The organism is Bacteroidales bacterium, assembly GCA_013141385.1.
Classification (GTDB): domain Bacteria; phylum Bacteroidota; class Bacteroidia; order Bacteroidales; family Tenuifilaceae; genus UBA8529.
Genome location: JABFRB010000014.1, coordinates 173,014 through 372,558, shown reverse-complemented (window position 1 = coordinate 372,558; position 199,545 = coordinate 173,014). Strand labels below are relative to the sequence as shown.

The window sequence follows — 199,545 nt, the reverse complement described above, 5'->3', positions numbered from 1 at the left end:
CCCCTTAAATAAGGGGCTATAACAGATTTCCTTATGGGAGTAAGTATTCTTTCAACCCATTCACCAGAAATCAACTCCATTACAACGCTCAATTAGCCCTCCTTTTTAAGGAGGGTTGGGAGGTTTTATGTATAACATGGTTGTACAGGGGGTTTCTTCTACTTCACTTCAATGTAAATGTGTATTTGCTTTGTGTTTTTTGTGATTTCTTAGTGTTTTTTGTGGAATAGCCATTACATAAAAGGTGTTAGCCCCTATCGCAAATTGCGATATAATAGCAAATGGGTGGCATGAATGTTAGGACGAACAAACCCCAACCCCTTGAAAAGGGGCTATAACAGATTTCCTTATGGGAGTATGTATTCTTTCAACCCATTCACCAGAAATCAACTCCATTACAACGCTCAATTAGCCCTCCTTTTTAAGGAGGGTTGGGAGGTTTTATGTATAACAGGGATGTACAGGGGGTTTCTTCTACTTCACTTCAATGTAAATGGATATTTGCTTTGTGTTTTTTGTGATTTCTTTGTGATTTTTGTGGAATAGTAATTACATAAAAGGTATTAGCCCCTATCGCAAATTGCGATATAATAGCAAATGGGTGGCATGATTGTTAGGACGAACAAACCCCAACCCCTTGAAAAGGGGCTATAACAGATTTCCTTATAGGAGTAAATATTCATTCAACCCATTCACCAGAAATCAACCCCATTACAACGCCCAATTAGCCCTCCTTTTTTAAGGAGGGTTGGGCGGTTTTATGGTACTTTGTGGAATAGCTATTACATAAAAGGTATTAGCCCCTATCGCAAATTGCGATATAATAGCAAACGGGTGGCATGAATGTTAGGACGAACAAACCCCAACCCCTTGAAAAGGGGCTATAACAGATTTCCTTATGGGAGTGAGTATTCTTTCAGCCCATTCACCAGAAATCAACTCCATTACAACGCTCAATTAGCCCTCCTTTTTTAAGGAGGGTTGGGCGGTTTTATGGTACTTTGTGGAATAGCTATTACATAAAGGGTGTTAGCCCCTATCGCAAATTGCGATATATTGCTAGGATGATCAAACCCAACCCTTAAATAAAAACCCCAAGAAACATACACGTATGAGCAGACCCATGCAGCCTGTCCCGCTCTGCGAGATACTGTTGTGCGAGATCTATTGGCTGCCTACCCGATTACAAGCTGCCATTTTCTTTACCCGTATTGTTTTCCAAGGGAATCAACAACCAAACCAACGCAACCATTTAAAATCTTTTTGCATCTAAGGAATAGTTGGAGCTATATTTGCAAAACAGTTAACATACCCAACTATTTGCAAGCGTGGAGTATTCGAAGGATTTTATTGATAAATTGTATAAGGGCGATAGGACGGCACAACGTACACTTTACGAGTTAAGCTCGGCAAAGATGTACGGTTTATGCTTGAGGTATGTTGGCGATTCAGATATTGCTCGCGATGTACTTCACGATGGGTACATAAAAGTATTTACTTCAATTAAATCGTATAGAGGCGATGGTTCTTTTGAGGGATGGGTTCGACGGATTATTGTAAATACTGCGTTGGAGTATTTAAGGCAGAGGAAGGATTATGTTGATATTGATGTTGCCAATGGGAGTGAGGCCGAAATTCAAAGCTTAGGAGCTGATTATACATTCTATTTAGGTATTGTAAAGGAACTTCCTCCTCAATATCGATTGGTTTTTAACCTTTATGCCATTGATGAATATACACATAGCGAAATTGCTAAGATGCTCGATATTTCAGAGTCAACAAGTAAATCGAATTACTCAAGAGCAAGAGCAATTCTTAGAAGTAAATTTGAGCAAGTGATTGATTTTAAGTATGAGAAACTTGTACGATAGTAGTCATGATATTGAAATGATTAATCGCCTCAAATCAATTGAGGTTACTCCTCCTATAGGTTTATGGGATGATATTGAGGCTACTTTGCTAGCAAAACGTAAACGAAAGATTTTCATTATTACATCTTGGGCTTCTGCTGCTACCATTGCGATACTTTTTACAATTGGAGGATTTTATTATGTGAATGTTAAGGAGATAGATATTGCATCGAATAATCAAAAAAAATCAGAGATCAATAAATTAGCTGATGAGAAAGTAAACATTAAAAGTCTTGATAGCAAAGTAGCTACTGATAAAATAGAAAAGCATAAGGTTGATTTAAATGAAATTAATCGAAATGTAGTTTTAAATTCAAATACTACCCAAACCATAGAGAATTTAGAGGATAGTAAAAGATATGATGAGATTCCTAGTAAAATTCAAACTATTCAATCCAAGGTAAAAAAATCTAATGTTGATGTTGTTGAACAGCTTCACATTATTTCTGAAAGCAATCAAATCGATTTTAATGAAGTAATTGCTCAGGTAGAACCTGCCAAAAAGGATATAGGAAAATGGTATGTTGCAGCATCAGGATTTCCCGTTTACTCATTTCATACTTATGGGGCAATAAGTCGATCCGATACACGTCAGGAATCTGGTATTGTTTCATGGGGAGGATCTATTTCTATTCGATACGCTTTTTCTAATAAGTTTTCAATTGAATCGGGTTTAACCTACAGCACTATAGGGCAACAGGAGAAGAATATCTTTTTACTTTACACAGATCCTAGTAATACAGAGGTTACTGATATTCGAGGGATTTCAAATAGTTATGGTGTTCTTACAATTCCCAATACCGATTTGAAAGTTATGGATATGGGTATTTTAAATATACTCTCAACACCTGCCATTAATGCAAGTAGTATATATAAAGCTAATGCATATCAAAGATTTAGATACATTGAGATGCCTGTTATACTCGCTCGAAGTTTCAATTTGAAGAGCGTTCGGTTTACAGTAAAATCAGGCTTATCGGTGGGATATCTAATAGATAATAAGCTTCAAGTCAGCGGCTCGAATTTTAAATTAAGTGGTAAAACACGAGGAGTTGCTCCATTTGCACCATCAGCATTAGCCTCATTAGGCTTTTCAATTCCAATTACAAATCGTGCCAATTTATTAATAGAACCAACCTTTCGATTAGGGTTAAAATCTCTCTACCTAACAAATAGTAAAACTTACCCTTTCTCTACCTTTATCAAATTTGGGGTTGAGGTTCCTTTTTGATTTAATCTTATTTTGAGGTTATTTTAGCCACCAAAACACCAAAACACAAAATTTACTCACCATTTTATATTTTCAATGGAGTTCGTGAGGTCGCTTCGCTAAGTTCACTAAACTATAGTACAAAACGTTTTATTCCTTGCCCAATATTAACAACATTAAAGTTGATTAAATAACCTAAACGTTTATTAGTTAATTTCATGTGGCTTAATACTTGGGCTTCCCAAACAGGGTTTACTAAATCCACTGCCTTAATTTCACAAATTATATTATCTTCAACCAAAACATCCAGTCTTAACCCTTCATTAAAGGTGATTCCATCATAAACAACAGGAATATCAATTTGGCGTAGACACGTTAACCCCCTTTTTGCTAGTTCGTGGCAAAAACAAATTTCATATACTTTCTCAAGCAAGCCTGGCCCTAAATTTTTATGAACCGTATAAGCAGCATCAACTATTTTCTTACCAATAATATCTAGCTCATCGGAAATGGGCATGTACTTTTTTTGGTGCAATTTGGTGTTTTCGTGATTTTGTGGCATTATCTTTATTTTTAAACAAAGGAAATATTTTTTACCAGCACCTCAAAATAAGATCTAGCCTTTGACTCTGAATCTCTCCCTCAAAAGCATAAAAAATACTAACTTTGCCTGATTTTCACAAAACAAATGGTGAGAGCGAGTTGTTTTTTTATTAAAATTCGAATATGCTTATTGGTAATCTGAGGAAGAGAAAAATCACAGTGATTGGTTCTGTTGTAACATCCATTTTAACTATTGTCCTATTTATCATTCTTACCGTTGATATTGCTGGTTGCAGGGAACTTCCAGGTTCTAAAACCTTGAAAAAAGATACTACAATCTTCCGAAATCCAGCTTATCAGATACCATTACCCGAAAAGTTATCATTTGCTGGCGAGGAAGTTCCCCTTAAGTATTTTGATGTTCGTGAAAGCCTCGACCGTGAGTTGCAGCTAAATACTTACTGGCATTCACAAACATTACTTATTCTAAAACGTGCAAGCCGTTATTTCCCAATAATTGAGCCCATTCTCAAGGAGAAGGGAATTCCCGATGATTTTAAATTTTTGGCAGTTGCTGAAAGTGCATTAGCACAAGAAATTTCCCCAGCTAAAGCGGTTGGTTTCTGGCAAATTCTTGAAAAAACGGGAAAGGAGTTAGGCTTGGAAATTAACAAGGAGGTTGATGAGCGGTATAGTATTGAAAAGTCTACAAGAGCCGCATGCGATTATTTACTAAAGAGTTACAATAGATTTGGCAATTGGACTATGGCTGCCGCATCTTACAACTTTGGGAGCAATGGAATTGATAGGCAAATCGATCGTCAGAATAATGAGAGTTACTATAATCTTGTACTAGGTGATGAAACTGGTCGATATCTTTATAGAATTCTTGCGTTTAAGGCGATATTTGAGAATCCCCAGAAGTATGGCTTTGTACTAACAAAGAATAATTTATATCCTCCCTTAAAATGCTATTGTGTTGAGGTTGATACTTCAATAACCAGTATCGCTAGGTTTGCAGAGCATTTCAAATCAAACTATAAGATGATTAAAACCTTTAATCCTTGGCTACGAGAGAACTATCTCCCTAATAAAACCAGAAAAAAGTATCAAATTCAAATTCCAACTGAAGATTATAGAGAAAACGCATATAGTGAGTAGGTTTCAGACACCAGATTTTAAATGTCTAAAATCTGAGTCCACTCCGAAAAGTAATAAAATCAAAAAATGCCACTAAAACACCAAATATCACAAAATGCTGAATATATGCCAGATAACTTTGGTGGAATTTTGTGTTTTAGTGCTTTTGTGGCAAGATAATGGCTTTTCGGAGTAGGATCAAATCTTGAGTCTTAAAAAACAAATAAATGAAAATTTTAAAGGGAGAAGCAACAGAGGTATCGGTTCAGGGGGCAAGGGTACATAACCTGAAAAATATTGATGTAAATATCCCTAGGAACAAGTTAACAGTAATAACTGGCCTTAGCGGTAGCGGAAAATCATCGTTGGCATTTGATACTATCTATGCCGAGGGACAACGACGTTATATTGAAACCATGTCGGCCTATGCAAGGCAGTTTTTGGGTACAATGGAACGCCCGGATGTTGATAAGATTTCTGGATTAAGTCCAGTGATCTCTATTGAACAAAAGACTACTAGCCGGAATCCTCGATCAACCGTTGGAACAATCACAGAAATTTACGATTTTCTTCGTTTGCTATTTGCCCGTGCATCAATTGCATACTCCTATAACACGGGAGAGGAGATGGTTCGGTATACCGATGAGAGAATTGTAACCCTTATCCTCGAAAATTTTTCGGAAAAGAAAACGGGAATACTTGCCCCAATTGTTCGGGGTAGAAAAGGTCACTATAAAGAGCTGTTTGAACAGCTTCGCAGAAAGGGATATCTATACGCAAGAATTGATGGTGAGGTAGTTGAGATGCGATCTGGATTAAAGTTGGATCGCTACAAAACTCACTACATTGAACTTGTTGTTGATAAAATGAAGGTTGCCGATGTGGATAGAAAGCGACTTTCAGAATCTGTTGTTGTTGCCATGGGGCACGGTAAAGGTACAATTATGGTACTTGATATGGAGGCTAATACAAATCGTTACTTTAGCCGTCATCTGATGTGCCCAAGTACAGGTATTTCCTACAACGAACCAGCACCTCATACCTTTTCTTTTAACTCACCGCAGGGTGCATGTCCGCATTGTAATGGTATTGGCACTGTAAGTGAGGCAGATCTTTCAAAAATTATCCCGAACCCAAAATTAAGTATTAAAAAAGGGGGTATTGAACCTCTTGGCCCATATAAGAGTTCTCTGATTTTTTGGCAAATTGAAGCAATTGCTGCAAAGTATGAATTTGATATTTCAGATCCCATCGAGGATATTCCTGAAGAGGCGCTAAATGTGATCCTTTATGGATCCGAGGAACAGTTTAAACTCAAACACTCATCGATGGGACTTTCATCATCCTACTTTCTGAGTTTTGAAGGAGTAGTAAACTTTGTGCAAAATCATCAGAATGAAGAGTTGAGTGGCAAAGGGCCAAAATGGTCTGAGCAGTTTATAAGGCAAGTTAATTGTTCTGTTTGCAATGGTACCAGACTTAAGCCAGAATCGTTATGGTTTAAGGTTGATGGAAAAAATATTGCCGAGGTGTCGGCTATGGATATCGATAAATTCTGGCTTTGGCTTCAGAATTTAGAGGATAGGTTAAATAATCGGCAGAAAGCAATTGGAACAGAAATACTCAAGGAGATAAGAGAACGTGTAAGTTTCCTGCTTGACGTTGGTCTTAACTACCTCTCTTTGAATCGCAGCTCATCATCCCTTTCAGGTGGTGAAAGCCAGCGTATTAGGCTTGCAACGCAAATAGGATCAAAACTAGTTAACGTTCTTTATATTCTCGATGAACCGAGCATCGGTTTACACCAAAGGGATAATATACGCCTAATTGAATCGTTGCGTAACTTAAGAGATGCAGGCAATTCAGTGATTGTTGTTGAGCACGATGAGGAGATGATACTATCTGCCGACCATGTTGTAGATATTGGCCCATTTGCTGGTAGGAATGGTGGAAAGGTTGTTGCCGAAGGCACTCCCGAACAAATTGCCAAATCGTGTACGCTCACAGCGCAGTATTTAAATGGAACACTTACAATTCCTATTCCCGAAACTCATCGGAAAGGAACTGGGAAATCCATAATAATTAAAGGGGCAAAAGGGAACAATCTGAAAAACATAAATGTTGAGTTTCCGTTAGGAGTATTTATCTGTATAACAGGTGTTTCTGGAAGCGGAAAATCAACATTGATAAACGAAACACTGCATCCGGCAATTAGTAAAATCCTATATAGATCATTTCAAGAGCCCTTAGCCTACGATAAGCTAATAGGTTTAGAGAATGTCGATAAGGTAGTGGAAGTAGATCAGTCACCCATTGGTCGCACACCAAGATCAAATCCCGCAACTTATACTGGAGTGATGACCGATATTCGCAAACTTTTTGAGATGACTCCTGATGCTAAGATTCGAGGATACAAAGCTGGTAGATTCTCATTTAATGTAAAAGGTGGTCGTTGTGAAACATGCAGGGGTGCTGGACTTCAGGTTATAGAGATGAATTTTTTACCCGATGTTTACGTAAAATGCAAGGAATGTTCGGGAGTACGTTATAATAGAGAAACGTTGGAGGTTAAGTTCAAGGGAAAGAATATTAGCCAGATTCTTGATATGACAATCACTCAGTCTGTTGAATTTTTTGAAAACATACCATCAATCTACCAAAAGTTAAAAACCCTCAAGGAGGTTGGACTTGGGTACATTACACTGGGTCAACCATCAACAACCCTATCTGGAGGAGAGTCGCAACGGGTTAAACTAGCTGCCGAGTTAGCCAAACGGGATACTGGACAAACCCTTTACATCCTCGATGAACCCACAACAGGTCTTCATTTCGAAGATGTTCGCGTATTATTGGAGGTGCTTAATCGCCTTGTTGATAAAGGAAACACCGTTATGGTTATTGAGCATAATATGGATGTAATTAAAACTGCCGATTATATTATTGATCTTGGCCCAGAAGGCGGAGCAGGTGGAGGTGAACTTATTTGTTGTGGAACTCCCGAAGAGGTGATGAAGAATGAAAAGAGTTATACTGCTGAATACCTAAAAAGAAATTTAAAGAGGGATTTTGTAAAATCTTGATTGTTGGATTGTGATGCTGTGTTGCTGTGATGCTGTGTAATTGTGATGCTGTTTTGCTGTGGGGATGTGATACAGTGGGATCATTGGGTTGTTGGCTAATAGGTTAATTTTCAAATCTTCAAATTATTAGACATCTTCCGACTTCTGACTTCTAACTTCATTCCCACTATCGCAAACTGCGATAATTTATCGAAAATATTCAATCTTGGGACGAACTGAACTGTGTTGTAGTGGATTCATTGGGTTATTTGGTTAATTTTCAAATCTTCAAATCTTCAAATTCTCAAATCTTCAAATTCTCAAATTCCCCAATTTTCAAATTATTTTTCCTCCTTATACCATCCAGAATAAAACAGGTAATTACGAGCAATCCGTTCATTCATCTCCTTACTTTTTGAGGGATCAACCGTTTTAATGAATTTGGCAGGAACGCCAGCGTAAATGCTACTTGGTTCAACAACAACACTTTCCATAATCAATGCATTGGCAGCAACAATTGCCCCCTCGCCAATAACAGCGTTATCCATAATAGTAGAGCCCATTCCAAGCAGAGCCCAATTTCGTACCTCGGCACCGTGAACAATAACTCCATGGCCAATTGATACATCATCGCCTATATTTAATACCGTTTTTTGGTAGGTTGTGTGAAGAACAGCGTTATCCTGAATATTCACCCTATTCCCAATTCGAATGGAATTTACATCACCACGTAACACTGCACCATACCAAATACTGCAATCATCACCTATCTCCACATCGCCAATAATAACAGCAGTTTCAGCAATAAAGCAGTTTTTCCCAATTTTAGGAGTAAAACCACGTAGGGGTTTGATAAGAGCCATAATAATGCTTTTTTGCAAAGTTAGTGGAATCTGAATAAGAATGAGTCGGAAGTTAATCGGAATAAGTCAGAAACGGTGAAAAGGAATATGTAATTATACTTGATGCGAATAAAGGGTTGAATAAAACAGTATACACAATTAATAACTCCTTCTTTTAAGGCAGAGTCAAAGGGATAAAGGGTTTTTGGCTTTAGCCCAGCAGCGAGTTCGCAAAATGCGCTCGGTTTTTTTGCTTTGTGTGTTTTGTGACTACTTTGTGTGTTTTGTGGAATAACTATTACACAAAGGTTCACAAAGATTTTTTTCCAGCACCTCAAAAAAAGAATCAACCAATGAGTCGGAAGTTAATCGGAATGAATTAGGAATGTTGAAGGGTAATATGTAATTATACTCGACAAATAGCCATAACAAAAACTATCTACCAACTAATTAAACTATTATAAGTCATGTCTATATATGTTGTAAAAAACAATGCTAGATTCCCTTTATAGAATAAAAAGGTTAATTTTGTATCGAATTTTCCATGAGCCTGCTTTTGTATTTATCAGGTAATCATATTGTTACATGTTTTATAACAGTTTCATATGTAGCATTTTTTCAAAAAACTGTTTTAATTAAATTAATCTGACATGAGTGAACAAAAACAAGTCCTTGAGATTGGTGAAGTAGTAGTACGCTTCTCCGGTGACTCAGGTGACGGAATGCAGTTGACTGGTACATTATTTTCCGAAGCATCTGCGCTTTACGGGAATAGTGTAAGCACATTTCCAGATTACCCTTCGGAGATCCGTGCTCCGCAGGGGACGATTGGCGGTGTCTCTGGCTTCCAAGTAAACATTGGAAGTACAAAGGTTAATACTCCTGGAGACTACTGTGATGTGCTTGTTGCAATGAACCCTGCAGCTCTTAGGGCAAATGCAAGATGGGTTAAGCCCGGTGGAATGATCATTGTCGATAACGATACCGTTAACGAGAAGGGTCTCCAGCGTGCTGGTTTTAAAACCGATAACCCTGTTGAGGAGTTAAAACTCCAAGACTTTAAGGTAATTTTTGCAAACATTTCAAATCTTACTAAAGAAAGTTTGAAGGATACTGGTCTTGATAACAAGAGTATCATCCGTAGTAAGAACATGTTTGCACTTGGAATGGTTTACTACATCTTTTCAAGACCTTTGCATTTTACTGAGAAGTATTTTGAAACAAAATTCAAGAAGAAACCTGAGATTGTTGAAGCCAACAAGAAGGTTCTTCGCGATGGTTTCAACTACGCAGCAAACATTCAAGCAATACCCAATACATATCACATCCCTGCTGCTACAAGCATTCCAAAAGGTAAGTACCGTAACATTAACGGTAACACAGCCGTAGCATGGGGTTTCATTGCAGCATCGGAGAAAGCAAAATTGCCACTTTTCTGCGGATCATACCCAATTACCCCTGCAACCGAGATTTTAATCGAACTTGCAAAGCGTAAAGATTTAGGTGTTAAAACGCTACAGGTTGAGGATGAAATTGCCGGTATTTGTACCGCAATAGGTGCATCTTTTGCTGGTAACTTTGCAGTGACTACAACATCTGGCCCTGGTTTATCGCTTAAGAGCGAGGCTATGGGATTAGCGGTAATGACTGAACTTCCATTGGTTATTGTAAACGTTCAACGTGGTGGTCCTTCAACGGGTTTGCCAACCAAAACGGAACAATCAGACCTTTTCCAAGCATTATACGGTCGTAATGGCGAATGCCCAATGATTGTTATTGCGGCTAGCACGCCAAGCAACTGCTTCGATTATGCTTTTTTAGCTAGCAAAATCACACTTGAGCATATGACACCAGTTATTCTTTTAACCGATGGTTATATTGCAAATGGTACTGAACCTTGGATGATTCCTAGCATGAAGGATTATCCAGAGATTAAAGCTCCAATTGTTCCTGAAGGAACCGTTGGATATCAACCTTACGCTCGGGATGAGAAGCGTCTTGCACGCTCATGGGCTTTACCTGGTACAAAAGGTTTAGAACATAGAGTTGGCGGTCTTGAGAAAGATTTTATTAAAGGAACCGTTTCTCATGATCCAATGAACCACCAACGCATGACCGATATTCGCGAAGCTAAGGTTAAACGTGTTCAGGAGTTTATCCCTCAACAAGAGGTTTTTGGCGATAAAGAAGGTGATTTACTTATTGTTGGTTGGGGTGGTACATATGGTCACCTATTAACCTCTGTTCAAAAGATGCGTGATGAAGGCAAGAAGGTTTCTCTTTGCCACTTCAACTATATCAATCCACTTCCAAAGAATGTAAGAGAGATCTTTGGTCGTTATAAGAAAATTCTTGTTTGTGAGCTCAACATGGGTCAATTTGCAAATTACCTACGTATGAATTTCCAAGAGTTTAATTATATGCAATTCAATAAGGTACAAGGACTTCCTTTTACTGTTGTTGAACTAGTTGATAAATTTAACCAAGTATTGGAGGGCAAGTAATCATGGCAGAAAATTTTAAATATACTCCCCAAGATTTTAAGAGCGATCAAGAAGTCAGATGGTGCCCAGGATGCGGCGATCACTTTGTTCTGAACGCTGTTCAAAAAGCTCTTCCAGAGGTTTCCCATGTTCTTAACTATGATATAGAACGCTATGTTTTTGTATCAGGAATAGGTTGTTCAAGCCGTTTTCCTTATTATATGAAGACCTTTGGATTTCATGGTATACATGGACGTGCTTCAGCAATTGCTACGGGCATCAAATGTGCTAATCCCACGCTTAGCGTATGGCAAATCACAGGTGATGGTGATGCTCTTGCAATCGGCGGTAACCACTTTATCCATGCAGTACGTCGTAATATCGATATCAACATTCTCCTTTTCAATAACGAGATTTATGGCTTAACCAAGGGTCAATACTCACCTACTTCTAAATTAGGCTCTATTACCAAGACCTCTCCATTCGGAACCGTTGAACACCCTTTCCGTCCAGGAGAACTTGTAATTGGTGCTCAAGGTAAGTTCTTTGCCCGCTCTTTGGATATTGATGTTAAGTTGACTTCTGAGATTATGGTTGAGGCTGCTAAGCATGATGGTACTTCGGTTGTTGAGATTTTGCAGAACTGTGTTATTTATAACGACAAAACTCACGGTGTTATTACCGATAAGGAAAATCGTGAGGATAGGATTATTTCAATTCGCCACGGTGAAAAGATGGTATTTGGTAAAAATCGTGATAAGGGTCTTATTCTGAGCGGACTTAGCCTAAAGGTTGTTACAATTGGCCAAGGTGGTTTCTCAATCGATGATATTCTTACACACGATGCTTATGAGGCAAATCCAGGCGTTCATATGATGCTTGCAAATATGGCATATCCTGAATATCCTGTTGCTCTGGGCGTTATTAGAAACGTAAAAGAAACAACCTACGACGATAACGTTCGTGATCAAGTTCTTGAAGTAATGAAAACTGCAAAGATCAAAAATGTTGATGATTTACTTAACAGTGGTGATACCTGGGATGTATAATCTAACATTTGATATATAATTAAGGAGGCGTGATTTGTTCACGCCTCCTTTTTGTATTACCACCTTTACTGAATTCATTATTGATTCAACCGTTAAAAACAGTTATCTTTGACGCTTCAAATTTTCTCCAGATGCCTTATTCACAACCCTATCTCAATACTCTTGGACTAGATTTTAGCGATACTTCGTTCGATAAGTTGATGCAAAAGCGTATTCATAAAATATTGCTTATTTGTAGCAGTTATGATGCGTTTATGCTTGAGGAGGATGGTCGTATTGATGAGCAAATCTTTAACGAATACGTTTCGCTTAGTTTAAGATACCCACCAACATTCATTCAGGCTCATTCATCCCGAGAGGTTCTTACTATATTACAGGAGGAAAAGATAGATCTTATCATTTCCATGCTCAACATCAGCGACATGGATGCTTTTAACCTTGCGGGGTTACTTAAGTCAAGGTATCCAGAAATCCCAATTGTTGTTCTCACTCCTTACTCAAAAGACGTTTCATTAAGGTTACAGAAAGAGGATCTAAGTGCTGTTGACTATGTATTCTGTTGGCTAGGTAATGCGGATATCCTTTTAGCAATAATTAAGTTAATTGAGGATAAAATGAATGCAGAGTATGACCTCCAACATATAGGCGTTCAAGCAATAATCCTTGTTGAGGATTCTGTAAGATATTACTCGGTTTTTCTGCCGAATATCTATAAAATCATTTTTAGGCAATCCCGGAGTTTCATGAAGGAGGCGCTGAATGAGCATCAAAGAATGTTACGGTTAAGAGGAAGACCCAAAATCCTACTTGCAACAAATTTTGAAGAGGCAAAGAGTTTTTACGATAAATATAAAGCAAATATACTTGGCATTATTTCCGATATTAATTATAAGATTGATAATAAGCGAGACACAGAGTCAATGGCAGGATTACTACTCTGTAAACAAGTAAAGGAAGAAGACCCATATATGCCCTTTATCCTGCAATCATCAGATATCTCCAATAAATTTTATGCCGATGAGATGGGAGTGGGGTTTATTTACAAAAATTCCAAGACACTGAACATTGAACTTAGAGATTACATTATAAGCCAATTTGGATTTGGTGATTTCATATTCCGCGATCCCAAAACCTTGAAGGAGATATGTAGAGCAACTGATCTTCAGCACCTGCAGCAACAAATCCTTAACGTACCTGATGATTCTTTCCAATATCATACAAGCCAAAATCATATTTCGAAATGGTTAAATGCTAGAGCACTATTCTCAATAGCTCAGCTATTTAAGCCGTTAACTGTAAATGATTTTAAGTCAGTTTCTGAACTACGAAAGTTCATATATCAATCAATTTCTTCTTACAGGTTAAGCAAAGGGAGAGGTATTATTGCAAAATTTGATAGAAATAGTTTTGATGAATACTCATTCTTTTCAAGAATAGGTGAAGAGTCAATTGGAGGTAAAGCAAGGGGCCTCGCTTTTATCAATTCAATTATTAAGGATAATAAGTTGTTTGAGAAGTTCGAAAACGTAATAATTAGCATTCCACGAACAGTTGTTATCAGCACTGAATTCTTTGATGAATTCATGGAGGATAATAAACTTTATAAAGTTGCACTTTCAGATCTCCTCGATAAAGATATTCTTAACCGATTTTTGGAGGCTAACCTTCCCGAACGCCTCAAAGTTGATCTAAAAACAATTGCAAGTTCAATGAAGAATTCACTTGCAATTCGTTCGTCGAGTAAACTCGAAGATTCACATTATCAACCATTTGCTGGAATTTACTCAACATATATGGTTCCTTTGGTTGAGGATGTAGATACAATGCATGGGATGATTTGTCAAGCAATAAAAAGCGTTTATGCATCAGTTTATTTTAGGAGTAGTAAAGCATACATGGCTGCCACTTCGAATGTAATTGATGAGGAAAAAATGGGAATTGTAATACAGGAGGTTTGTGGCAATAGACGTGGAGATATCTTCTTTCCAACGTTCTCTGGCGTTGCACGATCAATTAATTTCTATCCAATCGGCTCCGAAACGGCAAAAGATGGGATTGCAACCGTTGGATATGGTCTTGGAAAGCTTATTGTCGATGGAGGAGCGGCTATTCGCTTTTCCCCTAAATACCCAAAAAAAATATTGCAACTCTCATCCCCTGAGATGGCTCTAAGGCAGACACAGAAACAGTTTTATGCCCTAGATATGCGACCTGAGTCGTTTATACCCTCGGTAGACGATGGTGTTAATATCCTTAAATTTGATATCAAGGAGGCAATTGACTATCCAGATTTTCGGCATGTAGTATCAACGTATGATTATCATAACCAAACTCTTCGTGATGGTTTCTATGAGGGTGGTACTAAACTGGTTTCCTTTTCAAGTATTCTTAAACACACAACCTTTCCTCTTGCAGAAATCATACAAACTTTACTGGAAATTGGACAGAAGGAGATGAATAACCCAATTGAAATAGAGTTTGCAGTAAATCTAGATACTCCATCGGGTTGGCCAAAGATTTTTAATTTCCTTCAAATCCGCCCTATTGTGGAGAATGAGCAAACCGAGGAATTTCTTTGGAGCGATATTGATTGTGAGCAAGCTTTGCTATTCTCTCGTTCAGCGCTTGGGCATGGGGTTATTAATAATATTTCTGATTTTGTATATGTTAAGCCCGAGAGTTTTAACCCATCCCATACTAAGGAGATTGCTCGCGAAGTAGAAACAATAAACCAAAAATATATCGACTTAAAGCGAAATTATGTTTTAGTTGGGCCAGGTCGATGGGGCAGTAGTGATCCTTGGCTAGGAATACCAATAAAATGGTCTCAAATATCCGAAGCAAGGGTAATTGTTGAATCTGGACTAGATAATTTTAAAGTAGATCCAAGCCAAGGGACTCACTTTTTTCAAAATCTAACGTCGTTTAGGGTTGGATACCTTACCATAAATCCCTATATTAATGATGGGAAGTATGATGTGGCATTTCTTGATTCTCAGAAATCTTTTTTTGAGACAGAACATTTAAGATGTATTAAGTTCGATAAGCAACTTACCATTCAAATTGATGGCAAGAGTAATAAAGGGGTGATTTTTAAACCTGAAAAAGTGGGTGAAGTTTGATTACAAAAGATTAATTTGGATTGAGTTTTTTTGTAAACTCTATATAACATAATGAATTTTAGATAGCCAACCAAAAGGAACGATTTAATTCCGTGAAGTTCAGTAAGGATTACCATTCAACCCTGTCTTGAAAAAGGGTCAAGGCTGAAAAAAGTTTTATAATAATGGCAAATCCCACTAAAAATGTTTTTTATCATGTTTTGATATGACATTTTTACTTTGAAATTCAAATTAAAAGGGCAAAATTTGCTTCCGATTTTAAAGAAAAACATCATTTATTATAACAAACTGAATTTCTATAATTTACTACTAAAACTAAAGCAATGAATGTTAACAAATTAATGACTGAGCTTGAGAAAAAACACCCTGGTGAAGTGGAATATCTACAAGCAGTACGTGAAGTATTAGAGTCAATTGAGGAAGTTTACAATCAAAACCCTCAGTTTGAATCAGCAAAGATCATTGAAAGAATTGTTGAGCCAGACAGAATCTTTACATTCAAGGTACCTTGGATGGATGATGAAGGAAATATTCATGTGAACCTTGCTTACCGCGTTCAGTTTAATAACGCTATTGGACCTTACAAAGGTGGTCTCCGTTTTCACCCAAGCGTTAACCTTTCAATCTTGAAATTCTTAGGTTTTGAGCAAATTTTCAAAAACTCTTTAACCACACTTCCTATGGGTGGTGGTAAAGGTGGTAGCGATTTCAATCCTAAAGGACGTTCAGACGCTGAAGTTATGCGTTTCTGTCAATCATTCATGTTAGAACTAGCTGCTCACATTGGTCCTGAGACTGACGTACCTGCTGGTGATATCGGAGTTGGTGGTCGTGAGATTGGTTTCCTATATGGTATGTACAGAAAACTAAAAAAAGAAAATACTGGTGTTTTAACTGGAAAAGGTATCAACTGGGGTGGTTCATTAATTCGCCCAGAAGCTACTGGTTTTGGTGCTACCTATTTCGCACAAGAAATGCTTGCTACCAAAGGTTCTAGTTTTAAAGGTAAAAGGGTTGCTATTTCAGGTTTCGGTAACGTAGCTTGGGGTGCTGCTATTAAAGTAACAGAATTAGGCGGTAAAGTTGTTACCATTTCTGGGCCAGATGGTTATATCCTTGATGAAGATGGAATCAGCGGTGATAAAATTGCTTTCTTACTTGATCTTCGCGGATCTAACCAAGATATCGTTGAGCCTTATGCAAAGAAATTTGCTGGTTCAAAATTCTTCGCTGGCAAACGTCCATGGGAAGTAAAAGTAGATGTAGCTATGCCTTGTGCTACTCAAAACGAGTTAGGTAAAGCTGATGCTGAAGTTTTAGTTAAAAATGGTGTTGTTTGTGTTACTGAAGGTGCAAACATGCCTTGTACTCCTGAGGCTGTTGAAGTATTCCACCACAACAAGATTTTATTTGCTCCGGGTAAGGCTGCAAATGCTGGCGGTGTTGCTACTTCTGGTCTTGAAATGTCACAAAACAGCATGAAACTGAGTTGGATGAGCGAAGAGGTTGATGCTCGTCTACATCAAATCATGAAGAGCATTCATGAATCATGCGTTAAGTATGGAAAAGACAAGAATGGTTATATTGACTATGTAAAAGGTGCTAACGTTGCTGGTTTCCTAAAGGTTGCCAACGCTATGTTAGACCAAGGTTTAGTATAATCACACTTTCCTTATATAATATAAAAGGCATCGAGAGATGCCTTTTTTGTTTTTTATCAAACCAAATATTTTTTTGAGAAAATATTTTCCTTATTTTTGAATTGTTAATTCGCGATTCGCGAATCGCGAATTGAAAAATGAAGTAAGAATGAAAAAACACAATGGGATGCGTCCCCAAGACATAGCAGTGCTATTAAAGATAATAGCCTTGAAGCATGATGACTGGAGGAATTCAGACATAGCATATTCATTGCAAATAAGCGCATCTGAAGTGACAGAAGTATTAAATAGATGTAAAATAGCAGGATTAATTGATGCTAAAAAAAGAAAGGTACACATTAACTCGTTTAAGGAGTTTTTGATTTACGGATTAAAGTATGTTTTTCCTGCCGAACCAGGTGCTGTTGTGAGAGGAATTCCAACAGCACATTCCGCATATCCAATTAACGAGCAGATCTCATCGGGGAATGATGTTTATGTATGGCCTTACGCTAAAGGTGAACAACGAGGACAGGCGATAGAACCTCTTTATAAAACTTTACCAGCAACCGTTCAAAACGATAATATATTCTATGAACTCCTTGTAATTATAGACACCATACGAGTTGGGCGCACAAGAGAGATAAAGATAGCTATAGATGAACTTGAAAAACGGTTGCAACATGCTTAGTACCAATATTATGATGCTACAAACAGTAGCCAATGGTTTAGGAGAACTAAAAGATAATATAGTATTTGTTGGGGGTGCTGTGGCTGAACTATATGCAAATGATCCTGCTGCCTCAGATATTAGACCAACACTCGATGTAGACTGTGTAATTGAATTAAACTCAAGAATTGAACATTCAAGATTGGAAGAAAAATTAAGAGCAAAAGGTTTTGCACACGATACTTCAATAGGAGCACCAATTTGCCGAAAGATTTATAAGGGTATTAAAGTTGATGTAATGCCAGCCGATTCAACTGTACTTGGATTTAGCAATCAATGGTATCATGAGGGAATTGAGAATAGAGTATTAAAAGCACTACCTAATGGTATCGAAATATTTGTATTTACTCCAGAGTACTACTTAGCCTCGAAATTCGCTGCACATAGAGGTAGAGGTGGAAATGACTTAAGACAAAGTCACGATTTTGAGGATATTATTTACATACTGGATAATTGCCTTGAGGTATTAAACAGTATCAAAAATGCTAATCAAATCGTAAAAGCATATTTAAAGAAAGAATGCCAAGATCTATTGAGAAATGAAGGGTTAACTGAGGGTGTTGAAAGCGCTTTGCCTTTTGATTCAGATTCTGATAGAACAGGTTTTATTGAGAACTTAATAATGAATATTGCAGGAATTGAATAATGGAAAGAAAACCTAAAGATATGTCACGTGATAAGAAGATTTAAATATTTATAAATCAGGTATTTACACAATTTTTTAAGCAAAAAGTTATGAAACCAATTGAAATAAAACGTTTATGGTTTTTCTTCCTGATTTGCAGTGTATTACTTTTTTCATGTAGTAAGGAGTCAGAAAAAAACCTAAACACCCGCACCTACAGAATGGGTTTTCAGAGTTCAGCACCTCGAATTGAGTTTGATTTGGTAATTCAATCGTTGCATTTATGGGAGCAGCGAGCCGATGCTGCAATGATTACAACCGAAGTCCCTTGGGATTCCTTGTATAATGGAATGTCGCCAGTGACCTATGTAATTAATAATTATAAAGGATTGGTGGATTATTATCGCACCAAAAATTTCAAGTTGTGGGTCTATATCGATCCTGCTAATGGACTAAATCGTGGATCGGATGCGCTTGAACTAGTGGCTCGCCATAAGAGCATTACTCAGCCCGATGTACAGCGTTTATACAGGCGTTTCGCTTTTGTTATGGATAGTGTTTTGCGCCCAGAGCATATGGGACTTGCATTGGAAACCAATCTTATTCGTGGGGCTTCACCCGATTCAATATACCAAGGAGTAAAAAAGGCAGCTAACGATGCCTCAATCGAAATACGTGCTTATGATACTCATGTAAAGTTGAGCGTGAGTATTCAAGTGGATTTTGCATGGGGAAAGTTGGGTAATGGCACTTTCAATTCAATTGCTCAAGATTTTACTGATTTCCCCTTTATTGAAGAGTTAGGCATGTCATCATACCCGTATTTCGGATTTGATAAACCGCAGGATATTCCTTTGGATTATTATTCCAAATTGGTGATCGGGAAATCATTGCCAGTTTTTATTTCCGAAGGGGGTTGGTCTTCGGCAACGGTAAATAATTTTACTGGTACACCAGAAAAACAGCGTGATTATATTTATCGGCACGCTCAATTACTTGATCAGGTGAATGCCATTGCTGTGTTTCAGCTAACATTTACAGATATTGATGTTTCAGCATTACCACCTAATGTGCCTTCGAATATTACCTTGTTTTCATATATGGGTCTGGTGGATAAGGATTTTAATCCAAAACCTGCGCTTGGGGCATGGGATGCCATTTTTAAGCGTTCATATTCTGGGAAGGAGTAAAAAAATAAATTTAAATTATTGTAGCTATTCAGCAATAAAAAAATATCTCACGCAAAGTCGCTAAGCCGCAAAGAATATAAGATAGATGAGGAACAAAGTTAAACTCAATTGAAATATTATGATTAAATCGCACCAATTTGAACATAATACTTGTGCGCAAAGGGAAAAAACTTTTAGTTTTTTCTCCCTAGCGAGCCTTGCGACTTTGCGAGAATCTTAAAAGACCTCAGAACCTTGTTAGTTTTCAAAGAAAGTACTTGCCAACGTATATTCCTGAGTAGTTACAAATTATTTAATAGTGAAGATATCATAATCCAATTTGGGAATCAGATTAAGTTCGCTTGAGCGTTTGAATAGTTCTATGATCGCATCTTTACCTTTAGTTCCTAAATCAATTGAATAATCATTTACATAAAGTTGAATATGTTTGTACATCACTTCCTCTTCCATAGCTTGAGCATATTTTCTAACATACGGATAGGATTCTTTTGGGTAGGAGAAAGCATGTTCAATACTTTTTCTGAGTAGTTGATTTATTTTGATTTTGATGTTATTAGGTAAACTTCTTTTAACTGCAATTCCACCTAAAGGGATTGGTAATTTTGTTTGCTCTTCCCAGTACTCTCCAAGATCTATTATTTTCTTAAGTCCCTTTTTCTCATAGGTAAATCTATTTTCATGGATTATCACACCTGCATCAACCTCATTTGATAAGATAGCCTCTTCAATATCTGAAAAAAGATAAACTTTCTTGTTTTTTGCTTCGGGGAAAGCAATTGTAAATAGCATATTTGCAGTTGTTTCAAGACCAGGAATTGCAATTTTAGCATGTTTTATTTCATCGGGGTAAATGAGCCTACGGCTAATTACTAAAGGACCCACACCGTTACCCAATGCACTACCAGAGTTTAGTAGTTGATATTTATCGCATACTTTCGCAAATGCATTAAAACTTATTTTAGTTATATCGGCAACCCCATCAAACGCTAACCGATTTAGTTCATCGATATCCGCAAGATGAATATCAAAGGTGAAATCATTGTTGGCGATCCGACCATTTACCAACGCATCGAACATGAATGTATCGTTTGGACAAGTTGAGAAGCAAAGTTTTAACTTCATGTTTTTATCTTTCTATATCAAATAGTTAACAATCTGAGGTAATGCTGTTTATTAAACGTCTCACTTCGTGTGTTAGATTATTAATAGAATTTTTAAAATCCCATTTCGACCTATCCCTTGGTTCTACCATGTTTGAGATAGATCTTAAGCATACAAACTTAATATCCATTAGTCTACATACGTAAAACACGGAAGCACTTTCCATTGTTTCAACATCTGCATTCCACCGCTCTTTAATTTTACGAATTATCTCCTCTGAGCCGCTAGCAGTTGAAAGAGTAACTCCTTTTACCAATGGTAATTTGATTTCAAACAAAGCGTTTTTTAGCCATGGATTATTTAACGTATCACCCAAAAATGGAAACTCATCTTTTGCATTAATATTCACATCACATAACGACTTGAAAACGCCCCTGTCGTCAATTCCATAATCACCAAAAGTATCCTCATTAATACAAACAACAGAACCTATGGAATAAATGGGATTGTATGAACCTGCAATTCCTATATTTATAACAAGTTGATAATTTTCCACCACTTTTGTTAAAAAAAAAGTTGTTGGAACAGCACCAACACCCGTGACCAAAACATCAACATCATGATTAAATGGCTCTTTTACTCTTATAGGAATACCTTTTTTTACATCAAGCCCCGTCGCTAAACCATTCTCTTTTGCTGTAGCTGAAACAATAAGTATGTTCATTTTAAACCTTTTTTAATATGGTCTTTCAAAGTAATTAAAATTAATTAGGGCTATAATTTCATTCCGAAAGATATAGTTTTTTAACTTTATAGCCTATCAAATCATTAGCTATGCCAATTTCTTATATCACCCGAAGGGAAAGATTTAATGCTGCACATAGGCTGTTTCGAGAAGAACTATCCGATGAGGAAAATTACAGAATTTATGGTAAGTGTTCGCATCCAAACTGGCATGGACACAATTTCGAACTTTTTGTAACTGTTAAGGGTGATATTGATAAAAAGATTGGTTATGTGACTAATCTAACTAATGTTAGCAAGTTGATTAGAGAACTAATAATTGATAAAATCGATCATAAAAACATAAATCTTGACGTTGATTTTATGCGGGGTAAAATTGCATCAACTGAAAATCTCGCTGTTGCATTTTGGGATGTATTAATGCAACCCATTGAAAATTTAGGCGTAAAATTGCACTGTATAAAAATTCAGGAAACAGAAAATAATTATGTTGAATATTTTGGTGAATAGTTATTTACATCCAAAATAATATTGATTTTTAAGAGTCTTTAAGTTTAATTAATATTGCTATTCAAACTATAAAGCAAAAAATCCACTTACTTTGTAACTCAAATTAAATTAGTGAATCTATATGGAAATTTTTGATGACGAGGAGAATGAATTCGAAAATAATGGTTACTCCAAAATAGAGAAGTGGAATCCAGAGACCACTAAAAAATTAGCAGAACACCATAAATCTATACTTGAACTCTTAGGAGAAGATCCTTCTCGTGAAGGATTACAAAAAACGCCATTGCGCGTTGCCAAATCCTTGCAATATCTTACTCAAGGTTATCATGCGGATCCTCATGAAATGCTTAAAAAAACAAAATTTAAGGAGGATTACCCTCAAATGGTTCTTGTTAAGGACATTGATCTTTACTCTATGTGCGAGCATCACATGATTCCATTTTATGGAAAAGCTCATGTTGCCTATATACCCAATGGGTACATCACTGGTTTAAGTAAAATTGCTCGTGTTGTTGAGGCGTTTTCACAAAGATTGCAGGTTCAGGAAAGGCTTACAATGCAGATAAGGGATTGTATTCAGGATACATTAAACCCAATTGGTGTTGCAGTGGTTATTGAGGCAGCACACATGTGCATGCAGATGAGAGGCGTTCAAAAACAAAATTCAGTAACAACTACCTCTGCATTTACGGGTATATTCCTTTCCGATATTAAAACCCGTGAGGAGTTTATTCATTTAATTGGAATGAAATTACATTAGGTTTTAACTTTTGTTTGACAATAAAAAAGCCCCGAAAGGGGCTTTTCAGTTATTATTGCTTTACAAACTTCCTTATAAACTGACCCTTCTTGATATTACCCTTTATGATATAAATACCGCTTTCCATATTCTGGACGGGTACGCTATATCTTGTTTGTGCTGGGGTATAGTTGCCTACCACCCTACCAGCAATATCAAAGATCATTAACCTATCGATACTGGTTTCACTCTCAATAATTAGGTAATCATTGACCGGGTTGGGGTAAATATCAACCAAATTGCTAATATCAATTGGATGATCACCCGTAAGGGCAGATAATTTGAATGACGCAGCCTGATAAACCTGTAAAGTAGTGCTATTCTGAACAAACACAACTACCCTTGCATTAATAAATTCAGAAGATGAATTATCAATATTTACTGGTATCGATTGGCTTATGGTTTGTCCACTTACCCAATCACTTGTTGATATTAAAATACCTCCCGGATTTGGAATAAATTTGCGGAGCACATTATAGTAGTATACATTACCATCCAAAATGCTATCCTTGACAATTGCACAGTATAAAACAAGATTATCTCCAGTTAAATCCTTTAAGGCTTTTAATTCTAGGCTTACATTACTCGAAGTTACATTAAGTCCAATAGAAATCATTGGATCTTTGAGAGTTTCAACATCGATTGATTTTTCGTATTTCAATTTACTTGAAGCATCGACTAATTCCGATGAAGTTATACCGTTGGTAAATATATAGGGAACTTGACTAACTCCATAGTAGAATAACCTTGATGAAGGGCCTGCAGAATAATAGTTAAATAGAACATCCCCTATTGGGTTGCCGGTATGATAATGAATTGGAATTATATCCTCTTTTTTAAACTTTTCAATTTGTTTGATATAATTGTTTATTGAAGTATCTGCGGATACTGTTGAATTGGTAAAATACTCGTCTAGAACCAGCTGTTGCCTGTCACCGATCCAAACATCATCGAAAGCAAAACCGTTAAATGGTTTAATGTTATTCGCTTCGTTAGCATAAACAATTCTGAATCGAACATTAGATAAACCCTTTAGCGTATCTAGGTTATGGCGTGCGCTCTTCCAGCCAGTTTGAGTATCGGTGCTACTCCAGCCCGTTGACTGACCAGCTGGTTTACTGCTGATATTACCCGGATCAAACCAATTTATACCTTCGTTTGCTTGACCAACATTATTATCCTTATTATTTGTTTTCCAAGTAGTGCCACCATCGGTTGAGTACTGAAGCACAGCACCATCACGACCCGCTTCGGGAGCAGACCAGATGTTCATCTTTATCATTGGTTTTGTTAAGCCTCTCATATCGAAGCATGGGCTGATTACCTGTGAGTTTTCAACTTTCTGAGTACTAAAGCCAATATTTGTATACCAAGCATTTGAACTAACATCTGCTTTAAACACAGTTCCAGTTGGGATTCCAAACACCCAACTGGAGTTACCTCCATCTAAAATACTCTTTGCATTCCAGTTCTGAGTACCCGACTCAAAATTATCGGAGTAAATATGCTGTGGAAGGTCAAGGAATTTGATATAAGGCTGTATTACAACCTGTTTTTTAACAGAATCAATACATCCATCTTTTGTACTAATGGCAAGGGTCATGTTATACTTTCCTAGTCCAGAAAATAAATATTTAAGAGAATCTACATTGGTTGAAATTTGTGTATTGTTATACTTCCAAGTAGCAGTGCTGATCTCACCTCCAGATGAAACATTTGTAAATTTAACGGAGTCGCCAGTTAAGCAATCATTAATCCAATTAAAATCGGCTTTTGCGCTTACACCTACAGTAAAGTAATTAGTTAGTTCATCTTTGCAATCCTTTTCGGTTGTTGCGACTAGTTTAACAGGTTTTAAACCTGCAAAGGTATACTTGTATGTTGGATCTTTTAGTGTTGATCCATTGTCTGGTTCAAAATTCCAGTCCCATGTTATTGTTGAACCGGGTATATCTTCAGTTTCATTTTTAAAAGTTATATCTTTATTAATACCAGGACAAGAAGCAGCCAAAGAAAATTCAACCTTAGGAACAGAATTTACGGAAGTCTGCTTTGTTATGGATTGTATACAGCCCTTGTCTGAAGTAAATGTATAGGTTATTTCGAAAGATCCAGTATCGGCTATACTTGGAGTAAAGGTAGCATAAAGAGGATTAAATATAAATGAGTTAGGATTTACACTATTTACTCTGTTTCTAATAATTGAGTAAGTATTTTCACCGTTCATTACTCTATGAGTTCCTAATACTTGCACTGGTGCATTATTCTTACAATAATTGCTACTCAAGTCAAATGAGACAATTCCAATGGAATCAATAAATACACTCTTTACTATTTCGTATGGAGTTTTATTTATGCCGGTACCAATGTAATATTTGTACTTAATTATATCTGTTCCTGCACCCGCTTTATTAATACTATAATTAGCAATATGATCTGAGGTTTGAGTTAAAGCATTCTTAGTACTTGTAAAAGCAAAATCATATCCAATTGCAGGGTCGCATGAGATGTCAAAGGCTTCATTGCTGTAGCAATAACTATCCGCCATATTTGCACTACCAACCTTAATTCCTGCATTTGCTTTATATACTTTTGTGTTATGAGTTATGCTTCCAGAACAACCATTTTCAGTTAGTGTGTAGGTTATTGGAATATCAAATCCAATTTTGGATGCATATAAAGGGAATATTGTATTACTTGAAATAATTTCACCCGAGTAACTTCCATTGGCGGGAGGATTTAAGAAAATTGGAGTTTCATCAAAATTGTAGTTGTCTTTGATAGTGAAATCTGGTGTTGGTACTGGATTAACTATTGTTGTGTGTTCTTTGGGCGTTGATTGGCAACCCTCAGGAGTCTCGTAGTAGTATGAAATTGTTATCGTGGAGCTCAATGGAGCAGAAGATGGTGAAAATGTTGCCGAATTTGAATTAGCCACTGTTGAGAAACCAGTTGATGAACACGAGAAATGACCAGTACCTACTGGTAAATCACCAACAAGAGTAATGGGCTCACTGTTTTTACAATATTTATCAGAAAGAGGACCAAAATCAATGGTTGTACTTACACGAACAATAGTAATGGTTTCAGTAGTACTCAAAGTGGTTCCATCTTCAGTATAGGTATAGGTTATATCATGGTTCCCAGTTGAGAAAAGTTTTGGATCAATAATAATACTATGCGGTGTAGTAGCGTAATCGTCCCATTCCACTCCTTTAGTAGCACCAGTTACTGAAAAACTTTCGGCAGTAATAGCACCCATACCAGTAGCTGTAATAACATGGGTCGCTTCAGTTGCTGAAACGCAATAACTTTTATTCGAACTTAAACCTGTTAAAAAAGCCTTTGTACCTGTTACTTGAATATTAAAAGTGTTAGTACTTGAACAACCAGTACTACTATTAGTATAAGAATAAGTTATAGTTTTAACAACAGGAGTAGTCGTTACCCCCGCTAATGAAGGGTAAAAGTATGCAAATCCACCAGTTGAGCCAACACAATCACCCGTAAAAGTTCCCCCAGTTGGTGAGGTAACAAAATCTATTAATCGGTAGGCGCTAGCCAGTTTATTAATTGTTAAGCCAGGATTCAGTGAATTAATGAATGTAATTGAAGGCAAGGCATTCTCTGTGATTATTGCTTTTACGGATGAGTTAGTTGTAGCAGAATTAGTTGATCCATCTACAAGATTAGTGATAATATAGGAACCACTTGCAACACTTATAACTTTGCTATTGGCATATAAATTATTGATTGTGGTACTCGTTCCAGAACCATCGTCTTTATCGTTGTATGTAAATGTAAATGGTTGTTTGCCAGTAAAAGTAAAGGTTACATCTAAATTAGCTGCTCCTACACAGCGTGAGGAAGTTCCTGAAATTGTATAAGTAGGTCTTGTCGCGTAAATACTTTTGCCAATACTAGTATAACTATAAGGATTACTTGTGTTACCAGCTCCATCAGCTATAGTAATACTACTAAGTTGTAATGGGGTTACTTGATCGGCATCCCCTTCCTGAACAGTATAGGTTGCCGTATATGTACCTCCACCATTTGTAGTTGTCCATGTTAAAGGTTTGCTATTATAGGTAGATGGCGTAACAGCTAAACCTGTTTCAGCTATTGCTGTAGTTAACGTAAATACTATTTGATCGCCTATCTTTAAAATTCCAGCACCGGTTGCATCACTTGTAAAAGAGGATATTTGAGGTGTACTTGAGTTTAATGTTAAAGTACCCCCTACTACTGTAGCAGATGTTAAGGCAACATTGGTATTACCAGCATAATCCTTTAATAACAAATTCACAGGTAAAGTTGCTACTGAACTAAGTTGGTCATCTCCTTCCTGAACCTGATAATTAATAGTATAAGTATTGTTGTTATTGTTAATTAAAGTTTGAACTTTACTATTAACACTAATGGTTTGTCCAGTATAAGTTTTATCATCAGAGGTGATAGTTACAGGGATTGTACTTCCAACTTTATAAATACCAAAAGGAACAGTTGCAGATATTGTTGGCGATAAACAATCAACAGTTACGCTTGAGCCATTAGTGGTAGAAGTACCGGTTGTTCCGCTGTTATCGGATAAATCAATAATTGGTATACTAAAAGTAATTAATCCTTGTGCATCTAATGCAGCAACAGTTCTTGTGGCTGTCCAGTCTCTTGGACCTCCAGTAACCGAAGCATTACCTAAATTTGTTCCGACAACTGGAGTTTTAATATCCTCATTGGTCTTAAATGTTAGAGTAACGATTTCACCTTCTTTTGCAAAAGCAGGTGTAATATTATTCGATGATATCTTAACTTCAGTCAGAATTGGTGCCGTTTTATCAAAGGTTATTGATGTATTAGTAATTTGTGCAGTATTTCCTGAGAAATCTTTACAATCAATTGTTATGTATAATGCTCCTTCAGCATCACCGCTTAACATTGTATAGTTGGCTGTCCAATTATTTCCACTTGGATTGGTAACTGAAATATTTTTCCCGTTTAGTTTAATGGCAACACCCTCAATCGCTTCGCTTGCTGTGAACGACATAGAAATCAAATTCCCAACCTTAGCCTGTGTAGTAACAATATTGTTGGATAGTATACTAACACTTGACAAAACAGGACTTGTTTGATCAAAGGTGACGCTAGACCCATTTGTAGAAGAAATAACTTGAGTACCAATATTTCCAGCAAGATCAGTAAAATTAATAGTGAAAGGAACGATACCTGCAGTATTTGAAGATAGCATAGTGTAAGTTGCTGTCCAGCTATTATTCGATCCAGCAATAGTAGCATTATTCCCTTCAAACTTAATATCACCAGCATTTATTACAAGATTCTCTGATCCAGTAATAGTCAATGTGACAATGCCACCAACACCAACCTTATTAGTATTAACATAATTTGATGAAATACTAACAGAACTTAATGTTGGAAGTGTTCTATCAAATATTACTGAAGTAGAAGCGTTAGAAACCTGTACTCCTGCATTACCAGGTTTGTCGGTAAAATTAATTGTAAATGGTATAGTTCCCTCTGCATCTGTTCCTGTCATAATATAAGATGCAGTCCATGTTTTATCGCCATCACTACCTGTTGCTATTACAGTATGCCCAGCAATAGTAACTACAACATTTGCTAATGCTTTTGCAGAAGTGAAATCAAGGGTTATAATATCTCCAGATTTTGCTAAAGCGATATTAGTATTATTTGATTTTATGGTTGTTGTTGATAATGTTGGTGCGGATTTCAAGAAAGTAACATAACTCCCATCGGTAACAGAGGTAACGTTGGCATTATTCCCTGCTAAATCCTGAAATGAAATATTAAATGTAATATCTCCTTCAGTATCACCATTTACCATTATATATTTTGCTGTCCAACTATTTCCACTCACAAAACTGATTGATGCCACATTCCCATTAATTGTTGCAGTTGGAGTTTGAATGGTTTCTGATGATGTAAAACTAACCGTAATTTCATTCCCGGGCTTAGCAAATGCAGGATTCGCATTATTGGATTGAATATGAACTGTGGTTAAAGTTGGTGGTGTTGCATCCATTGTCCAAATAACATTTGCACCAGACATTAAATCGTTACCATAAAAATCTTTAATTCCAGTACCCGTTGCTTTAAGCTTTAATTCGTAGCTACCATCGGTCAATGTGTTATAGACTGTAAGGTCTAATGTGAAAGAATTTGAATACCATCCACCATAATCATAATCATGAGTAAAAGTAAACGGAAGGCTATTATCAAGCGGAACATTAGTTGTTCCGTTTCTTGTAAGTGTAAAGTCGTCCCAAGTAACCTGAGCGGCTTTTACATACTTATCGAAATCTAAGTTCACTATTCCTACCCTTGTATTTCTTGGAGATGAAATTGCTTGAAAACTAGGAGTAGGTTTCGTTGAACCATATTGGATATTTGTATTTGTTACAAAGGAAACAGGGTTTCCTAAAAGATCTTGGTATTCAATTTTAATGCTATAAACACCTGTATCGTATAAATAATTATTTCCATTCCCCGATGCAACATGAATATTATTAACAAGATCTTCACCATTGAGCATGGTGGTATGCTCTCCAGATGTTTCAAAATCAGATGTGAATGTAACAGATCTATCAGTAGCGGATGGTCTTATGAAAGTCATCTTTACAGTTCCACTTTTGGCGACTTCTGGTAGAGTAAACTTTATTTCTACATCTTTATTTATAAATGAATTGCTTGCGGGTAACGTAAGTGTTGGAGTTTGGGTTGTAATATCAATTACAATTACAAAACTACCACTAGTTGACCAGTTTCCAGCTGCATCACGTTCCTGAACATAAAGAGTGTGGCTTGCTTCAGTGAGATTTGTACCAGGTGTATAACTTAAAGATGTTGTAGTAGTTGCGCCACTGGTAAGATCACTATCGTCAAGTTTATAGCGAAATGTCCCGTTACCACCACCTCCGCCAGCAGACCAACTCCATGTTGGGGTTTGATCGTTGGTTGGTGTAGTACCTGTAACAGAAGGAGCATTTGGTGCTGTTTTATCTATAGTTAGAGTGATTATTGCAGATGCTGTTGGCCCATTTCCTGCCTGATCGGTTTGGCGTGCCAATACGTTGTATGTTCCCTCTGCCGATATGGTTACTGCGCCAGAGTAAGCCGTCCATAGTCCCCCGTTATTGGTTGAATATTCTATGGTAGCACTAGCCTCGCCGCTGACCGTAAAAATTTGATCGGTATTATAGCTGCCCGCTGAAATACCTGAGATGGTTGGTGCTGCAGGGGCTGTTTTATCTATGGTTAGGGTGATTGCTGTAGATGCTGTTGGCCCATTTCCTGCCTGATCGGTTTGGCGTGCCAATACGTTGTACGTTCCCTCTGCCGATATGGTTACTGCGCCAGAGTAAGCCGTCCATAGTCCCCCGTTATTGGTTGAATATTCTATGGTAGCACTAGCCTCGCCGCTGACCGTAAAAATCTGATCGGTATTATAGCTACCCGCTGAAATACCTGAGATGGTTGGTGCTGCAGGTGCTGTTTTATCTATGGTTAGGGTGATTATCGCAGATGCTATCGGCCCATTTCCTGCCTGATCGGTTTGACGAGCAAGTACGTTGTATGTTCCCTCTGCCGATAGAGTTACTGCGCCAGAGTATGAAGTCCATAAGCCCCCATTATTAGTTGAGTATTCTATAGTAGCACTAGCCTCGCCGCTGACCGTAAAAATCTGATCGGTATTATAGCTGCCCGCTGAAATACCTGAGATGGTTGGTGCTGCAGGGGCTGTTTTATCTATGGTTAGGGTGATTGCTGTAGATGCTGTTGGCCCATTTCCTGCCTGATCGGTTTGGCGTGCCAATACGTTGTACGTTCCCTCTGCCGATATGGTTACTGCGCCAGAGTAAGCCGTCCATAGTCCCCCGTTATTGGTTGAATATTCTATGGTAGCACTAGCCTCGCCGCTGACCGTAAAAATCTGATCGGTGTTATAGCTACCCGCTGAAATACCTGAGATGGTTGGGGCAGTAGGGGCTGTTTTATCTATGGTTAGGGTGATAACCGCAGATGCTGTTGGACCATTTCCTGCTTGATCGGTTTGACGAGCAAGTACGTTGTATGTTCCCTCTGCCGATAGAGTTACTGCGCCAGAGTATGAAGTCCATAAGCCCCCATTATTAGTTGAGTACTCAATAGTAGCACCCGCCTCGCCGCTAACTGTAAAGGTCTGATTGGTGCTGAAATAACCTGCCGAGATACCTGAAATGGTTGGTGCAGCGGGGGATGTTTTGTCGAATGTTACGGAACTTCCATCCGTTGTACTTGTTACTTGTGCTACCATTTCAGTATAATCTATAGTAAAAGCAATGGCTCCTTCGGAATCTCCTCCTACCATTGTATATGTAGCAGTCCAATTATTCCCAACGTTTGTTAAATTTCCCCCAGTAATGTTATGTCCAGATATAGTAACCACTACACTGCTAATTGCACCTGATGAAGTAAATGTTAGTGCAATATTATCACCAACTTTTGCTAAACTTGAAGATGCATTATCTGATTGGATATGAACAGGTGTAAGCGTTTCAGTTGCAAATAGTGAGATGCAATTTAATGATACTATTACTATAAGTATCAAAAGTTTTTTGAGTTTCATAGCCCTATTTCTTAATTGTTTTTAAGCATAAAGTAATCCTTATCAGTCTTTATCAACTGCACATTTGTTCCATAGGTTGAATTAGTTGTTCCAACCAGAATTAACCCTTTATCTTTTGTTTGCATTACCCTTCCAATCGTCCCATAAAAAGTTCTATAGAATTGTTGTCCGTAATAAACACTACCATCAGCATTTACCTTTATAAAGTTTATTAAAGGATTGCCTAAATCATCAATGCTTTCACCACATATCATTAGAGTCCCGTCTTCATTATAGGCAACTGATTTACCTACAACTGAACTTATTGTTTCTGTTTGCCATTCCTCAATATAGCCAGAGTTTAACTTTGATAATTTTAAACCCGATTGGCTATTATTTATAAGTAGATACAATTTATCGCCATTGAGAATAGCATCAGCAGCGGTTTCGTTGGGAGTTACAGTATTAATAGGACTAGTTTCGTTCATCGTACTTTGATCTACCGTAACCATTGAGATTACGTTGTTTACACCATGTGTGCCGATTAAAAGTAGATTATTGTCTTGCTGCTGAAAGATTCTTTTATAAGAGCTGTTAGATGCCAGAAAACTTGATTTTCCGTAGATGAATTTTCCTGAAGTATCTAACTTTGCTCTGTAAAAATCTGTTTTGCTTACATCCGATTTATAGGATTGACCAGCAATATAAATATTACTATTAGTCACAAGAATATCATTAACCACAATGCTATAGGTAGAATCGCGAAATTCTTTATACCAAAGCGAATCACCATACGTGTTGACCTTCATAATAAATGAATGAGTAATGCTAGAACTCGTCGGGGTGGAAATACCAGCAATTAAAAAACCATCGGATACCTCTTTAACAATTTTTCCTTCCTCTTTAGCTGCGCTTTTTCCATAAGTATTACTCCAAATCAAATTCCCATTTTTATCAACCTTAGCTGCAAATATCTGTTGATTCGAAGCATTTACTTTATCATAACCTGTAATTACATAGCCTCCATCGGATAGTTCAACTACATCGTTACCCTTGCTTTCAAAGCCACTTCCAAAAAACTTAATAAAGTTTTTTGATTGAAATTCCGATATTGGTTTTTCACACGAAATAAGCATTATTGCTAGAAAAAATATGAAATAAGATCTCTTCATATTACCTAATTTTCTTGGGTTTATAAATGGGGCGGATGTATGAAAATGATATAAAGGATTGATTTAATAACAACTCATCCTCGGCAAAGAAATATTTTTCTTGAAGTAATGGATTCAAATAAGTCTTCTGCCTATTTAACTGAGTTTTAGTGCTAAATTTGAACCCAGCAGTAATCAGAAATTGAGCATTTCTTACTTTCAATGCTGTTCCAATAGCTAACAATGGTCTAACATCAAACTTTTTATGTGATAATAAAAGATTTTCGATGCCAGTATATGGCTCTGATCTTCCTACGTTTATATCTGTGCGAGTTAAATTTACTGACGATTGAAATAAATACACAAATTCAAGCCCTACTTTGGTAAATAGATTTACTGTTTTGAATTTATAATTATATCTCACAGCAATTGGAAGTCCTAAATAATTGTTCTTAAATGTTCCCGTTACAGTAGAATACTCAAATGGTTTATTGGAGTAATCAAAGTTCGAAAGTATCAGCGATGCCCCAATGCTATACTCAAAATCCTTATATAGTTTATTTATAAAGTTAACCTCAACATTATAACCAAGTTTAGATTTGTAGGCTGGGTGGCTCTTTGAGGTATTACCAACACCAAACGGTTCAATAAATTTTGGCATACAGAAATTAAAACCTCCTTTGATCTCCACTTTAAATATTGGTTTCGTTCGGTATGTGCTGTAAAGGTTGATAAACTCCTTAGGATCATTAACTGCAATTGAATAGTTGGGGAACTCCTTTAAAAATTTAAGCATTTCCAAATCAGCTTTTTCAGTTTGTTCACTAAAAAGATAAGTTTGAATAAGAAGTTTATAGGCGTTTGCTTTTTCCTCTTTGGTAAATCCATCTTTCATACAATTAGATAGAAGTTGTGGAATATCGTCGAGGAGTCCATCATCAAATCTTCGCTGTGCCACCTTGAGTTGATCGGCACATGTATTTTGTGATTTAATGGCCGATATGCCAAGGAAAAGAATAGAAGTTATGAGTAAAATTCGTTTCATTACCTATTAGTGCATTTAGTGGGTTTATAGGGTATATCTGTACCAACATAGTTTTGCCATTCGCTTTGAGTTAGTTGCCTTGATAGAAAGTTACAAAAACCGACAATTAAGGAATTAACATCAGTGGGGAAACTCCTTATATTACCGTCTTTGTCCCCGCTGATCAGATTTTTATCATCTTTTGTAAACATAACTGAAGTTACCCATGATCCATGATCATCAAAAACTATTGGTAAAGTTCTCAAATCGTCCATGTGCCAGAGTCTAACTGATTTATCATAACTTGCTGAAGCCATAAGAGATCCATCTGAAGAGAAACAAATCCCTGTAATCTTTGCTGTATGTCCTCTAAGTAGTGATATTTGATTACCATTAGTGAAATCCCATAAGTAAATCACTCCTTGGTTATTTGCAGTTCCAGCAGCAATAATGTTTTTCTGAGCATTAAAGCTAATATCACCCCAGTTTCCATCAGGAATATTAGCCAAAAGAATAGGTTTCTCTTGCTCTGATTGGAAGTTCTTCCAGTAAAATATTTTACCATCCGATAGTGCAACAAAAAGATTACTTGTACTAAAATCATACTTCACAGCATTGATCTTTGAATCTACTTTATAAAATTCAACACCTTGGTTTTTATAATCATCTGTAATTATGATACTCTGATTTAAAACTAACAGATATTTCCCCCCCTTTGTAATAAATAAGTCTTTTACATCTGCATTTTGTAGATTATAAATATCTGGTATTTTGCTATTTAAATCATAATTAACAATACTGCTATTGGTTAAACATAATATGGTTTGATCTTTTATAATCAATTTTTTAACAATAGGTTGATTTGATAATAATACAGTTGAGGTTTTATCGTTGAGATTCCAGCTAATAACTTGACCATCGCTACTACCTGAAATTATTCGTTCTTTATCCTGAACTAAAGTTTTAATAAAACTGGTATGCCCTTGATATATGTTAAAATTAACACCTTTGAAAAATTTTAATCCGGTATAAACTGATTTAAAAATATCGGGATTATAAGATACACCGTTGTAATCATTATTAAAGCTAAATGCTTGAAAAGCTAGCAACCCTTTAAGCAATGTATCAGTGCGCATTTGCTCACTTTTAACCGCCATAGATTGGGCAATTGAAAGCATTTTACGGTTATCAGCTTCTTTTCTGGCTATTTCGGCCTTAATTTGTTCTTCTTTTGCTTTCTTCTCGTTTTCGGTTGCTAATTTTTGTTTTTCCTGTGCAATAATTGTTTGCTCTTCAGCTTTAGTCTTTTGTTTTTGTGCCTCATTAGCATTTATTTCAGCGTTTTGTTTCTCCTGTTCAGCCAATTGCTTTTGTTGTTCAGCAATTTTTTGTTGGGATGTTGCATATATGGCGCTTGAGTCAGCTTTTATTCTCTGAATCTCAGCTTTATTTGCATTTTCTACGGCTATTTTTTCCTGTTCTTTTGCTCTTGCCTCGGATTTTAAAGCTCCTTGCTTTTGAATAAATGCTAGTAATCCTAAACCTATTGATATCATTCCAGCTGAACCTAAAACTAAAGCAACTATTCTTGATCGCCTTAATGCTCGCTTTTGTAAACGTATCTTATTCTCCTCCTCGGCAATATACTCCTCCTCACTAGTTTTGAGGTAAACCATTGTTCTTTCAAATGCAGGATTAAATCGAACAGCCCATGCAAGATTAGGTTTTTGTTTTTCTCGCCAGTTAATTGCAAGTTGTAAATCGGGAGGGCCCCAAAGTCCAGTTTTCCCTTGATGGAACTGCTCACCTGATTCAGCAAGCCTATTATACATTTTAACTGCAGTAGATTCATCCTCCACCCAAGCTTTTAATTTATCCCATACTCGCATTAAACTTTCATGGGAGATATCAATCATCGAATCGGATTGCAATTCAATGGTTGGGGGAGGAGTAAGGAAAGTTCTACCCTTTCTGCGAAAAATCTCAACTATCTTAATAACCTCTTGATTGTTAGTTTCCGCAATTTGAGCCAATTCAGTAACACTTGTGGGTCTTCGAATTCCTCTATTGTCAGCACCCTTTTCGGTTAGTGATTTGAAAATTATTTCGCAGATATGTTTTTGTTCAAAATTGAGTTCATCATAGGCTTCATTGGCATGATTGGAAAGAGCCCTTTCGAGCCTACCTATTGCTTCATACTCATTAAGTCCTATTGGGTTGTTAGTTAAATTATTATAAGTCCAATAATCCCATGTACGCATTAATGCATGCTGGAGTATAGGAAGTTCATCGGGATTATTCCCCATTTCGTTGAGAAGGAGTTGTACTAGTTGATCCGTTATTGTTCCACCACCCACAGCAATCGGGCCTGTTATTGCTTTCTGAAAATCATCGCGGGTCATCCTTGGTATAAGGTAATGACCATCGTTAATTAAGCGAGTAAGATCCTGATAGGGTGAACATTCTCCGATAAAATCCGAACGCATTGTAATTACCACGTAAATAGGTAATTCGGATTGCCTTACCGTATTCACGATCATATTAATGAAATGATCGACCTGATTTACAGCATCGGCATCATGGCTTGTATATTGATATCTAAAGAGTTCCTCGAACTGGTCAATTAGTAGCAGTACGTTTTCCTGAGGGTTAACCCCATACTGGTTGATAACATTAATAATACCCGATGATGATCGTTTAAGTAGAGCACGATTGATTAGGGTATCGGTTTCGATTTTTTCCTCATCATCGGAACCGCTAAAGGTTTCGGCAATTGCTTGTGATAGATTGTCCACAGGGCTTGAACCTGGACGAGTAATAATCACTTTCCACTTTGATCGGCCATTATGAAGGAAACCACCATATAGGATTGGTAACAACCCACAATATATTAATGAGGATTTTCCTGTTCCTGATGCGCCAAGAATAGCAGCAAATTTATTTCGAGATAAATTAGATAGAACCTCTTCGCTTTGACCTTCCCTCCCAAAAAATAGGTGAGCCTCATTGGTATGAAAGGGTCTTAACCCAGGGAATGGATTAATCAGTTTAGTTGTTACTGCTCCCTGTTCGGTTAATGTAACCATAAGAGTAAATTATTAGTTGTTTTTTACTGCTAAATTCAATTTCAAATCCTCTAAAGAGCAAACATGTATTTCGGAAAAACGGCTTTCAAAAGCCGATGTGTTTAAATCCTTGTTCTCCTTAACAAGAATAAGCTTTTTAAAAGGCTTAGATGAATTCATACCTTTTGATTTAAAAATATCATTCACTTTCATCGTAAACCAAGGTTCATTTTCACTGGTATAGTTTATAACTACAACCTGAGAGTTTGCTAAATATTTTAGATGTTGGTTGTATGTAATCCCTTTATAATTTGTTTTCACTGCCATCCCAGAATCACCTTCTGGGAAAACCAGTTTCTCGTTTATTTTCTTATCATCATTATCCGCCACAACATAGATGTCTGGTAGATTATTCTCTGCTATTGATACTTCTTCTCCTGATAAGATTTTCCGATAGATTTTTTTAAGTTCTTCCAATGTTACCTTTAGAACCATTGTATTATTCGATTGATCCAGATCTCTTTGAATTTTTTCAACAAAGATTTGATTTTCCTCATCAGAAATTTCAAAATCTGAAGGGATCCAGATAATCCTTTTAATATTGAGATGCTTATCCGTTGTAATAAATTGGGATGTAAGAATACATTGATGCTCAATAAGAGAAATCTGCTTATCGCTAAAATACTTTGAGTATACAAGAGGAATAGGGTGTATGATTAAACAGCATCCTCTTAAATATTGCTTTACCTGTTCAGTACACTCATTAAAATCTTGACTTAACAGGCGATCAGGAAGAACCTCATATCCCATTTCGGTTAAATCTCTTGAGAGATTATCGCGATCCGATGCTTGTGAATTGTCTGATTGAGCAAGAAATATCTTTCCTTTCTTTAATTCTTTGCTAGTAAAATATTTCTCAGTTATGGAAATGGTAATATCTGTAATTTTTTCCCAGTATAAAACATTATTTTCAGAGGAATTTCTTCTGAATAATCTAACCTCGCCCGTTTCTTTTATCTCTTCCCAAAATCTGAATAGCTTATATTTATGTAAAGGGAATCCCTTTTCTATTGTTTTTAGTGGGTTGATATTAATTAATAAAGTGTTTGGAGAGTCGGCTAAGGTTGCAATTTCATTAATAAATTGTTTGTCCTCAAAATCTTGCTCCGATAAGAAAATTAAAACAAAACTATCAGTTGTTAAAGAAATTTTCTCTAACAATGCAGCATCCATCTTAAAACGGTTTAGGCATTTACCTAAATCTTGCAAAAATTTTTCCGTAAAAATAGCTGTGTCCTTGTTACTCTTCCTAAAACGGAAATCTAAGCTAATCGTTTTATTCATGTCTGTTATATTGTTTTTAAAATATCATAAAAAGCCATGAACAACCTTGTTTATAATGAAATTTATTATTTATGGCTATCTCATATTCCTAAATTTTTACGCCTACAACAAGAATATCATCAAGTTGACTTTCATATTTCATCCAATCGAAGAAGGTTTGTTCTAGTTTATCCTTCTGCTGGTCAACAGGAAGCGTGCTGACTTCAATAAGAAGTTTTTTGAAGTTTGCCATCAAAAATTTTCGACCATCATCCCCACCAAACTGGTCGGCATAACCATCAGAAAAAACGTAAACCATATCGCCTGTTTGAATATCAATTTCTTGATGAGTATACCCTGTTGCAGCTCTTCTTGAGAATGCTCCAATGGGGCATTTGTCTCCCTTAAGTTGGATTAGTTCATTATTTCTTACAATAATTGCTGGGTTGTAAGCTCCTGCGAATTGAAGTTTCATCGTTTTGTAATCAACACAACATAATGCGATATCCATCCCATCCTTTACAGCACCATCTTCGTCCTTCTCCTTAAATGTAGCAGTTACTCCAACGTTTAATGATTCGAGTATATCAATAGGTCGTTCAAGTTTAAGATCTTTTACTGCATAATCAAGCCAATTGTGCCCAACCATCGACACTAAAGCTCCTGGCACTCCATGTCCAGTACAATCTATAGCGGAGAAATATCTTTTTCCATTTAGCTGATTAAACCAGTAAATATCACCGCTAACAATATCCTTTGGGTGAAATACAATGAAGTATTCAGGGAATAACTCCTTAATATACTCATCTGTTGGGAGAATAGCATACTGCAAACGCCTTGCATAATTAATACTATCCATGATATGCTTTTGCTGTTCAGCAAGTTGATCCCGATGTTTTTCAATTTCGTCTCTTTGAGTTTCAATCTCCTCTTTCTGAGCAACTACCTGAGCCGTACGCTCTTTAACTTTCTTATCCAAATCGGTATAAAGTTCTTCGAGCTGCTCAATCATAACATTGAATTTTTGCGATAAAGTAGTAATCTCATTATTCCCATCAACCTCCGCTCTTTCACTCAAATTACCATCAGCAATTCGATTTACATTGGTAACAAGTTTTCTTATAGGGTTTGTAATATTTCGAGTTTTGCGATATATGAGTGATATAATGAGTACTAGTACTACGATGAAAATTAACACATAGCTTAAAAGCCTGAAATACTCATCCCTAATCTCATCCGTTCGATCAGAAACTATACGAATAACAGATCCTTTATAAAGGTCGGAGTTTTCTGAATTCATGTAGAAATATTGATAGGAGAGATGACGGCGTTCTATTCTCTTATTAACCAGACTACTATCCTTATTGGTAAAGCGTTGTTTGATAAACTCTTTTTCATTGGGATCCAACTGATCCATTTTGGTTAAGGAGAATGGATTATCAGCATTCATAAAAAGTTCAGCGGATACTATTGACTTCTCTTTAACACTAAGTTCTTCAAGGGTCTCCTTAATAATATTTACAATCTGATCGGCTGTTGATGAGTATATCCCTAATTCAATAATATATTTTCCATCAAGGGTAGGTTGGTAGGTGTATTTCTTCAAACGACGTGTTTTTGCTTCAATAGTAAACTTTTCGCTTTTAAATTGACCCTCGTTGAATATCCTCTTAATTAAAGCCTTATGCTCTTCGCCAAATGAGAAAAAATTCAAACCTAAATCTTTCTTGAATGTTGTATTTACTACTACTCCATTTGTATCTATAATGTAGAGATCATAAAGTTTTGATTCGAGTTTAAGTTCATTTCTAATGTGGCTTAAATCAGCAGTAGCAATGTTTTCGGTTGAAACAAAATAGTTTACAATTAACTTCTTACTTACCTGTTCTAACATCGGATTTAAATTATCCTCAAGTACAGACATTGTAACATCCTGAAATTTTAATACTTGGGTTATCTCATCTGATATAAGAAAATTTCTGGTTTTACTACTCTCTTTAAGTATTGATCTTGTAGTACTGAAATTAATCAACCCAAGTATAAATAAAGCAATAACTACTGGGAAAACAATATTATAAATTAACTGCCGAAAAACTGTTGTTTGCTTCATAGTCGAATAGCTTATTATCTAAATATTAATTATTTAAAGTTTGTGTATCAATATACTTAGCAAGATAATCGTGATCATAAATACTATTTACCACTTTATCATACTCAACGTAGTGTATAATTGTATTTTCCTGTGTAATCAACCTCCAAGGAGTTTGATTTTTATATGTAGTATTGATAATATCCCCAGCTCTGAAACTCATAACTTGCTCTTCTCCATTAAAAAGTAGAACTCCCCCCGTTTCAACAAACATTAAATATGCCTTACCTTTGAATAGTTCAAGGTTTAATAGATTCGTTTGGTTTATTTTGATGGCTGTTGATTGATACAGTAAGTATAGAATTTCTCTCTCGTCCAAATTTTGGTTAAAAAGAGTTTTGAAAAAGTTGATTCGATCGGGTGCTGATAATCCTGTTGATTGAAAAAGGTTAATCTGTTTGTCAAGTTCAACACGAAGTTTATCATTTAATCTCCTTTTACAGTTGAGATACTGAGTTTTATCTATGCCCTCAATTATCTGAGCAGATAATTGTCTAAGAATCTTGTCGGTATTAAATAGTTGAGAAACTAAATCAACGCTAATTTCTTTATTGTCGATGTATTGAAAAGCATTTAGCGCAAATATTTTCGATTGTTTGCCAATCAAATTATTATCCCTATTAATAATGGCCTTTAACAAACTTTCGGTGTTGTATTCTCTAAGAGGGAAGTAGTTTTCAAGTGCCCAAATCTTATTTGATATACTATTATCCTCAAGCAAAGGTACAATGTATGGCTTAATATCCTCCGCCATAAAAGTATCAACAAGTTCCACTGCAAAGGCGATGCTCTGCCCTGTCCCTGCTTCAAGGTTATCTAATACTGCCTCAATTGAGTTTTTATCATAAGCCAATTTTAAAATATCAAACAGGAAATGAATACTTTTATGAAACTCTCTATCTAGTTCATCTTTAAGTAGAGGTATTTTGGAATCGTTCGGGCAATGATAAAAGATATTTAAGTTCCAAGCGCAAATTCCTGCTTGCTCTATCAATTTTTGGTTAAGAAGCATTTTTTCCTTTTCATCAGGAGTAAAATCAATTTTTAATAGACCTTCGAGAATAACCGATCTATTATGAGCCTTTACAGAAAATTTATTGAATAAAACCGATGGAGCCATTGTGCTGCCAGTATCTGGTAAAATTCTTAATATTCTCTCTTTGGATATGTCAGATAGACTAGTTTTTTGGTAAGCCAACTCTAGCAATTCAAGACCTGTATCTCCCGATCCAATAAGCGAAGCATGAGCAATTGGAGCATAAAGATCCTTATCTAAAAAATCGATAAGAAAGCTGATTATCTCTTTAGATTTTGATCCTCGAGCAGCCCATATTGCTTGTCTTTTGACTGCTGGAACAAGATCTCGCATTAAAAATGTTAGGCTATTTTTTATCTCAATGTTAGATGATGCACCAACTAGTTTTGCGGCGTAAACTCGATTCTCAAAATTTTTAGAACTTATTAATTCCTTTATTAAAATCAAATCTTCGGAATCTAATTTGATTTTATCAAGATAATCAATAGTCTTATCAATCGACTTATGAACTTCTTCAACGTTCACTCGAATTTTTAGCTTTTTAAGATGGTTAACCAACGTTACATCTCCTAAGTCAATAATTTTGTTGAACAAAACAGGGAAATCCTTACTATCCAGCTCAAAAAGTTTATCTTTAATGAATCCAATAAGATTCCAAGGCTTACTTTTTTCGACAATAGAAAGTTGTTCCATAAGAATTCCCTTGTCAGATGAAGTTTGACTTGCGAATATTTTTTTCGATTTACTCTCACGTCGGACTGTTTTTAAAAGTGTTAGCTGTAAAGTTTTACGATATCCCTTATAGAGGTAAACAGTAATTAACGCCCAAAGTACAATAATGATAAACAGAACATATATATAATGTATCAATGTGAAAAATGTTATTAAGCTAAATATAGTAAGAAGAATACCAGAGAATAAAGCCGCAGTTTCGTTTACAGTACCATCAACTCTTGCCTGAACTTCATAACGAATGGATGGATCCAAAGATTGATAAATCATCTTTAAAGACGGACTCTCAACCGAATCTTTTAAGGCCTTTTGGAATAATTTACCTAGTGAAATGAGTAGGAAGAAAAATGTGAAAGATGCTGATTCAATTGTGTATCCAAATATAGAACCCACAACGGCTGCACTAATTGTTAAAATAGCCATGATCACCGGGGAAATCAGTAGAGTCACTTTTAACCCATAATTCTTCATTAAGGTTCCATACACAAAACTCTTGATAAGAATGCTTACAAAAGTTAATGTACCCATTAAACCTCCTAAAAACTTAGCCAACTCATCTGAGTTCTCAAATCTTGATTTTGCAACAGCAAGAAATAGATAATGAACAAAAAATGCTACAAGCATTGATAAAACTACAAAAATTGCCATTGTTCTAACGTATGGCATTTTCATCGTATCGCTAAAACGACTCTCTTTTTGTTCTTTGGTAACCTTCTCTTTTAGTTTATCAGGGAATGATGAGCTTATAAATATCTGGATAATAAACGATATAAAAATACTAATTGCGCTTATATATAATAGGTTGTTGGTCTTAAAACCATTGGCCACTAAAAAGGGAACGGCCCAACTACTTAGAATCACGCCTACTACTTGTCCTGTATCGATTATCCCAAATATTCTTTTCCCTTGACGTAAGTCAAATATTCGACTAACTGTTCCCCAGAACCCAACAAGTGCAACAATGTTTAAAGGACCCATCATTACGAATAATCCGAAAGCGAGCCACTTTGAATCGGTGAAAAAATACCCGAAACGGAGCAGGAAAGTAATTAGAAATACTCCAAGAAGGTTATAAATTGAGAGCCTTGAGAAGATAATTCGCCCTTGAAAATATGAATATAATGAAGTAAGCCCAATACCAATTAAACCAGAAATAGCAAAAGCTTTTGAGATCATTGACGAATCAAATGCTTTTAGAAATAAAGTATTTGCTCCAACGTCAAAAGCGCCTAGGAAAACACCAAGAAAAATGGATTGAAACATGAAGAGAGATACCGGCAACACCTCATCACGCCTAATGTTTAGCGTTTCGTAAATTTTCATCTTATTTAATGAAATTGTACAATATTCTCAATCTATAAAGATAGAATTTATTTTTATGGTGAACAAACACTGTTTGACAATGTATTATTCGCTATATTAAGTGAATTTGGATATCTATAGTAAAATTATTAAGTATTCAATACTCTGACAATTAAGTTTTTGAGTTGAAGTGGCTCGCAAAATTTGAATTGTATTATTTGTTTTTAACCAGATTATGATTGCATTTTATAGTGAAAATATTTTTCACAACATGTCTTTGAATAAAATATTTTTATTTAATTCAACACAAACAATGAATAATAAAGATGTTTATGTGCAAAAAAATTATTTTTACACCAATTAGAGTTATTTGTCCCAAAAGCATATTATTGATTTGAATAAATATTTTAATACCTTTGGTTTGTAACTTGATAAAATTGAATTGATGGAGAGTACCCAAATTGATAGTCATAAAAAACAAAATCTTTTTATAATTCTAGCTACTTTATTTCTCACAAATGCTCTAATTGCTGAGGTTATAGGTGCAAAAATTTTATCATTCGAAAAGATTTTCCATTTGCCAGCATTAGCTCTGCCCTTTTTTGGTGGTGAAACACTTAGTCTTAATATGAGCGTAGGTGTGCTTATTTGGCCGATTGTTTTTATACTCTCGGATATTGTAAATGAGTACTTTGGAACTAGCGGGGTAAAACGTATTAGCTATATCGGAGCAGGAATGATTGGATATGCCTTCCTTCTCATATACCTAGCAATGCGAACTCCTCCAGCCGATTTCTGGCTTCAAAATAATTCCGTAGATCCTGATGGGAATCCATTTAATATCAATTATGCCTACAATGCAATTTTTAGGCAAGGGATGGGGATTATTGTTGGATCAATTATTGCCTTCCTCGTTGGACAATTGGTAGATGCTTACGTTTTTCGCTACCTTAGATCAATAACACAGCATAAATACCTATGGTTAAGAGCAACTGGCTCTACTGTGGTTTCTCAGTTGGTGGATAGTTTTCTAATACTATTTATTGCTTTTTATCTGCTCGGTAACTGGTCTTTTGTGCAAGTTATATCAGTTGGTCTTATTCAATATCTCTATAAAATAGCCCTTGCTATACTCTTCACCCCAACTATTTATTGGATGCATATGTTAATTGATAAATACCTTGGAAGAAATAATTCCATCGAAATGCAAGAGGTTGCTCAGAAAATCTAATAATTAAATAATTATAAAAAAAAGGCTGTTAAAAAACAGCCTTTTTCAATTAATCTAGTATACTATTCTTTTGATCTATCAACTTTCAAAACTGGGTTAGTTTTTTATTTAACCTCACTAGGTTCATTGTTCTTATTCTTATTCTTTAATTTTGAAAATAGATCCACCAAATTCAATTTATAAGATAAAGAAATACCAAAGGAACGACTCCTTGTTTTAAAGCTTTCCCCAACATCATCATGTAAATCTGTCATTCCTAAATTATAGCGAAGATCCAGAGCCCAAATTCCCTGCTTTGTTGGATATTCTGCACCAGCACCAAAACTGAAACCCCAGTCATATTTCTTAAATCCCCCGCCTAAAGGCGATGTTTGGCCAGGATCTACCCATTCCCCTTTAGTACGAATATCTTCAAAAGTTCCACCCATTGCGTATATCTTTTTAAGTCCAAACGCCTTAAAGCAATACTTTGCAAGGATTGGTATTCCTATGTAATTCATTTTAATTCTCATGTCAGAATTTGCTTGTGCTCCTCTGGAAACAAAATTTAGTTCCGTTTGAATTGAGAATCTACTTGTAAATCCAAATTCTCCAACTGCACCAAACTGATAACCATATTTATATTTACTAAACCCGGGAGCCATATCCGAAAAGTTTGAGATTTTTGAATATGTTCCACCAATCTTTGGGCCTACATAAATAAAGCCAACTTCCTGACCGAAAATGGTAAATAGTTGAGCATTAGTGGTTACTGTAAACAGCAATAGGGCTGAAATAATTAAAAACTTCTTCATAGTAAAATGGTTTAATTTATAATCTTAGGGTTAATTTAAATTCTTATATACAACTTCAAATTTTTTTTTCAAATATAAAAAGAATCAACAATTTAATGTATTCCATTGGTAACTCCATTTAGGCAATTGGTCAAAATCGAAATATGGTTTTAAAACATAAAAATACCATACTAATTTGTGATACTAAATTTAGTTATTCACAATATATTGAAAAGTAATCAACAATACTTGAATATATCATAATAAAAAGCATAACTTGCTTAATTATATCATTCATCTTTAAATGAGTAACCTAAATATTTTAATTGATTTTTTGAAACAAGTTTTCCTTACTACACTCAATCAACTATCATGGTTGTTTGGTTTGCTTTTCATATTCGGGATAATCCTCTACTTTTTAGCTCGATTTACTCGAAACACATACATAAAAACAACAGGTAAAACTTTAGATATAGTTGTTACAGGATGGATTGGTACTCCTATTCATGAGTTGGGGCACGCTTTGTTCTGCATTATTTTTAGGCATAAGATTGATGATATTAAACTATATACCCCCAACTCCGAGGACGGGACTCTTGGTTATGTTAATCATTCATTTAACCCTAAAAGTACTTACCAGAAAATTGGAAATTTCTTTATTGGAATAGGCCCTGTAATTTTGGGGACAATGGTGATTTATGTTCTACTTTTTTTTCTGGTGCCAAATACAAAAGATGTTTTATTATCAATCGAATCACAAAGTAAGATTTTAGTAAAGGGGATTCATGGTGAGTTTACGAATAGCCTAAACATGTTATGGGCATCAACTCTCAATACTCTTGAGTTGCTTTTTAAAAAAGGGAATCTTACCAATTATAAATTTTGGATATTTTTATACCTCTCAATGTGTATTTCATCGCACATGGAGTTAAGTCCACCTGATATTAAAGGTGCTTGGAGGGGATTAATAAGTATTGTTGTTTTTTTCCTTGTGCTTAACACTTTAATAATTGGTATGGAAACAACAGGAGTCAGCAATCATCTTGGTGGGTTGTGGAAATTTGTCAAGATCGAAAGTTATGCTTCTGGTATTAATAAGTGGGTTGGAACGTTTGGTGCTTTATCTATCTTTGCATCGGTTTTGTCTGGTTTTATCTTTTTTTCAAATTATTTTTTATTAAACATTTATAGCATATCAAAAAGTAAGGGTATAGTAAACCCATTCTGGATTTAATAAAAGCTTTATGTTAACTTAAAAAATAAAAAGATGAAATGGTCATTTAAAAGTAGAAAGTTAGATCAAACCCTTGTTAGGCTTGCTGAGGTCATTAATAAAGTTAACTCATGTAGTTTGGTCTCACCCGAAGATTCAATTTACTATACCATCTTGCTTCCCTTTTATACTGATTTTAAACTTTACACATTTATCGACCAGAGTTTTTCACCCTATCTTGAAGTAAAATTACTTGATAATGGAACTCATACATTTTCCCTTAATGGAACACAACAGCCATTCTTAGATGCAAGTGCGATTTCACCTCTTATTTTAACTGAAGACACAGTGTATCAGTACACAATGCTTGTTCTTGGAAATATACAGAAACATGATAATTCCTATCGACTCGTTAATTCGATAAGTGAAATAACCTTTAGTTCCGAACCTACCAAGGAACAATACCAGCAACTTGAATCTTCAATAAAAACCCCCAAGATTAAAAAAGATAAGGATTCATTTATCATTAAAGCAACTATGCTGTTTGCCGACAATGTAATTAAAGCATCAATAAAAGTTGATTTTGATGGACGTATTGAAATCCTTAAAGAGAAAAAGATTTTAGATCACATGCCTGTTATAGAGTTGGCACTAGAATAGGTTGAAAAATATTTTCTGCTTCAAAATCCTTGTTTTCTTTCTTTTTTGAATTGAAAATGTTCAATTCTAATGTTTTTTATATTTTTGCCACGTTTAATCAAATGAACTAATTATGAAAGCATTCGTATTTCCGGGTCAAGGTGCACAATTTGTAGGTATGGGAAAAGATCTATACGAAAATTCACCATTGGCGAAAGAAATGTTTGAAAAGGCAAATGAAATTCTTGGCTTCAGAATAACTGATTTAATGTTCACCGGAACTGTAGAAGATTTAAAGCAGACGAGTGTAACACAACCGGCTATTTTCTTGCATTCTGTAATTCTTGCCAAAGTATTAGGTGATGATTTTAAGCCAGAAATGGTTGCTGGTCATTCACTTGGTGAGTTTTCTGCATTGGTTGCCGCTGGTGCAATTAGCTTCGAGGATGGATTAAAATTAGTTTCAGCTCGTGCCAAAGCAATGCAAAAAGCATGTGAGAAAGAACCATCCACTATGGCTGCAATTATTGGACTTGAAGATGAGAAGATTGAGGAGATCTGCAAATCAATTGATGAAATTGTTGTTCCTGCAAACTATAATAGTCCCAGCCAAGTTGTTATTTCGGGTTCAATTAAGGGTATTGACATTGCTTGTGAAAAGTTAACCGAAGCAGGCGCAAAACGAGCACTAAAACTTTTAGTAGGGGGTGCTTTTCATTCTCCACTCATGGAATCTGCAAGAGTTGAACTGGAAGAGGCTATCAGTATTACTAAATTCCAAAAACCAATTTGTCCAATTTACCAGAATGTAAATGCTAGTAAGGTAACTGAACCAGAACAGATAAAGAAAAACTTAATTGATCAGCTAACATCACCAGTAAGATGGACTCAAACAATGAAGAATATGCTTGCCGATGGGGCAACTAGCTTTGTTGAATTAGGGCCTGGAAATGTTCTTCAAGGATTAATCAGAAAAGTTGATAGAAATATTGATGCAGTAAGCAAGCAAACTATTTAACTTGAACTTGATATAAGAAGTTGCGTTAACAATATAATAAACAATTATTTACAAATATATAATTTGTGGATGGAATGGTGGAAAAATGGAAACGAAGTTCGGCAGAGCCAATATTGGATAACAATGGGCTAGATTCTTGCTTGTATCTTCCATTTCTCCATCATTGACTTCGTCGAGTTTCGCTTCGCTCCAGTTCCAGTATTCCATTGTTTCGAATAAAATAAATTGATTGATATACAGATTAATACATTGTTTATTACATCGAACTGACGTTTTTCTAAATATCTAAAGATGACCCTGTACCAACAGGGTTTCTTTGTTTATATCGTCAACATGTAAATAAATTGTGAAGATATTGGGGAATTCGTAATTACAAATTGGGTAAGGACTTACCGATTCAAGGATAATGCTAAAGTTTTTGAATTGCATTCTAGGTTTTGACGGCAAAACTAAACTAGTGTCGATACTATATCCCTGATTAATCAACGAGAAAAAAACCTTAACCTCTCCTGCCCAAACACATTCACAACCTTCTGGACATCTTGAATCTTCTACGCTATTAACTCTTATTGATAGGTTACTTGTAACCTGATCGATTTGATTTACTTTGGCCTTAACTTCATACGATGTATTCTTTTCTTTTGATGAATTGCAGCCAAATATAAACGCACAAATAAAACAAATCGCTAGTAATCTTTTCATCGCACTCATTTTCATATTAGATGAATTAATGATTAAAATGGTTGCTTAGATTAAATAAAACGATTGGTATGCAAAAATTAAGCCAAACAATTATGGTGGGATAAAATACCATTCTATTGAAGTTTTGTTATAACTACATTCTACAACATTATTGTGAGAAGAATGTTTAACAAACTTCAATTATTCTATTTATTGAGGAGCACAGACAACCTAATTCTAGCGCTTTGGTATGTTTTAGTTGCCAAAAAAGAAATTAATGGTTTGTTTAAGGTCTGGGTGTAAACTCTGTGCTACCGGGCACTCTTTAGCCGATAATTCAATTAGCTTGCGCTCCTTTGCTGAGTAATTATTGTGGGGAAAATGAAGGTTGATAATTATTTCAATCACCCTTCGAGGATCGGTTCCCATAACTTTTGTTACATCGATTTTAGTGCCATCAATATTGAACCCATGAGTACGAGCGGCAATTCCCATTATTGTTATCATGCAGCAACCGAGGGATGTGGCTAAAAGATCTGTTGGAGAAAAGAATTCCCCTTTTCCTTGGTTATCAACAGGAGCATCAGTAACTATTTTATTTCCTGAACGCACGTGTTCGGCTTCAGTTCTGAGTTCTCCTTTGTAGATAATATTTGATGTGTTCATGGCTTTTTTTCTCAAAGGTAAGCTTTTTAAGAAAAGAGAAGGACTCTAGCTAGAGTCCTTTGTCGCTAAATTTTAATCATTCTACCTTGCTATTCCACCTGACCAATAATTACTGTGTAGTTTTTTCCATATTTCTTAGCGCATTTTGGACAGGTTGTATACCACATATACCATTTTGTGATTTTTAATCCTTTTGATTTAACTTTTTCTTCATAATCGTTGCACCATTTCTTTGTATCCTTAAATGGTCCCTCGTATACTTTACTGTAATATTTTCCGCTTAGGATTTTGTTTTCTGCTTCGGGAATCTCCTTATCTACAGCTAGGTACACATCCATGTTCCATTTAGATGTATGATCGGCTAGGCAAAGCCAATCGGGCATAGTTGCATTGGCATTTTTTACTTTAGCATCGAGCCTTTTCATTGCAGCACCAAAATTCATGGGCATGTAAAAAAGCGTTAATACTTTATCCTTGATAAATTGTTTATTCTCCCATTCAAAAACCTTATCATCCCAAGGAATGGGGTCAAACTGAGGGCAGCATTTTGTTTCCTCTTGTGTTGTCATAATTTCCTCCTTTTGTAAATTGATAATTGAACTATTTTCTAAGGCATTTTATATTTTCCCTAAATATATAGCTAAACCGATATAAAAGCAAGAATGTTATTCGAAACAAGGCTATTCAAACTACTCATAATACTTACTCTCCCCCGGCCCCTCTCTCTCGGCAAGAGAGAGGGGAGTGAAGCAACCAGCAATCTGACTAGATTATCATCATTTCATCACCCTACTCAACAATTCGTGAATAGTAAGCATCAATTTTTAAACACCTGTTATTTAATACAAAATGATTTTAGCGGGCTGTAAGCCCAAATTATCTTAGCCCAACGGCAAGCGAAGCGTCGCCTTGGGTAATAGATTGTGATTTGTTTGTTCACCCTGAAAGGGCAGGTTAAATTGGGCTTTCAGCCCGCAAAAAAAAATAACAATTCAACATTTACCCAAGGCGTTGCCATGGGCTATAATAGTTTGCCCTTTCAGGGCGAATTCAATAAATACAATGAATTACAGTATAGCGTGGAAATTAGGAGATAAGTTTACTAAAACTACACAAAGAACTTACTCTCCCCCGGCAAGAGAGAGGGGAGTGAAGTAACCAGCAATTTAGTAAAACCACCAACCTTTCCAGCTCTCTATAATAATTGGTGAATAGTAAATCATTAATAAGTACGAGTAAAGTATTTCAATTCTCAATACCATTTCTTTCTTCCACACCCCTCTTTTCCGACCTAAGAAGGAAGAGAGGGGCCGGGGGTGAGTTTTCCAATCCAAAATTTTCCTACATTTGTTTCCACTGAACAGAAAAAACGCCCCATGACCATTAAGCTCACCAGCAAGCAGCGCATAATTATCCGAAGTTCCGATGATGTATTCAAAATAATGAAGGAGATACTCCTGCGTGAGGATAAAATCGATAGGGAGAAGGAGCACTTCTGGGTGATTGGCCTTGCCAATAACCTCCGCATAAGGTATGTGGAGCTCATTAGCATGGGCGGGGTAAGTAATACTATTGTTGAACCCATGAACGTATTCCGCTGGTCAGTGATGAAGGGCTGCGTGCAAGTAATAATGGTGCACAACCACCCCAGCGGGAATCTCAAACCCTCCGATATAGATATAGACCTCACCGACCACCTGTTCCAGGTAGGACGTATACTCAACATCAATGTATTAGATCACCTAATAATCTCCACCAAATCCTATATGAGCTTTGCCGATACTAAATTATTGGAGAAGCTGGCGGAGAGTCCCAAGTACGTTCCCCCGTTTGAGCAAATTGAGCGAATCTGCGCTGAGGAGAAGAAAATTAGGGAGGAGGCTGAAAGGGTTGCAGAGGAGAAAGGGATTAAAAAAGGAAAGTTAGAGGGGAAAAAGGAAGAAAAGATTGAGATTGCAAAAGGGATGAAAAAGAAAGGGTATTCAATTGAAGATATTATTGAATTGACAGGGTTAACGAAAGGAGAGATAGAGAGGATAAAAGTAAAATAATACACAATTCATAATGTGTAATTTCTGGTACAGTGTTGTTTAATAAATATCAACATGAAATAGGTTAAAGGGAATGTTCTATAATTTATTTTTCAAAAGTTATATAAACCTATAATTAGCAATTTTTATTAATTTTGAGAAACACACCTTTTGTTTTAATAATAAATGAGTTATGACCAATTAAAGAGACAACAAATCTTTATGTTTAATAAGAAAAATAAGCGTTTTATAAAATTGTAAAAGATGGAGGTCTCGTTTTTCATATAATTATTTGAATAATTATGAGATTCATGCGGAAATTTATTATGAATAAATAATTGATAGGTAAATAAAATTATTCGTTTAAATAAGAAATCTAATTATTTAATGATATATAAAGGTGAAATAATAGCGGCGGTGGATCTTGGAACGACAAAGATTGTTTCAATAGTAGGCAGAAGACTTGCAAATGGAAAACTTGAGATCCTTGGCATGAGCAAAACACCTTCTACTGGAATAAAAAGAGGTGTTATTCTTAACATTGAGGAAACAGTAGCATCAATTCAACGAACAGTTGAAGAAGTGCAGACTCATGCAAGGGTCATTTTAAGCAATGTATTCGTTAGCATAGCCGGGCAACATATTCGGAGCATCAAGAATCGTGGATATATCAATCGAGATAATGCCGAGAGTGAGATAACTGCAGAAGATGTTCAAAAACTTATCAACGATATGTATAAAATTCCGATTGAGGTAGGAGAGGAGATCCTCTATGTTTTACCTCAGGATTTTATTGTTGATAAAGAACCATGTGTTCAACCGATTGGTAAGATGGGACGTAGGCTTGAGGCTCTCTTCCACATTGTGATTGGACAAACTGCATCAGCAAAGAATTTCGAGAGGTGTGTGAACCGGGTTGGCCTAAAAGTCAATGACCTAATCCTTGGACCGCTTGCCTCCTCTGAAGCAGTACTTACTGAGAATGAAAAAGAGGCTGGCGTTGTGCTAGTTGATATAGGTGGTGGTACTACCGATGTTGCCATGTTCTATGATGGAATTGTACGTCATACCGCCATTATACCATTCGGGGGGAATGTGATTACTAATGATATAAAGGAAGGATGTTCAATCCTATTCCGTCAGGCTGAATCGCTTAAAATTCAGTTTGGTTCTGCATTAGGTGATATGGCATCAGAAGATAAGATTGTTAAAATTCCAGGCATTAGCGGTCGCGATTCTAAGGAGATATCGTTTAAGAGTCTTGCCTACATCATCCAATCAAGGATGGAAGAGATTATTGATGCTGTTAACTATGAGATCGAAAACTCGGGATATGCCGAAAAACTTAGTGCTGGTATCGTTCTGACGGGTGGTGGTGCATTGCTACGTCACCTATCGCAACTAGTTAAATTCAAAACTGGTTACGATGTAAGAGTTGGATTTCCCAACGAAAATTTAATTAGTAAATCGGATGTTGAAGTAAACAATCCGATTTATTCTGTCGGTATTGGTCTTTTAAAAGCAGGACTAAAACTTCAACAAATAGAGACAGAAACTCATTATCAGAATGAGTTCACTAGTAAAAGAAGTGTTGATAGCTCCGATGATGATCTTTCAATCATTTTTGATGATGAAATGAGCAGTGAAAAAATTGCACAACTATTGCACTATATATCTAAACTTCATTATATTAAGTTTGGTAACAGGCTTGAAATATCAGATTTATTAACTGTAAATGCGGAGGTGTTTTGTGATGAAGTACTTGTCCACTAAAATAAGTCTGGAAAACAGAGCTGAAATTCCTCCTTTAGAAAAGAAACAAAGGTTTAGGGAGATATTAAATCAATTAGGTTCACTTAAAATTAATCCAAAGGATAATGCAACCTTGTCAGATGAATTTCAGGAATATAAGAGCGCAGCATTAGATGCTGGGAAAGAATTTCTTAAAAAAAATAAAACGGTTAATGGAAAAAATATTAGTGAAGCAAATCTTAATAACCATAAGGCAGCTCAAATAGAGATTGAAATGCATTTGAAATTTAAAGAACTCGAACAAGAGGATATTAAAAAAGAGTTGTTAAAAGAGGAATTAAAACAAAAAAAATTAGAGAATGAAGGCATTGAATTAGATAATGAGAACAAAGAAATAGAAAATGAAAGACAGAAAAAAGAAAATGAAATAATAGAAAAAATAATACTCTGGCTTGATGAAAATGATACTATTGCTATTGCAGATAAAACAAAATTATTGCTAATGGTATTAGGAAAGTAATCGAAAAAATAAACTACACAGAACAATCCCCTCCCGATGTAGATTGCTTTCAGCGAACTCGCAAAATACTCTCGGTTAGCGGAAAGTATCTACATCATAACTAAACAACGGTCTTTGACCACACCAATTCAAAATAATAATAAGACTTCCTTTTGCAGAATTCACTTTGCTAATAATATTCAACCACTCTGTAGTTGTTTTTTATATAATACCATACCCCCGTTAAACCGAGGCTATAAGAACCAAAAATGATTAGGTTGGGCGGTCGGCTTTGCCGCCGTCCATCTATTGTCTGCACGATACACAAACAAAAAAAACTGCCTCCGCCGAATTCATTATACCAATAATATTCAACTATTCTGTGGTTAGTTTCTTTCTCTTATCTAACATCAGATACAGCGTTAGTTTATATAGTTCTAGCCGTAATAACATATACTAATTCGCTCTATGGGTCAACAAGCCCCCAGTACAAACAAGTCCAAGTTAGAACATAGAGCTATCAAGGTTTCATTACAAATAGCCTACTTGGTTCTTTGAATAACCTACTCCGTTTATAAATATGTAAACTGCGGTTATATTTATTCGAACTACAAGGATATAATAACGAACTGCGGGTATAAAAATAACTACTGCGTTTTTATTTATCCGAACTGTGAAATTATAATAACGAACTGCGAGTATAAATACAGCAACTGCGTTTTACATTAAGAGAACTGCGCTAATAAATTAATCAACTGCGAGTTTGAATAAACGAACTGCAAAGTTCTAATGCGCTCCTGCTCATTGCATACAGGGCTATTCACCTTCAAATCCTTCGGGTGGGGTAACAAAAACTAGACATCGAGTTGGGTGCTAAGCTATTTCATCGAAATTTACATCGATAAAGTTGACTTTTACAAGGTTCACACATCATTTTTTTGTAACTTTGGTGTATGAAAACTGGCAAAAATCTACCTCTTGACTTTGAGATTGACAAACTCACTAATTCAATAGAGAATACCTCTACAGGAGAAGTTTTTGACACTGTTGTTGTTCGACTAACATCAAAAGATTTAGGTTTTATTCATAAATCAGAATGGCAATTCGACTGGAGCAAAGAACTAAAGGATAAGACAAAAGAGGTTTACAAGCTAACAACAGTAAATAACCCAACAATTATTCAAGGGCTTTTGAGCATTGAGGACAAGGAAGATCATGTTTTCATGCACCTCATTGAAAGTTCCAAATTCAATAAGGGAAAAGACAAGGTTTATTTTGGTGTGCCGGGGAATCTTGTTGCTTTTGCATGTAAAGTCTCATTTGACAAAGGGTATGAAGGATTTTTGGTTTTCGATGCCAAAACAACTTTAATCAAGCATTATCAAGAAACACTTCATGCTACCTATTTTCGTGGACTCAGAATGTTTATTGAAACCACTGCGGCGTTAAGACTGATTTCGCAATATTTTAAACCGTAAAAATATGGGACTCATAAAAGAACCAAAAAATGTTGACTTTACTGGTCAATCCGAACCATGGACTGAGGAAGAATTAAAAGACTTCAGGAAATTGATGAGCGAACTGAAAGCTAAAACCGCCAAAAGAAAAATTCAATCGTCAAAGAAAAAAAGGAAAGTCGGAGCCTGATTGTGGTTGGAAACCTAAACTGGAAAGAAACACCGCACATAATCGAGTAAGTTGCTCTTCTCTGCATAGTATAGCGAAGAGTATCTATGTTCTAATTAAACAGAGATCTCTGACCGCACCAATCCAAAATAATAATAAGCCTTCCTTTCGCAGGGTTCATTACCCTAATAATATTCAACCACTTTGTAGTTGTTTTTTATATAATACCATACCCACCGAACTTTTGCAAGACTCTTATAGCTTCTACTCAACGTGAGAATTGTTTTTTTTGTTTTTTCAGCGTAAATTGCACAGAAGATAAAATTAGAGTATCCTTTTTGATTTGATTGATATTTATAGCAGAGAAGCTAACGCTCTTAAGTCTTTCAAATCTTAAACATAAAACCTAATGCCATGCAAAACCAGTTTGTAATCACAATAGATAGCAAGGTAACCCGCGATTTTGCCATTAACTTTCTCAAAAACGTAAGTTTTATCAAATCCATTAAGTCAAAGAGAGAGAAAGGCAAAGCAAAAGTTGATATTGAAGAGGTTACCCTAATGGCTGAAAGATCACTGTCCGAAGAATGGTTATCGGAAGAGGATAACCGCTGGGATAAAGTGCTATAGCATGTTACAGAAAGGCGATATTGTGATTATAAAGTTCCCGTTTGCTGATGCTGCGGAGTACAAGAAACGTCCAGCTTTGATTATTTCTAATCATGAAGTGAACAAAACTGGCGATTACCTGATGGTACAAATTACCTCGAAGGACAAAAAAGACGATCTTTCTTTGCCCATTAAAACCAACAATTACACCGATGATAAAGAGCTACCGCTAAAAAGTTATATACGGCTGCATAAAATATTCCTGCTGAACGAAAGCCTTGTCATAGCTAAAGCAACCTCAGTTAAACCTGATTTTCTTGAAAATATAACGGGTAAAATAATTGAACTTATTAGATAGTAAAAAACCCGAAAGAGGATGAGGGGTTTAATATAAAAGGCCCGCTCGTCTTAGATTGCTTTCAGCGAACTCGCAAAATACGCTCGGTTAGCGAAGTTTATCTAAATCATAACTAAGTAACAATAATTACCAATGAATAAAGCTAAAAAGAAACTTCTTTCAGCTGTCATAATCCTTATAATTATTGCGGGAGTATTTTACTATTTGCATTACGACTTCTATAAAATCCCACAAAGCAGAATTGGGTTAAATGAGTTCTATGCAGAAATGCCAGAAGATAGCTTCCATCATTATATAAATTTACCCATTGACCATAATCGTTTATCACAAGGCTTTTTCAGAGGTTTCTATCTGTTTAGCCCCAATTTTTTTAAAAGCAAGAATATTACATTTTTGCTTACCGATGGTCAGATGGAATTGGTTAGTACCGAAACAGATTTTCAGTTTTTCGAAAATGTTTTGTGTGGAAGTTCTTATGTGTTGATAGGCGTTAGAGGACACTCCCCAACATTATTCCCAGAGGTTTACAAAAACGGAAAAGTGGATTTTGAATTAGCCACAATATTGTTCAATTCCGACCAGCAAGTGGAAGATATTGAATTGGTAAGATTGGATTTAATTAAAAAAGGAATATTAGGGGAAGAAGATAAAATCAATGTTTTTGGGGCTTCAGGGGCAGGAGTTTTAGCACAGCAGTATATTTCAAAGTATGGCGCAAATGTAAATCGTGTGATTTTAGAATCAACAGGTGCGCCAGATTTAGCACAGCAGTGTGGGATTAAATATTCGTCAAATTTCGAAGAATTCAATCCCGTTGGAGCAACAATTCTGAACGATTTATTAAAACAAAAATCAATAGATAAACAAACAATCTGTAACATACTTTATCAAAAAGGAAGAACCGAAAAATCGCCGAGGGAAGCACAGCTTAAAATGCTCAAAGGGCTGCAAAACGGTGGGGGCTTATTAAAATACAAATTCAAACCTGTAACCAATCTTTCGGTACTCAGCTACATGATAAAATCGCCCAAGGAAATTGCAGCAAGGGTACGTTGGGTTGAATTGGTTGGCTATGATTTGCTGAATTACGACAGTCAAAAAGAAATAAATTTGCTTTATGAGTTTTCTACTAAAGCCATTTCCGATTTATTAGACTACTACAAGGAAAATAAAATATCTGCTAAAACTTTTGATATCAATAGAAGCAACTTCAAAGGAGAGGTTTTAATACTAAAAGGTACGGAAGATGTTGTTTTTTCAGATAAAATCAATCTCAAAATCCAACAATCTTACCCAAATTCAAAGCTTCTGTTTTTTAAAGACGGACACCGAATGCAAAACAACGTTGAGAAATATATTCTTATCCGAAATTCATTTTTGAACGAAGGGTTTAAGTCTGAAAAATTTATAAAATTGACAAGTGAATAGCCCGTTAGAATCGGATATGTGAAAGCCAATCATAGAATCAAATTAGCGGTTTTCAGATTGCACCAATTCAAGATATACCTTAACCGAAATTACTATTCAACCACTTTGTAACAATCACACCTCTATTTCAACGTGATTTGCCAATTATATAGTTCATTGGTTTTTTCAACAATAGTGAAATTGTTTTTTTTAAGAATTGATGATGAATCGGTATTGCTTTTCAGAGATGATGCAATAATTGATTTTACACTTGGTTGTTCTTTTGCCCATTTAATCATTCCTCCAACAGCCTCGGTCATAAAACCTCTTTTCCTGAACTGCTCGTAGGTTCCATAGCCAATTTCAATTTCGCCATCAGAGTTTGGTTCTCCCATAAAGCATAAATCGCCTACCATTATGTTCTCCTCTTTGGATATTAGCGTCCAAAGGGTAGAGAATAGGTAGTTTTTACTCGTATCTGCAACTCTTGGCATTATGCTGCGCTCAAGAGCTTCCAAGAGGTCGGGTGATATTACTCTGGTTGATTTTTGAAGGTTTAGCTCTGCCTCCAAGGAGTTATCTGGTTTTATGTATTTTAAAAGCTGCTCGTGGGTTAGTGGTTTTAGGATAAGTCGGTTTGTTTCAATCATGGTTTGGGTGATTTGTTTTAAATAATTTAGTATTGTGTTATAAACCCCAACCCCTCAAATATGTGGCTATAACAGAGTGGTGGTAGGGTTTCCCCTCCTTTTTAAGGAGGGGTAGGGGAGGTAAACATTACACCAATTTATTTCGACTCATTATGAGTTTTTGATGATGATGAAACCAATCGGTTGATTTCTTTTAGCTCATTATCGGTTAAGTATCTCCATTTGCCAACTGGTACATCAAGCTTAATATTCATAATTCTTATACGCTTCAACTTTACAACATCATAGTTTAAGTATTCGCACATTCTACGAATTTGCCTGTTCAGTCCCTGTGTTAGTATGATTTTAAATTCACACTTACCCGTTTGTTCTACATGGCACTTTCGTGTTATTGTATCTAAAATAGGTACGCCTTTACTCATTTTTTGAATAAAAACGGAAGTTATAGGTTTGTTTACTGTTACTAGGTACTCCTTTTCGTGATTGTTCCTGGCACGTAAAATTTTATTAACTATGTCGCCATTGCTTGTTAGGAAAATTAGGCCTTCACTAAACTTATCTAAGCGACCTATTGGGAAAATACGCTTTGGGTAGTTGATGAAATCAATAATATTGTTTTTTTCGGCTTTGGTATCAGTAGTACAAACTATTCCAACAGGTTTGTTAAATGCAATATAAATGGTTTTTGATTTGGGTTTTGAGATTAAATCACCATCAACTCTAATTTCGTCATCTGTGGTGATTTTAGTACCCATTTCGGGTATAACTCCGTTTATGGTAACCCGACCTTCGCTTATAAGTATATCAGCAGCCCTGCGCGAGCAGTATCCAACCTCGGTTAAGTATTTGTTTATTCTGATTGATTCCTCTTCTTTCATCTAAATGTAAAATCTTAAGGATTCACTTTTTTGCTTTATCAATTCGGAGTGTTGATTAATCGTCCTTGTGTAACTTTTCACCACGGAGACACTCAGATCACAGAGTTTTCTTTCAATTGTTGTTTCACCTGTCACAGAAAAATAGCCTTGAAACAACTTGGCAAATTGTTTAATGGCATGCAAAACCAATATATTTTTTTGAATAATCATCTCTGTGTTTCTCTATGTTCTCTATGTCTCCGTGGTTTTTGTGCTGAATAGTTACATCCTTGTTAATGCAAATGGAATTGAGATTGAATAGTATCTGTAACAGTTTATTGTTTCTTTTTCTTTGAAGATTTGGCTTTTTTATTGAAGTCAAGAGCAAGGTTTATCCAGTAATCTAAATCTTTTGGGGTTCTCATTCCAACATCATCAATCAGCACATAACCCTTCATTGGCCTTTTGGTAAAATCCATGGTTCGGCAACCTAATTTCTCAACGGCTGTTTCGTGCAAATCAGGGTCAATACGGCACATTAATTCGTCTTTGACAATGCCTACACACATTTTATCGTTATACATAAATACTAAACCACCCATCATCTCTTTCTCTTCAATATTTTGAAGATTAACTAGTTGTTCACGAACTCGGTTTGCTAATTTTTCGTCGTATGCCATTGTGTGAATATTTAATTAACGATGAATTGAATTCATAGATTTTTTGTTAAAACCAATAATAATCTCATTGAACATTCACCAACCATTTTGGTTCGTCCGAAATGGGATCGCCCTTATAGTAAACTCTTTCAAGGTATAAGCCTGATGGTGGAGCTGTAAACTGTGCTGGGATTTCGGATTTCCCCCGAAAGAACGATTGAATATCTTCACCAGTCATTCTACCACGTCCAACTTCTACGATAACTCCAACAATCCGCCGAACCATTCGCCAAAGGAAGTGAGATCCAACTATATGGATTAGGATTGCATCGTCTATTTCAAAAATTCTTATGGAAGTTAAATCCACCATTGTTGATTCACCCTCCTTGTCTTTTACCCCAAACGATTTAAAATCTTTCATTCCAATGAAAAGGGGTGTGACATCTGCCATTGCTTTAACGTCAAGTTTATCTTTAATCCACCACACAAAATCCTTTCCGAATGCGGTTCTACGTGTAGATATATGGTATACATAACTTCGGGCAACGGCATCGTGACGGGCATGAAAATTTGGACTGGTTTTTTCAACATGCAAAATATTGATAGCTGCAGGTAGTGCGTCGTTAAGTTTAATTTTAATGATATGCGGAGGCATCACCGTTTTAATATCAAGGTGAGCAACCTGAAATAAAGCATGAACACCAGTGTCTGTGCGTCCAGATCCATACAATTCGAAGTCATTGGCACTAAAAACATCCTTGCAGGCATCCATTATTTTGCCCATAACGGTAGGCAAGTCCTTTTGGAATTGCCATCCTTTGAACTTGGAGCCATCGTATTCGAGTGTCAACTTAAACCTGGACATACTTTTTTTTGTAAAGATAGCTGATATAGGGGGATAAAAGGTAGAAACAAAATCCCAAATAATGGTATTACAAAAGGTAAAAAGAAAGCGAGGTTATTTTTCACTTGTTATTAGAAAACAATTAATTAGTATTTTTTTAAACGAACATAATTGAATTGGAATTGTTTCTATTTAGAATCAATAAAAATAGCAATATGAAGACAATTACGAATTTCAGCATCACATGTCTAATATTGATTAGTTTAAACTCCTTTTCAGCAATTCATGTGATTAACCAATCTGGGATGGAATTCACACCAGCCAATCCAACAGTCAATGTAGGTGATGTTATCCATTGGGTATGGACTGATGGTTCTCATACAACCTCATCTAGAACTATACCTGTAGGTGCAACGGCATGGGACTCACCGCTAAATTCTACACATACTTCGTTTGATTATACTGTTACAGTTGCAGGTAGCTACTCATATGCTTGTACTATCCATGAATCGATGGGAATGGTGGGTAGTTTTACTGCGGTAAATGGATCAACAGGTATTAATGAAATTCCATTATCGCAAGGTTTTTTAATCTATCCAAATCCAGCCTCAAATTTTATAAAAATATCAACTGAGTTGAATGGGGATATTTTACTTTCTGATGTAATCGGTAGGAATATAAAAAAGCTCAAATTGAGTGAGTTACCAATTGATAAAAGTTCTTACCAATTAGATTTATCTGGAATAGAGGATGGAATCTACATAGTATCAATAATACCAACGGACTCAAAGAAGCGTGTTAGTCTAAAGTTTATTAAAAAGGAGTAAGACCTCTCAATTACTCATTGAGAGGTTTTACCTGGATTTTTTAAAAAAGGGTTATTCCTTTTGAAGTGCATTCATCAATTGTATCTTTTGACCATACAGAAGTTTGAACTTCTCCAATATGAGCCTTCCTAAGCAATAGCATACATAGTCTTGATTGACCTATTCCTCCTCCTATACTATCGGGAAATACTCCTTTAATTAACTGTTGATGGAACCATAAATCTTTTCTTTGGCTACAATCTAGCATCTCAAGTTGTGTAATCATTGCACTGGAGTTAACCCTAATTCCCATCGATGATAGTTCATAAGCATCTTGAAGAACAGGGTTCCAAACCATAATATCACCGTTTAATCCTCTTTTACCATCTTCTCTTAGAGTTGACCAATCATCATAATCAGGAGCCCGACCATCATGAGGTTTTCCATCAACCAAAGGGTATCCAATACCTTCAATAAATACAGCACCATATTTTTTGCAAATTTCTTTTTCTCTTTGCTTTGTAGTAAGTGTAGGGTAGAGTAAAGTTAAATCCTCTGAGTGGAAAAACATTATATTTTCGGGTAGAATAGAATCAATTCCATAAAACTCTTCTGAGATCATATATTCTGTTTTTCTTATTTCCTGATATATTTTCCTAACGGTATCCCTTAGAAACTCCGGATTACGTTGTTCTGGCAGTAATCGCTTCTCCCAATCCCATTGATCAACATAGATTGAGTGAGTTGCATCGGTTATTTCATCGGGACGAAGAGCATTCATATCGGTATAGATGCCAGTTCCTTCCTCAATATTAAGAGTATGAAGGGTTAGCCGTTTCCATTTTGCGAGTGATTGAACAATTTCGATCTGTTGTCCATTCAATGATTTTGCTGAGAACGAAACTGGTTTTTCAATCCCATTTAAATCATCGTTAATGCCAAGTCCTGCTTGAACTATAACTGGTGCTGTAACCCTTCTTAGTCGTAAGGATGCTGAAAGGTTTTTTGAGAAAAAATCCTTGATTAGTTCAATGGCTTTCTCCGTTTGACGCTGACTCAACTTGCTTTTGTACGTCATTTCTGTAATTTCCATTTTTAAAAGATAATTTAGTTAGTATTATATAAAAAAACCCTTCGCGAAAATCGGGAAGGGTTGGGTAAAAGAGTTTACAAACCATTCCCGATGGGTGGTGGACGGTTATTGTTATTATTATTCGAGTTTTGGCTCATTATTAAATATGGTATAAAACAAAAAACCTCCCCAGTTTTGGGAAGGTTTTATTTGAGTTTTATGGTTTTACCTATCAAACAATACCTTCCCAGTACTTCCAATTATTATTGGTAGTATTATTATTAGAAAGATTATTGTTGGTTTGGTACATCATTTCTGCTTCAATTGTGGTGCAATGTAGTTAATGGTTATTAAAAAACAAAAAAAGTTAAGATATTGATTCGGGTTTAAGGTGAAACCTTTTTTAATAAACTCTTATAGCGTTTGGTTTAAAAAAGGATGCCTGAACCTCAGGCATCTTTCTCTAACTTGATTTAAGTTTATCGTTTTGATACTTTAATCACCTTAATTGTATTATCTGAAATAACAGCTCTTATTAAATAGATACCAATAGGTAAATTCGATAAATCAATTGTTGTTGTTTTTAATATTAAATCTGAGGTAAATAGAATTTTACCTGTTAGATCTAATACTTGGATGTTTTTTATAATATTTCTGCTTTCAACATTAATTAAAGAGTTAGTTGGGTTTGGATAAGTTTTTACGCTATTATCAACAATATCAACACTGCTAATAATTGTGAACGTTGCCGTTGCCGTAATATTGGTGTTCATAGTTATTTGAGTAGAAGCATTACTTATCATAATGCCGTTAATCTCCCATTTATCAAATTTCCAACCTTGGTCAGGAGTTGCCGTAAGAGTAACCGATTCGCCTGCATTATATGTCGATTCACCATCAACAGGGGAAACAGTGCCATTCCCAACGTGCGAAACAGTGAGTTTGTAAGTTGTTACTGGAATTAATGAGAACGTTGCTGCCGCAGTTGTATTTGCGTTAATGGTAATTTGAGTTGACGCAGAGTTTACCGTATTTCCATTGATCTCCCACTTATCGAACTGCCAACCTTGGTCAGGAGTTGCTGTAAGGGTAACCGATTCGCCCTCATTATGAGTTGACTCACCATCAACAGGAGAAATAGTTCCATTCCCAATGTGAGAAACCGTAAGTTTATAGGTTGTTGCTGGAATTAATGAGAATGTTGCCGTTGCAGTGGTATTAGCATTGATGGTAATTTGAGTAGACGCAGAGTTTACTGTATTCCCATTAATCTCCCACTTATCGAACTGCCAACCGTTATCGGGAGTTGCTGTAAGGGTAACTGATTCACCTGCATTGTGGGTTGATTCACCATCTACAGGAGAAACAGTACCATTCCCAATGTGAGAAACCGTAAGTTTATAGGTTGTTGCTGGAATTAATGAGAATGTTGCCGTTGCCGTGGTATTAGCATTAATGGTAATTTGTGTAGAGGCCGAGTTCACCGTATTTCCGTTAATTTCCCACTTATCGAATTGCCAACCTTGGTCTGGTGTAGCGGTAAGGGTAACTGATTCACCCGCATTGTGGGTTGATTCACCATCAACTGGAGAAACAGTGCCATTCCCAACATGAGAAACTGTGAGTTTGTAGGTTATTACTGGAATTAATGAGAATGTTGCCGTTGCTGTAGTTATGGCATTAATGGTGATTTGTGTAGATGCCGTGTTTATTATATTTCCGTTAATCTCCCACTTATCGAACTGCCAACCTTGGTCAGGTGTAGCGGTAAGGGTAACTGATTCACCAGCATTGTGGGTTGATTCACCATCAACTGGAGAAACAGTTCCATTCCCAACATGAGAAACGGTGAGTTTGTAGGTTGGAATTGCCGAGAATGTTGCTGTTGCGGTAGTATTGGCATTAATGGTAATTTGAGTAGAAGCCGAGTTTACAGTATTTCCATTAATCTCCCACTTATCAAATTGCCAACCTTGGTCAGGGGTAGCAGTAAGGGTAACTGATTCACCCGCATTGTGGGTCGATTCTCCATCAACAGGAGAAACAGTACCATTCCCAACGTGCGAAACGGTAAGTTTATAGGTTGGAATTGCCGAGAATGTTGCGGTTGCCGTAGTATTAGCATTAATGGTAATTTGAGTAGAAGCCAAGTTTACCGTATTTCCATTAATCTCCCACTTATCGAATTGCCAACCTTGGTCAGGAGTAGCAGTAAGGGTAACTGAAGTGCCAGTATCGTAGCTATGATCACCAACGGTGGGGGTAACAGTTCCATTCCCTATTTTTGCAACTGTAAGTGTATACTGTACTGGGGGTACGATTATTTTACCATTAACAACAATATCGTCAATTCGGCTAGTTCCGCCAGATGCAACGCTACCTGAACCTACCTGAAGATTGCTTCTCATAACCCAGCGTAATGAAACTGATGGTTGGTTTGCAGCATCAGTAGGTAAAGCAAGATTTGTTAAAACACCAGAAACAAAAGCATCATTAGCAAGTGTAATGTTGCTTGAAGGAACATCAATCCAAGTTGCTCCTGATGTTTTGTACTGAATTTTAAACTCTTTAGGGCCAGTATTTGAACTTTTTTGTTTCGATGATAATGTAATGTTATTAAAGCCCATTGTACTAAATTCTGTTTGCCATGCCTTAGAAGCGTTTCCATTGTCCCAGCCAGAATTAGTTATTGTATAAGTGCCAGTACCACCACTTCCAGTGGTGTATGAAATTGTTCCTGTGGAGTTTGTTGTAATTGTTTTTGAAGAGTTGGCAGAAATTCCATCATCTGCTGTATCATCACTGTCCTCAAAGTTCCAACCAACTATAACAACTGGAGCATTTGGATCTACAACGGTTATATAATCTGTTTTTGTTTCGATTACGCTTCCATTAATGGTTAACGTTACAGTTTTCTTTCCTGCTGTTGAATAGGAAACTGTATGGGGACCCGCTGTTGTTGCCGTTGCAGGTGTTGCTCCGCTACCAAAATCCCAAGCCCAAGAAGTTACTATACCACTCGATAAGTCAGTAAATGTTGTTGTGGCATCAATAATAACAGTTGTTGGTTCCGCTTTGAAATCAGCGATAGTATCAGCAGCAGTTGTTTCAGCAATACTTATATCATCTAAACACCAGTACCAGCCATAAGTTCCTGTATAATTCCACTTAAACTTAACCGATGATTGGTTGGCAATACTAGTTAATATTTTTTTATAGTTGGATGGATTTGAAATTGTGGTTGTCCACTGGTCAATTTGGGTCCAATTTGCACCATTATCAATGCTATAAGAAAAAGTTGCAGTTTCGCCTGCTTCAACTTTAAAGTAATGTTTAAATGTTATGGTTGCTGAACTTATGCTTGTCATATCTATGGCAGGGCTTACCAAATCAGCATTTTGAGTATTGCCTGAACCAAATCCATCGGAGTTTAAATAGATATAAGTACCAGCTAACCCATTGGTAATGTTACCAACCTGCCATATCTGTCCATTTCCTTGATTATCAGTAATTGACCAACATCCAGATAATGTTCCTGTATTGAAATCCTCAAAAAGAGGGAGAGAGACAATTCCTGTACATGCCGTTTTTTCTTGAGTAATTGTTCCTAATGAGTATGTTGAAGAGGTTAGTTTAGTCCAAGCCTTGTAGAAGTAAGTTGTATTACTATTCAATCCAGTATGAGAAAAAACAGAAGCGTCTCCAGAAAAAAGAACGGTGCCACCACCGGTAATGGATTGTCCTGCTGTATATTCTGTTCCATCAATGAGAGAACCAAAGGTCGATGTTGAGGAGTAAGCAATAACAACATCTCTATTTTCTGATTTGGACCAAGTGAGATCAATTTGTGAACTACTTATAGGAGTTGCAGTAAACCCTGTTGGATTTCCAGTATTTCCACCATCAAAATCAAAGGTTATTACTCCTGTACCTGTGTTTTCTGTGATATTTGTAATAGGCTTGTTTGTTGCTTCGCCCAACCATGATTTCATGGAAGGAGTGGTTGCATCGGTAAATGAGTTCTTGCTAGTTGTTCCAGGAAAAGGACATCCTCCGGTATTGATGCTTCCGTAAGAAGTTGCAGTCGAACCTGGGTTTGTGGTTGCCGATGCGCAAACTGGATACATCAATTGAGGTGTTTTTGCATTGATATCGTTATTGCTATAGTGAGCATCAATATCCTTATTTATATGGAAAATTAATAGACCATGCCCAGGGGTTGAGGTATCAAAGGCTGTTTGTTGACGGTTTTCTATCAGATAATACTCATTTGCAGTTGCCGTATTTATACGGTAGAAAGCATTTTCATCTGTTTTAGACGATGGTATTGTAATTGTTGTTCCATTTATTAGTGTTGTTGCTGTTCCCCATCCATAAACCATTACTTTTGTATAAGCATTATGGTGAGCGGGGGTTACGCCATTGTTATTCCATGAACCAGCAGCCATTAGATCCCAATAGCCAGTACCTTCGTACTGTCCCCCTGTATCGTAATCTGTATCGTAGTAATCAGGCGAACCAAGCACATGTCCAAATTCATGACAAATTACACCAATGGCGGTCATTGTGGAACCGGATGTTCCTTCTAGTTCAGCAGAGCACGAATAGCTGGTGATTACTTTACCGTCAAGTGTTGTTGCTGGTATTTCCCAAGCGTGAGCCCAAATTGTATTTGCTGGAGCACCTGCTTCCTCGCCGTAACCAGCATATATAACATAAACCCCATCAACATTACCATCGTTGTCGTTGTCAAAATCGGCAAAATTTACATCGGGGTCAGCTAGAGTAACTGCTTCTGTTACCAATACGTCTGGTTTAACGTCATAACCATTTGCATCGTTAGCACCATAGTAAGACATGTTTTGACTGGCTGTATAAGATCCCGCAACTGTAACGGTTAGGTTAAACTTGTTATATGAGTTTTCTAGATAGTAATCCTTAACACTACCAGTTGCACCATTGACCGTATAATTTACTTGGTTAAATAGATTGTCAAAATCAGCTTGCGTTTTAGAGAATGGCTTGTCCTTAAACCCCATTAGTATGCAAATGAGTTTACGATTTCCTGTTGTTGGAAATGCTTTTCTTGCCTCGCTTCTCTTTATATTACTAATACTTCGAAGCATTCGAAGTTGTTCTTTTGAATAGGAAATTCCTTTTGTTATTTTAGATAAAAACAATTTGTCCACAGCTGTCCTGTTTTCAATGTTTTTAGCCACAACTCCAGATGGGACTAAATCACCTTGTCTATTGTTAGTAGCATATTCAAAATAACCAGTTGAGTTTGATAGAAGCGTATACCCATCGGAAGTAACTGCCCACTTTGTACGCTCATCACCCTTTAACATGATGGTAATTGTTGTTCCATCAGGTTGAGTAAATTTAATTGCTTTTGGGTAAGCAGGACTTGAAATTATTGATTGGATGGCACCAAAAATCAACAGAAAGATCGATAAATATTTTTTTATCATAACTTTGGTTATTTAAATAAAGTGCGTCAATATAATAACTAATAGTTGCATCTTATTTTGTGTGAATATTTTTCTTTAAAAGGCAGGTTAATATGTTATTTTATTCTAATATTTTATATTCAATTGTTATTATAAAGTAAATTATTTAGATAATATAGAAAAATAAAAATACCCTCAAGGAATTTTCTGAGGGTGTTCTTATTTAATATGCCTTCTCAATATCTACTTAGTCTTTATTCACTCTTATTTCATAGGTAACCTTCATAGCTTTTTTATAAACTGCGTTTACTCCGCAGTAATGCTCTTCTGAAAGGCTAACGGCCTTCTCTAATTTATCCAATGGTAAATCTTTACCCGTAAACTCATAGATTAGCTTTATTTCAGCATAATGTTTGGGGTGCTCTTCAGTTTGTTGTGCTTCCACCCAGACCCTAAACTTTGTAACTTCCACCCTCATCTTATTTAGGATTGATACAACATCCATTCCAGTGCAACCTGCAAGTGCTGCAAGCATCAGTGGTTTTGGACGTGGGCCTTGGTTGGTTCCACCTACATTTTCGGCTGCATCCATTATTAGTTTATGACCATTTAATTCAGTCTCAAACATCATTCCGTTTTGCCAATCGGCATGTATTGTAACTTTTTCCATAGTAGTTTTTTTATCTAACAGTAAAAATAATCAAAAGTTTAATCAATCAGCCAATAAGTAATAAAGTTAAAACCAAAAGGAAATAACTCTTTTTGTATAACAAAGTTTTACGTTATTTAAAGCAAAGCCTTTTTAAATCAAAAAGTCAAATGTTTTTTTGATTAAGATAACTCCTTAGTACATTTCTATGTTTGAGTTCTTTAAATAGAACTATTACTTAGTTCTTTCTTTATACCAAAGAATTGTTCTTGTCAAAGCAACACCTAATGACATCCCAAAAGCTAGAATCATCCAGAATCCAGCATCAGATGGATTAATTGCAATTCTAGAAGAAAAAACAACCAAAATACTTAGAGTGATTATTAGTAGGTAAAATAATAACTCCAATTTAGTTTTTGTTTTTCATATTGCATTTAATTTTAGGTTTAGTTATTAAAACAATTATAAAAATAAAATCCTGAAAAAACTAATTTTCAGGATTTTGTAAAATATTTTATAAAAGTCTACTTAAAGGCTTTTTCAGGTAATCCGTCGCCCTCGATATTTAGACGTTTGAAGTATTCAGGAACTGGTTTGCCAGTTAAAGCATCAACATACATTTTAGCTAATTCCATGCCGAGCATGAATCCTTGACCACGTAATCCAAGAAATAATCCGTGCTTTGGATCAATATACATTCTAGGTTCAACGTAGTAACCAGCCCAAACTGCTTGGAATCCAACAGAACTTAATTCTGGGATCCAATTAGCAAAAACTTCGGAAGCAATCTCTAGAAATTCTTCAGAGTTAAATTTAAGATTTTTATCAGACTCTTGAGGATCTGTTCCAGGTGAAGCACATCCAATAATCTGACCCGTTTCAGCAAGTTGTTGTCCGTAAACTGCAACAAATCCCTTGTACCTTCTCCTGTCAATAAGCATTCCTAGTGGATCACCGTTAACACCCATCCATGGTAGTCTGCGAGTAATAAATGCCTGATGTTTAACAGGGTATATTCCTAATTCATGGCCAAGCATACGAGCAACATTACCTCCTGTTGGGCCAAGTGCATTTACAAACTCATCGGCATGATACTCGATATATTTCTTGTCATGATCACGAACCAATACTATGTATTTGTTACCATCCTTATGAACGCTGATTAACTCACAATCTTCCTTAACAACACCGCCTTTACTTATTCCAATATTGCGAAGTAAATCAACAGTTTTACCTGGAGTTGCTTGCCAGCAATCCTTGGTGATGAGTGCTGCTTGATAGGTTTTAAGATTAGAATTAAAGTACGGGGAGATCTCTTTTTGGTATTCTTTAGGATTAATCATACGAGCATTACTCCATGCCATTGATGCTTCCAAGGCTTTATAGGTTGCATCGTCATGTGCAAAACTGACATAATTAATTGGCCGATAATCTATTGAACTTAACTTGTGAATCTCTTTAAAAATTTCATGACTTTTGGAGGCAATCTCTGCTATCTCGGGTAACGAGAATGCTGTTCGTCCTCCGGCAATATTACGCCACGATGCTCCACGACCGTAGTTTAAAAGAACAGGAGCCATTCCTGCTTCTGCCATATATTTGAAGAGGGCACTACCTCCAATACCTCCGCCAGCGATTAGACTTTTTACCTTGATTACTTCTGCCTTTTTGCCATTAATTCCAGTGATATAGGTGGGATGTACATCTTTTGGGTAGAGTTCTCCCATATTCACTTGATTACTCAATGGTCCACGAGGAGTAGCATCACCAACAATCTGAATTCCTTTAGGGATTAACGCTGTTTTCAGACGCTTTATACAGCGTTTTCCACGGCATGCGCCCATTCCAAGACGGGTTGTGTGCTTAATTTCATCAGCTGAAATAAACTTGCGATTACCAATGGTTTCAAGAATTTCATCCATACTTACGTCATCACAATGGCAAACGTAGGTTTTCTCTACAGGTTTGTAGGTTGTTTTAGTTAACCTAACTGGACCTGGATAGTTTGTTTTAACAACGAAACCACGAACGTTAATCAGTTCATCACCATGAATGGTCAGTGATTTGACACGTGCAATATTGGTTTTATTGGGTTTGCGAAGGATTTTTTCAATTACGCCTTCACCAATTTTTTTACCATTATTATCAACAAGGAATACATCAGATCCTTCAGTTGCAGCGTACTCTATTGGTAAGAACAACCAGTCCTTAGCATAGTGATATCCAAAGATTGCAAGTCCTGGGCATTGGTAAACGCAATCCATACAGCCAATACATTTCTCAAAATCGATCTGAGGAACAGTACTTGTAGATGTTTTTGTGATTGCACCATGTGGACATGCAAATTCACAAGGGTTACATGCGAAACCAAAAAGACAATCAATCTGAACGAATGGTTTTTTTGTTTTACGTTCGTCAGTAGGTTTATATGGTTGCTCAATTACTCTAGTTGGATGTTGTTGGCTATCAATATACTCCTTGCTTATGGATAAATATGTGTCGTAATTGTAGCGTGCGCCCATTTCATGAAGGATTTCGTAGGCAACTTGCTTGCCACGCACTACAGCACTTGTTCCTTCTCCGATACGAATTGCATCGCCAGCTCCGTAACAGTTACGTCCAAATATCTCGTTACCCTTAATTAATAGTTGATCATCGGGAACTAAACCTGTACAGATATTAATTGCATCGATATCCTCAACTATTTGCTCAGTACCAGGGATTGCTTTAAAATCTTTGCAATCTGCAATTATAGCACCAACAACTCCCGTGTGGGTTTCGTTTGGAAGTGCTTTTACTAGTATTTTGCTAAGCATAACAGGAATTCCCAAACGACGAACTCTATTGGCTTGAACAGGAAAACCTCCCTCGTTAGGCATTGCCTCAATAATAGCTTTTACATTAGCACCAGCTTGCATTAGCTGGTAGCTGGTTAGATAACCTATATTTCCTGCTCCAACTGTTAATACATTTTTACCAAGAAGTGTGAATTCTTGATTCATCATTTTTTGAACAACAGCAGCGGTGTAAACACCAGGTAAATCATCGTTTTCGAATGTTGGCATGAAAGGAACTGCACCTGTGGCAATTACAAGATGATCTGCTTCAATAAAATATATTTCATCAGTCTTAATATTCTTAATTGCAATACGCTTTCCTTCGAGAATATCCCAAACGGTACTATCAAGGAAAATTCCTTCGTGATTATCGCCAGCTAAGGTTTTTGCGATATCAAATCCACGCATACCACCAAATTTTTTCTCCTTTTCGAAAAAGAAGAATTGGTGTGTTTGCATATTGAATTGTCCACCTATAGTTGAATTGTTGTCAACTACAATATTCTCTATGCCATGTTGAAGCAAAATCTCGCGGGCAGCTAGGCCAGCAGGACCAGCACCGATAATTGCTACAGATGTTTTATAGATTTTGGTTGAATGCTTTTTGTCAGGAGCCTTTACACTTGGTGTGTATTCCTTTGGGATTTCTCTAACCTCTTTAACCCCATCAACTGTGGTTATGCAAATACGCTTAATTTGACCATCAACTAACATTTCGCAGGCACCGCATTTACCTATACCGCATTCAAGGCTTCGTTCACGATTTTCGATACTATGACTGTGAACTGGAAACCCTGCTTGGTGCAAAGCTGCTGCGATAGTAAATCCTTTTTCTCCTTTAATTTCTTTCCCCTCGAATTTGAAAGAAATTGTATCTCTTTTAGGTACATCGAGAATCGGATGAATCTCAATTTTATGCATTTTTATAAGTATTTATAATATCTTGATTAAACAAAAATTGGCTTTCAAAAGTATTACTGTAATGGCTTTAAGCCAATGATTATTGTCAGTTATTTGTATGACAAATTGGTGTTTGAAATCATCATTTTTGATGATTAAAAAAACTTAGGCTTCAATAAAAAAGAGAGAGGTTACTCTGAATAAAGTAACCTCTCTCCTTTTTATTGAATAAGTTTTAAATGCATCATTTTTCAACAACAACCTTAAAGACGGCAAAGCCCTTACTGTTACTTACTTTTATGAAATAGATGCCAGGGGAGTAATTATTAATGTTAATTTTTTCTTTGAAATATGATGTATTATCTGTTTTTAAATTTTTAACGATTTGACCTTGGGGATTAATAAAATCAATAGAAAATGTTTCCGTTTTGTCGGTTTCAATTGTGATATTTAATTCATCGTTTACTGGATTTGGAAATAATGTGATTTTAGCATTTGTTCCAGGGATTGTTTCAACTCCAACAGGCCAGTGAATTACCACTGAGTCTTTAGCAGTACAGCTTGTTGTAATGCCAGTAACTGTTAATTTGTATTTCCCATAAGTTGATACTGATATCGATGGGTTTGTACTTCCAGTGCTCCATAGATATGTAACCCCGCTTATCCCTGATGTTAGGACGTAAGGTAATAGAGTTCTAATAGTATCACTTCCAAGGTTAAGATTAGGCTTTGAATTTATGGTAACAGGAAAACTGGCAGTTTGTCCACTATTTCCAGAAACAATTGTTTTAAGATACATTGTTACTGCACCTTGGTTAATTAAAGCTTTCTGGTTAAAAGTATAGTTGATACTCTGGTTATTAGCAAAACTCGAAGTGAAATTCATTGTTTCAACAACGGGTGTTTCAGTACCAACCTGATAACTGACATTAATATTATCCCCACTGTTGAATGTTTTTGATCCCATATTGGTGAGTCTTGCTATAACTGTTTGACCCAAGGCATTAAAGCAACTTGTAGTTGGTGCTATTAGTTGCGAGATTCTAACATCAGCTACTTCTTGCCAAATAATATCTACTTCATCGTACCCTTGACAACCATTAGCATCAATAACAGTTACAGTGTATTTATTTGTGGCGTTTGCTGTAAAAGTTTGGTTGTGTGAACCGTCTTGCCATGTGTATAAAGTATATCCAGAGCCCGCATCAAGAATTGTTGGGGTTGAAATTGTTCTATCTATCCCTAGATTTGGAGCAGGATTTCCATACACGGCGATATTATTAGAGACGGAATTATTGGTTGATACCACATCACTTGCCATTTGTGCAGAGATTTCAATTAAATAGTTGCCCACTGTGGAAAGATTAGGCTTGTAGGTAAAAGAGTAATCTTTAGTTCCTCCAATGGCTAAATTGCTTGTGAGAGTATAGTTTTCAGTTGCAGCCGTGACCGAATTTATTTTTAAAATGAGTTGAATTACTGTACCATTTGGAATTTCATTCATTCCCGTGTTCTCAAGTTTAATGGTAATGGTTTCTGTTGCAGAAAGTGCGCAAGCATTTTGAGGCGCAATAATTGAATTTACTTTAAGATCATGTTTGAATTTAACATAAACAGTATCACGCCCAGTACAACCGTAACTATTAGTTAGTTCAACCCAATAATTGCCAGCCGTTGTTACAGGAATCGATTGTGTTATTGCACCAGTATTCCATAGGTATGATGTGAATCCAGCCAATGCAATAATTGTGGTATCAGAACCTGTAACTCTAATAGTATCAATGCCAAAATTAAAACTTACAGGGGGCTTTTTCTCAACAATTGTTCTAAGTGTATCGTTTGTCGAATTCATGTCACCAGCCATTTTTACCCAAACAGAATCAATATAAGATTTATAGTCAGGAAATGCCATTGTATTGGTTAAATCAAAGGAACGAGATTGTCCTGCATTTAGATTACTTGTGAGCGTAAAATTTTCCTTTTTGATAACACCTTCATGTGCAAATCCAATTTCAAGTTGTTTCCCGTTTGGAATAATTTCAGTTCCAGTATTTTTAACTGTGGCTTTAACAGTCTCAATTTCACCAATACTACAACCAGTTATCGGCTTATTTACTGTTTCAAGTGCAATATCGTCTACAACAAAAGTAAGTACAACATCATCTGTTGAAGAACAACCATAAAAATCAGTAACAGTAACTGAATAAGTTCCTGTTTGGCTTGCAACATAAATTGAATCGCTACCTACTGAAGTGGTATTTAGTTTCCAATCATATATGTTGAAATTTCTACCAGTTCTGAGGGTATCGCTCCAAGCATGAACTGCTCTATCCGAGCCAAGATTAATTATTGGAAATCCTGTGGCATATACTCTTTTACTAAGTGAATTGTTGTTGGTATTTGCATCAATACTTGTTGAAACTGATATTTGAGTGTTTGAGGTTGATTTTCCTGTTAAGTCTAAAACAGGAGCAAGGGTTAAATCGAACTGTTCGTCAGGTTCAAGATTTGTTGCTAGTGTTTTAGTTTCACTAGTGTAATTAACTCCATCAACATTAATACCTATTGTATAGGATGTACCTGCGGGGTAAGCGAAATTACCTTTATTTGCGATTGTAATAACAATTGGAATTCCGCTACCGAGTAGGCATTGATTAGTCGGCGATTTAATAGCATCAACAACCATGTCTTCGGCAATTATTGTCAGCGAAGCAGTATCCGAACAACCAATTTGATTAAGTCCATCAAAAGCCACAACCTGAAGTGATTTGTTTAAAGGAGGGCCGGTTATTACAAATAGTGAATCGGTACTAAAATTATCCCATAAGTATGATTCTACATCACTGCTATAAACTGGTGAAAAAACGTATGGTTCGGAGGCTCCAAATACCTTATATAAGGGAGAAGGATTAAAGGATACTGTTGGGTTTGTAAGTTTCACAACCGATTTTTCGAATACATCATTAGCGGGATTTGGATCATCAACAATATCAGCAGTAACACGAACAAAACCCTCTCCGAGTGGTAATTTAACGTAATTGTCAAATGTTAGTAATTTATTGCTATTGGATTCAAGGATTGCATCAAGAGTGAAGTTTTGAGAAATGCTCTCGCTTGGAGTAATATAACAAAGTTGAATGATGCTACCAGAAGCAAAATCATCTTTACCTGAATTTTTGATTCTTACAGCAACCTTTGGAACAGGATTTCCGCAAAAAGCATTGAAAGGACTTTCAATATCCAAAACGCTTAAATCTTTAGCATTTATGAAAACACTATCCTTATTAGTACCACATGAGTTAAAGGCTGTTACGGTAGCAACATACCATGCCGAATTCAAACTGGGAACATTGAATGTTTGTGTTGTTACAGAACTGTTTTTCCATGCATAGGACTGAAATCCAGCACCAGCATCAAGTACAATAGAAGTTGCATTTAGACTAACAATTGTATCTTGAGGGAAATTTATTTTTGGTGTACCCCAAACCTGAGTGGAAAGTTTTAGGGTATCGTTACTTTTGTTAAAATCTTCATTGATTTTTGAGTAGATTCTGATATCGTATGTTTTGGGAGTTGATATATTTATACTATTGGTAAATGTGTAAACAGATGAGTTCCCAGAGGCAATATCTGTGCTTGGTGTAAATGTTTCTGAAACTATTACCGTTCCATCAATCATAATAGATAAAGGAATATTTTTCATTGAGAAACTTGGTCCAACACCGCTTGGACCGTTATTCTTTATTGTGATTTGTGGCGTTACGGGTATTGGATAGGTACATGCATTATCCAATCCATTAGCAGAAATAATTTCAATATCATTTGTCGATTCAATTACATCAATTGCATCTGAAGCGTTACAGCCATTCTCATTGGTTACAGTAACAGAATATGTTCCATAGCTCGTTACTGTAATTTTTCTTGTTGTCTCCGTAGTTGACCATAAATAGTTATTATATGGAACTATGCCATTAAGACCTGCATCAAGTTCTACGCTAATAGCGGCAGGGAATGGGTTTGGAACAGCAACATCGGCACCTAGAGTATAACCGGGAATTCCTAAAACATTTAGGGTTGTCTTTAAGGTGTCGTTCGACTTATCTAATTCCTGAACAAAGTTTGTGTTTAATCTTAATGAATGCGAACCTTTTGTAATTATATTATAGGTGCCTGTTGAAGTAAAAGTAGTAGAGCCATTTTGGTTTACAATTGAACCAATCGCCAGAGTATCTTTAACAATATTTTCGCTTCTGAGTTTGATTTCCATTGGAACTTTTAAGCCGACTTTAAGTGGACGATACCCAAAGTTTTTAACACTGGCTACCAGACTGACAGGATTAATGCCTCCACCAATCAAACAACCTGATACTGGGCTAGATAAACTTTCAAATCCAACATTATAAGGGAGTTCATATATCTTTATATTATCAATTGCAACCCCCTCAAAGGAATTTATATTATCTGATGCAAATTTGAATCTAAATTTTACGTTACTTACTCCAATAATATTAGTTGGAAGTAAGGTTTTAGCTGTTATATAATTGGTTGCAGTAGTGCCTGTCCAACCATCTGATGAAAGTGCAGAAACTACGGATCCAGTACACCAGTTTAGAGTGTGGTTTGAATTTTCAGGAACAGGATTCCATGATGTACCGCCATCAATTGAGTATTCAAGACTAAATCCATCTACACCATTCTCGGCATCCACCCAATAATCAAAGGAAAATACCGGATACTCAGATGAAGTGAAATTGAAACAAGGACTTTCTAGATATGAAACCTCTGAGTTTGCATGACTTCCTTTTAGATTGGTAACCCATCCCTTTGTGCCATCCGATGCCGTCTTGATTTTAGTAGCGTTAGGTATACCCCATGCCCATGTGCTATTTGTACCCGAAGGATTCCAGTATCCATTTGATGTTTCGAATGAATTTAAGTAAGAATAGTTTACAGTTGGGAACACATATAAAGTAGTGCTGAAAAGATCATTGCTAGCATCTTCATCACCAGTGAGAAATGTTTTGAATTTAAGTTGCCTTAGACCTAGTTGCGAAAGATTTGCCTTTGCTGTAAAAGTATAGGTATATTCAGCTTCGCTTAATATCGTTTGGTTTATCGTTTCCTTAGTATAGGTTACGCCATTGTCAAGTGAAAAACCCACATCAAAAGGCTCGCTTAGAGTTGCACCTCCAAAATTTTTAATTTTTACTATAACGGTTTCAGCACTGGTCATTCCACAATGTGTAACAGGTGATGTAATTCCACTAACCCCTAAATCTTTAGCAATAAAATCTCCTGTAACGGCAAGGTTGTCAATATTCCATCCACCGTAAAGGCCTGTCAAGTCAGTAGAATCTATAGAGAAGCGAATTTTTACATCCTGTTTACGAGTAGCTAGGGAGCTAATATTATAACTTAAACTCTTCCAGTTCTGCTCTTGTATTGTAGTGTTGCTTTCCCATAGATTAGTCCAAGTTGTACCTCCATCAACGCTACACTGAATAGATGTTTTATCAAAATACTCAAAATTTAACCAACGCTTAAAACGCACATTTAAACCTTGGTAGAACTTTGCATTAAATGTAGGAGAAGTAGCGGTCTGTGGGCTAGAGGGTCTTATACCTGCTGGGTAGTTTCCAGAAAGATTTGTCGCTAACACATTTAACCCAGAAAATGAAAAATCGGTGTCAAATGTTCCTGCTCCAGTAGGAACTCCCATTTGCCAGCATGAACCTGGGCTAAACTGCCAACCAACTGATGATTCAAATCCATCAAAAAAGACCGATTCTTCTATTGTTGAAACGCCATTATGCGCTATTGTTCCTTCAGGAAAAAGTATATCTCCAATATTTATACTATTCTGCAGAAGATTAAAATCAGCAAGATTGTTATGAGTTGCGGTAGGTTTTACTGATATACATACCCAAATATAATTTTCCCCAGTTTGAAGATTGTAATTTATATTAGAAAAAATAATAGTATTGCCTGTATTTGAAATTGTTGGATTAAGTTTTATTTTAGTTGAAAAAATTGTATCCCTTGTGTAAAAAAGTTCCGAATTATTGATATTCAGATTGTTAATATCGGTGCCAGTGTAATTAATGGAAACGGATTTTAATGGTTGGTTTCCAGTATTTCCAGATATATCTATACTAATTATTCCAAGAGGATTTGTGTTTGAGTTGGAAGGAATAAAATAATTGTTCTGAATTAAGGATAGTGATTCTACTTGCCTTGGTAAATTACCCTTTTCCTCTAGTAAAATATCGTCAACACAAACTCCCCAACTAACATTTTGCGAAGATCCCTCCAACGCAATTTGACAAGTTTGAGTTTTTGCTAAATCAGGAAGAATTATTTCGCGTTCAACCCAACCTGAAGTGGGATTAACGTAACTTTCCAATTGTACCCAGGGTGATACTGGGGATAATCTGTAGAATACCTTAAGCCTATCATTTATACTGGCTCTTAATTCTTGAGCATGCCAGAATGTAAGTACCGGTTTTACCGAGAACCGCAAATCAACCGCAGGTAAAACCAACTTTGATGTTGCAACTCCAAAAGTTTTAAACATTGCATTATAACTTCCACCATGGGCATTGGAGGGATGATGATAGCTTGTGCCGCTGTCATATCCACCATTCTGAAAATACCAAAAATCAGAATTTGAATCAGGTACCCAGTTGGCCGGTGGTGTGTGAAGGGAGCTCGTACCTTCAAAACCTTCAGATATAAAAATCTGAGCATGTAAATTGGTTATGCATAAAAATGTGATTAACAAACCACTTAATATACTATTAGTAACTTTCATAATTAGAATGTTAACTTAATTATTATTGATGATACGTATTATGACACCAAATTGTTTTTACTTCAATTTAATACTTTTGTCAAAATTAGATTTATATTTATAAGTTGGTTTATATTGAACATCTTTGATGATTTTACGTATCATTACAAGATTTTAGATTAAAAATATTAACAATTTTGCTATGGATAGAGTTGGTCGATTCATCAAAATTACAAGTATTTTTTTTATTTCCCTATTTTCTGGCAGTGTAGTTGCTCAGACGGATACAGATTTTTGGTTTGTTGTACCCGAAATTACTGTCAACCATGGCTTTCCGGGAGGAATACCTGCAAATCTGCGTTTTGCAACATTTAATTTGCCGGCCACAGTGACAATAAGCATGCCTGCTAACTCAGTGGCCTTTCCTGATATTGTTATTAATATTGCAGCTAACTCTACTGGATCCGTTAATCTTGATAACTGGATTTATACCGCGGGAGCAGAGCAAAACAAACTTGAAAACAAAACACTTAGTGCTTCAGGAATAAATAACTTTGGACTTCACATTACTTCAACTAGTTTAATTACGGCTTATTACGAAATAAATAATGCTTGGAATACTGATATTTGGGCATTAAAAGGTAAAAATGCTCTGGGTACAAATTTTTATACACCTTTTCAAACACATGGAGATAATGGTAGTTATGCGGCACCGATTGCGAGCGACAATACCTATTCTGCAATTGATATTGTTGCAACTGAGAATGGAACAACAGTGACTGTTACTCCAACAAAAAATGCGGGATATGGCAATGCGGGATCCACTATTGCAGCAAATACTCCCAAAACTTTTGTTCTTAATAAAGGACAAACTCTTTCAATATATCCTCAAGGTAAAAGCCGTGTTGCAGCCAACCGATTAGCTGGTTCACATGTTACATCCGACAAACCAATTGCAGTTTCCTTAAAGGATGATTCAATAATACATCCATCTGGGGGTTGTCGAGATGTAGCGGGTGATGAGATTGTTCCTGTTAATATTATTGGTGTTGAATATATTGTTATGGGGACTTTCTTGAATTTAAGGGATTATGTATATGTTGTAGCTACTCAAAATGCCACACCAATTTATGTAGATGGAGTTTTAGCGACTACAATAAATGCAGGACAACAGTATCAAATCTTATTACCTAACCCTACTAGCTATAAGAAGATAGCTTCGCGATTACTTGTTACGGATCCTTATAAACCAATCTACGTTTTTCACATTGGGGGATTTGGCTGCGAACAGGGTGGTGCAATTGTTCCTCCTATTGATGTTTGTACAGGGAGTACTAAGGTTGCTTTTACGCGACCTAAGTCAAGTCCTTTTTACCTAACTATGATGGTTCGGGATAATGCTCAGGATGGTTTTTTGGTTGATGGGGTGGTAAGAAACGATTTAATTCCACCAGCATCATTTGTATTGGTACCTGGTACTCCTTGGCGTGTAGCCAGATTTGGTAGTTTTTCTACCGCCCAAGTAGCCATGGGACAACACCTTATATCTAATACAAAGGATATTTTTCACCTAGGAATTGTGAATGGGGATGCAGGTACAACTTGTATGTACGGTTATTTTTCTGATTTTAATAAATTCGACCCAAAATCATTTGTGCTAGAAACAGGCGGACCGGGTAACACTTTGTGCTATGGTGAATCCGCCCAACTTTTTGCAAGCGGTGGCACAAAGTATGCTTGGACTCCCAGTGATTTTCTTGATGATCCTTTTAGCGATACCCCACTTGCATCTAATGTTACAAAGTCGTTAAAGTACAAGATTGTTGTTAGCGGGGTTTGTAGCCTTAAAGATTCTGGAGAGATTGAATTGATTGTTGCTCCTTACATGGATGCAAAGTTTACAACTGATGTTTTTTCAGGTTGTGCTCCCCTTACCGTAAATATTATTAATAATTCTTCGGGAGTTGCATTTAGTGAATGGGATTTTAATAGTGATGGTGATCTGGCAGATCCTGGGGAAGGTTTAAATAATGCACCAACGTTCAACCATGTATTTGATAACTTAACAAGCGATACAATTCGATACAATATTACGATGCTCGCATCAGATGCAAGTAGCATATGTTTTAAGCAGGTGACTAAAAGCATCCTTGTTTATCCTCGTATAAGTGCCAGCTACACCACAACGATTCCAGATCCGAATCATTGCCATCCACTAAACGTTACATTCAACAACACCTCTATTGGTAAAATTGGTCCGCCTACCGCAGAAAACGGTTTGTCGTATTCATGGGATTTTGGTGATGGGGGGACATCTTACGATAAAAGCCCTACTCATTTGTATAATAACCTAAATATTGGACCGACCACCTATGTGGGAAGTTTACTTATTACCGATAAATATAATAACTGTAATGCAACGACACCTCTTTCTGTTACTGTACAACCCTATATTCAGGCAAGTTTTGTGATCGACAAGGTTGAGAATTGCTCTCCATTTAACCTAACCGTTTTGAACGATAGCAAAGGTGGAGTAAATAACTATTTTTGGGATAGAGATGGAGATATAGCCACTGGACCTAGCGGTTTTGAATATTCAGTTCCAGCTGCAACTGGATGGTCGCTTTTGTACACGAATACAACAATAACCAATACACCAAAACTTGTAACCATTCGATTAAAAGTAACTAATGCAGGAGGATGTTCAGATGTAACTTCACAAACGATAACGATTGATCCACCTGTATCAACTAGTTTTGTGACAAATAACAATGGAAATCCTCTGGGTTGTTCTCCGTTGAACTTAAATTTTACATCAACTACAACTAACGCCACAATTTACCACTGGCTGATCGATGGCAATGCTATTGATAATCAAACCACAGCCGCTTATTCATTTGATAATTTTACTGCAGCACCTGTTACTAAAGTTGTAAGTTTTACTGCATCAAATACCTATGGTTGTTCTGCAAACCAAACATCTAATGTAATTGTACAACCCTATGTTAAAGCGGATGCAGCATTTGATAAAGAGACAGGTTGTTCTCCACTTACAGTTAATTTTAATAATACATCTTCAATCGGATCTACTCTTTTCCAGTGGGACTTTGAAAATAATGGTTCAATTGATTTTTCAACAAAAAATATTCCTGTGCAAATATTTGCCAACCCATCAACAACCCTTGGGATTAGAACTATTCCTATTAAACTTACGGCCAGTAATGCAGGAGGTTGTACAAATAGTATCATTAAAATAATTACGGTTAACCCTCAATCAACTGTTAGTTTTACATATATTGATAATGCAAACCCTAACCACTGTTCGCCTTTAAATGCATCATTTACAAGTACTGTAACTAACACTGAAACTTATCAATGGGAGTTTGGTTCTTATGGAGCATCAACCATTGATAATCCCCCTTTTACATTTACAAATGATGGTGTTGTTGATATTACAGTACCGGTTTCACTTAAAACAAATAATAGTTTTGGTTGTCTTGCCACAACATCCCAAAATATCGTTGTTAGACCGAGTGTTAAAGCTTTATTTAGTTTGGACAAGACAGCGGGATGCCCACCATACAATTCGACAGTTTCGGCAACCACCTCTGCAGCAATTATCAATTATACTTGGGATTTTGATGGAACGTCATATACAGGTTCAAATCAGGTATTTCCAAATCCAACAAACTTAACAGGTCTTGACATAAATCGAAATATTAAATTAACAGTAAGTAGCGGTTTTTGCTCAGATCAACTTACAAAATCAATAGTAGTTTACCCTCAGGTTGAGGCTCGCTGGACAGCATTACCAGTTACCAATGGATGTAACCCTTTAACTGTTAATCTCCAGAATCAATCCGCACTATTCGGAACAAATGCCCCAATCAGCAATATTCTTTGGGATTTTAACGATAATACTAGTTCTATTGCAACCACTATTAGCCATATTTTTACCAATTCGGATAATACTCTTCCAAAAACATTTAATGTTTCCTTAACTGCCACAACACCTAGAGGATGTGTTGACACAAAAACGTTTCCAGTTACTGTAAACCCTGCTGTTTCAGCTGCGTTTAATTCACAAGTGATTAAACAATGCACTCCAATGCAGGTTCAGATTCTTAATGCATCGTTTGCTGGGCCTACAATATCTACCTATAACTGGAATTTTAACGGTGGAATACCCCAGAGTGTGGTTGATGATGATTTTGTTGTTGAGTTTACAAACCCAGATCCCGAAAATCCAGTAAACAGAACTGTTACATTAAATCTCAATAATACCTTTGGTTGTACAAGTAGTACTTCGCAAACATTTGCTGTTGATCCACAGGTAATTGCAGGTGTCAATATTGCCTTACCATTAACAGGTGGGGGGATACCTATCGATAAACTTTGTGCTCCTGCAAATTTTACATTCAAAAACCTATCAACAGGTGGCAATATCTCATTTACTTGGGATTTTAACGATGGCGATATACAAACAATTTCTAATAGGAACAATATTGCTCATCTTTTCGAGAATAGGACAGCGGCAACAAAACAATTTGATGTTAAACTTACGGCTTTAAATACTAAGGGTTGTAGTAGTAATGCCACGCAAACTGTATTTGCATTTCCTGAAGTGAATTCTAGATTTTCAATGACAAGGGATAGTGCGTGTACACCTTTTTATATAAACCTAAAGGATGAATCTTTAAATGGTACTCAGTGGGCTTGGGATTTTGGTCATACTATTGGAGGCATTCCACAACAGAGAACATCCTTAATTTCGGGAGAGTCATTTATCAAACTTATTGATAATGAAACAATAACTGATGAGATTAAGAAATACAAAATCAACCTGAGACTTGATGATTTAGGAACTGGTTGTTGGGATACAATCTCGCAGTTTATTCAGGTTTATCCAAGAGTTATTTCAACCTTTAATGTAAACCCTATAAGTGGATGTAGTCCAACTACCATTACGTTTACCAATATTTCTAAAGGATTAGGGAATTATTTGTGGGAATTGGACAATGGGCTATCGTTTAATTCAACTACTCCGGCAAATCTGAATATTGATAATCCATCCACTGTAAATGAATCGATTTTAAATATTAAACTTACCGCAACTAATATTCTGGGATGCAAATCAGCCTCTAGAAAAACTGTAACAATTGCACCAAAAATTATTGCATCCTATAGTTCATCAATTATTGAGGCCTGCGAACCATTTACAGCGCAGTTTAGTAATTTAACCCCTTCTACTGCTTATAATTACGATTGGACTATTAATGGAGCGTCAGAGTCAAATTTACAGGATTATTCACGTGTATTTACAAATTTATCAAATCCTCCAATTATCAATAAGTTTAAAGTAAAGTTAAAATCTACTTATAAGAATAATGCATTATGTTTCGATACAATAAGTCGATTTATAACTGTAAATCCGAGGATTTATCCTGACTTTAATATTACAAATAGTACGAGTTGTCACCCTTTAGTAACTGATATTAATAATACTACTATTTCTTACAATAGTTCAAACTCTTATAGTTGGAACTTAGGGAACGGAACATTTTCAACCCAAAAGAACTTAAGTAGTTTGCTGTATAAAAATAATTTAGCTACCAAGGATACCATTTATAATATTAAACTAATTACTAGATCTGTTCATCAGTGTGCCGATTCTGTTACTAAAATAATTACAGTTCATCCTCGCCCAATTGCTTCCTATGTAATGAATAATGAAAGTTTGAGCTGTTCGCCATTTCCAATTAGTCTAACAAATCTTTCTAGTGGAACAAATCTTAGTTTTGCTTTTAATTTAGGAGATGGAACACTAATTAATACTATTGACAAAAATCAGGTTATTGCTCACACCTATCACAATCTCACTTCTGATGTTCAACCCTATGTAATTTCTCTGAATGCAACGACTGCATTTGGATGTCAGAATAGCACATCCCAAACAGTATACGCCTATCCTGAAGTTAAGGCAGATTTCTCATTTAATCCGGGAAATGCTGCATGTAGTCCTTTTGTCGTGTCCTTGAATAACATTTCACAAAACGCATATTTTTATCAGTGGAGTTTTAAAGATGGAACTAATTCAAATCTTATGAGCCCTAACCATAGATTTGTTAATGTTACTGAGAACGATAAAATATTTGGTATTCATCTTCGATCAATTTCAGAGTATGATTGTGAGGATACCATTACAATACCTTTGACGGTTTACGCTACCCCTGTAGCCAATTTCTCTGTTAATCCACCGTTAAAGATATTCCCAGATGCAACTTTTAATTTCCATAATCAATCTAAACCCGCAGCTGATAGTTGGACTTACTCGTGGACTTTTGGCGATGGTTATACTTCATCACTTAAAGAAGCGGGTGATCATACATATACAACTTGGGGTCCTAAGGCAAATGATTTTATTTATAGATCGACGCTTCGTGTAGAAAATTCTCATTGCTGGGATACAACTTCCAATATTTTAAGATTATTACCAGCAGAACCGATACCGTTCTTTTCTGCGGATATTTACAACTCATGTTCACCGCTTGAAACTCACTTGATTAATGCCTCTCAGTATGGAGCAAATTATTTATGGGACTTTGGCGATGGTACAACTTCAACTGTTGATGAACCTATTCACATATTCACAAAACCTGGTTACTATAATGTTAAATTAAGGGTAACAGGTGATGGCGGAGATTCATACTACTATAAAACATTTAGGGTATTCCAGAACCCTGTAGCTGATTTTGCTGTTTTTCCTAAAAAAGTTATGCTACCTGATGCTACAGTACATGTTTACAACCTATCAAAATACGCTGTCAGATATGAATGGGATTTAGGTGATGGTACGCTTACAAATGAAAAAGATCCTGTTCATACTTATACTGAAATTAATCAATTTGGAGTTTCACTTAGAGCATTCGCTGCTGACTCGTTAGGAGGTTGTCAGGATGATACATCCAATTTTCCGGAAGTATGGGTTGAAGGTTATGGTAAAATAAGATTTCCGAATGCTTTTACACCAAATAAAAATGGTTCAAATGGAGGTCTGTACGATGATATTGATTATAGAAATGAGGTTTTCCATCCAGTTCATTATGGTATTGTTGAGTATAAGTTGATGATATTCAACCGTTGGGGTGAACAACTATTCTTATCGAAAGACGTTAAAGTCGGTTGGGATGGCTACTTTAATGGAAAAATTTGCGATCAGGGTGTTTATATTTGGAGGGCAATTGGAAAATATACTAATGGAAAAACATTTGACATAAAAGGGAATGTAACCTTACTCAAATAGTCAATTTTGAAGAAAAACGTGGGTTGTCAAAAAAAAAATTATATTTGATACTTTATAATTACAATTGATTTCTAAAATAAAACATTTTTTATAATAAGCTCCAGGATGCTTTATTATCTAAAGGTTTGATACTTTAACGTTAATTTTGAAGTGAAAAGATTTATAATTTTCTTTATATATATATTACTTGGCCTTTCTGCGAGACCGCAAGATCCAAACTTCACTCAATTTTATTCTTGTCCTTTGTTTCTTGGCCCTTCATTTGCTGGAGGTATAGCAGGTCATAGGACAGTTGTAAACTACCGAAACCAGTGGATTGGGATTAAGGATGCATACCAAACAGCAAGTTTATCGTGGGATCATAATTTTATTAATTTTCATAGCGGTCTCGGCCTTTCTATTATTCGCGATCAGGCAGGATCTGGCAAATTGGGCAATACTAGAGGGGGTATTCTTTACTCTTACGATTTAACCCCCTTGCCAGAATGGCACCTTAGACCTGGATTAGGCTTTTATTTGGTTCAAACCTCCATTGATTTTTCAAGCCTTATTTTTGGAGATCAACTAACATCTGACGATAGTAGTATACCAACGACTATATCACCACCCAACAAACGTTCTATTTATGACATTGATGTTGCATCATCATTGCTTATTTACTCCGATAATGTATGGATTGGTACAACTTGGGATCATATGTTACAACCAACAACTTCCTTTTATAACGATCAATCACGTTTACCTTTTAAGTTTTCAGTTTATGGAGGAATTAGAAGAGTAATAAGAGGATTTATTTTAAGCAAAATTGAAGAAAGTATTACTGGAGCGTTTTACTATCGAAAACAGGGTGATTTTCAGCAACTAGATCTTGGCTTGTATTGGTTTAGTGAGCCAATTAGTTTCGGGGTTTGGTATAGGGGTTTACCAATTTCAAAAACCTATAAAAAATTTGATGCAATAGCTTTTATGGTTGGTTATAAATTCGAGCAGGTGAGTTTTGCGTACAGCTATGATTTCACTGTTTCTAAATTAGGATTTAACTCAGGAGGTTCTCATGAAATCTCCTTTATATATGAATTCAAAGTAAGTACCAAAAGGAGATGGAAGCCAATTCCTTGTCCAACTTTTTAGAGAATAACTCCTTTCCCTTAAATTTTAACTCCTTCTAAAATCTGATTATTTTAACGCTAACTCGATGTAAGCATAACGTATTGATCATAAGCATAGCGTTAGATTGTTGTTTTGTCATACTGAATAAAGTTAAGTATCTAATCTTTAGGTAATTATATTTTTCGCTTCGCTCAGGATGACACCTTGCATCAAACTGACGTTATTTTAATATTAAAAAATAATCAGATAAAGGAGATAATTAATTTTAAGATTCTTTAATGCCAGACAATACATCTAACAAATTCAAATTAGAGCGTTTTGACTTTAAGTTCGCATTTTAAAACTTTTAGGTCATATTATTGTTTAAATCATTGAAAAAGTAAAATAGGTTGACACTTAATTTAATAACTCTGCAATGGCAACAAATACTAAAAAACAAGTTAGTAATTTGAATAAAAACGAAATAATTGACGATTATAGATTGGCTGTCCTAAGTCGTGAGATTAGCATATTAGGTCGTAAAGAGGTTTTAACAGGAAGAGCAAAATTTGGAATTTTTGGAGATGGAAAAGAGTTAGCTCAAATTGCTTTGGCAAAAACATTTCGTGATGGCGACTGGCGTTCAGGATATTATAGAGATCAAACCTTTATGATGGCCGCGGGTTTATTTAGTGCAGAGGAGTTTTTTGCTCAACTTTATGGTCAAACAGATATATCTCTAAATCCTGGTAATGCAGGGAGAGTTTTCAACAATCATTTTTCGACAAGAAGTCTTAAACCTGATGGAACATGGAAAGATTTGTCCTCCATGAAAAATAGTTCCCCTGATATGTCTCCAACGGCAGGGCAAATGCCTCGATTATTGGGCTTAGCGTTGGCTTCAAAACTGTTTAGAAATAATGCTGACTTAAAAGGATTTACAAAATTTAGTAAGAATGGTAATGAGGTAGCTTTCGGGACTATTGGTGATGCTAGTACCTCCGAAGGGCACTTTTTTGAGACATTGAACGCTGCAGGTGTTTTACAAGTTCCAATGGCTCTTTCAATATGGGATGATGGCTATGGTATCTCGGTTTCTCGTGACTATCAAACTACAAAGAATAATATTTCAGAGTTAGTTCGTGGGTTTGAAAAAAAAGAAGGGGATAAAACTGGAATATTAATATATAGAGCAAAAGGATGGAATTACACGGAACTAATAAAGGTTTTTAAAGAGGGTGTTGATAGATGTAGGAATGAACAAGTTCCAGTGCTATTTCATATTACAGAGGTAACACAACCTCAAGGACACTCCACATCAGGATCGCATGAACGCTATAAATCAGAAGAGCGATTAAAATGGGAGGTTGAGTTTGATTGCAACAGAAGATTTCGTGAATGGATAATTAATGAAGGGGTTGCATCCTCTACAGAACTTGATTTGGTTGAACAAGAGGCTTTGAAGATAACAAAGGAGGCTAAGAATCAAGCATGGTTGAAATTTACTGAACCAATCAGAAAAGAGCGTGATGAGTTGATAAAGATAATCGATAATCGTTCTTGTATTTGCAAGCGTGAGCATATTGATAAGGTAGGAATAATTACCGAAGATCTTAAGAAAATTGCTTATCCAATTCGTAAGGATAATATGAGTTCGGCTAAAAAGATACTTCGACATGTTTGTACTGATTGTACAATGCGTGATAAATTGCAAGAAGATTTATCTATTTGGCTTAAACGTAATAATGAGGATGGGTTAGAAAGATATAGTTCTCATCTATACTGCGAAACGAGCAGGGCTTCAATTAATGTTAAGGAAGTTAAACCAGTATTCTCGGATAATTCGCCAATAGTAAACGGTCGAGAGGTGTTACGTGATAATTGGGATTCACTTTTTGGTAAAAACCCCTTACTCGTTGCTTTTGGTGAAGATTTAGGGAAAATAGGTGGTGTAAATCAATCCTATGAAGGATTACAGGCTAAGTATGGTGAGAATAGAATAACTGATACAGGAATTAGAGAAACAACAATTCTTGGACAAGGCATAGGCCTTGCTCTTCGAGGATTTCGACCTGTAGCGGAAATACAGTATTTTGATTACCTTTTATATGCCCTTCAAACCATGAGCGATGATCTTGCAACGGTTAGATGGAGAACCAAAGGAGGTCAAATGGCACCACTTATTGTAAGCACTCGGGGACATAGACTTGAGGGCGTTTGGCACTCAGGTTCACCCCTAAGCATGGTAATAAATTCAATTAGAGGAATGCATATTTGCGTTCCTCGTAATATGACTCAGGCTGCTGGCTTTTACAATACACTCCTTGAAGGGGACGATCCTGCATTAGTTATTGAGCCTTTGAATGGTTATAGGTTAAAAGAGAAACGTCCAGACAATCTCGGTGAATATAGGATTCCACTTGGAGTTCCTGAAATTTTAAAAGAAGGAAAAGATATAACCCTCGTTACCTATGGCAGTTGTGTTCGAATTGCTCAGGAGGCTGTTGAGCAACTGGCTGAGTTTGGGATATCGGTTGAACTAGTAGATGTACAAACTCTTCTGCCATTTGATTTGCCGAATGTGATTCTTCAATCTATTAAAAAAACTAGTCGTGTTGTCTTTTTCGATGAGGATGTTCCTGGTGGTGCAACAGCCTATATGATGCAGAAAGTACTTGAGGAAAGGGGAGGGTTCTTTTTCCTCGATTCAACCCCTAAAACAATTACAGGGCAGCAGCATAGACCCGCTTATACAACAGATGGAGATTACTTTTCAAATCCTAATGCAGAGGATGTTTTCGAGGGAATATATAGCATAATGAATGATGCTAATCCCAAAAAGTACCAAAAACTCTATTAGCTAAGTTTGGGTAGGATTTGATGAATCATAACGTTTTATACAAAAGTAAGCCTTGATCTTTGGCTTATTTTTTGTTATTTTGCTATTTGAAGTGAAATCATGGTTGCCATGCCAAATGAATTAAAATTTGATTTTTTCAGAATCAATTTTGATAAATTGGCCCCATCACAGGGTCGAGTTCTTATTGCTGAACCTAGTCTAATTGACTTAAATTTTAAGAGATCTGTTGTTCTACTGGTTGAGCATAATGAGAATGGTACAATTGGATTTGTCCTAAACAGATTGCTAAATTATACATTGTTCGAATTGATGCCTGGCTTTCCTAGTTTTGACGCAAAGATTTCTTTAGGAGGTCCTGTTAGCCCTAAATCTGTTCACTTTATTCATACTTTGGGCGATATTGTTCCTGGAACAAATCATATTGTCGATAATTTATTTTGGGGTGGTGATTTTGAATACATCAAGTCTCTAATAATTGCTAAAAAGATTGCTTCAAGCCAAATTCTTTTCTTCGTAGGATATTCTGGATGGACTAAAGAGCAGTTGGAACGCGAAATATTAGAGGGATCTTGGGTTGTTACTAATCTTGATCCAATTCAAATAATATCAGGTGCTGAGGATTTGTGGTTAAGTACTGTTCAGCAACTTGGCAATAAATTTAGAGTTTGGACGCTTTACCCTGAAGATCCAATGTCAAATTGATCCTTGAATGTATATCGATTAATAGCCTCCATTAGCAACTTACTTAATTTATTAAAATATCGCTGTTGGCGAAAAGCCACTACCCATCTAATTCCTGTTATCGCATTGGTTAAAAATACTTCATCGCATTCAAAAAGTTCCTGAACGGGAATTGCAACCTGATTATTAACCTTCATCCCAAGCGTTGGAGTCACCTTGATTATTACTTCACGCATTATGCCAGGGATGCAGCCCTCTGAACTAGCAGGTGTGTATATGTTATCACCCTTTACTATAAACACATTCGAGGAAATTGCTTCTGCAATTCTACCATGTTCGTTAAGCAGAAGGCAATCGTTAACATTGTTATTTTTTTGATAAATTCCAGCAAGAATATAGTAGAGAGAATTACAACTTTTAATTGAAGATAAAACATTAATGGGCTTTTTAATATCCTGATATATTTCAATAGTATAACCCTTACTATTTAATTCGTACATTTTTAGTTCTAGAGGCTCTGCCTCAATTACTATTCCCGCACTATCATTTAATGGTATAAATTTCCCTCCATCGTTTCTGTAAACCGTCAACCTTACCCTTGCGCTTCCAAATATTCTGTTCTTGTTGAGTAGACGGGTGATTTCCTTTGAAAGCATTGATTCATCAAGGAAAATAGGAGTTTCAATATTAAGAATTCCCATTCCCCTTTTTAGCCTTGAAAGGTGAAGATTTAAGTTTCTTCCTTGGGTACCAAATGCATGGATTGTTTCAAAAAGACCATCGCCATACAGAAAAGAGCGATTATTTGATGAAATGACAGGAGTATCGCTACTAATTATATTTCCATTAATCCATATATATCTTTTTGTAACCATTTTAAACCTAGATTCAAGCAATTGATTCTTTGCTAATAACTTCATTAAAAAGAATTGGCTGAATATCAGGATAAGTTATGTTGTTGGGGATGTTATCAAAAAAATCGACACAGCAAATTTCGCTTTCTGGCAATGGGCCTATCTCATCAATACAAGCAAGGTAAAGCCTACTAACGCCCTCCTTACCATTTTTTTTAACTGAATAATCACAAATGGTTTTTATTGTAAAAGTAACAGCTCCTGTTTCTTCAATTAGTTCTCTGCTAGCTGCATTATCTGCGGATTCACCCTTTTCAATATGACCACCTGGGATTTCCCAAGTATCTCTATCACGATGCTTTACCCATACCCATTTACCTTTGTATTTTGCAGCAATTACCACAAAAAGATATTGACCAAAATCCTTACCTGTTATATGTAACTTAACTTCAACCATCAAGATTAATTAAAGTGTATGCCAAATGCGTCTAAAAAGACTGTTATTAATTTTGGATTTATAAGTAGCGGATAAATAAATCCGAAAACAGATCCTACAAAGTGAGCATCGTGGTTGATATAATCTCCTCCTTTTTTACTCATATAATGTGTGTAAGCAAGATATAATATTCCAAAAACAACTGCTGGAATTGGAACAATAAACATAAAAAGGAGTTTGCTTAATGGGGCAAAGAAGATAAATGTGAACACTATTGCTGACACTGCTCCTGATGCTCCAACACTATGATAATAAATGTTATCCTTATGTTTTTTTAAAGTTGTAAGTGAGGCTATAACTATTCCTCCAAAATATAGTACCGAGAAATGTAATATCCAACTCTGAATTATGCTTGAATACTGTAGGCTTTTAAATATCGATTCAACGGCTGATCCAAACGAATACAATACGTACATATTTATGAATAGGTGTACATAATCGGCATGAACAAAACCATGTGTTAACAATCTGTGCCACTCTTTATTGTGAATTGTACGATATGGACTAAAAAGCAATTTGTCCATCACTGATTGATTCGAAAATGCGACCAAGGAGATTAGGACTGTTGCTGCTACGATGAAAATTGTCATTTCCAGTTTTTTTTTTTTTGATTTATTTTAAGATGATGATTATGTAACTGTTAATGCATTATTTTAAAAACAGCCTCTCTTAGAAGCTCTCCATCATCAGTACTATCGTTATTTAATCCTTTTGCCCTTAAGTCATAATCACGAAGAATGGAAAAAATTTCAACGCACTTGCGTGGATTGTAAATTTTTGCAGCATTCTTGTACTCATCAACAAAAAAAATGTTAACCCCTAACTCAATAGAGACATTACCATTGGATTTGTCTTTTAGAAAATGGTATTTGAAAATTTTTAAGAAATACTGATGAATTGAAGATAACGAGAGTGTTAAAGGGTTATTTGCAGGATTTTTAGAAAAGTAGTCGGCAATCCGATTTACTTTCAAGATATTGCGTTCGCCAAGAGACTTGGTGAGTTCAAATCGGTTGAAGTCCTTACTAAGGCCTATATTTCTTTCAATATGCTCAACTGTAATCTTTTTAACATCTGGCGGTAAAGTGATAATTAGTTTGTCAAGCTCATTGGCAATTTTACTTAAATCGGTGCCAAGGTATTCGTTTAGGAGATTTGCAGGAACAGGAGGAATGGTGATTCCTTTTTCGGCTAAGTACTGGGTAATCCACCCGGATATTTGATAATCATAAAGTTTTTTTGACTCGAAAAGAACACCAATCTTGTCGGCAAGAGCCATTACCTTACGAGTTTTTTCAGATTTTCCCTTAGCGTCTCCTTGTTTTAGTTTATGACATATAACTAGAATAGTTGATTTTTGGGGTGCTTTAAGATATATTTCCAGATCTTCGAGTTTACGAATATTCTGTGCTTCTTTAACAATAATTACTTGATAATTAGACATCATTGGAAATCTACGGGCAGCGTTGATTACAGCAGGCGCATCAACATCCTTCCCGTAGAGAATTGACTGGTTGAATGCTTTTTCGGATTCCTCCAATACGAATTCGGATATATAATCAGCAATTTTATCAATAAAGTAAGATTCATCACCTGTTAAAAAATACACAGGTTTATAAATCTTTTTCTTTAGCTCGTTAATTATTTCAGCGTAGGTCTCTATTGATGATTTCTTTTTTGCCATTAGCCAACACGTTTAGAAACGAAGGTGTTTTACCGATTCACTATCATTAATAAGTCTTGTTAATGATTCAATTCCAATTTGTATCTGTTCTTCAACAAATAAACTTGTTACTTTTTTATCGCTTTCGGCTGTTTTAACACCCTCCGAAATCATAGGTTGATCAGTAACAAGTAAAAGAGCTCCAGAAGGGATTTCGTTATAGAATCCAACTACAAAAATAGTTGCAGTTTCCATATCAATTGCCATTGCCCGAGTTTTTCGAAGATACTCTTTAAACTCCTCATCATACTCCCAAACTCTACGATTTGCAGTTAGTACCGTTCCAGACCAGTAATCTCTATTGTGATTTCTAATTGTTGAAGAAATTACACGTTGTAGGTTAAACGCTGGTAGTGCTGGGATTTCAGGGGGCATATAATCGTTAGATGTTCCTTCGTGGCGAATGGCCGCTATTGGCAGTACAAAATCTCCCACTTCATTTTTCTTTTTTAATCCCCCGCACTTGCCCAGAAAAAGAACCGCTTTGGGCGATACTGCGCTTAGTAAATCCATGATTGTGGCAGCATTAGGACTGCCCATTCCAAAATCAATCATTGTAATTCCATTTGCTGTTGCACAAGGCATATTTGCAAGTGGATTAACAATTTCAACATTACAAAACTTTGCAAAATATTCCAGATATCCCCTAAAATTGGTTAAAAGGATATGAGTGCCAAAATCCTTGAGTTCTTGCCCGGTATATCGGGTTAGCCAGTTTGCAGTAATTTCTTCTTTCGTCTTCATATGTATATTCAAGTTTGGGCAAAAATACTCTTTTTTCGGTACTCACAAAAAGTATAAGTTAGGATGAAGATTACGACGTTCGGAAAATGAACATCCATAAAAAGTCGATAGTCCTTATCATCTTTTCGAAAAATAATACAAAAACTATTACCTATACTTTATTTAAAGTTAAACTTATTTATCATTTTTGTAAATATAAATTAAATTAATGGTGAAGTTAAATTTGCCTGAATATCCAACGAAAACGAGAACCGTTGATGGACAATTACAGATTTTCGATGAAATCCGGAAAAAATATATTGCATTAATCCCGGAGGAGTGGGTTCGTCAACATTTTATTAACTACCTTGTTTCCGACAGGAAATTTCCAAAAGGATTAATAATAGTTGAACATCCTTTGGAAATAAATAATGTTAAGCATAGAGCCGATATTGTTGTATTCAACTCTCAGGGAAAACCACTTGTAGTGGTTGAGTGTAAAGCCCCTGAAGTTCAAATAAACCAAAACGTAATTCAACAAATTTCAAGGTATAACATTTTGCTAAAAGCGCCAATACTGATTATTACTAATGGGTTAGTACATTTTTGTGTTAAAATAGATTTTGAAAAAAAACTTACTATTAATCTCGATTCAATTCCCTACTATCAGGATATAGCAGATTGATGTTTAATAACAAATCTGATTTCTATCATATCTGTATATCTATTTTTTTATATACTTTCGACCTGTTTTTGAAACATTAAGAATTTATTAAAGCGATGAGTGAACTGGAGAAGTATTTCAACCAATTTCGTGAAGGAATTATTGGAATTGATGCCTGTTATGAATCACCTTATGGGTTAAAGAAGTTGATTTATGCCGATTGGATTGCGAGTGGTAGGCTATATCGTCCAATTGAGGAAAAGATGCTCAATCAGTTTGGTCCAATGGTAGCCAACACTCATACCGAGAGCAGCGAAACTGGAAAGTTTATGACTGATTCATACCATTTAGCTCAAAAACTTATTAAGAAACATGTTAATGCAGGTCCAAGTGATGTAATAATATCTTGTGGTTTTGGGATGACTGCCGTTGTAAATAAATTTCAAAGGATTTTAGGATTAAAGAATAAGGGGATTGTATTCAAAAGCCCTGAGGAAAGACCAATAGTTTTTGTAACCCACATGGAGCATCACTCTAATCAAACGTCTTGGTACGAAACCACGGCCGAAGTTGTTGTTGTAGAGCCCGATGAAAATCTACTTGTCTCACCTGAAAAACTGAGAGAAGCAATTAAACCATATCGAAATAGACCTTTAAAAATTGGATCATTTAGTGCATGTAGCAATGTAACTGGTATAATTACTCCTTACCATAAACTAGCAAAAGTTATGCATGAAGAGCAGGGATTGTGTTTTGTCGATTTTGCAGCTTCAGCACCTTATGTTGAGATGAATATGCATCCGGAAGATCCTATGGAAAAACTTGATGCCGTTTTTTTCTCACCTCATAAGTTCTTGGGTGGCCCTGGTTCATCGGGAATTATGATATTTGATTCTTCGCTTTACCACAACTTGGTACCCGATCAACCCGGAGGAGGAACGGTTGATTGGACAAATCCTTGGGGTGAATATAAATATATCGATAACATTGAACAACGAGAGGATGGGGGAACGCCCGGTTTTCTTGAAACCATTCGAGCTGCACTATCAATAAAACTCAAGGAGAGGATGGGTGTTGAGAATATCCATAGGAGGGAGCAAGAACTAATAGAATTAGCTTTTAAAAAGTTAGATAAAACTCCAGAGGTTAAAATTTTAGCAAAGAATGATAGGAATCGCATTGGTGCAATTTCGCTATATATAGAAGATGTTCATTATAATCTTTTAACAAAAATGCTTAGCGATAGGTTTGGTGTGCAGGTTAGGGGTGGCTGTGTATGCGCTGGAACCTATGGTCATTTCCTACTTAGCGTAACAAAAGAGCAATCAGATGAGATTACCTGTTTGATTAATACAGGGGATCTTTCCAAAAAACCAGGATGGATCCGGTGGTCAATTCACCCAACTACAACCAATAAAGAGGTTGAATTTATTGCTGATGCCATTCATCAAATCGCACTAAATCATACTGAATGGGCAAAGGATTATCACTATCATAGTAATATCAATGAGTTTCACCATAATAGCACACCTGAAAATTTTTCAAATCCCAGCATTGATAGAATATTTGAATTCGATTAAAAATGATTTAACCCTAATTTGATCTTCTTGCACAATAGGGTAGTTTAAACGAATCTTCTGAGTCTGAATAATTTGCCTCTACGCAATCGGTCGGATTGCAACAGGTATGACAAACTCTTTTAAACGCCTTGAATCCAATAAGTTCAATATCTGAGGAGTAGAATCCATCTTTAACAGGTTCTTGCTTCATTAAGTCAGTACTTAGGTACTTTTTATTATCATCGGAGAAAACTGTAACAACAACAGAATTTGCTCCTAATTCATTCTGAATTTTTAGTGCACCAATGAAATTTGCACCAGAGGAAATTCCTACAGCAATCCCCATACTGGCGAGTTTTTGTGCCATAATTATTCCATCACCATCATCAACCTCAACAATTGAGTCAAGTTTATCGAGTTCAACAATGGCTGGTATAAATTCATCAGAGATACCTTGAATTCTGTGTTTTCCAACTTTGTATCCAGTTGAAAGGGTTGGAGAGTTTGCAGGCTCTAAAGGGTGGATTTTAATATCTGGATTCTGTTCCTTTAAAAACTTGCCAATGCCCATAACTGTTCCACCTGTACCAACACCCGCAACAAATGCGTCGGGTTTTAAGTGTCGATATTTGAGTTGCCACCAAATTTCTGGACCAGTGGAAAGATAGTGTGCCTCAGAATTGTCATTGTTTGCGAATTGTCTGGGGAGAAATCCACCAATGGATGCAGCTAGGTTATTCGCTGCTTCAATACTACCAAGAAAACCACCCTCTTCTTTGCTAACAAGATTAATTGTTGCTCCAAAACTTTTTATCAGATTAATCCTCTCCGAACTCATCCAATCGGGCATAAAAATAGTTACAGGATGCCCAAGGGCTCTACCTATTGCCGAAAAAGATATGCCAGTATTCCCGCTTGTGGCCTCAATTATAGGCATACCAGACTTTAATTCACCATTTTTAATTGATTCATTTAGAATGTGATAAGCCATTCTATCTTTTATGCTTCCTGTCATATTAAGATTTTCAGCCTTTGCATAAAGTTTTCTTAATTGACCTTTATATTTAAATTCAATGGCTAGTAATGGTGTGTTCCCAATTAAGCTTGATAGACCCTTAATCCTCATTAGTAAGCTATCTTCCATTGCACAAATTTTTAAGTGGTGCTAATATACTTCATAACTTTAAGTTATAAAACTAAGTTTTCAATTGAAGATAAATAATACTAAGCAATAACTAACTTGCAAGGGTAAGCGATAGCATAACTAATGCAGTATTATTGTGGAAAATAATTTCATGAAAAAGCCTTCCAAATATTTTATGATCTTTTTGGGAGAAGTTGAATCTTTTCGGAGGAATTAGTGGATTCTTTTATTATAACAGCAATTACTGAGAGACAGTATTTGAATTTTCGTAAAAACAAAATCGGTTGTAGTATGTTGTCAATCATTAATAATTACTAGCAAGTAAAATAATAAATCTTAATAAAATGTTGAAAATTGCGGTTCCAACAAGAGGAAACATGGTTGATAGCCATTTTGGCCATTGTGATGCTTATACGATTTTTAGCACTGATGAAAACAAGAAAATTATTAGCTCCGAAGTAATGCCCTCACCGCAAGGTTGTGGTTGCAAAAGTGATATTGCAGCCACTTTACGAGAAAAAGGAGTTAGCGTGATGCTTGCTGGAAACATGGGCGATGGTGCATTGAATGTGTTAAACCATCATGGGATTTCAGTATATCGTGGTTGTTCTGGTGATGTAAAAATAGCCGCAGAATCTTTCTTACAGGGTAATGTTGGTGATTCAGGTGTTGGCTGTCATCACCACGATCATGAAGCCGAAGGGCACCAGTGTAATCATTGATAAAAGGCGATGCAAATTTGTTTTGTAATTTTATAGCAAAAATAATAACCATAAAGTAAATCAATGAGTAGTTTCGATTCCCGTGCTCGTGAATGGGACAAGGATAAAATTCATATAGATCGTTCAGTAGCAGTTGCCATTGAACTTGAAAAATTAGTACCGCTTCGTCATTCTATGAAAGCACTGGAATATGGGGCAGGTACAGGTTTGTTAAGTTTCCTGCTAAAAGATAAACTCTCGGCAATTACCCTTATGGATAATTCTCAAGAAATGATTAACGTTTGTAAGGAAAAGGTGGAGTTTTATGAAGCCGCTCATGTAAAACCGCTATGTTTTGACTTGGAACACAATGATTACCCTGAGAAATTTGATATTATTTACAACCAAATGGTTCTTCATCATGTAAATGAAGTTGAGGTAATTCTCCATAAGTTTTATGATATGCTAAATAATGGTGGATATTTAGCAATAGCTGATTTATATACTGAAGATGGCTCGTTTCATGGGCCTGATGTTATTGTTCATTTAGGATTTGATCCAAATACTCTCGCCAAATACCTTAAGGATATAGGATTTAACAATATTGCATTTAAGACTTGCTTTGAAATTAAACGAGAACCGAATAAGAATTTTCCTGTATTTTTATTGGTGGCAAAAAAATAATTTGTTTGGCTGTAGTTTAAATTGGCGTTTAAATCTTAGTGCTTCCTTCGTGTTTTAGAGGTTTTGTGGCTAAAAAAAGATTTGCCACTAAGGCGCAAAGTCACAAAGCATCACTAAAACAAAGTTGCAACGCTATACTAAACTAGAGCCATTTGTTTATGTAAAGAAATGGTTGTTAGCCCCTTTTACTTATTTCCATTAAAGCCTCATGGTTCATTAGTACAATATCCTTTTCATTGAGTTTTATTAAACCGTCCTTCTCAAAACTTTTCAGCAGTTTGACGGCACTCTCGGTCGAAATATCAGCAAAATCAGCAATATCTTTGCGTGATAGGAGTTGGAAAATGTCAGCATTGTCAGATTTTAAAGCATCTAGATAGAGCAGCGTGTCAGCCATTCGTCCGTTCATCTGTTTATAGATAATGTTGCGAACAGTATCGTACATGTTTGAATTTTGCTCACAGTATCTTTTAATAATGTTAAACCCAAAAAGGCCATTTTGCTTTATAACCTTCTCAATTGCATCCTTCTCCACTAAAAAGACCTGACAATCTGTTAATGCAACAGATGAATAGTTAAACCTATTCTTAGTAAAAACAGCCGAAAGTCCAACAAATTCACCTGGCCTAATAATTCTAAGATTAAAGTATTTTGTACTATCACCCTCTAGATATTGTTTTGCTAAACCATTTATTACGAATAGAACATACGAAGCAAAAGCACCCTGTTTGGTGAGATTATCTCCTTTTCGAAAAAGTACCTGTGTTTTACTAGCCCTAACGAGTTCAACCTCATCCTGCGATAGCATTTGGAAACATGGAGCCTGAATGTCACAAATAAAATCGCTATCGGTTTCAACTATGCTTTTCATCTACTAAAATTCGTTAATGTAACGCAAAGTTAATCTAATTCAATAAAAAAGCTGTTCTAATTCAACTCAGGAGTTGTTGCGCCAGTTGTAATAAAGCATTAATAAGGCTTTTGGAGATAGTATCTTTGTAATGTGATACGAATGTGATATCACCTAAAGGCAAAACGGCTTAAAAGGAAACAGTATTAAAACTATAAAGTGATGTTATACACAAATTTGAAACATATCGAAACCGCTGCTGACTGCGCAAAGATTATCAGTGAAAACGATAATGTAGTGGTGATTTGTGGTCGGATGGGGCCAATGTGTATTCCTGTTTATGGAATTGCTGAGGATTTTGAAGATGAGTACAAGCATGTGAAGTTCTTTGATATGGAATTCGATAATCCCGAATCAGAAGTAATCCGAAAACTGCCAGAAGTAAATGGATTTACTGGGATTCCATTCACCATTTATTACAAAAAAGGAATGGTTGCAAAGGCTACCACCGGCATTCAAAAAAAGGAACAGGTTAAGGCTATTTTAGATAAAGAATTTGCAATAAAAATTTCTACATAAAACTATGAATATAAACATCTAACTAAACAATAAACTATGCAAACAACACTAATTGTAATTGGTCTTTTCATATTTGGATTCGTAATTATTATTATGGTAGCTAAGGCAAAAATGAAGAATATTCCATTGGTTGACGACCACAAAAACATACTTACATTAACCGATAAAAATTTCTCCCATCAAACAAAAAACAAATTGGTTTTGGTTGATTTTTGGGCTGAGTGGTGTGCTCCTTGTCGCATGATGGCTCCAGTTTTGAACGATGTTGCGTCAGAACTATCGGGCAATTCATTTGTTGGTAAAGTGAATATCGAGCAATTCGATGCACTTGCAAAAACCTATAAGGTAAGGAGTATTCCTACTCTTATTCTTTTCAAAAATGGGAAAGAAATAAATCGATTTGTTGGCGTTAAAAATAAAGATTTTCTCCTGAGAGAGATTAGTAAAGCCTAGTAATAACTAAGAACTTAATCATAAAAATAAAATGAGCGAAACTTGCGAAACCAATATCAAACCGAAGACTTTTAAGGAATTAATTAGATCTTCCTATTTTTGGAAACCAGTATCAGCAGTTTTAGTTGGTGGTACATTAGGATATTTGTTTTACTACTTTATTGGATGCACTTCTGGAACATGCGCTATTACTAGCAGCCCAATATCAAGTATAATCTTTGGAGGTGTATTGGGATTACTAATTACAAACAGCCCCTGCAAGACATGCTAAATATTTGATTAATTTTGAACTAACTATGGAAATAAAAGAGATAAATAGCCGATATAGCGAACTTGCCGAATCTGATTGCTGTCTTTCCTGCGGTGGTGCAATCAACTACGCTGAACCTATGATTGGTGAGGTTTGTGTTGATTTGGGTAGCGGACGTGGAACGGATGTTTTACGAATGGCCGAATCGGTTGGTGAAACTGGATTTGTTTATGGTATAGATATATCGGATGGAATGCTTGAAAAAGCACGCAAAAATGCTGAGAAATTCAAGGTCAAAAATGTTCGTTTTGTACGTAGTGAACTCGAAAAACTCGACCTTCCCGATATGGTTGCAAACCTAGTAATATCGAATTGTACTATCAACCATGCTGCTGATAAGCAGGCTGTTTGGAACGAAATTTATCGGATACTCAAAAAGGGAGGAAGATTTGTCATCAGCGATATCTACTCAACCGCTCAAGTTCCTGATGAATACAGGAATGATCCAGTTGCCATTGCCGAATGCTGGGCTGGTTCTGTGACTCGCGATGAGTATTTGAAACAACTGGAGAATGTAGGCTTTACATCTGTTAGTATTATTGAAGAATCAGCACCCTACGATAAGGGTAAAATCAAGGTTGCTAGTTGGACAATTGCAGCCAAAAAACCTTCTGGTGGATGCTGCTGTAGTAATTAACGAAATAGTTAATAAACATAAAATAAAATGGAAAAAACAGTAATTATAATTTCACTTGGCTTTACTCTTCTTTTTGGTGGCTGTAATTCAGGTGGACAGGCCAAGATCGATAGTAACACCAATGAATCAGGAAGAGTTGTTAAGTTAACAAACGAAACATTCAAACAATTAGTTTTCGACTACGAGTTGAACAAAGAATGGAAGTATATAGGTAACATACCTGCAATTATCGATTTTTATGTTAGTTGGTGTGGCCCTTGTAGACAATTATCGCCACGTATCGAAGAACTTGCAAAAGAATACGCTGGGAAGATAGTGGTATACAAAGTCGATACCGATGTTGAAAAAGTATTGTCGCAAAATATGGGCATTAGAAATTTACCAACGTTGATATTTATTCCTGTTAATGGGCAACCCCAGTCAACTATGGGCTTATTACCCAAAGAAACCCTTGTAAAGGCTATAAATGAAGTTTTATTAGTTAAATAGTTATTAATCAGTTTAAGATGAAAAGTTTAATCAAAAAAAAGAAGATTGAAGTAGTGGCCAAAGTTGCACAATGCTGTGCGAAAATATCAAAGAAAATAGCTGGTTGCCACGACTAGTTTCATTTGAACCAAGAATCGAGAATAATACTTGATTCTTGGTTCTTTAACCTTAAATCAAGAAGATGATTTTTTCCAAGCATAACATATTCTCAAAAATAAAGGATTCTGAAAATTTCTTTATTGTCAACCTGCTTACGGGCAATGCCGATATTGTTAACCTTGCCGATGCTGAGAAGATAAATAGGGTTAGAACGAATCATTCAGTTGTAGAGGATAATTTTCTTAAAGAATTAGCCGAAAAAGGTTACTGGGTTGACGAAAAGGAAGAAACAAAACTATATCAGAGCAAATACCTTGATTTTATTGATAGTCGGGATGATGATGAAATACAACTATTTTTTGTTCCAAATTACAACTGCAATTTTGCATGCTCATACTGTTATCAGGATGAATACGCACCAACAAAAGGATTACTAACCAACGAAATCATCGATTCGTTCTTCAAATATGTCCAAGCCGAATTTGCTGGTAGAAAGAAATATATTACCGTTTTTGGAGGTGAACCTTTACTTAATTCTCCAAAACAAAAAGAGCTTATTTCTTACTTTATCGACCAAGCAAACGCTGCTAAACTTGATATTAGTTTTGTTACAAATGGCTATACATTAAGTGATTATATTGATATAATAAAACAGGGTCGTGTTCGCGAGGTTCAAATCACCCTTGATGGTACAGCCGCCGTTCACGATTCACGTCGTTTCTTAAAAGGAGGAACTGGCACATTCGATAGAATTGTATCAGGTATTGATGCCTGTATTGCCAACAAACTAACAGTTAACCTCCGAATGGTTATTGATAAGGAAAATATTGATAACCTTCCAGAATTTGCTCGTTCTGCAATAGACAAGGGTTGGACTAAAAGCCCATATTTTAAATCTCAGATTGGCCGAAACTATGAACTTCATCATTGTCAATCAGCACCCAGTAAACTATTTAGTAGAATTTCGTTATATGAAGAGTTGTATAAGATCATAAAACAGCATCCCCATATAATTGAATTTTACAAACCTGCTTACTCTATATCAAAGTTCCTTTTTGAAAATGGTAGTTTACCTGATCCTTTGTTTGATTCATGCCCTGCTTGTAAAAGCGAATGGGCATTTGACTACACTGGACAAATCTACTCGTGTACTGCAACTGTTGGTAAATCCGATGAATCTTTGGGTACATTTTATCCCGAAGTTTCCAGAAAAGAGGATATGATTAGTTCATGGGAAAATCGTGATGTTACTTCTATTCCTGAATGTAATACATGTAACATGCAATTAGCTTGCGGCGGAGGATGTGGTTCTATTGCAAAAAACAGAACTGGTAATGTTTGTTCATCGGACTGTCGACCTATTAAGGAGTTGCTAGAGTTGGGATTTGCCTCATATTTTGAAAAAGAGTTTTCATAGTAATCAACAATTAAAAGTTGAATCAAATTACACAAACAAGAAATTAAAGCACTATAAATGAAAGAAATTACTTCATCCGAATTTGAATCTGAGGTTCTTGCTGGTGGCAAGGTTGTACTCGACTTTTATTCAACCGAATGTCCTCCATGCGAGGCTTTAGCACCTAAGTTTGAAAATTTGGCTAGCCTTTATGGGAAGGATATTAAGTTTTTTAAAATGTTTCGCCAGCAGAATAAACCTCTGGCTGAGAAATTAGGAGTAAAATCATCGCCTACATTACTGTTTTTCGATAATGGTGTTCAGTTACCTAAAACTTTTTCTGGAGGAATCAAGCGAAGCGATATTATCCATCAACTAGATAGCATGTTGCCAGAAGAAAGGGTGAAAGAGATTAAAATGCTTATCAAACCATCTGTTTCTGAGTATGATGTAATTATTCTTGGAGCAGGACCTGGTGGCCTTACAGCAGGTTTGTACCTCTGTCAATCGAAAGTGAACACTGTACTTGTTGATATTGCACTTCCCGGTGGTCAGGTATCAACTACCCACTCGGTATCCAACTATCCCGGATTTATTGAACCGCAACCTGGTTATATGCTTTCGCATAACATGTCGGAGCAAACCAAACAATGTGGCACCGTTTATAAAGTAGCTGTTGATGTAACCAAAATTGATCTTGAAAAGAAAGAAGTTGTTATTGATGAATTCGAAACTATAAAAGCAAAAAAAATAATTATTGCCACAGGTACATCTCCCAATTTAATGGGTGTTCCAGGCGAGAAAGATCTAAAAGGGAAGGGTATTTCCTATTGTGCAACCTGCGATGCTAAGTACTATGGCGATAAAGAAGTAGTAGTTATTGGTGGCGGAAATTCGGCCGTGGAGGAAGCCGATTTTATTAGCAAATTTGCGAGCAAAATTACTATGGTTCACCAGTTCGATGCCTTTACAGCTAACAAACAAGCACAGGAGAAACTTTTTGCTAATCCTAAGATTAGTACTCTATTTGAGCATGAACCAAGATCTTTTGTTCGCGAAGGTGATAAAATTATAACCGAAGTAGAAAACCTTAAAACCAAGAAGATTTCGAAGCTAGTTAGCGATGGTGTTTTCGTTTTCATCGGAATGAAACCTAATATCGAATTATTTAAGGATAAACTAGAACTCGATAAGTGGGGCTATATCAAAACAAATGAGGATATGCAAACCAGTATGCTAGGAGTTTATGCCGTTGGTGATGTTATTAGTAAGAAATACAGGCAAATTACTACAGCAGTTGCCGATGGAACCATTGCTGCCATTGCTATTGCAAAAGAATTAGACTAATCATATAAACTATAAGATTATGAAGACAAACCAAATTATCATTGAGCAAGTAAGCCCTTATGATGTGACAACTACTGTTGAAAAACTTATAGCAGCTGCAACTCAAAAAGAATGGCAAAATCCTGCTGTTCATAATCTTCAACAATCACTAGCCAAGGCAGGCAAAACTGTGAGACCCGTTCAGGTAATCGAAATTTGTAAACCCGAATACTCTGGTAAAATGCTTGAGAAAAGCGATGAACGAATTGTTTCGGTGATGATGCCATGCCGTATATCTGTTTACGAAAAAGAGGACGGTAAAACCTATGTGGCTCTTATCAATGCTTCAGCAATGATTCACGATATGCCCCCTACAGTTGCCGATGCAATGCTGGGTGCTTCAGACGAAACTTTTGAAATCGTCAAATCGGTTATAGGGTCTTGCTAAATTTATTAAAGAGGTAAGATTTCTTTTTAACTAATACTAATCGCAAATTAATATTAGATAGGAAAATATTATTAACAATTTGAAAAAAAATATGATGAGAATGAATTTACGAATTACGCTATTAATGCTTGGTCTATTTACTTACGCTTGTTCAAATTCGCAATCAACTTCAACAAAGAGTAATCTAAGTGCTGTTGAATTTCAGAAGAAAATGCAGGAACTTCCAAAAGCACCTGTTATTGATGTTCGCACACCAGACGAATTTAGCAATGGGCATTTGCAAAATGCAGTAAATATAAATATCAACAATGAAAGTTTTGATAGCGAGGTAAATAAACTCGACAAAAATAAACCAGTATTTGTTTACTGTTTAAGTGGACATAGAAGCGCTCGCGCAGGAAAAAATATGCGTGAAACGGGATTCAAAGAGGTATACGAATTATCTGGCGGAATGATGAAATGGCGTGCTGCTGGATTACCAGAAACAAAGATTACTACAACCCCTCCATTGGAAATGAGTTCGGCTCAATTCAACGTACTTCTTAAAACAGACAAACTGGTACTTGTAGATGTTTATGCCGATTGGTGCGCCCCTTGCAAAAGAATGGCTCCATCTATTGATGAGATTAAGAATGAGATGGCTAGTAAAGTAATAGTGATTCGGGTTAATGCAGACCAGAATAAATTGCTTGTAAAGGAACTTAATGTTACCGCTTTGCCAACCCTAATGCTTTATAAGGACAAAAAAATGATATGGACAAACGCAGGATTCCTAACAAAAGAGGAAATAGTATCGCATTTTACTAATTAGTTATGATTATGAATAATACCTGCGAAACAAAAGAGCCATTCGTTGATAGATTAGTCAAAAGATTAAAGAGATCAATCCCTCAAATTATTGGAACTATTTTAGGCGGTGCGGCTGGATTTATCTATTATTACAAGGTCGGTTGTTCCTCAGGTACATGCCCAATTACTTCAAATCCGTGGTTGAGTATTCTTTGGGGATCACTCATGGGCTATTTATTGGTTGGAATTTTTATTACGAAACGGAAATAAATCAGCATTAAATATTTGAAGCCAATAGTGGCACTTAAAAAAGATTTACAATTCTGTAGATCTTTTTTTGTTATGTAAAACCTTACTGAACTTTGAGAATCGATTTACGGACTGCGAAAATTTCTCTGCTAGTAAACACATGAATGTTCCAAGTAAGCACATGGATGTCGAAAGTAAGCTCCTGAACTTGCAAGTAAACACATGGATCTCGAAAGTGAACACATGAATGTCGAAAGTAAGCACATGGATATCGAAAGTAAGCTCCCGAACTTACAAGTAAACACATGGAGCTCGAAAATAAACACATGAATGTCGAAAGTGAATACATGGATCTCAAAAGTGAACACATGGATATCGAAAGTAAGCTCCTGAAGAGAGTGTAAAGTAGATTGTGTAAACTGATTATTTAGGTAGTATAATAAGAAGCAACATTTTGAGCGGGAAATTGGTTGTACTAGAGGTAGATGTTATTCAACCCCTATTCGGGGTTGTTGTTGATTGCTTTTATTCCACGAGTTTCACTCGTGGCTATTCATATTCAAGCCCTTCGGGCTTTTGCCAACCCTCCAATTTATATTTTCTCATCCGTTAAGCTGTAGAGTTGGTAGGGCAAAATCAAACACACAAAAATAGTAGGTTTCAGGTATCCAATCCCGAAGGGATTAAATGTGAATAGCCCCGCAAGCAATGCGGGGAAAGGTATAAGATAAAAACAACCACAAAGTGGTTGAATTTTATTAGCATAATGAACCCTGCGAAAGCAGGGTTTTTTATTGTTTTGAATTAGTGCGGTCAAAGACTGCTGTTTAATATGATGTAGATACGCTTTGCTAACCAAGCGTACTCCCTGATAAAAAGCATCAGGACAAGTTTTACGAGTTCGCTGAAAGCAATCTACGCTGAGCGGGGGTACTCAAGGTATGATTATTAGACGGAATCTGCACGACAAAAAACAAATATAAACCCTGCGAGAACAGGGTTTATATTTGTGGTGCATACTAAAGATTAAATCAATTTCTTTAAGATACTTTACTCATTAAATCAGTAGTTTACTTACGAATGATCACCTGATGCTTTTCTGAATTCATATCAACTCCAATTTCAAAGATGTAAGTCCCTTCCTTTAAATCATTAACGTTAATGGAAGTGCTTCTCGTCTTGGAGAACTTCAAGTTTTTCTTAAGATTCCCCTGTAAGTCGAATACCCGCACAAAATCGAAGGATGAGTAGGTAATATGGGCTGAATCAGCCAATGTTTTGATGCTAACTACGGTGAGTGTAACAGTTGATGATGCGGGATTGGGTGAGACTGAGTAACTGAGTGCTCTAATACACTCACCTGTTTGTCCGATACTGTTACTGAAGGCAGAGGTGCCACATGAATTGGTAAGGCTGCATTTTACGGTTTTGGTAACCCTGCAAGGGAAGTACAAATCAGACACGTTATTAATTTCATTTTGTTGTAATACTCCATTTACATACCAGTTATAGGTTGCGTTACTATATGCAGTAGCCGTAAACTCAACAGTGGTTGGTTCACCGCTAGCTGATATTTGTTGTGCGCTGATGGATGGGGTTGAGTTACCAACAGTAACTGATATTTTTGTTAAAGGAATACTACTACAGGAATTAGCAATCGTTGCCTGAACCCAACCGCTTCCACTGCCATTGGCTATATATGTAGCAGTATTTCCAGATGCGTATGACAAGCTTAGGTTAGAACTATTACTCCATGCCACAGAGCAGCCTGAAGGTAAGTTGTTAACAGTAAAAGTGGAATTATAGGAACATACAAAGGAGGGACCAGAGAGTGATAGAGTTGTAGGTAGATTGTAACAGCAACCCTTAACTTTAGGATAATTGGTTGATATTTGATTTAATAGCCAACTTACCAACCCTGCATTAGCGGTTTGATCGGAAAGATGAGATGAATTATCGGTTGAGAGACCATAAATTGCATCGAACGGATTTTTATTCTGCTTATTAGCATCATTTCCTATATCATAGAACAAATTATCGGTATCAAAGCATAATGCGCTAACCGTTGGAATAAATGTGTTGTTCGAAATGTACGCAAAACTACAGTTAATCTGAGCGTTTAAACCATCAACTATCATCCCTCCAATTGGGCTATAGGAGCCAGGGGCAAAGTCCATGGCTTCGTGGTTATAGTAGTACCATGCTTTTGTTGTGCTATATAAGGGGAGAAAAGGGTTATTATTGGGATTTACATACCAATATTGCGTACAAAACCAGCTACCCAAATTCCAGAAACTTGTACCCCGGGAACTGAAATACGGGTAGTTATCCGAATAAATTGTACTAACCCTTGCCTCGAAGCCAAAAGTAGCCACCGCTTGACACGGGGTTATATTGAGCAATGATACTGAGCCACCAGTACCTCTGGGTATATTAATATCCACCATTGGCATGGCTGAATGCTGAAAATCATCATTTCCGTCATTGTCGTAATCCAAATTTGACCGCTGGGGTCTTCCGTTCCAATTACCTAAAGAAATTGCAATGTTCCTGCAATTTTGAGGAAACCCGCTGCACGAATTCAAGCTGTTTAGCTCCGAAAAGAAGGTAAGGTAATCGCTATTTATCGGAATATCTCCGTTTTCCTGCTCGAAAGAGGTTAGGCGATACTTAAGCATCTGCTTGGCTGCTGGGGCTTTAAACATGTTTAGACTTTTTGCAAGGTCTGGAAACATTTGTAGATATGCTGGGTAGTCGAATCCGAGAGCCAATTCCTGCAACCCCACTGGCACATGTGCTCCTTTGTGGGGAGAATCGAATGAAACGTACAGCCTAGTTTTATGATCCATTCCATGCTGCTCCATATAGGTAAGGGCGTAACGGGCAACAAGGCCGCCCATGCTATAGCCTACAACTACCAGTGGCTCGGTATTGGGCTTTTGAGCATTAATCTGGTTAATCAGCTCAACCAGAAGAAAAGCATTTCGCTGTATGTAATCCCCTCCATTATTGAAATTAAGGATTATAATATCGTAACCATTTACATGTAAACTTGATGCTAAGCTACCTTGATCGATAATCCTATATAAATCTTTAACATCTGGATTTAAGTAGTTTGGGTTGAATCCAAATTCACAATTAGGATCGAATCCTTCAACAAATATTAAGGGCTTTCGGATATTACTCATTGTAATGTTATATGTATATCTGTTACGATATATTAGATAGGTTCCTCCTGCAACAGATCCATTATATGGAATTGAAGAAGTAATTGTAAATGGTTGACCTAAACTATTACCAACAAGTAGAACTTCTAGAAAAGTCAAAAATAGAAGTCTTTTCATTTAGTAAAATTTTTATAGTGTGAATCAAATCTACCCTTTGTAATTTTTAATTCTTTCCCGTCAGGATTGTATAATGTCATTGAGAATGTACCTGAAACAATAAAGCTAATAGTGTCAAATCGTGTTATGGTTATCTCAGATTTTAAAGAATCTATTAATTGAAAAGAATTAAAACAATCACTTTTTCTTACAAACCTAGTTCTTAAAAAACAGTTCAAAGAATCATTTATATTAGGATTTATGATGTGGGTTTTGAAAATCCTATTAATTACATATTCGCCTGTGCCATTAATATTTGTAACAGTAAAATAAATCATTCCATCACTTGATCCAGAAATTTCCAATGTTGAGTCTTTTTTGTAATATGAAATATCAGGATAATGACCTGGAGGAGAAAAAAGACCTGGAACATATGGCTGCCATACCTTTCCATCTACCAACATACCAAATGTATCTCTACCATCACTTGAGATATCAGGCAATACATCGTCTTTTTCACAACCAAAGAGGACAAGGAAAAAGAATACTGCTAGTTTATTGAATGTTTTAATTTGTTTCATAACTATTGATTGTTTATTGGAATATAAAATTAGGAGAAATTTAAATTAAACAGTTAAATATTAAAGGTTTTCCAAGTGTATTCAAAGGAATATTATAATTATTCCTAGCCCGATAAGCCATATAAGTACCACTTGCTTTTGAGCCATTGTATAGTATTGAAGCAGTAATTGCTGTTTGCCCAAAACATAATGTTGTAACAAAAAATGACCACAAAAACACGAATGTTAGTTTCATGAACTTAATGTTTATTCTATTGATAAATAATGGAAATCAAATCTGCCTTCTGTAATATTAATAATTTTACCACTAGGATTTTTAAGGTTCAACGAGAACGTTCCCGAAATTATACTTCTAAACGTATCCAATCTGGTAATATTAATTACCGAATTAACAGAATCTATTAGTTTATATGCATTGTAAATTCCACTCCCATCTTCAAATCTAGTACTATCTTTATAGTCAATGCATGAATGACATGATGTGTCAGATGCCTTGAAGTTGTTTCTATAAGAAAAATTATAATAACCCACTGATTGTATTTTTTCGGCATAAAAACTTAAACCTTGTCCCTTTTTTGTATTTAATGCTTCAATATTTAGAAGATGAGAATGGGTAGAATATTTAACATCAAGAGATATAGGGCCTACAATAGATATAGGGGTATACGGCTTCCATATTTTTCCATCAACTAGCATACCAAAGGTATTGAGACCTTCCTCTGTAATATCAGGCAGTATATCATTTTTTTCACAACCAAAGAGGATAAGGAAAAAGAATACTGCTAGTTTATTGAATGTTTTAATTTGTTTCATAACTATTGATTAGTTTTTAATATAAAATTAGGAGAAATTTAAATTAAACAGATAAATATTAAGGGTTTTCTAAGTGTATTCAAAAGAATATTGTAATTATTCCATGCCCGATAGGCCATATAAGTACCATTTGCACATACGCCATTATAAGAAATTTGAGCAGTTATGGAAACAGGTTGAGAAAAACTATTAATTCCTATTAAAAGATTAAGCACTAATGCAAAGATAAATTTTTTCATTCTGCTTGTGATTTAGGCTTATTAATATGGGTTGTAAAAGTCGTCAAATCTTCCTTCGGTAAGATTTTTAGATGTGCCGTCAGGTTTTACCAACTTTAAGGTGAAGGTGCCAGATACAATATTCCTTGAGGTATCCAACCTGGTAATTTGTAACAAAGAGGTTACAGAGTCTTTGAGCATATAAGAGTTACTGCACGCGCCATCCTGAAATCTCGTTGAGTCCCTACATCCAGAATCATTAAGTATTTTTGCCAAAACATTATCCCTGTACGAGAAATTATAGTAACCAACGGAGGATTAAAGGTGAATAGCCCCGTATGCAATGCGGGGAAAGGTATGAGAAAAAAAACAACCACTGAGTGGTTGAATATTGTGAGCATAATGAACCCTGCGAAAGCAGGGTTCATTATTGTTTTGAATTGGTGCGGTCTGGAGACCTCCGTTAGTTACGACGTAGATATGCTTCGCTAACCGAGTGTACTTTGCGAGTTCGCTGAAAGCAATGTTCACCCAGCGGGGGGCATTATTGTCCGATAGGTTTCAATCCACTTTCTTTAATACGTGATTCTAAATACTTTTTAAACTCTTCAAAAGTCATATTCTGAGTTTCATTACTTATTTTATCACGTATCTCACGCATCATTTTTACTGCGTCAAATGTTTTTTCTTTTTTAGTCTTCATAATGTATTAAATCTTTAGGACTTCGAATTTCAATCATAGGGTATCCTAGTTTATAATTAACAGAATTGTACCCTTTTATTCTGTCTAGGTTAACAATATGTTTAAAGTTCCAACTGGCAAGAATGTCGACCCTATTTATTGTAGCGAGTGCAATATGTCTACAATCCTCAAGGCTAGTTCTACCAACTACTTTTTCAGCGATATATTTGTCTGCAAGTATTATTGCTTCCTCTGTCAGCTGAACTCGTTCAAATTTCTCTGGGCTAAATTCATAAAGTAAATTACGAACATTTTGCGGAGCTCCTGTTAATTCTAGTTCAAGTAGATTGGAAATTACGAAAATTACTTCATTGTTCTCCAATCGCTTAAAAAGTTCTTGAGTAGCTTCAAGAAATTCCTCATCAAAGTATCCACCAACAACAGAAGTGTCTATGTAAATTCTTTGCTTCATCTTTCATTTTTCTCCAAAGTTACAAAGATTTGCTATTAAAAGAAAATTTCGATTCGGAGGGGTTTCAGCCATATAATCCCCAAGTAATTAAATGTGAATAGCCCCGTATGCAATGCGGGGTGTGGCATGAGATAAAAACCAACCATAGGGTGCTTGAGTATTATGCAGATGAAGCCCATAAGAATAGAGAGGATTGAAGGAATTATTTCTGTACTTTTTTCTTGATAAAAAAGTACCAAAAAATCAAGAAGATATGATGGTTATTCGCCTTCGGCTCATGAGGGCTTCGCCGTTCTGCCCACGGGCTTTCTCAGGCTCGCCATATCTTCAGGCCGCCCGCCGACAAAACAATGATTGTTAAGAATTCCGATCTTTTTAAGAGATTGGAATTCTTTATTTTTAATCCCGAAGGGATTAAATGTGAATAGCCCCGTATGCAATGCGGGGTGTGGCATGAGATAAAAAACAACCACAAAGTGGTTGAATATTATTAGGGTAATGAACCCTGCGAAAGCAGGGTTCATTATTGTTTTGAATTAGTACGGTCAGAGACCGCTGTTTAAAAAGGACGAAGTCGCAGACTTCACCCAGCCGGGTTGTTATAACTGTTGCAAACGGTGAATCGACGAATCTGAATATTGAGCTTGATAGGAACTAGGCTAAAAACCTCAATTTCCTTGAAAAAATGGGGCTTAATGGATTTTTATAGGAGGAAGGTAAAATCCCCAACCCCCTTGAAAAAAGGGGGCTTAACAGATTTTTGTAAAGGGAAGGGAATTCCCTGTTAAGGTTGAGGTTGTTTCGGTTTATTTTTTTAGGGCATTGCCTATAATATATAGAAAGGACGAGGCTAGAGTCTCGTCCTTTTTATATTTTATCTACCATTTGCTGGCGCAGCCTGCTATTAATAAACCGAGCCGGGTGCGCTTCGCTAGCTTGTGCCGAACCGAGCTGCTATGCTTAATTAGTTTCGGTCAATTGTCTTGTTTGCTTAATCAATTTTCCATTTAATTTTTTTAGTTTGCTTTCAAGTTTTATCAGTTTGGTGTTTTTTAGGTCAGTAGTGTTCACTCTTGTCAAAACTATTCTTGCGTGTATAGAATATGAACTGAAATCTTTATGAAGGATGTCAATTGTACGGTCAATTTGTTCAACGGCTTTAATCAAATCAGAACCTTTTAGCTCTATGAAGTATGAAATTTCTTTACTACAATTAAGTAGTAAAAAGTCACATTTTGAACCGTCATCATCTATTAAGCATCCATCAACTATATATTTTGATAATTCGTCTAAGGAATTATTTTCATAGATATACTTTGTCGATGATTTCTTGTCGGAACAAGTTACAATTCTATTTTTCTGTTTGAAGAATTCATAACAGTTTTCGTAAGGTTTGCAGGACATGGTTTAAACTGTTTCAAGTTGAAATAAAAAATCAAATTCATCATTTATTGTACTCGAAACAGAGTCAATATTTTCTTGCTGGATTATATTCAACTCCTTATCAATTATGTCTTTTACTTGTCCACTCGTAACAATAGCTGCAAAGACTTTTTCTCTGTTAATCCAAAGGTTTTTATTTATTTTCTCTGACACTTGCTTGTGATTTTTATTACCCACTTTGTGCGCAAGTATTAAATTATTTAATGAAGCTAAGATGTAGGGACTATGTGTTGTAATAATCACTTGAGAGTTTTCAACGTTAGACATTAGTGCTATCAAATTTGATATTTCCTTTTGTGCTTCTGGGAAAAGGTGAGCCTCAGGTTCTTCAATCACTATAAAAACGTTTTGTTTTTCTAAAATAATTATGAAGAGAAGTAGTAAAATCCAGAGTGACTCTTGTTGACCTGATGATGAAAAATTTAATTTAACATATTTATTAGTGTCGTAATAAATTTTTTCACCGTCTTTATCATACTGATACTTTCCTTTTAATATTTTGCAAATGATTTCTTCTGCAAGTTTTGTTTTATTGTAATCAATATTGTACTGTGTTAGTAATCTTCTTTCTTTTATGATGTCAGAAAGAGACATATTAAATATGGGTCTTACGATATTTATTTTATCCAAAAAAGTTCGCATTAAGAAATCTAAGTTTCTTGGATTTATATATTGAAGTTGGTCTGACAGAGTAGCCAATAAACTCCTACCCGCTGGGATAAAAATTAATTCTCTGTCTTCCTGAAAAATATTATTGCATTTATTCTTTACATACGAAATAAATTTTCTTTTATCTGCATCTAATTCCAATAAGTCTTTACTAGTTAGCAAGTTCGGGTTTCTTTGTTTTAGTGAATAATAATATTCTTCGGCTTCTAAAACTAAACTGCCAATATTTTTTATAAGTGACTCACTTAAAGTTGGAGTAATATATTTATGTCTTGTTTCAAGCGAAATTGTAATCCAAATACTCTCATTATAGAAATATTTGAGTTGAAGACCTTCAAGGTGAACGCTCGAACCAAAATAGTCAAGGTATTTCTGTCTTATTATCTTACCATACGAATTGTATGGTTTGGTGAAATTTCCATCATCTAAACCCTTGATAAAGAATTTGACCAAATCATCGTTGAGAGACTTAAAGAAGAAAATCGTTTTGGCAATTGTACTTTTCCCACTTGCTTGTGGTCCAATTAATAGGATGAAGTCTTTGATGTCAAGACTTAAATCTTTAATCGGGCCGAAATTTTTTATTTCTATTCGTTGCATTATTGTTATTTTCTATGTTACAAAGTTAGTTAAATTTGCTTTAGTGTCGTCTCTTTCAGAATTGCAGATAACTTATTTATATGTATAACAACCCCATACTTTAACATCCCTTTTTGCATGTATTGCATAATAAAACCATACAATATTTAATACATACTTAGAGTAAATTCTATTTTATCTTCTCTATCTCCCTCTTCGTCAATCCCGTTAATTCAATAATATCTTTAATTGAGAACCCTTTCTTTTTCATCCCTCTGGCTATCTTAATCTTTTCTTTTTCTATTCCTCTAATCTCACCCTCCTTTAAACCTTCATTCTTTCCTTTTTTTTCTGCAACCCTTACAGCTTCCTCCCTAATCTTCCTCTCCTCAGCACGGATTCGCTCAATTAGCTCAAACGAGGGAACGTACTTGGTGCTCTCCGCCAGCTTCTCCAATAATTTAGTATCGGCAAAGCTCATATAGGATTTGGTGGAGATTATTAGGTGGTCCAGTACATTGATATTGAGTATACGCCCTACCTGGAATAGGTGGTCGGTGAGGTCTATATCTATAGCGGAAGGCTTGAGGTTCCCGCTGGGGTGGTTGTGCACCATAATTACCTGTACGCAGCCCTTCATCACCGACCAGCGGAATACGTTCATGGGTTCAACAACAGTATTACTTACACTGCCCATGCTAATGAGCTCCACATACCTTATGCGGAGGTTATTGGCAAGACCAACCACCCAGAAATGCTCCTTCTCCCTATCGATTTTATCCTCACGCAGGAGGATCTCCTTCATTATTTTGAATACATCATCGGAACTTCGGATTATTATGCGCTGCTTACTGGTGAGCTTTATGGTCATGGATCTGTTTTTTCCGTTCAGTGGAAACAAATGTAGGAAAAATTTGGATTGGAAAACTCACCCCCGACCCCTCTCTTCCTTCTTAGGTCGGAAAAGAGGGGTGTGGAAGAAATTTTTTCTTGTACTTTTCCCTTGATGGAAAAGTACCAAAAGATCAAGAACCGAGCGTTATTTGCGAGTTCGACGAAGTCAACATATGATGCTCCCGCCCGCAGGCCAGCTCAGGCTCGCCATATCTAGCTTCGCTGAGTTCGCCTTCGGCTTCGGTTTCCGGCCGCCCGCTGACTAAACAATCATTGTTAAGAATTACAATCTTCTTTACGAAGTTGGAACTCTTTATTTTTAATCCCGAAGGGATTGAAGGTGAATAGCCCCGTATGCAATGCGGGGTATGGTATAAGATAAAAAACAACCACAACGTGGTTGAATATTATTGTTTTGAATTGATGCGATCAGAGACCGTTGTTTAAAAAGCGTAGTCAGGAGACTACGCTTAGCGGGAAATATTCTATTTAAATTGTATATATTAGTTCTGATTTAATTACCATATTTGAATCATTGCAAAGAATAGATTATCAATCAAAATACAAACTAACAATGGAAGTTAATTGGCCTAAAAATATTGAGCCATTGCTTAAACAATATAGCAAAAGAAAACATCCGTTGGATTATGCAAATCGTTACCAACTCGTTGTAATGGTTATATTGTCGGCGCAAGACTCAGATAAGCATATTAATGAAATTGCTAAGGATTTTTTTAAGATATACCCAACAATGAGCCATCTTGCAAAAGCAAGTGTTGAAGATATTCAAGGAATAATTAGTTCGGTTAGGAATTTTGGCAACAAGTCCAATTGGCTTTCGAAGTTGGCAAAAACGGTAGGCGAGGATAGTAAGATACCTAATACAATGCAGGAGTTAACAAAACTTTCTGGTATTGGTAGAAAATCGGCGAATGTAATTATTCGAGAATCAGGCTTTGAGGCAGAAGGTATTATTGTTGATTTACATGTATTACGTGTTGCTCCACGCCTTGGAGTTGCCGAAGGGACTAATCCTGAAAAGATTGAAAAGCAATTGATGAGTGTTTTTCCAAAACCAATTTGGAATGAGGTTGGTATGGCTATATCCTTTTTAGGTAGGGAGATTTGCAGACCATCAAAACCAAAATGTAATGATTGTGCTATGAATACCGTATGTAATTACTATAATTCTCAAAATTCATAGAAAAATAGACTACCAATAAACCTGAATTGTAGTGAATAATATTAAGAAGAAATCAGGTGATTTGGAACAAAAAATAATGCCTCATACACTTCTAAACCAAGTTATATAATATTGTACTTTATATTTTACTATCCCTATATTTGCGTCTAAGGTTTCATCAAGAAATTCGATGGGAAATGAGTCAAATAAGGGACAGCGTAAGATAATCCATGTCGACATGGATGCTTTTTATGCATCTATTGAGCAGCGTGATAATCCATTGTACCGTGGTAAGCCTATAGTAGTGGGAGGATCGCCTGAAGGTCGTGGTGTAGTTGCCACGGCAAGCTATGAGGCTCGAAAGTTTGGCTTACACTCGGCAATGTCATCAAAAAGAGCGTTGCAACTTTGTCCTGAAGTTATTTTTATCAGACCACGATTCAACGTTTACAAAGAAGTTTCCAATAAATTACGAGAGATATTTGCTCGCTATACTGACCTTATTGAACCCCTTTCGTTGGATGAAGCCTATTTGGATGTCACGCACGACAAGCAAAATATTGGTTCGGCTATTGAAATCGCCAAGCAGATAAGGCAGACAATTAAAGATGAACTGAATTTGACTGCTTCTGCTGGGGTGTCTGTAAATAAATTTGTTGCCAAAATCGCATCTGATATGCAAAAACCAGATGGTTTAACATTTATAGCACCTTCCAAGGTCGAATCTTTTATTGAAAATCTTCCTGTGGAAAAATTTTTCGGTGTTGGTAAGGTAACTGCCGAGAAGATGAAAAAGATGAACCTCTTTACGGGTGCAGATTTAAAAAAATTGACTGAACATGAAATGGTACAGCGTTTTGGAAAGGTGGGGCGATTTTACTATAACATTGTTCGTGGTATAGATGAAAGAAGTGTTCAACCAGAGAGAGAGACAAAATCAATCGGAGCGGAGGATACTTTTCTTCATGATCTTTCAGATATCGAGGAATTGAACGCAGAATTAGACAGGATAGCCCAGACAACTTATAATCGGTTGCAAAAATATAACTTGAAAGGACGAACCATAACATTAAAGATAAAGTTCAGTGATTTTAAACAAATTACCCGAAGTCAGTCGTTTCCTAATCCAATAGGGGAGTTAGAACAAATTCAAGTAATAGCAAGGTCTCTTCTGATTTCAGCAGGGCTTGAGGGTAAAAAGGTTCGACTTTTGGGTGTCACCTTGTCAAATTTTAAGGAAAGAATCATTGAAATAAAAAAGCATGATAAATCCGGACAATTAAGGTTGTTTGATGACTAATTTACCATTGATAAACTTATGTAGATTGAAAGAATAAATTCAATCTGAAAATATCATTATCACTTTAAACTAAACTTTATGGAACAACAACGAAAAAAATACCAAGAGAATGCCCATAAAACATTGGACGATATTTTTAAAGGTATCGAATCTCTTGAAGAAAAACTCCGTAATGCTAGCAAAGATTTTAGCGAAAATATGGAGGTTAATATTAAAGCGATGAAAGAAGAAGGGGAAAAACTAAACGAAAAGTTTAAGGAAATGTGCCAATCTAACTCTGATTCATGGAAGGAGGTTCACAACGGATTTGAAAGCGCTATATCAACTTTAAGAGAAACTTTAGCAAATACCTGGAAAAAGATGAAAGAGTAATACAATTGTACAATAATACTTTCAAAACAATTGCCAGTAAAGTTTCATTTCATAACTTTGCAAGGATGATTTGACGGTAGATTATCAAAAAAAAAGACGAAAATATTATTGTATTGAAATAATAAACTTTTATTGAGCTATTATGATTACAGATTTAAACCAAATCTTTTCTACATGCGGTAAGGGACTGAAACACTCTGCAATGGGTGAAATACTTAAGTTAACCCAAAGACCAGAAATCATCTCTTTTGCAGGAGGTCTGCCATCGCCAGATAGTTTCCCTATTGAACAACTTAAAGAAATTTCAGTTGAAGTTCTTGAGAAAGAAGGTGTACAAGCGTTACAATATGGATTAACGGAGGGCGATAATAGATTAAGACAGATAATGGTTGAGCGTTACCAAAAAGAAGGTTTAAATCTTAGCTGTAATAATTTAATAATCACCACCTCGTCTCAGCAAGGTCTTGATTTGATTCCAAAAATCTTTATAAATCCAGGCGATAAAATTATTTGTGGACTTCCAAGCTATCTTGGAGGAATTTCTGCATTTTTAACTTATGGTGCTGAACTTATAGGTATTCTGCTTGATGAGAATGGTATGAGGGCCGATTTACTTGAAAAAGCTCTGGCTGACCTTAAAGCCAAGGGTGAAAAGCCAAAGTTTATTTATACAATTCCCGATTTTCAAAATCCTGCAGGCATTACAATGCCTGAATCCAGAAGATTGAAAATTATTGAAATTGCACATAAATACGATGTGCTAATAGTTGAGGATAGTCCTTACAGAGAAATACGTTTTCACGGTGAACCTCAAAAAACAATCTACCAACTCGAAGGAACAGGTCAGGTAATTATGCTTGGAACAATGTCGAAAATATTTGTGCCAGGATTCAGAATTGGGTGGGTTGTGGCTCACGAAGATATAATCGATAAACTTGTACTTGCAAAACAATCAACTGATTTGTGTACATCTGCTTTTGCACAAAAGATTTTAGCGAGATATTTTGATAAAGGCTATTTTGATACAAACCTGCAGTTTATTATAAAAAGTTATCGCGAAAAACGTGATTGCATGATTGCTGCATTCAGAGAATATATGCCAGAAGGAGTTAAATGGACAGAACCAGAAGGGGGACTATTCTTATTTATGACCCTGCCTGAATACATGGATGCCGAAGAATTATTTAAAATTGCAATTCAGGAAAATGTCGCTTTTGTAATTGGTAACGTTTTTCATTGCGATGGTAGCGGTAAAAACACCCTTCGTATTAATTTTTCTTTTATGTCCAAAGAAATGAATGTGGAAGGCGCTAAACGCTTAGCTAATGCAATAAGAAAAATGATGAAATAATTGGTTAAGATTTTTTTAATGGGGACTATACCTTAAATTTGGGGGTAGTCCCTTTTTTTCTACCTTTATTGCACTATGGAATTATCTGTTGTTATTGTTAACTACAATGTGAAGTACTTTTTGGAGCAGTGCTTAATATCAGTATATAAAGCCGGCAGGGACATTGATATGGAGGTATTTGTAGTTGATAATGCTTCAGCAGATGGTTCGTGCCAAATGGTTAAACAACGATTCCCTGATGTTAAGTTGTTAGAGAATACAGAGAATCTAGGTTTTTCAGTTGCAAATAATCAAGCCATTCGTAAGATCTCAGGGAGGTTTGTTCTATTGTTGAATCCCGATACTGTTGTTGAGGAAGATACATTTTCAAAGTGTATCAACTTTATGAATTTACATCCTACGGCAGGGAGTTTAACTGTAAAAATGATTGATGGAAAAGGCCGTTATTTGCCTGAGTCAAAGAGAGGACTGCCTTCACCCATGGTATCATTCTATAAGATATTTGGGTTAGCCAAGCTTTTTCCTAGATCAAAAATTTTTGCTCGTTACTATCTTGGACATCTCGATGAGAATAAAACCCACAAAATAGAAATTCTCCCTGGAGCCTTTATGTTTATTAGAAAAGAGGTTTTAGGTAAAGTTGGTCTTCTCGATGAGAGTTTCTTTATGTATGGTGAAGACATCGACCTTTCATACAGAATTCTTAAAGCAAACTACGATAATTATTATTACCCCGAAACTCGCATTATACATTATAAAGGGGAGAGTACAAAAAAAGGGAGCATTAACTATGTGCTCCTGTTCTATAAAGCAATGATTCTGTTTGCACAAAAGCACTTTACCCAGAAGAAGGCGCATTTGTATATGGGTGTGATTTTTTCAGCTATTTACTTAAGAGCTTTTCTATCAATAATTAAAAGAATAGCGAAGCATATTTATCTTCCAATCTTAGATGCTTTTTTAATAGTTATTGGTTTCCTTTTTATTGTTCCTAACTGGGAGAACTATCGATTTCATGCATTGAACTCCTACCCAGATAAACTTGTTATGGTTATGATTCCCATATACATAATCATATGGTTGCTATCAAATTGGTTGAATGGGGCATACGATAAGCCCCAGAAGTTGTTTGCAACAACCAAAGGAGTTCTTTGGGGTACGACTCTTATTCTTGCTATATACGCATTGCTGCCACTGAATTTTCGATTTTCTCGTGCAATTATCATTTTAGGATCTGTATGGACAGTTTTATCAACTCAAGGAGTTAGAGTCTTTATAGGTGTTTTTGATAAGAATCTTATTCCTTTCTTTCAGAAAAAGAAGCGAAATGCAATTGTTGGCCTTCCTTCTGAGGCAGAAAGAATAATTGAAATTCTTAATAATTCCTATATTGATTATCAATACATTGGATTAGTTTCGCCACAAAAGGAAATTACAGATCAAACCCAACTAGCAAATATTGACCAATTAGTTGAGTTTGTTCGTGTAAACGATATTAACGAAATTATCTTTTGCAGTAGCAATATCTCATCTCAAGAGATAATCAGAAATATGCTCATTCTTTCAAACTTCGGAGTTGACTATAAAATTGCTCCTCCCGAAAGCGTTTCCATTATAGGAAGTAATTCAATAAATGCATCAGGAGAACTTTACACACCGCTCTTTAATGCGATAAATAGTATTACTAGCAAAAGAAATAAAAGATTACTAGATCTTGGTGTTTCAATATTTATTCTAATTACTATTCCTATATGGTTTATAATCAGTAGAAAACCAATCTTTTTGCTTTCCAATGCAATTACAGTTCTTTTTGGTAGAAAAACATGGATAGGTTACATCAAAATCAATAATCCCATGAGCGGATTACCCCAAATAAAAGATGGTGTTTTTCAATTAAAGAAAAATTGTAACGATGAATCACATCATGATTCAGAAATTAATTTAGCCTATGCAAAAAACTACAGCATAGTTTCAGACCTTTCAATTCTTTGGAAAAATATCCTTTCACTTAATTAACTTATTCAAGTTAATTGAATAAAAAGGGTTATTACACCAACTTTTTTAATTCTTAGATGTTTATCAAGTGGATTAAAAAAGAAATAATCATTTATGAACGCTTTTGAAGTATTACTACCTGCTATGGGCGAAGGAATTGTTGATGCAACAATTACCCGTTGGCTGGTATCTGAAGGACAAAATATTGAAATTGATCAATCTTTAGCTGAAATAGCAACAGATAAAGTTGATTCGGAAATACCATCACCAGTAAAGGGCGTAGTAAAGCAGTTACTCTTTAAGGTTGGCGAAGTTCCTCGGGTTGGTCAACCTATTGTTATTATAGAGATCGAAGGCGTAGGAGAGGTTAAGAAACCACTTAAAAAGGAGCAAGCAGAAATTGGTAATGATAATTATATAAAACCAGTTCAGGAAACTAGTATTACTGTTGAGCAAAATTCATATAAACCATTCATATCACCGCTAGTTAGGAAAATAGCCTTGGATGAGGGCATTCAACCCGATGATTTTAAAAATATAAAGGGTACAGGGCTTAATAGCAGAATCACAAAGGATGATATTTTAGGTTACTTATCTTCAAAAGAAAAAGATTTTCAAAAAACAGCAAATACCCCTCAGCAACAAGAAAATTCATCACCTATAGTTCATGAGCAATCCGATGGAGTAATGTATGAGGTTATAAAGATGGATCGTATGCGCAGGTTAATTGCGGAGCATATGGTGATGTCGAAGCAAACATCGGCACATGTAACTTCTTTCATTGAGGTAGATGTTACAAACCTTGTAATCCTAAGAGATAAAGTAAAAGAGTCATATTTTAAGAAGGAAGGGGCGAAGTTAACATTAACCCCATTCTTTATTGAGGCAGCAGTATTTGGAATCAAGCAGCATTTACATATCAACTCCTCTCTTGATGGTGAAAACTTAATAGTAAAGAAGAATATCAACATTGGAATTGCTACAACGCTTCCTAATGGCAATCTTATTGTTCCAGTGATTAAAAATGCAGATCGATTAAGCTTGACAGGCTTATCCAAATCGCTAAATGACTTGGCAAAACGTGCTAGAGAGAATCAACTTAAACCTGATGAGATACAAGGAGGAACTTTCACTATTACAAATCTTGGAATGTTCGATACTTTAACTGGTACGCCAATAATCAACCAACCCCAGGTTGCAATTCTTGCAATTGGAGCCGTAAACAAACGTCCTGTTGTAATTGAGAGCCCAACTGGTGATTCTATTGGAATTCGACATATGGTAATGCTATCATTATCATATGATCATCGAGTTGTTGATGGTGCATTAGCTGGTTCATACCTTAAAGTGGTTAGGGATTATATTCAAAAAATTGACCCATCAAAGGCAATTATTTAGTCCCCGGTTTCAATTAGTTCAAATACATTTTTTAAACTTCTGCTTATTGGCATAATCTTTTTTCAGTTTAAATTTTTCAAACACAGTATATTTCACTATTTTGGCATGAAAATCTGATTACGGGGATTTTTTAGAACTTTGTGTGTAATTTTTTTTTAATAATCACACTAGGGTGTTGAAAATCTCAGCTAAATGAGGAGACTGGGTCTATCTGTTTTGTTTTTTATCACTTTAAGTATCAATTTGTTTGGACAAAAAGACTCTTACTTTAAAAGAGTTTTTGTTGATGCTGAATACTATTTGCTTTACGAGGAATATCGTGATGCTTTGCCTTTATACCTTGAGATTCAACGATCATACCCGGAAAATGCTAATATTCATTATCGTATAGGCCAGTGTTACTTAAATATTCCTACTGAAAAGAACAAGTCAATCCCATACCTTGAAAGAGCAATAGCTAAAATAAATGATAAATATCGCGAAGGCTATTTTACTGAGAATAAAGCACCAAAAGAAGCCTATCTCCTTTATGGGAGAGCTCTTAGAATTGCAGGTGATTTTGACAAAGCATTACAGGCCTTTATAGCATATAAAAACTCCATTAATTCAAATGTTGTTAAAGATTATCTTATTGTTGATAAGGAGATTGAATCAGTTGAGGTGGCTAAAAATATGATTGCAAACCCTAAAAAAATCACATTTAAATCTTTAGGAAGGACAATAAATTCAAACTTTTCGGAAATCAATCCTGTGTCAAATTCAAATGGGGATATGTTGATATATACTTCGATGCAACGATTTTATAATGCTATACTGTACAGTGAGTATAAGGATAGTACATGGTCAACCCCAACAAATCTCAACCCTCAAATTTTTGCTGATGGACCAATAAGCAATGTCGGAATGTCAGGCGATGGAGGCTCTCTGGTTCTTTCTCGAAATGATAACGATGATTTTAACCTCTACATCAGTAAATTTGATCAATCCAAGAAAGTTTGGTTACAACAAGAAAAACTTCCTAAAGAGATCAATGGTAGAAGTTGGGAAACATACGGCTCACTTTCAGTAACTGGAGATACTTTGTATTTTAGTAGCAATAGAGAAGGTGGCTTTGGTGGCTTTGATTTGTATATATCAGTAAAGTTATTGGATGGTTCATGGTCAAATCCTGTTAATTTAGGTTCAGAAATTAATACCCCTATGGATGAATCGGCTCCTGTTATTGCAGATGGGGGTAGAAAATTATTTTTTTGCTCCAAGGGTCACAACACAATGGGTGGTTATGATATTTTTGTTTCAAAAAGAATAGATGGTATATGGAGATCTCCTGAAAATTTGGGATATCCCTTAAATACCACAGATGATGATCTTTTCTTTTCCCCAATTGGGGATGGTTTAAAAGGATTTATTTCTAGAACGAAGGTCGATAGTCAAAGCGAAGATATATATATGGTAACCATTGATTTATAGCTGTTTGTTAAGACTGTTTGTATTCAATAAGTCAACTATTAACTTTAAATAATCAATAATTAAAGCCATTCTATATAAATATTATGATTTATATACAGAAATTTAATATTTTTGATAAAATTGAAAAACTGAAGTTAAGCTCGAAATGAAATTTTTAAAGTTATATAGTGGCCTTCTGCTAATCTTTATATCGCTTTCCTTATTTGGTCAAACAAAAAAGGAGGTAGAAGATTTATATAAAGATGCTAACTCTTACTATTATTTTGAGGACTATGAAGAGGCATTGGCGCTTTACTTGCAGGTATACAATAGTTACCCAAACAATTACAATATTTGCTTTAGAATAGGGGTATGCTACCTTAATATTCCTGGATATAAACAGCAATCTATTCCTTACCTAGAAAAAGCAGCGTTAAACACCAAAAAACATTACAACGAACAATCAGTTCTGGAAACCAAAGCACCATACGATGCGGTATTCTATTTGGGAAATGCTTATCTTATTACAAACCAATTAGACAAAGCACAGAAAGAATATTTAATTTTTAAAGATTTGATAAAAGATGATAAGAGTTGGAATTTAGTCTATTATAATCATCAAGTATCAACTTTAAAAAGTTCAGAAAAAATACAATCATACCCAGTTAATTTTCTTCGATATGATTTAGGAGATCAAATTAATAACAGATTTGCAAATTATAACCCAATAATTTCTGGCGACGAGAATACATTAGCATATACAACTAAGCAAAAATTTTATCAAGCTATTTATGTTACTCGAAAAAAAGGCAATGCTTGGGGTACTCCAATGAATATAACCTTAGATTTACAGGTAGATGGCAATTGCTCTACCCTTTCTCTCTCCAATGATGGTAATGAGTTATATTTATTTAAGGATGATAATCATGATGGTAATATATATGTTACTCATTTTATTGATGGCAAGTGGACTCCAATGCAGAAATTGGATGAGAATATCAATACTAAGTATTACGAAACTCATGCAAGCATTTCTTCGGATGGTAAGAAATTATACTTTACCAGTAATAGAAAAGGTGGATTTGGAGATCAAGACATTTACGTATCGGAACGTGAGGATAACGATAATTGGGGAGTAGCAAAAAATTTAGGGTCAACAATTAATACCTCGATGAATGAGAATACCCCATTTGTTACTACTGATGGTAATACCCTGTTTTTTAGTTCGGAGAGTCATAATAACATGGGGGGATATGATATTTTTTATTCCCAGATAAAAACCGATGGAACTTGGAGTGAACCAATAAATCTTGGATATCCTATCAATACTACTGATGATGATTTATTCTATTCACCGATTGGAAACGGTTCACGTGGGCTGATATCTCTTTTTGAAAAGGAGGGCTATGGCGAACAAGATATTTATCAACTTGATATTTTTATTCTTAGGTATCAAAAATCAATTTTTACATCAAAAGATTTCTTAAAGACAAACCCCGATAATAGAATTAATTCAATTGTAGTTGATACAATTAACAAAACTGGGTTAGCTTTAATTAATGCTGAAAAATCTGAGATACCAGTTCTTATTGATCCTAAAAAGAATTTTAAACTATTCTTTAATGGGAAAGAGTATGAATTAAGGGATCAGGCTGAAAGAACAAAAACAATTGTTGCACAACTTCAACAGAATGTAAAAGAAGAAAAAATAATTACACCAATCATAACAAATAACTTAATTACTGACGACAATATTACCGAAGCAAAAGATTTTTCCACTGTTCAAAAGAGGGTTGATCAGCTAAAAGGGACATCCGACTCTACACATACTATTAAAACGCAACAAAAGAACGAAACTAGAAACGACTCAAGAATTAATAGCACATCTTCGGATAAGTTCACTCTTGCAGAGACTAACTATTTGCCTGAAATATTAACTCTTTTATCTACTAATCATTCGCAGGATAAGATGGTAAATGCATTACAAAAAGACTGGCATTTCCCATCATCATTGCTAAAATTAAGGATTAACCAGCTAACTCAAATTGTTGATTCTGCTGGCAACACCGATGAACTATTAAGAACCTTTACTAGATTCATTGATTTACTTAGCTCGTCAGAATTTGTTGCGATGAAGAATCAGTCGAGAACGATATCTGGGGATAACCAAAATCAAGCCTTTATTTATTTATTGAATCAACTAATCGATAAGGCCTCACCTGGACTTGCTGGATTCCTCGAACAGGTACATCAAAAATATCCTAACGTTAACTCCTTCGAAAAGTTATGGAAGTTAATGAAGAAGGAGGATGCAGAGCGGTTTAAAAAATATGAACCTGAAATTGTTAAACTTTTAGCCGAAGTTAGTATAGAAATTTATATCGGATTGCCAGAGGATCAGAAGTTTAAACTATACGAAAAAATTACTTCAACTGCGGAATTTCATTCTAATTGGTGGTTCTTAGCCATAATTCTTGGATATGTTATTATTGGAACTGCTGGGTATATTTACTTGAAAAAAAAGAATGAGTAGATTTTTTCAATTTCCTCCTTATGTTAGTTAAGGCTATTCCTAAACATTTATGTAAATATGATTGATTCAACTCTAGAGAATAGTATTGTAAAGTTGAGGGCTCCAGAACTCCCAGACATTGATCTTTTGTATACTTGGGAAAACAACATGGAGATATGGAAGGTTAGTAATACAATAACTCCCTTTTCGAGATTTGTTCTAAAAAAGTATATTGAAACTGCGCATCTTGACATTTGGGAAACCAAGCAACTTCGATTAATCATCGAAGCAAAGAATCAAAGTTCTCTTATGTTTGTTTCAGTGGGTTTAATTGATTTATTCGATTTTGACCCATTTCATCTTAGGGCTGGAATAGGTATTCTTATTGCAAATAGTGAATACAGGCAAAAAGGTTATGCCACTGAGGCACTAAAATTAATGGTTAAATATACATTTGAGACACTTCAGCTGCACCAACTTTATTGTAACATATCCTCTGATAATACCATTAGCCTTCAGCTTTTTCAAAATTCTGGATTTGAGATTGTTGGAGCCAAAAAGGATTGGCTGAAAACAATGAATGGCTGGCAGGATGAGATAATGCTCCAAATTGTAAATCCAAATTCTAAATTAATAAAGAACTAATAATATCGCATAAAATAGGCTGCCTTTAATTGGTAACCTATCTGTTATGATACGATATTGCTGTATTATTTTGATGTACACTCAGATACAATCATCTTACAGGCATTCACATTCCCTAAACTACATGCTTTATGGAAATCAAAACATGACTTAGCTTTGTCTAAAGATTTGAGATAAGCCATACCCCTATTATAATAGCTATAGGCACTATTAGGATCTAAATCAATTGCATTATTATAATCGCTTATTGCTTCAGTAAAAGAACCAAGTTTATAGTTTGCATAACCCCTGTAGCTATAAATGCTTGGGTTGCGTGGGGATAACTCCAAGGCTAAATTATAATTTTCTATTGCGATCTTGAAATCTTCTTGCTTAAGATTTGTTGCACCGAGGTTTAAATAAATCTGAACCTTAAGATCATTTGACGAATTCAATGAAAGGGCCGCTGTAAAATCTTCAACTGCTTTCTCAAATTGACCTTTCTTATTATCAAGGATACCCCTACGAAAAAGAAACTCAGCGTTTTGAGGGTAAGTTTTAATTGCATTATCGATATGCTTTTGAGCCTCCTTAAGATCATCGTTTAGTAAGCAAGCCTTAATAATTCCTCCTAATGCAGCAGTATCCGAAGGTTGAGCCTTAAGAGCATTGCTAAAATCAGTAATTGCCCCTTTGAAATTTCGGCTTTTTAAGTTTTGATTGCCCGAGTCAATTAACCCTTGAAAACCGGATTGAGCCGTTACTCCCTGAGTAACTATCAAGGCTATAATAAGGTTGATAATAATCTTCTTCATCTTCATAAATGCAATTATAAAATTTTGCTAATCAGCTAATGTCGTTTCAAATTTCACCCGATTGATTATTGCACGTCCAAGTGTAATTTCATCTGTAAACTCTAGTTCATCCCCAAATGCTACACCTCTAGCAATTGCTGATATTGTAACGGGGTATTGTTTTAACTTTTTGTAAATAAAGAAATTAGTTGTATCACCTTCCATAGTAGCGCTAAGTGCCATTATTATTTCCTTTACGTTTCCTTCGGCAATTTTGTTCATCAATTGGTCAATTTTAAGATCGGCAGGGCCAATTCCATCCATTGGGCTGATGACTCCTCCTAGCACAAAATATAGACCATTATATTGATGCGTATTCTCTATCGACATTACATCCTTAATATTTTCAACCACACAAAGCGTAGCATAATCGCGTCGTGGATTTGAACATATAGAACAAACATCAGTATCGGAAATATTATTGCACATCTTACAATGCTTAACCTCATGCCGAAGTTGTGTGATAGTTTGTGAGAACCTATCAACATCATCAGTATTTTGTCTCAATAGATGAAGCACAAGCCTAAGTGCAGTTTTCCTTCCTATACCCGGAAGCTTCGCAAACTCCTCAACTGCATTCTCAAGTAGCTTCGATGGGTAGTTTTGAACGTACATATTTGAAAAATCCTTTCTACAAATCTACAAAATATCATTTAAAGGCTTTTGTTATGTTGATTATTTTTAGTTCTACCTTATTTTTTCTACAATTGCACTACAAACTAATCGCAAAATGTCACCAACCCTAATCGCAACAATTGTAAGCATCTATTTCTTGGTTTTACTTGTAATCACCTATTTTACCTCTAGGAATGCAACAAATCATACTTTTTATCTTGGGAATAAAAGATCTCCTTGGTATGTTATAGCCTTTGGAATGATTGGAGCATCGCTTTCGGGCGTAACGTTCATGTCGGTTCCGGGGTGGGTTAAAGACACTCAGTTTACCTACATGATGGTTGTTTTTGGATACCTAGCCGGATATATAATAATTGCCACAGTTCTAATGCCTTTGTACTATCGACTAAACCTTACCTCAATATATTCATACCTCGAAGGGCGATTCGGAAATTCAACCTATAAGACCGGTGCATCTTTTTTTCTTTTGTCGAGAGTTATAGGAGCATCATTGCGTATGTTTATTGTAGTAAACGTTTTGCAGATATTTGTTTTTGATGCATGGGATATACCATTCTTTGTTACAATTATCGTTTTTATTATTTCTATCCTTATCTACACTTTTAAAGGTGGAATCAGAACTATAATTTGGACAGATACACTCCAAACTACTTTTATGCTTCTGGCAGTAGTAATATCAATTATTTTTATTTCGAAGGAGTTGCAATTATCATTCGGCGAGTTGATTTCCAAGGTTTTTCACAGCGATTATTCAAAGATTATAGAAACTGATTGGAATAGTAAACGATTTTTTCTGAAACAGTTCTTTAGCGGTGCTTTTATAGCTATTACCATGACTGGTTTAGATCAGGAGATGATGCAAAAAAATCTTAGCTGTCGTTCGCTTAAGGATGCTCAAAAAAACATGTTCACTTTTAGTTCCGTTCTTGTATTCGTAAACTTAATGTTCATGGTTTTAGGGGCAATTCTTGTTTTTTATGCAAATTCTCGTGGTATCACTGTTGCCAATACCGATGATCTTTTCCCAACCATTGCAATTCAACACTTGATGCCAATTGCAGGTATTATCTTTATTATTGGGTTAATTTCCGCTGCGTACCCAAGCGCAGATGGTGCACTTACATCGCTTACAACCTCCTTCTGCATAGATATTTTGGGGTTGAATAAACTTAAGATTTCAGACGAAAAAAAGATTCACTTTCGCTATTTAGTACACCTATCATTTGCTGTCGTTTTGCTTCTTTGTATTGTAATTTTTAGAAGTTTAAATGATAAAGCTATTATCGATAACCTGTTTACTGTGGCAGGCTATACCTATGGTCCTTTGCTTGGCTTATATTCATTCGGGATGTTCACCAAATGGCAGGTTAAGGACAGATGGATGCCTATAGTTGCAATCTTATCGCCTATAATTTGTTACTGTTTAAGCAGATACTCAATTCAACTCTTTTGGGGCTATAAGTTTGGCTTTGAACTAATTATTTTAAATGGTGGTTTAACTTTTTTTGGGCTATGGCTGTTGAGACGAAAGAATACTTAAACCTTAGACTATATCTAATTGTAAAATAAACCGATAAGTAATCAGTATTTGCCTTCCATCTTCTGACTTCGGACTTCCATCTTCGAGCTTCCATCTTCTGACTTCCTTCTTTTTACACTCCCCTTGCCTCAATATTTTTACCAAATATTTCTTCGAGGATATTTTGATATCTATCGTATAGAATTTTTCTTCTAAGTTTAAGGGTAGGTGAAAGTTCTCCTGTTTGAGAGCTCCACTGCTCTGTTACCATGCGGAAACGTTTGATCTGTTCGAATTCTCCAAGTTGTTTGTTAATTACATTTACCTCTTTCTGGTAACGAGCAATCACTTCGGGCATTGTAATTAACTCTTTATTGTTCTCAAAATGAACCTTATGTCTTGAACACCAATCGTGAAGGAAACTAAAATTCGGAGAAATTAATGCGCTAACAAATTTTTCGTTCTCGCCAACAATCATGGCTTGTTCAATAAAAAAGGATTCTTTAATCTTATTCTCAATTACCTGAGGAGCAATATATTTACCATTTGACATTTTGAATATTTCCTTTTTGCGGTCGGTGATTACAAGAAATCGATCATCATCTATATGCCCTATATCACCTGTGTGAAACCACCCATCATCGTCAATAGATTGATTGGTCAGGTCTGGATCTTTGAAATATCCTTTCATCAAGTTTGGGCCTTTCATAAGGATTTCACCATCCTCAGCAATTACTACCTGAACATTTTCCAAGATTGGCCCAACGGAACCAAATCGAACGCTATTTGGTGCTTGAAAATGATTTACAGAGATAACAGGGGATGTTTCTGTTAAACCATAGCCTTCAAGCACGGGTATTCCAGCAGCCCAGAAAACACGGGCTAATCGGGGTTGAAGGGCTGCTCCTCCACTTATAATTAGTTTCATCTCACCACCAAGAGCCTCAAGCCATTTGCTAAAAATAAGTTTGCGTGCAACTTTAAGTTGTAATTCGTATAGAAATCCATTTTTACCATTAAACTCATATCGAAGACCTAGGTTAACAGCCCAAAAGAAGATAAACTTCTTAATCCCCGATAAATCTTTTCCCTTGGCAATGATTTTATTATAAACTGTCTCTAATACCCGAGGTACTCCACAAAAGGCATTTATTTTTAGCTCCCTGATATTGTCACCTATAGTTGCCATGCTTTCGGCATAGTAAATGGTCATTCCCGTATATTGAAAAATATAATTTACCATTCTTTCAAGCACATGGCATAGGGGAAGGAAGCTTAAGGTCCTGTCGCCTGCTTTAAGAGGAAGCCGGGGAGAGGTGGCGACAACATTACTCAAAAAGTTCTTGTGTGAAAGCATTACTCCTTTTGAAAGTCCTGTAGTTCCTGATGTGTAGATTATTGATGCAATATCGTCAGGTTGAATAGAGTCTTTAATAACTTTTAATTCATCTTTAAATTGATTGGCAACTACCTTCCCATTTTTGGAAATATCTTCCCAAAAAGGGATATCATCAAATTTAGTAAATGTATAGATTCCAATTAATTCGGGTATGTCAGATACTAAAGGCTTAATTTTATCGTAAAGCAATTTGTTTTCAACAAAAATTATTTTTGACTCAGAGTGCGATAAAATGTGCTTATACTCATCGTTACTTATTGTTGAGTAAATTGGTACATGCACCATTCCTGCTTGACCGGCAGCCATATCTACAAAATTCCACTCTGGCCTATTATTTGAAACTGTAGCAATTTTATCGCCTTTCTTTAGGCCTAAAGCCATTAACCCATAACTAAGGTTATCAGAATTTTCTTTGTATGCATGGATATCATATTCAATCCATTTTCCATTTTGTTTATATGCAAGAACGGTTCTTCCATTATAAATGTCGATACCGTGTTCAAGAATATCAAATGTTCTGGTTGCTGCCATACTAAAAATGTTTAGGATTTTATAAAAAAATCAAAAATAAGAAAAAGATTGAAAAATAATCAAACGAGCGTTTAAATTTATGAGAGATACAACAATAAAATTGGTTATTGGTTTATTTGGTGATTTTAAAGAAAAATATTCTGGGGAAATTGGTTCTTAAATCCTTTTATTGAGGAACTTTTTCAAGTCTTGAAGTATCAAATCCTAAAGATTCGACTTTATTGATTAAAATATTATAGGTAGGCTCATCCATTTTTATTGATCGACTTAATATCCAAAGATAATTTTTAGAGGAGCTACCAACCAATACATACTGATAGTTTTCGTCCAAATCAAGAATCAAATACTCCCCCCCGAAAGGCCAGAAAAAATATACCATAAACCTACCTGGAACATTAGGATCGGGTACTTTGGCAAACCCTTTTGCACGTTTCAGTTTGCCCGATAACGATTCTTTGAATCCTTGATTTATAACCTCTACCTTCCCGTTTTTCTTTAGTGAGTAGGTTGCTGAAACTCCAACCAACCCTTTCTCAAATGAGTGAGGGAATCGAGCAATCTCGTACCATTTACCCATATAACGTTCCAAATCTATTTTATCAACAGTTTTCATGGCATTTGACTGTGTTTAAGCACTATTTACACAACTAAAAATGATAGCCACAGTAATTGCAGCAATCATTAAGTAAACCTTTTTGTTCATATTCAATCTATATCTACTGATACAGAAACATTTCAAATGGCAAAATGTCTTAAAAGTGATTTAGAATTTCAGTTGATATATATCAACATTATCAGAATGAAGTAAATCAATCGTAAGTTTGTACTATGTTTTATAATATGCATATACACTATATTACCTATAAGTGAAACACACTCCATTGTCATTCCGGGCGAAGTCCCGGAATCTAGTTAAAGAGATGGATTCCTGCATTCGCAGGAATGACAATTTGGATTATTTATTTTTCACTAGGTATTATTGCGGACAATCAAATTTTATAATTATGAACTATAAGACTCTCCTTTTACAACTAAGTGCAATTTTATTAATTGCTGTTGGGTGTTCACCCAGAAGCGATAAGGATGTCATCGCAGATATTTATAAAACTGCAAGTTGCGACTCAACTTCTTATCATAATCTTAGAATTCTAAGTAAGAATTACCCGAATAGACTTTGTGGTACTTCAATTTCAATTAAGGCAATTGAGTATATGAAGGAGGTGATGGAGGGCGAGAAATTTGATACAGTTTACCTTCAGGAATGCACTGTTACACATTGGGATAGGGGAGCAAAGGAAGTAGGTACAGTATACTCTTCAAAAAAGGATAAAATTAACCTTGCAGTTTGTGCTTTAGGAAATTCAGTTGGCACATCGGCAAATGGCATTAAAGCGGAGGTTGTTGAGGTAAAATCCTTTGAGGAATTGGATGAGTTGGGCGAAAGGATTGTGAAAGGGAAAATAGTATTCTTCAACAAGCCCATGGATCCTAATAAAATAAATTCGTTTGAGGCATACGGGGAGGTAGTTGGATTTAGATTTGCGGGAGCATCCGTTGCTGCAAAATATGGTGCAGCGGCTATTTTGGTAAGATCGTGTACAACTGCAATTGACACTTTTCCACATACTGGTGTTATGAGGTATAGAGATTCTAAGGAAATCCCTGCTTTTGCTGTTTCTACAGTACATGCTGATATTCTGAGTAAACTACTTAAAGAAGATTCTACCCTAAGCCTTTACCTAAAATCCGATTGTAAATTTTTAAGCGATGAAAAATCCTACAATGTTATTGGTGAGATAAAGGGTAGCGAGTTCTCCGATGAGATAATTACTGTTGGTGGACATCTTGATACTTGGGATATTACGGAGGGTGCTCACGATGATGGTGGTGGTTGCGTTCAATCCATTGATGTTTGGCGTATTTTTAGTAAAATTGGATATCATCCAAAAAGAACACTTAGAGTTGTAATATTTATGGACGAGGAGATGAATCAACGCGGAGGAAGAAAGTATGCTGAAATGGCTCGTTTAAATAACGAGAAACATATTTTTGCACTTGAATCCGATGGTGGTTGTGATAAGCCTATTGGTTTTTCTTTAGAAACGGATGATATTAATTTTAGGAAAGTAGAACTTTATAGTAGTTTTTTTAAACCCTATGGTATTAATAATTTTATAAACGAGGGAAGCGGAGTGGATATTGGGTTTTTGAAGGATCAAAATACTGTTTTAGCAGAATTAATGGCAGATCCAACTCATTATTTCGATTATCACCATAGCGGTTACGATACGTTTGAAAGGATTAACAAGGATTTTCTAGAACAGGGTAGTGCTACAATGGCATCGCTAATTTACTTGGTGGATAGGTATGGGTTAAAGTAAAACATTGTAGTAATGCAGTATAGATTTTTTGTAGTACCGCTTTGATTTTTAATACTGCATCACTGCAAAATAATAACTTTTATACTTATTGGCTTATACACTTGTCAACTACTTATATATACTCATCCCAACTTCTAATATCCAGATCCTCAATCTTCTTATTGCAGATAGCAAATAGAAATGCTGAGGCAAGTCGGGCATTTGTTATTAATGGTACATTGAAATCGATAGCTGAGCGGCGTATTGAGTAGTCGTTATCTAGCTCTTTTCTCGATAAATTCTTTGGAACATTGATTACCATTTCAACTTGACGATTTTTGATAAGTTCTATACTATTAGGCGAGTCAGATTCATCAGGCCAAGCAACAGGGATTGCACTTACTCCATTTTCTTTCATAAACTTAGCGGTCCCTTTGGTTGCATAGATTGTAAACCCTTGCTGTTGCAAGAGAATTAATGGTTCAACAAGTGCAATCTTCGATCTTAATGGACCTGATGAAATCAGAATGCTTTTCTGTGGAATTCGATGACCAACTGAAAGCATTGCTTTAATCAGAGCATCATCAAAATCGTTGCCGATACAACCCACCTCACCTGTTGAGGCCATTTCAACGCCAAGTATTGGGTCGGCTTTTGAAAGTCGACTAAACGAAAACTGTGAAGCTTTAATTCCCACATGATCAATCTCAAACATCGATGGTGGTAAAGAGTTAGGCATTCTGCCTAGCATAAAGTTGGTTGCCGCTCCAATAAAATTGTATCCAAGTACCTTTGAAACAAAAGGGAAACTACGACTTGCGCGAAGATTACATTCAATCACTTTAACATCATTGTTCTTTGCAAGTAGTTGCATGTTGAAAGGCCCTGTGATATTTAGCTCCTTTGCAATATTGCGTGCAATCTTACGTATTCTACGAATGGTTTCGAAGTACAATTTTTGGGGTGGAAATACCAATGTTGCGTCTCCTGAGTGAACCCCTGCAAACTCAACATGTTCCGATATTGCATCCATCATCACTTCACCATTGTTAGCAACAGCATCGTATTCAATCTCTTTTGCACCTTCGATAAATTCACTGACCACCACAGGGTGATTCTTTGATACATTCGCCGCTAATTGAAGATAGTCCTTTAATTCATAAGAGTTTGAAACAACATTCATCGCTGAACCGGAGAGTATATATGATGGGCGAATCAAAACGGGGTATCCAACCTCACCAACAAATTTTTCGACCTCATCAAAGGTTGAGAGTTGTTTCCAACGAGGTTGGTCAATCAGCAACCTGTCAAGCATCTCGGAAAATTTTTGCCGATCTTCGGCTCTATCAATGTTTTCTGGAGTTGTGCCTAAAATTTTGATCCCTGCATTATACAACCTCATTGCCAGATTATTGGGAATTTGACCGCCAACTGAAACGATTACACCGATAGGTTTCTCAATCTCAATAATATCTAGAACACGCTCAAAGGTTAGCTCATCGAAGTAAAGCCGATCACAGATATCGTAATCGGTGCTTACCGTTTCGGGATTGTAATTAATCATTACGGATCTGTATCCCATTTTTCGGATTTCATTCACTGCGCTTACTGTGCACCAGTCGAATTCAACGGAACTACCAATTCGATATGCTCCTGAACCCAGTACTATAACAGATTTATCCTTTTTATCATAGATTACATCATTTTCACTCCCATTATAGGTTATATACATGTATGCTGTTGATGAGGGATATTCAGCAGCAAGTGTGTCAATTTGTTTAACTACAGGATATATCCCTAATTTTTTTCGATACTCTCTTACGATATTTTGATAACTCTCAATTTCAATTGGTAATGGATTGAAAATTAATCTCGCAAGTTGAAAATCAGAGAATCCCATTCGTTTTGCAATGTACAGGGTGTCAAAATCAAGATTATCTATTGATTTTATTTTCTCTAGCGTTTGTTTAAAGGTTGTTATGTTTGCCAATTTCTCTAAAAACCAGACATCAATTGCGGTCAGCTTATGAATCTTTTCAATGGACCACCCTTTTTCTAAAGCCTCTGCTACTGCAAAAATTCGTTGATCGGTAGGGTGGGAGAGTGATTCCTCAAGGTCTGAGTATGATATCTTTGGGTTGGCAACCAATCCATGCATTCCCTGTCCAACCATTCTCAACCCTTTTTGAATAGCCTCTTCAAATGTTCTTCCTATCGCCATTACCTCACCAACGCTTTTCATCGACGAGCCAATCTCGCGGGTTACCCCTTGGAATTTATTTAAGTCCCATCTTGGTATCTTAACTACTATATAGTCAAGGGCTGGCTCAAAGCAAGCGGTAGTGGTTTGTGTAACTGAATTCTTAAGTTGATGTAACCCATAACCTAAACCTAATTTGGCAGCTATAAAAGCTAACGGGTAGCCTGTGGCCTTTGAAGCCAATGCTGATGAGCGAGATAAGCGGGCATTCACTTCAATTACTCTATAATCCTCACTATCGGGGTCGAGTGCGTATTGAACATTACACTCTCCAACAACACCTAAGTGTCGAATTATCTTTATAGCTAGTGTTCTCAGTTTGTGATATTCCGAGTTCGATAGTGTTTGCGATGGAGCAACAACAATACTTTCCCCGGTATGAATTCCAAGAGGATCTAGGTTTTCCATATTACAAACCGTAATACAATTATCAAATCTATCACGCACCACCTCGTATTCAACCTCTTTCCACCCTTTAAGCGATTCTTCAACAAGTATTTGCGATGAGTATGAGAATGCATTAGTTGCAAGTGCCTTGAGTTCCTCATCATTGGAGCAGAATCCACTACCTTGACCGCCAAGTGTAAATGCAGCACGAATAATTAGCGGAAATCCAATTGTTTTCGCTGCTCCAATTGCATCCTCAATACTTTCAACTGCAATACTCTTGGGTGTTTTAACGTCAATTTCCCTGAGTTTACCAGCAAATAGTTCACGATTTTCTGTATTGATAATAGTTTCAACAGGTGTACCTAATACCTCAATATTATACTTTGAGAGTACACCGGTGTTATAGAGAGTTGTGCCACAGTTCAAGGCTGTTTGACCTCCAAATGAGAGATAAATCCCATCCGGTCGTTCCTTCTCAATAACCTTTTCAACAAAATAGGGCGTTACAGGAAGAAAATACACCTTATCTGCAATCCCTTTACTGGTTTGAACTGTAGCAATATTTGGATTGATAAGAACAGTTTTAATATCCTCCTCTTTCAACGCTTTCAATGCTTGTGAACCGCTATAGTCAAATTCGCCAGCTTCGCCTATTTTCAGTGCTCCTGAACCGAGCACAAGTATCTTTTTATATTGACTTTTCATCTGTTGGTCAATTATAAATTAAAATATTCTTTCACAGAGTAACACAGAGAAAAACTCTGTGCACCTCTGTTGCTCCTCCGTGAAACTCTGTGTTTATCTTTTATTGACATATTATTTCTTATTTTTTTCAATTAATGATAAAAATTCATCAAATAGAAACTCAGTATCCGTAGGTCCTCCTGCTGCTTCAGGGTGAAACTGAGCTGCAAAGAAAGGTTTTGTTTTATGCTTAATGCCCTCACAGGTACCATCGTTGGCATTTTCAAAAAGTACCTCCCATTCATCGGGCAGTGTTTTTTGATCTATTGCAAATCCATGATTTTGGGAGGTAATAAAGCACCTATCTGTACCTTTCATAATTACAGGTTGATTATGACTCCGATGACCATAGGGAAGCTTATAGGTATCGGCACCTGCAGCTAGAGCCATAAGCTGGTTTCCAAGGCAAATTCCCATAATTGGCTTATTACCCTCCAAAGCCTTTTTAAGATTCTTTATGGTAATTTCATTCATCTTAGGATCACCCGGTCCATTCGATAGAAAAAGGCCATCCCAATCATTGTTATTGAAATTGTAATTGTATGGAACCCTAGTAACAATGGTATCTCTGCTTATCAGGCATCTGATAATATTATTCTTAATACCGCAATCAACTAGTGTAATCCGATATTTTCCGTTCCCATAAACTTTTCTTTCTTTTACTGATACTTGCCCAACTAGATCCTCCTGATTAGGGTCGATGAATGGAATCTCTTTATCAAATTCAATTTTAGCAAGTGTTGTCCCTTTTTCTCGCAATTTCTTAGTCAGTACTCGGGTGTCAATCCCCGAGATAGCGGGAATTTTATGCTCAATTAGCCATTGCGAGAGACTCATTTGTGCATTCCAGTGGCTATAGCATTCGCTATATTCAGCAACAACCAATCCTGAAACTTGAATTCTATCCGATTCCCAGAACTGAAAGATATCATTTTCGGTTGCCTTTCCAGGGACGCCGTAGTTTCCAATAAGTGGATAGGTGGCAACCAGTATTTGCCCTCGGTACGAAGCATCTGTAAGACTTTCAGGGTAACCTGTCATTGCCGTATTGAAGACCAACTCACCTGCTGAAGCCCCTTGATATCCAAAGGAGTTGCCTATTAGTGAAGTGCCATCTTCAAGAATCAGTTTTGCTTTTATATTATCCATTTTTGCTGGGATTATTCCATAAAAAAGGTCGGTAATTAGCCGACCTTGAATTGAGGAAGATTTTTATTGAAGAAATTTCATTAGTTTCCGAATCGGGAAATGATAACGATAGAACAAAAAAAAAGTCTGCCGATAATGGCAGACTGTCAATATTAGAATGAGATATAGAATCTTCGAATCCTGTATGTTTTTGCGAAAGTAACTTTTCTTTACTTTGACCCATGTTGTTTAAATGAACGGACAAATGTAAAGCGAAAAGTATAAAATATCCAAATCTATTATCAAATATTTATTAACAAATAAATATTCAGCTAGTTATCCTCGTAAATGCATCGCTTTTTAATTACCCCTGACCCTGCTAGATTCTTACCTTTGGTAGTAAAACAGAATGATTACCTGCCGATTTGAGAGATATGTCTGCGTTAATTATATTTGGCGGAAAGTTAATTAATAATCATACATTCCGCCAAATATAACACTATTCAGTATTGCTGAAAAGCGCACTCAGATTCAGGTTATTGTCCACTAATCCGATGCTGTGAATATTTTGCTTAACCCCAAAGGTGCTTATAAATGTAAGTAGAACAGTCTTTTTTGTTCCAGTTTGAATTTTAAATCCGTTAATTTTATTTCTGAGTACAGTAGCATACGACTTATCAATAGAGAATTCACCAGCATAAAATTTAATTTCGCAGATATTTATCACCCCATCCTGCCTATCGATTAAAAGATCAATCTGTAACCCATCATTGGTATCATCACCTTTATATAAATAGCTCGATTCTTCTGAGTAAACACCGCTGATACCCATGGCCTGTTTAATATTTTTTGAATGTTTAAAACAGATGTTTTCAAATGCAAATCCACTCCAACTTTTCCATGCTGTGGATTGGCTTATTTTCTGCCATACATTAACATCTAGGTTTCGCCAAATATAAACAAGTTATTAGTTGATTTTAAACATATTTTTTCAATGTCGTTTAGTTAAGTTACAAGTCTGATAGGACTTGAATTTGAATAACCCCCAATGAAATTGGGGGAGTTGATAAAGGCTAACAAAACAACCCTGAAATGGGTTGAATATGCTTCTTTGTTTAAATATTCAACCCTTTTCAGGGTTAGTAACCAACAAACTTACCACCTCCGGTGTTACCGGAGGCTATTCATATTCAAGCCCTTCGGGCTTAACTAAACGATATTGATATTTCTTTAGTCATTGAATTCAAAAACTCAATTTTAAAGCGGATAGCTGTTCGATATCGATTAGCTGGTGATATAAAATAAGATTCCAAAAAAGAGATTTTTTCCCTAGATTGATTAAAAAGTAAAAATAATATAGATTGATATATATTATTTTGATAAAGAAGGAATTGTAATGCACATAACATAGAGTTAAACTTTTACTCTTCGCAATGTATGCCTATGTAGTTGGCGTAAACACAATAGAGCAAAAAAGAAAAAAGATGTAGACCAATTAATAGATACCAGCATACAATATATGGTCATACGTAATTAAAACTTAAACGGTTTGTTAAATGTGTCATTCGCTGCAAGTTAGTAGGTGGGTAGTTCTGAAATTCCCAACGTTTCATTTCGCTAATTCCAATTTTGAGTGCTCGTCTTTTTTGTTAATTTATGTTTGGGAAAAATATTGAGTTGGATTTACTCGCTTAACGGTTCGAAATACATTTTCGATAGATATTCTAAAATATTTTTAACGCCTGAAGAAATAAAAAATAATATTTATATTAACTCACAGTAATATATTTTTGTTTTTTCAAATAATTGTTTTATGTTTGCATCATATTTAGTTCTTTGAAAATTGATTTGATGTCTATTTGCTAAATGGAGTTCCTTTGACTGTCTGAAAAGACAACCTTTACAGGTAAACTAGCAGCAAACATTCATTACCTCTTCTGACAGTCGTATCACTTTGACCAGTCATGATAAGATGATTTTTGTTCATGTTGTTATTATGCTATAATATACTTTAAATAAGCAGGAATTTTAAGCGAGTGTACGAGAACATTGTTTACGCATTTAGGGAATAGACGCCTAACTACTCATATTACGCATTATTGAAGTAAGCAGGACAATAATGTTGTTGTCTTATAAACAATTAATAGTATGAGTAGGTTAAAACAAAATCAAGTCATTGATGATGCAATACAAAGTGTTGCATTTATCACGAAGAGCCAGTGTTCTCTTTCGGAAAAAGACGAAAAAGTCTTAAATGAAGCATTAGAAAGACTTCAATTCTTGAGGCGGAAAAAAGGTAAGACAGATGGGCAGATTCGAAAAGAAATTGCCCGAATTATTGAACTTCTTATTGAATTTTTCACTAAAGACTAAAATTGATGCAATCAAGATGTGAATTGAAAATCCGAACACTCTCTTAATTTTTTTTACAACTACAGAAATGGATTTAGGTAACATAATTAAAAATATCAGAAAGCAAAAAGGTCAGACCCAAAGCGAGTTTGCTCTTTCTTGTGGCATTACTCAAACTTATCTGTCTCAAATTGAAGGTAATTTGAAAGAACCCAATCTTTCAACTTTAAAATCAATAAGCAAAGGTTTAAATGTTCCTTTGCCTATTTTGTTCTTTTTATCAATGACAGAAGACGATGTTCAACCGAATAAAAGGAAAGCATTTCAGATTGTTAGCCCTTCTGTAAAATCTTTGGTAAATGAATTTTTTGTTGTCTAAAAATGAGGCATATAAAAAATATGAGTTTAAAAAACTATGCCACATTATTGGTTTTAAACAAAGTGAAATAGTTTCATTATTACACAAAATTAATTCCAATTATAAGGAATGGTCTGAAAAAAAAACTGATAAAAAGTCAAGAAAAGTAAAAACATATTTAGACGGCACTGAGAAAACTAGAACTTTTAGAAACCCATCCCAATTATTAAAAACTGTTCAATCAAGAATTAAAAATAATATTCTGAGTGGAATAGAGTTGCCTAAGACTGTGCATGGGGGCGTGAAAAAAAGAAGTAATGTAACTAACGCTAAACCACATCAAGGTAACAAATATATATTTACTACTGATTTACAGGAATTTTATCCCAGTATAAATTCAAAGAGAGTTTATGATGCTTTTATTAGATTAAAATTTTCTACTCATTTCTCACATTGGTTGACAACTCTTACAACTAAGGAAAATGAGTTGCCACAAGGAGCACCTACAAGCACTCATATTTCAAACCTTGTGTTTTTAGAAATAGATATTAAACTAATTGAGCTTTGCAACCAAAATGGTATTACCTATACAAGGTATATTGACGACCTAACTTTTTCTTCTCCGCAGGATTTTAGCCATAAAATAGAGGATATCCTTAAAATTATAACTTCGAGTAAATTTAAGATAAGTCAAAGGAAAACGAAATACAACGGTTCACAGACTGTAACAGGAATTAATATATTCTTAAATAAAATTGATGCTCCAGTTAATATAATCGAAAAATCCAAAATAGAAATTGAATCTGAATCAAAAATTAAACCTTACACAAATTATCGTAACAATATATTAAAAACAAATAGAAGGAAAAAAGCGTAGCCCGCAACACTCATCCAAAACCTCCCCATTTTAGTTCCTCATTAAAACCCAGCCCAAATCAATTCACCATCTCTAACATCTAAACTTTAAACCCACCAATTACATTCTACAATAGGATACAAACCTGCAAAACCAGTATTTATTTTATCGCATTTTGCGATATTATAATAAGTTAAAATTTATAAACTACTTATAGCAAAATAAATACGCAGGTATTGAATGCAAAAAATCCCCAATGCTTGGCATCAGGGATTTTTAACTATTTAATAGAATATATCAGATAATCATGTAATTGACTTAACCTAAAACCGCAACAGCTTTACTTATTGCAGCATCTAACCCTGCTGGGTTCTTGCCTCCGGCAGTAGCATAGAATGGTTGTCCACCGCCACCACCTTGAATCTCCTTGGCAGCCTCTCTCACAATATTTGAAGCATTCAGCTTATGCGATTCAATTAGCTTTTCATCAACCATAATGGTTAGCATAGCTTTACCTTCCGAAGTTGAGCCAAGAACCAGAAATAGATTTTCAACCTCGTTCTTTAGCTGGTAAGCTAAATCCTTTATTGCATCGGGGCTACTGATTTCAATCTTTTTGGCAATAATATTTACCCCATTTCTTGTTTCAAGGGATGATTTTAAAGTTGCCTTTAGTGCATGAACCTTCTCCTTCATCATCCCCTCAATCTCCTTGCGGAGGTTGGCATTCTCCTCAACCAGCTTTGATGCTCCTTGTAGTAGGTTTACAGGATTCCCTAGAATCTGCTTAACCTCTTTAATGCTATCAATTTGGGCATAAAGGAATTCTTCGGCTTTAACACCTGTAATCGCCTCAATCCTTCTTATTCCTGCTGATATTGCTCCTTCGGAGATAATTTTAATAAACCCAATTTGACCCGTTGTAGGAACATGAGTTCCTCCGCAAAGTTCAATCGATTCACCAAATCGTATTACACGTACAGAATCGCCATATTTTTCACCAAACAAGGCCATTGCCCCCATTTTAGAGGCTTGCTCCATCGACATATTGCGATGCTCGTCAAGTGGAATATTTTGTCTTATCTTTTGATTAACCAAAATTTCAACTTTTCGAATCTCCTCATCGGAAACTTTTTGGAAATGGGCAAAGTCAAAACGTAGGTATTCAGAGTTAACCAACGAACCTTTCTGCTCAACATGAGTGCCAAGTATACTCCTTAGAGCATGGTGGAGTAGGTGAGTTGCTGAATGATTATTGGCTATGCTTACTCTCTTTTCCAGATTAACCTTTGCCAAAAATTTGGCATTTGGGTTTATTGGGAGCTTATCAACCAAATGAATGGTTAGGTTATTCTCCTTAATTGTATTCTCAATATTTATAACCTCATTGTCAGTACTAATTGTACCTATATCACCCACTTGACCTCCCGATTCGGCGTAGAAAGGGGTTTTGTCGAAAACTAAATGGTACTGCTCTTTCCCTTTCGTTTTGATAGTTCTCATTCGGGCTATTCGAATTTCGGTTTCGAAAAGATCGTATCCAACAAACTGAACCTCATCTATTTTTAAAAGCTCTTGCCAATCGAATGTTTCAACAGCTGCATCTGACCTTGAGCGTTCCTTCTGACCTGACATCTCCTTTTGAAATCCTTCCAAATCAACAGAAAGGTTATTCTCTCTAAGAATAAGTTCGGTTAGGTCGATTGGAAAACCAAAAGTATCATAAAGAACAAAGGCATCTTTGCCCGATAGTTCCTTTTTATGGGCTTTCTTTAGTGAATCAATTTGTCCATCAAGCATCCTGATTCCTGTTTCAAGGGTACGCAAAAATGATGCTTCCTCTTCGTGTATTACTTTGGTAATCAGTTCTTGCTGGGAGACTAATTCGGGGAAATATTTTCCCATCTCTGCCGAAAGTACAGGAACTAGCTTATTGATGAATGGTTCGCGGAAGTTAAGGAATGTATATCCATAGCGAACAGCACGACGAAGGATTCTTCGAATTACATATCCAGCCTTCACATTCGAAGGTAATTGACCATCAGCAATTGAGAATGACACTGCTCTTAAATGGTCAGCAATCACTCGCATGGCGATGTCAAACTGTTTTTCTTTACCGTAACTTATACCGCACATTTCAGATATTTTACCAATAATGGGTTGGAAAACATCGGTATCGTAATTGCTTTGCTTGCCCTGAATAACCATCGAAAGCCTTTCGAAGCCCATGCCTGTATCTACATGCTTTGCAGGTAGTTGCTCCAACTGCCCATTGGCTTTGCGATTATATTGAATAAAAACTAAGTTCCATATCTCAATAACTTGTGGATGGCTTTTATTGACCATCTGATCGCCAGGAATTATCTTCTTATCTTCGGCATTTCTAATATCAACATGAACTTCAGAGCAAGGGCCACAAGGACCAGATTCGCCCATTTCCCAAAAATTATCCTTCTTTGAACCTAGTAGAATTCGTTCCTTTGGTAGATGTTTGCTCCAGTATTCGAAGGCCTCTTTGTCCATATCTATACCTTCCTCTGGACTTCCCTCAAATACAGTTACATATAGATTATTTCTATCGATTTTAAGAACATCAACAAGAAATTCCCACGCCCAATCTATCGCTTCTTTTTTAAAATAATCGCCAAACGACCAGTTACCAAGCATTTCGAACATGGTGTGGTGATAAGTATCGTGGCCAACCTCATCAAGATCATTATGTTTCCCTGAAACCCTAAGACATTTCTGAGTATTAGCTACTCTAGGGTGCTTTGCTGGTGAGTTTCCAAGAAAAATATCCTTGAACTGGTTCATCCCAGCATTAGTAAACATGAGGGTAGGATCATTTTTGACTACCATCGGTGCCGATGGAACAATCTGATGCATCTTACCACGAAAAAAGTCAAGAAACGCTTGTCTGATTTCGCTTGATTTCATATATTATTATGTTTTAATGATTTATTGAGTATTAGTTGACGGTTTAGTATCAACTTTTTTGTTAAAAACTTTGCAAAAATAAATATTTACCTTAGATTTGTCGCTATTCGTCAAAATAGAATCAATTTAAAAAGCTATAATTTAAAGAGATGGCAAAGATAAAATATCGATTTAATTCGCACACATTAAAATTTGACGTCATTTCCCATCCTTTACGTAAAAAGATTGCAAAGATAGCAATTCATTTATTAGTTAACATAACTATAGCCGCCACTTTAACTTATATCTATTCGATTTTTTTAGATACCCCTAAGGAAAAAAATATTAAGCGAGACATAGCCGACATTATTCTTAAGTACGATCTTTTTCAAAGAAAAATTCAAGAAAAGGGAAGTTTGGTAAATGATTTTCAAAAGAGGGATAATAATATTTACAGAGCAATTTTTGAAGCAGATACCATTTCCTCTTCACTTAGAGAAGGCGGTTATGGTGGTGTTAATAGATATAATGGTTTTGAAAAATATCAACATGCCGATTTACTTGTTAAGACATTTACTATGCTCGATAGGCTTAGCTGGAGGGTTTATGTTCAGTCAAAGTCTTTTGATGAGGTGACTATTTTAGCAAAGAATAAAGAGGCTATGACACAATGTATTCCTGCAATTCAACCAGTTTCGCTTAAAAGCATTTCTGCATACTTTGGATTTAGATCCGACCCTTTTACGCACAGACTTAAGATGCATTATGGCATTGATTTTACTGGTTCAATCGGTACTCCAATCCATGTTACAGGGGATGGCGTTGTAATTTTAGCAGAGTATACATTCGATGGCTATGGGAAAAATATTGTTGTTGACCATGGGTTTGGATATAAAACCCGGTATGCTCACCTTAGCAAAATCGATGTTAAGGCAGGTGATAAAGTTAAGCGTGGTCAGGTAGTTGGATTACTTGGAAATACAGGAAGAAGTACAGGCCCTCATTTGCATTATGAGGTTTTGTTGAGAAATTCTTCTACAGATCCTATTAACTATTTCAACGATATTACCATGGAGGATTACGATAAAATGGTAAAATACGCAACTATTGGAAAGACTGAAAGTTACTCTAACGATGATAATTAGAAATTACTTCCTTTTGATTTCATTAAATTTGAATAAATATTTTTGATTTACACATGTCTAAGAGTAAATATAGGTTTAATCACGAAACACTTAGTTTTATTAGGGTAAGACCATCGCTTAAAGAAAAATTCTTTAAAGGGATTACTTACTTGATGGCAACCATTGTTATTACGATAACTTATTATTCCATTTATACTTCTTTTTTCGATACTCCTAAAGAACGTGGTTTGAAACGTGAAAGGCAAGAGTTACTATTACAGTTTGAAATTCTTAATGGGAAGTATGGGCAGGTAGAAGCAGTACTTAAGGATATTCAACAACGCGATGCAAATATTTATCGTACAATTTTTGAGGCTGAACCTATTCCTTTATCAATCAGAACTGCTGGTATTGGAGGTGTAGATAGATATTCAGAATTGGAAGATTTATCAAATTCAGATATTGTTGTTGAGTCGGCAAAAAAATTGGGTATTTTATCTAAACTGGTGGAAAGCCAATCAAAATCATTTGATGAAATTATTGAGTTGGCGAAAAATAAGGAGACAATGGTTCGTTGCGTGCCTAATATACAGCCAATTTCGAATAAGGATCTTACCCGTGTTGCTTCACCTTTTGGTTTGAGAATACACCCATTTTATAAAGTGCTAAAGATGCATGCTGGTATGGACTTTACAGCCCCTTCTGGAACTGAAGTTTATGCTACGGGTGATGGTGTTGTTTTTGATACTGATAGATCAAAAAGAGGGTATGGTAATACTGTAATTATCGATCATGGGTTTGGTTACAAAACGCTATATGCTCATTTAAGTGAAATATTGGTAAGTCCTGGTACTAAGGTAAGACGTGGTGCTGTAGTAGGTCTTGTTGGAAATACGGGTATGAGTTTAGCTCCACACCTTCATTATGAGGTAAGACTTAATGATAATCCCATTGATCCTATTAACTTCTACTTTAACGACCTTACTCCAGCGGAGTATTCGAAACTTATTGAAATTTCCTCTCAATCCACTCAAAGTTTTGATTAGACATAAATGCGAATTATAACTATTTTTTTTTTAGGAGTCTTTTGGATTAACCTATCAATTGGACAAACCGATACCCTTATTAGAGTTGTTGCCGCTGGGGATGTTAACTTGGGTACAAGTTATCCATCTACAGCATTTTTGCCTATGACAGCTGATGCTCCTTATTTTCTTTTGGAGCCAGCCAAGGATATCATTAAAAATGCTACAGTCGCCTTTTGTAATCTTGAGGGATCTTTTTTAAATACTGGTATTGTAAGTAAACATTGTAGAGATACAATGAATTGTTATGTTTTTAAAACACCTGAAATGTATTTTAAATGCATTGCAGATGTGGGTTTTAACCTTTTTAGTTTAGCAAACAATCATATTTACGATTTTGGATTAGCAGGTGTTGAATCAACATATCGATTGGTAAATAGTTTTAATTTGAATGCAGCAGGTACAACCAATCATTCTTTTTGTAAATTTGAAATAAATGGAGTTAGGTTTGGGTTTACCGCATTTTCGCCAATTACTGGAACTAATAATATAAATAATTACAGTGAAGTAAAAGAGATAGTTACATTGCTTAAGTTAGAAACCGATATTGTGATTGTTTCATTTCATGGAGGAGCAGAAGGTAAAAACTACCAACATGTAAAAAAAGAACAAGAAGTTTATTTAGGCGAGAATAGGGGTGATGTTTATGCGTTTTCGAAAATGGCTATTGATTGTGGGGCAGATATAGTCATTGGACATGGGCCTCATGTGCCTCGTGGGTTATATTTATACAAAAATCGTTTTATTGCTTTTAGCTTGGGGAATTTTTGCACATATGGTAGAATAAATGTGAGTGGTGTTAACGGTTACGCTCCCCTAATTGATATTTTTATAAATAAAAAGGGACAATTTGTAAAAGGGAAAATCCATTCATTCATTCAGGATTATGGATCTGGTATTTCAATTGATTCGTCGAGGAGAGCAGCATTGCTTATTCGAAAGTTGTCTGCGGAAGATTTTCCTGATAGCCCGTTAGAGATAGGCGAAGATGGTTCAATTAAATTAAAGTGACAATATGCCCTATAAAGAAAAAAAAGTTGAGAAGTTCTACTACTCAATTGGTGAAGTAGCCGAGATGTTTGATGTAAACGCTTCGTTGATAAGATTTTGGGAGAAAAATTTTGATATCATTAAACCCCATAAAAACAAAAAAGGGAATCGCTTTTTCACAAAAGAGGACATTGAGAATCTCAAGTTAATTCACCATCTTGTCAAAGATCAGCGGCTAACACTTGAGGGTGCAAAGAAAAAATTAGCTGAAAATAGGCAAGATACAATTCATAATTATGAGATAGTTGATTCTCTAAAGAAGATTAAGGAAATGCTTCTTGAGATCAGGGAAGAGTTATAGCATCATCCTTTTTTACCTATGATTATATCAGATGTTACTGCTTCATTGGAGCAACTTGCTCCAATATCGTATCAAGAATCGTATGACAATTCAGGGTTGCTAATTGGTAACCCTGAAAGTCTATTAAAAGGTATACTTGTTACCCTGGATGTTACCCCTGAGGTAATTGAAGAGGCACATGCAAAAGGTTTAAACTTAATAGTAGCACATCACCCATTAATATTCAATGGTGTAAAAAAAATAACAGGAAAAAGTTATGTTGAAAGAGCTATTATACATGCAATTAAAAATGATATAGCCGTTTACGCTGCGCACACAAATCTCGATAATATTGAGGGTGGTGTAAATTCTCGGATTGGAGAACTTTTAAAACTCACTAATTTAAAATTCCTTCAACCCCTGGAAGGAGAACTTATTAAACTAGTTACATTTGTGCCTACAAATGATGCGGAGAGAGTTCGACAAGCTATGTTTGAGGCTGGTGCTGGGCATATTGGAAATTATGACTATTGTTCCTTTAATATGGATGGTAAAGGCACATTTAGGGCAGGTGAGGGCACTAATCCATATGTGGGAAGTGAAGGGAAGTTTCACGTTGAACCCGAGGTGAGAATTGAGGTAGTTGTGCCTAAATCAAGAATTTCAAGAGTAGTAAGAGATCTGATTTCATCTCATCCCTACGAAGAGGTTGCTTACGATATTTATCCTATACTAAATTCTTTTTCTAAAGCGGGATCAGGAATGATTGGCGAATTAAAAAAACCGATATCCGAGACAGATTTCTTAAAAATTGTTAAAACAATTTTTAAAATTCAGTTGTTACGCCATACGAATTGCCTTGGAAAAAATATTCAAAAAGTTGCATTCTGTGGTGGAAGTGGGGCATTTCTTATTAAGCAGGCAATAGCAGCTGATGCAGATATCTTTATTACGGCAGATATTAAATATCATCAATTTTTTGATGCTGAGAATAGAATATTAATTGCAGATATTGGCCATTTTGAGAGCGAACAATTTACAGTAGATATTTTTTATGAATATCTATTGAAAAAATTCCCTAAATTTGCAATTCTCAAATCAGAAATAAAAACCAACCCAATTAATTACATATAAGTAAGGTATGGCAGTAGAAAAAAACAAGCCCGTTGAGACCACTGAACTCTCAGTTGAGGAGAAATTGAAAATTCTTTATGAACTTCAAACAGTTGATTCTAAGGTTGATGATATCAAGACACTTCGGGGTGAACTTCCATTAGAAGTTCAAGATCTTGAAGATGAAATTGAAGGACTTGAAACCCGAATTGGTAATCTTCATAAAGAAGTTGAAGAGATCGAGAGTCAAGGTACACGTAAGAAGCAGGAAATTAAGGATGCTGAAAACCATATAAAGAAATACGAAGAACAGCAGGGTAACGTCCGTAATAATCGCGAATTTGATTCCTTGTCAAAGGAGATTGAGTACCAGAAACTAGAAATTGAACTTTGTGAAAAGAGGATTCGTGAATTTACACAGCAGGCTAAAGAAAAGAAACAAGCAATTGATCAGGCTAAAGGTTTACTTAATGAACGATCCATTGATCTTAAGAACAAAAAGACAGAGTTAGACGATATCATTGCTGAAACTCAAAAGGAGGAGGATGAACTTAATAGACGTTCAGAGGCTTACACTGAGATGATTGAAAGTCGTCTTTACACTGCATACAAAAGAATTAGAATAAATGCTCGGAACGGTTTAGCCGTAGTTACGGTTAAGCGTGATGCTTGCGGAGGATGCTTTAATAAGATTCCACCTCAACGTCAACTAGATATTAAGATTCGTAAAAAAATCATCGTTTGTGAGTATTGCGGAAGAATTCTTGTTGATGATGGTTTTTCAGAAAATCAGGAAGGATAACATTAACTTCATATAAATGAAAAGGCGGGGAAACCCGCCTTTTTTATTTTTCGCTTTCTTAATTACCATGTTCCGCCAGCACCGCCTCCACCAAAACTTCCACCACCCCCACCGGTAAAACCACCATCATTAGAAGGGCTTGATGGAGTTACTCCTACTTCATCTGCTGATAAAGAATCAGTACTGCCTATAGTACCGCCAAATAATCTCATTAATTCTTCTTGACTTAAAACATTTAAATTTTTCATATCAATAATTATTATAAGTTTTATCAAATATAAACTTTTTTTTGATTGTTTAATGTGCTTTCATAACACTAAAATTTCTTGTAACTATTTATTCTAAGGATTTTATGTGGTTAAATATTACAAAATAAATTTTACCTACCAACTTCCGCCAGCACCTCCTCCGCCAAAACTTCCACCACCAAATCCTTCAAATCCTCCAGAACCTGATGAGAAATTGCCGAACCCACCACCACGGCTACCACTTGAGAGCATTCCCAATGCAAGCCAGAAGGGGATATTACTTCCTATGGTATTCCCCCTGTTTCGTGAGTTTCCTCTAAAGATCAGAGATAGGACAATAATAATTATTATAAATATGATTGTTCCGCCACCCTTTGATGATGATTTTCTTTTATTATATTGATCGGCGGTAAATTTTCCCTTTGCAAGGTTAATAATAGTTGTAGTTGCATCATCAAGCCCTTGGTAGAAATTATTTTTTTTAAAGGAGGGAATCATCTCTCTATTAACAATTTGATTTGCTGTAATGTCAGGAATTACATCCTCTAAACTATAACCAATTGCAATAAAAGCATCTCCTTTTTCATTGCCAACCTTAGGTTTAATTATTATCATTACGCCATTATTCTTACCTTTTCCTCCAACGCCCCATTTCTCCGCAAGTCGAAAAGCATAATCAGATTTGTCGAATCCAAGAAAATCATTAACAATAACTATTGCTATCTGATTTGAAGTGGAATCGTTATAGTTACGTAGTTTCGTTTCAAGACTAGCCCATTCATTTTGATTAAGTAATCCAACAAAGTCGTTTACCATACGACGAGGATTCATTGGTGCAGGTAACTCCTGTGCAAAAAGTATTGATGAGGATAAAACAAGAGCGAATAGTAAAATATTTCTAATATTTTTCATCATTTTAGGAGTTTTATTTACCGAATGAGATTTCGTCTGATAGTTCATTAACATCATCTTTCTGGTAGGGGAAATGAATCTTTAACTTTTCGCCAGCCATTATGATACCCTTTATTAAGCCCTCCGTTTGGTTGCCGACTTTAAACTGTTCAAGTACAGCCTCTTTAACTGAGTCCCAGAAATTTTCAGGAACTTTGGCATTGATTCCTGCATCACCCAATATGGCAAACTTGCGATCATCAATTGATAGGTAGAACAGCATACCGTTACGAAGTTGTGTTTTGTGCATTTTGAGTTTTGCGAAGATATTTGCTGCACGATCGAGAACGTCAACCTTACATTGTTTCTCGATATGAATACGAATTTCGCCAGAGGTGTTATTTTCAGCCTGCTTGATAGCTTCAACTATCTGCTTTTGCTGCTCTTTAGTAAAATGGTCAACTGGTCGCATAGTATAAGGTATTAGTTGGAATGGCAATAAAAATATGTTAATGTAATAATCAAGTAGCAAGTAACTGAAGTTATGCCCTGTTACTTGCTACTTGCAAGTTTGTTTCTTTATATACTAGCTGCCAAAATTAACTTTTGGTGCTTTTTCTGCTCCTTGCTCAGCTTCGAAATATGATTTTTTCTCAAATCCGAACATGTTAGCCCAAATATTTTTTGGAAATGATCGGATATAGGTATTGTAATCTTGAGCTAACTCATTGAATTTGCGACGCTCAACAGCAATGCGATTTTCGGTTCCTTCAAGTTGTTTCTGAAGATCGAGAAAATTCTCATTAGCCTTTAAATTTGGGTATTGCTCAACGGTAACTAAAAGACGAGATAAAGCACCACTTAGCTGCCCTTGAGCTGCTTGGAATTGCTGCATGCTTTGAGCATTAAGATTTTCTGGTTTAATGGAAACCTGAGTAGCCTTTGCTCTTGCTTCAATTACTTGGGTTAGGGTAGTTTTTTCAAAATCAGCGTATCCCTTTACAGTATTGACAAGATTTGGGATTAAATCCATTCTTCGTTGATATGCACTTTCTACGGTTCCCCATTGTGACTTAACAGCCTCATCCTTCTGAACCATATTATTGTATGAGCCTTTAATTGATGAGTAAATTAGAATCACCACAAGGATGATAGCCCCAAGAATAATCCACTTTTTCATTTTTGTAATTATTTAGTTTTCAAATATACATGTATTTATCAAATTACATGCTAAAAATGATTTAGCGATAAATGAGACATGGTGTCATCTATTTTCCCCTAATTTGTTGTAGTTTTGTAAAAGAAATCGATAATCATTCTTATCAAAATAAATATGACCAAAGAGGATTTTTGCAAAGTAATACTTCAGGGAATTCCTGAAGAACTTCCTATGGCAAAAGCATGGGATACAACAGTTAACCATGCGCCAAAGCGTAAACAGATATTAACTCTTGATGAGAAAAAGTTAGCAATTAAAAACGCTCTTAGATATTTTCCAGTTAAGCATCATGCCGTTTTGGCAGAGGAGTTTGCGCAAGAATTAAAGGAATACGGTAGGATTTATATGTACCGCTTTAGACCTGATTACAAGATATATGCTCGTAGTATCAACGATTTTCCTCATAAATCAATACAAGCCGCATCAATCATGCTAATGTTGAGCAATAATTTGGATTATGCTGTTGCTCAGCACCCGCATGAGTTAATCACTTACGGAGGTAATGGTGCAGCATTTCAAAATTGGGCGCAGTACCTAATTACCATGAAGTACCTTGCAGAGATGACAGATGAGCAGACTCTGATTCTTTATTCTGGACATCCAATGGGACTTTTTCCATCGCATAAGGATGCTCCAAGAGTTGTGGTAACAAATGGTATGATGATACCAAACTATTCAAGCAAGGATGATTGGGAACGTTACAACGCTTTAGGAGTAACTCAATATGGTCAGATGACAGCAGGTTCATTTATGTATATTGGCCCTCAGGGTATTGTTCATGGAACAACAATAACTGTTATGAATGCTGGTAGGATGCATATGAGAGCAGGGGAGACAGATTTAAGAGGAAAGATTTTTGTTTCATCTGGGCTTGGAGGTATGTCTGGTGCTCAGCCAAAGGCTGCTGTAATTGCTGGAATGATTGGTATAATCGCAGAGGTTAACCCAAAAGCATTGCATACTCGACATAGTCAGGGTTGGGTTGATGAAGTTTTTGAAAACCTTGATGAAATGATGCCTCGAATTAAAAAAGCTGTTGCAAACAAGGAGGGGGTATCGCTTGCATATCTTGGGAATATAGTTGATTTATGGGAGCGATTTGTTAAAGAGGATATTCATATCGATTTGGGAAGCGATCAAACATCACTTCATAACCCATTTGCAGGTGGTTATTATCCTGCAGGCATTAGTTTTGAGGAATCTGTTAAAATGATGGCTGAAAACCCATCGCTATTCAAGGATAAAGTTTATGAAAGTCTTCGTCGTCATGTAAAGGCTATTAATGCTATGGTAGCGAAGGGGATGTACTTCTTCGATTATGGAAATGCTTTTTTGCTTGAGAGTAGTCGTGCTGGTGCAGATATTCTAAAACCGAATGGAGATTTTAAGTACCCGTCATATGTTCAAGATATTATGGGTCCATTGTTTTTTGATTACGGTTTTGGACCATTCCGTTGGGTTTGCACATCTTCAGATCCTAAGGATTTGGAGGTGACTGATAGAATAGCAGCGGAGGTACTCGAAAAGATTGCAATAACAGCTCCCAAGGAGATAACCAATCAGCTTCAGGATAATATACATTGGATTAAAGAGGCATCGCAGAATAAGTTGGTTGTGGGTTCGCAGGCACGAATACTTTATGCCGATGCCGAAGGTCGAATAAAAATTGCAGAGGCTTTTAATAATGCAATTAAGGCGGGTAAGGTTTCAGCTCCAATAGTACTTGGTAGAGATCATCATGATGTTTCAGGAACCGATTCACCCTACAGGGAAACTTCAAATATCTATGATGGATCACGTTATACTGCTGATATGGCAATTCAGAATGTGATTGGCGACTCTTTTAGAGGTGCTACTTGGGTTTCAATCCATAATGGGGGTGGAGTTGGCTGGGGCGAAGTAATAAATGGCGGTTTTGGAATGACTCTCGATGGTTCTGCTGATGCAGATCGTAGACTAAAAATGATGCTTCTTTGGGATGTTAACAATGGGATTGCACGCCGTAGTTGGGCTCGTAATGAAGGAGCTATCTTCGCTATTCAGCGGGAAATGGAACGAACCCCTTCATTGAAGGTTACAATACCCAATATTGCAGATGATGATATCATTAATAAGGTGATAAATGGTTAATTTTTTAAATATGAAGAATATTACCAAATACTTTATTCCTTTGGGAGTAATGATAGCCTTTGCTTACTCATCATGCGAGAAGTTTTCTGGTGGAAATGGCGACTCAATTACTGGTGCATGGCGATGTAGAGAAGAAAATGGTAATAACTTTCGCCAATATTCTGTGAGCATAGATAGAGCTGGTGGCAGGTACGATTCAACCTATTTCATTATATATAATTTTCACAACTTGGGATTTGATTTTGAAACATATGCTCAGTTGAAGGATTCAACTCTAAGGGTAATATTTACTGATGGTTTGTATAACGTTTCTGGCAAAGGGATGGTAAGCAAAAATCTAAAAATAATTAATTGGTCTTACAATGTCTCAGGTCAAAATGTAAACGATAATTATGTTACTGCTTATTATTATAAGCAATAACTACTAAAAATAGCTACCATTATTCAACATCACTAGAGTACAATCGAAAACAACTTCAATTTTATGTAGCCTTGCTAATTTCATTAACTCCCCATTTTCAGTGCCAGGGTTAAATATTATTCTTTTGGGTTTAAGGGAGATAAAATAATCTAAATAATCTGTTTGGTTCAGTGGATTAAGATATAAAGAGATAGTGTGGATGTCATTAATAAAAGGTTTCCCAAGCATAATTTTTACTCCTTCAACTTCTCCCTCCTTTAGACCAACAGCAACAACATCAACATTGTGTTTAATTAAACTTTTAATGGCAAGATATGAGAAACGCGAAGGATTTGTGCTAGCACTAATCACTAAAGTTTTATAATCCATATCAAAATGGGCTAAATATCAATAATATAGACAGAGATTCAAATTTTGAATAAAAATCTAAAGATAATAATATTGAAGTGATTGAGATTATGTTTTTGATAGAAGGACAACAGCATATGCCGCAATGCCTTCCTCTTTTCCAACAAAACCTAAATTTTCAGTAGTTGTGGCTTTTATTGAAATATCTTCAGAGGAGATTTCAAGAACACTAGCCAAAATTTTTTGCATTTCGGGAATTAGATCCTTAATCTTTGGCTTTTGAAGACAGATGGTTGAATCGATATTTCCTATCTGAAATCCTTTAGATTTAACAAGATCTAAGGTTTGCTTAAGAAGAATCTTACTGTCAATTCCTTTAAGGGTTTTATCAGTATCAGGGAAGTGAATTCCAATATCCCTTAGGTTGGCAGCACCAAGCAAACCATCACATATTGCATGAATAAGAACATCTCCATCAGAATGGCCAACTGAGCCCTTAACATGTTCAATGTGAATTCCTCCTAACCAAAAAGGATAGCCTGATTCAAGTCTGTGGACATCGTAACCAAAGCCAATTCTGATTTTCATGTATAGCAATTAAAAATTAATCTCTGCTATTCTGTTTTGTTGCCTTTTCAAAATCGAATGATAAAGTGAATCTAACGGTATTTGCCATTGGGTTATTTTGACCCGATTGTGGGATTAGATAAGCAAAATCAAGGTTTAGAATGTTGTATTTTAATCCAGCGCCAAGGGTGAAATATTTTCTATTTCCTTTGGTTTTATCCTCGGTAAAATAACCTGCTCTTAGTGCAAATTGTTTTGAATAAAGGTACTCAAAACCAAGTGAGTAGCTAATTTCATGTAACTCTTCCTTCATTCCACCTGGCGCATCATAGAAAGATTGAATCATGCCTTGTGGAACTGAAACATCTGGATCTTTCCCTTTAATAATTTGGTTGCTTGAGTTATATAAAGGTGGCGTTGGTACCAAAAGTTTATTAGCATCAAGAATAAAAGACATATTGTTATATTGATCAAAATCCATTGAAAAACGTCCACCCAATCTTAAGTTTATAGGTATAAAAAATTTGTTTGCATCGTTATAGGATATTTTTGCACCTATATTTGATATGTTAAGACCAAAGGCTGCCTCAGCATTCTTTTTGTCGATTGAAAGAGGCTGTTTATAATACATGGAGACATCCCCAGCAAATGTGCTTCCTGCTTTTGATGAAGATGATCCTTGCTGTGAGTATCCTCCGGTTAGATCGGAACGAATATATCTAAATGCAATACCTCCAGATATTAGGTCAGCAAACTTGCGAGAGTAAGCAAAATCGAATGCAAATTCATTTGGGTTGTGCTTTTTTGTTTGGTTACCAGAATTATCAGTGAAAGTAATTTCACCCATTGAAAAGTAAAGCAGCGAACCGCTAATTGTTTGCTCTTTATCTACTTTATAAAAACCAGAAAGATATGTAAGGTTTATATCGTTTACTAGATTTCGTAACCATGGAGTATAGGAAAAGGAGAAACCATACTCCTTATCTATAAATGCAAGTTTTGCTGGATTCCAGTGCTGGGAGTTTGCATCAGGGGTTGTTGCTACTCCAGCATCTCCCAAACCAGCAGATCGTGAATCGGGTGCAATTGTTAGAAAAGGGACAGCAATACGGAGTGCATTTATTCCCCCGTTAATTGAAATTGTACTGTCGAATTGGGCGTTAGTTATCGAACAACTTAATACAAATAGCGTAAAAGTTACAAGGAGGTTTTTTTTAAGTGCAAACATGATCTTTTTTATTATAAATAGGTGGCAAATTTAATAAATGATTAATACCGAAGAGAACGAATAGGAAAAGATTTTATTATTTGAGCAAAACCATTTTTTGTTGTTGCTCGGCAGATTTTCCATTTGATGTTATGACTCTTAATCGATAAAAGTACACACCTCTACCAATTCTGGATCCAAAATCATCTTTTCCATCCCATTGTATTGGTCCAATTCGAAAACCACTCGCTGTTGATTCCTGATGATGAATGGTTTTTACTAGTTTACCTGATGGGCTGTAGATTTGAATCAGGATATTTAGATCGGTAAAGGGTTGATTATGTTCAAAGTAAAATGCGGTATTATCTGTGAATGGGTTGGGATAGTTTAGTAGATGACTTATCATAAGTTTATCATCATTTGTAACAAGAAATGAGATTTCACTCTCCGAACTATTATTATATGAATCCCATGCTTTAATTTTTATTTTATTGGAGCCAGCATTTAGATTAGTAAGTTGAAATTCCGCCTTGCCTCTTTGATAACTGTCATTATCAGCCTTATAGTAATCGTTCAGGATGATATTTTTTTCATCATTACTGTAAATAGTTGCAATTAAATCGTGACCAATCCCAGTACCTGTAGTATTGATTCCGCTGCTATCAATTAGGTCAACGATAAGTTTTGGGTTTGAATCAGAAATTCCACCTGATACGAATTTTGAATCATTCAAATAGATGCTGATCACAGGTCCTTTATCATCTGAGTATGGATTGCTATTTATTCCTCCAATTAGAATTGTTTGATTGTAACCAGCACCTGCCTCACTGCCATTAGTTGCAAAAAGACTAATCCTGCCAGTTCCTACACGGTAATTTATATCTTTGGGAATAATGCAGTTTATATCGAAAAGCCCATCTTTTACTGTTACATTTCCTCTGTAAATGATATTGTCGCGAACTTTAAATTCCATTGGGAGACCACCATCATTACTAAGGGTTTTTATTGTTTTTTCTTTATCGTATAGCGTTAACGATGTTATTCCATTAAAATTCACTGTTTCAGTAGTACTGTGATTGGTTATTTTGCCAACTATTTTAACTTTACTTAATGCCTTTAATGTGTCGCTTAAAGTTGCAATAGGGGCGTTGTTAATGCTGGTAATAGCAATATCGTATGTTGGATATTTTAGCATTAATGCAGGATCGCCAAGGAGCATAAAATTTCGCTTATTATTTCCAGTACCTGAAATATTTTTGGTTATTCTTACAATATCCCCTAATCTATAATGATTATCGTTGGTTGATGAAACTGATTTTTTTGACACCTCAGAGAATACGGTTTGAAAGAAATTGTAATTTAGAGTAAAATTAGGACTAGAATATACCAAGCGTGTGGTTGAGAGTAATCCTATACCTCCTCCATTTGGAGTTAATAGAATTGATTCTCCGGTTGATATTAGATTATAATCGTCAAAGCGACTAAATTCACAGGTTGCAGTGACGAATAAAGGGAGTTTCTGAAAATTTCTCCACGATCTTACATCGTCAAGCATGAGTACCTTTTCATGGGCAAGCCACTGCTCATTTCCATGTCCTGTATAGTTTACAATTAATGCGCCACTATTTACCTTGTTGCTTATTGCTAGCGTAACATCTGGATACCTATCACCAGTTGGTGTGGATTCTTGATGGTAGGCATCAAAAAATATTTTTTGAACATTATAAATTGAGTGATTTACTTTCACATAATCAGCCAATGTATTTGCATCTGTCATGTGAATATTTCCATCCTCATCATCACCAATAAAACAAAGCTGATTATTCCAATCCCCTAATGATGATTGGTTATGGTATTGTTTAATCTTGTTAAGAATCACATTGGACTGCTCCGTATTAGATGCAGGAAATCTGCCAATGCCAATATCTAACAAGCCAATAGCTCCACCCTCATTATCGTCCAATAGTCCAAAGAAATCATCGGTTACAAATGAGCTAGTTTTGTTAATCGACTCATTGGATTGGTAGGTTGGTATTAAATTAGTATTCCCTTTTTTATCGGAAATATTATCGTATGAACCATCACCAAATAGTAAGAGATAACGTGGCATATCTACCGATCCTGTTGAACGCTTATAGAACATTCGCATAAGGTTTCGAATAGCCGAAACATCACGATTGCCAGATGAAAACTCGTTATACACCTGATCGGTTGTTACTACCTGCACAGATAAACCATCATTTGTTCGATGAATTTCAGCAAGTTCTAATGCCTGATCTAACAAAGAAGGATGTACAACAATAATCATATCCGAATGAGAAGAACCATGAAGGTTTTGGTTTGGCACATCACCAACCAGCGAGACTGAATATGCTTTATCGTCTTCAAAAGCAATAAATTGTCTTAGTGAATCCGTTGGTAGGGTGAAAATTGCATTTCCGCTACCTGAAGAATAAACTATACTGCTAGGGAAATGGATATTTGAAATATCCCAAATACGTAGTGTATTTGGAGTGTTTTGAACGTTGAACTGTGTTACAGCATCAACACCCTTAGATTTGGTGTCCCTGAAAATTAATTGACTCCCCTGATACTTTAATAATTGACGAGAGTTTACTGTTATATAATCGAGCCATCCATTTGCTGCTGGGCTTGGTTTGTTGTATGTTAAAGTTACTATTAGATTTCCAGTGGGAGCGGGAGTTGTAAAATCTTGCTGTTTAACCGAAATAAAATCTGACTGTTCATCACCTACATTTACTCCATCCAGTTGAATGTTTCCAAGATTTACGCTATTTACTAAAATATTGTAGTCGCTAGTTGATGAAGAACGAGCACTTAGCCTTGTTCTAATTTTTACTGAACTTCCTAGTTCTTGGTTATTCAATTTTGTATTAAAGTTCTGTGTTGTGTAAATGTCAAAAGACTCCCCATACCAATCACGACCAGATTTAATAAGGTTTGTGTCATTTTTTTCAAATGCAACAAGTTCATCGTAATGATTTGTTTGATAGGTAGATGGGCTTGATGTGCTTATGATATCAGGTATTCTTTTTGGAGAGTTATAGTCGGTTGTTAGAAAATAGTTTATCTCTTTTGAGTAAGGATGAATCTCATGCATAAAAAAAATGTTTACCTCTTCGTATTTCCATGTCAATGGCCCTTCGGCGTAGAATAGGATATAATCCCCTTGATTGAAAATGCCATCAGCACCTTTCTCAATAATAATAGGTATTTGTTCAAGATCATCTGGAGAACTAACGTTATTCATATATGGTAGCTTGCTGCCACCGTTCCCCCAAACGCTCACGTTTTCGACATTTGAAAGCCCGTATGAAACAAGTTCGGAGAAGGTAAGTTTATAAACACCCGTTGCACCAATTTTTACCTTTACCCATTTGCCATTGCTCAATACCGACGAGGTTTTTATTAGTGCCTTTAATATGTTTTGAGGTTTTGAATAGTTGGATTCCTCTATACTTAATGTAAATGAATGCAACTTTTCAAATTCTCCATTGGAATTCACCCTAACGGCAGGAATAGTTGCGGCTAAAAAATTCTGTTTTCGTGATTGTTGAACACTGAAAAAGGGCTTTAGCAAACCTATCTTTTTAACACTCTTAATTTTTTTTAACTCAAGATCTGTAAGTTTGGAATATTGAGAATTTACAATTGCAATTTTTAGCTGTTCAATACTATTTATTGACGAAGAGATAGGAAACAATTCGAAATAGGAGGGTATCATTGTTTCGTGATCATCAAAAACCGCATTTTCAAAAAATAGATACCCACAATCAATGGTGAGATTTTGATTCTTGTTACTCGTCTGTTGAAAATTCCAGTTGATATCTCGTTGAAAACTTTGTGCGCTGATATTCAATGAAATGTAAATTGGAATTAAAATAATAAGCTTATATTTACTAATCATCTAATGTTATTTTTTGCAAATAAACAAAACTTTATTTTACCTTTAAACGCTTTTCTCTAGCACAATAAAAACGATGTGCAAGGGTTATTATTATTTATTCTACAAGAGGATTAAATGTCAAAGGGTTTAAATAGGATAGCATTGATAGTTCTAATTGTCGTGGTATCAAATATACGACTCTATGCTCAAGATCCCAGTTTCTCTCAGCTCTTTTTCAATCATTTATATTTAAACCCAGCATATGCAGGTGCAAGTAAGCACATTAGGTTGGGCTTGGTTTATCGTAATCAATGGATGGGCGCAAGAACTCCGTACACAACATATGGAGTTAGTTATGATCAAACCATTCAAAGTATTAAAAGTGGTGCTGGTATAAATTTAATAAACGATGTACAGTCAAATGGCATTTTGCAAAGAACCTCTGTAGATTTTATATATGCTTATGGTGTTCAAACTAACTTTAATTCTCATCTAAGAGGAGGAATACAAACAAGTTTAATACTAAAGAACCAGAACTTATCAAATTTAGTGTTTCCAGATATGATTGATCCCAATGGAAATGTTGTTGGTAACTCCGGTCTTTCTGGTAAAACTTCATTAATGTATGATTTTGGCGTTGGTCTTGCTGGAGATTGGGATATTTTTTATGGAGGAATAGCCGTTCATCACCTATTACAACCAGTAGAGGCTAGTCTAGGAGGACAAACGGCATATTTACCCCGAAAGTATACTGCACACTTAGGTTGTGAGTTTAATCTCTACAAATGGTATCGATTTAAACAGAAACTTTTATTTTCACCTAATATAATTTATATTCGTCAACAGAAATTTCAACAGTTAAATATTGGTTTTTACTTCACACGCTTTCAATTAGTAGCAGGAATGTGGCTAAGAGAAAACCTTGATCTTAAAAGTCATACCTTTATTTTAACGGGAGGGTATTCAAATGACCAATTTAGATTTGGATACAGCTATGATTTTGGCATTTATGACAAAGGATTTAGAGGATTAGCCACATCTACACATGAGGTAACTTTTGGATGGAATTTTGAGTATAAGAAAGGGAAAAGAAAATTTCGTTACATAAAATGTCCGAAATTTTAGTTTTTTACGTTATACATAGTAGCATTGAGATAAATAATTAATATATTTGAATTTAAATTACTATCGAAATCATAGGAAAAAATTGAGGCTATGAGCTTAAAGTATAAATTATTAGTGTTTGCCTTCGTTGGTATTTCAGGTATGACTTCCTGCAGTATGTTTGGAGGAGGCGGTGGAAAATCAGATTCTTCAACCACTGGTTGGAGTTATAATGATCCTAATACCGGAGGCTTTGAGGTTGTAACTAACTACCAACCTACAACTGGACCAGGATTGGTTTTTGTTGAGGGTGGTACATTTATTATGGGGCGTGTGGAGCAGGATCTTATGTATGATTGGAATGCGGTTCCACGTCGTGTAACAGTTGCATCATTCTATATGGATGAAACAGAGATTCGAAATGTTGATTGGAGAGAGTATGTCTACTGGTTAAAAAGAGTTTACACCTCATATCCACAGGTTGCTAAAAAAGCATTGCCTGATACACTTGTATGGAGGACTCCTCTTGGATACAATGAACCTTTTGTGTCGAATTATTTTAGACATCCAGCTTATAATGAGTATCCAGTGGTTGGAGTTAACTGGTTGCAAGCCAATGACTATTGTTTGTGGCGTACCGATAGAGTAAATGAGATGCTCCTTGTTAATAAGGGAATACTTGAGTTAGAACTTAACCAAAAGGATAATGATAATTTTAATACTGATGCATATCTTGCTAATCAGTATACTGGAACGGTTAAGAAAAATCTTCCAAGTTTAAAACCTGATGAAACTGAAGGTAGAAAGGTAATGTTCGAAGATGGTATACTGCTTCCAAAATATCGATTACCCTTAGAAGCCGAATGGGAATTTGCAGCATTAGGCTTGGTTGGCAATACTTACGAAGAGAGAATGGTTGAACGAAAAATATATCCTTGGAACGGTCATACGATAAGAAACCCAGCAATGAAGGAACGCGGTCAGATGATGGCAAACTTCGTTCGTAGTCGTGGTGACTACATGGGTACTGCTGGTCGTCTTAATGATGATAATCCAATTCCAGGTGAAGTTAAGTCATATTGGCCTAACGATTATGGGCTTTATTGTATGGCTGGAAATGTAAACGAATGGGTACTTGATGTATACCGCCCATTGAGTTTCGAAGATATGGACGAGTTTAGACCTTTCCGTGGAAATGTCTTTAAAACCTTGGCTACTAATGATGATGGAACTCTTGTTCAAAAGGATAGTCTTGGACGATTAAAATACCGTGATGTTACAGAGGAGGAAGCTGCGAATAGAAGAAATTATAATAAAGCATATTACATCAATTATAAGGATGGTGATTTAGCTTCTAGTACAAATTTTTATGAGGAATCTTCAACTAAGGATAATTCTTCAAATAGGATGTACTATCAAGGAGAAACCAAACGTCAGGATAGAGCAAATGATGGGATGACCTCCCTTGTTAATGACCATGTTCGAGTTTACAAAGGGGGCTCTTGGAAGGATAGAGCTTACTGGATGAGTCCAGGTACCAGAAGGTTCTTGGATGAGGCTTCATCAACAAACGATTTAGGTTTCCGCTGTGCAATGGAAGCTGTAGGTAAACAGTCACAATCAGAACGCTAGTTTTTTATAACTATAGCATAAAGGAAACCTCATTAAAAGTGAGGTTTCTTTATTTGAACCCGGATGAGTACATTAGAAAAAATATACCAAATATTCCTTACTAATCCTTTAGTCACCACTGATAGTCGGCATGTGCAAAAGGGATCAATCTTTTTTGCACTCAAAGGAGATAATTTTGATGGGAATAGGTTTGCAGTTGATGCTGTAAATCAAGGTTGTGTTGCAGCAATTGTTGACGATCATCAAATTGCTGATGATAGATGTATTTGTGTTGAGAATGTACTTGAAACTTTTCAAAATCTTTCGACCCTACATAGAAAATCACTTGGAGTAAAAGTTTTAGCCATTACTGGTAGTAATGGGAAAACAACAACCAAAGAACTGGTTAACAGCGTTTTGTCGAAAAAATACAGTATTTACGCTACTAAGGGCAATTTGAATAACCATATTGGGGTCCCATTAACTTTACTTTCGTTAACTAAAGAAATTGATATTGCAGTTGTTGAGATGGGAGCTAACCATCCGGGTGAGATTAAGCAACTTTCAACTATTGCTATGCCAGATTATGGAATTATTACTAATATAGGAAGAGCGCATTTGGAAGGCTTTGGTTCATTTGAGGGAGTTAAGCAGACAAAAGGAGAACTATACCAATATATTGCTGAGCATAAGGGGTACATTTTTTATAACCCAAATAATGAGCATTTGAATGATATAATAAACCTATATGGTTTGAAGGGTTATTCAATACCTTATGCTAAAGATTTGGGTGTAATTTCTATAGACACCAATGCTCCTAGTCCATATCTCTGCATAAAAGTTAAATTAGCAGAAAATGGTGAGCCCTTTAAAATTCAAACATCATTAGTTGGTAGCTATAATTTTGAGAATGTACTTGCTGCAATAACAGTGGGGCAGTTTATGGGTATTCCATTGGAAATGATAAAGGAGGCCATTGAAGGTTATACTCCATCGAATAGTAGATCTCAACTTGTAAAGACTGATTATAACACAGTAATCCTCGATGCATATAATGCAAATCCATCTAGTATGGAAGTCTCAATTAGGAATTTTTCTTCGTATAATGATAATCAAAAAGTAGCAATAATTGGAGAGATGCTTGAATTGGGGGACTATGCAGCGGAAGAACATAAACGGGTGGCTGAGTTGGTTAAATCGAGTGGTTTTTATTTGGCAATATTTGTAGGCAAAGGGTTTAAGAATGAGGCCAAAGATTACTTGTACTTTCCTGACTCTGAATCGTGTGCACAATACCTAAAAGTTCACCCTATTCATAATTCATTAATTCTGCTTAAAGGTTCAAGGGGCGTAAAACTTGAAAGAGTAATGGAAAGGCTATAAGTCTATTGTTTTAAAATACTTCTTTTAATGTGAACAATTACGTAATTGCAGGGTTACCTTTGCATGCTGAGTTATACCTTAGTGAATATGAATTTTTACGGATAAACATTACACAAATAATTAAAGCAAATTAAGATGGCAAAGATGAATAACATGATTATGGATCCTATTGTAGGTAAACTTATGGGATTACGCTATAAATCCCATCCATGGCATGGTATAGATATAGGTGAAGAAGCTCCTGAGATTGTTACTTGTTTCATTGAGGTTGTTCCTACGGATACTGTTAAGTATGAGGTTGATAAAGTTTCGGGTTATTTGAGGTTAGATAGACCTCAAAAATATTCGAACGTTGTTCCTGCTCTTTATGGATTTCTTCCACAAACTTATTCTGGCGATAAAGTAGCAGCGGTAGCTCGCGAGAAAACGGGTAATGATAGTATTAAGGGGGATAATGATCCCATAGATATTTGTATACTTACAGAAAAAGATATTACCCACGGAGATATTATTGTGAAAGCAAGACCCATAGGTGGTTTTAGAATGATTGACAATAATGAAGCTGATGATAAACTAATCGCTGTTCTTAATAAGGACGCAGTATATGGGGATTATAAGGATATTAAGGATTGTCCTCCGTTGGTTATTGATAGGCTAAAGCATTACTTTCTTACATATAAGGATCTTCCCGGTGAAAAGAGAAGATGCGAGATTACTCATATTTATGGGATTGAAGAAGCTCACGATCTTATTCGTCGTTCTATGGAAGACTATACTGACCGCTTTTTCAACCTAGAATCGATGCTTAAAATCTAAGTTGAATTTCTTGGATTTCGATTCTTTAATCTATTCAAATCTTCTACACTAATTCTTAGTGTAGAGATATCTCTTAATTTTTTGAGTTGGTGTTTTCTCAAATGGTTCAACCTGAACAACTACAAGGTTGACCTTTGAGAAGTTAGAGACTCTTGAGTTAACATAAATTCTAATCTCTTCCAACATTTCATCAATTACTAAATCTATTTCCTGTTGTAAAGTTATTGCAGCATCGCGAAGATGACTATACCTGCTCTCAAGAGCTTCATAGTTTAGATGAACCCTTGCAACTAGTTTCCCTTTTAGCTCATACACCAATGATTCAGAAACTAAGTCATGATTATTGATTACATCCTCAATTTCTTCTGGGTAAATATTTTCCCCGCTTGGGCCAAGAATCATATTTTTTAAACGCCCCTTAAGTTCAATATACCCTTTTGAATTTAGAACCCCAAGATCTCCCGTTTTTAACCAACCATCATCGGTAAACATTTCTGTTGTTAAAAGGGGTTCCTTATAGTAGCCAACCATTACATTTGCTCCACGAACATGGATTTCACCCTCACCATTTTCAGCATTAGGATTATCAATTCTTAGTTCTTGTCCTGGTAAGCAATAACCTGCCTGACGAAATCCAGTAATTTTGGGTGTGCAGCCACTAATCAATGGAGATGCTTCAGTCATTCCATACCCAATGGAGTAAGGGAATCGTCCTTCGCTAAGAAACTGTTCAACCTCATGCGATAGCTTTGCACCACCTACGCCAAAGAAATGAAGTTTTCCTCCAAAGGTTTTGTGTAATTTTTTGGCAGCAATCCTATGCATTAGTTTTCGGGTGGGTGTTAAACCAAAAAAATACTTCTTTAAAGGTGATGACGTTAATTCTGGATATATTTTACTTCTGTAAATTTTTTCAATAATTAAGGGTACTGTAAGTATCATTGTTGGCTTAACGGTCTGCATTGCAGGTATAAGAACTGCTGCTGTAGGAGGCTTACTTAGATAGTATACAGTTGCGCCGCAATATAATGGTAACAAAAATCCAATTGTACATTCATAGGTGTGTGAAAGGGGAAGAACGGAAAGAAACCTATCTTTAGGGTTTATGCTTTGAATACCTAATGTTGAAATAAGATTAGAAACTAGGTTTTTATGTGATAACATAACCCCTTTTGAACGACCTGTTGTACCGGATGTGTATAATATGACTGCTAATTCATCCTCCTCTGGAATAGGAAATTCGATACTATTAAGGGTTGGATTAAGTATGGACGAGGGTCTTATATAGCCTAAAAGGTTATCATTAGAAGGGGATTCATCAATAACCTCAACAGTATTAAGAAGTATAACTGAACTAGTTTTCTTTAATCTATCGGCATTTATTTTTGAATAGAATTTGGAAGAAACAAAGATTGCTTTTGCTTCGCTGTGCTCTAAAATATTTTCAATTTCAATTTCAGAAAAATCTGTAAGAATGGGAACTGCAATTGCTCCAATTGAAGTGATTGCAAAATAGGAAGCACCCCAATTGGGGCTATTCTCACCTAGAATAGCTACTCGATCACCTTTTTCAATCCCCAATGCTAATAGCATTCCAGAAATATTACGAACAATATTTGCTAAATCACTATACGTTAACGGTGTTTCGCCAACAAAGGATAATGCAGGTCTTAGGGGGAAATCTTTCTGAGATCGTACAATTAAATCCCTTAATGTTAATTTATTAGGAATTATCATTCTGAAGAAATAAAATTAGCGATTCGAATCCACACAAAACAAGGGGCAAAATTAAGAATTTAATTTACAAATAAACCATTTTGAATAGAGTTCAATTCAGAGGTTACAGTTTAATATCTAACGAGGAATACGAGTTAAAGGTTTTCTTTTTGAGTAAGAAAAAGTTTAGTAGCACGGATTTGTGTAGGATTTTACTGCCATTACGGACTCTATTCAAGTTTGTAATATTTCTTTTATTTCTAAGGATTCCAATGCTTTTCCAATAATCACAATGAGCTGAAAATACCGCTTTAAAAAAGCTGAATTTGCCATTTATAAGATAGGCGACTGCTGATAATCCATCTAAAATCAACCTTATTAGTATTGTTGAGAACAGTTTGCTTTTAGGGAGGTTTTTATATAGCATAAATAGACTGTTCCTATAATTGTAGTAAAGTTTTCTTGGATTATTATTTGGTAATGTACCCCCACCAACATGATAAACCTTGGAATTGGGTATGCACCAAATAGAATAACCAGAGTTTGTTAATCTCCAACAAAGATCAATCTCCTCCATGTGCGCAAAGAAATCATCATCAAGCCCATTGGCTTCCCAGTATGCTTTTGATCGGATGAACAAGCAAGCACCACTTGCCCAGAAAATCTCCAGGGGATTATCATATTGGCCTTTATCCTCTTCAATACATGATAATATTCTACCTCGGCAAAAGGGGTATCCAAGATAATCGATAAAACCTCCCGCAGCACCAGCGTATTCAAAGTGAGAAGGATTGTTGTAATCGAGGATTTTTGGCATACAGGCTGCTGCCTGTGGATTTTTATCCATGAATTGAATCAGTGGATTCAACCATCCTTGGGGCACATCAACATCGGAGTTAAGAAGAACGTAGTACTCTGCTTCAATTTGTTTAAGGGCTAAATTATACCCCGATGCAAAACCATAATTTTTATCTAGCCTAATAATCTTAACGTTAGGGTGATCGCTTTCAATATATGATATCGATTCATCCGTTGAACCATTATCGGCAACTACAATATCAATATTAGGGGTAATTGTATTGGTAACAACTCCGGGTAAAAATTTCTTTACAAATTTCTCACCATTCCAGTTTAGTATTACTACTGCAGCTTTTTGCATCCGTTAAACTGTTTGTTCATGTTTGTAATCGGCAGGTTTTCGGTGTTTCCATCTGCGATGTGACCAGAGCCAATATTCGGGAGCCTCATAGATCAACTTTTCTAGGGCATGAACATGCATTTCGGTTATCTCGTAGGGTTTGGTTTGCAATGGTTCTGCGCAAAGGGTTTCAAGTTCAACCTCGTATCTCCCTCTTGCTACTTTTCTCATGCTACAGAAAATAACAGGTTGATTGAGTTTGCGTGATATCTTTTCTACCCCAAGAAATACAGGAGTGTCCTGATTTAGGAAGGTTGTCCAGTAGTGAATATCGCTTGGGGTCTGGTCGCAAACCAACCCTAGAAAAAACAATCGCTTTTCGTTTGTGCATTTAATTGCCGCACGAAGGGTATCCTGCATTGGAACAGAGGCTGCACCAAACCTCTCACGGGAACTATTTAGAAATTTTTCGAAATATTTGTTTTTCATAGGTTTATAAATACCTATTGTAAAATGCTTATTATGATAGGCGAATAAACCGAGTAATTCCCAATTTGAATAGTGTCCTGTGGCTACAATAACACTTTTGCCCTTATCGTAAAAATCGTAAAAAAGTTCAATGTTATTGAATTTACACATTTTAATAAAATCCTTTTTATTTGCATGTAGGATATAAATAGTTTCAATAAACAAATCACAGAGGTGTTTGTAAAAGGCTTTTTCAATTCTTTTAAGTTCCTTCGATGATTTCTCTGGGAAGGAGTTTCTTAGGTTGGTTCTAACCGTTTTAACCCGATACCTAAATATATGGTATATGAATAAACGAGCAATGTCAGAAATAACAAACATTCCCTTTAATGGCAAAAGAGTCATTATTCGGGTAATAATAAAAAAGAGATAAAAAGCTATTTTTCCCATTTGTCGAATTACTTAATCATATAATTTCCAACAACTCCTTGAAATTCATTATAAACGCAAGAATTTGTGGCAATAATTTCTTTCCCAAAAATATAATTTTTTTTGCCAGAAAAATCACTCACCCTTCCACCTGCTTGCTGAACAATTAAAGTTCCAGCCGCAACATCCCATGGTTGAAGGCTGTACTCGTAAAAAGCCTCAAACCTTCCACATGCAACGTAGGCAAGATCGGTAGCGGCTGAGCCTAATCGGCGAATACCATGCGAATTACGCATAAGATACTCCATTGTTTTGAAAAATGGAGCGATTCTGCTGTAATCATAATAAGGAAATCCTGTTGAAATTAGTGAGCCGCTTATAGTATCAACATTCGAAACATGAATGGGATTGCCGTTTAAGTAGGCTTTACTTCCTTGGTATGCCCAGAATGATTCTTTTAGGCTGATTTCATGAACTACTCCAAGTATCACCTCATCTCCCTGCATAAGAGCAATGCTTATCGCAAAAGGTGATAATCCATGAATATAGTTGGTTGTTCCATCGAGTGGGTCTATAACCCAGTTTAACCCATCAGTAGAAGGCTTTCCTGTGCCCTCCTCTGCAATAAATCCTGAATTGGGGAGTATTTTCGATAGGCTAGATACTATTTGATTTTCGGCTGTTTTATCAACGTATGATACAAAGTCGTGATTCCCTTTTATTTCAATATTTTTCTGCGAAAAAGTTTTTAGCTCATCTTTGATGAAAAGCCCTGTACTTTCTGAAATTACTACTACCTGTTCGCAAATCTTTTCAAGGTTCATGTTAGTATTTTTAATTCAATCTAATTGCTATTTAATTTTTAAAGAATTGATTTACGAACAAGGATTAACGATTTAGTAAAACTTCTGAAATCAAAAATCGTTAATCCTTGTTCTTAAATCTTCCGTTTTAATCATAACCAACAATATTGGTTAATTATTTATCAAAACATTACTTACAATATTTCCACCTCCATATTCCCATCAGAATTAATTCCAACCATCTTAACATCAACAATTTTACCAACTAACAGTTTATCAAATGATGTTTCAACTTTTATATAGTTTTGTGTAAACCCAAACATCATGCCCCCTTTACGGGTGGATTCGAAAAGTACTGCTTGAGTTTTTCCAATATTCTCTAAATAGAATTGGCGATGAAGTTTTTCCGATAGTTCATTTAGCAAACCCATCCGATGCTTAATATCTATTGATTTTACCTTATTGCTAAAGTCAATGGCAGGAGTATTGGGACGCTCAGAGTAGGGGAATATATGCAGGAACGATGGGTTTTGCGATTCGATGAAAGTGTACGAATCGTTAAAACAATCATCAGTTTCGCCAGGAAAGCCAACAATCACATCAACCCCAATAAAAACGTTAGGGATTAGAGATCTGATTTTGGTTAATCGTTCGGCAAAGAGTTCACGCTTATAGCGTCGATGCATCAAACCTAGGATTTGATTAGATCCGGATTGCAATGGGATATGGAAGTGGGGGAGGAACTTTTTCGATTTGGAAACAAATTCGATAATCTCATCGGTTATCAGATTCGGCTCAATGGATGATATTCTGTACCTTTCAATCCCATCAACCTTTTCGAGTTCCCCAATTAGGTTAAATAATGATTCACCCGTTGATTTTCCAAAATCGCCAGTATTCACGCCTGTTAGAATTACCTCTTTTATTTCTTTTGAAGAGATTTCCTTTGCCTGCTCAACGATTTTTGCAATTGGCATATTTCTGCTTTCTCCTCGTGCCAATGGAATTGTGCAGTAGCTGCAATGGTAGTCGCACCCATCCTGTACTTTAAGGAATGAGCGGGTACGGTCGTTTGATGAGTAGGCTGGGAAGAAATCGTGCAGCACCTCGATATCGCAATTATAAACCTTTGCGGAGGCCTTTTTTGTATTGGGCTCAATATATAGTGGAACATTAAATTTTTCGGATGAACCCAGCACTAAATCTACTCCATCGAGCTTTGCGATTTCATCGGGTTTGAGCTGAGCGTAGCAACCCACAACGGCGATAAATGCATTGGGCGATTTTGTGATAAACTTCCGAATTGCCTGACGGCACTTCTTATCGGCCTGCTCGGTTACGGAGCATGTATTAATTACGTAGATATCTGCTGAGGTATCGGGCGAAACACGCTCAAAACCCATTGATTCGAATTGACGGGCAATGGTTGAGGTTTCGGAAAAATTTAGCTTACAGCCAAGGGTGTAAAATGCAACTCTCCTTTTAGCGGATTCCATTCTTGAATTTAAAATTATGCAAACTTACAATGAAAAATTGGAATTATGGAATTGAAAGAAAGCGATAAGGGCGGTTGAGGTTTAGCAAGGCTGATAATAATGATTGAGTAGTTTTAACCTGTACATCAGCATGAAATTCATTAAATTAAATTGTTGTTTTTTATCATTTAATGTTGAGTGTTAAGATAAAATGGCTTAACTTGTTTCCTGTTTTTATGAACAAAAGGGTGTTTTAAATTTGGGGATGGTGAGTTTAGAACTGGAAACAATTAAAGTAGTTAACGGTTTTCAATGTTCAGGTTTTGCGAAATAATACAGCTGATTGCATTTTTCGAGTTGTTGTACTCGACATTATTGACACGTGGAATGCAACTTAAATACAACAAATAATGATTTTTAAAAATGAAAATATGGACTTTAAATAAAAAAGGAGGTAATTATGTCTATTTATGAAGAAGTATTGTTAATTGGTGGTCACGGTGGGTCTCCGTTCAGTGCAAGTGGTAAACAGTTATCTCTTGTAAAAACAATAAGGATTTGGAAAGGTACTTTTGATAAGCACCGTATGATTAAGTCGATTGAGGTTGTATTTACTGATGAAACTATACAAAAATTTGGAGTATCAGAAGGAAATCTAGATTATGAATTTACTTTTGAGGAAAAGGAGTTTATCAAGAAACTTTCTTTATGGGGGAATGGGAATGGAAAACGTTTTGGGAAGATCTATTTTGAGACAACAAATGGTAAGAAATTCGATACTGGTCATTGTGATGGCAAGGATGAGTTTACTATAAATACTGGATCTGGTCTTTGGGTTGGAATAGAGGGTACCTGTGGATCTGACATAGATCAGTGTGGCTTCAGATTCATAAAACCAATCAGTAAGATGGAGTTGATAAACGTAATATATCCGAGCCTAATTTTTGATACGCTTGGTATCGCACCTGTTTCATTAGATAAGTATGAACTTATAAATGATTCGGAAGTACCAATAAATTGGCATTTTGCCAAATCTGTAGCAAAAGATATAGAACACACATGGGGTACAACAGTTGGTGTTGAAGTTTGGGGTGAATATTCTGTTAAAGGAGGAATTCCAGAGGTTGTAGAGATTGAATCTAAGTTTGGATGGAAGGTCAGTGCAACACAATTTTATCAGAGGACAACTAAAAGTACAAAAATACTGTCTTGGGATAACTCCGGAGTTCTAAATCCTAAAGAATCAATAAGTTTGACGGCTCTAACTAGGCAAGGTGAACTTCCCTCGCTAGAAGTCAAAGGGGATATGGTAATTAGTACAACAGATGGCCAATCCATGAGTTTCCCAATAATTGGCAATTATAAAGGAATTGATTATTCAGGGGTTGAAATAAAAACTAAATAAAACTTCAAAAAAACTTGGTTTGTTATAGGATATTTGAAATAGAAATAGTACTGAACACAACAAAAGTAGTATGTAATGGCGGTTTAAATGGTTAATAAGTGCCGTTTTCCCCACTAAATTTTGTTTTACGTGAGTAGAGGATCATTCGTAGACATGATATTGCTTATAGTTATTGACGACAATGCTTTTGAAACAACATAAAACCAATTAATTATGGAAAACCTCACAGTTCTATTTTTAGTAGTATTAATGGTTATTGGATTAACCATTAGTTGTCGTAGAAAAGGATACTCTAACTAAAAACATATACTATCAAACACACCCAAAGAATTTGTGCATTATCAAAAGAATCAAATGATTGGAAAGAAAAAATATCGGAAATAGCTAATAAGATAGTTTCTGGGTATAATCCCGATAAAATTATTCTTTTTTTGAGGAGTTAGAAGAAAACCTTTGTGCAACTTTGTGTAATACTTTGTGTCTTTAGTGTAATAGCTGTTCCACGAAAAACACAAAGAAGTCACAAAAAACCACAAAGTAGTACCCAACCATTAAGTGGAAATGAATTTTCTAACATTATACTTTGAAAACCTTTGTGTAAAAGCTATTCCACGAAAAACACAAAGAAGTCACAAAATACTCAAAGTAATACTCAATAATTAAGTGAGGAATGAGCTTTTTAACATTATACTACCTTTAGCTATGGTCTTTGGTCTTGCCTAATGGCTTGACATATCGCGTATGGTTTGCCGAAGAATAGCCACCTCCATTTCCAGCGCTTTAACCCGGTTGGTTAGCTCATCCCTCTCTTTCTCCATTGCCTTTGCTCCTGAATTGGCAGGCTCTGCGTAGGGCAGCTTATCGGCAATTTCACGAAAGAAGTTGTACTCAAGTGTTTTCGAAATTTGGATTAGCTTTGATACTTGTAGGCTAGGCCGCCTGAACATTAACAATACCGATGGGGGTTTAATGTTAAGGCTGCGGGCAATGCTGGCAAAGGTGTGATTTTTGCGCTTCATCTCCCTACGAATCATGGGGATTACTTCTATACTTTCCATTTAGGTTACTATTTACTTTGGTTTAGGTGTAAATATACATATAATAGTATATTAAATATACTTCATGTTATAAAAGAGCATATAAAAGGTATGTAAGGGATAAGTAAGGTTATTTACGGAGTAAGTAGAATTATCTACGAAGTAAATAAAGATATCTGCTGAGTAATAAAGGTTATTTATGGAGTAATAAAGGATATTAACAGAGTAAGTAAAGTTATCTACGGTATAAATAAGGATATTTACAGAATAATAAAAATTATCTACGGAGTAATAAAGATTATGTAAGGAGTAAATAATGGTATGTAAAGTATATTAATGTATAGCGTTAGGTTGCTATTGCTTTGCTCTGATGCTCGATAAGGGGGTGAAGTTAAGGAGAAGGGCAACGAGATTGTACCAAAACCCCCTGCTTCCTTAAAAAAGAGGGTGTAATTGCGCAATAGTCCTGCCCGGTGGGCGTAGTAAAGATTCAAACCTTTTCATTAGGCTTAATAGATGTGAAATTCTACAAGCAAAACGCCGATAGGTCTTTTAGACTCTATCTGTTTTTTCCTATTAGGCAAGATCTTTCAGCGTTGGCAAACCTGAAAGGATGTAGAAATGAATGAACATTTTTTTAATGATGGTTTTATATTTAAGATTACACCTGCTCGGTATCGCAAAATGCGATATATTATCGCAATTGTATCAAAACTTCCTGCCCACTTAAGAAAGGGAGTGTAATTGTGCGCTGCGTTTACTATGTTGTAACGTCAACTGATCCTAAGTATAGTGTTAGATTGTTGTTTTGTCATGCTGAGAGGAGGGAAGTATATAAGTTCCTTCGCTTCGCTCAGGATGACATCTTACATTGAGTTGACGTTAAAAGAGGAGGCTAAACCCACTGTACAACTCTGTTATAGCCCCTTTAAGGGGTTGGGGTTTATTTGTAAGTGTTAATGATAAAATCCTTAAGTCAACAACATTGAATCTACACTCCCTTTTTCTGCTGGCTGTACTCTTTATATAGTTGACGTACAATACCATCAGACACTCCGATTGTAGGAACAATAACCTGATTGGCATCTGACCATTTCATAATTTTAAGGAATATTTCCGATGCAGGGATAATAACATCAGCACGGTCGGGGTTCATTCCTAATATTTTAATACGCTCCTCGATGCTATAGAAGCTGATAAACTTATGAATCTCGGCTAAATTGCTATATAGTAAGGGTTGGTTATCCTTTATACCAGATATCTTGAAAATCTTGTTTATGTTACCTCCAGAACCAATTAGTTTAACCTCTTTCCCTTTAAAATCGAGGTCTTTAACCCATTTCTTCATCACCTGAAAATCTTTCTTGCCAACCTTATTACTGAGGATTCTGATTGTTCCAACATCAAATGATTGGGTGGCAATTCTTTTCTTTTCTGCAAAAAGGCTTATTTCGGTACTACCACCACCAACGTCAACGTAGAGGTAAGGGTTAAGGTCGTCAATCATTTCAACAATCTGATTTGAGTAGATTATCTCGGCTTCCTCTTTCCCTTCAATAATTTCGATTTCAATGCCAGTTTCTTTTTTAACACGATTTACCACATCCTTGCCATTTTCCGCTTCTCTCATCGCAGAAGTAGCACAAGTTCTAAATGCAACAACCTCCTGCACATCCATTAGGTATTTAAAAGCGAGCATGGTTTGCGATAGTTTCTTAACCTTTTTTTCGGAGATTACTCCAGTGTTAAAAGAGTCATCTCCCAATCGAAGCGGTATGCGGATTAGGGAGGATTTTCGGAACGTGGTTTTTTTTTCGTCCTCAATTACGTTGGTAAATAGCAAACGCACGGCATTTGAGCCAATATCAATAGCGGCAAATTTTAGGAGTTTCAATTTCTACTTTTTTTGAATTTTTAGTTTTTCTTGTTCCAAATAGTAATTGTAAAGCTCCATTTGTGAACGGTATGGCGTGTTGGAGTTAAGTTTTTTAAATTCGTTCTCCTGCTTGTGGTTTATGATGCGAGCTTTCATGTTATCCTTTAGTGCAGCCTCAAGAATATGCCTTAACTCCTTCTTGTTATTTTCATCGTAAACGGGAGTTGCAACTTCAATTCTATAATCGAGGTTCCGGGTCATCCAATCCGCCGATGAGATAAAATAACGCTCATCGCCATTGTTGCCGAATATGAATATTCTAGAGTGTTCTAGGAGTCTATCTACAACGCTAACCACTTCAATATTTTCGCTTTGATTAGGAATTCCAGGAACTAGCGAGCATATACCTCTTACTACAAGTTGAATCTTAACACCTGCTTTGCTTGCTTGGTAAAGTTTATGAATCATCTCCTCGTCAACTAGATTGTTGATTTTACAAAGCATGTATGCAGGTAGTTTCTTTTTAGCATTCGCAATTTCGGTATCTATAAGGGTATATATTTTACGCCTCATATTTGTTGGTGATACCAGTAGATGCTTATAGCTGAATGTGCGATAGTTAAATTCAAGGAAGGTGAAAACCTTTTCGATCTCAGAAGTTATCCTTTTATCGGCGGTAAATAGATTTATGTCAGTATAAAGGCTTGCGTTCCCTTCGTGAAAGTTACCTGTGCTAACAACTGCGTAGCTTGATGCTTTTTTACCATCGAGGCATGATATTAGGGTCATTTTTCCATGAACTTTCAACCCGGGAACCCCAAAAATTACATTAATGCCAGCCTCTTCCATCTGGTGCGACCAGTGTATATTCGATCTTTCATCGAATCGGGCTCTCAGCTCAACAACAGCGGTGACCTTTTTACCATTTTGTGCTGCATTAATCAAAGCATGAACAACCTTTGATTCTGAGGCAACCCTATATATGGTGATTTTAATTGCTTTTACCTTAGGATCAATTGCAGCCTCACGAAGCATTTTGATGTAGTAGGAAAAGCTATGGTATGGGTGGTGAAGAAGAAAATCCTTTTTATCGATTACGGAGATTATGCTTTTTGTATTCTCAAGTTCAGGCTTTTTGACTGGGGTTAAGGGTTCGTAGACCAATTTTGGATTACCGAGTTTTGGAAAACTCATAAAATCCTTAAAGTTATGATATCTGCTACCCGGTATTATGGTATCCTCATTATCGAGTTCTAATGTTTTAATGAAATACTTAAGTAGATCAGGTGCAATCTTTGAATCATAAACAAAACGAACGGGTTCGCCTTTGCGCCTATTTTTAACGCCTTTTGATATTTTTTCGAGCAAACTCTCGTTTATATCATTATCAACATCGAGTTCAGCGTCACGGGTTATTTTGATGATCCAAGCCTCAAAAGTATCGTAAGGGAAAATGCTAAATACATCATCAAGGCAAAACCTAATAGCGTCCTCCAAAAGGATGATGTTTTTTTTGTTATCAATCTCAGGTAGTTGAATAAATCTTGAAAATTGAGATGTAGGAACCTCTATTAAAGCGTATTCGAATTTCCCTGGGATTATTTTTTTTGTGAGTTTTACTGCTAAGTATATAGACCTGTCGGTTAGTTCCGGGAACTTGCTAACAGCGTTAAGCATTATTGGCGAGAGCAGAGTGGAAATCTCCTCTTTGAATAGATTTCGGATGAAAATTGCATGCTCGTTGCAAAGCTCTTTTTCATTTATTAGTATGATATTCTCCTTTGCCAGTTTTTTTTGAATCTTACTATATATAGAATCAAATTTATTCTGCTCAAGTATTACGAATTGCTGTATTTTTTCAAGAATTTTTCGTGGTTTTCCGCCAAAGAGTTCCTTCGCACCCTTTTCAAATTCCATCAATCTTCGAATTGTTGCAACCCGAATTCTAAAAAACTCATCCATGTTATTTGAAAAGATGCCTAGAAACTTCAACCGTTCAACCAATGGAACCGACTCATCAGCAGCTTCCTGAAGGACTCTATCATTAAACGATAACCAGCTAAGTTCACGATTTACTATTTCTTTCTTTTTGGACATCTCTGAAAATTCTTACTGTGACAAATATATTACTTTATTGCTCCTTTTTTGGAAATTCAAAGAAACTTGATTGTAAATTTTCTCTTGAAATATTTTTCCAGGAGGCTGTGTTAAATGACATTCCAACAATTCCTGTGGTAGGGATATTATCTATTGATTTTGGTAGATACCTGTTCACATAGTATGTAAATGTTGGGTTGTGGCCTACAATAAGTACTCTCACAATTTCATCTGGAAGGCCTTTGACTAATGTAACGAGTTGTATTTCGCTTACCTCATAAATCTTTGATGTAATTCTTATTTTTTCAAATGGATAACCAATTACTCCAGCAAAAATAGTTGATGTATGTGTTGCCCTGTTCGCATGGCTTGTAAAAATTAAATCTACCATTTTTAGCTGTTTTGTTAATCGATTTGCCATAGAGTACGCATCGTTTATGCCTCTTGTAGTTAAGGCTCTATCAATATCATCTTTATCAGGTTCATCCCATGATGATTTTGCATGCCGAAGCACAAAAAGTTCTTTGTATGCCATGGTATTATTGTAAATATTGGGAGATTAAAAACCCCAGTAACTTGTTAAAGGTATGCAAAGATACTGGGGGAGTCAAATATTTATAAGTGCCTAGAGTGTTTTAAGTTTGAAGTGCCTAGAGTACTTAAGGCACTCCAAACTTTAAGTGCTTTTATAACAAATTACTAGCAAGTTCAGCCAGAAAGCTACGTTCCCCTTTAACAAGGTTGATATGAGCAAATATCTCCTGACCATGCATCTTATCGGATAGGTATGATAAGCCATTCGATTTCATATCAAGGTAAGGGTGGTCTATTTGCTGAATATCACCTGTGAAAACAAACTTAGATCCCTCGCCAGCACGGGTTATAATCGTTTTTATTTCGTGGGGCGAAAGGTTTTGCGCCTCGTCAACAATAAAGAATACATTTGACAAACTTCTTCCCCTGATATATGCTAAAGGTGTGATGACCAATCTATCCGTGCGTTGCATTTCTTCAATATGCTGATACTCTTTGCTAGCACTTTTGAACTTATTTTTAATTACCGAAAGGTTGTCAAACAAAGGCTGCATGTATGGGCTAATCTTCTCGTTAACATCCCCGGGTAGGAATCCTAAATCACGATTCGAGAGAGCTACAATTGGACGTGCCAAAAGGATTTGTTGGAAATTGGCTTCCTGTTGAAGTGCTGCGGCTAGTGCAAGTAATGTTTTTCCTGTACCAGCCTTTCCAGTTAACGAAACAAGTTGTATTTCAGGGCGTAGTAGCGCATCGAGCGAAAATGTTTGTTCTGAGTTGCGTGGCTCAATGCCATAAGTTTTAAGTTTTTCTATCCTTCTGATTGTTTCAGATGCTCTATCGTAACGTCCTAAAGCACTTGACTTATTGCCTTTAATAATAAAAAACTGGTTTGGAAATGGTTTAATTTTCAGCTCTTTTGCCGATATCCCTTCGTGTTTTTCATACATCTGCTGAATATTGGAATCATCAATATCTGAAATAATTTCTATCTCTTTTTTCAGTATATCAATATCCTGAACTTTATCCGATAGGTAATCCTGAGCAGTTAATCCCAGTGATTTAGCCTTCATCCTTAAATTGATATCCTTTGATATCAGTATAACAGGACGTTCGGGATTATTCTTGTGTAGAAAGTTGGCAATGGCCAGTATCCTGTGATCTGGACTTTTCTCGGCAAAGGATTCAAGCATTTCCTTCGAGAATGGTTTCCCTGTCTCAATCCTGAGTTTTCCATGCTCTTTACCAAGTTTAATTCCACCATTGAATAGGTTGTCACCAGCAATCTTATCGAGTTCACGGGCAAACTCACGGGCATGATAGTTAATCATTTCATTCCCTTTCTTGAAATGATCTAACTCCTCAAGTGCAACAATGGGGATCACAATATCATTCTCCTGAAAGTGATATATACAGTTGAAATCGTGAAGGATGACGTTTGTGTCGAGAACAAATAATTTCTTAATTTTTTTTGCCATAATTTGTTCGATTTTAGTGATTGCAAAACAATTAAAGATACAATAAAAACAACCATTTTGTATACAAATATCCTTGCATAGAGGGTATAGATATTCACAGTTAAACAATTTGATTTGTAAAAGGTTAAGTAGTTTTGCTTTTTAGTTTTTGATAACTATTAAATGAATAAAACTAGGTGTATCCCTTTTAAAGAATTTTTTAGGACTGACAGAAAGTTGATCATTGTGCTTGATTCTATTAATTTTCATTTTATATATTGGAGAAATCCCTAATTATGTTCAACTGTGTAGATATTTAGAAAGGAGGTTATGTAAGTCTCTTCTTTTAATAGGCTTACCAATATAATCATTGCACCCTGCCTCAAATGCTTTCTCGTCATCGCCATGGAGGACAAAGGCTGTTTGTGCTATAATGGGCAAACTAGGGTACGACTTTCTTATCTTCGAAGTGGCATCTAAACCGTTCATTTTAGGCATCTTAATATCCATTAATACTAGATCAATATTACTGTTTGATTCGCAAATGGACACAGCCTCTTCGCCATCGTGGGCCCATAATGTATTTACTTCCAAATCTTCTAAGTAGACTATTAGCAATTCATAGTTTGAAGCCTCATCCTCAGCTATTAGGATGGTTTTTCCTGGAAATTTAAGTGAAATAGATTGATCCTCTTTTATTTTTGCTGTCTTGACAACAGGTTCAATATAAGGCAATGTTAAGTAGAAGGTTGATCCTTTTCCAAATGTTGATTCCACCCAAATTTTACCTTCAATCATATCAGAATACTTTTTTGCTACAGATAGCCCTATGCCTGTCCCTCCAAAAATTCTTGTATTAGAATCATCTACCTGTCTAAAGTTCTCGAAAATAATCTCGGTATCCTCATCACGAATTCCAATACCAGTATCCTTGACATAAAATTTTATTATCTTATTATCAGATTTTTCAATACTTAAGCCATACTCAACATATCCTTCAAATGTAAATTTCAGTGCATTCTTAAGCAGATTAATGAGTATATGCTTTAGTTTTGATCTATCCGTATTAATCGTAAGAGTATTTAGATCCTTTGGAGGGTTAAATTTAACATCTAAGGTTTGTTTACCCAACTTTTCCCTTTCTAGATCAATAATAATCTTAATATCATCCATGAGTGGACTTAACGAAAATTCGCTTTTGCTAACCTTAACCTCTCCGCTTTCTAGTAAAGTGATATCAAATATATCTTCAATGATTTCCAATAGGTTTAAACCGCTATTATTGATTACGCCAGCAAATTCAGGAACTCTGGTTATGTCGACTTCATTAAGCATCATTTCAGAGAAACCAATCACTGCATTTAAAGGAGTTCTAAGTTCATGAGACATTGTAGCTAGGAATGTTGATTTTAAACGATCCGATTCCATAGTTTTTGATAATGCAGCTTTTAAATCCTGTTCTACTTTTTTACGTTCTATAGAAATACTTACTTGGCGAGATATGAATTCGAGCATTTCTAAATCATCTAAATTGTAAGCATGTTCATCATCATAGCTTTGCACTGCAAATATTCCAGTAATTTTACCTTTAACAATTAGTGGAACGCCCAGCCATACAGCTGCTGTGTTGCCTATAGTTTCAATTATACCTAATTTTTCAAGTTCATCAATTTGTTTTTTTGTAGCAAGAAGCGGTCTTTGCATTTTTATAACATGCTTTGTTAACGTTTTCCCCGCTGGGAATTTTGTTATACTACCCTTTTGATCTTTGTGGTATGGTAATGATATACTATCCGTTTCTTCATCATATAAAGCAGCAAAAAAGTTAGTAGTATCAATGAGTAAACCGATTTGGTTTTTAATATACTCGATTAAGTCAGCCAAACTATTAGAGGAATCAACGGCTATAGCGCTGTTGTATATTATTTTTTGAATTTGTTCTTTTCGCTTTCGTTCAATAAACTCATTTAGGATTTGTGATATAGAAGCAATTAAACCCTTTTCTTCTTTTAGGATAGAGCGTTTGTTATGATCAGAATAATCACTTAGACAGATATCAATATACCCAATTTGTTTGTTTTTATTAACAATATTTGCCCTAAACCTAGATTCATTTTCTACAAAGGAGTCCGTTTGGAAAATTTGATCTTTTAATACAATTCTGCAGTGAGTTTTTTCAGGATATTGAAATCCAGATGGTATTATGTTTACCACTTTATTTACAAACTTACCAAGTGTTAAGTTTTCCTTATCAGTGATACGGGTAATATTCTGTAAGCATTGAATTTCTTTCACCCTTTTATGAATTGACCATTCGGCATTTTTTCGTTCTGTGATATCTCTAACAATTCCTGTTGCATGCCATTGATTTCCTTTTTTGAATGACGTGATTGAAAGTTCAACAGGAATTAATTTTCCTTCTTTTGTTAAAGCCTCTACCTCTAAAGTTTTACCTACAACAAGTCCTTCGCCGCTTTGAATGAATTTCTGAAAACCTTCTAAAACTTTATTGTGATTCTTATTTGGAACGATTAAGGTGTGTAAAACTAAACCAATTGCTTCTCCCTCAGAATAACCAAAAATTGAACATGCTGCGTTATTCCATGTAATAATTTTACCCTCTTCGTCAATGCTAATAATTGCATCACCGGCTGTTTGCGTAATAGAACGAAAATGTTCCATGCTATCCCTTAATGCCCTTTCAATAACCTTATGCGCCGAAATATCTTCAACAACAGCAATGAGATATTTTGAAGTATCGTCATATATAGGAATTGAAGAAATGAATAGATTTACCCATACAATATTCCCATTTTTGTGATAATACCTTTTAACCGTTGAGTACTCCTTAATCTCACCGTTTAGTAGCAATCCTTTTAAATCAGAATAATCTGATTTGTCTTCTTCATAGGTTATATCTTGTAGGTTTATATTTAGCATTTCAGTTTGGGTATAGCCAAGAATTTCACAATATTTTTTATTAATCTCAATTGTTTTCCATGTATTTAGGTTTAAAAGAGCTACACCAACTGCCGCTGATTCGAATATTGTTCTAAATCGCTTTTCATTGTCTCTAATTAGATTTTCGGTTTGTATTTTTTTAAAGGCAATACCAATCAAAGAACCTATCTCTTCAATAAATGATATAGTTTCATATGGAAACATGTTTTTATGTTTGTCATTTAGTTGAAGGAGTCCTATAATCTCATTATCTGAACGAAGGGGGATTAAAGCGGTTGATTCATATTCACGAACACAGCGGTTTCTAAATTTGAAAGGCAAATCATTTTTTTGGATGTACCGATTTAAAAAAATTGAACCATTCAACAAGAAACTGCCATACGGGGTGTAATATGGTTTAGTCGAATCAGTTTTGTCATTGATAACAGCACCACAATAACATTCAAATACAGGTTTCTTATCTTGTTCAAATAGGATTTCTCCATCTGCGTTTCTTGAACAAATAAATTGTTCTGAACCTAAAAACTCGTCTGGGAATCCAATTGTTTTATAATATGGGAAATCTTTCCCATCATTAATTCGAATTGCAATTGCATCAATATTAAAGAATTCCTTTATTCTTAATAGAATATTACTGATTAGCGAGTTCCACTCATTAGAATTATTTAGTAGAGATAATATTGTTTTTAAAAACTGTTGCTTTTTCTCATACTCGTTTTCTTCGGTTATATCATGAATAACACCTCTAATTTTAACAACTTTAGAATCTTCACTAATTGGTATCCCAATTGCTCTTATACATTTTTGTTTACCTGTATTTGTAATAATGTTGAGTTCTAAATCATACGAGAAAGCATTTTTTATAGCATTTTTTAAAGCGATATCATAATCTTTTTTTGAATCGGATTTGAAGAATTTAGCCAACAAATCAGTATTAAGTTCCTGATTGGGATCTAATTCAAAGATTTTGGCAACCTCATCGGTAAAGGTACTCTCATGTGTTTCTGTAATATACTCCCAGCCTCCAATTTTGGCTATTTCCCCAGTAAACTTTAGTAGTTCATTTTTTATTTGAATCATTGCTTCTGCCTGCTTACTTTTATTTTCGGCAATTATAGCATTCCTAAAAACAGTTTTGGATGTTTGAATAATAATGATGCTTGTAATGATAATTAGGATCAAACTCAGTATTGCCGATAAAAAAGCATAGTTTATGATTTTGGTATGGCCAAAATCTCTAAGGATTAGACCCTGAACAAGGATAACAGTAAATAGAATCGGAATTATAGTCCTAATAAGAATATTATAGGGTGTTTTACCTACAAATTGTTTGGTTATAATATTCTTTCGTCCACCAATAAATACAATTGAAACTCCAAGGGAAAGAAAACAAATGGCAGTGGTTAAAGCCATTGGTATTATTTTACTTTCGTAGAGTAGTGGAGTCTGAAATAAATGTCCTAATATTACTGTAAACCCAAGGAAAGCAACTAATAATCCAAGGATGCTAATTAAATTATTTGTTTTGCGATATTCACCATATTTAATTTTTATTAAAAATGAGATTCCTACTATTAAAAATAGAAAACCAGTAACTGGCGACATCCTTTTTAAAGGGAATGGGCCAAGTTTTTCAGTTATTGGGAATAAATAGTTTTCAAAAGTTAAATCGATGTTGACAAAGAATTCTGCCGATTTCAGGAACCCATAAATAGTAAATACTGCTATTGAAACTATAGTTGCTATTTTAGATTTGTAATTTGAAGATTTATGAGATCTTATTATTAAGATTATTCCATAAATAATAAATATAAATGCGGAGTCCAGAGCCATAGGTATAGACTCTTTGCTAAAACTGGATAGTATAAGAATGTTGTTTAACCAACCATAAATGCTTATAAGGCTTATCAATGCGATAATTGACCCTTGAATTCTTATAGTGTTTTCGAAACTAAAAATAGGCTTCATATTTATATTGTTAATAAACCTCTAGTTGGAAACTCTAATCTATTTACAATCTTTGATAAGATTCTTGAACTTGAATACAATCTTCTCTTTTCGGGAGTTCTTCAACGTTTAGTTTTGGAAATATTTCTTGATTAAAGAATTCACTATCTAATGAAAGGCGGTAAATTGTTAAATCAATACTATTTTCAATACTCAGGCAATTATTTAATTTGTCAATAATAATTTGATTTGCGAAAATGGTTTGGTCAGATAAATATTTGCTGAGGAGGATGCTTATTATTTCTTCATTCTCAGATTTGTTATTGTGGGAGAAAGTGTAGATATATAAAAAAAACTTGTTGTTATAAAATTGAAACTGAATTTTTACTTTATAATTACCAACTAACATTCTGTACAACAGTATCTCAGTATTTAGGACTTTATTGCTAAAATGTTGATAGCGATGTTTGTGGAGTTTTTTCTTAACATCTTTGATAGTACTACCAAATTTTAAAGATTTTGAGAAGCATATTTCAACGCTTGTTTTTAGGTTATAGCTCTTGGTACATTTATTAAACAGATATAAATAGGAATTAATATCATTGAACTGTGACCCTATTTTATAATAATACCCTAGGGAATGGCTGTGCATACAATTAAGTCTCAAGATTTTTCTTATTTTAAGAAAAATGTTTTTCATACAACTGATATTTGATTAGAAACCAATCAGAATTGTAGTTCTTTATCTTATTAGAAATATCTTCAGAGAACAATGTATTGAATATGATTAATTGAATTAAGAAAGCGAGGTTGTTTTTAATCATTAATGATATATATCACCATTTTTGCACATGACGAGGGATTGATTGATTGAAAAGAATATATTTTATAGAAAGCAAAACAGTATAAAAATTGTTAATGCTAATAAAATCAATATATATAAAGATTTGAATAATAAATAGATATATTTTAAAAGCGTTTATTATATTAATTACCAAAATTCATCAAATCATTTACAAAAAAATAATTCAAATGCTTTTAAGCTATTGTTTTATTCCACTAATGATTTTTGCGAGAAAACTTTTATTAAAAAAAAGCGTAACTTGTTCAAGATGGCAGCAAATATTATTATTAACTATCTAAAACTGATTAATCATGGCTACAGTAAGCTACAGTTGGATTGGGAAAAAGGTGTTGATTGTTGAGGATGATAGAGTAAACTTGATGATGGTTAAGTTATTCTTGACTAGCACTGGTATAACTATTTTAAACGCAGTGAATGGTGATGAGGCAATTGAGGTTTTCACCAACGAGAGACCCGATATTATCCTTATGGACATTAGGATGCCAGGAATGGATGGACTGGATGCAACACGAATTATTAGAGTTGCCGATAAGAATGTACCCATAATTGCTGTTACTGCCTTTGCTATGCCAAACGATGAGGAAATTGCTTTGTCGGCAGGATGCTCCGCTTTTATCACAAAGCCTTACAATAAGAATTTCTTAATGCAAAAAATGAATCAACTTTTAGCATGTGAGTAGCTGTTTTATGCAATAATTATTTGAGATTATTTTAAATGTTGGATGTAAAACTATTATGATTGATAAGATTAATCCTTAATAAATAGTATCATGAGTAATAATGAAAGTGTTATTCAAGTATTAATTATAGACTCGAATGTTAATACTTCGGAATATAATAAAATCTTTAAAGATATTACCTGTTGCCATTTCTTGTATTCAGAGGATCATTTGCAATACATCAATCTAATCAAACAAAAAATAATAGATGTAATACTCATTAATATTAAGTATTTATCCGAGCAACAACCTAAAGATCTCAACATTATTAAGAAGCAATATAGAGATTTCGGGATTCCTACTTTTTTCTTTAGATTAAAATCAGGGCAGGAAATTACTATCGATTATATTTTAAATACATCAATAGTTCCACCTGATAACTTACTAATTAGTGATTTGGTATTAAAACAGATAGCTCATAATACGAATGAGGAGAAAATAGATGATATACAATTAAAATATACAGTTAGTAACGAAAATAAAATTTTAGACATAGCAGAATCTAATGAAATAAACCAGCAAAAAGCCGTATTTATTCGTAATATAACATACGAGATAAGGACTCTTCTTAACAATATAAGTGCTCCTGTACAACTTATTAAGGAAAAGATTGACGATCCTGAGTTGGTTCCATTTTTTGGTATTATTGATACAACTTTATCAAAGTTAGTTGAGTTTACTTTTAAAGCCACATTATCCTCTGATTTAAAGTTAGGTAATTACCCAATAAGGAAAACATTTCTTAATCTTGACGAGATTGTTCGTTTTTCAGTGCTAGAACTTACTGAGTTTTTGGAGTTTGAAAAGATAAAATTAAATGTGAATACCCCTGAATCGAAAGTGAGTTTATATGGAGATAAGGATTTACTGTTTCATGGTTTTAATGCTATACTCGATAAAATTATTAACATAACCAAAGAGAATGGCGCAATTCGAATTGATTTTAGTGCTGATAACGAAAAAATAGATTGTAAAATATTTATTGATAATATATCATACCCCAAGCAGGGTATTCTTGAGATATTTAATTCAACCTCAATTGAGCAGGAAATAGGTTTAGCATTAGCCAAAAATGTGTTGAGTATACATCAGGGTTCATACTGGGTAGACTTGACCAAGGATAAGGGCGTTACAATTGGCATTTCTTTCAAAATCAGCGATCATGAATGAGTCGATGCTTAACGCTTTACTTCAATTTCTTGCCATAATCCAGAATTTGAAGAAAGACGAAAAACAGCTTTTAACTCGAAAATACATTGAAAACTACCTGAGAAAAGCTTTTGGGAAGAAAATTGCAAATGAAAAGGTTGAAGTTTACATAAAATATACAGAGCTATTCAAGAAAAACACAAACTTTCAGAATCAGCTAGCAGTTGTTTGTAAGTCGATTAATCAGGAGTGTAACCTTAGGGAGAAGTATCAGATACTCATTAACCTACTCGATTTTATTCTATACTCAGAGATATCTTTTTATAACAGTTTTAGCATAGAAAAACCTTTTAAGGTATTTGTTAATACAATTGTTCTTGAGTTAAAGATTAATAAGACGGAATTTCTTAACCTGATTCGATTCATTTTTGGCGAGATTTACAAAATACCGCAAAAAAAACAACTCCTTATTGTTGGCAATAAAAACCCAGACTTTGAAGAAATTAAGTTTCTTGAAAATGAAAACCTTAACGGGTATTTGATTTTTCTCTATTTGGCTAGTTCTAATTTACTTCTTTTTAGGTACAGGGGGGCTTTAACACTTGAGGTCAACAAACAGGCAATCTTTTCTCGACATGTATATACATTAAAGAATGGTTCTTTTATTTCTGGGAAGAATATAAAACCGATATACTATGGTAATATTCTAAGAACCTATTCTTACCATGAGGCAGTGCACGACATCTATTTCAAGGCGGAGGATATAGAATATAAATTCCCTAATGGGTTTACAGCAATTCAACAGCTAACTCTCGATGCAAGATCGGGAGAGTTGATTGGGATTATGGGTGGAAGTGGCACAGGAAAATCAACCCTCATGAATGTGCTTTGTGGAAATTACCCGCTTAACAGGGGCAGGATTGAGATTAATGGAGTTCTACTCGAAGGAAAAGGCGAAAGCCTTAAAAGTATTATTGGGATTGTTCCACAGGAGGATTCACTAATTGAGGAATTAACTGTTTTCCAAAATATTCTTTTCTCCTCAAAATTAACGTTGGGAAATTTATCGGATGAGGAAATAGTTCGTAGAGTTGAGTCAACCCTTCTTGAGTTTGAACTCTATAGCATAAAAGATCTAAAAGTTGGCTCTCCATTAAAAAAATTGATAAGTGGAGGGCAGCGCAAGCGGTTAAACATTGCGATGGAGGTTATCAGAAAACCAGAAATACTTTTTGTTGACGAACCAACTTCCGGACTCTCCTCCTTGGATTCGGAAAATGTTATGAACCTTCTCAAAGAGTTATCTCTGCAAGGAACGTTGCTTTTTGTTAATATTCATCAGCCATCATCGGAAATATTTAAACTTTTCGATTCAATACTTATTTTAGATAAAGGTGGTTATCCCATATTTTATGGCAATCCTATTGAATCAATACTTTACTTTAAACAAAAAGGTGATAGAGTTGATAAAAAAGAAATTGCTTGTGATTACTGTGGACATATCAATCCAGATTTAATTTTTGAAATTGTTGATGAGAAGCAGGTAAATCAATACGGTGAACTAACAAGTGACCGTAAAATAGACCCAAGCAAATGGCATCAGTTCTATCTAGATGACCTAAAAAACAGCTATAGTATATGGGCGAATAACCCAATTCCAATAGGAAAATATCGCAAACCAACACCTTTTAAACAGTTTAAACTTTTCTTTAAGCGAACAACACTCACTAAACTAGGTGATTGGGAGTTTGTTCTCCTGTCAGTGTCAATTGCACCGATTATTAGTTTGCTATTAGCTTTTTTTACAAAGCAATTTGCTACTACTAAAAGCGGTAGCTACGAGTATATCTTCTTTGAGAACGCAAATCTTCCAGCATATTTTTTCATGTCGATTATTTCTGCCCTATTCATTGGCTTAATTGTCAGCGCTGAGGGGATTATTAGGGATGGTAGAATGTTAAAAAGGGAGGCCTTTTTTAACCTGAGCATGTTGAGCTACTATAACTCTAAAGTTATATTCTTTGTATTGCTTAGCGCATTTCAATCCTTCTGTCTTACTATCTTTGGAATAATACTATTTCAAATACCTGATTTTACATTTAGTTTCTGGTTGATCCTTTTTTCCTTATCTGTTTTAGCAAATCTCTTGGGATTAATAATTTCGTCTACTTTAAAATCGGTGCCTGCAATATATGTTCTTGTTCCATTCCTTTTGATACCTCAAATACTCTTTAGTGGCGTTGTTGTAAAGTTCGATCAACTTAATTATAAAGTTGGAGATCAGGAAAAAGTACCAATAATTGGTGAGGTTATGGCCTCGCGTTGGGCATTTGAAGCCTTAACCGTAAAACAATTTAACGATAACAATTATCAAAAAAAATATACTGAAATTAACACTCAGGAGAGTTACAATAGGGTAAGGCTTTTCTATATAATTCCGATGCTCAATTCAGCAATTGATGATTATTCTTCTTCAAACGATAAAGCATTGCACGAGAAGAAACTAAAATTATTAAGGAATGGGTTGTTGATGCTTGATATAGATGAACCAAAATCATTAACCGATCAGGAACTTATTAATTCTGCTAAAAAGGAGATAGAACAGAAACGTTCACAGTTTTCATCGGCTCTAAATAGGGTTCATATTCAAAAAGATGTAATTACTGAAACTCTATCAAAAAGCTGTAATGGGGTTGATGGTTTAAATGCCTTAAAGCAAAGATTTGTCAATAAGGCAATTAGTGATCTTGTTCAGAATCGCTCTGCGGGCGATCAGGTAATTCAAGTTGAATCAGAAATTTTTATTAAAACGGATCCCATATTCAGGCTTTCCCAATCGAGAAATGGTAGAGCGCACTTTTTTGCACCCTGTAAAAGAATTGGAGGTTTACTAATTGAAACATACTGGTTTAATTTGATAGTGATTTGGTTAATGATAACCTTTTTATACAATATTCTAGTTTTTGAACTTTTGACAAAAACAGTTAAAATGATTCAAAAAATCTATCAGCAGAATCTGAGAAATCCTTTTAAAAATATGCCATAATATTTTTTTTTGAAAACTACTTTGAAATTTTTTATATATTGCACTAACTAATTAGCAAAACGGAGACTTTTTACAGGGTAGTTAAGAAATATAAATTCATTTTAGAAAAAGGAATGAAGTAAAATGAAACAAAAAACTAGTTTACTATTAATCAGCTTTCTCCTCCTAAATCTTTTTGGATGTGTAAACGAATCCAAGAAGAAAGAGGCAGATATCTTAGCACAAAAGAACGATTCAATCAATAGGCAGCGAATCGAATATCTTTTGCCTTCACCACAGGAACTCATGAGCTTTGTAAAGGACGAAGGTCTTGCCTATAAAGAAAACTCAATCTACCCTCTTGTAGACATTGAAAAAATTAACTTATTCCGGAATCAATCTCTGTATTTTGGCATGTATTTTTGCGATTATTACTACTTAAGTGTATATGAAAAAAATACTCAATCGCTTAAATATTTAACAACCCTCCAGGAATTTTCGGTAAAACTTGGCATTGAGCACCTTTTCAAGGAGACTTACTTTAAAAGGATGGAGGCTAATTCTTCTAACCTCGATTCTCTTAAGCAGATTTCTGTTGAACTTTCTTCCGATGTTTTCAACTCTCTGGATCAAACGGATAATAATATGGTGTTTTCAATAATTGGCATTGGATCTATCGTTGAGGCACTTTATTTAACCTCAAGTTCCATAACTGATGTGAAGAGCCAGCCTAAGTTAGTTTCATCGGTTTACGATATTGGTGAATTCTATGAGAATTTTTTCAGTAGTTTCCTAGTCTTTTGTAAAGATGAATCATCACTTAAAGCATTGCTTGATGATTTGACAACAATTAGAGAAGTACTTAAACAAGGCAAAGATGAAAGAGCAAATGCTTCAACTTCTACGAAAAGGATGGACTCAAAAGGAGTAAAAGTTAAGATATCTGATAACAATAAAGGAACTACAAGTGAAGCAAATTTTAACTTATTGAAAAATAAGGTATCTATTATTCGAAATAAAATTGTTAATCAACAATACTAAAAGATGAAGTGGCTACTAATAACAATTACATTAGCAATTGGCGTTAATATTGCTTCAGCACAACCATGTAGGGATTATAATAGGATGGGAACCTGTTTAGTTCTTATGAATAGGGAGGATATGAATGTATACGGACAATCTAAGAATGCACTTCTTCAAACAAATGTTGTCAATAGTTTTAGTGTAACCCTTTTTGGCGAAAAGGATTATAAATTTATTGTATGCTCAGAAGCAAAGTTTTATCCAATCCATATCCGTTTAATCGATCCTGTATCGCAGGAGGTTTTTTACGACAATAAAGATGATGATTACCTCGAATCCATTGGGTTTACCATTGAAAAAACAAGGAGGTTAATTGTTGAAATTACTTTACTTGCTGCTAAAGCCGAAATCAAAGATATAGGGCAGGATAGGGCATGTGTAGGTGTTCTTATCCTTTGGCAAAAAGTACCAAAGACGGGATTCTAAAACATCCATATTATCATAAAAAAACCACTCATGTCCAATGAGTGGTTTTTTTATACATTCTCCTTAATATCTTATGAAATATCCAATTCATCATGCTATTTCATTACATCCGAAAGGCTATTTTCAAGAAATCTCTCTTTATTTTTTTCCATTACTAGTTGCCTGTTGAAGAGGTGCTGAGTTCCCTTTTAGCAAAGCGGAAACGCTTTCAAAAAGTTTTTGGTTATTTACCACGTAAAATAATCCTCCCCTTGCATTTTGGCTAATCTTACAAGTTTCAGGTTCACCGCTTTTCTCGCTTATTGGCACTAAAGTACCTTGCTGGTTCATATCCCCGAAAATTGAATATGGCAAAGATGTATCTGTTGAAACGGCTACTTTTGCATGATTACAGGATGGATGTGCTCCTCCTAAAAAGCCAATGATTTTTCCATCCCATGTTCCAGTTGTGGCAATCTCAACAGCCCCAGGTTTATTCAAACCATTAGGCCAGCATGTTATTTGAGTATCCTTATTTGTAGAATAAATAGCAGGTTGTTCCCACCAGCTGGCTACTCTCAGTGGGATGCTTCCTAATTCCGATGAAACCAATTGCCAAACTGGACCTGCAATTGCTGAGGGTTTTGATAAAATCTGAACCCCACTCGATAGTGTTGCCTTTGTAAACGTTGTGCTTTTTGACTCTTTACCAACCTTCTTTACCAAAGTTTGTACATCTGCTGGCCCACCATTTTTCACAATTTGAGGTATGGTAGGATTTGTAACAACACTTGCGTTTATTAATGCATTTAGTATGATTACTAAATCATCCTTGTTTATTTTTAAGCAGAAAAAATGTTGGCTAACCTCAACATCATCATCTTTAATGCATCCAAGGGTATTGCCATCCGTTTGTCTTGGATTCTTTTTACCACCCGAAGCAGGCCATGATGGAGTAGAAACTTGTAGTACAAAACCATTTCCATCATCATCCCATGCTAGCATTCCTTTGGAGTGACCCCATGGAGCTCCAAGGTATTTAGGAAATTGAGGAGGATCATTATAAAACTGATCATTCCAAATCATGTAGTTGTAATCATCCGTTAAATATACCTGTGCAAAGGTTGCTCCCAATGGATCGTCCAGCGTTGCTCCAATACAACCCTCACCTTTTACAAGCGTAGGGTTTTGATCGGTTGCGAAAACATATTGCTGGCTATGTCCATTTTTATATTCTTGGACAGTTCCACCAAAAATTCCTTTTGATCCAACTGGAGGAGTTTTTCCTTCATCGGTACAGCCAGGATATGATTCGCTATTGAACTTAAATGCAAAAAACCAATTTACAGGTTTGTTTTTTCCGGCTAGAGGTGAAAGTGGGCTTGTTTTCATGTCTAATCTTATTTATTGGGTTTCTATTACATTTCTTAAATGCTTATGTTTAATAGATGTTATAGTAAAGATAGTGAAAAAATGGATATTTTTTCGGTGTGTAATTATTAAAATTATTTTTCATGATACGGAATACTTTATTCTTGCTAGCATTTAATGTGTAGATGAAAACAACAAAAACAACATTGAATATAATAACGTGAGTTCCACGTTAACCACATGTTTATTTAAGCAAATGCAAGTTTGCCTGAATATCTTTTTGCCGATCTGCTCTTACTTTAGCAATTGCCGCAAAATCACCCCAGTTTTTTACAGTCTCGTTAATATCATCAATAATTTTTTCACCTTTCTTAATGTTATTTGCTTTGGCAATAGTCATTAAATCCCCCTTGTCAATGTTTTTGTGCTTGCCATTTATGCTTAAGGTCTGTTGATTTACCCATGCATTTGTTGGGTCGAAAGAGTAACACACATCATAAGCCGGAGATAATTCCCAATTAGCATCTTTTTTAAGTCGGAATGAGAAGTTTTTGGCGTGATCGTCGCAATTGGTGGCTAAAACATTAAATACCATTCTGCGAAACATCTGCTCCGCTTCAGGATATTTTAATCTAAGAATACGCATTGTTTGAAATACCTGCTCGTAGCTAAACGCATACAGATTACTATAATCGAAATGTTGTATTCCCGATAAAGTTTGAATATGATGTTTTGTGGTATTGCCTTCACGGTCGAACCTTCGGGTCATAAAGTGAGCTCTACCATTTTCTTCGAGTAGTTCACATTGCATCATCTCAATATTGCAAGCCTTTGCCATTAAATGGTAAGCGTACTCTACACGCCCCCAACCATGGCTTTCGCCAAACTGAACACCGCTTACCCCATCGAGTTTTATTAACCAGTGTGCAAAGCCATTAGGTGCATTCGTTTGACCCGACCTTACCTCTTTTGTTTTTTCGTTAAAGACAATTACGGCTTTAGGTCTGGCTCCTCCGGCAGAAGTACCAATCTTCAGGATTTCTTTCATCGCATGCTGTTCATCCTCATTCAGGTCAGTTCCAAAATGCTCACGATCCAAAAGCATCTTTTGGGCAATTTCAACCAAACTTTTTATTTCGATTAAGAATGTGTTTTTACCCGCTTTTATTTGGCTAGGTTCAAATTCCAACGCACCCATCCCTCGATTTCCAATAAAGCACAATTTCTCCACTGGATTCATGCTGTTTGGAGCACGACCATTTTGTGCCAGCCATTTATCAATTAAAAGATTTCCGTATTTATCGGGCAACGAATCTGCCAGTAAACCGGGTAACCCTTTAAACGTATCTTCGGTATTGTCTTTTGATGGTAAAAGCTCTGGAAAACTGTAAATACGGTCGCCATTACTTATAGGCATTTTTATTGGAGATAGATCCCAATTCTTTTCCAAGAATTTTTTGTCGTACTGAAAATCGGCCAGATTTCTCCTACTATCCCAGGTTACAGCACCAACAAGCGTATCCCATATTTTTGCATAAGCATAATCTACCATCCCATATCCTCTTTTAAATCAGGTTTTGTATTTTTATTTCGTGCACGCAACCTCTTTTTCTCTTTCATTTTGGCATATTCAATAGGGCTAATTTTATCATCAATGGTAAAAATATCCAGCAAATGCAAAAGGTTGAGTACCCTTAAAATTTGAATGAGCGAGGTGAGCGTAATGGATTCTCCATTTTCAATTTGTCCAAGAGTCCATCTGTTTAATCCGGCTTCCTTGGCTAGTTGGGACTGTGATTTATTTTCCTGAAGGCGTTTTTGCTTAATAAACTCACCAATAGCACCCATTATAGCGTTATCGCTCATTGCTGTCCAGTTATTGTTGGTATTTACCATCGCTATTATTTGTTTTGGCACTTAATGCTTGTAATTCCCAACAAAAATACAAATTAATTTTATAATTCAAAATATTTTATTTAAAATGTCGGTATAAACCAACAATAAGTTAATAAATATATATTAATGCTAGTATTTCCAGACAAAAACATTATTGTTAATTCATGTATTTTATAGGGTGAATTTTATATTAAAATTTATTATAATGTGAGTTCGGTATAAGATATGCAATAATGTGTTTATTTGCAAAGACATACAATTATTTAATGCGATGATGGAAGGTTGGAACCGAGCTTGCGAGTCTGATGAAGTCAATGATAGAAACGAAGTTCTGCGATGCCAATAATGGAGAGCAAGTGGTTAATTTTTTGCTTATATCTTCCAGTATTGACTTCGTTGAATTTGTGAACTCGACTCTATTGACTCAAAAAATTGTTTGATATACAGGATAATATGTTATTTATGACATCAGGTTTACAATAATCATTTCAAACCAAAACCAAATAATCGCAATTTGCGATAATGATAAGAGGTTGGGGAAAATTGGAAGAATTGGATGTTAAGGTTACGGGGATGGTGTTAATTATTCTTTTTTGTTAAGGTTATGTGGGAAGAGTTTGTTAGGGTTGTTATCTTAACCATGAATGTGAAAGACTTTGCTGGTGATGGTTTTTAAGAGACACGGCTGCAAGTTAGCACCAGCAAGGTAAACAGCTAACCAATATTTTTATAAAAAAATTAGAATCTTGTTCCATTATTCGTTAACTTTGCCTGATGGAGCGAAAAAGAAATCTTATTTTCTTTAAGAATTACTTCGAAGAGTTTTTTGAATCTCAGAGTGAGAGAGTAAAAGACAAGATTGATTATGTTTTGTTCTTAATTATAACTGCAGAAAAGATTCCAAGAAAATTCTTTCAATACATGGAGGGAACGGACGGGCTTTTTGAAATCAGAATAGAGTTTGAAGGCAATATTTATAGAATATTCTGCTGCTTTGATGA

The 199,545-nt window shown here is 35.6% G+C and carries 150 protein-coding genes (1 of these 150 only partly in view); 77 read left to right on the top strand and 73 right to left on the bottom strand.

The genetic code is table 11. The annotated features are described in order from the left end of the window. Positions 1–1,415: 1,415 nt before the first annotated feature. Positions 1,416–1,871, top strand: coding sequence for an RNA polymerase sigma factor (locus tag HOO91_08125; GenBank protein ID NOU17510.1), 456 nt, complete (start codon positions 1,416–1,418; stop codon positions 1,869–1,871). After that, on the top strand, positions 1,852–3,141 hold the full coding sequence (locus tag HOO91_08120; protein ID NOU17509.1) for an outer membrane beta-barrel protein: 1,290 nt from the start codon (positions 1,852–1,854) through the stop codon (positions 3,139–3,141). The genes HOO91_08125 and HOO91_08120 overlap by 20 nt, the downstream gene beginning before the upstream one ends. A gap of 112 nt (positions 3,142–3,253) precedes the next feature. On the opposite strand, the gene HOO91_08115 is transcribed toward HOO91_08120, so the two are convergent. Then, a complete protein-coding gene (locus tag HOO91_08115; protein NOU17508.1) occupies positions 3,254–3,682 on the bottom strand; it encodes a GxxExxY protein in 429 nt (142 codons plus the stop codon). Positions 3,683–3,846: 164 nt separating this feature from the next. On the opposite strand from HOO91_08115, the gene HOO91_08110 reads away from it, so the two are divergent. Both HOO91_08110 and uvrA read left to right on the top strand, forming a co-directional pair. Continuing rightward, positions 3,847–4,824, top strand: coding sequence for a lytic transglycosylase domain-containing protein (locus HOO91_08110; protein NOU17507.1), 978 nt, complete (start codon positions 3,847–3,849; stop codon positions 4,822–4,824). Between the two features lie 206 nt (positions 4,825–5,030). Beyond that, on the top strand, positions 5,031–7,883 hold the full coding sequence (gene uvrA, locus HOO91_08105) for an excinuclease ABC subunit UvrA (protein NOU17506.1): 2,853 nt from the start codon (positions 5,031–5,033) through the stop codon (positions 7,881–7,883). Between the two features lie 320 nt (positions 7,884–8,203). Here the strand turns inward: uvrA and HOO91_08100 are convergent, their stop codons facing one another. Further along, a complete protein-coding gene (locus HOO91_08100; protein ID NOU17505.1) occupies positions 8,204–8,725 on the bottom strand; it encodes a gamma carbonic anhydrase family protein in 522 nt (173 codons plus the stop codon). Positions 8,726–9,354: 629 nt separating this feature from the next. Between HOO91_08100 and HOO91_08095 the strand changes: the two genes are divergently transcribed. The 7 genes from HOO91_08095 to HOO91_08065 all read left to right on the top strand — a co-directional run bounded on the left by HOO91_08095 (position 9,355) and on the right by HOO91_08065 (position 19,543). Next, a complete protein-coding gene (locus HOO91_08095; GenBank protein ID NOU17504.1) occupies positions 9,355–11,208 on the top strand; it encodes a 2-oxoacid:acceptor oxidoreductase subunit alpha in 1,854 nt (617 codons plus the stop codon). 2 nt (positions 11,209–11,210) lie between these two features. Continuing rightward, positions 11,211–12,236 carry a 2-oxoacid:ferredoxin oxidoreductase subunit beta gene (locus HOO91_08090; GenBank protein ID NOU17503.1) on the top strand — a complete coding sequence of 342 codons (1,026 nt, stop codon included), beginning with the start codon at positions 11,211–11,213 and terminating at the stop codon, positions 12,234–12,236. A gap of 131 nt (positions 12,237–12,367) precedes the next feature. Then, on the top strand, positions 12,368–15,358 hold the full coding sequence (locus HOO91_08085) for a phosphoenolpyruvate synthase (protein ID NOU17502.1): 2,991 nt from the start codon (positions 12,368–12,370) through the stop codon (positions 15,356–15,358). Between the two features lie 323 nt (positions 15,359–15,681). Beyond that, a complete protein-coding gene (gene gdhA / locus HOO91_08080) occupies positions 15,682–17,019 on the top strand; it encodes an NADP-specific glutamate dehydrogenase (protein ID NOU17501.1) in 1,338 nt (445 codons plus the stop codon). A 166-nt stretch (positions 17,020–17,185) separates the two neighbouring features. Then, positions 17,186–17,689 carry a hypothetical protein gene (locus HOO91_08075; GenBank protein NOU17500.1) on the top strand — a complete coding sequence of 168 codons (504 nt, stop codon included), beginning with the start codon at positions 17,186–17,188 and terminating at the stop codon, positions 17,687–17,689. After that, a complete protein-coding gene (locus tag HOO91_08070) occupies positions 17,658–18,374 on the top strand; it encodes a nucleotidyl transferase AbiEii/AbiGii toxin family protein (GenBank protein NOU17499.1) in 717 nt (238 codons plus the stop codon). The genes HOO91_08075 and HOO91_08070 overlap by 32 nt, the downstream gene beginning before the upstream one ends. An 89-nt stretch (positions 18,375–18,463) precedes the next feature. Beyond that, on the top strand, positions 18,464–19,543 hold the full coding sequence (locus tag HOO91_08065) for a hypothetical protein (protein NOU17498.1): 1,080 nt from the start codon (positions 18,464–18,466) through the stop codon (positions 19,541–19,543). A 288-nt stretch (positions 19,544–19,831) separates the two neighbouring features. Here HOO91_08065 and HOO91_08060 read toward each other — a convergent pair whose 3' ends face one another. Beyond that, positions 19,832–20,665 carry a 1,4-dihydroxy-6-naphthoate synthase gene (locus tag HOO91_08060; GenBank protein ID NOU17497.1) on the bottom strand — a complete coding sequence of 278 codons (834 nt, stop codon included), beginning with the start codon at positions 20,663–20,665 and terminating at the stop codon, positions 19,832–19,834. Between the two features lie 25 nt (positions 20,666–20,690). Next, positions 20,691–21,368 (bottom strand): futalosine hydrolase, encoded by a 678-nt coding sequence (gene mqnB / locus HOO91_08055; GenBank protein ID NOU17496.1) that lies wholly within the window; start codon positions 21,366–21,368, stop codon positions 20,691–20,693. Positions 21,369–21,484: 116 nt separating this feature from the next. On the opposite strand from mqnB, the gene HOO91_08050 reads away from it, so the two are divergent. Both HOO91_08050 and folE read left to right on the top strand, forming a co-directional pair. Then, positions 21,485–21,898 (top strand): 6-carboxytetrahydropterin synthase, encoded by a 414-nt coding sequence (locus tag HOO91_08050; protein NOU17495.1) that lies wholly within the window; start codon positions 21,485–21,487, stop codon positions 21,896–21,898. Positions 21,899–22,019: 121 nt separating this feature from the next. Then, on the top strand, positions 22,020–22,658 hold the full coding sequence (gene folE, locus HOO91_08045; protein ID NOU17494.1) for a GTP cyclohydrolase I FolE: 639 nt from the start codon (positions 22,020–22,022) through the stop codon (positions 22,656–22,658). 52 nt (positions 22,659–22,710) lie between these two features. Here folE and HOO91_08040 read toward each other — a convergent pair whose 3' ends face one another. From HOO91_08040 to HOO91_08010, 7 genes are all read right to left on the bottom strand, one after another. Then, on the bottom strand, positions 22,711–31,338 hold the full coding sequence (locus HOO91_08040; protein ID NOU17493.1) for a T9SS type A sorting domain-containing protein: 8,628 nt from the start codon (positions 31,336–31,338) through the stop codon (positions 22,711–22,713). A gap of 11 nt (positions 31,339–31,349) precedes the next feature. Next, complete coding sequence (locus HOO91_08035; protein ID NOU17492.1) at positions 31,350–32,489, bottom strand: hypothetical protein; 1,140 nt, start codon at positions 32,487–32,489, stop codon at positions 31,350–31,352. 1 nt (position 32,490) lies between these two features. Then, positions 32,491–33,513 (bottom strand): PorT family protein, encoded by a 1,023-nt coding sequence (locus tag HOO91_08030; GenBank protein ID NOU17491.1) that lies wholly within the window; start codon positions 33,511–33,513, stop codon positions 32,491–32,493. Next, positions 33,513–36,578, bottom strand: a complete 3,066-nt coding sequence (locus tag HOO91_08025) for a High-affnity carbon uptake protein Hat/HatR (protein NOU17490.1) — start codon at positions 36,576–36,578, stop codon at positions 33,513–33,515. Before HOO91_08025 ends, HOO91_08030 begins: the two co-directional genes overlap by 1 nt. Positions 36,579–36,590: 12 nt before the next feature. After that, a complete protein-coding gene (locus HOO91_08020) occupies positions 36,591–37,901 on the bottom strand; it encodes a hypothetical protein (GenBank protein NOU17489.1) in 1,311 nt (436 codons plus the stop codon). Between the two features lie 88 nt (positions 37,902–37,989). Then, complete coding sequence (locus HOO91_08015) at positions 37,990–39,990, bottom strand: SpoIIE family protein phosphatase (protein ID NOU17488.1); 2,001 nt, start codon at positions 39,988–39,990, stop codon at positions 37,990–37,992. A 25-nt stretch (positions 39,991–40,015) separates the two neighbouring features. Continuing rightward, positions 40,016–43,120, bottom strand: a complete 3,105-nt coding sequence (locus tag HOO91_08010; protein ID NOU17487.1) for a hypothetical protein — start codon at positions 43,118–43,120, stop codon at positions 40,016–40,018. Between the two features lie 424 nt (positions 43,121–43,544). On the opposite strand from HOO91_08010, the gene HOO91_08005 reads away from it, so the two are divergent. Continuing rightward, entirely contained in the window at positions 43,545–44,330 is a 786-nt protein-coding gene (locus tag HOO91_08005; protein ID NOU17486.1) for a queuosine precursor transporter, read from the top strand. A 104-nt stretch (positions 44,331–44,434) separates the two neighbouring features. Here HOO91_08005 and HOO91_08000 read toward each other — a convergent pair whose 3' ends face one another. Next, a complete protein-coding gene (locus HOO91_08000) occupies positions 44,435–45,124 on the bottom strand; it encodes a PorT family protein (GenBank protein NOU17485.1) in 690 nt (229 codons plus the stop codon). A gap of 283 nt (positions 45,125–45,407) precedes the next feature. Here HOO91_08000 and HOO91_07995 point away from each other — a divergent pair, with 283 nt between their 5' ends. The 3 genes from HOO91_07995 to fabD all read left to right on the top strand — a co-directional run bounded on the left by HOO91_07995 (position 45,408) and on the right by fabD (position 47,973). After that, on the top strand, positions 45,408–46,337 hold the full coding sequence (locus HOO91_07995) for a hypothetical protein (protein ID NOU17484.1): 930 nt from the start codon (positions 45,408–45,410) through the stop codon (positions 46,335–46,337). Positions 46,338–46,370: 33 nt separating this feature from the next. Next, positions 46,371–46,976, top strand: coding sequence for a hypothetical protein (locus HOO91_07990; protein NOU17483.1), 606 nt, complete (start codon positions 46,371–46,373; stop codon positions 46,974–46,976). A 112-nt stretch (positions 46,977–47,088) separates the two neighbouring features. Continuing rightward, positions 47,089–47,973, top strand: coding sequence for an ACP S-malonyltransferase (gene fabD, locus HOO91_07985; GenBank protein ID NOU17482.1), 885 nt, complete (start codon positions 47,089–47,091; stop codon positions 47,971–47,973). A 285-nt stretch (positions 47,974–48,258) separates the two neighbouring features. On the opposite strand, the gene HOO91_07980 is transcribed toward fabD, so the two are convergent. The 3 genes from HOO91_07980 to HOO91_07970 all read right to left on the bottom strand — a co-directional run bounded on the left by HOO91_07980 (position 48,259) and on the right by HOO91_07970 (position 49,889). Next, positions 48,259–48,675 carry a hypothetical protein gene (locus HOO91_07980; protein ID NOU17481.1) on the bottom strand — a complete coding sequence of 139 codons (417 nt, stop codon included), beginning with the start codon at positions 48,673–48,675 and terminating at the stop codon, positions 48,259–48,261. Between the two features lie 234 nt (positions 48,676–48,909). Then, positions 48,910–49,320, bottom strand: a complete 411-nt coding sequence (locus HOO91_07975) for an OsmC family protein (protein ID NOU17480.1) — start codon at positions 49,318–49,320, stop codon at positions 48,910–48,912. 89 nt (positions 49,321–49,409) lie between these two features. Then, complete coding sequence (locus HOO91_07970; GenBank protein ID NOU17479.1) at positions 49,410–49,889, bottom strand: hypothetical protein; 480 nt, start codon at positions 49,887–49,889, stop codon at positions 49,410–49,412. Between the two features lie 807 nt (positions 49,890–50,696). Here HOO91_07970 and HOO91_07965 point away from each other — a divergent pair. From HOO91_07965 to HOO91_07930, 8 genes are all read left to right on the top strand, one after another. Beyond that, positions 50,697–51,371 (top strand): JAB domain-containing protein, encoded by a 675-nt coding sequence (locus tag HOO91_07965; GenBank protein ID NOU17478.1) that lies wholly within the window; start codon positions 50,697–50,699, stop codon positions 51,369–51,371. 366 nt (positions 51,372–51,737) lie between these two features. Next, positions 51,738–53,123: a cell division protein FtsA gene (gene ftsA / locus HOO91_07960; GenBank protein ID NOU17477.1), complete on the top strand. Its 1,386-nt coding sequence runs from the start codon at positions 51,738–51,740 to the stop codon at positions 53,121–53,123. Continuing rightward, positions 53,101–53,622, top strand: coding sequence for a hypothetical protein (locus HOO91_07955; GenBank protein NOU17476.1), 522 nt, complete (start codon positions 53,101–53,103; stop codon positions 53,620–53,622). Before ftsA ends, HOO91_07955 begins: the two co-directional genes overlap by 23 nt. A gap of 932 nt (positions 53,623–54,554) precedes the next feature. After that, on the top strand, positions 54,555–55,079 hold the full coding sequence (locus HOO91_07950; protein NOU17475.1) for a hypothetical protein: 525 nt from the start codon (positions 54,555–54,557) through the stop codon (positions 55,077–55,079). 4 nt (positions 55,080–55,083) lie between these two features. Next, positions 55,084–55,248 (top strand): hypothetical protein, encoded by a 165-nt coding sequence (locus HOO91_07945; protein NOU17474.1) that lies wholly within the window; start codon positions 55,084–55,086, stop codon positions 55,246–55,248. 393 nt (positions 55,249–55,641) lie between these two features. Further along, the gene (locus tag HOO91_07940) at positions 55,642–55,857 is read left to right on the top strand and encodes a hypothetical protein (GenBank protein ID NOU17473.1); all 216 of its coding nucleotides are present in this window, start codon (positions 55,642–55,644) and stop codon (positions 55,855–55,857) included. 1 nt (position 55,858) lies between these two features. Then, entirely contained in the window at positions 55,859–56,194 is a 336-nt protein-coding gene (locus tag HOO91_07935; GenBank protein NOU17472.1) for a type II toxin-antitoxin system PemK/MazF family toxin, read from the top strand. Between the two features lie 132 nt (positions 56,195–56,326). Next, positions 56,327–57,622 carry a hypothetical protein gene (locus HOO91_07930; GenBank protein ID NOU17471.1) on the top strand — a complete coding sequence of 432 codons (1,296 nt, stop codon included), beginning with the start codon at positions 56,327–56,329 and terminating at the stop codon, positions 57,620–57,622. Positions 57,623–57,744: 122 nt separating this feature from the next. Here HOO91_07930 and HOO91_07925 read toward each other — a convergent pair whose 3' ends face one another. From HOO91_07925 to truA, 4 genes are all read right to left on the bottom strand, one after another. Beyond that, positions 57,745–58,251, bottom strand: a complete 507-nt coding sequence (locus HOO91_07925) for a GNAT family N-acetyltransferase (protein NOU17470.1) — start codon at positions 58,249–58,251, stop codon at positions 57,745–57,747. Positions 58,252–58,388: 137 nt separating this feature from the next. Next, positions 58,389–59,129 carry a 23S rRNA pseudouridine(2604) synthase RluF gene (gene rluF, locus HOO91_07920; GenBank protein NOU17469.1) on the bottom strand — a complete coding sequence of 247 codons (741 nt, stop codon included), beginning with the start codon at positions 59,127–59,129 and terminating at the stop codon, positions 58,389–58,391. A 314-nt stretch (positions 59,130–59,443) separates the two neighbouring features. Continuing rightward, positions 59,444–59,788: a TfoX/Sxy family protein gene (locus tag HOO91_07915; GenBank protein NOU17468.1), complete on the bottom strand. Its 345-nt coding sequence runs from the start codon at positions 59,786–59,788 to the stop codon at positions 59,444–59,446. A gap of 64 nt (positions 59,789–59,852) precedes the next feature. Continuing rightward, positions 59,853–60,632 carry a tRNA pseudouridine(38-40) synthase TruA gene (gene truA, locus HOO91_07910; protein NOU17467.1) on the bottom strand — a complete coding sequence of 260 codons (780 nt, stop codon included), beginning with the start codon at positions 60,630–60,632 and terminating at the stop codon, positions 59,853–59,855. Between the two features lie 194 nt (positions 60,633–60,826). On the opposite strand from truA, the gene HOO91_07905 reads away from it, so the two are divergent. Continuing rightward, the gene (locus HOO91_07905; protein ID NOU17466.1) at positions 60,827–61,438 is read left to right on the top strand and encodes a T9SS type A sorting domain-containing protein; all 612 of its coding nucleotides are present in this window, start codon (positions 60,827–60,829) and stop codon (positions 61,436–61,438) included. A 40-nt stretch (positions 61,439–61,478) separates the two neighbouring features. Here the strand turns inward: HOO91_07905 and HOO91_07900 are convergent, their stop codons facing one another. The 6 genes from HOO91_07900 to HOO91_07875 all read right to left on the bottom strand — a co-directional run bounded on the left by HOO91_07900 (position 61,479) and on the right by HOO91_07875 (position 79,136). Continuing rightward, positions 61,479–62,510 carry an aspartate--ammonia ligase gene (locus tag HOO91_07900; GenBank protein NOU17465.1) on the bottom strand — a complete coding sequence of 344 codons (1,032 nt, stop codon included), beginning with the start codon at positions 62,508–62,510 and terminating at the stop codon, positions 61,479–61,481. A 458-nt stretch (positions 62,511–62,968) separates the two neighbouring features. Further along, positions 62,969–67,960 (bottom strand): M6 family metalloprotease domain-containing protein, encoded by a 4,992-nt coding sequence (locus HOO91_07895; protein NOU17464.1) that lies wholly within the window; start codon positions 67,958–67,960, stop codon positions 62,969–62,971. A gap of 226 nt (positions 67,961–68,186) precedes the next feature. Beyond that, entirely contained in the window at positions 68,187–68,609 is a 423-nt protein-coding gene (locus HOO91_07890) for an OsmC family protein (GenBank protein NOU17463.1), read from the bottom strand. Between the two features lie 213 nt (positions 68,610–68,822). Then, positions 68,823–68,996: a hypothetical protein gene (locus HOO91_07885; GenBank protein NOU17462.1), complete on the bottom strand. Its 174-nt coding sequence runs from the start codon at positions 68,994–68,996 to the stop codon at positions 68,823–68,825. A gap of 116 nt (positions 68,997–69,112) precedes the next feature. Beyond that, positions 69,113–72,346 carry an FAD-dependent oxidoreductase gene (locus HOO91_07880; protein ID NOU17461.1) on the bottom strand — a complete coding sequence of 1,078 codons (3,234 nt, stop codon included), beginning with the start codon at positions 72,344–72,346 and terminating at the stop codon, positions 69,113–69,115. A gap of 223 nt (positions 72,347–72,569) precedes the next feature. Then, positions 72,570–79,136 (bottom strand): T9SS type A sorting domain-containing protein, encoded by a 6,567-nt coding sequence (locus tag HOO91_07875; protein ID NOU17460.1) that lies wholly within the window; start codon positions 79,134–79,136, stop codon positions 72,570–72,572. A gap of 181 nt (positions 79,137–79,317) precedes the next feature. On the opposite strand from HOO91_07875, the gene HOO91_07870 reads away from it, so the two are divergent. The 4 genes from HOO91_07870 (at position 79,318) to HOO91_07855 (ending at position 91,069) form a co-directional block, all read left to right on the top strand. Next, complete coding sequence (locus HOO91_07870) at positions 79,318–86,418, top strand: PKD domain-containing protein (protein NOU17459.1); 7,101 nt, start codon at positions 79,318–79,320, stop codon at positions 86,416–86,418. 150 nt (positions 86,419–86,568) lie between these two features. Continuing rightward, a complete protein-coding gene (locus HOO91_07865; protein NOU17458.1) occupies positions 86,569–87,549 on the top strand; it encodes a PorP/SprF family type IX secretion system membrane protein in 981 nt (326 codons plus the stop codon). A gap of 394 nt (positions 87,550–87,943) precedes the next feature. Continuing rightward, positions 87,944–90,367, top strand: coding sequence for a transketolase (locus HOO91_07860; protein NOU17457.1), 2,424 nt, complete (start codon positions 87,944–87,946; stop codon positions 90,365–90,367). Between the two features lie 108 nt (positions 90,368–90,475). Then, positions 90,476–91,069, top strand: a complete 594-nt coding sequence (locus HOO91_07855; GenBank protein NOU17456.1) for a YqgE/AlgH family protein — start codon at positions 90,476–90,478, stop codon at positions 91,067–91,069. Here the strand turns inward: HOO91_07855 and HOO91_07850 are convergent. The 5 genes from HOO91_07850 to HOO91_07830 are packed head-to-tail and all read right to left on the bottom strand — an operon-like array spanning position 91,042 to position 94,865. Beyond that, a complete protein-coding gene (locus tag HOO91_07850) occupies positions 91,042–91,923 on the bottom strand; it encodes a 4-amino-4-deoxychorismate lyase (protein NOU17455.1) in 882 nt (293 codons plus the stop codon). The two genes, HOO91_07855 and HOO91_07850, sit on opposite strands and share 28 nt — an antisense overlap. Before the next feature lie 13 nt (positions 91,924–91,936). After that, positions 91,937–92,359: an NUDIX domain-containing protein gene (locus tag HOO91_07845; protein ID NOU17454.1), complete on the bottom strand. Its 423-nt coding sequence runs from the start codon at positions 92,357–92,359 to the stop codon at positions 91,937–91,939. A 5-nt stretch (positions 92,360–92,364) separates the two neighbouring features. Beyond that, a complete protein-coding gene (locus HOO91_07840; protein ID NOU17453.1) occupies positions 92,365–92,988 on the bottom strand; it encodes a rhomboid family intramembrane serine protease in 624 nt (207 codons plus the stop codon). Between the two features lie 50 nt (positions 92,989–93,038). After that, positions 93,039–94,082 (bottom strand): DNA polymerase III subunit delta, encoded by a 1,044-nt coding sequence (gene holA / locus HOO91_07835; GenBank protein ID NOU17452.1) that lies wholly within the window; start codon positions 94,080–94,082, stop codon positions 93,039–93,041. 12 nt (positions 94,083–94,094) lie between these two features. Then, the gene (locus HOO91_07830; protein NOU17451.1) at positions 94,095–94,865 is read right to left on the bottom strand and encodes an AMP nucleosidase; all 771 of its coding nucleotides are present in this window, start codon (positions 94,863–94,865) and stop codon (positions 94,095–94,097) included. Positions 94,866–95,073: 208 nt separating this feature from the next. On the opposite strand from HOO91_07830, the gene HOO91_07825 reads away from it, so the two are divergent. Beyond that, positions 95,074–95,529, top strand: a complete 456-nt coding sequence (locus HOO91_07825) for a type I restriction enzyme HsdR N-terminal domain-containing protein (protein NOU17450.1) — start codon at positions 95,074–95,076, stop codon at positions 95,527–95,529. 95 nt (positions 95,530–95,624) lie between these two features. Continuing rightward, a complete protein-coding gene (locus tag HOO91_07820) occupies positions 95,625–97,088 on the top strand; it encodes an aminotransferase class V-fold PLP-dependent enzyme (GenBank protein ID NOU17449.1) in 1,464 nt (487 codons plus the stop codon). A 13-nt stretch (positions 97,089–97,101) separates the two neighbouring features. Here HOO91_07820 and HOO91_07815 read toward each other — a convergent pair whose 3' ends face one another. Further along, entirely contained in the window at positions 97,102–98,193 is a 1,092-nt protein-coding gene (locus HOO91_07815; protein ID NOU17448.1) for a cysteine synthase family protein, read from the bottom strand. 362 nt (positions 98,194–98,555) lie between these two features. On the opposite strand from HOO91_07815, the gene HOO91_07810 reads away from it, so the two are divergent. Both HOO91_07810 and HOO91_07805 read left to right on the top strand, forming a co-directional pair. Continuing rightward, the gene (locus tag HOO91_07810; protein ID NOU17447.1) at positions 98,556–98,933 is read left to right on the top strand and encodes a dinitrogenase iron-molybdenum cofactor biosynthesis protein; all 378 of its coding nucleotides are present in this window, start codon (positions 98,556–98,558) and stop codon (positions 98,931–98,933) included. A 63-nt stretch (positions 98,934–98,996) separates the two neighbouring features. Beyond that, a complete protein-coding gene (locus HOO91_07805; protein NOU17446.1) occupies positions 98,997–99,596 on the top strand; it encodes a class I SAM-dependent methyltransferase in 600 nt (199 codons plus the stop codon). A gap of 175 nt (positions 99,597–99,771) precedes the next feature. Here HOO91_07805 and HOO91_07800 read toward each other — a convergent pair whose 3' ends face one another. Then, positions 99,772–100,467 (bottom strand): Crp/Fnr family transcriptional regulator, encoded by a 696-nt coding sequence (locus HOO91_07800; protein ID NOU17445.1) that lies wholly within the window; start codon positions 100,465–100,467, stop codon positions 99,772–99,774. Positions 100,468–100,668: 201 nt separating this feature from the next. Between HOO91_07800 and HOO91_07795 the strand changes: the two genes are divergently transcribed. From HOO91_07795 to HOO91_07750, 10 genes are all read left to right on the top strand, one after another. Beyond that, entirely contained in the window at positions 100,669–101,025 is a 357-nt protein-coding gene (locus HOO91_07795) for a thioredoxin (protein NOU17444.1), read from the top strand. A 111-nt stretch (positions 101,026–101,136) separates the two neighbouring features. Next, entirely contained in the window at positions 101,137–101,478 is a 342-nt protein-coding gene (gene trxA / locus HOO91_07790) for a thioredoxin (GenBank protein ID NOU17443.1), read from the top strand. Positions 101,479–101,560: 82 nt separating this feature from the next. Then, a complete protein-coding gene (locus HOO91_07785; GenBank protein NOU17442.1) occupies positions 101,561–101,749 on the top strand; it encodes a YtxH domain-containing protein in 189 nt (62 codons plus the stop codon). 25 nt (positions 101,750–101,774) lie between these two features. Continuing rightward, positions 101,775–102,425: a methyltransferase domain-containing protein gene (locus tag HOO91_07780; GenBank protein NOU17441.1), complete on the top strand. Its 651-nt coding sequence runs from the start codon at positions 101,775–101,777 to the stop codon at positions 102,423–102,425. 27 nt (positions 102,426–102,452) lie between these two features. Beyond that, on the top strand, positions 102,453–102,914 hold the full coding sequence (locus HOO91_07775) for a thiol reductase thioredoxin (protein NOU17440.1): 462 nt from the start codon (positions 102,453–102,455) through the stop codon (positions 102,912–102,914). Between the two features lie 181 nt (positions 102,915–103,095). Continuing rightward, positions 103,096–104,430, top strand: a complete 1,335-nt coding sequence (locus HOO91_07770) for a radical SAM protein (GenBank protein NOU17439.1) — start codon at positions 103,096–103,098, stop codon at positions 104,428–104,430. Between the two features lie 57 nt (positions 104,431–104,487). After that, positions 104,488–105,756 (top strand): FAD-dependent oxidoreductase, encoded by a 1,269-nt coding sequence (locus tag HOO91_07765; protein NOU17438.1) that lies wholly within the window; start codon positions 104,488–104,490, stop codon positions 105,754–105,756. A 19-nt stretch (positions 105,757–105,775) separates the two neighbouring features. Beyond that, the gene (locus HOO91_07760; GenBank protein NOU17437.1) at positions 105,776–106,183 is read left to right on the top strand and encodes a DUF302 domain-containing protein; all 408 of its coding nucleotides are present in this window, start codon (positions 105,776–105,778) and stop codon (positions 106,181–106,183) included. 94 nt (positions 106,184–106,277) lie between these two features. Then, the gene (gene traF / locus HOO91_07755; GenBank protein ID NOU17436.1) at positions 106,278–106,994 is read left to right on the top strand and encodes a conjugal transfer protein TraF; all 717 of its coding nucleotides are present in this window, start codon (positions 106,278–106,280) and stop codon (positions 106,992–106,994) included. A gap of 8 nt (positions 106,995–107,002) precedes the next feature. Further along, the gene (locus tag HOO91_07750; GenBank protein ID NOU17435.1) at positions 107,003–107,242 is read left to right on the top strand and encodes a hypothetical protein; all 240 of its coding nucleotides are present in this window, start codon (positions 107,003–107,005) and stop codon (positions 107,240–107,242) included. 1,049 nt (positions 107,243–108,291) lie between these two features. Here HOO91_07750 and HOO91_07745 read toward each other — a convergent pair. The 11 genes from HOO91_07745 to HOO91_07695 all read right to left on the bottom strand — a co-directional run bounded on the left by HOO91_07745 (position 108,292) and on the right by HOO91_07695 (position 116,872). Then, positions 108,292–110,565 (bottom strand): T9SS type A sorting domain-containing protein, encoded by a 2,274-nt coding sequence (locus HOO91_07745; protein NOU17434.1) that lies wholly within the window; start codon positions 110,563–110,565, stop codon positions 108,292–108,294. Continuing rightward, positions 110,562–111,125 carry a hypothetical protein gene (locus tag HOO91_07740; protein NOU17433.1) on the bottom strand — a complete coding sequence of 188 codons (564 nt, stop codon included), beginning with the start codon at positions 111,123–111,125 and terminating at the stop codon, positions 110,562–110,564. Before HOO91_07740 ends, HOO91_07745 begins: the two co-directional genes overlap by 4 nt. 40 nt (positions 111,126–111,165) lie before the next feature. Beyond that, positions 111,166–111,360, bottom strand: coding sequence for a hypothetical protein (locus HOO91_07735; GenBank protein ID NOU17432.1), 195 nt, complete (start codon positions 111,358–111,360; stop codon positions 111,166–111,168). A gap of 11 nt (positions 111,361–111,371) precedes the next feature. Next, a complete protein-coding gene (locus HOO91_07730; protein NOU17431.1) occupies positions 111,372–111,938 on the bottom strand; it encodes a hypothetical protein in 567 nt (188 codons plus the stop codon). Positions 111,939–111,976: 38 nt separating this feature from the next. Next, complete coding sequence (locus HOO91_07725) at positions 111,977–112,177, bottom strand: hypothetical protein (GenBank protein ID NOU17430.1); 201 nt, start codon at positions 112,175–112,177, stop codon at positions 111,977–111,979. Between the two features lie 21 nt (positions 112,178–112,198). Continuing rightward, on the bottom strand, positions 112,199–112,432 hold the full coding sequence (locus HOO91_07720; GenBank protein NOU17429.1) for a hypothetical protein: 234 nt from the start codon (positions 112,430–112,432) through the stop codon (positions 112,199–112,201). 268 nt (positions 112,433–112,700) lie between these two features. Continuing rightward, positions 112,701–112,859, bottom strand: a complete 159-nt coding sequence (locus tag HOO91_07715) for a hypothetical protein (GenBank protein NOU17428.1) — start codon at positions 112,857–112,859, stop codon at positions 112,701–112,703. Further along, on the bottom strand, positions 112,849–113,310 hold the full coding sequence (locus tag HOO91_07710) for a PIN domain protein (GenBank protein NOU17427.1): 462 nt from the start codon (positions 113,308–113,310) through the stop codon (positions 112,849–112,851). Before HOO91_07710 ends, HOO91_07715 begins: the two co-directional genes overlap by 11 nt. A 960-nt stretch (positions 113,311–114,270) precedes the next feature. Continuing rightward, positions 114,271–114,714 (bottom strand): hypothetical protein, encoded by a 444-nt coding sequence (locus tag HOO91_07705; protein NOU17426.1) that lies wholly within the window; start codon positions 114,712–114,714, stop codon positions 114,271–114,273. A gap of 3 nt (positions 114,715–114,717) precedes the next feature. After that, entirely contained in the window at positions 114,718–116,022 is a 1,305-nt protein-coding gene (locus tag HOO91_07700; GenBank protein NOU17425.1) for an AAA family ATPase, read from the bottom strand. 169 nt (positions 116,023–116,191) lie between these two features. Continuing rightward, a complete protein-coding gene (locus tag HOO91_07695) occupies positions 116,192–116,872 on the bottom strand; it encodes a DNA repair protein (GenBank protein ID NOU17424.1) in 681 nt (226 codons plus the stop codon). A gap of 597 nt (positions 116,873–117,469) precedes the next feature. Between HOO91_07695 and HOO91_07690 the strand changes: the two genes are divergently transcribed. From HOO91_07690 to HOO91_07650, 9 genes are all read left to right on the top strand, one after another. Then, positions 117,470–118,099, top strand: coding sequence for an endonuclease III (locus tag HOO91_07690; protein NOU17423.1), 630 nt, complete (start codon positions 117,470–117,472; stop codon positions 118,097–118,099). 169 nt (positions 118,100–118,268) lie between these two features. Beyond that, on the top strand, positions 118,269–119,378 hold the full coding sequence (gene dinB, locus HOO91_07685; GenBank protein ID NOU17422.1) for a DNA polymerase IV: 1,110 nt from the start codon (positions 118,269–118,271) through the stop codon (positions 119,376–119,378). A 78-nt stretch (positions 119,379–119,456) separates the two neighbouring features. Next, the gene (locus HOO91_07680; GenBank protein ID NOU17421.1) at positions 119,457–119,750 is read left to right on the top strand and encodes a hypothetical protein; all 294 of its coding nucleotides are present in this window, start codon (positions 119,457–119,459) and stop codon (positions 119,748–119,750) included. A 142-nt stretch (positions 119,751–119,892) separates the two neighbouring features. Then, positions 119,893–121,101, top strand: a complete 1,209-nt coding sequence (locus tag HOO91_07675; GenBank protein NOU17420.1) for a PLP-dependent aminotransferase family protein — start codon at positions 119,893–119,895, stop codon at positions 121,099–121,101. Between the two features lie 75 nt (positions 121,102–121,176). Next, positions 121,177–123,117 carry a glycosyltransferase gene (locus HOO91_07670; protein ID NOU17419.1) on the top strand — a complete coding sequence of 647 codons (1,941 nt, stop codon included), beginning with the start codon at positions 121,177–121,179 and terminating at the stop codon, positions 123,115–123,117. 93 nt (positions 123,118–123,210) lie between these two features. Beyond that, positions 123,211–124,494 carry a 2-oxo acid dehydrogenase subunit E2 gene (locus tag HOO91_07665; GenBank protein ID NOU17418.1) on the top strand — a complete coding sequence of 428 codons (1,284 nt, stop codon included), beginning with the start codon at positions 123,211–123,213 and terminating at the stop codon, positions 124,492–124,494. Positions 124,495–124,686: 192 nt separating this feature from the next. Continuing rightward, positions 124,687–125,964 (top strand): hypothetical protein, encoded by a 1,278-nt coding sequence (locus HOO91_07660; GenBank protein NOU17417.1) that lies wholly within the window; start codon positions 124,687–124,689, stop codon positions 125,962–125,964. A gap of 145 nt (positions 125,965–126,109) precedes the next feature. After that, positions 126,110–128,476, top strand: coding sequence for a hypothetical protein (locus HOO91_07655; GenBank protein ID NOU17416.1), 2,367 nt, complete (start codon positions 126,110–126,112; stop codon positions 128,474–128,476). 57 nt (positions 128,477–128,533) lie between these two features. Then, positions 128,534–129,100, top strand: a complete 567-nt coding sequence (locus HOO91_07650; GenBank protein NOU17415.1) for a GNAT family N-acetyltransferase — start codon at positions 128,534–128,536, stop codon at positions 129,098–129,100. A gap of 65 nt (positions 129,101–129,165) precedes the next feature. On the opposite strand, the gene HOO91_07645 is transcribed toward HOO91_07650, so the two are convergent. Both HOO91_07645 and recR read right to left on the bottom strand, forming a co-directional pair. Continuing rightward, positions 129,166–129,900: a DUF3808 domain-containing protein gene (locus tag HOO91_07645; GenBank protein NOU17414.1), complete on the bottom strand. Its 735-nt coding sequence runs from the start codon at positions 129,898–129,900 to the stop codon at positions 129,166–129,168. Between the two features lie 21 nt (positions 129,901–129,921). Further along, complete coding sequence (gene recR / locus HOO91_07640; protein NOU17413.1) at positions 129,922–130,548, bottom strand: recombination protein RecR; 627 nt, start codon at positions 130,546–130,548, stop codon at positions 129,922–129,924. A gap of 115 nt (positions 130,549–130,663) precedes the next feature. Between recR and HOO91_07635 the strand changes: the two genes are divergently transcribed. Next, positions 130,664–132,109 carry a sodium:solute symporter gene (locus HOO91_07635; protein NOU17412.1) on the top strand — a complete coding sequence of 482 codons (1,446 nt, stop codon included), beginning with the start codon at positions 130,664–130,666 and terminating at the stop codon, positions 132,107–132,109. A 112-nt stretch (positions 132,110–132,221) separates the two neighbouring features. Here HOO91_07635 and HOO91_07630 read toward each other — a convergent pair whose 3' ends face one another. After that, positions 132,222–134,018: a long-chain fatty acid--CoA ligase gene (locus HOO91_07630; protein NOU17411.1), complete on the bottom strand. Its 1,797-nt coding sequence runs from the start codon at positions 134,016–134,018 to the stop codon at positions 132,222–132,224. 166 nt (positions 134,019–134,184) lie between these two features. Continuing rightward, on the bottom strand, positions 134,185–134,631 hold the full coding sequence (locus HOO91_07625) for a lipocalin family protein (GenBank protein ID NOU17410.1): 447 nt from the start codon (positions 134,629–134,631) through the stop codon (positions 134,185–134,187). Between the two features lie 391 nt (positions 134,632–135,022). Between HOO91_07625 and HOO91_07620 the strand changes: the two genes are divergently transcribed. Beyond that, the gene (locus tag HOO91_07620; protein ID NOU17409.1) at positions 135,023–136,399 is read left to right on the top strand and encodes a M28 family peptidase; all 1,377 of its coding nucleotides are present in this window, start codon (positions 135,023–135,025) and stop codon (positions 136,397–136,399) included. Between the two features lie 112 nt (positions 136,400–136,511). Here the strand turns inward: HOO91_07620 and carB are convergent, their stop codons facing one another. The 3 genes from carB to HOO91_07605 all read right to left on the bottom strand — a co-directional run bounded on the left by carB (position 136,512) and on the right by HOO91_07605 (position 141,732). Further along, entirely contained in the window at positions 136,512–139,733 is a 3,222-nt protein-coding gene (gene carB / locus HOO91_07615) for a carbamoyl-phosphate synthase (glutamine-hydrolyzing) large subunit (GenBank protein NOU17408.1), read from the bottom strand. 111 nt (positions 139,734–139,844) lie between these two features. Continuing rightward, the gene (gene carA / locus HOO91_07610; protein NOU17407.1) at positions 139,845–140,921 is read right to left on the bottom strand and encodes a glutamine-hydrolyzing carbamoyl-phosphate synthase small subunit; all 1,077 of its coding nucleotides are present in this window, start codon (positions 140,919–140,921) and stop codon (positions 139,845–139,847) included. 478 nt (positions 140,922–141,399) lie between these two features. Next, a complete protein-coding gene (locus tag HOO91_07605) occupies positions 141,400–141,732 on the bottom strand; it encodes an ATPase (protein NOU17406.1) in 333 nt (110 codons plus the stop codon). A 1,316-nt stretch (positions 141,733–143,048) separates the two neighbouring features. On the opposite strand from HOO91_07605, the gene HOO91_07600 reads away from it, so the two are divergent. From HOO91_07600 to HOO91_07590, 3 genes are all read left to right on the top strand, one after another. Next, the gene (locus tag HOO91_07600) at positions 143,049–143,273 is read left to right on the top strand and encodes a hypothetical protein (GenBank protein ID NOU17405.1); all 225 of its coding nucleotides are present in this window, start codon (positions 143,049–143,051) and stop codon (positions 143,271–143,273) included. Between the two features lie 67 nt (positions 143,274–143,340). Then, complete coding sequence (locus HOO91_07595; GenBank protein NOU17404.1) at positions 143,341–143,631, top strand: helix-turn-helix transcriptional regulator; 291 nt, start codon at positions 143,341–143,343, stop codon at positions 143,629–143,631. After that, the gene (locus HOO91_07590) at positions 143,612–144,487 is read left to right on the top strand and encodes an RNA-directed DNA polymerase (protein ID NOU17403.1); all 876 of its coding nucleotides are present in this window, start codon (positions 143,612–143,614) and stop codon (positions 144,485–144,487) included. Before HOO91_07595 ends, HOO91_07590 begins: the two co-directional genes overlap by 20 nt. A 297-nt stretch (positions 144,488–144,784) precedes the next feature. On the opposite strand, the gene alaS is transcribed toward HOO91_07590, so the two are convergent. After that, positions 144,785–147,403: an alanine--tRNA ligase gene (gene alaS, locus HOO91_07585; protein NOU17402.1), complete on the bottom strand. Its 2,619-nt coding sequence runs from the start codon at positions 147,401–147,403 to the stop codon at positions 144,785–144,787. Between the two features lie 149 nt (positions 147,404–147,552). Between alaS and HOO91_07580 the strand changes: the two genes are divergently transcribed. Genes HOO91_07580 through HOO91_07555 form a run of 6 tightly spaced genes read left to right on the top strand, consistent with a single transcriptional unit; the run spans position 147,553 to position 152,836 of the window. Further along, positions 147,553–148,527, top strand: coding sequence for a M23 family metallopeptidase (locus HOO91_07580; protein NOU17401.1), 975 nt, complete (start codon positions 147,553–147,555; stop codon positions 148,525–148,527). A gap of 53 nt (positions 148,528–148,580) precedes the next feature. Continuing rightward, complete coding sequence (locus tag HOO91_07575; GenBank protein NOU17400.1) at positions 148,581–149,552, top strand: M23 family metallopeptidase; 972 nt, start codon at positions 148,581–148,583, stop codon at positions 149,550–149,552. 6 nt (positions 149,553–149,558) lie between these two features. Next, entirely contained in the window at positions 149,559–150,602 is a 1,044-nt protein-coding gene (locus HOO91_07570) for a CapA family protein (GenBank protein NOU17399.1), read from the top strand. 4 nt (positions 150,603–150,606) lie between these two features. Beyond that, positions 150,607–150,942, top strand: a complete 336-nt coding sequence (locus tag HOO91_07565; protein ID NOU17398.1) for a MerR family transcriptional regulator — start codon at positions 150,607–150,609, stop codon at positions 150,940–150,942. 18 nt (positions 150,943–150,960) lie between these two features. Beyond that, positions 150,961–152,055 carry a Nif3-like dinuclear metal center hexameric protein gene (locus tag HOO91_07560; GenBank protein NOU17397.1) on the top strand — a complete coding sequence of 365 codons (1,095 nt, stop codon included), beginning with the start codon at positions 150,961–150,963 and terminating at the stop codon, positions 152,053–152,055. 7 nt (positions 152,056–152,062) lie between these two features. Further along, positions 152,063–152,836, top strand: coding sequence for a hypothetical protein (locus HOO91_07555; GenBank protein NOU17396.1), 774 nt, complete (start codon positions 152,063–152,065; stop codon positions 152,834–152,836). Positions 152,837–152,898: 62 nt separating this feature from the next. Here HOO91_07555 and HOO91_07550 read toward each other — a convergent pair whose 3' ends face one another. From HOO91_07550 to HOO91_07535, 4 genes are all read right to left on the bottom strand, one after another. Then, positions 152,899–153,048, bottom strand: coding sequence for a hypothetical protein (locus HOO91_07550; protein NOU17395.1), 150 nt, complete (start codon positions 153,046–153,048; stop codon positions 152,899–152,901). Between the two features lie 171 nt (positions 153,049–153,219). Next, positions 153,220–153,996 (bottom strand): TPM domain-containing protein, encoded by a 777-nt coding sequence (locus HOO91_07545; GenBank protein NOU17394.1) that lies wholly within the window; start codon positions 153,994–153,996, stop codon positions 153,220–153,222. Between the two features lie 13 nt (positions 153,997–154,009). Beyond that, the gene (locus HOO91_07540; protein NOU17393.1) at positions 154,010–154,447 is read right to left on the bottom strand and encodes a TPM domain-containing protein; all 438 of its coding nucleotides are present in this window, start codon (positions 154,445–154,447) and stop codon (positions 154,010–154,012) included. Positions 154,448–154,561: 114 nt separating this feature from the next. Beyond that, positions 154,562–155,155, bottom strand: a complete 594-nt coding sequence (locus HOO91_07535; GenBank protein ID NOU17392.1) for a LemA family protein — start codon at positions 155,153–155,155, stop codon at positions 154,562–154,564. 153 nt (positions 155,156–155,308) lie between these two features. On the opposite strand from HOO91_07535, the gene HOO91_07530 reads away from it, so the two are divergent. Both HOO91_07530 and HOO91_07525 read left to right on the top strand, forming a co-directional pair. Further along, positions 155,309–157,324 (top strand): urocanate hydratase, encoded by a 2,016-nt coding sequence (locus HOO91_07530; GenBank protein ID NOU17391.1) that lies wholly within the window; start codon positions 155,309–155,311, stop codon positions 157,322–157,324. 10 nt (positions 157,325–157,334) lie between these two features. Next, entirely contained in the window at positions 157,335–157,745 is a 411-nt protein-coding gene (locus HOO91_07525) for a hypothetical protein (protein NOU17390.1), read from the top strand. Positions 157,746–157,748: 3 nt separating this feature from the next. Here HOO91_07525 and HOO91_07520 read toward each other — a convergent pair whose 3' ends face one another. The 4 genes from HOO91_07520 to porU all read right to left on the bottom strand — a co-directional run bounded on the left by HOO91_07520 (position 157,749) and on the right by porU (position 163,795). Beyond that, positions 157,749–158,114 carry a CoA-binding protein gene (locus tag HOO91_07520; protein ID NOU17389.1) on the bottom strand — a complete coding sequence of 122 codons (366 nt, stop codon included), beginning with the start codon at positions 158,112–158,114 and terminating at the stop codon, positions 157,749–157,751. A gap of 87 nt (positions 158,115–158,201) precedes the next feature. Then, positions 158,202–158,681, bottom strand: a complete 480-nt coding sequence (locus tag HOO91_07515; protein NOU17388.1) for a 2-C-methyl-D-erythritol 2,4-cyclodiphosphate synthase — start codon at positions 158,679–158,681, stop codon at positions 158,202–158,204. A 16-nt stretch (positions 158,682–158,697) separates the two neighbouring features. Further along, positions 158,698–159,888 (bottom strand): type IX secretion system outer membrane channel protein PorV, encoded by a 1,191-nt coding sequence (gene porV / locus HOO91_07510; GenBank protein NOU17387.1) that lies wholly within the window; start codon positions 159,886–159,888, stop codon positions 158,698–158,700. Between the two features lie 76 nt (positions 159,889–159,964). Next, entirely contained in the window at positions 159,965–163,795 is a 3,831-nt protein-coding gene (gene porU / locus HOO91_07505) for a type IX secretion system sortase PorU (GenBank protein ID NOU17386.1), read from the bottom strand. 114 nt (positions 163,796–163,909) lie between these two features. Between porU and HOO91_07500 the strand changes: the two genes are divergently transcribed. From HOO91_07500 to HOO91_07485, 4 genes are all read left to right on the top strand, one after another. Then, positions 163,910–164,899: a PorP/SprF family type IX secretion system membrane protein gene (locus tag HOO91_07500; GenBank protein ID NOU17385.1), complete on the top strand. Its 990-nt coding sequence runs from the start codon at positions 163,910–163,912 to the stop codon at positions 164,897–164,899. 90 nt (positions 164,900–164,989) lie between these two features. After that, positions 164,990–166,510 (top strand): gliding motility lipoprotein GldJ, encoded by a 1,521-nt coding sequence (gene gldJ / locus HOO91_07495; GenBank protein NOU17384.1) that lies wholly within the window; start codon positions 164,990–164,992, stop codon positions 166,508–166,510. A gap of 63 nt (positions 166,511–166,573) precedes the next feature. Next, a complete protein-coding gene (locus HOO91_07490; protein ID NOU17383.1) occupies positions 166,574–167,872 on the top strand; it encodes a UDP-N-acetylmuramoyl-tripeptide--D-alanyl-D-alanine ligase in 1,299 nt (432 codons plus the stop codon). 144 nt (positions 167,873–168,016) lie between these two features. After that, positions 168,017–168,688: an inorganic pyrophosphatase gene (locus tag HOO91_07485; protein NOU17382.1), complete on the top strand. Its 672-nt coding sequence runs from the start codon at positions 168,017–168,019 to the stop codon at positions 168,686–168,688. Between the two features lie 48 nt (positions 168,689–168,736). On the opposite strand, the gene HOO91_07480 is transcribed toward HOO91_07485, so the two are convergent. From HOO91_07480 to mtaB, 5 genes are all read right to left on the bottom strand, one after another. Beyond that, a complete protein-coding gene (locus HOO91_07480; protein ID NOU17381.1) occupies positions 168,737–170,425 on the bottom strand; it encodes an AMP-binding protein in 1,689 nt (562 codons plus the stop codon). A 103-nt stretch (positions 170,426–170,528) separates the two neighbouring features. Further along, on the bottom strand, positions 170,529–171,563 hold the full coding sequence (locus HOO91_07475) for a glycosyltransferase family 2 protein (protein NOU17380.1): 1,035 nt from the start codon (positions 171,561–171,563) through the stop codon (positions 170,529–170,531). Between the two features lie 3 nt (positions 171,564–171,566). Further along, complete coding sequence (locus tag HOO91_07470; GenBank protein ID NOU17379.1) at positions 171,567–172,460, bottom strand: lysophospholipid acyltransferase family protein; 894 nt, start codon at positions 172,458–172,460, stop codon at positions 171,567–171,569. An 8-nt stretch (positions 172,461–172,468) separates the two neighbouring features. Next, positions 172,469–173,263 (bottom strand): inositol monophosphatase, encoded by a 795-nt coding sequence (locus HOO91_07465; GenBank protein ID NOU17378.1) that lies wholly within the window; start codon positions 173,261–173,263, stop codon positions 172,469–172,471. Positions 173,264–173,436: 173 nt separating this feature from the next. Then, the gene (gene mtaB / locus HOO91_07460) at positions 173,437–174,738 is read right to left on the bottom strand and encodes a tRNA (N(6)-L-threonylcarbamoyladenosine(37)-C(2))-methylthiotransferase MtaB (protein ID NOU17377.1); all 1,302 of its coding nucleotides are present in this window, start codon (positions 174,736–174,738) and stop codon (positions 173,437–173,439) included. Positions 174,739–175,177: 439 nt separating this feature from the next. Between mtaB and HOO91_07455 the strand changes: the two genes are divergently transcribed. Then, positions 175,178–176,122, top strand: coding sequence for a hypothetical protein (locus HOO91_07455; GenBank protein NOU17376.1), 945 nt, complete (start codon positions 175,178–175,180; stop codon positions 176,120–176,122). Positions 176,123–176,841: 719 nt separating this feature from the next. Here HOO91_07455 and HOO91_07450 read toward each other — a convergent pair. From HOO91_07450 to HOO91_07425, 6 genes are all read right to left on the bottom strand, one after another. Continuing rightward, positions 176,842–177,180: a hypothetical protein gene (locus HOO91_07450; protein NOU17375.1), complete on the bottom strand. Its 339-nt coding sequence runs from the start codon at positions 177,178–177,180 to the stop codon at positions 176,842–176,844. A gap of 970 nt (positions 177,181–178,150) precedes the next feature. Next, positions 178,151–179,053, bottom strand: a complete 903-nt coding sequence (locus HOO91_07445; GenBank protein ID NOU17374.1) for an exopolyphosphatase — start codon at positions 179,051–179,053, stop codon at positions 178,151–178,153. A 3-nt stretch (positions 179,054–179,056) separates the two neighbouring features. Then, positions 179,057–181,132 (bottom strand): polyphosphate kinase 1, encoded by a 2,076-nt coding sequence (gene ppk1 / locus HOO91_07440; GenBank protein ID NOU17373.1) that lies wholly within the window; start codon positions 181,130–181,132, stop codon positions 179,057–179,059. A 34-nt stretch (positions 181,133–181,166) separates the two neighbouring features. Next, a complete protein-coding gene (locus tag HOO91_07435; protein ID NOU17372.1) occupies positions 181,167–181,667 on the bottom strand; it encodes a histidine phosphatase family protein in 501 nt (166 codons plus the stop codon). 151 nt (positions 181,668–181,818) lie between these two features. Next, a complete protein-coding gene (locus HOO91_07430) occupies positions 181,819–183,144 on the bottom strand; it encodes a PhoH family protein (protein NOU17371.1) in 1,326 nt (441 codons plus the stop codon). 279 nt (positions 183,145–183,423) lie between these two features. Continuing rightward, positions 183,424–188,052: a PAS domain S-box protein gene (locus HOO91_07425; protein NOU17370.1), complete on the bottom strand. Its 4,629-nt coding sequence runs from the start codon at positions 188,050–188,052 to the stop codon at positions 183,424–183,426. A 1,134-nt stretch (positions 188,053–189,186) separates the two neighbouring features. Here HOO91_07425 and HOO91_07420 point away from each other — a divergent pair. From HOO91_07420 to HOO91_07400, 5 genes are all read left to right on the top strand, one after another. Continuing rightward, positions 189,187–189,576, top strand: coding sequence for a response regulator (locus HOO91_07420; GenBank protein NOU17369.1), 390 nt, complete (start codon positions 189,187–189,189; stop codon positions 189,574–189,576). A 90-nt stretch (positions 189,577–189,666) separates the two neighbouring features. Then, positions 189,667–190,785, top strand: coding sequence for a HAMP domain-containing histidine kinase (locus HOO91_07415; protein NOU17368.1), 1,119 nt, complete (start codon positions 189,667–189,669; stop codon positions 190,783–190,785). Beyond that, a complete protein-coding gene (locus HOO91_07410) occupies positions 190,778–193,810 on the top strand; it encodes an ATP-binding cassette domain-containing protein (GenBank protein NOU17367.1) in 3,033 nt (1,010 codons plus the stop codon). Before HOO91_07415 ends, HOO91_07410 begins: the two co-directional genes overlap by 8 nt. A 123-nt stretch (positions 193,811–193,933) precedes the next feature. After that, positions 193,934–194,830: a hypothetical protein gene (locus HOO91_07405; GenBank protein ID NOU17366.1), complete on the top strand. Its 897-nt coding sequence runs from the start codon at positions 193,934–193,936 to the stop codon at positions 194,828–194,830. Positions 194,831–194,833: 3 nt separating this feature from the next. Next, entirely contained in the window at positions 194,834–195,298 is a 465-nt protein-coding gene (locus tag HOO91_07400) for a hypothetical protein (protein ID NOU17365.1), read from the top strand. A gap of 138 nt (positions 195,299–195,436) precedes the next feature. Here HOO91_07400 and HOO91_07395 read toward each other — a convergent pair whose 3' ends face one another. From HOO91_07395 to HOO91_07385, 3 genes are all read right to left on the bottom strand, one after another. Then, the gene (locus HOO91_07395) at positions 195,437–196,669 is read right to left on the bottom strand and encodes a hypothetical protein (GenBank protein ID NOU17364.1); all 1,233 of its coding nucleotides are present in this window, start codon (positions 196,667–196,669) and stop codon (positions 195,437–195,439) included. Positions 196,670–196,892: 223 nt separating this feature from the next. Beyond that, the gene (locus HOO91_07390) at positions 196,893–198,200 is read right to left on the bottom strand and encodes a type II toxin-antitoxin system HipA family toxin (GenBank protein ID NOU17363.1); all 1,308 of its coding nucleotides are present in this window, start codon (positions 198,198–198,200) and stop codon (positions 196,893–196,895) included. Continuing rightward, on the bottom strand, positions 198,194–198,544 hold the full coding sequence (locus tag HOO91_07385; protein ID NOU17362.1) for a helix-turn-helix transcriptional regulator: 351 nt from the start codon (positions 198,542–198,544) through the stop codon (positions 198,194–198,196). The genes HOO91_07390 and HOO91_07385 overlap by 7 nt, the downstream gene beginning before the upstream one ends. A 774-nt stretch (positions 198,545–199,318) precedes the next feature. On the opposite strand from HOO91_07385, the gene HOO91_07380 reads away from it, so the two are divergent. Continuing rightward, on the top strand, positions 199,319–199,545 hold the 5' portion of the coding sequence (locus HOO91_07380; protein NOU17361.1) for a type II toxin-antitoxin system RelE/ParE family toxin. 124 nt of this gene lie beyond the right edge of the window; 227 of the gene's 351 nt are visible here — the first part of the coding sequence; it begins with the start codon at positions 199,319–199,321; the stop codon falls past the right edge of the window.

Coding starts and splice junctions, on each gene's coding strand:
- HOO91_08125 (NOU17510.1), top strand. CDS start 1,416: ATGTACGGTTTATGCTTGAGGTATGTTGGCGATTCAGATATTGCTCGC.
- HOO91_08120 (NOU17509.1), top strand. CDS start 1,852: ATGAGAAACTTGTACGATAGTAGTCATGATATTGAAATGATTAATCGC.
- HOO91_08115 (NOU17508.1), bottom strand. CDS start 3,682: ATGCCACAAAATCACGAAAACACCAAATTGCACCAAAAAAAGTACATG.
- HOO91_08110 (NOU17507.1), top strand. CDS start 3,847: ATGCTTATTGGTAATCTGAGGAAGAGAAAAATCACAGTGATTGGTTCT.
- uvrA (NOU17506.1), top strand. CDS start 5,031: ATGAAAATTTTAAAGGGAGAAGCAACAGAGGTATCGGTTCAGGGGGCA.
- HOO91_08100 (NOU17505.1), bottom strand. CDS start 8,725: ATGGCTCTTATCAAACCCCTACGTGGTTTTACTCCTAAAATTGGGAAA.
- HOO91_08095 (NOU17504.1), top strand. CDS start 9,355: ATGAGTGAACAAAAACAAGTCCTTGAGATTGGTGAAGTAGTAGTACGC.
- HOO91_08090 (NOU17503.1), top strand. CDS start 11,211: ATGGCAGAAAATTTTAAATATACTCCCCAAGATTTTAAGAGCGATCAA.
- HOO91_08085 (NOU17502.1), top strand. CDS start 12,368: ATGCCTTATTCACAACCCTATCTCAATACTCTTGGACTAGATTTTAGC.
- gdhA (NOU17501.1), top strand. CDS start 15,682: ATGAATGTTAACAAATTAATGACTGAGCTTGAGAAAAAACACCCTGGT.
- HOO91_08075 (NOU17500.1), top strand. CDS start 17,186: ATGCGTCCCCAAGACATAGCAGTGCTATTAAAGATAATAGCCTTGAAG.
- HOO91_08070 (NOU17499.1), top strand. CDS start 17,658: ATGAACTTGAAAAACGGTTGCAACATGCTTAGTACCAATATTATGATG.
- HOO91_08065 (NOU17498.1), top strand. CDS start 18,464: ATGAAACCAATTGAAATAAAACGTTTATGGTTTTTCTTCCTGATTTGC.
- HOO91_08060 (NOU17497.1), bottom strand. CDS start 20,665: ATGAAGTTAAAACTTTGCTTCTCAACTTGTCCAAACGATACATTCATG.
- mqnB (NOU17496.1), bottom strand. CDS start 21,368: ATGAACATACTTATTGTTTCAGCTACAGCAAAAGAGAATGGTTTAGCG.
- folE (NOU17494.1), top strand. CDS start 22,020: ATGGAAATTTTTGATGACGAGGAGAATGAATTCGAAAATAATGGTTAC.
- HOO91_08040 (NOU17493.1), bottom strand. CDS start 31,338: ATGAAACTCAAAAAACTTTTGATACTTATAGTAATAGTATCATTAAAT.
- HOO91_08035 (NOU17492.1), bottom strand. CDS start 32,489: ATGAAGAGATCTTATTTCATATTTTTTCTAGCAATAATGCTTATTTCG.
- HOO91_08030 (NOU17491.1), bottom strand. CDS start 33,513: ATGAAACGAATTTTACTCATAACTTCTATTCTTTTCCTTGGCATATCG.
- HOO91_08025 (NOU17490.1), bottom strand. CDS start 36,578: ATGGTTACATTAACCGAACAGGGAGCAGTAACAACTAAACTGATTAAT.
- HOO91_08020 (NOU17489.1), bottom strand. CDS start 37,901: ATGAATAAAACGATTAGCTTAGATTTCCGTTTTAGGAAGAGTAACAAG.
- HOO91_08015 (NOU17488.1), bottom strand. CDS start 39,990: ATGAAGCAAACAACAGTTTTTCGGCAGTTAATTTATAATATTGTTTTC.
- HOO91_08010 (NOU17487.1), bottom strand. CDS start 43,120: ATGAAAATTTACGAAACGCTAAACATTAGGCGTGATGAGGTGTTGCCG.
- HOO91_08005 (NOU17486.1), top strand. CDS start 43,545: ATGGAGAGTACCCAAATTGATAGTCATAAAAAACAAAATCTTTTTATA.
- HOO91_08000 (NOU17485.1), bottom strand. CDS start 45,124: ATGAAGAAGTTTTTAATTATTTCAGCCCTATTGCTGTTTACAGTAACC.
- HOO91_07995 (NOU17484.1), top strand. CDS start 45,408: ATGAGTAACCTAAATATTTTAATTGATTTTTTGAAACAAGTTTTCCTT.
- HOO91_07990 (NOU17483.1), top strand. CDS start 46,371: ATGAAATGGTCATTTAAAAGTAGAAAGTTAGATCAAACCCTTGTTAGG.
- fabD (NOU17482.1), top strand. CDS start 47,089: ATGAAAGCATTCGTATTTCCGGGTCAAGGTGCACAATTTGTAGGTATG.
- HOO91_07980 (NOU17481.1), bottom strand. CDS start 48,675: ATGAAAAGATTACTAGCGATTTGTTTTATTTGTGCGTTTATATTTGGC.
- HOO91_07975 (NOU17480.1), bottom strand. CDS start 49,320: ATGAACACATCAAATATTATCTACAAAGGAGAACTCAGAACTGAAGCC.
- HOO91_07970 (NOU17479.1), bottom strand. CDS start 49,889: ATGACAACACAAGAGGAAACAAAATGCTGCCCTCAGTTTGACCCCATT.
- HOO91_07965 (NOU17478.1), top strand. CDS start 50,697: ATGACCATTAAGCTCACCAGCAAGCAGCGCATAATTATCCGAAGTTCC.
- ftsA (NOU17477.1), top strand. CDS start 51,738: ATGATATATAAAGGTGAAATAATAGCGGCGGTGGATCTTGGAACGACA.
- HOO91_07950 (NOU17475.1), top strand. CDS start 54,555: ATGAAAACTGGCAAAAATCTACCTCTTGACTTTGAGATTGACAAACTC.
- HOO91_07945 (NOU17474.1), top strand. CDS start 55,084: ATGGGACTCATAAAAGAACCAAAAAATGTTGACTTTACTGGTCAATCC.
- HOO91_07940 (NOU17473.1), top strand. CDS start 55,642: ATGCAAAACCAGTTTGTAATCACAATAGATAGCAAGGTAACCCGCGAT.
- HOO91_07935 (NOU17472.1), top strand. CDS start 55,859: ATGTTACAGAAAGGCGATATTGTGATTATAAAGTTCCCGTTTGCTGAT.
- HOO91_07930 (NOU17471.1), top strand. CDS start 56,327: ATGAATAAAGCTAAAAAGAAACTTCTTTCAGCTGTCATAATCCTTATA.
- HOO91_07925 (NOU17470.1), bottom strand. CDS start 58,251: ATGATTGAAACAAACCGACTTATCCTAAAACCACTAACCCACGAGCAG.
- rluF (NOU17469.1), bottom strand. CDS start 59,129: ATGAAAGAAGAGGAATCAATCAGAATAAACAAATACTTAACCGAGGTT.
- HOO91_07915 (NOU17468.1), bottom strand. CDS start 59,788: ATGGCATACGACGAAAAATTAGCAAACCGAGTTCGTGAACAACTAGTT.
- truA (NOU17467.1), bottom strand. CDS start 60,632: ATGTCCAGGTTTAAGTTGACACTCGAATACGATGGCTCCAAGTTCAAA.
- HOO91_07905 (NOU17466.1), top strand. CDS start 60,827: ATGAAGACAATTACGAATTTCAGCATCACATGTCTAATATTGATTAGT.
- HOO91_07900 (NOU17465.1), bottom strand. CDS start 62,510: ATGGAAATTACAGAAATGACGTACAAAAGCAAGTTGAGTCAGCGTCAA.
- HOO91_07895 (NOU17464.1), bottom strand. CDS start 67,960: ATGATAAAAAAATATTTATCGATCTTTCTGTTGATTTTTGGTGCCATC.
- HOO91_07890 (NOU17463.1), bottom strand. CDS start 68,609: ATGGAAAAAGTTACAATACATGCCGATTGGCAAAACGGAATGATGTTT.
- HOO91_07880 (NOU17461.1), bottom strand. CDS start 72,346: ATGCATAAAATTGAGATTCATCCGATTCTCGATGTACCTAAAAGAGAT.
- HOO91_07875 (NOU17460.1), bottom strand. CDS start 79,136: ATGAAAGTTACTAATAGTATATTAAGTGGTTTGTTAATCACATTTTTA.
- HOO91_07870 (NOU17459.1), top strand. CDS start 79,318: ATGGATAGAGTTGGTCGATTCATCAAAATTACAAGTATTTTTTTTATT.
- HOO91_07860 (NOU17457.1), top strand. CDS start 87,944: ATGGCAACAAATACTAAAAAACAAGTTAGTAATTTGAATAAAAACGAA.
- HOO91_07855 (NOU17456.1), top strand. CDS start 90,476: ATGCCAAATGAATTAAAATTTGATTTTTTCAGAATCAATTTTGATAAA.
- HOO91_07850 (NOU17455.1), bottom strand. CDS start 91,923: ATGGTTACAAAAAGATATATATGGATTAATGGAAATATAATTAGTAGC.
- HOO91_07845 (NOU17454.1), bottom strand. CDS start 92,359: ATGGTTGAAGTTAAGTTACATATAACAGGTAAGGATTTTGGTCAATAT.
- HOO91_07840 (NOU17453.1), bottom strand. CDS start 92,988: ATGACAATTTTCATCGTAGCAGCAACAGTCCTAATCTCCTTGGTCGCA.
- holA (NOU17452.1), bottom strand. CDS start 94,082: ATGGCAAAAAAGAAATCATCAATAGAGACCTACGCTGAAATAATTAAC.
- HOO91_07830 (NOU17451.1), bottom strand. CDS start 94,865: ATGAAGACGAAAGAAGAAATTACTGCAAACTGGCTAACCCGATATACC.
- HOO91_07825 (NOU17450.1), top strand. CDS start 95,074: ATGGTGAAGTTAAATTTGCCTGAATATCCAACGAAAACGAGAACCGTT.
- HOO91_07820 (NOU17449.1), top strand. CDS start 95,625: ATGAGTGAACTGGAGAAGTATTTCAACCAATTTCGTGAAGGAATTATT.
- HOO91_07815 (NOU17448.1), bottom strand. CDS start 98,193: ATGAGGATTAAGGGTCTATCAAGCTTAATTGGGAACACACCATTACTA.
- HOO91_07810 (NOU17447.1), top strand. CDS start 98,556: ATGTTGAAAATTGCGGTTCCAACAAGAGGAAACATGGTTGATAGCCAT.
- HOO91_07805 (NOU17446.1), top strand. CDS start 98,997: ATGAGTAGTTTCGATTCCCGTGCTCGTGAATGGGACAAGGATAAAATT.
- HOO91_07800 (NOU17445.1), bottom strand. CDS start 100,467: ATGAAAAGCATAGTTGAAACCGATAGCGATTTTATTTGTGACATTCAG.
- HOO91_07795 (NOU17444.1), top strand. CDS start 100,669: ATGTTATACACAAATTTGAAACATATCGAAACCGCTGCTGACTGCGCA.
- trxA (NOU17443.1), top strand. CDS start 101,137: ATGAAGAATATTCCATTGGTTGACGACCACAAAAACATACTTACATTA.
- HOO91_07780 (NOU17441.1), top strand. CDS start 101,775: ATGGAAATAAAAGAGATAAATAGCCGATATAGCGAACTTGCCGAATCT.
- HOO91_07775 (NOU17440.1), top strand. CDS start 102,453: ATGGAAAAAACAGTAATTATAATTTCACTTGGCTTTACTCTTCTTTTT.
- HOO91_07770 (NOU17439.1), top strand. CDS start 103,096: ATGATTTTTTCCAAGCATAACATATTCTCAAAAATAAAGGATTCTGAA.
- HOO91_07765 (NOU17438.1), top strand. CDS start 104,488: ATGAAAGAAATTACTTCATCCGAATTTGAATCTGAGGTTCTTGCTGGT.
- HOO91_07760 (NOU17437.1), top strand. CDS start 105,776: ATGAAGACAAACCAAATTATCATTGAGCAAGTAAGCCCTTATGATGTG.
- traF (NOU17436.1), top strand. CDS start 106,278: ATGAGAATGAATTTACGAATTACGCTATTAATGCTTGGTCTATTTACT.
- HOO91_07750 (NOU17435.1), top strand. CDS start 107,003: ATGAATAATACCTGCGAAACAAAAGAGCCATTCGTTGATAGATTAGTC.
- HOO91_07745 (NOU17434.1), bottom strand. CDS start 110,565: ATGAAAAGACTTCTATTTTTGACTTTTCTAGAAGTTCTACTTGTTGGT.
- HOO91_07740 (NOU17433.1), bottom strand. CDS start 111,125: ATGAAACAAATTAAAACATTCAATAAACTAGCAGTATTCTTTTTCCTT.
- HOO91_07735 (NOU17432.1), bottom strand. CDS start 111,360: ATGAAACTAACATTCGTGTTTTTGTGGTCATTTTTTGTTACAACATTA.
- HOO91_07730 (NOU17431.1), bottom strand. CDS start 111,938: ATGAAACAAATTAAAACATTCAATAAACTAGCAGTATTCTTTTTCCTT.
- HOO91_07725 (NOU17430.1), bottom strand. CDS start 112,177: ATGAAAAAATTTATCTTTGCATTAGTGCTTAATCTTTTAATAGGAATT.
- HOO91_07715 (NOU17428.1), bottom strand. CDS start 112,859: ATGAAGACTAAAAAAGAAAAAACATTTGACGCAGTAAAAATGATGCGT.
- HOO91_07710 (NOU17427.1), bottom strand. CDS start 113,310: ATGAAGCAAAGAATTTACATAGACACTTCTGTTGTTGGTGGATACTTT.
- HOO91_07705 (NOU17426.1), bottom strand. CDS start 114,714: ATGTCCTGCAAACCTTACGAAAACTGTTATGAATTCTTCAAACAGAAA.
- HOO91_07700 (NOU17425.1), bottom strand. CDS start 116,022: ATGCAACGAATAGAAATAAAAAATTTCGGCCCGATTAAAGATTTAAGT.
- HOO91_07695 (NOU17424.1), bottom strand. CDS start 116,872: ATGACCATAAAGCTCACCAGTAAGCAGCGCATAATAATCCGAAGTTCC.
- HOO91_07690 (NOU17423.1), top strand. CDS start 117,470: ATGGAAGTTAATTGGCCTAAAAATATTGAGCCATTGCTTAAACAATAT.
- dinB (NOU17422.1), top strand. CDS start 118,269: ATGGGAAATGAGTCAAATAAGGGACAGCGTAAGATAATCCATGTCGAC.
- HOO91_07680 (NOU17421.1), top strand. CDS start 119,457: ATGGAACAACAACGAAAAAAATACCAAGAGAATGCCCATAAAACATTG.
- HOO91_07675 (NOU17420.1), top strand. CDS start 119,893: ATGATTACAGATTTAAACCAAATCTTTTCTACATGCGGTAAGGGACTG.
- HOO91_07670 (NOU17419.1), top strand. CDS start 121,177: ATGGAATTATCTGTTGTTATTGTTAACTACAATGTGAAGTACTTTTTG.
- HOO91_07665 (NOU17418.1), top strand. CDS start 123,211: ATGAACGCTTTTGAAGTATTACTACCTGCTATGGGCGAAGGAATTGTT.
- HOO91_07660 (NOU17417.1), top strand. CDS start 124,687: ATGAGGAGACTGGGTCTATCTGTTTTGTTTTTTATCACTTTAAGTATC.
- HOO91_07655 (NOU17416.1), top strand. CDS start 126,110: ATGAAATTTTTAAAGTTATATAGTGGCCTTCTGCTAATCTTTATATCG.
- HOO91_07650 (NOU17415.1), top strand. CDS start 128,534: ATGATTGATTCAACTCTAGAGAATAGTATTGTAAAGTTGAGGGCTCCA.
- HOO91_07645 (NOU17414.1), bottom strand. CDS start 129,900: ATGAAGATGAAGAAGATTATTATCAACCTTATTATAGCCTTGATAGTT.
- recR (NOU17413.1), bottom strand. CDS start 130,548: ATGTACGTTCAAAACTACCCATCGAAGCTACTTGAGAATGCAGTTGAG.
- HOO91_07635 (NOU17412.1), top strand. CDS start 130,664: ATGTCACCAACCCTAATCGCAACAATTGTAAGCATCTATTTCTTGGTT.
- HOO91_07630 (NOU17411.1), bottom strand. CDS start 134,018: ATGGCAGCAACCAGAACATTTGATATTCTTGAACACGGTATCGACATT.
- HOO91_07625 (NOU17410.1), bottom strand. CDS start 134,631: ATGAAAACTGTTGATAAAATAGATTTGGAACGTTATATGGGTAAATGG.
- HOO91_07620 (NOU17409.1), top strand. CDS start 135,023: ATGAACTATAAGACTCTCCTTTTACAACTAAGTGCAATTTTATTAATT.
- carB (NOU17408.1), bottom strand. CDS start 139,733: ATGAAAAGTCAATATAAAAAGATACTTGTGCTCGGTTCAGGAGCACTG.
- carA (NOU17407.1), bottom strand. CDS start 140,921: ATGGATAATATAAAAGCAAAACTGATTCTTGAAGATGGCACTTCACTA.
- HOO91_07605 (NOU17406.1), bottom strand. CDS start 141,732: ATGGGTATCAGCGGTGTTTACTCAGAAGAATCGAGCTATTTATATAAA.
- HOO91_07600 (NOU17405.1), top strand. CDS start 143,049: ATGAGTAGGTTAAAACAAAATCAAGTCATTGATGATGCAATACAAAGT.
- HOO91_07595 (NOU17404.1), top strand. CDS start 143,341: ATGGATTTAGGTAACATAATTAAAAATATCAGAAAGCAAAAAGGTCAG.
- HOO91_07590 (NOU17403.1), top strand. CDS start 143,612: ATGAATTTTTTGTTGTCTAAAAATGAGGCATATAAAAAATATGAGTTT.
- alaS (NOU17402.1), bottom strand. CDS start 147,403: ATGAAATCAAGCGAAATCAGACAAGCGTTTCTTGACTTTTTTCGTGGT.
- HOO91_07580 (NOU17401.1), top strand. CDS start 147,553: ATGGCAAAGATAAAATATCGATTTAATTCGCACACATTAAAATTTGAC.
- HOO91_07575 (NOU17400.1), top strand. CDS start 148,581: ATGTCTAAGAGTAAATATAGGTTTAATCACGAAACACTTAGTTTTATT.
- HOO91_07570 (NOU17399.1), top strand. CDS start 149,559: ATGCGAATTATAACTATTTTTTTTTTAGGAGTCTTTTGGATTAACCTA.
- HOO91_07565 (NOU17398.1), top strand. CDS start 150,607: ATGCCCTATAAAGAAAAAAAAGTTGAGAAGTTCTACTACTCAATTGGT.
- HOO91_07560 (NOU17397.1), top strand. CDS start 150,961: ATGATTATATCAGATGTTACTGCTTCATTGGAGCAACTTGCTCCAATA.
- HOO91_07555 (NOU17396.1), top strand. CDS start 152,063: ATGGCAGTAGAAAAAAACAAGCCCGTTGAGACCACTGAACTCTCAGTT.
- HOO91_07550 (NOU17395.1), bottom strand. CDS start 153,048: ATGAGATTATTTGGCGGTACTATAGGCAGTACTGATTCTTTATCAGCA.
- HOO91_07545 (NOU17394.1), bottom strand. CDS start 153,996: ATGAAAAATATTAGAAATATTTTACTATTCGCTCTTGTTTTATCCTCA.
- HOO91_07540 (NOU17393.1), bottom strand. CDS start 154,447: ATGCGACCAGTTGACCATTTTACTAAAGAGCAGCAAAAGCAGATAGTT.
- HOO91_07535 (NOU17392.1), bottom strand. CDS start 155,155: ATGAAAAAGTGGATTATTCTTGGGGCTATCATCCTTGTGGTGATTCTA.
- HOO91_07530 (NOU17391.1), top strand. CDS start 155,309: ATGACCAAAGAGGATTTTTGCAAAGTAATACTTCAGGGAATTCCTGAA.
- HOO91_07525 (NOU17390.1), top strand. CDS start 157,335: ATGAAGAATATTACCAAATACTTTATTCCTTTGGGAGTAATGATAGCC.
- HOO91_07520 (NOU17389.1), bottom strand. CDS start 158,114: ATGGATTATAAAACTTTAGTGATTAGTGCTAGCACAAATCCTTCGCGT.
- HOO91_07515 (NOU17388.1), bottom strand. CDS start 158,681: ATGAAAATCAGAATTGGCTTTGGTTACGATGTCCACAGACTTGAATCA.
- porV (NOU17387.1), bottom strand. CDS start 159,888: ATGTTTGCACTTAAAAAAAACCTCCTTGTAACTTTTACGCTATTTGTA.
- porU (NOU17386.1), bottom strand. CDS start 163,795: ATGATTAGTAAATATAAGCTTATTATTTTAATTCCAATTTACATTTCA.
- HOO91_07500 (NOU17385.1), top strand. CDS start 163,910: ATGTCAAAGGGTTTAAATAGGATAGCATTGATAGTTCTAATTGTCGTG.
- gldJ (NOU17384.1), top strand. CDS start 164,990: ATGAGCTTAAAGTATAAATTATTAGTGTTTGCCTTCGTTGGTATTTCA.
- HOO91_07490 (NOU17383.1), top strand. CDS start 166,574: ATGAGTACATTAGAAAAAATATACCAAATATTCCTTACTAATCCTTTA.
- HOO91_07485 (NOU17382.1), top strand. CDS start 168,017: ATGAATAACATGATTATGGATCCTATTGTAGGTAAACTTATGGGATTA.
- HOO91_07480 (NOU17381.1), bottom strand. CDS start 170,425: ATGATAATTCCTAATAAATTAACATTAAGGGATTTAATTGTACGATCT.
- HOO91_07475 (NOU17380.1), bottom strand. CDS start 171,563: ATGCAAAAAGCTGCAGTAGTAATACTAAACTGGAATGGTGAGAAATTT.
- HOO91_07470 (NOU17379.1), bottom strand. CDS start 172,460: ATGGGAAAAATAGCTTTTTATCTCTTTTTTATTATTACCCGAATAATG.
- HOO91_07465 (NOU17378.1), bottom strand. CDS start 173,263: ATGAACCTTGAAAAGATTTGCGAACAGGTAGTAGTAATTTCAGAAAGT.
- mtaB (NOU17377.1), bottom strand. CDS start 174,738: ATGGAATCCGCTAAAAGGAGAGTTGCATTTTACACCCTTGGCTGTAAG.
- HOO91_07455 (NOU17376.1), top strand. CDS start 175,178: ATGTCTATTTATGAAGAAGTATTGTTAATTGGTGGTCACGGTGGGTCT.
- HOO91_07450 (NOU17375.1), bottom strand. CDS start 177,180: ATGGAAAGTATAGAAGTAATCCCCATGATTCGTAGGGAGATGAAGCGC.
- ppk1 (NOU17373.1), bottom strand. CDS start 181,132: ATGTCCAAAAAGAAAGAAATAGTAAATCGTGAACTTAGCTGGTTATCG.
- HOO91_07435 (NOU17372.1), bottom strand. CDS start 181,667: ATGGCATACAAAGAACTTTTTGTGCTTCGGCATGCAAAATCATCATGG.
- HOO91_07430 (NOU17371.1), bottom strand. CDS start 183,144: ATGGCAAAAAAAATTAAGAAATTATTTGTTCTCGACACAAACGTCATC.
- HOO91_07425 (NOU17370.1), bottom strand. CDS start 188,052: ATGAAGCCTATTTTTAGTTTCGAAAACACTATAAGAATTCAAGGGTCA.
- HOO91_07420 (NOU17369.1), top strand. CDS start 189,187: ATGGCTACAGTAAGCTACAGTTGGATTGGGAAAAAGGTGTTGATTGTT.
- HOO91_07415 (NOU17368.1), top strand. CDS start 189,667: ATGAGTAATAATGAAAGTGTTATTCAAGTATTAATTATAGACTCGAAT.
- HOO91_07410 (NOU17367.1), top strand. CDS start 190,778: ATGAATGAGTCGATGCTTAACGCTTTACTTCAATTTCTTGCCATAATC.
- HOO91_07405 (NOU17366.1), top strand. CDS start 193,934: ATGAAACAAAAAACTAGTTTACTATTAATCAGCTTTCTCCTCCTAAAT.
- HOO91_07400 (NOU17365.1), top strand. CDS start 194,834: ATGAAGTGGCTACTAATAACAATTACATTAGCAATTGGCGTTAATATT.
- HOO91_07395 (NOU17364.1), bottom strand. CDS start 196,669: ATGAAAACAAGCCCACTTTCACCTCTAGCCGGAAAAAACAAACCTGTA.
- HOO91_07390 (NOU17363.1), bottom strand. CDS start 198,200: ATGGTAGATTATGCTTATGCAAAAATATGGGATACGCTTGTTGGTGCT.
- HOO91_07385 (NOU17362.1), bottom strand. CDS start 198,544: ATGGTAAATACCAACAATAACTGGACAGCAATGAGCGATAACGCTATA.